Raw genomic sequence first — 185,509 nt, forward strand, 5'->3', positions numbered from 1 at the left:
TCCCGGCTGCGCGCCCTGCTGGACCTGGACATCCCGATGCAGCTGATCTTCCGGCACCCGGTGGCCGAGGACCTGGCCCGGGCGCTTGCCTCACCGGGCGCGGCGGACGCGACGGGAGCGACGATCCCCGCGCTGCCCGAGGGGCCCGGCCCGCTGTCCTTCGGACAGCAGCGACTGTGGCTGCTGGACCGGCTCCAGCCGGGCCGGCCCGACTACAACATGCCCGGGGCCGTACGGCTGACCGGGGAGCTCGACACCGCCGCCGCCCTGGGCGCGCTGACGGACGTCGTCGCCCGGCACGAGGTGCTGCGCTCCCGGATCGAGGAGACCGGGGAAGGCGGCGACGCGGAGGCCTTCGCGGCCCGCGTCGTGCCCGGTCCGGCCTCCCTGTTCGCCCCCGGCTTCACCGACCTCTCCGAGCTCGGGGCGCCGGCGGCCGAGGAGCGGGCGCGGGAGCTGGCCGCGCACGACGCCGCGCAGCCCTTCGACCTGACGGCCGCGGGCCCGCTGCGGGCCCGGCTGGTGCGCATCGCTGCGCGGGAGCACCTGCTGGTGATCGTGGCCCACCACATCGCCTTCGACGGCTGGTCGGTGGGGGTGTTCTGGCGGGAGTTCTTCGCCGCCTACCGGGCCCGCACCGTCGAAGGGTCCGGGCCGCTGCCGGAACTCGCCGTCTCCTACCGCGAGTTCGCCTCCTGGCAGCGCAACCGCCTCGGCGACGACGCCCTCGCGGACACCCTGGGGTACTGGCGCGGGCGCCTCGGCGGCCTGGCCCCGCTGGACCTGCCCACCGACCGGCCCCGGCCGGCCACCCCGTCCGGACGCGGCGGGCAGTTCTCCTTCGAGCTGCCCGAGCCGCTGCTGCGGCAGCTGCGCGACCTGGGGCGCCGGCACGACGCCACGCTGTTCATGGTGCTGCTGGCGGGCTTCCAGGCCCTGCTGGCACGCTGGTCGGGCGGCGAGGACGTGGCCGTGGGTTCCCCCATCGCCGGCCGGGACCGGACCGAACTGGAGCCGCTCATCGGCTTCTTCGTCAACAACCTGGTGCTGCGCACCGACCTGTCCGGCGACCCGGCCTTCGGCGAACTGCTGGCCCGGGCCCGGGAGACGGCGCTGGGGGCCTACGCCCACCAGGAGGTGCCGTTCGAGCGTCTCGTGGAGGAGGTGCGGCCGGAGCGCGACCTGAGCCGCAACCCGCTGTTCCAGGTGATGCTGGTGCTCGACGAGGAGGCCGCCGCCCCGCCCGCACCGCCCGGGCTGGACGTCGAACCGCTCTCGCTGGCCAGCGGTGCCTCGAAGTTCGACCTCTCGCTGTACTTCGTCGAGGAGGAGGGCGCTCTGCGCGGCGAGGCCGTGTTCGCCACCGACCTCTTCGACCGGGCGACGGTCGAGCGCATGACCTCGGCGCTGACCGAACTGCTCACGGCCGCGGTGGCCGATCCCACGACCCCGCTCGGCGCCCTGCCCCTGATGGGTCCGGCCGAGGAGCGCCGGATCGTGCGCGCGGGTGTCGGGTCCGTCGAGCGGGCCGCCGACCGGCCGCTGCCCGTGCTCGTCGGCGAACAGGCCTCCCGTACGCCGCGGGCTGTTGCCGTGGACGACGGCGACCGGAGCCTGACGTACGCAGGGCTGTGGGAGGTCTCGGGCCGGCTGGCCCGGGAGCTGACCCGCCTCGGTGTCGCTCCGGAGGCCGCGGTGGCGGTCTGCGCGGAGCGCTCCGTGCTGCTGCCGGCGGCGCTGCTGGGCGTCCTGCGCGCCGGCGGCCTGTACGTGCCCGTCGACCCCGGCTATCCGGCCGACCGGATCGGCTACATGCTCGCGGACAGCGGCGCCCGGGTGCTGGTGGTGTCGGGGCTGTCCGGAGCCGCGCAGGTCCCGGACGGGGTCGCCGTGGTGGACCTCGACGCCCTGGCCGCGGACGGCAGCGCGCGGGCCGACTTCGCGCCCCTGCGGCTCGAGCCGGAGCAGCTGGCGTACGCCCTCTACACCTCGGGCTCGACGGGACGCCCGAAGGGGGTCACCGTCCCGCACCGGGCGCTGGCCAACTTCACCCGGGACATGGTCCGCAGGCTGGAACTCACGGCCGGTGACACGGTCGCGGCCGTCACCACCGCCTCCTTCGACATCGCCGTGCTGGAGCTGCTGGTCCCGCTCGTGTGCGGAGCCACCGTACGGGTCGTCGACCGCGAGACCGCGCGGGACGGCACCCTCCTCGCGAAGGAGCTGGACGCGGCACTGGTCACGGTCGTCCAGGCCACTCCGGCCACCTGGCACCAGCTGATGGAGTCGGGGTGGCGGGCGCCGCACGTACGGGCGCTGTGCGGCGGCGAGGCGCTGCCGTCCGCCCTGGCCGAGCGGATGCGCACGGCGCTGGGCACCGTCTGGAACGTCTACGGACCGACGGAGACCACCGTCTGGTCCACGGCGCACCGGCTGTCCGGGCCCGTCGGCGACCGGCCGGTGTCGATCGGGTCGGCGCTCGCCAACACCCGGCTGCACGTGCTGGACGCGGGCCTGCGACCGGTGCCGGTCGGTGTGTTCGGCGAGCTGTACATCGGCGGCGACGGCGTGGCCCGCGGCTACCACGGGCGGCCGGCGCTGACCGCGGACCGGTTCGTGCCCGACCCGTACGCGGCGGGCGAACGGCTGTACCGCACCGGTGACCTCGTACGACGGCTCGCGGACGGCGGTCTGGAGTACCGGGGCCGGGCCGACGGCCAGGTGAAGGTGCGCGGCCACCGGATGGAGCTCGGCGAGATCGAGTCCGCGCTCGCCCGCCACCCGCGGGTGCTGGCGGCGGCCGTGGCCGTCCACGGCACGGGGGTGGACGCCGTCCTCGCCGGCTACGTGACCTGGCGGGACGAGGAGGGCGACGTGCGCGAGCTCGGCGACTTCCTGCGCCAGGACCTCCCCGAGTACATGGTCCCGGCGGTCCTCACCGCGCTGGAGCGACTCCCGCTCACCCCGAACGGCAAGCTCGACCGCAAGGCGCTGCCGGCGCCGTCGGCGGACGCGGCGCGCGGTGACGGCGCGGGCCGGATCGCCCCGCGCGACACGACCGAGCTGCGGATGGCGCGGCTGTGGGAGCAGACCCTGGGCACGGCCCCGATCGGGGTCCGTGACGACTTCTTCGCGCTCGGCGGCCACTCGCTCAAGGCGTTCGCCCTGATGGCGGCCGTGCGCCGGGAGTTCGGGGTGGAGCTGCCGCTGAACCTGGTGTTCCGTCGGCGCACCGTGGAACTGCTGTGCGAGGCGCTGCCGGACGCGGGGGCGGCCGCCGCCAGGCTGCTGGTCCCGCTGGCCGACGGCAACCCGTCCAGGCCGCCGCTGGTCCTCGTCCACCCGCGGGGCGGCGATGTCGTCTGCTACCGGGACCTGGTGCGGGACCTGTCCGCCCGTCCCGGGGGCGACCGGCGGATCCTCGGTCTGGAGTCGGTGGGCTACAACACCGGCGAGAGGCCGCTGGAGACGGTGCCCGAGATGGCCGAGCGCTACCTGGACGCCCTGCGCGAGGAGCAGCCGCACGGCCCGTACCTGTTGGCCGGCTGGTCGTTCGGCGGGACGGTGGCCTACGAGATGGCCGCCCGGCTGGAGGCCGCCGGCGAGGAGGTCGCCTTCCTCGGCCTGATCGACGCGGCCGCGCCGGGGGCGGCTCCCGGGAACCGGTCCGGAACGGCTGCCGGGCCGGGCGATCCGGACCTGCTGCGGTACGGCATCGCCGCCGGGATCGACGCCGACTCGGCGCGCGAACTGGACGAGGAGGAACTGCTCGACGTCCTGGTGCGCCGGGGCCGCGCGGAGGGCACCCTCCCCCGTACCGCCCCCACGGAGGCCCTGCGCAGAGTGCTGCGGGTCGCCGAGGCGAACGGAGCGGCCTCCGCCGCCTACCGCACCGACGCCGTCCTCGTGGTCGGCCTGCACCTCTTCACCGTCGACGAGCGGCACCCGGAGCTCGGGACCCCGCTGGTGGACCCGGCGGCCTGGCATGCGCGCACCGCGGGCGACGTCCTGCGTGCGGCGGTCCCGGGCAACCACCACGACCTGGTGGACCCCCCGCACTGCGCCGCGCTGGCCGAGCTGCTGGCCGCGGCCCTGCCCTCCTGACCTGCTCCACCCCGCTCCACCACCCACCCTTCCGCATTCCTGATCCATCGAGGAGAACACCATGAACGACGCGTCCCCGCAGCAGTACCTGGTCGTGGCCAACGACGAGGAGCAGTACTCCCTCTGGGAGGCCGGCCGGCCCGTCCCGCTCGGCTGGCACGACCAGGGCGTACGCGGCACCAAGGACGAGTGCCTCGCGCACATCGAGCGGGTGTGGACGGACATGCGCCCGCTCAGCCTCCGCGTGAGCATGGCCGGCTGACCCGACGATCCCCGGGCACCACGCCGCCCGGCAGACCCCACCGCGGGCTGCCGGGCGGCGCGGCGGTGCCGGAAGGAACCCCGTATGACCAGCTCGTACCCCGGCGGCTCCGCGTCATCGCGCCGCCGCACCCCGCTGGGCGCCCTGGTGGCGGCCGGCGGGATCTCCTCGCTCGGCATGGCGGCGACCCTGGTCGCCGTGCCCTGGTTCGTCCTGCACAGCACCGGCAGCGGCACCCGGACGGGGCTCGTCGCCACCGCCGAGGTGCTGGGGCTGCTGTGTTCCGCCGTGCTCGCGGGTCCGGTGGTCGACCGGCTGCCCGTCCGTGCGACCAGCGTCGGAGCGGATCTGCTGACGGCCGCCGCGATCGGCCTGATCCCGCTCCTGCACGCCTGGGGAGCCCTGCCGCTGCCCGTGCTGATCGTGCTGGTCTTCCTGGTCGGGGCGGCCCGCGGCCCGTCCGACACCTCCAAGCAACTGCTCCTGCCCGGCGCGATGCAACGCGCGGGCGTCACGGCGGAGCGGGCCACCGGAGCCGTCGAGGGGGCCCGCCGGATCGGCATGATGGCGGGCGCGCCTCTGGCCGGCCTGCTCATCTCGACCGTCGGCCCCGTACGCACCCTGTTCGCGGACCTGGCGGCGATGGCGTTGTCCGCCCTCGTCGTGGCGACCCTGGTGCCGGCGACGGCCCGTCCGCGCCCGGTCTGCGACGGGCAACCACGCGGTTCCTACACGCGGGAACTGCGCTTCGGAATCGGACAGTTGCGCAGGGACCGGCTCCTGGGCGCGATGGTGGGGGTCCTGATGCTGACCAATGCCCTGGACGGGGCGCTGAACGGGGTTCTCTACCCGGCGTACGGGACCCAGGTGCTGCGCAGCAGCGCCCTGTTCGGGGCGATGGTGACGGCCATGGGGGCCGGCGCGCTGCTCGGGGCGGCCCTGTACGGCTGGGCGGGCCACCGGATGCCGCGGCGCGCGGTCTTCGTCGGGGCCTTCGTCCTGGTCGGGGCTGTGCGGTGTGCCGCGCTGGCCGTCGAGCCCGGGGCGACGGTACTGCTGGCGGTACTGGCCCTGTCCGGCATCGGATCGGGGATCGTGGGCCCGCTGATGATGTCGGTCGCCTACGAGCGGGTGCCCGAGGCGGTACGGGGGCGGGTGTTCGGTCTGCTGGTCGCCGCCGCGCTGGCGGCGACGCCGCTGGGCATGCTCGGTGCGGGGCTGGCCCTGGACGCGGCGGGGCTGGTGCCGGCGCTGCTGGGGACGGGGGCTCTGTACCTCACGGTCACCCTGACCCCGTTGGTCTTCCCGGTGTGGCGGGAGCTCGACGGCCGGGGCCCGGCGGAGCAGGCGGAGCCGCCCGCCCGGCGGGAGCAGGACTCTCCGGCCCCTGTAGGCGCGGGAATCATGACCGAATAGAGTTGATCCATCCGGTTTTGCGGCCCCTCACCATCGCGCCAGGCAGCTTGATGAGCAGCCTGATCGATCACCGAGGGGCCTACCGCACGGCAAGGTTGGTCCTGCACCGAACGGCGCGGACGGCCCACGAAGTGGTCCGCGCCCGGACCAGACCGCTCGTACTCCTGGGGATCCCATGCTCAAGCGTTACGTCTTCGCCCTGTCCGTAGCCGCGTCCGCGCTGCTGCTGCCCGCCGCCGGCGCCGCGCAGGCCGCCGACGGCGACACGGCCACGACCACCGTGACGACCACCATCGCGGGCGAGGGCAGCACCACCAACCCGACGCCGCGTCAGATCGTCCTGCCCGACGGTCGGGTGGTGACGGTCACCGGCGCGATCGGCGGCCGGGGCCGCGACACGGCCGACAGCTCCTGGGGAGGCTGATCCCGCCGGCCCGCAAGGGCCGTCGAAAAGGGGGGAGGGCGGATCGCGATGCGATCCGCCCTCCCCCCCTTTTCTTCACCTCGCGCCTCAATCCCCCTTGCTGCCGAGGCAGATGACCGCGTACCGGGACTGCGGTGCGCCGACGCGGCGGCGCGACCAGCCGGCCGGTACGTACAGCAGCTCGCCGGGCAGCAGCCGGCACTGGAAGGACTCCGGCCGGCCGCTCTCGCCCGTCCCGCTCAGCCGCCAGGTCACGGCGCCGGCGATCTGGTGGATCAGGAGGTGCTCGCGGCCACCGGGCTGCCCGGCGCAGGCCGCGTCCGCACCGACCCCCGGGACGGCCCCGGCCGTCTCCACCCGGTCCAGCCGCACGGACAGGCCGGTCAGCGCGGCCAGTTCGGCGGTGAACCGGTCCACTTGCGCCGGGCACACACCGCCGCCCGCCGAGCCCGGCCCGGTGTCGTCGGCGTCCTCGACCCGGTCGACTTCTTCGGCGTCGACGGTGTCGTCACCGTCGACGATGTCGTCGGCGTCCTCGAACGCCGGGTTGTCGTACTCGGGCCACAGCACACCCGGCGTCCGGTCCAGGTGGACCGAGAGGAACAGGAGGATCTCCCGCAGGTGCGGGGCCTCCCGTTCCCAGGCTTCGTCCGGCATGTCCATCACGTGCCCCTCTTGTTCAGCGGCTCCACAGCTCCCATCCCAGCAGCTTGCGACACGCCCGCCGACGGCGACAGACACGAGAACGCGTGACACCAGGTCAGGAAGGCCGTACCGGGTCGCCGTCCACCTCGCCCTCCGCGTCCAGCAGTCCGCGCGCGGCGGCGGCCACACCGGCCTGGAAGCGGCTGCCCGCTCCCAGCTCCTGCATGATGTCGGCGATGTGGCGCCGGGCGGTGCGCAGCGACATGCCCAGGCGACGGGCGATGGCCTCGTCCTTCAGCCCCGCCGCGAGCAGCCGGATGATCGTCTCGTGGATTTCCCGGGCCACCTCCTCGAGCCCCTGGCCCGCGGCGGCCGAGAACGGGGAGGCCAGGTCCCAGGTCTGGTCGAAGATGTTGCACAGGTAGGCGACGGTCGACGGCTCGCGGATCACCACGGCGCCCCAACTGCCGTCGGAGACCGGTATGAAAGCCAGTTCCCGGTCGAAGGCGATGAGCCGGCCGAACAGTTCGTGCGCGGTGCGGTACTGCGCCCCCAGTACGGAGGTGGCCGCGACGTAGGCCTGACTCGGCCCGTTGAAGCGGGCCGTGTGGTGGTAGAGCGTCCGGATCGAGATCCCTCGCCGGAGCATCGCCTCGTCCCGCCGCAGCGCCTCCTGCATCGCCTCCGGCACCCGGCTGCCACCCCCGGGCTGCGAGCTGAGCATCTCGGTCGTGCAGTTGAGGGAAGCCCGGTTGAGTGCCCCGCGCACGTCCTCCAGGCTCTCCAGGACCTCCAGCGACTCCCCCGTGGAGCGGCGGCCCAGATAGTGCGGCAGGAAGCGGCCCAAGTCCTCACGGATCCCGCTGATCGCCCGCTGCTGGTCACGGATCTGCGCCTCCAGAGGCGCCACGAGCTGCTCGGCGGCCGTGTCCGGGGCCACCGCGAAGGCGACCGTCGGGTCGATCGGGCTCACATGCAGCAGGCGTGAGGCGCGCAGGCGGGACACACTGCGCCGGACCTCGTCCGCCTCGCGCCCCGTACCGGCGGCCACCGCGTCCACGTCCACCGTGCGGTGTTCGAGCACCCAGCCGTAGACGTCGATGTCGACATCGGCGTTGTTCGGATCCGGCACCACGTCTGATGTTTGCATTGTCCCACTTTGCCTTTTTCGCCCCTGGTCGCTTTACTGCCAGGCACTTTGGTGAGGTGCCCGCCCCCTGGCGCCAGGATAAGCAGGACGAAAGGCTGGACCCCACGAACAGCGGCGGGTGACCGGCCACTTCAGGCCCCGGAAGTCCGAAACGGTGCGATCGCGCCCAAAGCGATCGCACCGCCGCCGGGGGTGTCGAGCCCCGCCGCTCCCCTTCTCCTTTTCTCCTTCGATCCGGAATCCGGAGCCCCACATGCTGCACACCACGCTCACCGCCCGCGCACCGGAGCTGCCCGCCCTGACCCCCCGCGAGCAGGAGGTCCTCGCCTACCTCGCGCAGGGGGACACCTACCGGATGATCGCGTCCCGGATGGGGCTGAGCCCGCACACGGTCGACACCTACCTGCGACGGCTGCGCAGCAAGACCGGCGCGGTGAACCGGACCCAGCTCACCCACATCGCCTTCCGGATGGGCTACTGAGCCGACCGCGCGCCCGTGGCCTCGGCCTCCGCCCCGACCACCGGGGCACCGTCCTCGAACGTGCGCATCCGCCGCAGCGGGGAGCAGAGCAGGACCAGCGGGGCCGCCGACAGGGCCGCGGCGCACACCCACAAAGCGTCCCGCACTCCCAGGAGTTCGCCGAGGAGTCCTGCCAGCAGGCCGCTCAGTGGCAGTACGCCCCACACCAGGAAGCGCATGGTGGCGGTCATCCGACCGAGCAGGTGCGGCGGGCAGACCGTCTGCCGGTAGGTGACCTGGCAGATGTTGTACAGGGTGACGCCCGCCGACTGGACGAGCGATCCGAGCACGAACAGCCCGATCCGCCAGTCCTTGTCGGCCAGCGGGAGCAGCAGCCCGAAGGGCATGGTCACCAGCAGGGACAGCCATGTGAGCCGGGCCGCGCCGACGGCCCGGGTCACCCGGTCCGCGGCGGTGGCGGCCAGCACCGAGCCGATCGTGGCCGTCGTCAGCACCCAGCCGATGGCCGCGGGCGGCAGCCCCACGGTCCGGGTCAGGAAGAGCACCTCGATGGCCATCACCGCGCTGAGGAAGAGGTTCACGGCGGCCGTGTTCAGGGCGATGAGCCGCAGGATCCGGTGGCTCAGGACGTAGCTCAACCCCTCGCGGATGTCACGCAGCAGGTGCCGGCGCGGGGCCGGTTCCGGCTTCTCCTCACGGGCCTCGATCCGGCCCAGGAGGACCACTGAGACCAGTGAGGTGACGGCCTGGCCGGCCAGGGTCCCGGCCGCGCCCAGCAGTTGAACCAGGAAGCCGGCGACGCCGGGGCCGGCGAACTCGGCCCCCGAACGCACGGTCTCCAGCTTCGAGTTGCCCGCGATCAGGGTGTCCTTGCCGATGAGGGTCGGCAGATAGCTCTGATCGGCGACGTCGCCGAACAGCCGGGCGCAGCCCAGCATCAGGGCGACCGCGTACAGCAGCGGCATCGAGTGCAGGTCCAGCAGGTAGGCCACCGGCAGCGCCGTGAGCAGCAGGGCGCGCGCGAGGTCGGCGGCCATCATCACGCGGCGCTTGCGCATCCGGTCCACCCAGGCCCCGGCGGGCAGGCCCAGCAGCAGGAACGCCGCGTGTTCCGCGGCGGACAGCAGGCCCGTCTGCATCGCCGAGGCGTCGAGGGTGAGCACCGCCATCAGCGGCAGGGCCACGTACGTGATGCTGCCGCCCAGCTCGTTGCAGATGTGCGAGGACATGAAGAGACGGAAGTCCCTGCGCTGGCGGCGCTCCACGGCCTGACCGGTCTCGGTGGACTCGTCGGTGGTGACGGACACGGGTGCGTTCCTTGTCTGGTCGCGGACGGGGTCCGCGGGGTGCGGGTTCATCGGAAGGCGGGCGCCGGGAGCGCCTTGGGGTCGAGCTTGCCGCCCGGGGTACGGGGCAGCCGCTCCATCAATGTCACCACGGCCGGTACGAGGTACCCGGGCATCTTGGCCAGAAGGTGACGGCGCAGTTCGTCGGGGGTGAGGGGGCTGCCGACCGTGACGGCGGCCCAGGCGGCGAGCTGCGGCCCGTCGGCCGCCGCGACGGCGCGCACGACCACGTCGACGACGTCGGGGTGGGCGGCCACGGCCGCCTCCACCTCCTTGAGTTCGACGCGGTGGCCGCGGATCTTGACCTGGTCGTCGGTGCGCCCGAGGAAGACGAGCGGGCCGCCGCCGGGGGCGCGGGTGACCCGGTCGCCCGTGCGGTACATGCGCTCGCCGGGGGCGTCGGCGAAGGGGTCGGCGACGAACCGCTCGGAGGTCAGGCCCGGCCGGCCGTGGTAGCCGCGCGCCAGGCAGGAACCCGCCAGGTACAGTTCGCCCGCGACGCCGGGGGGCGCCTCGCGCAGTTCCTCGTCGAGGACGTACGCCCGTACGCCGGCCAGGGGTTCACCCAGCGGGATCAGCTCGTCGCCGGTGAAGCCGGCGAGTTCGGCCCGTGCCGGCTCGTAGGAGGTGGCGGTGATCGTGGACTCGGTGAGGCCGTAGCAGCTGATCACCGGGGGGTGGCCGGCCGCCGTCCAGCGCCTGAGGTCCGCGGTGCGGCCCGCGTCGCTGCCGATCACCACGCGGCGCAGTGCGGACGGCAGCGGCCGGGGGGCGCGCTCCAGGTCCTTGGCCCACTGCGACCAGTACGGGGTGGGCAGGTTGACGACGCTGATCCGCTCCGCGGCAAGGAAGGGCTCCAGTTCGGCGGGTGAGAGCACGTTGTCCTTGACGAATACGGCCGCGCCGCCCGTGCACCAGGTGGGCAGGGCCTCCTCCAGGCTGACGTCGAAGGCGGGGGCCGCGAACTGCAGGACCGCGTCCTGGTCGGTCAGACCGTAGCGTTCGGCGAGGGTGGCGACCTGTGCGGCGAGTCCGGCGTGGCCGACCGCCACGGGCTTGGGCTGCCCGGTGGATCCGGAGGTGAAGAGCACGTAGGCGAGGGACCCCGGTGCGACGTCGGCGGGCGGGGCCGCAGACGCGGGGGCCGCGGTCGTGGTGGACGCCCAGAACAGCTCCCTCCCTGTGCGGCGTTGCAGCATCGCGGCGGCGCGGGTGTCCGGGGCGACCGCGTGCCGGGTGCCGGTGGCCCCGAGCAGGGTGCGCAGCCGGTCGTCGGGGGCGTCGAGGTCCACCAGGAGGGGGGCCGCGCCGGCGTACCAGATGCCCAGCAGCCCCACCGCCCAGTGGACGCCGCGGCGCACTCCCAGGAGGACGGTGTCCTCCGGCCCGGCGCCGGCCGCGCGCAACTCCTCGGCCACCGCGCGCGCCCGCCGGTCGAACTGGCGGTACGTCAGCTTGCCCTCGGGTGCGCGGACCGCGGTGGCCTCGGGTGTGAGCCCCGCCCGGTGCGCGATGCGCAGGGGCACGGGGGTGGTCTCGGTCGGGCTCATGGTGGTGGTGTCTCCTGGGGGTGCGGTCGGGCTCTTCGCGGCGCGGTCGGACCTGGTCGGACCTGGCGGAGCCGGTTACGCCCGCTCACGGGAGCGGGGGCGCAGAGCGGGACGGGCGGGGGCGGTGGCGGCCTCGGCGAGGCGGGCGGCGATGCCCGCGGGGGTGGGCGTCTCGAAGAGGTCGCGGATGCCAAGCCGTACGCCGAGTGCGGTGCCGATGCGGCCGGTCAGGCGGGTGGCGAGGAGCGAGTGGCCGCCGTGGGCGAAGAAGTCGTCGTCCATCCCGGCCTCCTGGAGGCCGAGGACGGAGGCGAAGACCTCGCAGACCGTCTTCTCGGTGGGGGTGGCGGGCAGTCGTCCGGCGGGGCGGTGCACGGTGGCCGGGTCGGGGAGCGCTTTGCGGTCGAGCTTGCCGTTGACCGTGAGCGGGAACTGCGGCAGGTGCAGGAACAGCGACGGGACCATGTAGTTGGGGAGGTTCCGGCCCAGTTCGGTGCGGACCTCCTCGGCGGTGGGCGTACCGGTGAAGTAGCAGATGAGCCGCTGCTGGCCCGCGTGGTCCCGGTCGACGGCGACGACGGCCTCGCCGACGCCGGGCACGGCGCGCAGCGCGGTCTCCACTTCGCCCAGTTCGATGCGGTTGCCGCGGACCTTGACCTGGTGGTCCTGGCGGCCGAGGAAGTCGAGCTGGCCGTCGGCCCGCATCCGGGCGAGGTCGCCGGTGCGGTACATGCGGCTGCCGGGCACCGCGGAGAACGGGTCGGGGACGTAGCGCTCGCTGGAGCGGCGCGGGTCGCGCAGGTATCCGGGGCCCACGCCGGTGCCGCCGATGAAGAGTTCGCCGGGCACACCGGGCGGTACGGGGGCGAGCGCGGCGTCCAGCAGGTAGAGGGAGTTGTTGCGCAGCGGGCGGCCGACGGGCAGCCGGCCGTGTTCCAGCTGGTCCTCAACCGCGGGGCCGATGAAGGCGTGCGTGTTGTCGTCGGAGCACTCGGTGAGGCCGTAGGCGTTGACGATCGCGGCCTGCGGGTGGAGCGCGTACCAGCGGGTGCACAGTTCGGGCGGCAGCACCTCGCCGTTGACGATGAACCAGCGCAGCCCGGGCAGGGCCGGCGGCAGCACGCCCGTGTCCCACAGGTCGACGGCGGCGCGGACGAAGGAGGGCACGGTCTCCAGGACGGTGATCCCCCTGCGGGCGGCATCGTCGAACAGGGCGGCCGGGTCGCGGGCCGTGTCCCGGGTGACCAGGTGGACCCGTCCGCCGGTGACCAGCGGGGCGAGCATCTGCCACACGGAGATGTCGAAGGTGAGCGGGGCGTTCATCACCACGCGGTCGCCGTCGCCGAGACCGAGGTCCTCGACCTTGGCCAGGAGGTGGTTGTTCATGCCCCGGCGGTGGACCATGGCGCCCTTGGGCTTGCCGGTGGAGCCCGAGGTGAAGCAGACGTAGGCGAGGGCGTCGGGCCCGCCGGCCGGCGCGGGGCGCTCGCCGGGGACCGCGGCGGCCGCGTCGTCGATCACGAGGACGGGCAGCCCGCCGGGGACCGCCGCGGCGATCTCCTCGGCACGTTCCCGCTGTTCGGGGGCGGCCAGCAGGCGGGCGATCCCGCCGCTCGCCAGGAGGTCGGCGGTACGGGTGACGGGGCCCTCGGGGTCGAGGGGGACGTAGGCCGCACCCGAGCCGAGGATGCCGAGCATCGCGACGGGGACGCGGGCGGTGGGCTCGCTGAGTACGGCGACCAGGTCGCCGGGGCGCACCCCGTCGGCGAGCAGCGCCAGGGCGAGGGCGTCGGCGCGGGCCACGAGGTCCGCGTAGCTCAGTTCGCGGCCGGTCTCGTCGGTGGCGGCGACGGCGTCGGGGCGGCGCCCGGCCTGCTGCCGGACGCGCTCGACGACCTCCGCGTACTCCTCGTCGCGGGCCGTGTCGTTCCATTCGACCAGGACGCGGTGGCGTTCGGCGGGCGAGAGCAGGTCCACGGTGCCCACCGGGCGCGAGGGGTCCTCGACGACGGCTTCCAGGAGCCGGGCGAGGCGTTCGATCAGGGCCTGGGCGGTGTCGCGTTCGAAGACGTCCGGCCGGTAGTCGATCTGCAGCCGCAGCCGGTCGCCGGGGATGGCGGTCAACGAGAGGGGGTAATGGGCGGCGTCGTACGGGTCCACTCCGCTGACCCGGAGCCCGCCCGCGCCGAGTGCGGCGAGGCCGGCCGCGTCGACCGGGTAGTTCTGGAAGGCGACGCAGGAGTCGAAGAGCTCGCCCGCTCCCGCGAGCCGCTGGATCTCGACCAGCCCCAGGTGGTGGTGGTCGATCAGGCGCGCCTGCTCGTCCTGCAGCCGCTCGAACAGCGCGACGAGGGGCTCGGTCGGGTCGATGCGCACGCGGACCGGCACGGTGTTGATGCACAGGCCCACGATGTCGGCGACGCCGGGCAGTTCGGGGTCGCGGCCGCTCACGATGGCGCCGAAGACCACGTCCTCGGAGCGGATCTGCCGGCCGAGCAGGAGTGCCCACGCGCCTTGGAGCAGGGTTCCGGAGGTGATCCGGTGGCCGCGGGCGAGGGCGCCGAGCCGTTCGGTGAGGGACTCGGGGAGGTACGTCTCCACGCGGTCGGGCAGCACCGAGCCGGGCGGCGGGGACACGGGCGCGGTACGGGTTCCGCCGGGCAGGCCGTCCAGGGCGCGGGTCCAGGCGTCCTGGGCGGCGGCCTTGTCGCGGCTGTGGAGCCGGCCCAGGAAGGCGGAGTAGGGGGTGACCGGGCCCAGCGGGGCGTCGTCGGCGTGGTGCAGGGCGAGGAGCTCGCGGACCAGGACCGGCCAGGACCAGCCGTCCATCACGATGTGGTGGTAGGTCAGCAGCAGCCGGTGGGACAGCGGGCCGGTGCGAACGAGGGTGAAGCGCAGCAGCGGCGGCCGGGCGAGGTCGAAGCGGGTCGCCCGGTCCTCGGCGAGGAGGGTGTCGACGGCGGCGGTGCGCTCGGCCTCGCCGAGCCCGGACAGGTCCACCTCCTGCCAGGGGGCCCGAACGCCGCGCTGGACGACCTGGGCGGGCTCGCCCGTGGCACGGCGCAGGAAGCCGGCGCGGAGGTTGGCGTGCCTGTCGAGGACGGTGTCGGCGGCGGCGCGCAGACGGTCCGCGTCGAGGGGGCCGTCGAGGTCGAGGAGCAGCTGGGCCACGTAGACGTCGCGTTCCTCCTCGTCGAAGAGGGCGTGGAAGAGGATGCCGTCCTGGAGCGGGGACAGTGGCAGGACGTCCTCGACCAGGGAGCGGGCGGCCGGGGCGGCGGGGGTGGACGGCGGGTGGTTCACGGTGGTGTTCCTTCTGTGGTCAGGCGGTCTGGGTGCGGCGGGCCCGGCGGACGATCGGCGGGTCCTCGGCGCCGGCGCCGGCGGCCGCGGCGGCGGGCAGGGCGGCGGCCAGTTCGGCGACGGTGGGGCCGGTGAAGAACTGGCGGATGCCGACGGCGCCGCCGAACCGGTCCCGGACCTCGGCGAGCAGCTGCGTGGCGAGCAGGGAATGCCCGCCGAGATCGAAGAAGCTGTCGTGGACGCCGATGTCCGGCACGCCCAGGACCTGCTCCCAGATCGCGCACAGGGTGCGCTCGTCGTCGGTGCGGGGTTCCTGGCGGGCCGTTGTGCCGCCGATCGTCGCCGGGCCCGGCACGGGCAGGGCCGCCAGGTCGGTCTTGCCGTTGGCGGTGACGGGGAAGGCGTCGAGCAGGGTGAGGGTGGCGGGCACCATGTAGTCGGGCAGCCGGGCGCGCAGGTGCTCGCGCAGCTCCCGCGGGTCGGGTGCGGTGGTCCCCTCGGCGGGGACGGCGTAGCCGGCGAGCGCGGGACCGGCGGCCGTGTCCACGACGGTGACGGCGGCCTGGCCCACCGCCGGGTGGCCGGCCAGGACGTGCTCGATCTCGGCGGGTTCGATGCGCAGTCCGCGGATCTTGACCTGCCGGTCGGCGCGGCCGAGGTACTCGACCTGGCCGTCGGTGCTCCAGCGGGCCAGGTCGCCGGTGCGGTACATCCGGCTGCCCTGGGGGCCGTACGGGCAGGCGACGAAGCGTTCGGCGGTCAGCCCGGCCCGGCCGAGGTAGCCCTGTGCGAGTCCGGCGCCCGCGATGTAGAGCTCGCCGATGACGCCGGGCGCCACGAGGCCGAGCCTCTCGTCCAGGACGTGCAGCCGTGTGCCGTCGAGGGGGCGGCCGATCGGGACCTGCCCGGTGGGGGCCTCCTGGCCCGGGCCGACGGCGAAGGTCGCCGCGAAGGTGGTGGTCTCGGTGGGGCCGTAGGCGTTGGTGACGATGGTGCCGGGGCAGGCCTCGCGGACCCGGCGGACCATGGACGGCGAGGCGGCCTCGCCTCCGGTCATCACCTCGTGCAGCGTGCCGAGCGCGGGCAGGCAGCGGTCGGCGAGGACGTTGAAGAGGGTGGCGGTGAGGAAGGTCCCGGTGACCTTCTCCTCGGACATCAGCCGGGCGAGCTCGTCGACGTCGAGTTCGCCGGGCGGCGCGACGACGACCAGGCCGCCGTTCAGCAGCGGCACCCACAGTTCGTAGGTGGAGGCGTCGAAGGCGTGCGGGGAGCGCAGCAGCACCCGCTCGTGCGCGCCGCCGCGCCAGCGCCGGTCGGTGGCGAGGGCGACGACCTCGCGGTGGGAGACGGCCACGCCCTTGGGGGTGCCGGTGGAGCCGGAGGTGTACATCAGGTAGGCGAGCCCGTCGGCGTGCCCTCTCGGTCCGGCGCTCCCGGCCGTCCCCGCCTCCGTGGCGGGCCGTCCGTCCGGACGCAGTACACGGCGCGGACCCGCCGGTACGGGCTCCCCGTCCGGGACGTCGGTGACGAGGACGGCGGCCCCGGCCGCCGTGAGCACGGCCTCGGTACGGGCGCGCGGAGCCCGCGCGTCCAAGGGCAGGTAGGCGGCGCCCGCCTTGAGGATGCCCAGGCAGGCGGCGACGAGGTCGCAGGAGCGGTCCATCAGTACGGCGACGGACTCGCCCGGCCGGACGCCGAGGGCGCGCAGCCGTCCGGCGATCCGGTCGGCCCGGGCGTCGAGTTCGCCGTACGTGGTCTCCCGGCCGGCGCAGACCACCGCGGGGCGGCCCGGGTGGGCGGCGGCCCGCTCCTCGAAGGCACCGTGGACGGTTCGGGCGTCGGGGGCGACGGGCGCGCCCTGCCAGCGCTCCAGCAGGTCGGCGCGCTCCCCGGGCAGCAGGACGTCGAGTGCGGAGAGCGGTACGCCGGGCTCGCGGACCACGGCGCCGATGAGGTGGACGAGACGGTCCAGCAGGCGCCGGGCCGTGGCCTCGTCGAACAGGTCGCTCGCGTACTCCAGTCCGAGGAGCAGGCCCAGGGGCTGCCCGGTGGCCGGGTCGTGGAGCTCCTCCACCTCCAGGGTGAGGTCGAACTTGGCGGTGTCGGTGCGCACCGCCTCCACCTCGGCCCGCAGGCCCGCGAAGGCGGGGGTCCGCGGCTCGCCGCGCTGGGCGGCGACGGCGACCTGGAAGAGCGGGTGGCGGGCGGGCGAGCGAACCGGGTTGAGGCGTTCGACCAGCGACTCGAAGGGCAGTTCCCGGTGGGCGTACGTCTCCAGGGCTGCAGCGCGCACCCGGCCCAGTACCTCCGTGAAGGTGGGGTCGCCCGAGGTGTCGGCGCGCACGATCAGGGTGTTGACGAAGAGGCCCACGAGGTCGGTGAGGGCTTCGTCGTCCCGGCCGTCGACGGGGCAGCCGAGCGGCAGGTCGGTGCCGGCACCGAGGCGGGTGAGCAGGGCCGCGAAGGCGGCTTGGACGGCCATGAACGGGGTGGCGCGGGCGCCTTGGGCCAGGGCGGCCAGTCCGGCATGGATGGCGGCGTCGGTCCGTGCCTCCACCAGTGCGCCCCGGTGGCCGGCGACGGCCGGGCGCGGCCGGTCGGCGGGCAGGGCCAGTTCCTCGGGCAGGCCGTCGAGGACGGCCGCCCAGTGGGTGAGCAGCCGGCCGTGCAGGGAGGCGGGGTCCTTGGCCGGGCCGAGGAGTTCGCGCTGCCACAGCGCGTAGTCCGGGTACTGGACGGGCAGTTCGGGCCACTCGGGCGACCGGCCGGCGCACCGGGCGGTGTAGGCGGCGGCGAGGTCGCGGACGAGGATGTTCACGGAATGGCCGTCGCCCGCGATGTGGTGCAGGACCAGGAGCAGGTAGTGGTCTTCGGCGCCGTCGGTGAACAGGGCGGCGCGCAGCGGTGGTTCGACGCGGAGGTCGAAGGGGCGAGACGAGGCTTCCTCGGCCCGCCGGGTGCGCTCGGCGGGCGGGCAGTCGGTGACGGTGAGCACCGGGGCGACGTCCGCGGGGTCCAGGACCCGCTGGTGGGGGCGGCCCGCCTCGTCGGGGAAGACGGTGCGCAGCGCCTCGTGACGGCCGCTCACGTCCGCGAGCGCGGCGCGCAGGGCCGGGCGGTCGAGGGCACCGTGCAGCCGCAGTCCGACGGGGATGTGGTACAGCGCGCCGTCGGCGCCGTCCCGGGCGTGGAACCACAGCCGCTGCTGGGCGTGGGACAGAGGGATCACAGCAGGGCTCCGAGCTGGGATTCGAAGGTGTCGAGGTCGGCCTGGCTGACCTGGGCGAGGGTGACGTCGGAGGGGGTCAGCCCGCCGGCGTCGGGGCGGGCGGCGTGGGTGACGACGGCGCGCAGCATGGTGAACCACTCCCGCGCGAGGTCGTGGACCCACGAACCGGGGAAGGCGTTGCCCGCCCAGGTCCAGGTGGCGCTGAGGGTGAGGCCGTCCGGGCCCTCGTGGGCGGCCGCGTTGACCTCCACTGCGTGGGCCATCGGCAGGCCTTCGTCGGCGTCGTCGAGGGCGAAGTCGTGGCCGGGCGCGGCGTCCCAGGGCGCGTCGCCGCCCATCGGGAACCGGCCGAGGTAGTTGAAGCCGATCTGGGGGATGCCGCGCGCCGCGAGACCGGGTCCGGTACGGGAGTTGAGGTGGCGCAGCAGCCCGAAGCCGATTCCCTTGTCGGGTACGGCGCGCAGTTCCTCCTTGACCAGCCGCAGGGCGGCGCCGACCGCGGGTCCGCCCGCGCGGGCCTCGTCGAGGTCGGGGCGGCCGAGGGCGAGCCGGACGGGGAACACGGTGGTGAACCAGCCGACGGTTCGGGACAGGTCGGTGCCGTCGGCGACCTCCTCCCGGCCGTGGCCCTCGACGTCGACGAGGACGGCGCCCTCCTCGTCCATGCCGTCGGCTCCGTCGGCACCGCGCCGGCCGAGCACGGCGAGGGCCAGGGCGGTCAGCAGGACGTCGTTGACGGTGCCGTTGACGAGGCCGGGCGCGGTGGTGAGCAGGGGGCCCGTCACGTCCGGCCCGAGGGTCAGGGTGAGGGTGTTCTCCGGGCTCTGCGGGTCGAGCCCTCCGGGCGCGCGGACCCCGGCCAAGGGCTGGGGGGCTTCGCGCAGGGCGGCCGCCCAGCGGTCGGCCTCGGTGGTCCGGCGGCCTGAGGTGGCCTCCGCGCGCAGCAGGTCGGCCCAGTGCGCGAAGGGGGTCGCCGCCGGTTCCAGGACGGGCTCGCGGCCCTCGTCGAGCGCCGTCCAGCAGCTGCGCAGGTCGTCCTGGAGGATCCGCCAGGAGACGCCGTCGACCACGAGGTGGTGGATGACGAGCGCGAGCCGTCCCTGCTGTCCGGCTCCCCGGTCCAGGAGTACGGCGCGCAGCACGTGGCCGTCCCGGGGCGAGAGCAGGCGCCGCGCGGCCCGCATCCGCTCCCGGGTCAGGGCGGGGAGTTCCGCCTCGGCGCTCCCGCGGGCGTCCACGTGCTCCAGCAGCTCCGCCGCGGCGACGGAGCCCGCGGGCGGTACGACCGGTTCGGCGCCGCCGGCCCCGATCCCGTCGGGCAGTCGCAGGCGGAGCATCTCGTGGGTGTCCAGGAGGGCCTGGACGGTGCGTTCGGCGGCGGCCGCGCCGAAGCCCGGCGGGGTGCGCAGGACGAGCGACTGGTTGTACGTGTCGACGGGACCGCCGAGTTCGGCGAGCCAGCCCATGATGGGGGTGGGTGCCAGCGGGCCCAGACGGCGCGGGGGCGTGGCCGGTCCGGCCTCATCGCCCACCCTGCCCTGGGCGCGGGCGGTGGCGGCGAGCGCGCTCACGCTCTCCGCGCGGAGCACGTCGCGGGTACTGACGACCAGGCCGGCCGCGCGGGCGCGGCTGACGACCTGGATCGCCTGGATGCTGTCGCCGCCCAGCCCGGTGAAGCTGTGGCCCGCGTCGACCTCGGCGCGGCCGAGGACCTCGGCGAAGAGGGTGCGCAGGGTCCGTACGGGGTCGGGTCCGGCCGGGTGCTCGGTGCGGTGGACGGGCTCAGCCACGGGGCGCGTTCCCGGCGAGGGCGGCCACCAGGGAGGCGGGGCGCATGTCGGTCCAGACCTGCTCGACGTGGTCCAGGCAGGCCTGGCGGCCGTCGGGGCCGTGCACCACGGTCCAGCCGGCGGGGACGGCGTTGGTGGCGGGCCACAGGGAGTGCTGGAGCTCGTCGTTGCGGACCACGACGTAGGAGGCGTTGTCGTTCTCGAAGGGGTTGCTCATGGCGGTTCACCTTTCGGTTCGGTGGTGGCCGTACGGGTCGTACGGCTCTTCGGCGGAACGGATGCGACGGAAGGTCAGGAGTTCGGTTCGGCTTCGATGTCCAGGCGGAACAGGGCGTGCGCCGCGTCCAGGGCGGCGTGCACGCCTTCGGGCTCCGCGTGGCGGGCGATCACGTGCCCGAGCCGGTCGGAGGCGCTGCGGGGCCTGCGGACGGAGGTGCCGGGGGCGGCGGTGACCAGCACCGATTCCACTCCCTCTACGGCCGCAGCGGCCTCGGCGCCGCGGACGGCCGTGAGGATGCCGTCGGTGTCGGCGAGGAGGAACCGGATCCCGGCGTGGCCGGCCTCCTCGACCTTCAGGTGCGGCGGCAGGCCGAGGGCGGCGCGCAGCTGCGCGTCGAGGAGGTCGACGCCGGCGGCGAGCCGGATCAGTTCGGGGATCATGCCGCCGGCCGGGCGCGGGTTGATCTCGACGAGGGCGGGCCCGTCGGCGGTCAGTTTGACCTCGGTGTGGGTGGCGCCCAGCCGGATCCCGGCCGCGTCCAGGGCCGCCGTCACCGTGTCGGTGATCAGCCGGGCGGTGGCGGGGGGCAGTGGGGCGGGGAAGAGGTGGCGGTGCTCGACGAAGTGCGGTCCGGCGGTCACCGACTTGGCGGTGATGCCGACGCACACGGTCTGCCCGTCCTCGCCGAACATCTCGACGCTGTACTCCGGCCCGTCCAGGTACTCCTCGACGAGGACGGTGCGGGCGGTGGGCATGCCCCGCACGTTGGTGTCGATCGCGAGGATCCGCTCGATCTGGGCGCGGACCTCGGCCTCGTCGGCGCAGAGCAGGACGTTGGTGGAGCCCGAGTCGTCGGCCGGCTTGACCACGCAGGGCAGTCCGGTGCGGGCGACGGCGGCCGCGGCTCCGGCCGGTTCGCGGACGAGGGAGTAGAGGGGCTGGCGGACGCCCGCGGCCCGCAGCCTCTCGCGCAGGGCGGACTTGTCGCGGCAGACGGCCACCGCCTCGGGCGCGTTGCCGGGCAGGCCGAGCCACCGGGCGATCCGGGCGGCGGCCGGTACGTAGAAGTCGCTGGTCGTGGTGACCCCGGCGATCTCCTCGCGGCGGAACCGCTCCTGTACGGCGGCGCGCAGGGCTGCGTCGGAGTTGGTGTCGCAGCGCACCACCTCGGCGCCGGTCTCCGCGAGGCCTCGGTAGCGGTCGGGGTCGCCGGTCAGCAGGACGGGGAGGGTGCCCAGTTCGCGCGCCCGCTCCAGGGCGAGCATGCCGGTGCCGGTGGTGTTGGACTCCACGAACAGCAGGTGCCGGCCGATCCCGGCGGGCGGACTGTAGGCGACGGTGGACCAGGTGCGGGCGGTCCCGTCGGGTCCGAGGGCGGCCGCTGCGGTGGCGGTGGGCACCTCGCGCAGCCGGTTCGCGTCCCAGTGCTCGTCGTTGTAGACGGTGTCGGCGTAGCGGTCGCCGCGGTCGGGGAGGATGCCGACGATCCGGGTCCCGGGTTCGGCGCGTTCGGCGAGGCCGGTGAGGACCCGGTAGACGGAGCCCGAGGTGTTGCCTGCGAAGATCTGCTGCTCGCGGGCGAGGTCCCAGGTCGCGGCGAAGGCCTCGTGGTCGTTGAGCCAGTGCACCTCGTCGACGAGGGTGCGGTCCAGGTTCTTGGGCAGCAGGCTGTTGCCCAGCCCGCTCTGCAGCCGCTGCGGCACGTCGGGCTGGCCGAAGAGGGCGCTGCCCACGCAGTCGACGCCGACGACGTGCAGGGCGGGCAGCCGCTCGCGCAGCGCCCGGGCGGTGCCGCACAGGGAGCCGCCGCTGCCGACGGCTCCGACGAGGGTGTCGAACCGGCCGAGGTCCGTCAGGAGTTCGGCGGCGAGAGTGCGGTAGGCGCCGGGGTTGTCGGGGTTGGCGTACTGCTGCGGCCAGAAGGCGCCGGGCAGTTCGCCCCGCAGCTCGGCGAGCCGCTCCAGGCGGGCGCTCTGCCAGCCGTGGCTGGTCATCGCCCCGACGACGTGCACCTTGCAGCCCAGGGCGCGGAGTTTGGCGAGGGTGACGGGGTCGATCCGCGGGTCGGTGACGATGTGCACCTCGTGGCCCAGCGAGCGGCCGACGAGGGCGACGCCGAGGGCCATGGTCCCCGAGGAGCTCTCGATGACGGGGTCGCCCGGCTTCAGGATGCCCAGCCGCCGGGCCTCCAGCAGGATGTTGCGGGCGACGCGGTCCTTCATCGCGAACAGGTTCTGCAGTTCCAGCTTGGCGTAGACCTCCACGCCCCGGGCCTCGCCCAGACGCAGCCGGACCAGCGGGGTCCCGCCGATCGCGTCCGTCACGGTGTCGAACAGCATGCTCAGATCTCCAGCTCGGTGGGGTGGGCGGGTGGGGCCTGCGGGCTCCAGCTGTCGTCGGTGCCGAGGGAGCGGTGTACGGACACCTCGCCGCCGAGGGCGGCGCAGCCGGCCCGGATGTGCTCGGTCTTGCCGGCGAGGGCGGGGTCGTTCGCCTCCAGGAGGACGCCGAGCATGGTGCCGCTGTGGGCGAGGACCAGGCCCAGCCCGTCGACCTCGCGGCACAGGGCGTGCAGTTCCGCGAATCCGGCGCGCCGGCGGCGGTGGGCGTTCATCTCGGCGCTGCGCGTGGCGACGGCGCCGACCTCGGCGAGGTCGCCGCGGCCCACGGCGTCGGTGAGCCGGTCCAGCAGGCGTGCGTACTCCTCCCGGTCGGCGGCGCCGATGGACCGGGCGCCCCGGTTGTGCGCGACGGTGTCGACCTGGCCGCCCTCGTCGTGGGCGACGACGGTGAGGGGCGGCAGCACCCCGAGGCGGCGGCCGAGGCGCACCTCCCGGTGGTGGAAGGCGACGATCTCGTCGTACATGACCCCGTCGGCCGGTTCGATGCCGCGCAGGAAGTCCTCCGTCTCGGCCGGGGTGAAGGCGCGCCCGTGGGCGGCCCCGACGGCCCGTACGGTGGCGACCAGGTCGGCGGAGGAACTGGCGAGGCCCTTGCCCTCGGGCAGGTCTCCGGCGACCTCCAGCAGGCCGCCGTCCGCCGTGTCGAGGGCGGCCAGGACCGCCTCGGCGACACGGCGGGACTTGGCCTTGTGCGCCGGGCGCACCTGGACCTCGCGGCGGCCGGGCTCGGGGTGGAACACGGCGGTGGCCCAGCGGGCGAGGGGGAAGGTGACCAGGAAGTCCCCCTGGGGGTGGGGCAGGGCGCCCTGGAGCAGTTCGCCGAAGGTGCCGAAGGCGCTGCCGGAGCCGGGGCCGACGGGGACGGTGGTCGCCCCCGCGACGGAGTCAGTGGGCGTGCTGTACGCGGGCGCGGGTGCCATCGCCGTCCTCCTCGTGGATCTTGTCGTCGGGCGCTCCGTACAGGGCGCGGTCGCCCTCCTCGGCGCCCGCGCGGAGCGCGGCGGCGCGCGCCTGCCAGTCGGAGCGCAGCTGTTCGTACGTCTCCTGCTGGTCGCGCAGGACCGCGCGGACGGCGTCGGGGCGGGCCGACCCGGCGGACACCATGCGCTCCAGGCCCCGGTCGACGTCGAAGGCCTCGTCGAGGAGCCGGGCGGGGTCGGCAAGGGTGATGCCGTGTCCGGCGGCCGCCTCGGCCAGCAGGGCGGGTTCGCCCGGGGCGGGGGCGGCGCCCGCCGTCGCGGCGAGCACGACGTACTTGCCGGCGACTACCTGGGCGGTGCGCCAGGGCACCCCTTCGGTGAGGCAGAGGGCGTTGGCGAGGCTGAAGCCGCCGAGGAACTCGCGCTCGCACACCTGGCGCATGCGGTCGGCGCGGAAGGTCAGCCGGCGCAGTACCTCGGTGAGGAGGCGGACGGTGCCGTGGGCCGAGTCGAAGGCGTTCAGCAGGTGGGTGCCGGCCTCCTTGGACACCTCGACGAGGTTGCAGAAGGGGGTGTTGCGCTGGCCCAGGAGCACGTCGAAGTGGAAGGCCGTCAGGTGGGCGGTGCGCCCCCGGATGCGTTCCAGGACCGGGTAGTTCTTCTTCTGCGGCATGGCGGAGGAGATGCCGGACAGTTCGTCGGGCAGCTCGATGAACCCGTACTCGCTGCCACCCCAGGTGAGCAGGTCGGTGGTGAAGCGGCTCAGCGCGGTGCCCAGCAGGCTGAGTTCCGCGGTCAGTTCGGCGCTCCAGCGACGCGAGGCCACGGCCGTCAGGGCATGGGGCTGCGGCCGCGAGAAGCCGAGCAGCCGGGCCATCCGGTCACGGTCCCAGGCCAGTTCCTGTCCGGCCATGGCGCCGGCGCCGAGCGGGCAGGTGTCGATGCCGTCGTACGCGTTCAGCAGCCGGGCGTGGGTGTGCAGCAGGTGTTCGGAGAGCGCGGCGAGGTGGAAGCCGGGGGTGATGATCTGGGCGGCCTGGAAGTGGGTGTACCCCGGCATGGGCAGGTCGCACGTCTCCTGCGCCAACTCGGTTACGGCCGAGCCGAGTTCAAGGAGCGCGCCCGCGAAGCGGGCGAGCTGGTCGCGGCCGTACATCACCTGGGCGCAGGCCTGGAGGTCGTTGCGGCTGCGGTCGGCGTGCCAGTGCGTGACCGGGGCGGGCAGGCCCGCCTCGACGTGCCGTTCGAGGGCGAAGGCGATGTCCGACATGTTGGCGCCGGGCTGCGCGCTGAGGGTGTCGGACCCGACGGCGTCCAGCAGGGCGGCGATCCGGCGGGCCTCCTCGGCGGTGATCAGGTCCATGCGGACGTACTCGGCGGCCAGGGTCTTCTCGATGGCGACGTAGTGGCGCAGCAGGTGGCGGGACTCGAACCCGAACTGCGGGGCCAGCACTTCGTCGTGGAGGAGTTCAGCGGGACCGCCGCGGATCCGGCCGCTCAACTCGGGGGCGGGCCCCGGGGTGTCACTCGTCACGTGGTGTGTTCCGTTTCATGTTCTGGTGCGGGGTGCGGGGGCATGCCGGGGCACGCCTCGTCGGCGCGCGTCGCGCGAAGGGCTGGGGCGGGGTGGAGGGAGGTGCGGGCGCCCCGGGCGGGCCGGGGCGCCCGTTCAGCGGTGGTCGGCCTCGGCGAGGGCGGTGCGCAGCAGGGCGGCGGCGGCGGTGCTGTGCGGCGGCCGCATCAGCCCGTAGTGGTCGGTGTCGGCCTCGTGGCGGGTGAAACCGGCCTGGGCCCGGCCGGCCCATCGGTCGGCGGCGTGCTCCCGTGCCCCGGTCGTGCTCTGGAGGAACAGGACCGGGCAGGGGGCGGCCGGCGGCTCGTACGCGGCGGCGGCGCGGATCCCGGTGCGGAAGACCGCGTAGTGCCGGGCGAGGTCCCGCGGGTCCAGGCCGGGGGCGAAGCCCTCGCGTTCCACCTGCTCGGCGAGGACGGCGAGCCGGGCGGGGGTGTCGGCGACGCTCCGCAGGGCGCTCCGCAGCGCGGACAGGCCCTCGTCGCCGGGATCGAACCCCGCGGAGCGGGCCAGGTCCTCGTGGAACCACTCCAGCAGCTCGTTCTCGTCGTCGGGGACGTGGCCGGGTTCCGGATAGCCGGTGTCCAGCAGTGCGAGCGTCGTCACCTCCTGTCCGGCGGCGCGCAGTTGGACCGCCATCTCGTAGGCGAGGAGCCCTCCGAAGGACCAGCCGGCCAGGTGGTGGGGGCCGGTGGGGCGGATCCGGCGCAGGGCCTCCAGGTGGGCGGCGGCCAGCTCCTCGACGGTGGCGTCGGGCGCCGCCCCGGGGTCGGTCAAGCCGGGCGCCGTCAGCCCGAACACGGTCCGTTCGGTGCCGAGTTCGGCGGCCAGGGTGCGGTAGCAGAAGACGTTCCCGCCGATCGGGTGGACGAGGAAGAGCGGGTCGAGCGCGCCCTCGGGCTGGAGGCGGACGACCGGGTCCGGGGCCGCCGCGATGTGGCGGCCGCGCAGCAGCGCGGCCTGTCGGGCGACGGTCGGGTGCTCCAGGACGGCGGAGACGCCGAGGCGTTCGCCGAAGGCCTGGTTGATCCGGCCGATCAGGCGAAGGGCGTCGATGGAGTGCCCGCCGGACTCGAAGAAGTCGTCGTCGACGCCGACCGGGCCGCCGTCCAGCAGCCGTTCCCAGATCCCGGCGAGGCGGGCTTCGAGGGCGTCGCGGGGCGGGGTCGGCTCCACGCCGCCGCGCAGGTCGGCGGGGTCCGGATCGGGCAGGGCCGCCCGGTCCAGCTTGCCGCTGGCGGTCAGCGGGAGCTCCGTCAGGCACACCCAGGCGGACGGGACCATGTACTCGGGGAGCTGTTCGCGGGCGTGGGCCGCCAGCTCGCCCGGGTCGGGGGTGCGAGCGGCGTCCGGGCCGGCCGATCCCGGCACGAAGTAGCCGACCAGGCGTTCGCCGCGCGGCAGGACCGCGCAGTCGCGCACCCCGGGGTGCTCGGCGAGGACGGCCTCGATCTCCCCGGGCTCGACGCGGAACCCGCGGATCTTGAGCTGGTGGTCGGTGCGGCCCGCGTACTCCAGGGCTCCGTCGGGGCGGTGCCGGGCCAGGTCTCCGGTCCGGTACAGGCGCCGGACGGTGCCGTCCGGGCCCGTGTGCTCGATGAACCGCTCGGCCGTCAGCTCGGGCCGTCCGTGGTAGCCGTCGGCGAGGCCGACGCCTTCGAGGAAGAGCTCACCCGTGACGCCGAGGGGTACCTCGGCCAGGCGGCGGTCCAGGACGTGGGTGCGCATGTTGGCGATGGGCCGGCCGATGGGCACGGTGTCGCCGCCGTCCGACCGGCACTGCCAGTGGGTGACGTCGACGGCCGCCTCGGTGGGCCCGTAGAGGTTGTGCAGCTCGACGCCGGGCAGCCGCTCGAAGAACCTGCGCTGGACCTCGTACGGCAGGGCCTCGCCGCTGCAGACCACCCGGGTGAGGCCGGCCGCGCCGGCCACGGCCGCGGGGTCGTCGAGGAAGACGCTGAGCATCGACGGGACGAAGTGCACCGTGCTGATGCCGTCGGCCCGGATCAGTGCGGCGAGGTAGCCGGGGTCGCGCTGGCCGCCGGGGCGGGCGAGGACGAGGGTGGCGCCGGTCAGCAGCGGCCAGAACAGCTCCCACACGGAGACGTCGAAGGTGTACGGCGTCTTGTGCAGCACCCGCTCCCCCGGGGTCAGGCCGTATGCGTCCTGCATCCACAGCAGCCTGTTGGCGATGGCGCGGTGCGAGACCACGACCCCCTTGGGCTTGCCGGTGGATCCCGAGGTGAAGATCATGTACGCCGGGTCGGACGGCTCGGGCGCCCGGGCAGGACCCGCGGTGCCCGTCGCGGCCTCCTGCGGCCGCAGGACGGTGACCCCGGAGTCCTCCAGCCGCTCCGCCCACGTGCCCTCGGCGACCACCAGGCCGATGCCGGACTCGGCGAGCAACGACCGTACGCGCTGCGCCGGGTGCTCCGGGTCCAGCGGGACGTAGGCGGCGCCGGACTTGAGGACGGCGAGGAGTACGACGGGCAGGGCCAGGGAGCGTTCCAGCAGCAGGCCCACGAACGTGCCGGGGCCGGCGCCCCGTTCCCGCAGTGCCGCGCACAGCCGCTCGGCCTCGGTGTCGAGGGTGCGGTAGGTCAGCTCGGCGCCCTCGAAGCGGACGGCGGGGGCGTCGGGCGTCAGGTCCCGCTGCTCGTCGATCAGCCGGGTCAGGACGTGCGGCCGCGCATGGTCGACGGTGGTGCGGTTCCACTCGGCGTAGCGGTGGTGTTCGGACTGCGGCAGCAGGTCGGCGACCGTGCAGTCACGGTCGGGGAACTCGGCGAGGTCGCGCAGGGCGGCCGTGTAGGAGAAGTGCGCGCTCGCCATCTGCTCCTCGGAGAACCGGGCCGCGTCGAAGCGCAGGCCGAGTTCGAGCAGGGCGCCGTCGGGGCTGCGGGAGAACTCCGCGCCGAAGGCGAAGTCGGTGCCGGCCTCTCCGATCTCCTCCAGCACGGTGAACGCGCCGTCTGCCGGCCCGTGGCGTTCCACGTGGAAATGGGTGTAGTTGAAGAAGGTCTCGAAGAGCGGGCCGCCCCCGGACAGGCGCTGGATCTCGGCGAGCGGGAAGCGGCGGTGCGCGTGCAGTTCCGCCTCCGCGGCGGCGACGTGCCCGACGAGGCGGCGCCAGCTGAGCCCGGTGACCGCGACGCTCAGCGGCAGGGTGTTCAGGAAGACGCCGACGACCTTGTCGCCGTCGGTCTCCTCGGCGCGGCCGTTGTGGACCACTCCGGTGGTGACCGCGTCGCCGCCGCCCAGCAGGGCCATGGTCCTCAGGTGGGCGGCGAGCAGGACGGTGCGCAGCGGTACGCCGCATGCGGCGGCCAGGGTGGTGAGTCGGGCGTGCAGTTCCCCGGGCAGGGGCGCGAGGTACCAGGACATCCGGGCGGGTCCGCCGGTCGCCGCCGGGCGGGCCAGCTTGGTCGCGGGGGCGTCGGCACTCTTGCGGGTCCAGAAGGCGCGCTGCCCGGGGTCGGCCAGCGCGGCCTGTTCGAGTGCGACGAAGGAGGCGAACCGGGAGCGGGGGCCGGCCTGCGGGGAGGGGCCGTCCGCGGGGGTCCGGGCGGCGAGCGCCTCGGTGTAGCAGGAGGCGAGCTCGGTGAGGAGCGAACGTTCGCTCCAGCCGTCGAGGACGGCGTGGTGCTCGGCGACGAAGAGCTGGAGCCGGGTGTCGGAGAGCCGCTGGACGTGGAACCGGATCAGCGGGGGCCGGTCCCAGTCGAAGGGCCGGTCGCGCTCGGCGGCGTAGCGGGCGGCGACGGCGGTGCGCTGCGCCTCGGCGTCGAGGCCGTGCAGGTCCTCGAAGGTGAGCTCCGGGCGGGCGCCGCGGTGGACGAGTTGGAGGGGCTCGGTGAATCCGTGCGGGTCGAAGGAGGTGCGCAGCATCTCGTGCCGGGCCGCGAGGACCTCGACGGTGGTCCGCCAGGCGTCCTCGGAGAAGGGCGCTTCGATCAGGTACGAGGCCACGTTGTGGTAGACGCGTCCGCCGGCCGTCGGCAGCTCGCTGTGGTAGAGCATGCCGGCCTGGAGCCGGGTCATCGGGTAGGCGTCCTCCAGTCCCTCGGGCAGGGCGGCGCGGTCCGCGGGGGTCAGTAGGGTGAACGGCTCGTACGGGACTTCGGCTGCGGCCGCGGCTTGGTCCCGCGGGGTGACGTGCGGGGCGAGGGCGCGGACCGTCGAGGAGCTCATGAGGTCGGCGACGGCGAGGTCGAGGCCTCGTTCCCGGACCCGGGCGAGCACCTGGAGGGAGCGGATGGAGTCCCCGCCGAGGGCGAACCAGTTGTCCAGGGCGCCGACCCGTTCGTGCCCGAGGACCTGGGCGAAGACCTCGGTGAGCACGGTCTCGACCGGCCCTCGGGGTGCCTCGTAGGCGGCGGTGGGGGTGCGGCCGGCCGAGCCGGGGGCGGGCAGCCGGCGCCGGTCGGTCTTGCCGTTGGCGGTCAGCGGGAAGGCGGGCAGGGTGACGAACGCGCCGGGGATCATGTAGCCGGGCAGCCGTCGCGAGAGGTGCTCGCGCATCTCCTCGACGGTGGGGCCCGCCCCGTCGTCGGCCCCGGTCACGGCCAGGTAGCCGACCAGGAGGTCGTTGCCCGCGGGATCCGGTGCGACGAGTGCGACCGCGGCGTCGACGAGGGGGTGGGCGGCCAGGGCGGCCTCGACCTCGCCGAGTTCGATCCGGAAGCCGCGCAGTTTGACCTGGTGGTCGATGCGGCCGAGGTACTCCAGGTCCCCGTCGGGCAAGGCCCGCGCCAGGTCTCCGGTGCGGTAGAGCCGCTCACCGGCCGAGAGCCCGGCGGGTGCGTCGGCGACACCCTCGGCGAGTCCGGTGGGGAAACGCTCGGCGGTGAGTTCGGGCCGGCGCAGGTAACCGCGGGCCAGGCCCGCTCCGGCGACGTACAGCTCCCCGACGGCGCCGCGCGGGACGGTCCGGCCGCGCGCGTCGAGCAGGTGCAGGCGCAGATCGGGGATGGGCACGCCGATGACGCTGCCGCGGCCCTCCTCGGCGTCGCGGGCGGTCAGCGGCCGGTAGGTGACGTGCACGGTCGTCTCGGTGATGCCGTACATGTTGACCAGGCGGGGCGTGGTGTCGCCGTGCCGGGCGAACCACCCGGCGAGGGCGGCGACGTCGAGGGCCTCCCCGCCGAAGACGACGTGGCGCAGGCCGAGCCCGGAGTCGGCCGGTCCGGCCGTGCGGTGGTGTTCCTCGTCGGCCCGGGCCAGCTGGTAGAAGGCGGAGGGGGTCTGGTTGAGGACGGTGACCCGTTCGGCGCGCAGCAGCCGGTGGAACTCCTCGGGCGAGCGGCTGGTCCCGTACGGGACCACGACGAGGCGGCCGCCGTGGGCGAGGGCTCCCCACAGCTCCCAGACGGAGAAGTCGAAGGCGATGGAGTGGAAGAGGGTCCACACGTCGTCGGGGCCGAAGCCGAACCAGTGGTCGGTGGCGGAGAACAGCCGGGTGACGTTGGCATGGGGCACCAGGGTGCCCTTGGGCAGGCCGGTGGACCCGGAGGTGTAGATGACGTAGGCCAGGTGGTCCGGGGTCACGCCGGTGTCGGGGGCGGTGTCCTGCTCGGCGGCCAGGAGCGGGGCGTCGGCGAGCAGGTCGACGGTGTGCAGGCCGGGGGCGTCCCACAGGGCCCGGGTGTCGGTGGTGCCCACGACGTGCGCCAGGCGGGCGTCCCGGACGATGTGGCGCAGCCGCTCGGGCGGGTTGTCGGGGTCGAGAGGCAGGTAGGCGCCGCCGGCCTTGAGGATGCCGAGCAGAGCGACGACGAGGTCGGCGGAGCGGGGCAGGCACAGTCCGACGAGGGTGTCGGGACCCACGCCGAGGGCGCGCAGCCGGTGCGCGAGCCGGTTGGCGCGGGTGTCGAGCTCGCGGTAGGTGAGGGAGACGCCCTCGTGGACGACGGCGACCGCGTCGGGAGTGCGGGCGGCGTGCCCGGCGAAGATCTCGTGGACGCAGGTCGGCTCGCCCGGGGTGTGCGGGAGGGCGGCGCGGTCCGGGAGCGGCGAGCCGATGCCGGTCCGCTCGTCGGCCGACAGCATCGGCAGTCCGCCGATCGGCAGTTCGGGGTTCTCGGTGGCGGCGTCCAGGAGGCGGGCGAAGTGCCGGCCGAACTGCCGCATGGTGGCGGCCTCGAAGAGGTCCGCCCGGTACTCCAGCCGGCAGCTCAGCGAGCCGCCGCCGCGTACCACGTCGAAGGTCAGGTCGAACTTGGCGGTTCCGGCCGGTCCTTCGAGCAGCGTGGCCTTCGGGCCGGGCAGGCCGTCGGTCATGCCGTCCTCGTCGTGCAGGCCGAACATGACCCGGAAGGGGGCGGCCTCCTCGCCGGTGCGTCCGGCGGCGATCCGGTCGACGACGCGTTCGAAGGGCAGGTCCTGGTGGTCCTGGGCGTCGAGCACGGTGTCCCGTACGCGCTCCAGGTGGACCCGGAAGGCGGGGTCGTCGGACAGGTCGGCGCGGATCACCAGCGTGTTGACGAACAGGCCGACGGTGTCCTGGAACTCCTTGCGGCCCCGGCCCGCCACCGGCGTACCGACCAGGACGTCGTCGGTGCCCGTGTAGCGGCCCAGCACGATCTGGAAGGCCGCCAGCATCAGCGTGTACGGGGTGCTGCGGGTGTCACGGCACAGGCGCTCCATCCGGGCGACCACCGGGGCCGGCACCTCGAAGGAGTGCAGCGCCGCCGCGCCGCGGGCCGCTCCCGCGGCGGGCCGGCCGTCGCGGGGCAGGGGCGCGTCGGGCAGTTCGCCGTCCAGCTGCTTCTCCCAGTAGGCGAGCTGGCGCTGTGCGGCGGCGCCGCGCAGCCATTCCTCCTGCCAGTCGGAGAAGTCGGCGTACTGGTACTCGGGGGCCTGCGGGGCCACGATCCCGGCCGAGTGCCGGCGGTCGGTGCCGTCAGGGCCGCCGGGCCCGTCGCCGTAGTGGGCGTAGGCGGCAAGGAGCTCGCGGGCGAGGATCCCGACGGACCAGCCGTCGGCGACGATGTGGTGCATGGCGAGCGCGAGGACCGCGCCGTCGGGGGTGTGCAGCAGGGCCGCACGGAAGAGCGGTCCGGACTCCAGGTCGAAGGGCCGGTGGTGTTCGGCGGCCATCCACTCCTCGACGTCCCCCGCTCCGCGCACCGCGGCGGAGGACCAGACGAGCGCGGCCTCGGTGTCGATGTGCTGCCACAGCTCGCCGTCCCGCAGGACGAAGCGGGTGCGCAGCGCCTCGTGCCGGTCGACCAGACCCTGGGCGCAGGCGCGGAGCGCGGCTTCGTCGACCGGGCCTTCGAGGCCGTAGAAGACGGGCATGTGGTAGGTCGGCCTGCCCTCCTCCAGCTGCTGGAGGAAGTACATCCGCTGCTGCGCTCCGGACGCGCGGAACGCGCTGAACGACAGTTCCGCAGGGCGTTCGATCGGATCGTGACTGGCCAAGACAACTCCCTCGGCGCCGCACCGGTGACCGGCCCGCGACGCATGCTCCGCTTGCTTGCCCGCCCAGCCTAGGAACAGCATCGATTCGGGTGAAGTCGCCTGTTTCCGGTCCCCTGTTCACGTGACACGAGCTGTGGACGACCTGCGCGAGCACTGGCTGAAGGCCGTGTTCCGACGCCGTGCGGGGCGGACCGAACCGAGGCCCGGTCACGGGTACCGGGTCACGGGTACCCGGTCAGCGCGCAGCCTCGCGTGAGCACCTGCATGTCGGTGACGAGGGTGCTCGGACTCCCACCGAAAAGGTGCCACGCCCTCAGAGCGTGGGCCTGCGGTCGAGGTGACGGCGACCGTCCAGGTAGGTGTAGGTCAACGACGACGCCGCTCCCACGACCAGACCTTGGAGAGCGAGGATCACGCCGTAGGGGGTGAGCGTCCAGCCGATCGCCCGCGCCAGGCCCGACCAGGGATTGCTTCCCCCGTACTGCGGCATCGGCGCCACGGGAATGTACGGGTACAAGACCTCGTAGGTGACCAAGCCTGCGACCACCCAGATGACCGTGAGCGCCACGGCGGTCGCGTAGCCGCGTACCCCTTGGACCCACAGCAGGACCGTCGAGGCCAGCACTGCCAGCACAATGGGGAAGGTGGCGAAGAAGACCGTGCCGAGGGTGACCACGTCCTCTACCGTCGCGGTGGGCTTCTTCGTCAGCTCGATGGCCTCGGCGACACGATCTGCCGTCACCCCGCTCACACCTACGTTGCCGATGAGGGCGACGATGCCGGCCGTAACGGCCAGGCCCACGCTCAGTCGTCGAACCGGACTGTCCTGCGTCACTCCACCACGGTAGAACGCCTGCAAGGCGTCAACAGCACATCGCACACCCGACTCCACCTCATTCGTCCGTTCGGAGCCTCACCGACTTCCGGGAGCGGTCGCGACCGGCGCCAGTTCCGCAGACGACGCGTTCGGCCGCGGTATGGCCTTCGTAGTCGACCGTGGAGAAAGCGACGGAACCTCAGACGCCCAGGCAGGAGCCTCTCCGCGTGCGATGCTTCCGCTCGACCCCGCCCGGGCTCGGGGAGACCCATGGGCACCGAACGACGCGGGCTTCAGCGGCAAGATCTAGAAGAGTCGGCCTAAGGCACCGATTCTTTTGGTGTAAGCGTTCGCTGAACCGTGCATGACGGATCTGGTTGAGCGGCTGGTGCCGGACGAGTTGTGGGTGCTGTTCCGGCGGGTGGTGCCGCCGACGGAAGTCATACGGCCGCCGGGCGGCGGCCGGCGCCGGGCGGGTGATCGAGAGGCTTTGGCAGCGATCATCTTCGTGGCGACCTCGGGCTGCACCTGGCGGCAGCTCCCGCCGGTGTTCGGCCCGAGCTGGCACAGGGTCTACCGGCGCTTCGCCCGGTGGAGCCGGGCCCGGGTCTTGGCCCGGCTCCACCGGCTCATCCTCGACCAACTCGGGGCCCGCGGGGAACTGGACTGGTCGCGCTGCGCGATCGATTCGGTCAGCATGCGGGCTGCAAAGGGGGTCTCTGACGGGACCGAATCCGACCGACCGTGGCAAGCCTGGATCGTCCGGTCCCGTCGAGGTCCTCGTCGACGGCGCCCCGCCAAGCTTCACGGAGACAAGGGCTACGACTACGACCACCTGCGTCGATGGCTCCGCAAACGCGGCATCCGCCACCTCATCGCCCGCGGCATCGAGTCCTCACAACGTCTTGGCCACCACCGATGGGTTGTCGAGCGGACCGTGTCCTGGCTCGCCGTCTGCCGCCGTCTTCACCGCCGATACGAGCGCAAAGCGGAACACTTCACGGCCTTCGTCGGCATAGCCGCAGCCCTCATCTGCAACCGCCGATTGGCTACCCTGCTCAGGGCCTGAGCCGGCTCGCCTGCACGTCGAAACAGACCAGTCCCATCGAGTCCGCCAAATCTGCCGCGTACGTCGACGCTTCCTCGGCCCTGCTCCAGCCCATCCCGAAGTACATGAGTGGGCCGCTTGCACTCTCGATCAAAGGCCCGACCGACCAAGGCGAGGTCTCTTCCTCGTCCTCAGTGATGTCACACCACCGCTCCAGAAGCCCGGCAACGAAGGCAGCCATGCGTTCAGACGGAGGGTCCACGACCTCACCGTCTAGATAGCGGTCGTACAGGACGTTGAACACCCGACCGGCGGTCTTGTCATCCGCCGGCCGCTCACCTTCCCAGACAGCAAGGTCATAGCTCATGCCCGGAGACTTTCACACCACACTGACACCCATCTGGGCCGGTCATCAGCACTCGCCTCAGCCAAAAGAGACGACCTCTAAACGGACCCGGCCGCGTCGCGGATGAGGTCCAGGACGACTTCGGGGCGCGACAGCATCGGGACGTGCGAGGAGTCGACATCGACGGCCGTCGCGCCCATGCGGCCGACTTCGAACCGTTGGAGTTCGGGGACGACCGCGTGGTCCTGCCCCGTCACGCAGAACCAGCTGGGCTTGGTCCGCCAGGCCGGGTCGTCCGTCGTCGCACCGAGCAGGGCCTCGGCCGCCGACCCTTGCGTCGCCCACACGACCTGCTGTTCGGCCTCCGGCAGGTCCCCGCAGAAGTCGGAGATGCCGTCACGGCTGATCCACAACCGTCCGTCCTCTGCGTCCAGGTGCGAGAAAAGCGGCGGCGCATCGAATTTGCCGATCAGGTCCTGCGCCGTCTCCCCCGCGTCGGGGGCGAGGGCCGCGATGTAGACGAGCCCGGCGACCCGCTCGTCGGTGCCGGCGGCCGTGATCACGAAGCCGCCCCACGAGTGCCCGACGAGGATGGCCGGCGAGCTGACCCGAGCGAGCGCCCGGTGTACGGCGTCGACGTCGCCTTCCAGCGTGTTCAGCGCGTTCTGCGCGGACACCACCTCGTGCCCCTCTCTCTGGAGGACGGGGATCAGCTTGCTGTAACAGGACCCGTCGGCCCACAGGCCATGGGCGAAGACGATGCTCGGCTTCCTCGGGGACATCGGCACGTTCCTCTCTGTGGATCCCACCCATACGATTTCCGAGTCCACACCAGGAGGCGAACCACCGCAAACGGGGGCGGCACCGTCGTACGCGCCACGGCCTCACTGCTGTGCGGCCTTGCTCGCCCGTGCCCCGGGCCCGGTGACGGGCGGCCTGCCGGCCGAGGCGGAACCTGTTCGGGTCGGCAGCCGCCGACCCGGCAGGACGGCCATCGCACGGAGCTCGTACCGCCGATTCGGAAAGGCCGCCCATCCGACACCATCGCGCGCAGCGCCGCGCCGCCTGGCGGGTACGAGCGGCGAGGAGGGCGGGGTGGGTGGGTGCCGCCAGGCAGGCCCGCCGCGGACGGCGGGATCAGGTCCCTCCGGGTGTGTCAGCTGCTGCCCGAGCTCGTCGCGACCGTCTCCTGGAACGGTTCGAGGTCCGAGATCTCCGCCAGGGACAGACCCAGGGCCTCGTGGAGGAAGCGGACGATCGTCCAGTGCGGCAGGATGCCCTCGTCCACCGGGCCGAATTCCGCGCAGTACAGCGGAATCCAGCGCAGCGCCTCCTCGACGGCCCGATCCCGGCCGGGATCGGCCTGGTAGTCCTCGTACCCGATGCTGCGGTGGTGGACGAAGAAGCCCCCCGGGAGGCGCTCCTCGCACAGCGCCCGGTACTCGCGCGTCTGCAGGATGAGGAAGTGCCAGATCTCGTCGATGTCCTGTTCCACCGGGAGGAAGAGACCGCCCAGGCGGTCCGGGTGCGCGGAGACCAGGTAGAGGTGGCGCATGCATTCCAGCACCTGGCGTTCGGCGTACGGGCGAGGTACGCCGGCGCGCCGCTGCGCGTGGCGGACCGCTTCCTCGTGGAGCGGCTCGCCGAGGAGGGCGCGCAACGCGTCGGGCGTCGTACGGGGGCTCATGCGCCTCCTCCTCGGGGGTCCGCAGCCGTCGGTTCCCGGCTGTCGGCGGTTGCCAGCCAGGCGTACTTGCCTGACGCGCCGATCGGCAGGTGGGCGGTGTGCTCGGTGTCGGAGGGTCGCCCGGTGAGGTCGGTCACCGCGGCGGCGAGCGCGGCGTCCCGGCCTTCGGCGGGCGGGCGCCCGTCGAAGGTGGTGTAGCGCAGCAGCGCCGCCGAGCCGGGGCGGCCGTGCGTTTCCAGGCGGTAGAGGAAGACCTCCGGCGCGACGGCGGCCACGCGGTCGTCGAGGTCGGCTTGGGCGACGGGCCCGTGCGGGGTGTCCAGCAGCTCCTTCTCGCGCCCGCAGAACGCGACGACCTTCGCCGGGTCGGCGCTGCCGTCCGAGGTGCGCACGCAGTCGCCCGAGCGGTAGCGCACCAGCGGCATGTACGGGTTGCGGATGCTGGTGACGATCAGGCTGTGGATGCCGCTGCCGGGGGCCACGGGGACGAGCTCGATGCTCATGCGGTCCAGGTACGGGTGGTAGCGGCCGTCCCGGTCGCTGTAGTACAGGTACCCCAGCTCGGTGCTGCCGAAGAGATCGATCACGGGTAAGCCGAACCGCTCGGCGAGGTAGCGGCGGACGTTGGCCGGGGTGTACTCGTACGCGGTGACGATGCCGGCCGGACGCGGGAACGTCCCGGCGCCCCACAGACCGAACTCCTCGGCGCGGCGCACCAGGTGGGCGAGGTGGTAGCCGGAGCAGTCCAGGTGGTAGGCGCCGTCGGGGTGCGCCTCGGAGACCTCGCGGATCTCGGCCAGCATCCGCTCGACGTCGGCCCTGTCCCACTGCCCGGGGTCCAGGCGCAGGTTGAGGTACATGGTGCGCTCGTCGAGGCGGCGGTCTTCCAGCGTCGGCGTGGCGACCGGTTCGGTGCCGCCCCGGCGGGCGTTGACGCGGGCCACGTGCTCGGTGGCGAGGACGGTCGTCAGCGAGACCCGCCGGCAGCCGCGCGCCCAGGTCTTCGCCAGGTCCGGGTGTTCGCTCCACAGCCGGTAGTAGGAACGCAGCAGGAAGTACGGGGGCCGGATGAGCTGCATCCGGGCGTGGTGCGTGCCGGTCGACCAGACGTACTCGGCTTCGCCGGCGGCCAGCGCGGCGGCCAGGCGCGGGGTCATCCAGTTGTCCGGAAAGCCCTGCGCCATCGCGGGCTTCTCGAGGATGGGGAACGCGTCCAGGTCGAGCGCCGGGCGGTAGAGGGGGATGTCCCGGATGCAGTCGAGGACGTCGGCGACCTTCAGGCCGTCCGACTCGGGGATGCCGGTCGGGGTGGTTGTGCCGTCCATGGCCACTTTCCGTAGCGGGGCAGGGGGATGGTTCCGCCCGGGGCGGGGCCCCGGGGCGGACGGACGGGGATCGTGGTCCCGTCTGCGCGCTTCCGAGGGCCCCGCAGGCCGGGCGGTCAGGCCGGATCGGGTGCGTCAGGATATGCAGCCGCTCTTGCCGGCGAGGCTGATGCAGCCCTCCTTGGGCGAGGCACTGATACAGCCGTCCTTCGCGGACTGCGCCGAGTTGGCCTCGACCCAGCGGCGCCAGACGTCGTCCTGCGTCATGGTGCGGATGAGCTTCTCCACGGCGATACCTCCAGTGATGGGAAGACCACGGCATCGGTGTTTTCCACCGCCCCTTGAAGGTAAAGAACACACCAAGGGAGAGTCAACGAAAGACCAAGAGATGGCGGGTAATCGCAGGAGGAAGACCGAAACCGTGACGGCGGCGGCAGCGCGTCCGGAGGGCCGGACCGGACTCAGGGCCTCGCCGGAACCTCGACGGTGACCCCGCGCTGCTGCGCCCAGCCCTCCAGGGTGGTGCGGCAGGCGTGGTCCAGGTGGCGGAGCCCGGAGAGGTCGAGCTCCACGGGGTGCCCCGAGGGCAGGGCCTCGAGGGTCTCGAGCATCCGGGGCAGCCGGAGGAAGGTGGCGGAACCGCCGAGGGTGACGAGGAACCGGCCGTCCGTCGTCTCGTGCACGTCGAGGTGGACGTGCGAGGTCTCCCAGGCGCTCTTGGCCACGGCCAGGGCGATGCCGAACAGGACACCCTCGAACATGTTCGTGACGATGATGGCGATCGCGGTGGCGGCCAGGACGAGGGCCTCGCCGCGGTGGTGGCGCCACAGCGGGAGCAGATCCTTGACCGGGATGAGCTTGCAGCCCGCGTGGACGAGGACGCCGGCGAGGGCGGCCAGGGGAATGACGCCGATCGCGGCCGGCAAGAGGGCGGCGAAGAGCACGAGCCACAGCCCGTGCAGGACGCGGGAGAGCTTGGTCCTGGCTCCGGCCTGGACGTTGGCCGCGCTGCGCACGATGACTGCGGTCAGGGGCAGGGCGCCGAGCATGCCGCAGATGGCGTTGCCCGCGCCCTGGGCCATCAGCTCCTTGTCGAAGTCGGTCCGCGGGCCGTCGTGCATGCGGTCGACGGCGGCGGCGCTGAAGAGGCTTTCGGCCGAGGCGATCAGGGCGAAGGCGATGACCGTACCGACGGCCGCGAGGCTGCCCAGCGCGGCGAAGTCCGACAGCCCTGGCGGCTGGACGGCGGCGAGGAGCCCCTGCACGTCGACGCGGGGGACCGACCAGCCGGCCGCGGCGGTGACCGCGGTGGCGAGCGCGACCGCGGCCAGCGGGGCGGGGACCGCCTGAACCCTGGCCGGGAGCCTCTTCCAGAGGACGAGGACGGCGATGGTGGCCGCGCCGACGGCGAAAGAGGTCAGGACTGCGCCGGTGGCGGCGATCTCGGCGGCCAGCCGCGGAATCCCCGCGATCTTGCCGAGTCCCGAACGGGGCTGCTCTACGCCGGCCATGGTGTAGAGCTGCCCGAAGATCAGGACGAGCCCGATCCCCGCGAGCATGCCCTGGACCACGGCCACGGTGATCGCACGGAAGAACCGGCCGAACCGGAGTGCGCCCATCGCGAGTTGGGCGAGTCCGGACAGCAGGACGACGGCTCCCAGGGCGCCGAGGCCGAACTCCTGCACGGCTTCGAAGACCAGTACGGTCAGACCCGCGGCCGGGCCGCTGACCTGGAGGCTGCTGCCGGGCAGGCAGCCGACGACGAGACCGCCGACGATCCCGGTGACCAGGCCCAGTTCGGCGGGAACCCCGGAGGCGACGGCGACTCCGACGCACAGGGGCAGGGCGACCAGGAAGACGACGAGCGAGGCCAGGAGGTCTCGTCGCAGATGGGCGGGTTTCTTGAGGGTGGAGAGCATCAGTGGACTTCCTCGCACGGCGGAAGCGGAAGGGGAAGGCGGGAAGGCGGCCCGTGGGGAGGGCGGATGAGGGTCACAGCGGCCGGAAGGAGCCGGCGGCCGGCTGGTACGCCCGCACGGCCCCGGTGTGGACCTCGTAGTACCAGGCGTGCACCGCCAAGGTCCCCGCCTCCACCCGTTCCGCCACACAGGGGTGCTCGTACAGCCGCTCCAGCTGGGCGACCGCGTGGCGCTGGACAGCCTCGGCGAGGTCCGGCGAGAGGGGCACCGTCGTCTCGGGCCGGCCGGCCGCGTGCTCCAGCCAGCTCCGCACGGCGGGCAGGCCGGAGAGGTCGCCGCCGCTCACCAGGGCGTTGACCGCCCCGCAGTGCGAGTGCCCGCACACGATGACGTCGCGAACCCCCAGCACCCGTACCGCGTACTCGATGGTGGCCGTTTCGGCAGAAGGACGGTTGCCGCTGTACGCGGGGACGATGTTGCCCGCCGTCCGCAGCTCGAACAGCTCGCCCGGGCGGGCGCCGGTGATCAGGGACGGCACCACCCGGGAGTCGGAACAGGTGATGAAGAGGACTTCGGGGCTCTGTCCGGCCTCGAGGGCGTGGAACTCCTGGGCACGTTCCGCCACGTGGGCCGTGAAGGACCGTGCGTTGTCAACCAGGGACTTCATGGTGGCCTTTCTCCTGCGCTCGCGAGGGTGTGCGGGCGCGGTGTGTTCAGGTCATCAGTCGATGGGTGGATCGGCGCGCCCCAGGGGCATGACGCCGGTGTTCGCTCGCCACCGCCCGCCCGCCCGCCGCGAGCCGATGCGGGACGGGACGGGACAGCACTCGGTGATCCACTTGACCACCTCGCGAACACATCTTTGCCTTAAGATTACCTCGCCCATGCAGGGGCGTCACGGCCCAATATCCGCCAATACCCCTACTTCTACGGGCAGTTGGCGGATTTCCGACGACAATGCGTTCGGGTGCAGGAACCCCCGGAAAGACGAGGCCGCCCAGCCACTCCCACTTCCCGCAACGCCGGACATGCACCAGAATGTCGCTCCCGTGCCGCCGCGCCCCCCGCGCACCCGCCGGCTCCACGCGCGGCGACCGCACCCACCACCGCACCCGCCACTGCCGACGCCGCCCCCGACGGGGCGGGCCGCGTGCCGCGTTCGGGGAGATGGAGCAACCGATGGGAACCACCACCGCCCCCGGCACCGACCGGGTCGACGCCGTCGTCGTCGGCGCCGGGCTCTCGGGGCTCTACCAGCTGTACCGGCTGCGTGCGCTCGGCTTACGGGTAGCGGTCTTCGAGGCCGGCGAGGACATCGGCGGGACCTGGTACTGGAACCGCTATCCCGGCGCACGCTGCGACATCGAGAGCATGTCGTACTCGTACTCCTTCTCCCCCGAACTGGACCAGGAGTGGGAGTGGACCGAGCGGTACGCGTCCCAGCCGGAGATCCTGCGCTACATCCATCACGTCGCCGAGCGCTTCGGCCTGCGCCGGGACGTCACCCTGCGCACCCGCGTCACGAGCGCCGCGTACGACGGCACCACGCACACCTGGCACGTCTCCACGGACACCGGGCGCACCGTCACCACCCGGTTCCTCATCCTGGCCTCGGGCTGCATGTCGGCACCCAAGGACCCCGGAATACCCGGGCAGGACAGCTTCGCGGGCGAGGTCCTGCACACCGCACGCTGGCCGCGCGAGGAGGTCTCCTTCGCCGGCAAGCGGGTCGCCGTCGTCGGGACCGGGTGCTCCGGGGTCCAGGCCGTCCCCGTGATCGCCGAGCGGGCGGCCGCGCTCACCGTCTTCCAGCGCACCCCGGCCTACGCGCTGCCCGCCCACAACCGCCCGCTGCTCGGTGCCGAGACCGCCGAGCTCAAGGCCCGGTACCCACAGTTCCGCCAGGCCCAGCGGCTCTCCCGGGGCGGTACCGTCTTCGAACCGCCGACCGGTTCCGCCCTGGCGGCCGACGAGGCGGAGCGGACGGCCGCCTACGAGGCGGCCTGGGGGTCGGGACTGCTCAGCGGGCTCCTCCGCACCTACACCGACATCCTGACCGACGAGAAGGCCAACGCGACGGTGGCCGAGTTCGTCCGGTCCAAGATCCGGTCGGTCGTCGACGACGCGGAGACGGCCGAGGCGCTCTCGCCGCGCACGTTCCCGTTCGCGACGAAGCGCCCCTGCCTGGACACCGGCTACTACGCCGCCTACAACCTGCCGCACGTGATGCTGGTGGACCTCCGCTCGACCCCGATCGAGACGATCACGCCGCGGGGGATCCTGACCACGGAGGGGGAACACGCCCTCGACACGATCGTCTTCGCCACGGGCTTCGACGCGCTGACCGGATCCCAGCTCGCCATCGACATCGTGGGCAGGGCCGGCGTGGGCTTGAGGGAGAAGTGGGCGGACGGCCCCCGCAACCACCTCGGGCTCATGTCGGCGGGCTTCCCCAACCTCTTCACCGTGCTCGGCCCGCTCAGCCCGTCCGTCCTCAGCAACATCGCGGTGTCCCTGGAGCAGCAGGTGGAGTGGATCACCGACTGCATCGCCCATCTGATCGGCCGCGGCCTCACGGAAATCGATGTCACTCCGGAGGCCGAGGAGGCCTGGGGCGCCCACGTCGCGGAGCTCGCGGAGCAGACGCTGTACCCGGCGGCGGAATCCTGGTACATGGGATCCAACGTCCCCGGAAAGCCGAAGGTGTTCCTGGCCTACACCGGCGGGCTGGACCGGTACCGGGCCGTGTGCGACGAAGCGGCCCGAAACGGCTACAGCGGCTTCGTCCTCTCCGGCGACCCCGCGAACGATGACGGGTGAACATCCACCTCGCGCCTGGGTCTCCTCCCGTAGTGACCGACGCCGACCGGACACGGCTGGAGTGCGGTCACCAGAGGCCCCCGAAGCCTGCTGACTCTGGCGCGGCTGAGCTGCGTTGGCCCTCTCGCTCAACTGGGTCGGCAGCTGCTCCTCAGCCGCGCATGACATCAGGGTGATCGCCGCCGCCCAGGTGGAACAAGCGGTGGTTGGCGCGCTCAGCGCACGAAGCCCGTCACTGTGCCGTGGTTGTCGGGAGAGGTCAGGCCCCAGAGCATCAGTCCCACGATGATGGCCAGCAGGATCAGCCCCGGCACGTTCTCGGGCCCCCAACCGACGGAATCCCGAGCCGGTGGGCCGGGTGTGGCGTCGTCGCGTGCGGCGTCGGAGTCTGCGCGCTGCCAGGGCGCGACATCGGCCTCGCCCCGGGCGATCCGCGCGGCCACGTCGCGCACGTCGGCCGCGTGGTAGGTCGGCTCGCGGGTCAGGTCCGGGGAGGGCGCAGTCGAGGTACGTACGCTGTTGGCCCGCGCCACGGCCGTGATGCTGATCGGCCTGATCTGCGGCCAGATCTCCCGGACTTCGGCGTTCGTCAGCCAGCCTTCCCCGTCCCCAAGGTCCTGCTCGTCCGCTGTCCCCATTCGGAGTCAGCCCCCCTCGCTCGCCGATCGCCCTTGGCTTGATACCCAGACCGCCGCGTGATCACCCCGTCGTGTTGGTCTCGCTGCGCTTCTCACTGAACGCCGGGGTACTCCCGGGGCGGTGGACCTCTGGCCCCGTCTCGGATTCGACAACCCGGATCCGGACTTTCGGGCGCCCGAGCCGATGGACTTCCTGTGCGGTCTGGCGGGCAGCACGCAGGTGTGGCGGCCTCCTGCTTCCGACCGTTGGATTGCTCTGGCCATCGGCCAGGCCGATCCCGAGTTCCCGCTGCAACTGCTCACCGCGTTCGGCGAGGGCTCTTCGCTGCCGAAATGACCCCCGGCGCCCTGGCCGCGCCGGTGGAGCCCGGGGCGTTGTTCGGGCGGCAGCGCAGAGGTCATCGGCCAACGCCGTAGTACGGCCGCCCCGGCCAAGGCCCGGGCCTGCGCGAGATCGGCGTAGGTACGCGGCCACGCCGCCCGCAGCAACATGGTGTTCACCACAACGCGCACCCGGGGTAACAAGCGCTCCCTAGCGTGACCGAGCGTGGGATCACGGCCGTGAACAGGGTTGCCGCACAACACTCATGACCCCACCAACCCCGTCCTGCCAACGGCGTCATGCGGGGCTCCGCATCGCATCACCTGCACCCGAGCGCCAACGGGAGGCGTGGCATGAGCACCACCGAGTCACGACAGACCACCACGGAAACGGCGGGGACCGCTGCCGACCAGGCAGTCAAGGAGACCCTGGAGGACTACACCCTCCGTTTCGCACCCCGCAGTTACCGGCGCTGGACGCCCATGGTGGTGGCCACCACGGCCCTCGGCGGCATCGCCTACATGGCCGACTTCTCCATCGGCGCCGGCATCGGCCTGGCCCACGGCACCGGCAACGCGCTCGTGGCCATCGCCGTCGCCGCGGTCGTCATCTTCATCACCGGATTCCCACTGGCCTACTACGGCGCGCGCTACAACATCGACCTGGACCTGATCACCCGCGGCTCCGGCTTCGGCTACTACGGCTCGGTCGTCACCAGCGTCATCTTCGCCAGCTTCACCTTCATCTTCTTCGCCCTCGAAGGCTCGATCATGGCCCAGGGCCTCGAACTCGGCCTCGGGCTGCCGCTGTGGCTGGGGTACGCCATCTCCACACTCATGGTGATCCCGCTGGTCGTCTACGGCATGAAGGCGCTCAGCACGCTCCAGGTGTGGACCACCCCGATCTGGCTGCTGCTCATGGCCGGTCCGCTGGTCTACCTGATGGCCAAGGACCCCGGCACCGTCGACCGCTTCATGGCCTACCCCGGCACGAACGGCGACGGCGCCGTCAACACCGCCTCCGTCATGCTCGGAGCGGGCGTGTGCCTGTCCTTGATCGCGCAGATCGGCGAGCAGATCGACTACTTGCGCTTCATGCCGCCCAAGACCGAGGAGAACAAGCGCACCTGGTGGACCGCCGTGGTCATGGCCGGCCCCGGGTGGGTCGTGCTCGGTGCGCTCAAGCAGGCCATCGGTGTCTTCCTCGCCGTCTACGTCATCGCCGAGGTCGGACCGGCGGCTGCGCCCGAGCCCATCCGGCAGTTCCGCAGCGCCTTCGACGCGATGATGCCGTCCTGGATGGTCATCCCGCTGGCCGTGGTCCTCGTGGTCATCAGCCAGATCAAGATCAACGTGACGAACGCGTACTCCGGCTCACTGGCCTGGACGAACTCCTTCACGCGCGTCACCAAGCACTACCCCGGCCGCATGGTATTCGTCCTGGTCAACCTGGCCTTCGCGCTCGCCCTGATGGAAGCCGACATGTTCAGCTTCCTGGGCGGCATCCTGGGCTTCTACTCGAACTGCGCGATCGCCTGGGTGGTCACCGTGGCCACGGACATCGGCATCAACAAGTACGTGCTGAAGCTGTCCCCGCTCCAGCCTGAGTTCCGCCGGGGCATGCTCCACGCGGTCAATCCGGTCGGCGTCGTGGCCTTCGTCGGCGCCTCCGGCCTGTCGATCGCAATGTACTTCCACCTCCTCGGCGACACCCTCCAGCCGTACTCACCCGTGGCCGCAGCCGTCATCGCCTTCGTCGTCACGCCGCTGACGGCAGTGGCCACCAAGGGCCGCTACTACCTGCGCCGCACCGACGACGGCATCAGCGAGCCCCTGCTGGACGCCGACGGGAACCCGAGCGCAGCCACCCTCGACTGCCACGTCTGCCGCCAGCCCTACGAGCGCCCCGACCTCGCCGCCTGTGCCACCCACGACGCGGTCGTCTGCTCGCTGTGCCTGAGCACGGACACAGTCGGCGACCACGTCCTGCCGGCCACCGCGTAGGACGGCCCGTTCGGGCCGCGTCCATAAGGCGGCCTTGACGGGCACGGCCGTTCAACGACCGAAGCCACCGGTCCGTGGACTCCCTCCCCGTCCCCGGCTCCGTGCGAGCCGGGGCTCATCTCCTCACCCGTGTACCCATCCCTGCGATGCCCGGCAGAGTCAGGGTCGCGAGGCCCGACGGGCCCCCGAGGTGGAGGAGGCCGCCGGCTCCCGGCACCAGGTTGGTCACCGGAGCCGCAGTGAGCAGGGAGTGGACGGCCTCGCCGGACTCCGGGTCCCACAGCCGCAGTCCCGTGCCGCCCGCCGAGGCCAGCAGGGCTCTGCCCGAGTCGAGCTTCAGGGAGGCGAGCGTCGTGACGGAGTCGCCCACGACCGGGATGCGGTGCGGGGGCCGGAATCGGCCGTCCCGCCGGCTCTTCCAGAGCCAGATGCCGTCGTAGGAGGCCGCGGCCAGTGAGAAGCGATGATTCCGCCCGGGCAGGACGCACAGCGCACGGATCCAGGACGGGTCGTCGATCCCCTCTTCACCCACGAAGGTCCGGGCTCCGATGTCCCACAGCAGGACGCTTCCGCGCACGGTGGCGGCGAGCCTGCCGTCGGGCAGCGCGGTCAGGCAGGTCATGTCCGCCGTCGAGTGCTCCGGAGGCAGCGGCACGTCATGGGATCCAGAGGCGTCATGCAGCCGGACACGGCCCCGCTCCGCAGTGATCACTACGGGTTCCACCCCGTCGACGATCGCCGTCGTGCACCAGGCGCGGTACTTGCCCGTGGAGATCTCCCGTACCGACCGCCGCCGCCGCACGTCCCACAGCGTTACGGATTCGGGGCCGCCGACGGCGACGAGCGGCTCGTCGGCCGAGGGGAAGGCACGTACCTCCCGCGCACCGGGGAACTGGTGCGACTCGAGGGCCGCACCGCGCGCCGCGTCGAAGAGGGTGACTCGGCTGTCGGCCGCCACCGCCAGCAGGCCGGGGCCGCCGAACCGGTCGTGGTCTTCGACGTGGCACAGGCTCCCCGGACGAGCCGGCGGGTGGACGACGCGGCGTCCGGCGCGCCCCTGTCTGCGGCCGCCGGCCGTGGGCTGGCCCGGGACGGTGAGCCGGATCCCCTCCTTGCCCGCGGTGGCCACGGCCCAGGGACGGTCGCGTCCCACGACACCGGCGATCGCGTCCACCTCGGAGACCGGGAACTCGGCCAGCAGCGTCCGGGAGGTCCCCGCGAAGTCGAGCACGCTCAGGGTCCGTCCGCGTACGACGGCGAGCACGCGGTGGCCCTGCGGGCCCTCCACCGAGGTCAGGCGCCTGGCCGCCCAGGGGATCTGGTCCACCTGCGCGCCGGTCTCGGGATCCCACACCCGCAGACCGTGTTTGATGCCGTGGGAAGTCACCAGCAGGTCGTAGCCGCGCGGGCCGCTCACGGCTGCCATGACGTGGCCCTTGAAGGAGCCGCCCAGGTCCAGGAACTCGCTCTCTTCCGGAGAGTCGGCCGGGTCCCACAGGTGGACGCCGGCCCGCCGGCCGCCGTACGCGATCCGGACCCTGCCGTACCGGCCGTGCAGTACGGCGGAGTTGGAGTTGCCGGGCTCATGGGGCGGCTGCGGGAACGGGATCGCGTCGAGCTCGCGATACGCGCCCGGCCGCCACAGCCACAACCGCTCCCTGCCCAGGAAGGCCAGCAGCCATCGGTCGGTGCCCTGGCGCAGCACCCTGATCGCGGCCATTGCGTGTCGTCCATCCGTGCGGGCCACGGGCCTGCCCGACAGGGGGTCCCAGATGGTCGCGCCGCTGGATCCGACCGAGGCGAGGAAGGGGCGTCCGCTGTTGCCCGTGATCGGGGTGACACCGGATGTCCGTGCTCCGCCGAAGCCGGAGACGGACCGGCCGGTCGCGCCGTCCCAGACCTCGATCCCGTTGTAGGACGCGGACGCGACCAGCGCGCGGCCGTCGGGAAGGCCGAAGCCGTGGAGGTCCGTCACCCGGCCCCGTGCTTTGGCGAGTACGTTCGCCGCGGGAACCCAGTCGGTCCACACCGGCGCGAGCAGCGGGCGCTCGGGTACCCGCTCCACGTCGTGGCCCAACGGGAGCGTGCCGTCCTCGCGGAGCACCCCGCCGAGGCTTTCGCGCAGGAAGACGATGCTGTCGAGTCGCGTCGCGGCGTCGGTGGCCTCGTCCACGTACGGCTCGACGAGCGCGGCGGCGGTCACGTTGCGGCGTCCCGCGTCGCCGACGGGCAGAGGGAGGCGGAGTCGGCTGCGCAGTTCTCCGGAGGTTTCCCGGGCGAGCAGTTCCGGGGTCAAATGCCGGTCGTCCAGTACGTCGGCGGTGTATGCGTGCGAGGCGAGATGCCGCAGGACGTAAGGGTGCGGGGCGTGCGGCCGGTCGCGCTCGGCGAGTTCGCCCAGGGCCTCGGCGATGGACCGGTGCACCCTGCGCGGCGTCGGGAGCGGCCGTGGCCGTCCGTCGCCTGTGCCGCCGTCGAGCAGCAGGTCCGGTTCCGTCAGCAGTGTCTCCGCGATCCTCTGGTGGACCGGTCGGTAGACGGCGCGGCCGTCCTCCTGGCCTTCCGTGAGGTAGCCGACGAGGCGGCTCGCGCGGAAGGTCCGAACGGCGGCTTCAGGGTCCGCGCCCGGGTCTTCGTCGCAGCCGTCCTCGGCGAGCATGGCCCGTACGACGGCAGGCCAGACCTCCGCCCACGGCAGACCGGCGCCTGGGGCGAAGGCCGTGGCGCGCAGGACCGTCAGCAACAGGCGCACGCTGGTTCCCGTGTTCTGCGCGACGTGCTCCAAGTCCCTGCGCAGGAGGCCTGTTGTGCCGTCGTCGAGCCGCGCCAGCCAGGCGCTCTCGTCAAGGTCCTGAACGTCCGGAGCAGCGCGCAGCTGGGCTGCCGCAAGCCGGGCGTCGAGGAAGGACGGAGACACTCCCCCGGCCACGATGCGTGCGGCGGCGAGGGCTGTGTTGGGGCGCTCCAGGTAGGGGCTGCCTCCGCTCATGAGCAGCGATGCGATGTAGGCCGTGTTGTCCTCCCTGGCCTCGGGCGTGTCCGTGCGGAGGATCTCGTACGGGACCTCCTGCCAGGTGTCGTCTTCCAGTGCGGCGAGCAGGGAGGCCAGCAGCGGGTCGCCGTCCGGCTCGGTGGCGGGCTCGTTGCCGTGGGTGTAACCGTCGAAGCCGGCCGAGCTCCGCACACCGACCAACAGGCGCACTGCCCGGCTGCGGACGAGGGGAAGCACGACGTCGGCAATGCAGGCAGCCGGGTCGACGGCCTCGTCCAGGCCGTCGAGGACGATGGTCACGCTTCCGAGGGCTTCGGCATGTTCCAGCAGGAGGGGCAGTGCGGGCCTGTAGCCGTCGGGGAGGGGAAGGCCGCAGGCGCTCAGGAGGTCCTCCAGCAGGGCCTGTGAGGACTTGGCGCGGGCCAGAACGGCGATGTCCACGGCCCCTTCGTGGGGGCGAAGCTCCAGAGGGAGCTTCCGTGCCATGGCGCGGTGCGCCGGGTCCGCGAGGAAGTCGGGGTCGCTGAGGGTCACGAGCCGTGCGAGGAGGGCGGACTTGCCCGAACCGGCGGACCCCGTGACGATCAGCACTCCGGTTCCGGAGCGGGTGAACTCGACGAGCCTCGTCATCAGTGCGGCCCGGCCGCTGAAGTACCAGCCGGGATCTTCGTCGCTGGTCCGGCCCGAAGCCCGCGAGGTCCAGTACGCGAGGAAGCGGCGCGAGACCGAGACCTGCCGGCGTGGTGCGGAGACCAGCGGCTCGACGGGCCGGTGCCGGGGATTGGGAAGACAGGCGCTGGGTACGTCCCGCTGACGGTCGGGCCACAGCCACAGGGGGTACTTGCGCTGGGGATCCTGCTCGCTGGCCTGGTCGAGGAGCTTGCCCCACTGCTCGAAGGAGAGGTGGGAGCCGACGACGCCGAGGGACTCATCCTCCAGGCGCTCCAGCACCCGTGAGACCACGTCACTGAATTCGCCGAGTTCGGGCTGCTCGTGGAGGTCGGCGCTGGCGACGACGGCCACCGTGCGCGTGGCCCGGCGTTCGGCGGTCATGTCCGACACCAGGGAGGCCACGTCCTCCCGCAGAGCGCCCGCGAAACAGGAGTCCACGAGGACGAGGACGTGCTCGGCGCTGCTGTGAAGAGCGGCCGAGACGATGTCCCGCGTGCGGAACGCCGTCTTCTCCAATGCCTCTTCGTCGGTGAGCGCGAAGGTGAGGTAGTGCCTGCGGGCGCCGTTCTTCTTTCCGTGCCCGGTCACGTAGACGACGAGGGCGTCCTCCTTCGGGGTCTCTTCGAGTTCCTCCGCGATCAGGAACTTCTTCAGGTCCTGCACCGAGTACAGGCCGGTCGCGCGGGAGACGGTGAACCGGTTCTCGGCGGCGAGGGCGGGTGAGGCGAGCCATCCGGTGACGACGGACACCTGCGCCTCCACGGCCTGGGTGAACCCCGGGTCGTCCTTCATGTAGTCGTCGACGCTGACGACCACGAGCCGTCGGTCGGCCGTCACGGGCTGCCGGTCCCCCTGCACACGCACCTCACTGGTCCTCGGAGCCCTTCCCGAGCCCCACCCGATACGATCATGCACGCCGCCGGGGGTGGAACGGGCGGGAGCAGCGGAACCAGCGAGACCACAGGGGGTGGCGTGCACATCGTCGGTGTTCACGGAATCGGCCAGGGCAGGACCAACGAGGTCCGCCTCGCATACGACTGGGGCAGGGCGCTCACACGGGGGCTGGGGCGCAGGCCGGGCGCCGCCGGGACGGTCGTCCCCACCCTGACGGTTCCGCATTACACAGGTCTCTACAAACCGGCTCCTCCCGGGACCGACAGGCATCTGGGCCTTGCCGACGAGGAGGTACCGGGCGCGAGCGGACCGATGGACGCGCAGGAGGAGGAGTTCGTCCTCCAGGCCCTCGCCGCCTACGCACCCGGTCCGCTGCCCGAAGCCCGTCCGTACCAGGGGACGCTCGGGGCTCCTGTGCCGTACGTTCCGGACGCAGTCACCCGCCGCCTCGCCGCGGCCGACGCCCAGCACGGCCGGGGAGCCGGGGCGAGGGTCCTGGTCCTGGTCCGGCAGGCGTACCGCTACCTCCACGAGGAGGAACTCGGTGCACAGATCCGCAAGGTGGTCCGGACCGAGATCGAACGCTCCGGCGCACGTGTCCTGATCGCCCACTCGCTCGGCAGCGTGATCGCCTACGACATGGTGCAGCGCCGGGAGCTGCAGGAACCAGGCATCCACACCCTGATCACCTGCGGCTCCCCGCTCGGCTGGCTGACGGTGCGCCGCGCCCTGCCCCACGACTCGCACCTGGCCGTGCCGGAGTCGCTCGCCTGGCACAACTTCCACGCCGGCGGCGACCCTGTCACGGCCGGCGGGGGCCTGGCCCACGCCGTGACGTCGGGGTCCCTCCGGGACACCCGGGTCGACAACGGCCTCGCCGCTCCGCACGACGCCGTCGGCTACCTGGCACAGGCCTGCCTGGCCGACACGGTCGCCGCGCTGCCGTCCCCGTAGGCCCGCAGAGCCACGGGAGCCCCGACAACGGGCTGAGGAGACGCTGGAGCCGTGCGGTGACGTCCCTCGGATCCTGCCGAAAGGTCGACGCGCCATGGATGCGGCGTGTCGTCTCCGGCGTCGGCCGGTGCCCCGGGCCGTTTCCCGCGGAAGACGTCCTGGGGCACCGGGGCGGGGGTCATGCCGTGTTGTAGGCGATGATCGCGCGGGCCAGGTCTGCGGGCTGAAGGCCGTCCGGGGCTCCGGTGACGTCGTCAACGGCGACTATGTTCAGGTTCTTTCGCAGGTCAGGGACGTTCCAGGGGCCGATGAGCTGCTGATGCAGGAGCGCGTTGTAGGAAGCCGCACGGTCCAGGAGGAACGTACGGGTGATCCCGGAAGGTCCGCGAAAGGCCGCCGGGGCCTGGCGGATGGGGGTCATGCGCCAGCACGCGTCGGCACTGGTGACGGGGGTGACGTTGCGCAGATGGTCGGGCGGGCAGGACCAGCACTGCCCCTGCCAGGGGAAGGAGTCCATGCGGGGGTCCCAGAAGGTACCGGAGGGGCAGTTCCACGCCCAGGCTTCGTTGCGCACGTACGTGGCGGAGGTGCTGACCGCGCGGCTGGGCAGCCAGCAGGCGTCGCTTTGGGTGACGGGGGTGACGTTCCGGACGTATTCGGCCGGACAGCTCCAGCACTCCCCTCCGTTGCGGGGGTCGTAGAAGGAACCCGCGGCGCACGTCATCGAGTCGGGCAGCGCCGTGAAGCTCTGCTGTAGACCTGCCAGGCCGAGGAGGGTGTCCGGCTGGACGATTCCGGCCATGACGAAGAACTTCCCGGCGTCCTCCCCCGGGTTCCTGGCCAACGCTGCCCGGTCGCGTGCGATGGTCTCCGCGAACAGCGCCCGGGGGTCGGCGAAGTCCCTGAGGTAGTTGCCGACCGGCGGGCCGTCGGCGGGGTAGCTGCCGCGGCCGGAGGAGGTGGCGGTGGCGTTCCAGGCCAGCGCGCGGTCGGCCGGTCCCGAGTCGTCCAGCAGGATCACGTTCTTGCCCGCGGCGACGAAGCTGCCGTAGGTCGACGTCGGGGAGAACTGCTGCTGGGAGGCGATCCTCGCCGTACCGGCGGCGGCAACGAAGCGGTCGTACGCCTCCTTGGTGGCCGCGGGCAGTTCCGCCGCGGGGGCGGAAACGGACAGGCTGAAGACGACGATCTCCGCAGGGTGCGCGGTGATCCACCGGCCGATCTGCCCGGCTTCCCCGTCCGGTTCGAAGAACGGGGCACCGAGCGGGGCTCCGTGGTAGGTGAACCACTGGCCGTCCTGCTTGCACAGGCGCAGGTCGACGTAGCGGGATCCGTTCGCGAGCTGCTCGGCGATGGACACGCGCTGGGTCCTGGCGACGCTGGCGGCCAACTGCGGGAAGGATCTGGCCAGGTCGTAGATGTAGCCGGTGCGGCACTGCCCCGACCGCGCGGTGATGCTCCAGGACCCGGCGTCGTGACTACCGGGCATGGCGATCCGGTTGAGCGGGGTATCGGCGATGCGCGGGGACAGGTCACCCATCCACGAGTCGAGGCGGACCTGTTCCGCCGCGGCGTGGCCGTCGGCACGTGCCTGCACGGCGGCGGGCAGCCACATCATGGCGAGTGTCGCTGCCAGGACGAGGAGGCCGTTCAACGCGGTTCTTCCCGGTGGTGAAGCACTTCTTCGCGATGCGGACATGGACACATGCCTCCGGGGGCATACACGGCGACGCCTGTCGGACGCAGCCTGAGGGGCCGCTCAGAATGACATGAATGAATTGACGTGGCCATGCCATTGCACGGCCGTTCCCAACATGTCCGGTTCCCCACCACCCCCGGCCCGGAGCTCCCCTCGATGCGCGGAATCGATTCTTCAACTCAGGCACGTATCGGCCGACGAGCCGCTGGGGAACCTCTTGTGGTACCGATCGTTCCGCATACCTCACCGCCGCCGACCAGTCCTGGCCCCTCGCCCGAGGCGGCGGCGTCACCTCCCCGACCAGCAATACCCGGCCTGCGCTGAAACACCGACTGCCGGGCCGGGGCCGGCGAGCCATCCACGGCAAGAAGGGCAACGGCTGATGGGCATCTACGGACAGGACTGGGCGTCCTACCAGAGCGACGAACCGAGCCTCGCCGGACTCGACTTCGTCTTCACGAAGATCACGGAGGGCCTCGGCTACACGAATCCGAGGTGGGTCCGTCAGCGCGACCACGCCAAACGCCACGGCCTGGTCTGGGGCGCCTACCACTACCCCCACATGGCGAACGACCCGGAGCGTGAAGCCGACTTCTTCCTCGACCAGGCCGCCTGGCAGCCCGGCGACATCCTGGTCCTCGACTGGGAGGGCTACGACAACGCCAACTCCGGTGTCTCCAAGGCCCGCCAGCGAGCCTACAAGGAGGACTGGCTCCGCTACGTGAAGGGTCGAATGCCGGGTCACCGGGTCGGCATGTACTGCAACGCCGACTACTGGAAGAACGTCGACACGACCAGCTATTGCGGCGACTTCCTGTGGATCGCCACCGCGGGCCGGCGCGCGGGCGACCCCGGGATCAAGGCCGGATGGATGTTCCACCAGTACGACGACAACCCCGTCGACAAGGACTACTGCCCCCTGCCCGGCCGCGAGGATCTTCGCGCCTGGGCTCTCGGATCCCCGGAGGACGACATGCCCCTGTCCCAGGCCGACCTCGACGCCGTCGCGACCGCCGTCTGGCGTCACACCGAAACCAACGCCGCCACCGGCCGCCCCGTCGACATGGGCGCGGTCATGGCCTGGATGGACAAGGTCCACAACAACCAGACCGACGCCGTCGCCCGACAGATCGCCGCGACACAGGCGGCAGTGACCGCACTCGCCGCCCAACTCGGCCAGCAGCACGGTGTCGACACCGACACCGTGGTCGCCGCGGTACGGCAGGCCATCGCCGAGGCCGTCGTCAACGTGGACATCCACGTGAGCAGCACCCCCACCCCTACCGGCTGAGCGGCATACCCCGGTCGGCACGCCGGTCGAGGAGCCACGTTCCCGGTCCCGGGGCCGCCGTCATCGGCTCCGACCGGCAGGCCACGGAACTCCACCGCGGTGACGAGGAGATGACGGCCCGGACAACGCTCGGCCCCGGCATGGGCGGTGCCGGTGTACGGCGCGGCCGCGGAACCCGGCACTGCCACCGCGGTGACCGCCTGAACCCTCCGTGCCGCAGCGTCCGTCGTACTCCGGTCGGCGAGCAAGCCGCACCCCCGGGTATAGCGGGCGCCTTGCCATCCTGCCCATGGAGCCTCCGGCCTTCGTACGCGAAGGCCCACTCCCCCGGAACCACTCCGGCAGGTCGTCACCCACATGACCGGGACTCGGCCCTTGGCCCGCGCGGCGGGACGGGCACGGCCGAGTCAGTCGTGTCGGGCGACCTTCACCGCCGAGACCAGCAAAATCACCGCGAGAGCGGGGATGAGGACCAGGTCGGGAATCACACCCAGGAAGAGCCCTCCGAGGAGGGCGCCGGTGATGGAACCGCCGGCCATGAGGGCCGCGAAGCGCAGGTTTTCTGCGAGTACGGCGAAGCTGTTGTCGCGGCTGTAGCGGGCGAAGGCGACGAGCATCGTGGGCAGGGATACCAGCAGGGACAGACTCCCGGCGAGCTTGATGTCCGCGCCGAACAGCAGCACGATCGTGGGGATGAGGAGTTCGCCTCCGGCGACGCCCATGATGGCGGCGACCACGCCGATCCCGAACCCGGCCACCACACCGGCCAGCACCTGCACCGGGCCCGGCAGGGCGAGGGAACCGACGGCGGTGATGTGGGTGAGAACCAGGGCGGCGGCCATGCCCACCATCAGGACGGCGAGGACCTTGTAGAGGGTCGCGGACCGCATCCGTACCGCCCACGAGGCTCCGGCCCACGCGCCCAGGAGACTGCCGGCCAGCAGGTTGACCGCGATCGCCCAGTGCGCGCCGAGGTCGGCGAAGGAGACGGCTGCGAGGCGGGCGGGCAGGGCGGTGACCACGACGACCAGGCTCAGCGCCTTGTTCAAGATCACCGCGGACAGGGCCGCGAAGCCGAACATGCCGATCAGCAGCGGCAGCCGGAACTCCGCGCCCCCGAGCCCGATCAGACCGCCGAGCACTCCGACCATCGCACCGGCCCCGAACGCCAACGGAGCCGACCGCAGCCGTGCAGCAGCGGCCAAGCCCTCGTACATCGGGGACGGTGGGAGATCAGACATGCCCGTCAGTCTGCACAGTGCGCGCACCGCACGGACAGTGGAGGATCGCACCAGGTCTGCGCTACGTCACATGCAATCCATCCGACCCTCACCGTCCGGCGCATCAGCCCCGCGGCCGCACGAACCCGGGGCCACACCGCATCGAAGCCGTTCGAGTGGTCGTACGGACGGAACGTCGGCGTAGCAGGGTGTCGTCACCCCGATCCACTTGCCCGGCCCGATCATGTCGTGCCATGGATCCTCGTGAACTCCGCGCGACACCGACCTTCTGGCGCCCATGGGCCATCGGGATGGCGGTGGCGGCCCTGCTGGCCGCAGCCCCGTCATATGCGGCGGCGGCAGAGCCGTCCTCCGGCAGGGCTTCGGTCGGCAGCAACAGCACGGACACGGTGTGCCCACCGGATCACGGCGGGGCTGCCCTCCCCGGGGGCCCTTGCAACCCCCCACACCACTGCCGCCCCTGCCGCCCCCCGCGCCACTGCCCGGACGGGTCGCCCGACTGCGACGGACCCGGTTCGCCCGCGACCGGTGCGGTCACGGTGGTCAAGGAGGACGCGACCACGGGCGACGTCCTGGCCGGCGCGATCTTCCAGCTGTGGGAGGAGACCAACGGCATCCCCGGTCTCCAGACCACCGGCGCCAACCCGGACACCAGCATCTCGGTCCCTTGCACCACCGGGGCGGACGGCGTGTGCTCTCGTACCGAGCCCTTCGGCACGTACTACTGGCTGGAGACCCAGGCACCGCCCGGGTACGAACTGCCGTTGAACCCGACCTTCGGCCCCCTGCCACTGTGGCAGGGGAACGTCGATGAGGGAGTGACCGTCATCGCCGAGAACACGGCGGAGGTCGATCCGCCCACGAAAGCGCGACCGCGTCCCTGAGGCAGCGGTCCCCCGGCTGGTGGGCACACAGCCAGTCACCGGTCGTCCTGGCCGTCAGTCACCGGTCGCACCGGGAGGCCGGGTGGGCTCGAGGAGCAGCAAGGGCGTACCGACGAGCAGCACCGCGACGCCGAGAACGGCTCCCCATCCGGCGTGGAAGAGGCTGGACCAGAGCACCCACAGGCAGCTGAGTCCGAAGAGCGCGGGGGTCACCGGATAGAGAGGCACCCGATAGTGCGGGGCCGCGGCCGACTCCCTCCTGCGAAAGACGTACAGCGACAGGGCCACCAGGAACATGAAGGACCAGAACACCGGCGCGGTGTAGGCGACCATCGCCCGGAACCCCACGCGCGTGACGGCTCCGAAGACGACCAGCGCCGCGGAGACCGCGCCCTGCAGTACGAGCGCGTTCGCGGGAGTCGAACCGCGTTCCTTCCAGGTGCCGATCGATCGCAGCGCGGCCACGTCCCGGCCGAGCGCGTAGTACGAACGGGCCCCGGTGATCATCAGGCCGTTGAGCGTGGTCAGGGTGGACAGCATGACGACGACGCTGAGGGCCGTCGCCCCCGCGTCGCCGGCGACGGCGCGCATCATGTCGGCGCCGACGGCATCGCTGTCACGGACCCCCTCGAGCCCCAACACGTGCAGAAAGGCCAGATTGATCGCGAGGGTCACGGCGATGACGACGAGCACGCCGAGGACCAGGGCACGGGCCATGTTGTGCTGGGCGTCCTGGAGTTCGCCCGAGAGGTAGGCGGCCTCGTTCCAGCCGCCGTAGGTCAGGAGGATGTACATCATCGCGAGGCCGATACCGGCCACCGACGTCTCCTGCGGGGTGCTCGGGCGAGGTGCGGGAGCCGTCGTTGCGAACGCCGAGACGACGATGGCGATGAGCGCGAGGACGACGACGACCTCGACGAACCGCTGGGTCAGCTTTCCGGGTGTGATGCCCACCCGGTTGACGAGGGTGAAGACGGTGATCGCGACGAGGGCGTACAGGCTCGGACCGTACGGTCCGAGCGACAGGGCAGCGTTCGCGTAGTCGCCCATCACGAAGGCGGCGGCCGCGATGGCACCCGGTTGGATCACCGCGCAGCGCGCCCAGGCGAACAGCAGGGCGACCTTCCGCCCGTAGGCCTCGTTCAGGAAGGCGTACTCGCCGCCCGCGTCGGGGCGCGCGCTGCCCAGCTCGGCGTAGCAGAGCGCACCGATCAGCGTCACCAGCCCGCCCAGCAGCCACAGCGACACGAACTCGGCCTCGTCGCTCGAATACCTCGCCACCAGCGCAGGGGTCGCGAAGATGCCGAAACCCAGGACGATGCCGATCACCATGATCGCGACGTCCGAGGGTGTCAGCGTGGCCCGGGGAACCGCGCCGGAGGTTTCGGACATGGCACACCTCGGGACATCGCAGGCCGCGGGAGGGCACAACAGGACATCGGGGACGCCCCTGACAGAATGCCAGGCGAAGCAGGGCCGGGCGGCGACGACGCGGCCTGGCGACCTGAGTCGGAGAATCGTCGGCAGCAGGCGGCGACTTCGTCGAGGACCTCGTCGGCGTGAGCCGATCCCGACGGCGCCAATACCTTCCCGTCCCGTCGGACTTCGGCCCGGATCGCGCTCTGTGACGTCAAAGCGCCCCGATGGTCCTGGCCTCTTCGGCTGCTTCCCGGAAGGTGACGACCGCCTCGCCGTTCTCCCGCGCCCATGCGGTGAGCATTCTGATGGGCTCCTCCAGGGTTCGCCCGAGATCGGTCAGGCCGTACTCCACGCGCGGCGGCGCCTCGGCGTACGCGTGCCGCTCGACCAGCCCGTTGGCTTGGAGCCGGCGCAGCGTCTGGGTGAGTACCTTGCGCGAGATGCCACCGCTCAGTTCGACCAGCTCGCCGTGGCGCAACGGGCCGTCGGTCAGCGCGAAGAGCGTGACCATGGACCACTTGCTGGCGATGATCTCCATGGCCAGGAGAGCCGGACAGTCCGAGAGGAAGGCGATTCCGGGTCGCTGGTTCATGCCCCGAAGGTTACCTGGAGGTACCTGACGGCCGCCTATCGTCGTCGAGGTGCGCACGCCCCGTACTCGCATCTCGCATGATTGAGGTTTCAGCCATGTTCGTCTCCCTTGCCGCCGTCACCGTGTTGATGTCGGCGGTTCTCCTGATATCGGCCGGGGCCAAGTCTCTGCGGACGCGGCACATCACCGAGCAGATGTCCGCCCTCGGCGTGCCGCAGAGCATGATGGCTTTCCTGATCGGCGCTCAGATCGCGGGCGCGGCCGGTGGGATCGCCGGACTCCGGTGGGGACCCCTCGGAGTCGCCGCCGCGATCGGCCTGACGCTCTATTTCACCGGGGCGGTTGCCTTCCACCTGCGCGTCGGCGACCACAAGGGCGCGCTCCCGGCGGCGGTACTCACCGTGGCCTCCGTAGCCCTGATCGTGCTGCGCACTGCCACCCTCTGATCACGTCCCTCTGCGTGGACGAGGGTGCCGCTCCGGCATCGGCATCGCCCGTCGTCCCCCCGTGGGCCGAGCACCGCGACCGTACGGTCCCGACCGGCCGGGGCGCGGGACCGTACGGGATGGGTCAGGGCTTCGGGATGGCGGTGGGGAGGCCCGTGGGAAGCTTGCCCGGCTCGCTCTTCTGGTAGGTCTCGGTGCCGACTTCCTGCCAGGTGACCTTCAGTTCGGCCGCGCCCACGGAGGCGACCTGGCCCTTCGCGTGCAGTGCGCCCGCCGGGCACTTGAGGTCGAAGGACTTGCCGTCGGTGGTGCCCTGGCAGGTCAGGCCGGAGGCGCCCTCGACGACCACGGCGGTCTTGCCCTTGACGGTCAGGACAACGGGCTTCGACGGATTCGCCATCGAGATCCAGCCGCCCTCCACGCTGCCGCCCTTGGCGTCGGTACCGGCACCGGAGCTGGACGCAGCCGACGGACTGCTCGGCGTCGCGGCCGGCTTCGGGTCCTTCGAGGTGGCGGCCTTGTCGCTGCCGGAGTCGCTGCCGCATGCCGTGAGGGCCAGGGCGGCCGCGATGCCGGCCGCGGCGATGAGGCTGTGACGCAGGTTCTTGTGCACGAGAAGTCCCTTAGTGGAGCACGAGTTGATCGAAAGCGTGTGCCAAATTACCAGGAGGGGAGACACGGGACGGCGGCGTCGGCGTCACCGGTTCGTCACAGGTACCGGGCGCACTCGTCCGAGACGCCGCCGATGGGGAGCCGGCCTGTCGGCGCGGTCGGCCGCGCGACGGAGCGCACGTTGAGGGGCAGAACAGCCGGTCGTACGGGCCTCCGTCAGGTTCGAATCCGGGCTGTCCGGCACCGTCCTACCCCCAAGGGCTGCCACCCGACTGACAGTCGTGAACCGGACACCAGCCGACGGCGCCGAAGCCCCGCCCTCCAGGTGGCGGTACGCGGCGGGCGCGAAGTCTCGCGGTCTACTTGCCGTTCAAGTGTGCGGTCAGGCGGGACAGCAGAGGCAGCGCCGCCTCAAGCGTCTTTCGTTCACTGTCACTGAGGACATCGCTGATCGCGGCGCCGAGCCAGTCCGCACGCCTTCGGCGCTCCTCGGCCAGGCGGTCGCTTCCCGTCGGCGTGAGGTGGAGCAACAGCTTGCGCCCGTCGCTGGGGTGCGCCTCGGCGTACACAAGGCCCTGAGCCAGGAGTTCCTTGACCGCCTTGGCAGCCGACTGGTGACTGACTCCCCGCTGTTGTGCGATATCGGCGGTGGTCTGCGGGCCGCTGCGGTCCAGGTACCCCAGGACGGCGGCCTCGCCGAGCGGCATCTTGTCGGCAGCGCGCACAGTGCGCACGAGCCGTCCGATGGTCAGGCGAAGTTCTTCGGCCAGCTGATTCTCGTCCATGGCGCCAGCTTAACCACACCTACAACCATGTTGTACAGTTTAGCTGTAGATATTTGGGCGGCTCGGAAAGGACCCGCTGTGAAGCTCACCAAGCACTCCCATGCCTGCATCACACTCGAGAAGGACGGCACCCGCCTGGTCATCGACCCCGGCACTCTCACCCCGGACGCGGCAGAAGCCGTCACCCGAGCTCATGCCGTCCTGGTCACCCACGAACACTTCGACCACTTCGACGAAGAGCTCGTCGCCGCCGCTCTCGAAGCCCAGCCCGGGCTGCAGGTCTACGGCACAGCCGCGGTCGCAGCCGCCCTCGGCAGCCGCGGTGGCCGCGTCCACGCCGTCACCGCGGGCGACACCTTCAGCGTCGGTTCCATCACCGCCACCGTCCACGGCCGGCGCCACGCGCTGATCCACGCCGACATCCCGTGCCCCGACAACGTCGGCTACCTCCTCGACGACGGGGCCGTCTACCACCCCGGCGACGCCTACTTCGCGCCCGACGCTCCCGTACACACCCTCCTGCTGCCGACCAGCGGCCCATGGACGAAGCTCGGCGAAGCCGCCGACTACGTCCGCACCGTCAAGCCCGAGCGCATCATCCAGATCCACGAACTCATGCTCAGCGACCTCGGCCAGCACTCCACCGCCAGTCTCCTCGGCGAGAAGGGCCTGACCGGCATCCCGATCGAGCGCCTCGAGCCCGGCACCACCGTCCAGCTGTAAGACGGCGCCTGAGCCCGGTTCGCACCGAGGGCGAAGTGACCAGGCCGCTCGCCGCCCCGGATGCCTGACCGCACACCACCCTCTCGAGCACGAGCACCAGGCGGTCACCCCGGATCCGCGTGGGTCCTGTTCCTGCGCCCCTTGCTGCTGTACGGCGCCGGCGCTGAGCGGCTGGGAGAGTGCGGTGGCGGTACATCATCACGGCGCGTGCTTCAGGGTCGGGCCGCGTCCGATCGTCAGCCTGACCACCCGCCCCCGATCAGCGGCGGCCAGTGGTCAGGCTGACGAGGAACTGGCCGCCGCCCGGCTCGATGCCCGCGGTCACCGGCAGTCCCGGTACCAGCCGGGAGAACCGGTCCACCAGCCAATCCGCCACCTCCTGGGCGTCCTTCCTGGTCGGACAACGGCCCACCACCTCGCGGCCACCCTTGCGCTCCAGCCTGTCGGCAACGGCGATCAGCGGCGCGGGTTCGACTACATACAGGTGCTCCGGCCAGGCGATGACCACCTTGACCGCACCCTTGCGCGTGTTGCACCCGCGGTGCGCGAGCCGCTCGGGGACCTTGGCCTTGCGGTCGGCGGTCCGGCTGTCGACACTGGGCCCCCGCGGGTCGTTCACCGACTCGTCGGGGTCGACCGGCTCGTCACACACCCAACACCGCCAGCCGTCACGCTCGGCCACATCATCAAGAAGACTCATCCGAACAAACTAGCCTGCCCGAGCAGCGCGCGCGGACCAGGCTCGTGGACAAGGCTGATGGCGGGGCGGCTTGGCGCCGCAGGGTTCGGCCATCTCCCCGGGCAGCGGCACCGATCCGGCCCCCCGGCCTCCGCCACCACTCGTTCGGCCACACCATCGGGTGGAATCCGGGACCTTTTCGGCGATCGATGCCCCGTTCGGCCTACCGGTCTGGCTAGTGTCCGTTGGCCGACCGATCCCATCGAGACGCCCGCGAGGTCCCATGTCCAGTGCAACGACCCGGATCGATCCGACGAAGCCCAGTATCGCCAGGGTCTACGACGCATTCCTGGGCGGCAGCGACAACTACGAGGTGGACCGCGAGGTGGTGCGGAGCGTGCAGAAAGCCGCGCCGGAGGCCGCGGACCTGGCGGTCGAGAACCGCGCCTTCTTGATCCGCGTCTGCCGCTTCCTCGCCGGGCAGGCCGGCATCACCCAGTACCTCGACTGCGGGTCGGGCCTGCCGACCGCGGAGAACACCCACCAGGTGGTGCAGCGCCTCATCCCCGGCGCCCGGGTCGTCTACGTGGACAACGACCCCTTGGTGCTGGGCCACAGCCGCACACTGCTGGACGGCAACGAGAGCGCCGTCATCACCGCCGGGGACATCTTCGAACCGGAGAGGCTGCTCGGCAACGAACTCGTACGGTCCCACCTCGACTGGGACGAGCCGATCGCGCTGCTGCACATGGGCACGCTGCACCACTACAACGGCGAGGGCACGCGTACGCGCAAGGACGTCATGCGCGCCTACCTCGAGGCCCTTCCGTCCGGCTCCTACGTCGCGATCAGTCATTTCCTGGATCCGGAAGACGAGTACAGCGCCACCGCCCGGAAGATGGAGGACCTGTTCCTGCACAGCATGATGGGCAGCGGCACCTTCTCCACCAGGGCCGAGCTGGAGGAGCTGTTCAACGGCCTGGAGATGGTCGACCCGGGCCTGGTGCGGTGTGCCGACTGGTGGCCTGACGGCCCGCGACTCAAGCCTTTGAGCTCAGCCCAGCGCTGCATCGCCGGCGGCGTCGCCCACAAGCCGTAGGCCGTACGCCGTGCCGCGCGGAATCGGCGGAACTCGCGGGCGCGGTCGGGACGATTGCGCGGTCTGCCCCGGAGAGCGGCACCTTGGCGCGCCTGAGACTCCTCCAGCACACCGCGGGAAACGCAGCCGTGGAGAAGTGGCTGCGTGCCGAAGAGGACGGTGTCGGGCCCCGATGAGGCCGTGAGGGTGGTCCGGTTGCCCGAACGTACCGTTCCCGAGGGCAACATGTCTGCACCGGTGAGGACTTCATTCGGACGCGGCGGCAACGTGGCGCGCGGCGCCGTCCAGGTGCTGCGCACCTCCGTCCCGTACGTGGCCGAGGTCGTCAACCGCGAGGCGGCGCACGGTGGTGTCGACGGCGAGACGGTGGAGGAGGCCAAGCTGCGGGCGCCGATCACGCTGCGCGCCCAGGACCGCGCCGTCACCCTGCGCGACTACGAGGAGCTCGCCCGGCGCGCCGCGCCGGAAACCGCGCGCATCGCCTGCCTGGAGGGCGAGGAGGGCGAGCACGGCGCCTACGCGGTCCGCGTCCTCGTCGTCCCCCGGGCCGTCCCCGATCCGGGCGGCCGGCTGCGCTTCGAGCAGCTCGTGCCCGGCGACGACCTGCTCCGCCGGATCACCCGGTATCTCGACGAGCGCCGTCTCATCGGCACCCGGCTGGCCGTCGGCCCGCCGTACTACCAGGGCGTCACGGTCGTTGCCACGGTGCACGCGTTCCGCGGCGTCGACACCGACCGGGTGCGCCGCCAGGCGCACGACGCGCTCTACCGCCACCTCGACCCGCTGACCGGCGGCACGGACGGCCGGGGCTGGCCCTTCGGCCGCCCCGTCCAGACCGGCGAGCTGTTCGCGGTGCTGCAACGGGTCCCCGGGGTGGAACTCGTCGACCAGGTCGTCCTGCACCCCGCCGATCCCCTCACCGGCAGGCGCGGCGACCCGACCGACCGCATCGACCTGGAGCGGCCCTCGCTGGTCTTCTCCTTCGACCATCGCGTCCGGGTGATCGGGGACGACGGATGACGGCCCCTCCCTACCGGGGCTCCGTCGACGGCCTGGGCTCCTCGCTCCCGCTGGGCGCGATGCTCCCCGCCGTCTTCGCCGACGACGACCTGGCACAGCGGTTCGTCGGCGGCCTGGACGAGGTCCTCGCGCCCATCCTCAACGTCCTGGACTGCCTGGACAGCTATTTCGACCCGGCGCTGGCCCCGGGCGACTTCGCACGGTGGCTCGGCACCTGGGTGGGCGCCGAGACCGACGGCGGCGAGCCCGAGCCCAGGTTGCGGGCGGCCGTCGCGGCCGCCGTCGCACTGCACCGGGTCCGCGGCACCCGACGTGGCCTCGCGGAGGCGGTACGGCTCGCCTTCGGCGTCGCGCCCGATATCACCGAGAGCGGCGGCGCCGACTGGAACGCCCGCCCGCTGGGCCCCTTCCCCGGCGCCCCGCGCCCCCGGCTGCACGTCACCCTCCGCCTGCCCGAGCCGACTCCGGCCGACACGACGCGTGCGGCGCCGTGCTCGGCTGGGACCAGGGCGCCGCCCGCGCCGCGCGGCCGGCCGACTCGTCGTCGCACTCCCACAGGCCCGCCGTGGACGCGCCCCGGCCCCCGCAGGAAACGGCACGGGCGACGAGTGGCTCGGACGCCGGCGCGCCCGCGCGCGCCGGCACGGCCGCGGGCACCACGGACGGAGCGCGTGCGGCACGGGCGGTGCGCGCCGACGGCCGCGGCACCGGGCCCGCCACGAGGCCCGCCGCCGGCGGTTCGCAGGGACCGGCGTCCGGACACGCCGGGGCGGCCGGGGAGTCGGACCGTCCGGGGCCGTCGGGCGGGCAGGGGCCGTCGGTCGGGCAGGGGGGCGCCGGGTCGGCCGGTCCGCCTCGGACCGACGACGCCGCGCAGCCCGCTGCTCCCGATCCGGTGCGCCCGGATGCGCCGTCGCCCGAGGACACCGCGCCCACCGCGCCCGTGCCCGCCGCACCGGCCCCGCACGCGCTGAGCGACACCATGTCCGACCGGGCGCGCTCCCTCCTCGTACCCGTGGCGGACCCGGAGGTTCCGCAGCCCGGGCCGGCGGCGGTCGCGCCCGTCCTGCCCGGCCGGCCGGACGCCGACCGGCCCACCGTGCGTGCCCCGGGCGAGCAGCCCGGCATCGAGGGCGGCCCGCCGTGCCGGTGGTGCGCGACGCCGAACCGGCCCGACCGCCATTACTGCGTGCGCTGCGCGATGCCGCTGGCCGAGACCGGCGAGGCCGCCGCACCCGGACGGGCGCCCTGGTGGCGCCGTCTCTTCGACGGGCGGCACCGCGAGACGCCGTGGGCGGGAGACCGCCCCCGGCTGCGCCGTGTCTTCGACCGCATCGGCACCTGGACGGCCCTCGCCGTCGTCGTCACCCTGGCGATCCTCGGCTTCGTGTACCTGCCCGCCGGTATCCAGGCCACCCGGGACCACTTCGCCAAGCGGGCCCCGGTCGCTCCGGACCGGGTCGCGGCCTCCCGCTCGTATCCCGGCCACCAGCCGGAGCTCGTCTTCGACAAGCGCGGCAACACCTGGTGGGGGCCCGGCGTCTCGCAGTCCGGTCAAGGGGAATGGATCGAGGCCACCTTCGGCGAACCGACCCGGTTGCTGGACCTGATCATCACCCCGGGCGTCTCCGCGCGGGCCGACAAGACGGGCGAGTCGGCCCTTCCGCACCGCGTCACGGCGACGATCACCGGGAAGGACGGCAAGGTCACCACGCGCCGGCTGACCCTGGACCAGGGGGCGGGCGGCCAGCGGCGTCCGTTCCCCGTCGGCGAAGTCACGAAGGTCCGCTTCACCGTCGATTCCTCGCATACGACCTCCGCCGACAAGCAGGTCGTCATCGCGGAGATCGAGTTCTTCGGCCCGTCGAACGCCAACCGCTCCTGACCGCCCACACGGGAGCCCGTGCCGTGGGCCCGTGGGCGCCCCCCCCCCCGGCGGCCCCACCGCCCCCCCCCCCGCGCCCCCGCCCCCCCCCGCGGTGCCCCGTGGGGGGGCCCGGCCCCCCCCCCCCCCGGGGCGCCCCCCCCGCCCCCCGCCACGGGCGCGTCCGCCGGCCCGCTCCGGAGGCGATGGCGCGAACCAGGAGCGGGGACCGATCAGGACCGGCGGCGTGCCGGTGGAGGCACGGACGATCGCGGAGCCGACTGCTGCTACTCGCCCTTCCAGAAGACGGTGACGACGTTCCAGCCGCCTTCGCCGAGACCGACGAGGACCACCAGCTCGCCGCCACTGGAAAGCCCGAGCGTGTAGCGCCAGTTCCCGTTCTGCTGGCACGCGGCGTTCCTGGCACCGACCCTGACGACCTTCTGGATGTCGTCCTCGGTCACCCCGCGCTCGTTCATGCGGTCGCGGGCGTGCTGGGTGATGCGGTCGTAGGCGCTCGGCGCGACATCCGAGTAGCAGCGGTTGGTCACTTCGTGTCCGCCGCGGGTGGGCGGGCCCGCGGTCGTCGTGGCTGCCGTCGCGGGGCCGGAGATCCCCATCACGGCAGAGGTGACAAAGCCGAGGGCCAGGAGCCGAAGGCGCTTCGAGGTGTTCACGGTGATTCCCTTTTCCGGGTGCTGTGCACGCGGCCGGCCGGCCGCTGCGGAAAAGGTGCCCGGCAGCCGTCCACGTGCGATCAGCAGAAGATCAACGGCAACCATCGGAGCCCGACCATCGGGGTCAACAGTCCCAGCGGGGCGGCCGACCGCCCGGGCCACTCGCATCTGCCTGACCAGCACCAACCGAACACCGATCCATCAGGACGGCCTCCGCGGTCACATGGACCACGACTAATCTGCCGAAGGGGTGGGGGCAGGCGCCGGGGCCGGGGCGGGAGCCGGAGCGGGTACCAGGGCGGGGGCCGGGGTCACGAGACGCGGTGGGCGGGTCAGGAACAGCCAGACGGAGAGGCTGACCGCCGCCAGGAAACCGGCCACCATGACCGCCACCACGCCGCCCATGGGCACCGGGCAGCCGTTCCCGCCGAGCGCGACCGTGCAGCTCACCAGCAGGACGCACACGGTGACGACCGCCAGCCCGCTCCCGGCGATCCCCCGCGTCGCCCCGTCCCCCGCCAGACGGACTCCGTCCAGGCCGGGGCGGCCGTATGCGATGTAGCCGACGACGGAGACCCCGAGCAGCACGAGGAGCAGGCCCGCGATGAGGAGGTCCAGCCAACCGGGCACCGTTTTGTAGTACCCCTTGCCGTACTCGTACACCCCGTTGCACAAGAGCGCGAACATCGGCAGGGGCGCGCACTGGCCGAGCAGGCGGCGCCCGTGGTCGACCGCGGTGTGCGGCAGCACGCTCTCCAGGAGGAGGATGGCCGCGTAGATCAGCATGGCTCCGGAGACCGAGAACGCAAGCCCCGCCACGTCGTGCTCGAACAGCGCCCGGCCGGTGTTCTTGCCGTCGGCCGCGATGATGCAGTAGGCGAGCGAGGTCAGGATGAGACCCAGGAGCGCCGAGAGCAGGACGGGCACCGCCTTGTTCAGTGCCTCTTCCCGGCGTTCTGCGGGCGGGGCGCCGCCCAGCAGGTGCGAGACGACGATGAACACGGCCGCCAGGGCGAACCCCGCGAGCGTTCCGGACAGTTGCGCGTACAGGTTCGCGACCTGGGTGAAATCGAGGGTCGACGTGGTGCAGTCCATCGGCACTCCGGGCTGGAGGGAGCAGTTCGTTGAAGCCGTGCGTCCGTGTGGCCGTGGGGCGCCGCACGAGTGGCGACGTCTCACGCGGGCCATGCTTCCTGCCCGGCCGGCGCCCCAAACCCGGAACCGGAAAGTCCGGCGGTCACCGTTCTTGCCCCGCCCGACAGACCGGACCCCGACCGCTGCCGTCAGGTCAGGTCAGGACCGCGGCCAGGGCGCCGGTGACGGCAGCGGCCAGGGTCAGGAACGCCGCGAACGCGGCGGCGGCGCGCAGGCACGCGGCCGGGTAGGTGGCGCCGTCGAGGCGGGCGAGTTTCCCGGCCACCGCGGCGACGGCGAGGGCGCCGATCAAGACCAGGCACATCGTGAACAGCACCACTGTCAGAGCAGACATTCGAACTCCTCGCAAGGACGCTTCGGTTGATGGACCAACCATCTCGAATCGGGTGTGCGACAGGGTTCGGCCGGGCGAAGATGAACACTGCTGAACAATGGCGTGCACACCGGCCGGGGGAAATCATGAGCACCACGGATGGGGAACGGCACCCTGACGACGAGCCCGGTGCGGCCTTGTCCCGGCTACAGGCGCAGTTCGCGGACGCGCTGGCCTCGAAGGGGCAGACGGTCACCTGGCTGGCGGGGAAGGCCGGGCTGGGACGTACGGGGGTGAGCAACGCCCTGAACAAGCCGTACGTTCCGAGCGCGCGGACCGTGGCCGCCATGGCTCGGGCGTTGCGGCTCGACGAGGAAGGCCTGCTGGAGCTGCGGCGGCAGGCGGAAGCAGCTCAGGACCGCGGACCGGGCGGGCCGGGGCCGGTCGTCGCGGCCTCGCTGGGCGGGCCTTCGGGCGGTGTTGGGGGCCGGGTGGTGGGGCAGCCGGGTCTGCTGGTGGGGGCGCCGCCGCTGGCGGCATCGGCGTTCCAGCCCCGCGCGGGGATCCGGGAACGCATCGATGCCGCCCGTGCGGGGGGCGCGGTGGTGCTGACGCAGGCCAGGCGGGCGTCAGCGGGGGTGCTGTCGGGGATGGGCGGGGTCGGCAAGTCCCAGCTCGCCGCCCAGTACGCCCACCAAGCCGTGGCCGAGGAGACCGGGTTGGTGGTGTGGGTCCCGGCCGGCGAGCACGCACAGGTCATCGCCCTTTACGCGCAGGCCGCCCTGCGGGTCGGGGCACTCGGCGCGAGCGGGCAGGATCCCGAGCAGGACGCGCGGGCGTTCCTGGAGTGGCTGGCCACCACCAACCGGTCCTGGCTCGTGGTCCTCGACGACGTCACCGACCCGGGCGTCGTCGGCCCGTGGTGGCCACCGGCCCGGCCCGGCATCGGCTGGACGCTGGCCACGACCCGCCTGCACGACCCGCGCCTGACCGGCGGCGGCCGCGCCCGCATCGAAATCGACGTCTACACCCCTCAGGAAGCCGTCGACTACCTCCAGGAACGGGTCGCCGGTGACGGTGGAGGGCACCTTCTGGACGGGCGGGAAGGCGAGGTCGCCCGTGTGCTCGGCCATCTCCCCCTCGCACTGGGCCACGCGGCCGCGTACCTCCTCGCCGAGGAACTCAGCTGCGCCCGGTACCTGACCCGCCTGGCCGACCAAGCACTGCAGCTGGACGACATCCTCCCGGACTGGGCGGACACCGAGGGCTATCAACGGCAGGTCACCGCCGCCCTGCTCCTCTCCCTGGGCGCAGCCGAACAAGCCGGCCCCGAAGGCGTCATCACGCCCCTCGTCCGGCTGCTGGCGCTCCTCGACCCGGATGGCCACCCGGAATCCCTCTGGACCACCCCACCCGTCACCACGCTCCTCACCGCGGCCCGAGGCCACGGCGCCAAGCAGGCGACCACGGCGGAGGAGGTGGTGCGCGCGCTACGGGTTCTACGCCGGTACGCACTGATCACCACCGACCCGCACACCCCGCACCGTCAAATCCGGATGCACGCCCTCACCGGCCGCGCTGTCCGCGAAACCACCCCCGCCAGCCGGCAGCCCGACCTCGCCACCACCACCGCCGACGCCCTGATCGCGATCTGGCCGCCCACCGATCTACCGCGGGAGTTCGCACAAACGCTGCGGGCCAACACCACCGCACTGCTCCAAAACGCCGAGAAGCACCTCTGGCGGGACCGCATTCACTCGGTGATCCTCATCAACGGACAGAGCCTCAGAGCCGGCGGCCTGCACCAGGACGCCCACGGCTACTGGACATCGATCACGGAAACGGCCGTGCGAGTACTCGGGCCGGACCACCCCGACACCATCAGCGCCCGCGCCAACCTCGCCGCCGCCTACAGCGACCTCGGGCGCCACCACGACGCACTCGGCCTCCTGGAAGCCGTACGCGCCGGCTGCGAACGCCTCCTCGGTCCCGACCACCCCGACACCATCAGCACCCGCACCAACCTCGCCGTCACCTACCACCGGCTCGGACGCCACCACGACGCACTCTCGCTCCAGGAAGCCGTACACGCCGACTGCGAACGCCTCGTCGGGCCCGACCACCCCAACGCCCTCCAGGCCCGCGCCAACCTTGCCGACACATACCGCAACCTCGGGCGCCACCACGACGCGCTCACCCTCGAAGAAGCCGTTTGCACCGACTCCGAACGCCTTCTGGGGCCCGACCACCCCAACACCCTCCACGCGCGTGCCAACCTCGCCGCCACCTACCACCGGCTCGGGCGCCACCACGAGGCACTCGGCCTCCAAGAAGCCGTCCAGGCAGACCGCGAACGCCTCCTCGGAACCGACCACCCCGACACCATCAGCGCCCGCGCCAACCTCGCCGTCACCTACCACCAGCTGGGGCGCGACGACGACGCACTCACCCTCCAAGAAGCCGTCCAGGCAGACTGCGAACGCCTCCTCGGTACCGACCACCCCGACACCATCGGCGCCCGCGCCAACCTCGCGGTCACCTACAGCAACCTGGGGCGCCACCACGACGCACTCGGCCTCCTGGAAGCCGTACACGCCGACTGCGAACGTCTTCTCGGCACCGACCACCCAGACACCCTCCTCGCCCGCGCCAACCTCGCCGCCACCTACCACCGGCTCGGGCGCCACCACGAGGCGGTCACTCTCCTGGAAGCCGTACACGCCGACTGCGGACGCCTTCTCGGCACCGACCACCCAGACACCCTCCTCGCCCGCGCCAACCTCGCGGTCACCTACAGCAACCTCGGGCGCCACCACGACGCACTCGGCCTCCACGAAGCCGTCCACGCAGACCGTGAACGTCTTCTCGGCACCGACCACCCAGACACCCTCCTCGCCCGCGTCAACCTCGCCGCCACCTACCACCAGCTCGGACGCCACCACGAAGCGGCCCGCCTGCGCAACGAGCCGGCGCCGTAGACCAACACGCCGGCCGACGACGGATGCCGGACAGCGGTACCCGTCGAGCAGCGCGGGCTTCGAGGGACGCCCTCGCCGCCGTACCGGTGAAGACGAAGGCGGTGGATCTTCGGTGAAGATCCGGCCGGACCTCGGTCAGTCGATGCCTTCGACGATGCGGAAGTCGCGCTCGACGCCGTCGGAGAGGGCGGCCAGCGCCTCCTGATAGGCCGCACTCTCACGCGCCGCGACGGCCTGCTCGAAGCTGTCGAACTCGATCAGGATGGTGCGCTCGGCAAGTCCGGCGTCATAGGCGACGACCCGGCCGTCGCGGGCGAGGAGCCGCCCGCCCCCGGCCTGGACGGCCGGACCGGCCAGCTTGTTGTAAGCAGCCAGCTTCTCAGGGTCTGAAATGGTGCGGTAGACGCTGACCCAGTAGCCCTTGGGCATGGAACCTCCAGTGTCGGGATGAGTGCATCTGACTTACGGGTTGGTCTCGGACGAGCGTCGGCGGGCGAGAGCGAGGCTCGTCAGCGTCGTGATCGCCATGGCGCCGATGCCGACCAGCGCCGCGGTGGTGTAGGCGCTGTCGTCGGGGAAGAGCTGGCCGGGGCCGGTGCCCGCGGCGAGGATCAGGCCGCCGATGGCGCTGCCCAGGGAGTACCCGACGCTGCGGACGACGTAGTTGAAGCTCATGGCGCTCGACGTCTCGCTCTTGGGGGTGACGGCCAGGATGACGCCGGGCATCGCGGCCGAGAAGCCGCCGACGCCGAAGCCGAGCACGCCCATCGCCGCGAACAGTTGGGCCACGTCCGACCGGGCCGCCGCGAACAGGGCGAACCCGCCGCCGACCACGACGGCGCTGCCGGCCAGGAGCAGCGGGTCGGCGATCCGCGTCCGGACCCGCGGCGTGAGCTTGCCGGCGACGAACCCCAGCACCGAGAACGGGATGAGGACCAGCCCGGCGACGAAGGTCGTCAGCCCGAAGCCGTAGCCGGCGCCGTGCGGCGTCTGCGCGTACCGGGTGATGAGCGTGAGCAGGAGGTACATGCCGATCCCGCCGACGAACATGGCGAGGTTCGCCCCGGCGACCGCGGGGTGCCGCACCGCCCGCACGTCGACCAGGGGCGTCCTGCTGCGCAGCTCGATGACGACCCAGACGAAGAGCAGCACCACCGCGACGACGGCGAGGCCCACCGCCACGGCGAGGTGCCGGCTCCACAGGTTCCGTTCGCCGGCGAGGAACAGCACCAGGAGCAGCGCAGTGGCCAGGACGACCGCGCCTGCCACGTCCACGCGGGCGGAGCGGCCTTCGGGGGCTTCGGGCATGGAGCGCCACGCGGCCAGGAGGGCGGCGGCGGTGACGACCAGGCCGAGGCCGTAGGCGGCCCGTACCCCGCCGAGCTCGGCGAGCAGCGCGGCCAGCGGGTAGCCGACTCCGGCCCCGATGATCGAGACCACCGAGATCAGGGCGATCACGCCCGCGCTGCGCTCCTCGGGGAGGTGGTCCCGGGCGACGCCCATCATCAGCGCCGTCAGCCCGAGCCCTACTCCCTGGGCCGCCCTGCCGGCCAGCAGCCAGGCGAACGGCAGGGGCAGCACGGTGAGCGCGCTGCCGGCGACGACGACCGCCAGCGTGGCGAGGATCGTGGCCCGCCGGTGCGGGCCGGCTCCGAGCCGGCCCAGGACCGGCGTGGCGACGGCGCCACTGAGCAGCGCGATGGTCAGCGTCCATTGCGCGCTGCCGAGCGAGACGTGGAACGAGGTCGCCACGCTGGTGATGAGCGGCGTCCCGAGGCTGGCGACCGCCGCCACGACCAGAGCGATGAACATCAGGGCGGGGACCAGCAGGCGCACCTCGGAACGCGCCGCCGGGAACGTCTCCGCCGCGACCCCGCCGGCCGGCTGCCCGGTCACTGCTTCGGCCCTTCGCGGTCCTGGCTTTCGAGCTCTGCCAGATGCTTCAGCGCCGGAAGGGCCGCCACCAGCGCCTCGACCTCATCGCCGGTGAGCTCGCCGATCAACTGCTCGAACGCGTGGACGCCCGCCTGGCGCCGCGTCCGGACATAGGAGGCGCCGGCCTCGGTCAGGCACACCAGCGTGACCCGCTTGTCGGACGCGTCGCCCCGCCGCTCGACCAGGCCGGACTCCTCCATCACCCGGACCAGGGCGGTCATCGCGGGCTGGGTGACGCCCTCGACCGCGGCCAGATCGGTGATGCGCCGCGGGCCGGTCCGGTCCAGGGTGGCCAGGGTGGCGGCGGACGTCAGGCTCATGTCCCGGGGCAGGCGTCTCACGGCCCTGGTGGCCAGGCCGTAGAGGACTGCTCCGATGGCGGCGGACGCGCCTGGCGCGGTGTCGTGGCGACTCACGCCAGAAGCATAGCATTTTTATATTCATAGTTTATGGATCCGGGTCGCGGCCGTATTCCAGAGGGACGCCCCGCGCTGTTCTGCCAGTGGCAGAACACCGGCCGGACCGGGCACGACGATCACTACAGTCCAGTCCCATGACGACGATGACGACGCGTACCGTCGAGTATCCGGCCGACGGTCTGACGATGATCGGGCACCTCGCACTCCCGGCCGGCGTCGACCGCCGGCCCGCGGTACTGCTCGGACCAGAGGGCATGGGGCTCAGCGACGTCGAGCGCCGCCGGGCCGATGCTCTCGCCGAGCTGGGATACATCGCTCTGGCCTTCGACCTTCACGGCGGGCGCTACCTGGGCGACCCCGAGGAGATGCTGGCCCGCTGCCTGCCGCTGCTCGCCGATCCCGACCGGATGCGAGGCATCGGCCACGCCGCGCTCGACGTGCTGCGCACCGAACCACGGACCGACCCCGACCGGATCGCCGCCGTCGGATACGGCACCGGAGGCGCCATCGCGCTGGAGCTCGGGCGCGGCGGCGTCCACCTGCGCGCGATCGGGACGGTCAACGCAACCACCACGGGCCGGCAGGGCGAGGCGGCGCGCATTCAATGCCCGGTGTGGGCCGGGGTCGGGTCGGAAGACCCGATCATGGCGCCCGCGCAACGGAACGCGTTCACCGCCGAGATGCAGGCCGCGGGCGTCGACTGGCGCCTCACGGTCTACGGCGGCGCCTTGCACGCCTTCCACCACCCGCCGGTCGGCCACCCCACGGTCCCCGGTGTCGGCTACCACCCACGGCACGCACGGCGGGCCTGGCGCGACGTCGTCGACCTGCTCGCCGAGTGCCTGCCCGTGGCGGAGGACCGCCAAGGCCCTTCGCCGCGTCGGCGGTGATGGCAGCAGTGCCGATCTCGCCGACGTCACGAACTGACCGGCGCGCGGACTACTCGACACGCTCGTGCTCGATGAACGCCCTCAACACGTCCACAGTTGCGTCGGGCTGCTCGTCGGGGATGAAGTATCCGGCTTGCGGGATGACCACGCCGGTCACGTTCCCTGCCCACGGGCTGATGGAGGCGGCCATGTCGGGGATCGAGCCGTGCGAGCTGGAGACTCCCAGGACCGGGAGGGCCAAGTGACCCCGTTCGAGGGCGTCATGATTCTTGCGCGCCGACTCCGCGGCATCGCGGTAGTAGGCGAGTGACGCCGAAAGTCCGCCGTCGGCCGCGATGGCGGCTGCGTAATGGTCGATCTCGGCACCGTCGAAGGTGTCCGGGGACAGCGCTTTGACCTTCAAGAACCAGCCGACGTAGTCACGTTCGCGGCCGGTGAGCAGAGTCTCGGGCAGTTCGGGCACCAGGTGGAAGGCGAAGTGCCAGGTCTTCCAGGCCCGGTCGGGGTCCGTCGGGAAGGAGTCCGGGAGGGTGATTCCGGGAATGCCGGCGTCGAGCAGAGCGAGACCATGCAGGCGCTCTTCGTACTTCAGGGCCAGCGAGAAGGCGACCCAGGCCCCGACGTCGTGGGCGACGAGCCAGCACTTCGGCACGTTGAGGGCCGCCAGCGCGGCCTGGACACGCGAAGCGACGGTGTGCGTGTCGTAGCCCCCTTGAGGGCGGTCGGAGTGGCCCTGCCCCGGCAGGTCGATCGCGATCACGCGGAATCGCTCGGCAAGTCCTGGCATCACCTTTCGCCAAGCCCACCAGGTCTGCGGGAATCCGGCGAGCAGGACGACGGTGGGACCGTCCGGCCGGCCGCCCTCCACGGCATGGAGTCGGATTCCTTCCGCGTCGGCCCAGCGGTGAGTGAAACCCGCGAGGTCGTACAGAGGCAGCCCGGGGACCGGGTTCTGTTCGCAGGAGCGGTCCGGAGCCATGGCGTCGTCGGTCATGTCGTGAGCCTACTGCATCTTGAACTGATCAGTTCAAGATAGGATGGGTGGGGCCACAACGGCTGGTACGAGAACGAGGTGCATGCGTGATGGCCGGGAAGAAGCAGTTCGACGTGGGCATCGCGCTCGACGCGGCGATGGTCCAGTTCTGGCGGGCCGGATTCGCCGACACGTCTCTCGACGACCTCTCCAGAGCGACCGGGCTGAACCGCAGTTCCATCTACTCTTCGTTCGGCGACAAAGACTCGCTCTACCTGAGTTGCCTGGACCGCTACGCCGCGCGGTACGGAAGCAGGTACGACCAGGCGCTTTCACGTGCGTCCGAGGACCCGCTCCAGGCGGTGAGGGCGTTCTTCGAAGTCACCCTGGAGCGCATCGCCGACCCTGACGTACCTGATGGATGCCTGATCGCCCAGACCGCGATGGCGGCACCGGCGCTCAGCCCCACCATCGCGGCGCGCGCGATCGAAGCTCTGGACCTTCAGCGTGCGCGGCTGCGGACCGCCTTGAACGCCGCGCAGTTGGCCGAAGGCGATGCCGACGGCTTCGCGCTCCACATGACGGCGGTCAACCAGTCGCTGGCCGTGATGAGCAAGGCCGGGGCGAGCCAGGAGCAGCTCCGTACGGTCATCGACATCAGCACGAGTGCGCTCTCGCACGCCCTGCATGCCCGGAACCCCTGACCACCGACGGCCCGAACAACCTCGAGCCGGCCATCGCGGACAAGGGCCGCTCGTCCCGGACCTTCCGCGCCCACCTCCGCGGGGTCGATCGGCCGGGCAGGCGCAGTGCGGGCCCGGAGGGGCTGGGCCGGGTGGAGCAGTTGGCTCGCGGAGCCGGGCGCGGGTTTCGAGACTGTGCCCCATGAAGAGACAACGATCTCTCGGAAAGCACGTCCGTGGGCTGGCCGCCCTCGTCGCGGGGCTGCTCCTCCTGGGCGCGCCGAGCGCGTTCCCGCTCTCCCGCGACGGCGCGAGCGACCCCGGCGGGCCGTGCGTCTCCACACCGGCCGAGTACCGGGCCGCATGGGAGGCACGCGAGGTCCGGTGCGTGGCACCCTCCCTCTTCGGCACCACGCACGCCCGGGGCGAGACGTCCCTCTACCCGAGTGGCTTCCGCTACGCCTGGGCCGGCTCCAGCACCAACCTCGAGCAGTATCTGAAACTGCGGGCACGGTACGGCGACCAGCCGGCCAAGGTCGGGATCGGGGTCCTGTCCTACGTCGGCTACCCGGGACTGGACGGCTGGACGACGCCGACCGATCTGGAGGTCTACACGCTGCCGGCCGGCGTCCGCGCGCAGGTGCCGGCCTTCGAGACCTGGTTCCGGCTGCTCGACGAGGAGTTCGGCACGACGGGGGCGTACCCGCTCGGGGCTCAGCGCGACCTGGTCTTCGCGTACTCCCGGCTGGACCGGGACAAGGACGTCGTCGGGGCGTTCGAGGACGTCACCGGCTGCCGTCGTGACGCGCTGCTCGCGGGCGAGGCCCCTTCGGCGGAGATCGGCTGCAACCGCTCCTTCCTCGCAGCGCTGGCCGCCGCCGGCCCGTCCCCGTACGACGGCGCCGACTCCTCGACGTGCTTCGCGAACTTCCGGACGCGCTATCGGGGCGACCGGGACGCCTCGGCGCTGCGGGGCGCGCTGTTCCAGTGCCAGGACACCGGGTTCCTCAACACCGGTGTGGGGCTGGGCTACAACACGTACGCCAACCCGTTCGTGTGCCGGCCCGCCGACCGGCAGAGCGTGCGGGAGAGGTACACCGGACGCGAGTTCATCGTGCCGAACGCCCTCTTCACCGCTCTGCCGAGCCATGTCGGCATCCCCCTGGACCTCGGGACACCGGGCCAACGCGAGTTCCTGCACGCGGGATACTGCCGGTGACCGAACCGTCAGACCAGTACACGCTCGCCCGGCCGCCGTCTCCGCGCCGAGGACGACACGTCGACCGTCTCGGAGCACCGGATCGGCCGCCAGATCCACGGCGTACGGAATCGACTCGCCTCCGGTCAAGGATCCTGGCACTCTGCCCCTCATGCATGTAGACCCCATCGACCAGGCGCGACGTCTCGTCCGCAGCCGCTTTCCCGATGCGCTCTCCGTGGTCCTCGCCGGCTCCACGACCACCGGACGCGCCACTGCCAGCAGTGACCTCGACATCGCGGTGCTCGTCGAGGACGGCGGCGTGACCTGCCGGGAAACGATCCGGTTCGAGGAACGCGTCGTTGAACTCTTCGTCCACACCCGTACCGGACTGCTGGAGCTCTTCGCTGCGGACGTCGCCGCACGGCGGGCGGTCCTCCAGAACATGTACGCCTCCGGTCTCGTTCTGGTCGATTCCCATGGCGAGGCCGGCCGCGCTCGCGCCCTCGCCGAGGCAGATCTTCGTGAAGGCCCGCCTGCACTGGAACCGGAGACCGTCGATACGAAACGCTACGGTCTGACGGACGCCCTGGACGACCTCGCTGACGCCGGTGACCCCGTCGAGCGTCTGGCCGTGGCCGGGTACGTGGTCAATGCCGCCGCCGATCTGCTGTGCGACCACCATCACGCGTGGATCGGCGGCGGAAAGTGGTTGCCCCGCCGCCTGTTGGAAGCCGACCCCCAGCGCGGTGCCGCCCTCCTCGAAGGTCACCGCCATCTGTGCTCGTCAGGCGACCCCGCAGCACTGATCAGCGCGGCGTTGAAGGTGCTCGACCTCGTCGGCGGCCCTCTCCGCGAGGGATACCGCAGGACCTGGCAGGGCACCATCGACTCGGTCGCCGCAGCGCGCTGACACACAGCGCCAGCACCGCCGCCGACAACGCACAGCTGGCACCCCGCCCAAGCGACCACCCACCACTCCCCCACTCGCTCCGGTTCTCAAGCGAGTGGGGAGGTCTGGTGAGCGATGCGAAGAAGGCCCCCATGAACTCGCTCACCTGGTCGTTCGCCGACACGCCTTCGGGTGGCTTCGGTCGCCCGCCCTGCCTTGGCATTCAGTGGCCGCATCTTGGAACACCGATGCGGCTATCCGAGTGCCTTCCGGATCTCCCGCGAGCCGGCGACGCACGGTGGGGGTAGATCGTTTCGCACGAGGTGCCCTTGGGATCCATGAGGAGATCAGCCGTGTACGCAGTGGTTCGGCGGTACGAAGGGGTGACTGATCCTGCCGAGGCAGGGCGCCGGGTGGAAGAGGGGTTCGTACCCCTCCTCCGCCAAGTGCCCGGATTCGTGGCCTACTACTGGGTTGATGCGGGCGGTGGAGTGATGCTCTCCACCAGCGTCTTCGAAGACCAAGGAGGGGCCGAAGAGTCGGTCAGGAGGGCCGCTGACTTCGTACGGGACAACCTCGCGTCGCTGCTGCCCGAACCTCCCCAGGTCACGTCCGGCCAGGTTGTGGCTGCCGGGTAGCGGCTCCGGAGCGGTTCCGTATCCACTCGCCCCCCACGCCAGCAACGAGGCGTCCTTCAAAATCCGCATCACCGCCACTGGTGCCCGCCGGCAGCCAGGGGGGGCCGCGGCCCGCTTCGCCCCTGAACGGCCGTACGTCATCGTCGGTTGTCGGCGACACCGGCCCTGACCGGTTGGGCGGGACCCGACCCTCGGCCCGGCGCGCTCAGGGCGGCGATCGCAAAGACCGGCACGCGGTCGCCCACGCTCACCAGCCCATGCACATCAGCAGCCCGCAGGCGAACGCGCTCACGGTTGAATCGGCTCTGCCGGGGGCCGCGCGGGGTCATGGTGAGCGCGGGCGAAGGCATCGTCGGCACGGTGGACGACGTCGGGCTGCGGGGGCGCCGGCCACACGCTCAAGGAGTGTTCCTCGACCGGGTCGTCGCCCTCATGCCCCTCGCCCTCGTCTCGTCCGCGTGCCTGAACCCGGACGCGATACCAGCCCTCGCCGGCGGTCGCGAAGTTCCCCGCCTCATCCTCCACATCACCACCCCACCGGAACAGTCGCAGGGTTCCGCTCGTGCTGTAGATGCTCACGTCCACTGCGGTCTCCCACTCCAGCCCCGGCGGAGGAGGTTCCTCCGCGCACTGCTCGGTGGTGAGGCGGATCCAGCCGGTGTGCGTGCCGGCGAACACCGTGAGGTGTTCCGGGCCTCCGGCCGCCAGGCTGTTGCCCTCAAAGATCCGCCCGACCGTGTCGGCGTCCTCGTAGACAGTGAGGAAGTCGTCGCCCTGCAGGTAGTACTGGCAGTACGAGACGAACATGCGATCCGAAGTCCACCGTGTGTAGCCCATTCACCGGATCATGCCCTGCCCCGCTGACACTCCTTGCCGGAGCCAGCGGGGGTTGTACGCCGACAGACGGGTTCCTCACGACGCGCGGTGGGCGAGGCGGAGCAGGCCGCTGCGCATCCGCTGTTCACCGAGTTCCGGCAGGAGTGCGGCGACGTGATCGGCAGCCAGGCCGGCAAGCAGGGCGTGGGCGGCCTGATCGGGGTCGGGGGCGGTGGCCAGGAGGATCGCCACATGGCGGTGCCAGAACCGGTACGCCCCGATCCTGTATCGGGCTCCGGGGCTGGCGGTCTCGGACATCCGGACCAGCGCCAGGTGCTCGAGCAGGTAGTCGAGGTAGGCGTTGAGGAATGCGGCCAGGCGCTCGTCGGCCGGGGCCCCCGGGCCGAGTGGGGGCGGCCCGTGCAGGACCGCCTCCTGCAGCACGCGCTCGCGGGCGTCCAGCAGGGCGACCGCCAGCCCCGACTTGTCACCGAACCGGCGGAACAGGGTTCCCTTGCCGACCCCGGCGGCCGCGGCGACCTGATCCATCGACACCGCCTCGACGCCGTGTTCGGCGAACAGCCTGGCGGCCGCCTCCAGCACCGCGGCCCGGTTTCGGGCCGCGTCCGCACGCTCCTTGGGCGGCGGCGTATGCAGCAGTTCCAACGGCATTGCAGAACCGGACCGCAGTCCGTTATCGTCGTGAGTCATAACAGGACTGTAGTCCGATTCCCATGGAGGCAGTGGCATGACCGCACTCATCACCCGCGACGAGCTGGCAGCAGCGATCGAGGCCGGCACCGTGACCGTCGTCGACACGCTCGGCGGCGAGTACTACGCCCAGCAGCACCTGCCCGGCGCCCTCGCTCTGATCCCGGCCGACGTCGACACCCGGGCGCCCGGCCTGCTCCCCGACCACGACGCCGCGATCGTCACCTACTGCTCCAACCCCGCCTGCCCCAACAGCGGACAGGTCGCCGATCGGCTCAGCGCCCTCGGCTACACCGACGTCCGCAAGTACCGCGAGGGCATTCAGGACTGGGTCGAGGCCGGCCTCCCCACCGAAGCCGTCTGACCTCCGCTCCCGGGGCGGAGACTCCGTACGGATTCTCCACCCCGGGAGCGGTGACGGCCTGGACGCCGTTCGCGCCGACCGCGGACTCGCCGCGTGAGTGCTCGGCGGGGATTCCACCCGCTTGGCGTGTCACCGGAGCAGGCGCGGCATCGGTGCGGCATGTTCTTCTAGCTGGCGAAACAGGAAGAAAGAGCGTAAAGCGGCGGTCGTTGGAGGTGCCCGATGGGCGCGAGTGGCATCGGGCAAGGCCGGCCGGACGACGTTCCACCGTCCGCGGGCAAGGAGTCGGAGAAGACTGACGCCCCTCCTGCAGCCGGGCCTCGGCCCGGTCGGGCTGCCGACGCCCGGAAGCCGGCCCCGCCGAGGGCCCGGTTCGGTCCGCCGGCGCGGCTGCGGGAGGCAGGGAGCCCGGCCCTGGGAGCGGGCCCGCCTCCGGGGCCGGCCCGTCCGGAGTTCTGGCGCAGTCCCCTGCGGGGTCCGTGGCTGACCGCGGTGTTCGGGCTGGTCCTGCTCTTCGGGATCACGGTGCTCTTCGTGACGGGTCTGCTGTCGTACGCGGCGTACAACCCCGATCTCGCGGCCGTCAACGACCAGACGCCCGACAAGGGGTGGCTCGGCTTCTACCTGTTCTCGTGGCCGACGTCTCCGTACTGGCTCTACCGCCTCACCCAGGGCGTCCACGTGACGCTGGGGATCGTCCTCGTGCCCGTCCTGCTGGCGAAGCTGTGGTCGGTCATCCCGAAGCTGTTCGAGTGGCCACCGGTCCGCTCGGTCGGCCACGCCCTGGAGCGGCTGTCGCTGCTCCTGCTGGTCGGCGGCGCCGGCTTCGAGTTCGCCACCGGAATCCTCAACGTCCAGCTCCACTACGTCTTCCCCGGTTCCTTCTACACCCTGCACTTCTACGGAGCCTGGGTGTTCATCGGCGCCTTCGTCGTCCACGTGGCCTTTCGACTCCCGAGGGCCTTGAGAGCCGTACGGGCACGGCCCGGGGAGCCCGCGGCGGGTACCGAGGAAGCGGTCGGGCTCGTCTCGCCGCGCCCCGCGGCGCCGACCATCTCCCGCCGGGGTGCCCTGGCCATGGTGGGGCTCGGGTCGGTCGCACTGCTGGTCGTCACGGCGGGGCAGAGCCTCGGCGGATGGTGGCGACGCACCGCCCTGCTGGCCCCGCACGGCCGGGACCCTGGTTCCGGCCCGAACGGCTTCCAGATCAACAAGACCGCCGCCTCGGTCGGCATCCGGCCCAGCGACGTCGGTCCCGCGTGGCGGCTGACCGTACGCGGCCCCGGGCGCCAGGTCGACCTGACGTACGAGCAGCTCCTGGCCATGCCGCAGCACGAGTCGGCTCTGCCCATCGCCTGCGTGGAGGGCTGGTCGACGCCCGACCAGCGGTGGGGCGGGGTCCGCCTCACCGATCTGGCCGCACTCGTCGGACTCGGTGTGAACACGCCCGAGGCGCTCGTCGAGTCGGTGCAGCGCGGCGGATCGTTCAGCTCCGCCGCACTCAGCGACCATCAGGTCCGTGACGGCCGCTCCTTGCTGGCCGTCCGCGTCAACGGGGCGACCCTCTCCGCCGACCACGGCTACCCGGCGCGGGCCATCGTCGCGGGGGCTCCCGGGGTCCACAACACCAAATGGGTCACCCGCCTCACCTTCGGCGAGCCCGCATGAGCGCCCCGACCGCCTTCCGGCGCCGCTACGGCGCCTCCCCCGTGCACCTGCTCCTCGTACTGGCCTCCTTCGCCCTTGCCGTGTACGCCGGTCTGCGCCTGCTCCAAGGGGACACCCTGGGGGTCGCCGTGTGGTTCGTCGGGGCCGCCCTCCTCCACGACCTGGTCCTGCTCCCGCTGTACTCGCTGACCGACCGCGCGGTACAGGCGCTGTTCACGCGGGGACCCGGCCCCACACCGCCCGTGCCACGGGTGAGCGTGAACTACGTCCGCGTACCCGCGTTCGTCTCCGGAGTCCTGCTACTCGTCTGGTGGCCGCTGGTCCTCCGCCGCGTCGAGCACTACACGGCCGCGACCGCCCTCCCAGCGGACGGGTTCCTCGGACGCTGGCTGCTCATCACCGCGGCACTGTTCGCAGCCTCGGCCGCGGTCCTGATCGTACGGACCTGGCGCTGGAGCCGGGCTCAGCGGCAGGCGCGCAGCGCGACGACGTGACACCCTCGCGCGCTGGTCCGCCCTCCGTCCTCGGTCCATCCCGACGCCACGGCGTACTCATTCCTCCGGACGGCCTCCTGCGTACAGGCCCGGACCCCCGGCAGTCCCGAGCCGACGCCTCCGGACCGTCCGGCGGCCCGGCACGGCTTGCGGCCGGCGGACGCGGAGCGGCCGTGATCAGCAACACAGGACCCGAACGTGCTGGACGAGGTTGTTGGCGAAACCCCCGCGGTTCCAAGGTTGTTCGAGGGGTTGGGTGCGTCCCTGCGCATCCGTGGCGCGCGCGACGAGGACGTGCGTCCCGGGGGTGGCCGTCCAGTCGCAGTGCCATGCCTGCCATGCCCACGTGCGCCGCGCCCTCGGCGCCACCTCGGCTGCCGCCCAGGTGCGACCCCCATCGGCGCTGACCTGGACCCGCGCGACCGGCCCGTAACCCGACCAGGCTCGCCCCTCCAGCACCACGGGTCCCGGGTGCACGACGCGGGTGCGCGACATGAAGTCGGGGAAGCCGGGCGGGACCATCAGGGCCCGCGGCGCGATCCTGGTGACCGGTTCGCCGGGCTCGTCGGGCGTCTGCCGCAGACGGTAGGCAACGGCCTGCTGGAAGCCGGTGAACGGGGCGTCGGTCAGGGTGATGTCCCGGAGCCATTTCACGTGTGCCATGCCGTACCAGCCGGGCACGACGAGGCGCAGCGGGTACCCGTGCTGCGGGGGCAGGGGCCGGCCGTTCATCGCGTAGGCGAGCAGCACTTCCGGGTCCGCGCCCGTGGCGATCGGCAGGGGGAGGCTGCGCTGGTAGTCCTGCTCGACACCGCGCTCCACGCCGTGGTCGGCGCCCGTGAAGACGGCTTCGACGGCATCCGGCTCCACTCCCGCCTCCGCGAGCACCGCACGCAACGGCACTCCCGTCCAGTCGGCGGTACCCACGGCCTCCACCAGCCAGGGCTGGCTCACGGGCCGCGGGGACAGCCGCGCCCGACCGTTGCCCGCGCACTCCATGGTGACCCGGTGCGTCACCGCGGGGAGCGCGCGCAGGGCGGCCATGTCCAGGACCATGGGCGTGCGGACCCGGCCACGGACGGTGAGCTGCCAGGTGGCCTCGTCGGCGGCGGGGATGTCGTAGTGGACGAGTACGTAGTGCAGCCCGGCCGGGGTGACCTCGTAGCGCAGGGCCTCCAGGGGCAGCCCGTGGTTGCGGGCCGCGAGGGCCAGCTCGTCCAGGCCGATGCCCTCTCCGGCGGATGCGACCCTTCCGGGGATGCTGATGTCTCCCAGTGACGCCGGCTCCATTTCCCCATGGTCGCGTGCGCCGCCCGCACCGGCACATCGGCGGCGGAGTCGAGGCGGGCGGGCACCCGCACCGCGCAGGACGGCAGCCGCCATCACGGAGGCGGAGGCGGAGGCGGATCCGCTGGGCTCACCCCGGTTGCGCAGCGTCATGCGGGTGCGGCCCGAGTCCTCCCCGTACGGCTCGCGGGTGTGGGTGGTCTCCGTACGGGTCGCAGGTGTGGGTGGTCTCCGTACGGGTCCGCGACGACGGCCTCGGTCAGCACGTCGACCTTCATCGGAGAGCCTGCGCTCAGGACTCGGGGTCGGTCTTGGTGACCCGGTGGCGCCGGTAGTGGCGGGCGACACGGGCGCGGTTGCCGCAGCCGGCCGAGCACCATTCGCGACGGGGGTGCTGTTTCACGAAGTAGAGCACGCAGCCCGGTGCCAGGCAGGCACGCATCTGCGGCCGCAGGTCGCCCGTGAACAGGTCGACGGCTTGTCCGGCCAGCATGGCGACCACCGCCTGCCCCGCGGCGCCGCCGGTACGCACGATGCGGGTCGGGTCCCCACCCGAAGGCCAGTGGAGCGTCGCCCACACCGGCGTCGCCCTGCATGCCTCGTTCAGTGCCGCGAGCGCGGCGTCCCGGGTGGCGAACGCCGACTGCGCGTCCGGCCGGGAGTCCTCGGTCGCTTCGGCGGCGAGCCTTCGCAGTGCGTCCCTCAAGCCGCGCAGGCGAGCGGCGGTCTCTTCCACTCCCGCGGGCTGTTCGGCGTCGAGCCAGGCACCCACCTCGGGAGCGGAGGGTGTCACCCGGGGGCCGACGGCCCGCAGCCATGCGACGGCTCCGTCGGGGTCGGCGATCGCGTCGTGTGCGCCGTCCCGATCGGCCCAGACCGTGTTCATCAGCTCGATCGGGAGCGGTTCGCCGAGCAGCGGTGCGCTCGTAGCGGGGTCTGTGCTGTCCACGCCATCCACCCTACCAGGGACCTAATGGTTGAAGGAGCTGCGAACCATTTGACTTCCCTGAAGGCAGACACCTATCGTTATAACGGCAAGGGCGCATGCCAACCATTAGAATGATCGTGTCGGTGTCGCCCTCTCCACGCAGAAGGGCCACGAGCATGCCGAGGCTCACCCTGATCGACCCCGCCACCGGGACGACCGCCCCGGCGACCCCGCTGCTCGCCATCCGTCCCGCCACCTTCAGGAGATGGCCATGAGCAGATCGAACGAAACGCCACCCGCGGGCTTCCACCCCGGCGAGCTCGCCGTACAGCAGCAGGCCGGCGTACGCGCACAGGCCGACCGTCTCTCCGGCATGCTCGGCCCACCCGACCTGCGCGGCGGGGCGGCCAAGTTCCTCGCCGAACGCACACTCGCCGCGCTCACGGCACGCGACGGCTCCGGCAGGCTGTGGATCTCACCGTTGACCGGACCGCCCGGCGTCTTGGACGTCATCGCGGCATCCGCCCTACGCGTGCGCACCGCACCTGCCGCGGACGACCCACTCCACGGGCTCTCTCCCGGTCAACCGATCGGTCTGCTGGCCATCGACTTCGCCACCCGCCGTCGCTTCCGGGTCAACGGGACGCTCACCACCGCGGATGAGGACGGCCTGACGCTCCAAGTCGATCAGGCGTACGGCAACTGCCCCCAGTACATCCAGCGGCGTCACCTCCGACCCGGGCCCTCTGCAGCCGAGGGCGGACACCGCTCCCCGCTGCGGTACGCCGCCTCCCTGGCGTCCGATCAGGCCCGCCTCATCCGCGCGGCCGACACCTTCTTCCTGGGCACCACCCATCCGGAGCGCGGCAACGACGCCTCGCACCGCGGTGGGTCGCCCGGCTTCGTCCGCGTCGAGGGCGACAGCCTCTGGTGGCCCGACTACCCCGGCAACAACATGTTCAACAGCCTCGGAAATCTGGCCGTCGACAGCGCCGCGGCCCTGCTGTTCGCCGATTTCGCCACGGGGCGCACCGTGCACCTGTCCGGCACGGCGGTCCTGGAGTGGTCTCCCGGCGGCTCCGACGACGATGAGGGCGGTACCGGCCGCCGCGTCCGCTTCCACATCGGGAGCGTGGTCGACGGCTCCGGTGCACCACGCCACGCGGTGCATCCCGTGAGCCGTCCACCGCACAGGGAGGACGGATGGCGATGAACGAGCCGGCACCGGAAAGGCCACCTCGGTCACCATTCGGGTACACGCGCTCAGGTACCCGCGCTGAAGGCCCCGCACCGAGTCCCAGCGCGCGTCAACGACCGTAACGCCCCGGTTGCCGTTCCCAGCGCTCCCCTATGACGGAAGTCTTACGTGCACGCGTGGGAGAGCCTCCGGGAGCCGCGCACTGCGTAGCGTCCTCGGCATGCGCGTACTCGTCACCGGAGGGGCCGGGTTCATCGGCTCCCACATCGTCTCCGCCCTCACGGCCCGCGGGCACGAGCCCGTCGTCCTCGACGCCCTGCTCCCCGCCGCCCACCCCGGCACACCCCCCCTGCCCGATGCCGAGTTCGTGCGAGCCGACGTACGGGACGCCGACGCCGTCAGAGCCGCACTCCGCGGAATCGACGCGGTCTGCCACCAGGCGGCCATGGTCGGCCTCGGCAAGGACTTCGCGGACGCCCCGGACTACGTCGGCTGCAACGACCTCGGGACGGCGGTGCTGCTCGCGGAGATGGCAGCCGCCGGGACGCGCGAGCTCGTGCTCGCCGGATCGATGGTCGTCTACGGGGAAGGCCGGTACACGTGCGAACGGCACGGAACGGTACGCCCCGGGCCGCGTCGGACCGAGGACCTGACGGCGGGCCGGTTCGAGCCCCGCTGCCCCGACTGCGGAGCCGAACTCGCTCCGGGCCTGGTCGCCGAGGACGCCCCGACGGATCCGCGGAACGTGTACGCGACGACGAAGCTGACCCAGGAGCACCTCGCGGCGAGCTGGGCCCGGTGCGTGGAGGGTCGGGCGGTGTCGCTGCGCTACCACAACGTGTACGGGCCGGGCATGCCGCGCGACACCCCGTACGCCGGGGTGGCCTCCTTCTTCCGCTCCTCGCTCGCCCGGGGCGAGGCGCCCCGGGTCTACGAGGACGGAGCGCAGCGAAGGGACTTCGTCCACGTCACGGACGTGGCCGCGGCCAATGCGGTGGCGCTGGAGGCGGTCGGTACCCGGCAGGCGGGCGCGCTCACCGCCTTCAACACCGGCAGCGGGGAACCGCACACGGTCGGCGAGATGGCGGTCGCGCTGGCCTGCGCTCACGGCGGTCCCGCCCCGGTGGTGACGGGCGAGTTCCGCCTCGGCGACGTACGGCACATCACCGCCGACTCGGCCCGGCTGCGCAAGGAGCTGGGCTGGGGTCCTTCGGTCGGCTTCGCCGACGGCATGGCCGAGTTCGCGCGGGCCGGCCAGCGCGAGTCGGCGGGTGTGACCGGCTGATCCCGGGAGCCGGCCGGGTGGCGGGCCATCGTCGTCGACAACGGCTCCACCGACGGCTCGGCCGACATCGCCCGCTCCCTCGGTGCCACGGTGGTGAGCGAACCCGTACGCGGCTTCGGCGCGGCCTGCCACGCCGAGCTGCTCGCCCCCCGCGCCGGGAACCTCGCCCTGGCCCGCATGCTGCGCCGCCGCACCGGCCTGCGGCTGCACCACCTCGGACCGCTGCGGGTCGCCCGCCGCGAGGCACTGCTCGGCCTGGCCCTCGCCTCGCTCCAGGACAGCCTCGCGACGGTCCTGGCGACCCCGGCCGAGCGGCGTGTCCTGGTCCTCGACGGGCAGCCGGGTCCTTGGATCCCGAAGGGGATCGAGGTCGTCCCGCAGTGCCCGGGCGGCCTGGACGTCCGGCTGGCCGTACGACACCTGGCAGACGACGGCCCGGCACTTCGTGCACCTGGCGCGCTGACGGTTGCCGGGCGGCGAACCGCCGGGTGGGATCCGCGCGGCAGTGCGGATCCCGCCCGGAGTCGCCGCCCCCGCTGGTGGGCTGACGGAAGGTCCGGCGTCTCAGTCGACGGTGACGACCATCTTCCCGAGGGCTGCTCCGGCCTCCATGGCCCGGTGGGCCTCGACGATCTCCTCGTACCGGAAGACCCTCGCGGGACGGGCCCGCAGGACGCCGGCCTCGACCTTGCCGTACATCTCGTCCAACGGCACGTCGCCGAGCGGGAATGCGGGGGTGCCCAGGGCGAAGGCGCTGCCGAAGAAGCTGAGCCGGACTCCGCTGGGGAGGTCGGCGATCGGGTCGAAGTCGCGTACGGGCTCGAATCCGCCCAGGAAGCCGAGCTGGCAGACCCGGCCGCGCGGCCGGACCAGGGCCAGCGAGTCACGCAGGACGCTGTTGCCGACGACGTCGAACACCGCGTCCACGCCGATCCCCCGCTCCGCGACCTGGGTGGCGAGCGCGCCGTCGTCGATGAGGACGTCCGCGGCCCCGAGCTCCTTCAGCAGGGGCGCCCGCAGCGGGTCCCGGGTCGTGGCGAGGACGGTCGCCCCGTGGTCGACCGCCAGGTTGACCGCGGCCTGGCCGAGCGAGGAAGTCGCTCCGCGCACCAGGACGGTCTCGCCGGGCTGCAGGTCCAGATTGCCGAACAGGCCGCTCCACGCCGTCGCGTACACCTCGGGAACCGCCGCGAGATCGGCCCAGTCCAGCGTCGAGCGGACGGCCACCACGTTGGTCGCCGGTACGGTCACCAGCTCCGCGTAGCTTCCGTTGCGGGTCCGCCCCATGCCGCCGAGGATCGCCACGACCCGTGTCCCGATGGGGAGTTGACCGGAAGGGTCGACCTCCACCACCCCGGCGCACTCGATGCCGGGGACGGCTGCGACCTTCCCCCAGGCGCCGCTGCGCATGTAGACCTCGGCGTGGTTGAGGCCGAACGCCCTGACCCGGATCAGCACTTCGCCGTCTGCGGGCACGGGGTCGGGCAGTTCGGTGAGGGTGAGAACCTCTGGTCCGCCGTGGGCGGAGATGACGATGGCCTTCATGTACCGACTCCATTCTTGAGCAGTCATTCAACTATCGGCGCGGAGAAAAGGGCCACCGCGTACGGTGGCCCGTGCGCCTCGCTCTCAGGCGAGAGCAGCGAAGGCGTTGTCGACGATCGCACGCAAGAGCGTCTCGTCCGGGTTGGCCTTTCCGACGACCATGAGCCCCTGGCAGGTGGCGACCAGGAGCTTGGCGCTCCCGGAACAGTCCAGCGAGGGGCGCACCTGCCCCCTGCGGAGCGCGTTCTCCAGTGCGTGGGTCATGCACCGCTCCAGCCGGGCCAGATGTCCGCGGACGACGGCAGCCGCCTCGTCGTCCTCGGCGGCGTTCTCGATCGCCGTGTTGACGAGCAGGCAGCCCTGCCGGCCCTCGGGGCTGAGCAGATCGCGCACCAGTCCGTCGAAGTAGCCGTGAATCTCGCCCACGGAGGCGTTCGGAGCCTCCAACTCGCCCAGCTTCTGGGGGACGACCAGGTTCGAGTACCGCTCCAGCGACTTCAGGAACAGCGCACGCTTGCCGCCGGGGAACGCGCTGTAGAGACTGCCGGGTTTCACTCCGGTCGCCTTGACCAGATCCTCGACGGAGACGGCCCGGTATCCGCGCTCCCAGAACCGCAGCATGGCCACGTTCAGGACGGCGTCAGGCTCGAACTCTCGGGGTCTGGGCACAAGAAGAAAATACATGAACGACCATTCAAGAACAACGCACTTACCCGGCGACTTCTCTCCGGCACCGCTTCGATCAGGCCCGACGGCTCTCCCGGCCCATCCCCTGGTGCCGTCGGAGCCCCCGAAGGCAGTGCCGCCCGGGGGCCGGCCCGCGCGAAGGCCGTTCCCCAGGGCGGTCGTTCAGAACACCAGGACGTGTGTGATCACGATCTGCGGTGGATCTTCGTCGCGGTTGATGACGTACTCGGCGATTCCCAGTTCGCCCTCGATCCCGAGCGGGAGGCGCCGTTGGTGCGGGCGCCGCGGCGACGCCGTGCTCCCCAAAACCATGCCGCCGGTCTCGCCGATGGTGATCACGGCGGCCACGATGGCGCCGAACACGTCCGGGGGCAGCGACGGGTCCATCATCAGCCGGGAGACGTTCTCGGACAGGACGCACGGCAGGCCTTCGTCGTACGGCTCACTCAACGGGCAGCCCCGCCGCCCGACGACGCGCCAGCAGGTCGCCCAGCGAGACGGTGGCCACCGTGCCGGCCAGCACGGCGTCGGCTCGCGGGTCGGCGTCCGGATCGGTGTCGAGCATCGCCTGGCCCCACCAGCGCAGGAGCACGCCCTTGGCCTGCTCCGGGGCAGCGGCCAGGAGTTCACGGTAGAACTCCATCCGCTGGCCGCCCGACAGCGCGGCCGCGATCCCGTCCGCGTTGCGTGCCACCCGCTCGCCTTCGTGCCGGTCCATCGGCAGTGCGGTCATCGCCCGCCCCTTTCCCTCTCACCCGAGTCTGCCCTGCCGACACCGCCTCGGTCGACCGTCTGCTCGGGTACGTCCGCGCCCCGCACCGCCTCCGGTGCTTCCGGGGCACGGGGCCAGCCGCTGGAAGCACGCACGGTCGCGGTGGCCGCAGGGTGCAGTGACGTCACCGACGGATCAGGCGTGGGCCGGCCTCACGGGCCGTAGCCAACAGGCGCAGGTCAGACAGTTGACCGTGATGTCGCTGGTTCGGGTGACGTTCCCGGAACATCATGAACATCAGTACCAAGATCGGGAAATCGGATGGGTGATCGCCAAGTTCCGGACCACCCTAAGGACGCCCCATGACACCTCGGTCCCAGATTCCGCGTGCCCTCTTCACGCTCTCTGCCGCTGCCCTTGCCGTCGCCACCAGCGCCACCGTGGCTCTCGCAGCTCCTTTCCACCAGGTCAACGGTCTGGAGTCGTACGTCACTGCGGGGCAGGAGAAGACCGTCACGGCAACGTGTCCACCCGGTGAGGTACCCACCGGCGGAGGCGGCTACAGCACCTCCGTCCTCTTCACCGTCTCCCGGTCATTCGCCATCGACTCGACCTGGTACTGGAGCGGCAGGTACAGCCCCACCGCCACCGATTCGGCGAAGGTCAGCGCATTCGTCATCTGCACCACCCCCTGACCGTCCCCGGTCGCGTGCCGAAGCGCGAACGCGGGTGCGGGCCGTCCCTGCGACGGCCCGCACCCAAGCACATGAAGGGTAGGACTCGCCCGCACCCCACCGCCCGAGCCTTCACCGGCCCCGGCCACCTGATGCGCCATTCCCGCCGACCACACCACGCCCTAGACTGCGACCGCTCCAGAACCTGGCGATCATCAGGAGGGCGCACAAGATGAACCGAGCATTGATCAGCACATTCGCGGCCGTGACGTTAGTCGTGTCCGGTGCGAGTGCCGCCACCGCTTCCGACGGCGCTCCGCCGCGCACCACGCACGGCCCTTGCCAGTACACACAGACCCCGGACGAGCCGCCCGCGCGTCCTGTTCCGCTGCCGCCCGACCCGCGGCGCACCCCCAGCCGCGGCACGGTTGACATGGCCGTTTCGACCAGCCAGGGCCCGCTCCCGCTGCGTTTGGACCAGGCCAAGGCGCCGTGCACGGTCCAGAGTTTCCTGCACTTGGCACGGCACGGGTTCTACGACCGGACGGTGTGCCACCGTCTGACGGCGTATCCGACTCTGAAGGTCCTGCAGTGCGGCGACCCGACCGGTACCGGTGAGGGAGGGCCCGGGTACAAGTACAAGGACGAACTGCCCGTGGATCTGCCGCCCGCACCGACGGATCCGACCGGCGCGCGCCGCCTGTACGGGCGCGGCCTGCTGGCGATGGCCAACGCCGGTCCGAACACGAACGGCTCACAGTTCTTCGTCGTCTACGGCGACTCCGCACTGCGCCCGAACTACACGGTGTTCGGCACGGTCGGCCCCGACGGCCTGGCGACACTCGACAAAACCGCCGCCGGAGGAATCACGCCGACCGCGGAGGACCCGGCACCCGTCGACGGCACACCCGCACTGCGGACCGAGCTGCTCCGTGTCAGGCCTTCCTGCCGGCACTGACGCAATTGCGACGCCACGCGGCGGAGCCGGGGCCGGGCAGCCTCGCCCCGGCCGCCGCGGTCCGGAGTCCTGGGTGTCGCGCTGGGACTCGCACAGGACCCCGAAGTCCGCTTCGATCCGCCGGACCGGCCCGCCGGACTCGAGTGTCCGAGAGCGCTGCCCCGCAAAGAGGCCCTGGAGGGAAGCGAACTGTCCGCAGGACGCGCAGCCTGCCTGTGTATCCGCCCCGAAGGTGGTGTGCCGCTGGCCGGCCGCGAGCGGGGCCGCGAAGACCGCGACGGTCAAGGCCGCCCCCGCCGTGCCAGTTCCACGGCCGGTCGGCATCCGAGCCCGACCCGCTCTACCGCTGGCCGTACTGCAACAACCGACACCGGATCGGCTACGTCCGCTACCGATCCCGGCGCGACCTGTTTCAGGCTCTGACACCCTTCCGGCCGAGAACGGGCACCGCGGTCCCCGCGGTGGGAAGCACGTCACACACATGGGCCCGGAATGCCGCGGTGGCCGGGTGTCCGGGGACGGCCGGCGCCAGGAAGTGGACCGTGACGGGCCCGGCGTCGGTGAGCGGGAGGTAGCGCACCGCCGGAAGGGGATGGCTGTGGCGGGTGGCCTCGGCGGTGATGCCGACGGCCTCGCCGGTGGCGATGGAGGTGAGCCACTCGTCCACGTTGGAGACGACCCGGGTGGCTGCCGGACTGCTGCCGGCCGGCCACAGGGCGCTGCTGGTGGTCGCGGCCGTCGCGCACAGCACGACGGTCCGGCCGGCCAGGTCGCGGAGGGCGACTTCGGGGCGGGTCGCCAGGGGGTCGTCCCGGCTCACGGCGGCGACGCGCGGTTCGCTGTAAAGCGGCAGGACGGCCAGGTCAGGCGCTGTCCTCTCGGGCAGCGCGCGCAGGAACACGACGTCGACAGACCCACGGAGAAGGGCGGTGTAGGGGTCCGCCAGGTGGTGGACCTCGACCGGAGTGCCGGGGTGGTCCTGGCGCCACCCGCGCAGGAGATCCACGGTGTGTTCGCCGAGGGCTGCCCATGCGAAGCCGATGCGCAGGGGCCGCGTGGACCGGGCCGCTTCGGCGAGCGCGTCGTCGAGCTCGCCGAGGATGCGCTGGGCGCGTTCCTTCAGACGCTCGCCTGCGGCGGTGAAGGCGAGGCGGCGCGTCGTCCGTTCCACGAGACGGGTGCCGACGCGGTGCTCCAGCTGGTCCAGCGTCCTCGACAGGGCGGGCTGGCTGATCCCCAGGACCGCCGCGGCGCCGGTGATGGACCCCTCGTCGCCGATGGCGGCCAGCGCGCGCAGGTGCCTGAGCTCGACATTCATGACCACAAAGCATAACTCCTGTATGGAAGGTATTTCCCTGCCCGCGGGAAGGATGCCTAGCATCGAGCGCATGCGAATCCTTCTGATCGGCGCAGGCGGCCTCCTCGGCACGGCCGTGCACCAGGCGCTCACCAGCCGCGGCCACGAGGTCGTCACCGCCGGGCGTTCCAGCGGCGACCTGCGGTACGACATCACGGACCCGGCGCAGATCGCCGCCCTGTACGAAGCCGCCGGGCGGGACGGCCACCTGGACGCGGTGGCGAGCGCCGCCGGTTCGGTCCCGTACCGGCCGGTGGCCGAGATGACCCCGCAGGACTGGACCGACGCCTTCAAGGGCAAGGTACTCAGCCAGGTCGAGCTGGTCCGCCAGGGCCTGGACCGGCTGTCGCCGCGTGGCTCCTTCACGCTGATCACCGGGGTGCTCGCGCGCAGCCCGATCGTGACGGGCACGGCGGCCTCGCTGGCGAACGGCGCGGTGGAGGCGTTCGTACGGGCCGCCGCGATCGAAATCGCACCGCAGCGGATCAACGCGGTCAGCCCGACGGTGTTCACCGAAGCCCTGGACGTGTACGGGGACTTCTTCCCCGGCTTCGCCCCGGTGGGCCTCGCAGAGGTGGCACAGGCCTACGTGCGCTCCATCGAGGGCGCGGAGACCGGCCGGGTCTTCGAGCTCGGGTCCTGACCCGCAGGCGAGTCCGCGGGTAGTCGTGGCCCGTCCGCGGATACGGCCGGCCCGGCGCCCGGGCGAGGCCGTACGGCACGATCCGCTCGAAGACCGGCCACTCCCCCGCCCCGCCCGACGCATCACGGCGTCCACGCGCGCCGCAGCACTCACCGCTTCCCGGTCGTACCGATGGCACGCCGCAGCGCCTCGGCCGCTTCCCGGCTCGTGCCTTCGCGCTGTTCCAGCAGCGCCGCCGCGATCGCGTCCAGCTTGCGCTGCACGGCGTGCGTATCACGCCGTTCGGCGTTCTTCAGCAGCGCAAGCAGCAGAAGGCTGACCGACGTCATGACGTCCCCAGCGAAGATCAACCAGGACAGCGGCAGATGCATGAAGTGCAGCACGACCGTGCCCAAGACCAGAAGCACGCACAGGAGATAGAACAACGGCGAGCCGGTCACATTCGCCGCCCGGTCCGAGAACGCGGCGAACCGGTCGTGCCCGGTACCGTCCCGCTCGGCAGGATGATCAGTGGTCATCCCACCATGCTCCCCCGACACAGCCCACCGCCCCGGAAACGTGGGACGCCAGGCGCGCCTTGAAGTGACGGTGGAGCCGACGGAGCCGACCCGTCCTGCCGTGGGCATCCCGGTCATGCCGTCGCGCGCCTGATCCGGGCCAGCTTGTCGATGTAGTCCTCCGCCACGGAGGACGGCCCGGGATCTTCGCTCTGCCGCTTGGCGACCTCGATGACGTACGCCGTCGCGATGACGCCGAGGTGGCTGAAGCCCTGCGGGAAGTTGCCGAGCTGGCTGCGCGTGAGCGGGTCGTACTCCTCCGCGAGCAGGCCGAGGTCGTTCGCGCAGCCCAGAACCAGGCCGAGCCGCTGCTCGGCCTCCTCCATGCGGCCCAGGTAGGCCAGCGCACTGGCCAGCCAGAGCGTGCACAGGACGAAGCTCCCCTCCCCGCCCTTCAGTCCGTCGCCCCCGTGGTACCGGTAGACGTGGCCGTCCCTCGTGAGCTCCGCGTCGATCAGGTCGACGGTGGCCGCAGCCCGGGGATCGCCCGGAGCCACGAATCCGCGCAGGATCGCCTGCAGGGCCGTGGCGTCCGGCGCCACACTGCCGAACGCCTGCACGAACGCACCGGTCGCGGGGTCCACGCCCCGGCGTTCGATCTCGGCCCGGATCTCCTCCCGCTCGCGCACCCAGCGCCTGCGCAGTTCCGGGCCGCGCACCTGGTCCGGGCGGCGGTCGAGCATGCGGATCGCGGAGTCGAGTCCGATCCACGCCATGAGTTTGGAGAACACGTAGTGCCGGCGCCCGGAGCGGACCTCCCAGATGCCTTCGTCCGCCTCCCGCCATCGGGCCACCGCCAGTTCGACGACGTCGTGCACGAACACCGCCCGTTCCGGGCGGTAGTCGTCGCCGCGCAAGTGCATCGCGAGGTCCAGCGCCGCGAGCAGCTCGCCGTAGACGTCGAGCTGGAACTGTTCCCACGCCCCGTTGCCTACGCGCACGGGGCGCGAGCCCCGGTAGCCCTCCAGATGGTCCAGGCACACCTCGTCGAGCTCGCGCTCTCCGGCGATCCCGTACAGAACCCGGAGCTCCTTCGCGGCGCCGGAGGTCGCGTCGATCAGCCAGTCGCAGAAGTGCCGGGCCTCGTCCGGGTAGCCGCTCCCGGCGAGGGCGGCGAGCATGGCCGCGGCGTCACGCAGCCAGGTGTAGCGGTAGTCCCAGTTGCGCTCCCCGCCGATCTCCTCGGGCAGCGACGTGGTGGGCGCGGCGACGATCGCTCCGGTCTCGGCGTAAATCAGCCCCTTGAGGACGAGCAGGCTCCGGACGACGGCATCGCGGTAGGGGCCCCGGTAGGTGCAGCGGGCCGCCCACGCGCGCCAGTACGTGACGGTCTCGGCGAGCCGGTCGTCGAGTTCCCGTAGGGACAGCGGCCCGGGGACCGGGTCACCCGCCCCTGTGCGGACGAGGGTGACGACGGACTCGGAGCCGGCGGTGACCACCGCCCGGGACACGTGGCCCGGGCAACCGTCCGCGCCGTTCGCATCGTCCGAGTCGGCCGCGTCGTCTGCGTCCTCCGCTCCGTCCGCGTCGTCGGCGTCGCCGGCGTCGGCCGCGTCGCCGGGAACCTCCGGGGCCGGCTCCAGGCTGCCGAGGCCGCTGCGCAGGACGAGCGCCTCCGCCCCGCCGTACGCCCGCAGGACGCTGGTATCGCCCGCGTCCTCCACGAGGGAGAAGGCGGCCGGTGACCGTGCGAAGTCGAACGTCGGGAAGAACTCGACGGCCATCTCGACCGCACCGGACACACCGCGCACATGCCGCTGGAGCACGTGCCCCGGCCACGGCCTCGCCGGGCGGCCGGGATGCGCGGGGTCTTCGCGGACCGGGAGGCAGTCGGTGACGGTCACGACCCCGTCCGCCGTCCGGAACGTGGTCTCCAGGACGTTGGTGTCCGGCAGATAGCGCCGGCTCGTCTCGAACGGCGAGGTCGGCGCGATGCGGAAATACCCGCCCTTCCTCCGGTCGAGGAGACGGGCGAAGACGGGCGCCGCGTCGTACCGGTGGAAACACGCCCATTCCACCGATGCGTCGCGCCCGATCAGCGCGAGTGAGTGCCCGTCGCTGAGGAAGGCGTAGTCCGAGATGGCCGGGTACTGGTCAGCTTTCATGGGGTGGATCCGCTCGCCTGCGGAAGGACCCGCAAAGGCCGTCGGCACGGGTCTCAGTCTCCAGAACCTCAGAGTACGCCCGCGGTCCGCAGCCGCAATCCGTCGGGCCCCGACGGAGCGGTCGGCCGGCGCCGGGAGCCCTTGTGCCCTCCGGTCGTGGGCGCGCCGGCGCGATCGGTCCCGCCGGGTTCGGAGGCGGACGGAGAAAAGGAGTGTGAGGGCACGGGTCTCACCTGTTGTACTTGCCGCATGGGGGTTGGGGATGGCCGGATGCGGTTGCGGGTGACGAGCCATCCTGTGGCCCGTCCGGGATCCGGGCTCAGCCGGATACTGAGCACCGGTCCCATGCTCCGCAACACGTTCCTCCACCCTCCCCACCACCGAGTGGGATATCTGAAGGCCGGCCGCGCCGATCTCCTTCGACTCGGCGCTCTGTTCCGCGTCGCCGCGACGAGCTCACGCAGCGCTGTCCACATCCCGCTCCCGCCGGGCTCCCGGCCCACGGCCCTCGCGGGCGGCGACACCCCCGCGCTGCCCACCCTCCTGGCCCGCGAGGACACGGGACTGCGCCCCTCCGACTGGCCTGATCTGCGGCGCGGCATGCGCCGCTCTTCGGCGCCCTTGCAGGTGACCGCCCCCGCCGCACGTCCACCCGACCGTCCCGACGACGTTCGCCGTCGTACGGATCGGCACCCCGCACGGTTCGCCGAGCACGCCGGGACGATCACCATCACCGCACGCGCCGAACTCCTCTTCTGGATCGGGGACTGGCTCACCGACCTCGGCGACCGCGTCGCCCGAGACCCGCACATCCACCGGCACGGCGAAAGCTTCCTCGGTGACATGGCCGGATTCTTCGACCCCCGACGCACGGACCAGCCCATGCACGCGCTCTGCGTCGTCGCCGTCGAACCGATCTTCCACCACGCCCGCTGGCGCAGTCAGTCGGCGAAGTAGTCCCCACGGCGGCCGCTCCCGCCGCCCACGGGTAAAGCGGCCAGGGATGCTCCTCGCATCACTCGCTCTCGTGTTCAACGAAGTGGGGAGTTCACCAGCGATCAGCTGTCTTTGGAGGCGTCCGCGGCCAGGAGCCGTGCCGTGAGTTCCATGCACCGCGTCCGGGCTGCGGAGAAGCCGTAGGGCATCTTGGTTATTGCTTCGTGGGCACTCATCTGGACGTCCTCCTCGTCGCCCGCCTCGGCGTCGTGGATCTCGAAGAGCTCTTCCTCGGCCACGTCCAGTCCGGCCGCTTCGATGGCCTGGAGCAGAGCCTTGTGGTGGGCGCAGTGTTGCGCGGCGAGTTCCTCGACCTGCGGGTCGTGGGGGTCGACGGTGTCATCGAGGGCGGCGTCGGCCGCGTCGAGTCGGTCTGCCTCGGCCCGTAGGCCGGGATGGGTCGCCAGGGTGATGAACACGCTGGCCTGGATTGCGGCTCCCAGCGGCCCGAAGATCCGTTCCGTGACCAGCAGGGCGTCCAGGTCGGAGGGGCGCAGTGCGCCAGAAGGCAGGTGGCTGAGCCGGTCCGTGACCAGCGGGGAGAGCAGGCCCAGCGGGCTGCCCACGAGCCGCAGGCGCTGAACTGCCGTGCGCTGGCGCTTGATGTCGGCCTCCTGGGCGGCCAGGGTCTCCTCCAGCCGGCCCAGGACGTCCTCGACGTCCCGGGCTTCGTCGAAGGCGGCCCGCATGTCGTCCAGGCTGATGCCGGCCTCGGACATCTTGCGGATCCACAGCAGGCGGATCATGTCGTCGTAGCCATAGCGGCGGCGTCCGTCTCCGCCCCGTTCAGGCTCTGGCAGCAGACCGATCTGGTGGTAGTGACGAATGGCGCGCGGGGTGGTTCCGGCGAAGGCGGCGGCATCGCCGATCTTGACCTCGCGGGGAGGCGTGGCGGAGGGGTACATCGCAGACAGGGCCTTTCGTGCTGTGGTGCCCTCGACGACACCACATGCCGTTACGGCATGTGCAACCACCGGCCACCCTGGCCCTGCCGGTCTATCGGGCGGCTCCTCGCCACGGGTGTCCCGTACCGGGACCGGAGCGGAATGGCCGGGGAGACCCGCGAGCAGGTCTGAGGGAACCCCGGGCAGAGGTTGAGGACTCTCAAGGAGCCGCATCATCGCGACGGCTCACCCGAAGCTCCTCCAGCCACCCCCGTAGCTGCTCGTCATCGTGCAGGTACGGCTCCCCGGGCCCCAGCCGCAGATCGATCCCGTGGAGGAGCCGCAACGCCCACCAGGAGAGTTCGTCCCAGTCAAGGGAGTCGTCGAGGACCCAGCGTGCGGCCCACCGGTCTGCCGCATCCCGGCTCACTCGCCCTTCGACCACAGCAGCGAAGCACGACTCAATCTCGTCCAGGTCCGGCTGATCACCACCGCTCATGGACTGACCTTATCCAGAGCGGAGTGAACGCTGTTTGACGGGGCACCAGGCCGTTTCGTTTGCCCGCGGACCACTGCGTACTGATCGTCGAGGCCGCGGACGAGGCGCTCTCGGGCGATGCCGCCGGACGGCGGCTGCTCTTCAGGGCTCTTCTGCGGGCGGGACAGAGATGGTCCTCCACACAGCGGCCCGAAGGCGGTTGATGCACCGCTCGACGGTATTGGGCTCCTTGCAGGACTACCGGTGGTGGTGCAGGCCGGATGCCTGCCACCCCGAGGTCCTTGCTGCCCGATGCCGCGAACGCGCCCAGGTCCGCAGCCGATGCCAGGCGTCCGGGGACGGCCGCGGGTTCAAGGCTCGCGGTCAACCCCGGCGAACGTGCGTGGACAACGCACTAGTCTGCGAACCGGCCGCACAGCCAGTTGCCCGGCTCCGCCGGATCGTCGCTGATCCAGAACTGGCGCCACAGCAGCGCGAACTCCTCGCGGCTGAGGTGCCCGTCCCCGTTGAGGTCGAGCAGCTCGAAGACCCCGTCCAGCGGGACCGGCCGCCCGTTCCACGTCTCGACGAGCCTGCGGTGCTCGGCCGGGGAGATCACCCCGTCACCGTTCTCGTCCACCGCCTCGAAGACGGTTTCGGCAGTCGCCGTGACGGTCGCGACCATGGCGGGCAGTTCATCCACCAGTGCGAGCAGCTCGCCCATGTCGACCGCCCCGTCCCCGTTGGCGTCCCCCCGTTCCAGCAGGGCCGCCCACCACCCCATCAGCAGTGACTCCAGGCGCGCCCGCAGCTCCGTCTCGGCCGCCACCCTCGGCAGCTGCTCCCAGCGCGCGACGAGCGCCCGGAAATCCGCCTCGCGCAGGAAACCGTCCCCGTCCGCGTCGAATGCGGCGAACATCTCCTCGAGCTTCCGCTCCTGGAACTCACTGGCCACAAGCGCCTCCCCCACACCACCCCGGAACGATCCCTGACGGCGTGTCATCCTAGGCCGCACCGCCGCCCGGCCCCCACCAGCACATCTGCCCGAATCCTCACCTGTTCGGGCCGCCCCGAGTGCCGGAACCGTACGCCCTCTCGTGCTCCGGTTCACGCCCCACCGGCCACCTCCCTGCGGTGAGCGGGGCGTACTGGCGCCCGGTGACGTGTCCGGCAACGGCTGCCGGCGATTGGCGACCGGTCAGCAGTACGAGGCCACCCTTGGAGGTGGCGTGGTCGCGAGGGCCCCGCGACGTCGGTCCGCCGACGTCACGGGAAGGCGGCGGAGCGGGCCGGTCAGGGCTTGTCGCAGGCGGGCGCGGCCTGGGCCCTGGAGTTCCACGATTCGGAGTTGACCATGAGGGGCCTTCCCGACGGCTTCCACCCCGCCGTCCGCGCGACCGCCCCACCGCTGTTGCGGATCCAGGCCCTGTCCATGGGGTCCATGAACTCCAGGCGGAGCTGGGCGAGGTCGCCTTCGACGAGCTTCACGGAGGGTTCCTCCACGGCCATGGAATCCAGCAAGGACCGGTACGTGATGTTGATCTGCTTGCACGGCTGCAGCAGGTCGAGGTCCCACCGGACGTTGCTCCCCGGAAGGGTGAGCCGCATCGCCATGACCCGGGAACTGCCGTTCACCACGATCACCTCCGAGCCCATCCGGTAGAAGTCGACCAGGTCGGCGTAGGCCTTCTCCCGTGCCTCCTTGGCGCGCTGCTCTTCGTCGACCGCCCGCTGCTCCGCCTTCTGGGCGCGCTGGTCCTCCCTGCCCGCGTACAGCTCGGACCGGATCCCGAGGACCAGGCCGACCAGTGCCGCGACCACCGTGACGGCGGCGACCGCGAACCGTCCGAGATCCCGCACGCTCACCCGGTACGGCTCGGGGTTCGGCTCGTCCGGTGCGCTTCCGCCCGCCGCGGCACCGGCGCCGGCTTCGGCGGCCCCGGCTTCAGCCCCGGCTTCAGCCGGGGCGGCCGCCTCGCGGACGGAGCCTTCCCCCTCCGGCGCGGGCTCAGTCGGCGGTTCCGCGGCCCCCTCCGCGCCGGCCTGGGGCGGGGCTGGGGCACGCCCCTGGGCCGGGGTGGCTTCCCCGTCACCCGGGACGGGCGGCGCGTTCTCTTCGCTTCCACTGTTGCTCATGGGGCATCCATGCCCAGTCGGCGGGCGTGCCGACACCCGGTCCGGATCGCAACAGCCGCCCAGGACAACCCCGTTGACGGGGACCGGCAGACCGGGGTGCCGGAAGACCGGGGTGCCGGGGACGGATCGCCCCGGGCACGTCCACCGGCCCGCCGCGCTGCGCGGGACCGGGGCTCCCGAGTCACCGGCGCGGCCCTGTTCCCGGGCGGCCGGTCAAAGCACTCGCCTGTTCCGGCGCACGGCCGTCGGCACCCGCAAGGACACTCCGCTTCGGCCGGTCCGCTCACTGGCGCTCCCACCGGCTAGAAGCGCTGCCCGCCGCTCTCCGTGTCGAACGTGTAGAAGCGGTGATGGTCGAGCAGGTCGGCCGGGGTCACGTTGTTCCACGGGCTCAGGACGGACCGCAGGTCGACCACGTTCGCCGTCCGGCCGGCGGGCAGGTAGCCCGACTTCGGGTTCTTCGCCTGCCACTCGGCCCACAGCTTGTCGATGAAGGCGTGGTGCAGCCAGAACACCGGGTCGTTGGGAGAGGCAGCGGAGGTCATCTGGCCGCCGACCCACACGTGCACCCGGTTGTGCAGGTTGACGCCCCGCCAGCCCTCCAGGGCGTTGCGGAACCCGCTCGACGTACTGTTCCAGGGAGCGGAGTCGTACACCGGCAGGGCGATCACTGAGTCCACGTCGGCCCGCGTCGGCAGCTGCGGGGTCCCGGAGCCGAGGCCGCGTCGCAGGTACGTGCGCCGGTCAACGCCCGCCGTCAGGGCCCACTTGCCGCCTTGGAAGGCGAACGGCCCGTCGAGCACTTGGCCGTCGCGTTCCCGGCGGGTGCCGCCCATGAAGTCGGAAGCCCACAGGGAGGAGTTGGCCGTACGGTCGGCCGTCCAGTCCCAGTAGGGAAGGGAGACGTTCTTGTCGATCCGCTGGAGCGCCGCCTCGAAGTCCAACAGGAACCGGCGGTGCCAGGGCAGGAAGGAGGGTGAGCGGTGGCCCGTCCGGTCCCCGAAGTCCGAGTCGTTCAGCATGTACCAGTTGTGGGCGTTGACGTACCGGTCGTAGACGCCCGTCCGCTTGAGTTCGAGGACGGCGTTGACGAAGGCGCGCTTCTCGTCCGGCGTGAGGGAGGCCTGGTTCTTGCGGACGGTCACAGCTTGGCCTCTTTGGCGGTGAAGGGGACGAGGCCGGCGCCCTGGAGTTCGCGGACGGCGGCCCGGGCGGCCGAAACCGGGTCCGGGAAGGTCTCGTAGTGGTTGACGACGGTGACCCAACTGCCGTCGGCGTTGGGCATGATGTGCAGGTCGTTGCCGTCGATCTTGACCGTGGGCATCGCCATGCCGTGGTGGCCGCCCGGGCCCACGGTGATCTGGATGCGGTGGCCCTCGTAGGTCTCGTCGATGGCGCCGGTGGGCAGCGAGACGGGCGCTCCGGACGGGGCGGCTGCGCCGGAGGCACCGGCCGCCGGCGCCTGGGAGGCCGGCTTGGACGAGCAGGCGGCCAGTCCGGCGGCCGCGGCAACGGCGGAGCCGAGCCCCAGCGCCCGTCGGCGAGTGATCATGTTCATGGCTTGAATATGTATCAGACGCGCTCGAACACCTGATCGATGTCTCATGCAACTACCGCCCGGTCGGGCTGGAATGGCGACGGGCGCATGCGGGTGCCGGGATCATCTTACGTGGCCATGACAGCAGATACGGGCCAGGCCACATCGTGCCGGCCGACGACAGCACAGCCGCCGCACACCCGGCGTCGCCCGGCCTCGATCCCGGGTGGACCTGCCTCACGGTCCCGGCTTCGACCGTACGGGTTCCACCGCCGCCGGACCAGCCTGTCGGGCGGGCGGCCGCCGTGCCACCCAGTAGCGTGCGGTCCGTGGTCTCCAGCTCCCGGAACACGGCCGTCGCAGGTGTCCTGCACGGGGCGACGGCAGCCGATGCCGCCCGACTCGCGGCTGATCCCGCGCTGAGCGCGGTCATCGTCCCCGACGGCCGCCGCGAGCCGTGGCTGCAGGAGCTGGCCGAGCTCGTGGAGGGGGAACGGCTGGTCATCCCCCGCACCACCCTGCCCTCGGTCACGCCCGCCGAGTTCACCGGCTGGGCGCACACCGCACTGGCCGATGCTCCCGCCTCCGTCGCGGCTCCCCTCGCCGATGCCATGGCCGCGGTCCTGGCCCGGGTCGTGGACACGGCGGGGACGCACAAGGCGATGGTGCGCGTGTTCACGGAGGCCCCCACGCGGCGGTGCGGCTTCCACGTGGACACGGTGCCGCCGCAGGGTCCCACGGTCGGGGCCGTACGGGTGTACAACGGCCCGACCACCGAGTACGTCGCCTGCGAAGACGTCCTCGGAATGGGCGAGTTCTACGCCTACCTGGCACGCCGCGAGCGGCTGTCGCGGCAGGCGGAGCGCGAGCGACAGGCCGGCCGACCCGATGGGACCGCCCTCCCCGAGCTGTGCGCGATGGACGGGAGCCCGTCGTTCCTGCGGCCGGGTGCCGTCGTCCGGCGGGTGCCGGCCGACGCGACCGTCTTCTTCCGGCACCTCGACGTACGACGGCACTGGTCCGTACATCCGGTGACCGACGTGTGGATCCACCGCTCTCCCATGCGCGGTACGGCACGGCTCGTGCTCAACGTGTCCCCGGTCCCCGGTCGGGGGTGAGCAGCACGTGCGTGAGGGAGCCCGGCAAGGAGTCGTCCAGGGCGCTCAACAGACGCAGGACGCGGGCCCCGGCCCGGGCCGGCCCGTGGTGCGCCGCGAACCAGGCCCGGGGCCGCTGTCGGGCGTCGAGCACGGCCCGTACCGCCGCCACCGCGTCGTCCTCCCCGTCGAAGAACACCCCGGTGAACGGGTTGACGTACTGCCAGCCGCCGAGGATCGCCCGGTTGACGACGACCGGCACGTCGAGGCACAGGGCTTCCGCGAGCACCCGTGGCGAGGCGTCGAGCACGGCCGGTACGAACAGGGCCCGCGCCCCCGCGATGACCGCGAGCAGCCGCCGCCACGGCAGTGGCCCGACCATGCGTACGCCTCGGATCGGCTCCGCCCCGGCCGGCGCGTCGACCACCAGGATCCGCAACCCCGTCTCCCGGGCCAGCCTGCGCAGGCAGCGGGCGGCGAGCGGCCAGTTCTTCGCCTCCTGCCGCCACGGCTCCCGGCCGGACACGTGCACGATGTCGGGGCCCGGCGCCACCTCCGTCCCGGCCCCGGCAGCCCCGCCAGCCACCCGGGCCGGATCCACGCGGAGCGGGTCCGTGAAGTCGGACTCGCTCGTCAGCAGCCGGGGCCCGGCCGGCGGCAGGAAGTGCTCCGGATCGCGGAAGCAGTGCAACCACGCCTCGCACAGGAGCCCGTAGTCGCGCTCGTCCCGCCAAGGCGGGCCGGGGAACCCCAGATAGCTGGTGATTCCGGCGAACCGGACGCCGGCGCGGGCCAGGGCGGCCAGCCGCAGGTGGTGTGCGTGCGTCACGACGGGCGCGCGGACCAGGACCCACGGCAGGGGTTCGCCGCCCGGCCCGGTCACCCGCAGGAAGGGCGTGTGCCCGTCCGGGTCCGCGCCCACGCCGGTGCCCGCGCCCGTGCGGAGGCCGGTGCCCGTACCCGCAGCGAGGTCCAACCGTCGTCCCCCCACTCGAATCGGCAGGAGAGTCCATGATCCCGACCATCAGACGCGACTTCTACACGGATGGCAACGGCGGCACGCGGATCGAGATCTTCGACGAGCTGAGCGAGACCGCCAAGGCGGCCCTCTACACGTTCTTCCGGAGGGCCGGCGCACCCCACCTGATGGACGAGGTCGTCCTGCCCCTGTTCTCCGACGGCGATTCGCAGGTCTTCGCCGCCGTACGGGACCGGCCTTGGCCGCCGTGGGGGCTGGGCGCCCGCAACATCGTCGCCTTCGTACAGACCCACCTGGTCGGCGACGGATGCTGGGGCCTGAGCCCCGTGCACGTCGCCGACGAGGACCTGACGAACGTGGGACTGTGCGCCGCCGTGTACAAGGAAGCCCTGGAGACGCTGGCCGTCGACCCGAACGCCGAGGTGCACTACCTCGTCGCCGAGGAATCACGGCTGGCGGACCTGACGCTGCGCCGCGTCGGCTTCGAGCGGTCGGAGGACGCCTTCCTGACCGAGGCCGCGCGCTACCTCACGTACCGTGCCCCGGCCGGTGAGCTGCTGAACCGGCTGGGCCTGGCCGAGGCCGACACGGTCGACGTGCTCGCGGGCGCCCTGGACGACGAGGTGTTCGCGCTCAACGCCGCCTTCCACAACACCATCTACCTGGGCTCGCGTGCGGAATGGGTGGTGGACCGGCCCTCCGTCCCCTCCGAGATCGCCCGGCTGGTCCGCGGCGGCCACTACAGCAAGCCCGCGGGCGTCCCGACGGGCACCGGCCGCTACGAACGGGACGCGGTCGCGGAGGTGGCACAGGGCGTACGGGAGTTCCTCAGCGCATCGGAACACGACGAGTTCCGCGCGTACGTGCTGGACCGGGAATCCGAGTTCAAGCCCGCCACGGTGCGGATGTCCGGATCCGGCGGTTCGGCGGTGGTGGACGAACGGGTGCGCCGCAGTCTGGTCCTCGACGGACTGGGCCCCTACGAAGCCCTGTTCACGGAGCGCATCAAGGAACACCTCCAGCAGATCAGCGGCCGCCTGAACTTCCCGGCGTTCCCGCTGGGCCGCATCGAACTCCAGGTGACCGCCAACGGTGACCGGGACTACTTCGGGATGCACCGCGACAGCGACGACGGGGACACCCGCGAGCTGACCTTCGTGTACTTCTTCTCCGGAGAGCCCCGCAAGTTCTCGGGCGGGGAGCTGCGGGTGTTCGAGACGGTCCCGGAGGACGGGAGGGTGGTCGCCACGGACCGCAGCCAGACGATCGTGCCGCGCGCCAACCTCGCCATGTTCTTCCCGAGCAGACACGACCACGAGGTACTCCCGATCCGGGTTCCGAGCAAGGCGTTCGCGGACGGCCGCTTCAGCGTCACGGGCTGGATCCACCGGCAGTGAGCGACGACCGGGAGACCGGAGCGACCGGAGCCACCCGGGCGGGGGCGGTGCGGGCCGCGACACGGGACCGGGCCCAAGACCGGGCCGGGCGGGCCGAGTGCGGTGCCGAGGCCCTCGCCTGGGCCGTGGTCGCCCGCGTGGCGCTCCCCTCCGGCCGGGCACGCCCCGAAGCCCGCGCCCTGCACCACGCCCTCTTCCCCCGGGCCGAGGGGCTCCTCGCGCGCGCAGTACGGCCCGACGCGGGCGGCGTGCGCGCCCGGTACCTCTTCGCATCCGAGCCCGCGGCAGCGGAGTTCCGGGCCGCCCACGACCCGGCACTCGGCCGTCTGGGCCCGCCCGTCACCGGCGCCGTACGGCCGATCACCGCGGCGGCGGCCACGGGCACCGCACCCGTGATCATCGTCTCGCCGCCGCGCTCGGGCAGCACGGCCCTGTACGAAGCCCTCGCCCGGCACCCCGGCCTGTGGACGGTCGGCGGGGAGAGCGAGGGCGTTATCGAAGGCGTGCCCGGGCTCCACCCGGCGGCCGGCGGGTACGCCTCGCACGCCCTGGACGCCGCACACGCCGACCGGTACGGCGGGGCCGTACGCGCGGGCTTCCTCGCCGGGCTGCGCGATGTGCCCGGCCGGAACCGGCCGGACCACGGCGGCCCCCAGGGTCCGCCGCCGAGGCTGCTCGAGAAGACCCCGGAGAACTGTCTGCGGCTGCCCTTCCTGCTGCGGCTGTTCCCGGACGCCACCGTCGTACACCTGCACCGCGACCCGCGCGACACCGTGGCCAGCATGGTGCGGGCCTGGACCCATCCGGGGTTCGTCAACATCCCGGACCTGCCCGGCTGGCCCCGCCGGGCCTGGCACCTGCTGCTGCCGCCGGGCTGGCGGCGATGGCGGGACGACGACCTGTCCCGGATCGCGGCCCGCCAGTGGGCGGCCGCCACGGAAGCGGTACTGGACAGCCGTGCCGCCGGGCCGCCCGGCATCCGCTGGGTGGACCTCGACTACGCCGAGCTGAGCGCGGCTCCGGCCCGGACGATCCGGTGGCTGGAGCGGGAACTCGGGCTGCCCGCCGGGCCGCCCGGCCGGGACCTCCCGCTCTCCGCGACGACGATCACGCCTCCGCGCCCCGGCAAGTGGCGCAGTACACCCGGCTTCGACCCGTCAGTCCTCGACACCGTGGCGTCCACGTGCCGGCGCCTGACGAACGGACGTACCCCACCCATGCCCCCAACCGTCCGCGGCCTGACCCGGCGTCCTTCCTACGTGTGCTGGCTCGACGAAGGCCCCGCGGATGAAGGCGCTGCGGGCGAAGGCTCCCCGGTCGCAGGCTCCGTGCACGACGCCTCGGCCCCGACGCCCGGCACCGAGCCGGAACACCCGCTCCTCGACCCGGCCGTGGTCCTCCAGGACGGGGTCACCATCCCCTTGGGCCTCGCGGGCCGGGCCCGGTTCCGGGACCGGTTCCTGCCCGACCGGCCGATCCTGTGGACCGACGACCCGTCAACCGGTGCACTCACCCCGTTCTGGGTCTCCCTCGAAGACTTCTGGGCGCTGCGCACCCTGGTCCCGGGACGGCCCCTTCCACCGGCGCTCCCCGCGCGGCTGCGCGCCGCCCTCGCGCGGGCCGGGGCGCTCGGGTCGGCGGGGCTGCGCGCCCTGGCCGCGGCCAGGGCCGAGACCGCCCAGGCCGCGGCCGCCGCGGACTTCGAGCGCGAAGACGTGTGCCGGATCGACCACATGGTCCACCCCCGGCACCGCCTGGCCCTGCTCGAGTACTACGAGCGGCTCATCGCCACCGGCTCGTGGCCGCTGGGGGACGCCCAGGTCGCCGGCCGCTACGGCTGGTACAACGAATCGCTGTCCCGCTTCTTCCACCACCAGTTCCGCTCCCTGGTGGGGCGGATCGCGGGCCGGCCGGTACGCCCCTCGTACTCCTACGTCTCGGCGTACCGCGGTGGCGCGGTCCTGGGCCGCCACGTGGACCGGGAGCAGTGCGAGTACACCGTGTCCCTGCTGCTCGGGGAGTCGGGCCCGGGCATCGAGGGCGGTTGGCCGCTGCACCTGGGAACCCCGCAGGGCGAGGTCAGCCTCGTCCAGCGGCCCGGTCAGGCCGTCCTCTTCAGGGGGACCACGGTGCCGCACGGGCGCCCGCCGTTGCCCGACGGGAGCACGCACACCTCGCTGCTGTTCCACTACGTACCCGCCGAGTTCCGCAGGACCCTGTACTGAAACGGCTCCTGCTGCCACTCCTGCTACCGCTGCCGCTACTGCACCGCGAGCAGGCCGATGCTCCGTGCCTCGGCTTCCCTGACCTGCGGCGCGATGCGCTCCCAGCCGGTGACCGTGCGGCGTCCGACGGGCGGCTGGGTGCGCCGGCGGGTCCGGGTCAGGCCCGCCGGCGCCGGGCCCGGTCCGAACACGGCAGCCGCCGCCTCCGCGGTCAGCAGCATGTCCCAGACAAGGTGGACGCGTTCGGCGGGGCCGCCGTTCTCGGCGGCGTGCACGCAGCCGTGGTTGACGAGGTACACCGATCCGGCCTGCAAGTGGTGCACGTCCCCGTCCAGCGTCAGCGTCGCCGCGGGATGGGTGGTCAGGGGCAGGTGGAAGCGGGCCCGGATGCCCACCGCGCCCGACCGCGCCCGTACGACGCTGTGCTCTTCGTGCGGGGACAGCGAAGCACCCGGCCCGAGCACGTTGACCCGGAAGTTGACCAGGTGCGGCAGGGAGCCGATCAGTGCGGCCAGGACGGGGTGGTGCGCGCCGTGGTGGAAGCGCTTGCCGAAGCAGGACAGGTCGTGGTCGCGGGAGAAGTCGTCGCAGCGGCCGGAGGCGTTGAGCAGGCTGAACTGCTCGACCCGGCCGCGGGGGCCGGTCCACGCCGTCACGTGGCCTGGGTCGCCGGCCAGCGAAGGGTGCTGCCGCGATCGCAGCAGCGCCACCTCGGCGGCGAGGTTCGCGGCGGGGCCGGGTCCGGCCTCCAGCAGCCGCAGGCAACGGATGCCGGGGCGGTGGTAGTTGGCGTCCCGGATGCCGTGGAGGATCCGGCGCAGGCCCTGGTCCGCGTCGTCTTCGTGTGCTGTCAACGGAACGGGCACCTCTCCAGGAGCAGGTCGAGGTCCGGAAGCCGCGCCGGAAGCGTCGCGAAATCGGCGAGCGCTGCCGCATCCAGCCCCGCGCCCGTCCGGCCGACGGACACGGGCGGCGGGACCGGCACGCCGACCGAAAGGAAGTAGTCGTGGAACTTGCTCCCGTCACCGCTCGGCAGGTCCCGGTAGCGGATCCAGACGGCAGGGATCCCGTAGGCGTGGCCGAGGATGATCCCGTGCAGGCTCGACGAGGCGATCAGAGGCGCCCGTACGAGCTGCTCGACGACCTCCTCGACCGGCCGCTGCACGTCGACGAGACGCCAGCCGGCCGGAGTGCCGAGCCGCGCACCGGCCTTGTCGGCGAAGTGCGGCACGACGACGGGACGCCGCCCGGCAACCCGGCCGGCACGGGGCAGGAAACGGGGTACCAGCAGGGCTGGGTCCCCGTAGACCGGCGGACAGGCCGCCCCGGAGCGCAGGGCCGCCTCCCGGGTGAGGGGCCCGCGTACGGCGACCAGGTCGGCCCGCGGGTCGATGTCCTCACCGGCGCACATCACCCCGGCTCCCCAGACGACGGCGCCCGGCCCCGCGAGGGAGACCACGCTGCCCGTGACGAAGTGCTTGCGCCCCGGCGCGTGCGGCGCGACCCACCGGGCCGGGGCGCCGCAGATCCGCCGGACCAGCCAGGGAGTGAGCCTGTCTCCGACATTGCCCTGACTGGGCGCCCGGCACCAGAAGGCGGGCACGGCCTCGACCACGGCACCCACCCTAGTGAGCGGACCGCGCTGTTCATCCGCACCTACCACGGTGACGTCGCCTGGTTGCGCTACGCGCTGGCCGCCATTCGGACGTGGTGCCGGGGCTTCTCGGAGGTGGTCGTCGTCACCCCGCGGACCGGGGCGGCGGCCGTGCGCCGGTCCGTCGGCGACGGGGTCCGCCTGGAGGTGGGCCCGGACCACCGCGACGACTACCTGGGACAGCAGGTCAGCAAGCTGTACGCGGACCAGCTCACCGATGCCGGCCTCATCTGCCACGTCGACTCCGACATGGTCTTCTTCCGCCCCGTCACCCCCGCCGACCTGCTCGTGGACGGGCGTCCGTGGATCGTCCGCCGTCCCGTCACCGAACTCGGCCGGCACCGGCCCTGGCTCGCGCCGACGCAGGACTTCCTCGGGCACCAGGTGTCCTTCGACTTCATGCAGCACCCGCCCTTCACCTATCCGCGCGCGCTGTACGGGGAACTGCGCGCCCTGTGCGCCGACCGCCACGGGATGCCGCTCGACCGGTACGTGGCGAGCCGCCCGCCGCGCGGGTTCTCCGAGTTCAACGCGCTCGGCGCGCACGCCCACGCGGCCCACCGGTCGTCGTTCACCTGGTACGACGCGAGCTCCGGCGCGGCGCCGGAGCTGTGCCGCTGGTACTGGAGCAGGGCGGGCATCGGCACCCGCCTGCGCGAGGAGCTGGACCGGGTGGTCACCGGGCCGGTCGGCGTAACGGAGTGGTGGACCCCGACCACGGCTGGAAGCGTGGCAGCCGCGCCATCTCACGACAGCGGAGAGAGGTACCCCCAGTGGAACAGGCACAGCTGACGCTCGACGAGGTACTCGAATACGTCAAGAACAGGCCGGAAACGACGCGCACCTACCAGGTCCCGCAGGGGGTGATCGCCGCTCTCCCTCTGGCCGAGCCGCCCCACATGCGGCTCCTGAGCGCGTCGGAGATCCAGGAACTGGCCGACTACCTCGACACCTCGCCGAGCTCGCTCAAGGGCCCCTTCAAGGTGTTCGACGCCACGTGCTCCTCCTGCGGGCGTCACATCACCTTCCTCGACTTCGCGAAGACCGCGGTGGACCTGGGCAGGCACGCGAAGGAGGCCCTGCGCACCGTACTGACCGGCAAGAACGGCGAATGGATCACCATCCGCGGCCGCGACGGCGGCCGCCCGGTGGCCTGCGCCCAGTGCGGCCAGGACGTCCCGCGCCTGAAGATGAACGGCTCGTACTCCGAGTACTCGTCGAGCTCCTACGCGTACGCCTGACCCCACGCCCCCGGTCCCCCGCCTCCCGCCGGCGTCAGTCTCCCCGGCCGCCGCCGGGGAGGCGGTGGCGCGGCGACCGGCGCCTGCGCCGCCGGAGATGCACGGGATCCGCTCGGTCCCGTCCGGGACTCCGCCCCCCCCCAGAGGAGCCCCTGGACGGCGCCCTGCAGGAAAACCGGTCGGAGCGGGTCCCGATGGTGCCGTACAGTGGGGTTTACCGACGCGGGGTGGAGCAGCTCGGTAGCTCGCTGGGCTCATAACCCAGAGGTCGCAGGTTCAAATCCTGTCCCCGCTACCACACCGGAAGGGCCCGGATCCGCACATGGATCCGGGCCCTTCCGTCGTGTCCCTGCTGCTCACATGAACGGCAGGTCGACCGGCGGCCCCCGGTCCAACGGGTACCGGGGTCCTACCCCCTGGTAGCGGGGCCTCCCACGCCGCCGGGGAACTCATCGGCCGGAAGATCCCGGCAACCGCCGTCAGATCTGACTGGTCCATACCTCAGGGCCGCCGCCCTCCCACTGGATCGGCCCGTCTTCGGACAAGTCCACATCCTCCAGGCCGGCCCGGCGCAGGAACTCCGACACGTCCCCGGGCGTGAACGCCCGGCCCAGGTCCGCGTCCACACCGAGTGCGTGCACGGTGACCTTGCGTCCGCCCTGCGGGGACACGGGGTGGATCACGATCGCCGTTTTGTCCGCCATACGTCCACAGTGCAGCCCGCCGGCCGATACGGCATCCCGGGGCCCGGCCGGCGATGAAGCCGTGGCTTAGAGCGAGCGTGGCGAGACCCGACCGAGCCTGACGCCTCTTCAAGTTCCTCGGGAACAGGAGCGTTTAGGGGAGAGTTGTTGGGATACACGCGTGGATACCGGAAGGTGCCACCGGCGGGTGCGGCCTTCTGGTGCGGGCTCGGCCGCACGGCGCCCTTCCCCCCGGCGTCGTGCGGCAGGCCCGCCCCGCACGACGGGCTGCCGCCCGGATCCGTACGGAAGCCGCACGCCCAGGGCTACCCCCGGCCGCCTCGCCAGCCGAGAGCCCCGGGCCGTTCGGCCAACCCCCGACAGCGGCGCTCAGACCGCCGCCCCCGGGCCACGGACCCGACGGCAGCAGCCCGGCGCAACGCCCCGCACAAACCCGCCGACCAAGACGGACTCCGCCAGGAACGGTCACCGAGGCGGCGTGTCCGGGTCGTCAGTCGGCCAGGGCGACCAGCCTTCGACACCCGGGCCGGGCAGCGAGATCCGAACGGGTGGCGGCAGGCACGGCGCGCCGGGGCGGCGCGCTGGCGGATCGATTCGCCTCCCGCCGCCCCTTTTAAGGTCGGGCTCGCACCATCCGTGATCATCATCCGGAAGGAACCTTCCCGTCATGAAGCTCCGCACCGCCCTCGGCGCCGGCCTCGGCGCGCTCACCCTCATGCTGTCGATGGCAGGCACCGCCCAGGCCGCCGAAGGCAACTTCACCTATAAGTACGTCGACGGTTACGGAGTGGAGCGGCAGATCACCCTCCACGATCCGCACAGCGGCAAGTGCGTCAACCTCCACGCCGTCGGCGACGACAAGGAGCAGCCGGGCTACGGCCCGCACAACGACACCGACACCGCCGTGACCGTCTACCTCGGCGCGAACTGCCAAGGCCCGCAGTGGCGGCTGAAGGCACACGGCCAGCCCGCCAAGGACAGCTTGGAAGTCCGCTCGGTACGGTTCGACGACCCCGCCGCCTCGTAGCGGCAACAGCCCACGCCGGAAGTCCCGCGCCCACGGCGCCCGCGGACTCGGTCAGCCACACCGCGTCCTGGCCCGGCGCCACCCGGGTCAGGCCGGTGGCGCCGGGAGCGCCGGCGGGCGCGGCGGCTCGCCCAATCCCAGGCAGGGTGATGCAGGTCGTCGAGCCTCCGGTCACCCGCTTTCGGCCGACCCGTGGCGCGGCGGGTGCCGGTTCGGCGGGAGCGAGGCTGCTCGGGCGGAGCGGGCGTACTCGGTGGGAGTCTGACCGTAGTGCTTCTTGAAGGCTCGGGTGAAGTGACTGCCGTCCGCGAACTGCCAGTGTGCGGCGAGTTCCGAAATGCTCAGGCGCCCTGAGGGCGAGACGAGGGCGAGCCGGGCCTCGTGCAGTCGCCGATGGCGGACGTAGGTGGTCACCTGCTCCCCCACCGCGGCGAATGCCCGGTGCAGCGTACGCACGGAGACGTTGAGTTCACGCGCGAGCATCGCCGGAGAAAGGTCTGGATCGGCGAGCCGACGGTCCGCGAGGTCCTTGGCCGCCTGGGTGAGCGCGGGAGCCAACCGGGGTTCCACGTCGTCGAATCGGCCCTTCGCCACCGCCTTGGTCAGCTCGATCAGGGTGTTTTCGGCAGCTTCCACACCGGCTGGGCCGAGGTCGGCCACGGTTGTGTGAATCATGTCCGTAAGGGCCGTCAGCAAGCGCATCTCGGCCGAGTCCGCCGGCCCGGTGACGGCTCGGGTCCCGAGCAGGGGCTTGAGCTCGCCGGGGGGCAGGACGAGGAACTTCGCCGTGAGGTGCGCCGACGTCTCGAAGGCCGTCAGGCCGCCGAGGTGCCGGACGAGGAACTGCCCGGCCGACACGGTCTGTTCGCCGTGGCCGGGTGGGCCGCCCAGAGTCCATGCGCCGCGCCGCACGACGTACATGGCGACCAGATCCTGATCGCCGCCCGGGACGTCCGCGGTCCGGGTCGCCGACGCGGCGTGAAGATCCGCGATCGCCGCGCCGTGCACCTTGGCCACGTTGCCCTTGACCCGGAAGTCACCGATCGTGTCCGGGCTGAAGGCCGGCAGTTGGAAGACATCGTCGCCGACCTGCGTCTCCCACCCGCGCCGGAAAGCGTCGAGTCCCCGCGGTGCGGCGCCCGGGGCGGTCGAGTCCACTGCGAACACCCCGCGCACGCCGTCGACTTCCACTCCAGTACCGCGCATTCCTCTCCGACCCTCTCGTGTGCACTGCTTCAACGCCGTCCTACGGTGACCGTGTTCCGTGGGACGAAGCCATGACCCGTGTGGGCACCGCGCCAATCTTCCTATAGTCGGCTGGCATGGCAGCGGTCGAGAGGTAGAGCTGATGCTTCTGTTGCGGCGAGATGAGCTGATCGTCCGAGTGCGCGCCGCCGTGGTCGGTTCACCCGGTCCGCAAACGAAAGACGCGACCCCTGACGATCGGGCTTCTCGCAGCCTGATCGTCAGGAGTCGCGCGGGCGCTCCATCCTCGTCTCCGCGACCGAAATCGGACCACGGCTGCCGCGATCGTGTCCCACCGGGAGCCCATCCGCGCCGGTGCGAGCTCTGATCGCCGGCAGCTTGCGCGGCTCGCCGGTCAGCGGACGATCGAGATCGCGAAGGGGGTGAATCCGGTGGACCGGATGACGTGGGGGACGAACAGTATCGCGGCCTCCGTGGCGCGGGCGGTCCGGATCCCGCCGAGATCGGTGATCCATTCCTTGTTCCAGCCCAGGTCGGTGAGGAGTTCGCGGACGGTCTCCTTGGCCAGCGGGTCCTCGCCGGAGAGGAAGGCGGTCGGCGTCTGGGTGAGGGTGGCCGGGGCGGTCATCACGGGGAAGAGCATGGTGTTGAGCGTCTTGACGACATGTGTTTCGGGGAGTGCCTCCTGGAGCTGTTCGGCGAGGCTCGAGCCGGGGTGGATCAGGTCGGCGGGCAGTCCGTCCGGCCCGTCGACGGTGGCGTTGGAGACGTCGATGAGGATCTTGCCATGCAGCTCTTCACGCAGGGCGGTGAGCCGGTCCAGTGAGCCGGCGCCCGGGGTGGCGTTGATGACGATCCGGGCCGTGCGGGCGGCGTGCGCGGCGGCGCCCGGCGCGCGGTCGGCGACGGTCACCTCGTGCCCGGCCCGAGTGAGGGCTGCGGCCAGGTTGCCGCCGACGCGGCCGTTTCCGAGAACTGCGATCGTGGTCATGATGATGTGCTCCTTGCGCGGGTGCGGGTTGTGATGTGCGGGGTCAGCGGGAGAGCGTGGCGACGGCTTCGGCGTGGACGCCGGGGGCGGAGGCCAGGAAGCCCTCGCTCTGCGGGGTCCACGGGCGGCCCTGGGCATCGGAGATCCGTCCGCCGGCTTCGGTGACGAGGAGCGCGCCGGGCAGCAGGTCGGCTCGGGCTCCGGCGAACTGCCAGAAGGCGTCGATGCGGCCGGCGGCCACGTTCACCAGGTGCAGGGTCGCGGGTACGGAGGTGCGGACGACGAGCGCGTCGAAGAGCATCGCGGTGATCGAGGACCCGACGCGCCGTACGACCTTCTCGTCCTCCTCCGGCCGGGCCTGGCTGGTGGCCACGATGCCCAGGCCGAGGTCCGCGGTCGCCGAGACGCGCAGCGGCCGGCCGTCGAGGTGGGCGCCGGCGCCGGTGAGCGCGGTGTAGGTCTCGCCGGTCAGCGGCAGGTGGACCACGGTGAGCACCGGCTGGTTGTCGCGCACCAGGGTGGCGGTCACCGCCCATTCGGGCAGGGCGTGCAGGTGGTTGACGTTGCCTTCGGCAGGGTCAACCACCCACCACTCACCGGGCGGCAGCGCCCCGCCGTCCAGCTCGTCCTCCACCCAACCGGCCTGCGGGCGCAGGCTCGTGAGGCGGGGGCGCAGGATGTCGAGGGCCGTGTCGTCATTGGCGGCGAGCGCACGCATCAGCTGCTCTCGGGTCTCGTAGCGGACCACGTCGCCGAAGCGCTCGCGCAGTGCCGCACCGGCGGCGCGCACGGCGACCGCGGTCTGTTCGAGCAGGACGGCGTCGGAGGTGGCGGCGTCGGTGGTCTGAAGCGTTTCGGACATGGCGGTGCTCCTGTCTGGGGAGGGGTGATGAGGCCGGTCGGGGCCGAACTGCGCGGTGTTTCTCGCGCTTTCATCTCGAAGGTATAGAGCCCCATCATTAACTTCAAATGCATGTGAAGAACGGCAAGAGTTACTCACATGCAATTTGGATGGGACCTGCCCGCCGCGCTCGACGCGCCGCCGGAGGAGGGCGGCGGGCAGCGTGGCCGGGGGGACGTAACGCGTTGGGGAAGCGTCGTGGGCGCGGAAGAAGGCTCAGCCGATCAGTTCGGCAGCGCGTTCGGCGATGGCGTAGACGGTCGCGTTGGTATTGGCCGAGGGGATGGACGGCATCACCGAGGCATCGGCGACCCGCAGTCCGGCGATCCCGTGTACGCGAAGGTTCGCGGGGTCGACGACGGCATCGGCGTCGGTTCCCATGCGGCAGGTGCCGGTGAAGTGGAAGTAGGGGCCGGTGGCTTTACGGATGAACTCTTCCTCGGACTCGCCGCTCGTCCCGGAGCCCGGCACCGCTTCCTGCTTGCGCCAGTCGGCGAACGCGTCGGCCTCTCCGATGCGGCGTGCCACTGCAAGCCCCTTGCGCATGACCTCCAGGTCACGGTCGTCGCTCAGGTAGCCGGGGTCGACGACGGGAGCACTGGCGGGATCGGCGTCCGCGAGGCGCACGGTTCCGCTGCTGTGCGGAGCCATCGCGGAGAAGGCGATGGAGTAGCCGTTGGCCGGCGGCCGGCCCCAGGCCGACGGGAGCGGCGCGGCGACGACGTAGACCTGAAGGTCCGGCCGGACCGCGGCGGGGTCGCTGTACAGCAGGCCCGTCATTTCGGCCGGCGGGTTGGCAGGAACGAACGGTACGGGCCGGCTGGCCTCGTACACCACTCCCGCCAACGGATGGTCCTGTAGGTGGGAGCCCACTCCCGGCAGGTCGGCGACGACGCCGATGCCGTGTTCGCCGAGGTGTCGTGCCGGGCCGATCCCTGACAGCATCAGGAGATGCGCGGAGCCGACGGCCCCCGCGGTCAAGATGACCTCGGCGCTCTCGACGGACAGGTGCACGCCACCCACGACGTACTCGACGCCGGTGCAGCGGCCCCCGGTGATGCGCAGCCGCTGCACGGTCGCGTCCGTGACGACGTCCAGGTTCGGCCGGTCGAGGAACGGACGGATGTAGGCGTCGGCCGCGCTCTGGCGGGCGCCGCCGGGCAGGTTCATGTCACTCCACCCGAACCCGGTCTCCAGCCCGCCGCCGATGTCGTCGGCGCGTGTGTAACCAGCCTGCACCGCGGCGTCGACGCCCGCCACGGCAAGGGGATGGGGTTCCGGGACCGGGGCGACCACAACCGGCCCGTCCGTTCCCCGGACCAGGGCATCACGACCGCGAGTGCTCTCGCTGCGGCGGAAGAAGGGCAGCAGATCGTCGAAGCCCCAGCCCGGAGCACCGAGCACGGGCCATGCGTCGTATCCGGAGCGGTGCCCCCGCAGGTGGTACAGGCCGTTGATGCTCGACGACCCGCCGAGCGCCTTCCCGCGCAGCACGTCAGCGGCCCTGCCCGTACCGGCCTGCACGGTCGAGGTGCCCGGCCAGAGGGATGCCGCGTCGAACCCCAGGAACCCCCAGGGAGATGCCATCGCCTCGGTCGCGTCGCGGGCTCCCGCCTCCAGCAACAGCACCCTCGCGCCGGGGCGTTCCGAGAGCCGGGAGGCAATCACGCACCCTGCTGTCCCCGCTCCCACAACGACATGGTCATAAGGACTCTGGCCCATCATGTCTCCGCTTCCCACGGCAGCCCTGTCCGGCCGCCGGGTTTTGAAAATGAGCTCCTCGACGGTCAAAGAGCTGATTGCTTGCATGTACTAGAAGGGGTCGACGAGTTGGGGATGGCCCTCTTCAGGTCGCCCTGTGCATCGCACGGCCACCGCCGAGGCCGGCGCGCGGAAGGTGTGGAACCGGCTGATCAGCAGGGCGCGGTCTCCAGTGGAGCAGGACTGCCCGGAGGCAGGCTGCGAGCTGCCGGCGCTGACGGGGGTCCGGCTGTTGCCGATCACCCCGTCGGGGATGTCCATGTCGGCGCCGGTATGTGCGATGACGCCATGCGGTTGAACTTCTCTTGTTTCACGAGTTTCTTGTCCTTGGTGCCTACCCGTCCAGGAGCAGCCCGGGTTTCCCTTCTGCCGTCGAATCTTAGGAATACGGACACGGCACGCACTTGAACCTGCGCGACGTTCGTTCGGAACCTCAGCGCCATACGCGTGGCGAGACGGCCGGCGTCACACGGCACTGGGTCAGGCCGCCCGCACGCGCCGCCGCCTTCGTGCTGTCCGGCCACAGGTGGCGCCCCCTTGGCCACAGGTGGCGCCCCCTTCCCGTGGCCGCCGGGGGCGGCCCTCCACGGCGTCGAACGCCGAATCAGACCGGGGATGATGTCGGCCCCGAAGGCGGCGATTGGGTCGGGGATGCGGCCGCAGTCACGCGTGGTGGGCGCAGAGTTGATCGCGTTAGCGCCGGCTGCGGGTAGGGGGTCACCGCGCGGCCATCGGCGGCACCGACAACGGTGAACGCAACTTCTGGATCACCGACCCCGCCCGGGAACCCGACCGCTGGCGGATCGCGGGCAACGAAGCCCGCGGTCCGGGATGGTTCACATTCGACGGAGCCCTCGCCGGCTTCCTCACCTCCGTACTCAGCGGGCAGACCGAGCTCCGGGACAGCGGCTACCACGTTCCTCATCGGGGACGCGTCCCCTCCGAAGTCCGCGAAGCATGGGAACGCCACAACAGCTGCGCGCTGCCGCCCGTGGATCTCACGGACGAACAGCGCGCGGCGGTGGTTCCGTTGCGCCCGAAGGGGGCGTAGGAGGGGCCCTACGGCCCCACGATCCGCACCGCTCGGCATGGTCTCACCAGGGAATCGGCCCGTCCTCGGCCCGAAAGGTGCCCGTCGGGCCGTCCTCGCCCGCCGTCGCCAGATCAACGGCCACGGCCGCGCCCTCCTCCGCCGTGCGCATCCCGCTGTGGCGGTTGAGGTCGGTCGCGCAGTAGCCGGGACTCACCGCGTTGACCAGGATCCCTTCGGCACGCAGTTCATTGGCGTAGAGCACGGTGATCGCGTTCAGCGCGCTCTTCGAGGTGCAGTAAGGGAGGAGGATCGAGTAGTACGCGGACCACGGGCTGCCCGGGTCGGCCATGTGGGTGAGGGAGCCGAGTTCGCTGGACATGTTGACAATGCGTGCGGCGGCGGAGCGGCGGAGCAGGGGAAGCATGGCGTGGGTCACCGCGATGACGCCGAACACGTTGGTCTCGTAGACCTGCCGTACGGTGGCCGCCGGGGCTTCGCTCGGCTTCTGCGGTCCGGCGGCGATCGCGGCGTTGTTGACGAGGATGTCGAGGCGGCCGAACGTGGCGTCGATGTACTTGGCGGCGGCCTGGACGGAGGTCTCGTCGGTGACGTCCAGGGGAACGAACCGTACGTCGGCGCCGCCCGCGCGAAGCTCCTCGGCCGCCGCCTCGCCGCGCTCGGCGTTGCGGGCGCCTATCAGCACGGTGATGCCGAGGGCTGCGAGCCTGCGTGCCGTTTCCTTGCCGATTCCCTTGTTCGCGCCGGTGATCAAAGCAGTCTTCTGCGAAGTCGTCATGGCACCCAGCCTCCCCTGACCCACGGGCGGCAGGGAAAGACCGGAAGGCTCTGGATCTATAGTCCACGGATATGAGTGAGCTAGAGGTGCGGGAGCTGAGGTACTTCATCGCGGTCGCCGAGGAGCTGAACTTCAGCCGGGCCGCGCAACGCCTGGGGATGGCGCAGCCCCCGCTGTCGAAGGCGATCGCTCAGATGGAGTCCCGCCTCGGGGTGCGCCTGCTGGAGCGCACGACCCGGCAGGTGAGGCTGACCGACGCCGGTCGGGTGCTGCTCGACCAGGCCCGGATCGCGGTCGACGCGGTGCACGCGGCGGCCCGCCGTGCGCGCAGGGCCGGTCAGGCGACACCCCAGCTCGTCGTGGCGGTCAAACCGGGAGGTGATGCCGGGCTGCTGCGGGAGATCCTTGCCGCCTACCGGGGAACGGGTCCGCATCTGCCGCCGCCCGAAGTCGTCGTCGGCGGCAGCGGAGAGCCGATCGCCATGCTGCGGGACGGCCGTGCGGATGTAGCGCTGCTGCGCAGCCCGTTCGACGGTCGAGGGCTGGATGCCCAGACGCTCGTGGTCGAGCCGCGACTGGCCGTCCTCCCCGCCGCGCACCGCCTGGCCGGACGCCGGCGACTGCGGCTGACCGACCTCCAGGGCGAACCCATCCCGCGTTGGAAGGGGGCGGCCCCCTCCAACACCGCCTACTACACCGGATACGACGGAACGGAAGCAGGCGACGGCCACACCGGCTTGGCGCCGGCCGACACTCCTGAGGGGCCGCTCGTGGACAGCGTCGAGCAACTCCTGGAGGTGGTCGCGCTGGGGCAGGCGGTGGCGTTCCTGTCACTCTCCACCACCGAGCGGCACCAACGCCCGGACATCGCGTACCGGCCGGTCACCGGCCTCAGCCCCAGCGCGGTCATGGTCGCCTGGCCGGAAACCTCACGATCCGCAGCCGTCGCCGCCTTCGTCCAAGCCGCCCAGGACGTCGCCGGTTGGAACGACCGGACACAGGCGGAGTCAGGCCCGGAGGTCATCGCACTGGATGCCCGATAGCGCGTTTTGTTCAGCATCCGATCGAGGGTGCGGTCGAGTCGGTTGTCGTCGGTTGTCCTCCCTGAGGGGGACGGGACTACGAGTGGACGGGCGGGCGCGTCCCGGAAGTCCCGGCGGATGTAAGGATCTTGGGGGCGGTTCTCGGCCACGTGTCCGGGATTTCGGGTGGTACGTGCGAGGGACGAAAGGTCGTTCCTGGGAGGGTTCCGGTCCGACCCGCTCGTCCAACACAGTCGAGGCACAAGCGATTTCATCCGACGAAGGAACGGAACCACGCGCATGAAACGTCTCGCACGGCTGCTCGCCACCTCCGGGCTCCTCGCCGCCGCCGTTCCCGGCCTGGCGACGCCATCGGCCTCCGCCGCCCCGACCCCCGCGTACCTGCGACAGACGCCGGCCTGGCATCGCTGCAGCCCCGATCGGCCGGCGGAGTACGAGTGCGCGACCCTCAAGGTGCCGCTCGACTACCAGCGTCCCGAAGGGCGCACCCTGGACCTCGCCATATCCCGGATGAAGAGCGAGAACCCGGCCAAGCGGCGTGGCGTCCTCCTGCTCAACCCCGGCGGCCCCGGGACCTCGGGGCTCTTCCGGCCCATACGGACGAATGCCGAGATGCCCAAGGACGTCCGCGACCGCTACGACCTCGTCGGCTTCGACCCGCGCGGCGTCGGCGAGAGCAGCCCGATCGGCTGTGGTGATCTGAGTGAAGCGGAGGTGGGCGCCGGCGGGGCGTACCGGCCCGAGACCTTCGCCTCGGACGTGTCCTGGGCACGCGGAATCGCCGACAAGTGCCGTGAGAAGTCGGGCGATGTGATTCCGTACATCACCACCCGCAACACGGCGCGCGACATGGACGTCATCCGCGCCGTACTCGGGGAGCGGACGCTCTCGTACCTGGGCTACTCGTACGGGACGTACCTCGGCGCGGTGTACTCCCAGATGTTCCCGGAGCGCACCGACCGGTTCGTCCTGGACAGCGGCGTGGACCCGGGGCGCGTCTGGCGCGGCATGATCCAGGCGTGGGGGACCGAAGTCGAGCCCGCCTTCGAGCGGTGGACGCGGTGGGCGGCGGAGCGCTCGGACACTTACGGGCTCGGCGCCACGCCCGAGGCGGTGTCGGCCACCTTCTGGGCGCTGGTGGCTCGGGCCGACCGGGACCCGATCATCCACTACGGGGAGAGGATGACGGGTGACGACATCAGGGACGATCCGTCGCTCTACTTCGATCCCCACGCTGCCTCGGTCGTCGTCAAGTCCATCAAGGCATCGGCTGACAAGACGCCCCAGCCGCCGAATGGCTCCGATCCGGGCGCGAGCGGGAAGGGCGCCGACCGGAAGGGGCCCGGCGCGCAGTCACCGCTCGGCCGCGTCCGGGCGGCCGGCCCAGGCGTCGATGCGGGTGAGGCGTCGGAAGGTCCGAACGCCGCTCCCGCCGGCAACGCCACCGCGGTGTACTGGGCCGTGGTGTGCGGGGACTCGGACAACTGGCCCCGCGATCCGGAGCAGTACGCGCGGGACGCGGCGCGGGACAAGGTGAAGCACCCGCTGTACGGGGACTTCGCGTCGAACATCAAACCGTGCGCCTTCTGGCAGCGGCCGCTGGAGCCCGCCACGCCCATGAAGACCCGGGCGGATGTCCTGACCGTGCAGAACGAGTGGGATCCGATGACCCCGCTCAGCACCGGCCGGGGACTGCACCAGGCGCTCAAGGGGTCGCGGATGGTGCTGGCACTGGGGGGTGAGGGCCATGGTGTGTACCTCTCCAACCCCACGGCCTGCGCCAACATACCGGTCAACGCGTACCTGTCGACGGGACGGCTGCCCGCGAAGGACGTGACCTGCCACAACCCGCCGCCCACCCCGGATCCGGAGGGTGCCGGAGCCCGCTGAGGACAGGGCCCGGCCGCCCGGGTCCGTGGTCACCGGGCACATGGTCCGCGGGCGGTCAACGCGCGGGCCGCGAAGAGGACGTTCAGGTTTCGGCGGCGCTCGGTGTGGCGGCGCGGCCGCGGCGGACCGGAGGACGAGCTCGCCATCGAGGACCAAGCCGTCCGGCAGCTGCCCGGCGGCCGCGACCGAGTCGGGGAACCGCCCCTGGACCAGGGAGGGGAGCCAGGTCACCTTCACCAGCGAACGGCGGTGAAGTCAACCGGGCGAGGCCGCAGCCGCCCCGTACGCTCTGCCAGCGCTGTCAACCGCCGTGACATCTCGTCGGCGGACAGCCGGCGGCGGTCGCCGTGGCCAGGCAGAACCCATTCGAACCGGAGCCGTCCGGCCGTCCGGGCCAGTGAGGTCGCCAGTTCCTCAATGGAGTACCAGGTCACACTGTCCGCGACTTCCAGGTCGTTGGTGGTGCGTGACCAGTAGAAGCTGTCCCCGCTGAAGCAGTACCGGTCGTCCGCGAGGTAGAGCACGCTGCCCCGAGTGTGGCCGGGCAGCGGATGGGCGGTGACCCCCTCACCAATCTCCAGGGGGTCGAGACCCCGGATCACGTGGTCCGCGTCCGGCGCCGCGTCGAGGTCGCCCTCGTGGATCCAGAGCCTGGCTCCGAAATGGTCCGCGTAGCGGCGGCCGTGTGCAGCGTGGTCGCGGTGGGTGAGGAGTACGTCGGTGATCGGGTCCACTGCTTCGTAGCGTTCGGCCAGGTCACGACTCCAGCGTGGTGTGTCGATCATCATGAGCGTGCGGGAAGGCCGCAGAAGCAGGTAGGAATTGGCCCCGGCAGTGTGTTGCGAGTTGTGCCCGCACAGCAGGACGCCGCTGTCCAAGGCCATGGGAAAGGGGTCGAGTCGCCGGTCCGGTTGCCCGGAGGAGGGGCGGATCGAGCGGGTGGGGCAGGCGAAGACGGCCGCGTGCAAGTCCCGCGTCTCCGCTTCATCGCGCGGCGGGCGCAGGATGCGGGACTTTCCGTCGGCTTCGCCGATCAGATCGGGCGCGAGCTGTCGTGCGACATCGCAGTTGAAGCAACGCTCGTCCACGTGCCAGCCGTCCACGGCAAGTGTCCTTCCTTCCGGGGGGCAACGCCCCGATCGGGGGTGCCTTTCAGGGATACCCCGCCCGCGTCCGGTACTGGTAGGCCCTGCCCATCTTGTACTTCCGGTCCCGACGCGTTCTCTTCGCCCAGTCGATGCCCGGGTCGACGGGCCGATCTCGCACCGGTCCTCGGCCGCCGCGAGGACGACGTGTCCGCCGCCGGCGACTGACCACAGATCAGGAGCTTCACCGCTTCCCGTGCTCGGCGGGAGGGTCCGCCGTGCGCGTCTCGTTTGCTCAGGCGCCGTGCTGGGCGAGGAAGGTGGTGATGAGCTTCTGCCATTCCTCGGGGCGTTCCACCATGGGCAGGTGGCCGGTGTGGATCTCCACGAGCCGGGCGCCGGGGATGGTCTCGGCGAGTTGGCGGTGCAGGCGGGTGGAGGTGAAGCGGTCCTGGGTGGTGGAGATGACCAGGGTGGGTGCCTTGATGTGGGGCAGGTCGTCGCGGACGTCGGCCCGGTGGGCCAGCTCGGCGTGCTCGGGAGTGCCCTCGGCGACGCTGGCGGCGGTGAACCCGATCGCCTGCCGGAGCTGCTCGGCCGGCATAGCCTCCAGTACGTCGGCGCCGAGGGCCATCATCGTCAGGTACTCGGCCAGCACTTCGCGGTCGCCCGACTCGGCCAGCTTGCGCCACAGCGGCAGGGCGAGCGCGAGGTGGTTGTCCCGGTACGGGAAGGTCGCGGTCAGCACGAGGGCGGTGACGCGCTCGGGGTGGCGGGCTGCCGCGCGGATCGCGACGGGGCCGCCGAGGGAGTAGCCGGACAGCGCGAAGGTGTCCAGGCCTTCGGTGACGGCGGCGGCGACGAGCTGGTCGGCCAGGTCGTCCAGCGACAGCGGTGTGGTGGAGCGGGGGGTGTCCCCGCTGCCGGGGTAATCGATGCCGACGGCGGTGCGGCGGGCGGCCAGGCCCTCCAGTATCGGTCCGTAGGTGCCGCCCACGCTGCTGCCGGCGCCGTGGGCGAGCGCGAGTCCGGGGCCGGAGCCGAGAACGGTGCGGGCGAAGGTGGCTTCGGGCAGGGTGCGTGCGGACATGGGTATTCCAATCTGCGGGTGTGGGGGTCAGGTCGTGCGGGGATCGGTCGTGGGTCGGGTCCGGCATCGGCCGTCTGTGCCGCCGGTTGGCGCGCGCAGTGGTGCTGCTGCGGCCTGCGCAGTGCGTCATTCGGCGCGCCGACGCCCGGGGTGACCGACCGCGCCCCGGGGCCGCCTCGGCCGCGCCGGCAGCACGAGGCGGCGGCACGGGAGGTCAGGGCAGCAGGACGGCCTTGCCCCGGTTGCGGCGGGCTTCCAGATCGGTGTGCGCGGCGGCGGCTTCCTCAAGCGGATAGGTACGCCAGACGGGCAGGGTGAGCGTGCCGTCGGCGGCCAGTTCGACCAGCTGCGGAAGAGGGTCCTCGGCCTCGTCGGCGCTGCCGGAGCTGAAGCGGACGCCGTGCTGCGCGGCCGACATGTCGGCGATGGTGATGACGCGTGCGCTGTCGCCGGTCAGGGCGACGGAGTCGGCGAGGACACCGGCGCCGGAGGCGTCGAGGACGAAGTCGACTCCCTGCGGCGCCGCGGTCCTCACCCGCTGTACCCAGCCGTCGCCGTAGCGGACGGCAGTGGCTCCGAGCCCGGTGACCCGCTCGATGTCGTGTTCGCCGACCGTTGTGATGACGGTGATGCCGCGGGCGACGGCCAGCTGCGCCGCGATGACGCCGACGCTGCCGCCGGCGCCGTGGACGAGCAGGGTCTGCCCCGTGCGCACGCCCAGCTCGGCGAGGACACGGAACGCGGTCCGCCCGACGGTCACCAGCGATGCCGCGACCTCCCAGGACAGTGCTGCGGGCTTGGCGACCGGCTGCTCCAGCAGCGCGTACTCGCTGTAGCTGCCGCCCGCGGTGGCGCCGAGGACCTCGTCGCCCACGGCCGCGCCGGCTCCCTCGCCGACCGCGTCGACGACACCGGCCGCGTCCAGTCCGAGGACCACGGGGAAGCGCGCCGGGATGGCCTCGGCCATCCGGCCGGAGCGGATCTTCATGTCGAGCGGGTTCACGGAGGCGGCCCGCACGCGGATCCGGACCTGGCCCGGGCCGGGCTCCGGCGCGGTGACCTCGGAAAGCCGCAGCACCTCGGGGGTGCCGTACTCGGAGAAGGTGATGGCTTTGGACATTGGAAACTCCCTGGTAGGGGCCCCGTCGGCGGGGCCGCCGCTCAAGCGGTGAGGGTGGGGTAGTCGGTGTAGCCGCGGTGGTCGCCTCCGTAGAAGGTGGCCTGGTCCGGGGTGTTGAACGGACCTCGGGCGGCGAGGCGCCGGGGCAGGTCGGGGTTGGCGAGGAACAGCGCCCCGTAAGCCACCATGTCCGCGCTCCCGTCCTCGATCAGGTTGAGCGCGTCGGGGCCGGTGATGTCGGGGTGGGTGAACGGGTTGAGGACGAACGTGCCGGGCCATTCCTTGCGCAGCTGCGAGGTCAGTGCGGAGTCGGGGCCCTCCATCAGGTGCAGATAGGCAAGATCCAGACCCGCGAGCCCGTCCAGCAGGGCCTCGTAGACCTCGCCCGGGTTGTCCTCGACGATGTCGTTGTACCGGTTTCCGGGCGAGATCCGCAGACCGACCCGCCGCCCGCCGATCGCCTCCGCGACGGCCGTCACGACCTGGACGGCGAAGCGGATCCGGCCTTCGGTGGAGCCGCCCCAGGCGTCGGTGCGCTGGTTGGTGTTGTCCGCGAGGAACTGGTGGATCAGGTAGCCGTTGGCGCCGTGGATCTCCACGCCGTCGAATCCGGCCTCGACGGCGTGGTGCGCCGCGGTCGCGAAATCGGTGATGGTCTGCCGGATCTCCGCCTCGCTCAGCTCCTTCGGCGTGATGAAGTCCTGCGGTCCCTGGTGGGTGTAGACCCGTCCCCGGGCGGCGACCGCCGAGGGCGCCACCGGCGTCAGGCCGTCGGGCAGCAGGCTGGGGTGACCGATCCGCCCGGTGTGCATCAGCTGCGCGAAGATCACCCCTCCCTCGCGGTGCACGGCGTCGGTCACCGTCCGCCAGGCCCGCACCTGGCCCGGCGTGTGCAGGCCGGGGGTGTCGGGGTAGCCCTGGCCGACGGGCGAGGGCTGGACGCCCTCGGTGACGATCAGCCCGGCGCCGGCCCGCTGCGCGTAGTAGGTCGCCATCAGCTCGGTCGGCTCCGCGCCCGGGCCGTGGGCTCGGCTGCGGGTCATCGGCGCCATCACGACTCGGTTCGCGAGGCGTGTGCCGCCCAGGACGATCGGATCGAAAGCAGTGGTCATGGTCGCTCCCTCGGGACGGGTGGCGCTCTGCGGGTCGGGCGCACCGCGGCCCACGCCAGCCTTTTACTGTTCGGACAAGTAAATTACCTGTCCGAACAGTAAACCCGCTTTCGGCAACCTGGCAAGCGCGCTGCACAGCGCCCTCTACCTGACGTTCTATGCAGGTAGGCGTGGAGAACCGGTGCCGATGGACCTGGGGGTGGGTAGAGTTCTCCTGTCCAAACAGGAGAGCGGGGAAGAGATGGCCGAGTCCACATCCGAGGCCGGGCGGGATCCCGGAGCGGCGGAGCCGAAGGCCACCGTGCCGGTCCCCGGCGCGGCCACCGGCGGACCGATCAGTCATGCGATCTTCCGGCTGGCCCGGCTGCACCGCATGTTCGCGGGACAGCTACTGCGCCGCATCGGCCTGCACCCGGGCCAGGAGCTGGTCATGATGCACCTCTGGGAGCTCGGTCCCCAGCGTCAGATCGACCTGGTGCGCCTGATGGACTCCGACGCCGCCACGATGACCCGCACGGTCCGCCGCCTCGAACAGGCCGGCTTCGTCCGCCGCCGCCCCTCGCCCACCGACAAGCGCGCCTCGCTCATCGAACCGACAGCGGCCAGTCACGCCCTGCGCCGGGAGGTGGAGCGGGTCTGGACCCAACTCGAGGACATCTCCGCAACCGGCCTCTCGGACGACGAGCGTGCCGAAGCCCTCGCCGTCCTGGAACGCCTGGAACAGAACCTCGTACGCGCCGACGCCGAGCCCACGGAGCCGGACACGGAACACTGAGCAGGCCGCCCCGCCTGCCCCACCCAACCGGGCCGCGGTCGACACCACCGCGATACCTCTTGCGTCACCGTTCGCGGTGGACTTCTCCGCGCAGGCGCGCAGGCGCGCAGATCGGTCAACGGCGCACCCGATGGCGCAGGTGAAGCACCCGGTTGCCCTGAATGACCACGTCAGGATCCTCCAACAGGTGCTGCGCGCGGACCGACCCGAAGTAGCGCTTGCCGGACCCGAACACGACGGGTACGACGTCCATGCGCACCTCGTCGATCAGGCCCGCGGCGAGCACCTGGCCACCGACGTCGCCGGCGGCGACCTCGACCACGCGGTCACCCGCAAGCTCCTGCGCCTTGGCCATGGCTGCCTCGATGCCGTCGACGAAGTGGAACGGCGCCTCGGGGTCCCAGTCCTCGGGCTCCGGCCGGTGCGTCACGACGACCACGTGGTCGATCCCGCCCGGAGGCTCCCCGTCCCAGCCGGCCGTCAGGTCGAAGACGTGGCGGCCGACGATCGTCACTCCGATCTGGTCCCAGTACGGCCGGGTGTGGTCGTAGGACGTCTGCGACACCTTCAGCGCGCCGCTCTCGTCCAACGGGACGTCACCGCTGGACAACCAGTCGAACAGCGGTCCGGGCTGGTCGTTCTCATCCGCGATGAAGCCGTCCACCGACACCGAGCCGTACATGACCACCTTGCCCACGGCACTCTCCTCTGCTGGGGGCACCTCAAAGTAGCTCGCCGTGAGCTGCCGAGCGCGGGCTGTGCCGGGAAGTCCGGCCGGTGTCTCGGGGGCCTTGCGCCCTGCGGCATGGCCGTGGCCGCGGCCCCGCAGGCCATGACGGCCGGATCGGCCGGAGGTGACCCTGACATCTACCATCGGACCCTCACCGCCAGCCAGAAAGTGACTGCAGGTCACCGACGTCAGGAGCGGAAGTGGGAACGACACTCGTCGTCGCCGCGATCGTGATCGCGGCCGTGGTCGTCAGAACCGCCGTCGCCGAGCTCAGGGAGCCCGGAAGCGGCCGCCGGCAGTGGTCGTTCCTCTCCGACTTCCGCGCGCTCTCGGCGGGAGCGATCAGCGCCCTCGCCCTCGGCCTGCTGGGCTGGCGGCAAGCCGGCGGCGAAGGCGTCGTATGGGCAGGACTCGCAGGGATCCTCGTCGCGTTCGCCATGGGCCAAGGCCGCCGCTCCCGGTGACCCTGGTAACCGTGTCCGTCGGACCGGCCGGACCGGTCGGCCCGGGGACTCGGCCGAGGGCTGCCTGATCCCCCAACGGCCCACCCACCAGGCGGACCGGACGCCGAACGCACCCCGGTCGGGATTCCGCGAGGGCCCGGCTTGACTGGTGGACGGCGCGACGGGTAGGGAGAGGCTGTTCATCGCGCAAGGTTGAAACGGGGGACGTATGAAGCCGCTCGAAACGGGTGATCCCACCTCGCTCGGCGAGGGCCGCTACCGGCTGGTGGGACGGCTCGGTCAGGGGGGCATGGGCGTGGTCTACCTGGGCCGCTCCCGGTCCGGCCGTGCGGTCGCCATCAAGGTCGTACGTCCCGAGCTGAGCACCGAGCCCGGGTTCAGGCGCAGGTTCGCCGACGAGGTCGCGGCGGCGCGGCGGGTCGGCGGCTTCCACACCGCTCCGGTGGTGGACGCGGACCCGGACGGGGAGCCGGCCTGGCTGGTCACGGCGTTCGTGCCCGGGCCCACCCTGCAAGCGGTGCTCGCGCGCGTCGGATCGCTGCCCCTGGACACGCTCACCGTCCTTGCCGCCGGCCTGGCCGAGGCACTCGACGCGATCCACCGCGCGGGGGTCATCCACCGCGATCTGAAGCCCGCGAACATCATCGTCGCCGAGGACGGGCCGCGCGTCATCGATTTCGGCATCGCGCGCGCCCTGGACGGCACGTCACTGACACAGACCGGCATGCAGGTCGGCACGCCGGGGTTCCTGGCACCCGAGCAGCTCACCGGCAGCAGGGCGCTCACCCCCGCGGTCGACATGTTCGCCCTGGGGGTGGTGCTCACCCAGGCGGCGGGCGGCGCGCCCTTCGGCGACGGTCCGTCCGCGGCCAGGCACTACAAGGTGGTCTACGAAGAACCGGACCTGACCGCGGTGCCCGTCGAACTCCGCGAAGCCATCGGCGCCTGTCTGTCCAAGGACCCGGCGGCCAGGCCCACCCCGGCCGCCTTCCTCGGTACCCTCACCGTCCGCCACTCGGACGGTGGCTCCTGGCTGCCGGAAGCGGCGACGCAGCTGCTTCCGGAACCGGAGCCGATGGTGCGGTCCACCGCACCGGACAGCCCGCCGGAGGCCCGCCAGGACGCCCCGGAGGAGGTCCCGGAGGAGGTCCCGCCACCGGACGCCGCCCCGCCCGTCGTCGCGGAGCCCCGTACGGAACAGTCGCGGACCGTGACGGGACCCGCGGCTCGGCTCTCCCCCACCCCCGCACAGGTGCCGCCGGCCGTTGCCCGGAAGCCCCGGCGTCGCCTCGCCGTGGTGGCGGCGGTGCTCGTGACGTCTCTCGCGGCCGCCGGCCTGTTCGTGTGGCAGCCCTGGAGACACTCGACCACGGACGGTTCCAAGCCCCGCGCCTCCTCGCCCTCCGGGTCCGCCCCGGCCCCCGCACCGTTCCCGGCCGATCCGCTGCTGATCCGGAAGGACACCGCGCCGGGCTGGCCCAGTACGTGCCACGGCGTCATCGCCCGCCGGGACGCCTCGGCGGAGAAGCCCGTGGAGGTCATCGCGGGCAGCGCCGGCACATGCGACACCCTGCCCCAGTGGTCCCCCGACCGCAGGTCGTTCGCATTCACCCGCAGCACGCCCGACGGCACGGCGGTCTGGACCGCCAACGCCGACGGCTCGAACGCACGCCGGATCGCCCCCATCGCCGGTGGCAGGGTGTCCTGGTCACCGGACGGCAGCCGGCTCGCCGTGCTTCGCATGAAGGACGGCGTACAGCAGCTGTTCGTGGTCGGCGTCGCCGACGGCGCGGCTCGCCAGCTCACCTCGGGCGGGAGCCCGGTCGAAGATCCCGCGTGGTCGCCGGACGGCAAGAGCATCGCGGTCTGCCTGCAGACGGATCCCGAGAACTGGCAGATCCACGTGGTCGATCCCGCCGCCCCGGACCGCGCCCCGCAGCAGGTGACCCGGCTGCCCCACGCGGCACACGACCCGGTGTGGTCTCCCGACGGCGCCACCTTCGCGTACACGGCGGGGACCTACGGGACGGGCACCCAGGGCGACATCCACCTCGTGGACGCCGACGGAAGCAACGATCGTGAACTGATCGCCACCAGCGCGCACGAGATGGACCCCACCTGGTCCGTCGACGGCAAGTGGGTGGCCTTCGTCCGCGGCCCGTACGAGCGGCCCGCGATCTGGGCCGTACGTGCGGACAAGACCGGCGAGCGCGCGCTCACCACCGGCGCCTCCGCCGAGGGGCATCCCGCCTGGCGCTGAGAGGTTCGACGTCGCCCTCGGCCCGCGACCGTGACCCGTCGTTCTCAGGGTGATGCCGCAGGCGTGCCCCGCAAGCCACTGTCGGCAGGCCTTGCCGTCAGACGGTCACGCGTACGGGCCGTGTGCGTTCGGCACGGCGCTGGATCAGGTATCCGGCGAGGCCGCAGCCGATCCCGGTGAGGGCGACGAGGACCGCACCGATCAGGGCGGAGAGCACCGTGACGACCACGACGCCCGCGTCCTCGAACGCGATCTCGCGGACCGTGTCCACGGGGATGGTGCCACTCTGTCCGTCTGTGAGGAAGGAACGGGAGTCGTTGGAGGTGACGCGGTTGTCGCCCATCACGAAGAGACGGCCCTCCGGCACCACCACGTCATAAGTGGTGCCGTTCCCGGCGGGGTTGCCCCCGGCGACGTAGGGTTCCCTCAGTGGCTTGCCGTTCAGGAGCACCCGCTTGCCGTCACAGCTGACCCGGTCACCGCCCATGGCGATGACGCGCTGGAAGACCGTGTCGGTGTCCGAGTACCGGCCGGGCAGGTGGTAGAAGACCGCGTCTCCGCGGTGGAGCCCACTGCCATGGATCTTCTTCGTGAAGGCGATGTCGCCTTGCTCGTACGTCGGCCGCATCCCGTCGGAGTCCACACTGTGCCCGCCCAACGCGAAGTCGGCGAACAGCCATGTACCGATCGCCAGCAGAATCCCCAGCGGCGCGAGCACCAGCCCTGTGATCCGCAGTCTTCGCCCCGGTCTCATCCTTCAACCCCTCCCGGCAGTCCGGCATGCACCCTACCGACCCGGACCAGCACCCCGGCCGGCGGGCCGGGTCCGCGGATGAAGGCCTCCGAAGCCGTCGTGCCCCAATGGCGTCCTGCCTTCGCCACTGCGCCCGAACGGGCGTGCATCACCTCATGCGCGACATTCATTCCGAGTTACCCGATACCGGTCTCTTCTCCCGCGTACATTCCGGCTGTGACACAGAATCAGACTGGGAACGCTTCATCGATCGTTGGGCCGAGGGACGAGGCGGTGCGGTCTGCCCGGCTCAAGCGGCGGCTGGCGGCAGTGACCACGGCCGTGGCGGCCGGCGCCGTGCTCGTCGGCGCCACGGCGATCGCCTCGGCCCACGAAGGACCACGTACCACCCGCGTGGCCACGAGGAGCATCGACTCCGGCGGAGTCGACATCCCCGGCGAACAGGTCTACGACATCCCGCAGCGCCCCCACGTGCTGGATCCGGTGGACTATTCCAGCGGCCCGACTCCGCCCGTGGGCGGCCCGCATCACCCGACCTGGCAGAACGCCGACGGCGACGTCTACGAGCAACCGCTGCGCAACGAACACGCCGTGCATTCCCTGGAGCACGGCGTCGTATGGGTGACGTACTCCCCGTACGTGCCACAGCGGGTGGTGGAGGCGTTCACGAAGAAGGTCGAGGGCAGGTCCCATCGCATGATGAGTCCGGTCCCCGGCCAGGACGCACCGGTCAAGTTGACCGCCTGGGGCCGCCAACTGTCCGTCACCTCCGCCGACGACCCGCGGGTGGACCAATTCTTCGAGGCTTACGTCAACGGACCGCAGTCACCGGAACCGGAAGGACCCGTCACCGGCGGCAGGACGACTCCTTGAACCAGTACCGCTCTCGGAGCGGCCAATGGGCTCCAGCGGCACCTCCAGTCGCGCGGGACGTGTCCGACTGATCGTGATCGGCAGTCTCGGAGTCCGTCCGGTCAGGGCGGCAGCAGCGCGAACGACGCAGACGATCGGCGGCCCGGCTCATCGGGTGTCAATGAGCCGGGCCGCCGTTTCACCGCACCGGGAGTGGTGGAGTACGGGACTCAGTCGGTGCAGGTGGTGCCGGGCGCGGGCAGCGCGGTGGTGGTGAGGTAGCGGTTGGTGGCGTCCTGGACGCACTTGGAGACCAGGAACATGCTGTAGTCGTCGCCTTCGCGGCTCAGGACGACGCTGCCCGGCAGCTGGGCCGCCATGGCCGGGCCGGCGCCGTGCGGGGCGAGGGCCTGGTGGGTGGACTGGACGATCAGCGCGGGCGGCGCGCCGTGGACCGGGGCGCCGGCCTTGACCGGCTGCGCCGGGACGGGCCAGCCGAGGCAGCCGGCGATGGCCTTTTACGAGCGTACGGCGCCGCCCAGGTGCGGGGCGGTACGGGCGAGTTCCTCTTGCAGGCCGGTGAGCTCGGCGAGGGTGCGCACCGGTCGCGCGTTGTCGAGGCAGGCGGCCACCTGGACCTGGACCTGGTCGAGCGTGTCATCCGGGTCGTGGGTGAAATCCGTGGCGTCCGGGCCCTTGCTGAAGTCGGCCGCGTCCTTCTTCTCCGTGGCCTTGACGATGGCGTTCGCCAGTTCCGGCCAGGTGAGGAAGGAGACGTTCAGGTAGTCCTGAGTGGCCTCCCGGATGTCCTCACCGGTCAGCGGCTCATGGGCCCGGCCCTTGGTCGGGATGGGATCGCGGTCGGCGCCGGCGACGAGGGCGTCGTACGTGGCCGCCACGTCCTTGCCGTGCAGGGCGCATTCCTTCGAGGCTTCGCACCAGGCGACGAAGCGGTTGAAGGCCGTCTCGGCAGTGGCCGCCTCCGCCTTGACCCGCTCGAGCGGCGACGTGGTGTCGTCGAGCGCGGTGTCGAGGACCATGGTGCGCAGCCTGCCCGGGTAGAGCTTGGCGTAGGTGCGGCCGAGGAGGGTGCTGTAGTGGATGCCGTACCAGTTGACCTGGCGCTCGCCGAGTCCGATCCGCACCGCTTCGAAGTCCTTGGCGGTGCTGGTCAGGTCGACGTGCTTGACGAGGGGGCCGTTGCGGCGCAGGCAGTCCGCGGCGAATGACTGGTTGTGGCGGACGAGCGTGTCGTAGGCGGCCCGGTCCTTGGGGAAGTGGCTGACTCCGGCGGGCTTGGGGGCCTCCGCGCACAGGATCGGGCTGCTGTGTCCGATGCCCCGCGGGTCCACCGCGACGAGGTCGAACTTCCGGGTCATGTCCCCGCCGATGGCGGGCAGTCCGGCGTGCATGGCCAAGCGCAGTTGTTCGATCGAGGAGCCGCCGGCGCCGTCGTTGAGCAGCAGGGTGCCCTGGCGGTGGGCCTTGTCGTCGGCGGGTCTGCGGACCATGGCGAGGGTGATCGTGCCGGCGTCGGGGTGGGACCAGTCGACCGGCACGGTCATCGCCCCGCACTGCATGTTCTTGAAGTCGGTGTCGGCGCAGGCGTGCCAGGCGATGCCGCTTGCGGAGGGCTGGGGAGCGGCGCCCTCTGGTGCCTGGGCGAATGCGGTGGTGGCGGCGGTGGCCAGCAGGGCGGTCGCGGCGGCGGTCCATGCGGCGTACGTGCGGGTTCTCGTCATGTCACTGTTCCTTGTGGGGGTGGTACTCGGTGGTCCGGTGAACGTTCAGTTCTGGGGCTGGGCGGTGCGTGGTGCGGTGTCCGGGGCGGTGGGCCGGGGCGCGTCGGTGGTGGTACGTGGGCCGGTGCGGCGTGTGAGGAGCAGGGCGAGGAGGGCCGTCGAGGCCAGTACCGCGGCCGAGACGGTGAACGCGGTCCGGTAGCCGGCGGTGAGCGCCTCCACGTGCGGTTCGTGCAGCGCGGCGTGCGTCGTGACCGAGCCGGCCAGGGTTGCGAGGGCGGCGAGTCCGATGGCGCCGCCGACCTGGCGGGTGGTGTTCACCAGTGCCCCGGCCAGGCCCGCGTCCCGTGGCGGGACGCCTTCGACGGCGAGGGCGGTGAGCTGGACGAAGGCGATGCTGAGCCCGAGGCCCACCAGGATGCTCGGGCCGAGGATGTCGGCGAGGTAGCTGCCGTCGGCGCTGATCCGGGACAGCCACAGCAGCCCGGCGGCCTCGGTGAGCAGGGCGCCGGTCACGGTCGCCGTGGCACCGAAACGGCGGGACAGGCGCGGCGCGAGGGTGGAGCCGTACATGTTCGCGGCGGCGAGTGGGAGCTGACCCGCACCGGTGGCCAAGGGGCCTGATCCGAGGACCTGTTGCTGGTAGAGCGGGAGGAAGAAGAACAGCGCGATCCATACGGAACCCAGCAGTGCCATCAGCAGGTTGCCGGCGGCGACCCGGCCGGTGGTGAACAGCCCCGGCGGTATCAGGGCATGGGGGCGGCGCAGCTCGATCACGGCGAAGGCCGCGAGCAGCACGACGGCGGCGCCGAGGGCGGCGAGCACCCGGGCGTCCGTCCAGCCGGCGCCGCGTGCGGTGGTCAGTGCCCAGACCAGACAGGTGAGGGCGAGGGTGACGGTGGTGGTGCCGAGCAGGTCGAACCGTCCGGACTGACGTGCGTCCGCGGCCGGCACGAGAGCGGCAACGGCGGCCAGGACCAGTGCCGATCCGAGTGCGACGGTGTGGAAGATCCAGGGCCAGCCCCACGCCTGGGTCAGCACGCCGCCCAGCAGGACGCCGCCGGCGCCTCCCGCGCCGGATACCGCTCCCCATACGCCGAGCGCCTTGCCGCGTCCGGCCCCGGAGGGGAACTGCTGCATGGCCAGAGCGAGCGCTGCCGGGGCGGTGGCTGCGGCGCCCACACCCTGAGCGGCGCGGGCGGCGATCAGCATGCCCGGGCCGGCGGCCAGCCCTGCCGCCAGTGAGGCCCCGGCGAACAGGGCCAGGCCCGCGATCAGGACCCGGCGCCGGCCGAGGAGGTCGGCCGCGCGGCCGCCCGCCAGGAGCAATGCCCCGAATGCCAGGCCGTAGGCGTTGACCACCCACGTGGTTCCGCTGTCCGAGAGGCCCACCCCGCTGCGGATCTGAGGGAGCGCCACATTGACGATGGAGGTGGCGAGCATGACCGCGAACTGGCTCGCGGCCAGTGCGGCCAGCACGGCGCCACTGCGGCGGGTGGCGCCGCGGGCGGGCGGACTGCCCTGGAGGAATCTGTGGTTCATGGTGGTCCGGTCCATGGGGGGGGAAGGGGAGGAGGGTCCGGAGGGTCCGGCAGAGCGCTCAGGAAGGCAGCTCGGTGTCGGGGATCCAGTGGCCGTGGATGCCGGCGGGCACCCTGCGGGGGAGCTCGACGGCGGCGACGGTGCTCAGGTCGCCCGCGTCCAGGACGAGGAGTTCCGAGGTGTCGGCTTTGACGTCGCTGACGATGGTGAGCAGGTAGCCGTCGTCTTCGGCGGTTGCGCCTGCGGCGGGTGCGAAGACGGCTTCGCCGGGCATCCGGCCCTCGCCGTGCGCGTACAGCCGCTGCTCGCCGGTGCGTGAGTCGAGCTTGGCCGTGTGGTAGCCCGACAGGCCCGCGCCGGGGAAGGCGATGGCGTAGCTGTAGCGGTAGTCCGCACCGGTGTGGGCGTCGTTGATCGCGGGGAACTCGGTGACCAGGTCGTTGAGGGATTCGGTGGTGACCTTGCCGGTGCCGGGGTCGATGATCCAGCGGTGGAAGGTCGAGCCGGCGTTGGGGGTGGTGCCGTAGCCGGGAGCGCCGACCCACCACTTCCACGAGCTCTCCCAGGCGGAACGGTCGAAGCGGGGTGCTTCGAGGACGATCCGGCCCCGTGCGTCGGTGTAGGCGTTGGCGACGTGCAGCAGTACAGCCTGGTCAGGCACCTCGAACCAGGTGGCCCTGCCTCCGGCGCGCGGGATCACGCCGATGCGCAGCGGGACGTCGTCGTGCCAGCGGTACGGGATGCCGGACTGTTCCGCATGGTCGAAGACCACCGGTGAGTCGATGAAGACGACGTGCTCGCGGGTGATGGCGAAGTCGTGCATGAGCGACGGGCCGGCGCCTTCGACGATCTGTGACCTGACGATGGCGCCGGAGGCATCGGCCACGTAGTGGGTCAGGTGCGGCGGGAAGGGGCTGTAGCTGAAGAAGTGCAGCTCACCGGTCTCCGGGTCCTCCTTGGGGTGGGCGGTCATCGCGCTGGTGAGCTTGCCGCCGAAGTCGTACACGCCGATCGTGTCGAGGTCGGCGCTGACCTCCCAGGGCAGGTTGGCCTCCTGGAGTGCCAGGTAGCGACCGCCGTGGAAGATGATGTTGGTGGCGGCGGCGCTGACTTCGAGTTCCGTCCCGGTGAAGGGGACGCCGTCCAGGAAGGGGGTCTTCACCCAGCGGTTGCGGTACCACTCGGCCCGGCCGTCCTTGAGGCGGATGCCGTGCAGCATGCCCTCGCCTCGGAACCAGTGGCTGGGGGTGACGCCCGGCTTGGGGTTGTGGCCGTTGCGGAAGTAGCGGCCGTTCAGCTCGGGCGGGAGAGTCCCCCGCACCTGCAGCTCACGGCCCGTGATCTCGTCGGTGACCGGGGAGAAATGCTCGCTGATGTAGGGCTTGTCGAGAGTCATGGTCATTCTTTCCGGGTCGAGGGTGCCGAGATGAGCGGGTCGGGAAGGACGGACCATTCACGCCTGGCCGGTGTCGGACAGTTCGACGTGGTGGGCGTGGTGTCGGTCGCTTCCGTTCGAACACCCGTATCGTCGTCCGGCGCCCCTGCCGGTCACGTCCGTCTTTCCGCTCGTGGCGGGTTAGCCGAAAGTCGTATCCGGCCGGCCCGCTCGTGCGATGTTTCGGCGAAAGGGCACGGCGAAGTGCCCGCCGAGGAACGGCAGGAATGGATAGGGCGGGCCGGCGTCGAGGCCGGGACCGATCTCCGGCGCTTTGTGGTGCGGCGTGGGCAGCGCGGCGCCGCGGGCGACGGTGGCAGCGCGGGCGCACGGCATCGCGGGCGCGAACTGCGCGCCGAACGCCCGGACTCCCGGACGCCGAGAGATCCGGTCGCGGCCTCGTTCAGACGCGGCAGCACGCCGGTGCCGACACCGGACACAACGTGCAGGTCCAGGGCGCGTCAGCCTGCCGCGCCGCCGCGGTCAACTCCTGCCCGGTTGCGTAGGGGTCAGGCGAGTTGGGCGTCGTGGGCGATGATGGCGACCTGCGTGCGGTTGGCCGCTTCGAGCTTGGTCATGATCCGTCCGATGTGGACCTTCACCGTCGACTCGCTCAGGTACAGGTCCCCGGCGATCTCTGCGTTGCTCAGGCCCCGCGCGACCGCAGCGGCGACCTCGCGTTCCCGTTCGGTGAGCGCGGTCAGCCGACGACGAGCCGCCTCCGCCGTGTCGTTGCCGGAGAAGGCGCTCAGCAGGCGCTTGGTGATGCGCGGCGACAGCATCGCCTCGCCGCGGGCCAGGACGTGCACGGCACGGGCCAGCTCCCGGGGCGGGGTGTCCTTGAGCAGGAAACCTGCCGCGCCCGCGCGCAGCGCCGCGTGGACGTACTCGTCGAGGTCGAAGGTGGTCAGCACGCCGACCGCGGGCGGGTCGGGCATGGCGAGCAGTCGTCTGGTGACTTCCAGGCCGTCGACGCGGGGCATTTGGATGTCGGTGAGCACCACCTGCGGGCGGTGCCGGGCGACCAGGTCCACGGCGGCGTCCCCGTCGCGTCCCTCGGCGACCACTTCGATCTGCGGGTCGGCGTCGAGGATCATCCGAACGCCGCTGCGGACGAGTTCCTCGTCGTCCAGCAGGACGACCTTGACCGAGGAGCCGGGCTGGTCATCTGTCACGCGGACTCCTTGGCGGCGGTGGACACGAGCGGAAAGGCTGCGTGCACACGGTAGCCGCCCTCCAGGGTCGGGCCGGTATGGAGGGTGCCCTGGACGAGCGTGACCCGTTCCCTCATGCCGAGCAGGCCGTAGCCGGATCCGGGCACGGCGTGGCCGGCCGGGCGCTTGCCGCCGCGCCGGTTGGTCACGGTCAGCTGCAACTCGCCCTGCTCGTCCACGAGACGGATGTCGACACGAGCGTGCGGGGCGTGTTTGGCCGCGTTGGTGAGAGCTTCCTGGGCCACCCGGTACACGGCCCGGCGCACGGCCCCGGTGACCACGGGGACTTCCGCGGCCGCGTGCAGGCGGATGTTGCCGCCGGCGGCGACGCAGTCGCGTACCAGCGCGGCCACGTCCGCCTGCACGGAGCCGTCCGACTGCACTCCGCGCACGCCGTCCGACGACTCCTGCTGGTCGTGGCGCAGGACGTTCAGGATCTCGCGCAGTTCCGTCAGCGCTTGGGCGCTGACGTGCCGGATGACCTCGGCGGTCTCGATCGTGCGTTCGTCCGAGGCGGTCACGCTCAGCGCGCCCGCCTGCAGGGCTATGGTGCTGACGCGGTGGGCGACCACGTCGTGCATCTCCCGTGCAATCCGCCGGCGTTCGGCGGCGACCGCCCGCTCGGCGAGCAGGTCCCGCTCCCGCTCTGCCTGCCGGGTGCGTTCACGCAGCGCGTCCAGCAAGGTGTGCCGCTGGCGCATCCACAGCCCGCCCAGGACGGGGAGGGCCAACCAGGCGGTGGGGAAGAAGAGTTGGTAGAAGACACCGTCTTCCGGCGTCGGATCCCAGGCGACGATCACCGTGCCGGCCGCGGTGAGGACGAAGGACAGCAGGGTTCGCCAGCGCCATCCCCACTGCCGGGCCGCCGTGTAGCACACCACCACGGCCGGAAGGGCTCCCCAGTTCCAGCAGAACAGCGGCATCGCCACCACGGGCAGCCACGGGAAGCGACGGCGTACGAGCAGGGTCGGCAGAGCGACGAAGAAGACCAGGAGCCTCCAGGGACTGCCTCCGGTGGTGAGAGCAGGCACCGCGCATCCGGCCACGACGGCGACGTCGAGGGCGAGATGCCCGGGTCTGCCCTCCCACCAGGACAGCCAACGGCGGTCCGGTCGGGGGACGAAGATCTTCACCGGACCGGATCCTAGCGGGACGCGCCGCAGGGTCACACGTCGCGCCGGCGGAACAGTACGCCCGCGGCGGTCAGCAGCACCGCGGTGAGGACGGTCAGCGGCAGCATCAGCAGCCACTGCGGTCCGCTTCCGTCGCCCACCTGGGCCTGCGCCGCGGCCGCGCCGAACGGGGCCAGGTTCCGGCCGAAACGGGTGGTCAGGGTGAGCAGGTTCTCCAGCAGGACCGGCCAGAGGGCCACGACGGCGATCGACAGCGTCGAATTCCGGGTCACTCCGGCCAGCGCCAGGCCCACCAGTGCGCACAGCACCGTGTAGAGGACCGCGGCGCCCCCCAGCGCGACGGCCGGGCCCAGGGGGAGCGAGGTCTCCCCGAGCATCGGCACGCTCGCTGCGTTGACCAGCACCATGACCGCGCCGACGGACGCGGTGACCGCGCCGGTCAGCGTCGCCTTTGCCAGCAGGATCCAGCGGCGGTCCCCCAGCGTCAGCACGCTCCGGGTGATGGTGCGGTGTCGATACTCCCCTCCCAGGGCGTTGACGCCGAACGCGGCCAGGAGCACGAACCCGACGAGGGTCACACCCACCATGCCGCTGGCGAACTGCCGCATGCCCGACGTCCCGTCCCGGCCGACCGCCAGGTCGACCAGCACCTGCCCCGCCACCGCCGCGCCGCACAACGCCCACGGGGTGCGCAGCGACCGCAGGGCGACCCACTCGTAGGACAGGGCCCGGCCGAACGCGCCGCCCCGGCGGCCGGCCGCAGCAACGGGCGGCGAGGCCGCATCACGGCCGGGCGTGCTCCGGACGGTCATGCGGCCGCCCCCCGGAACTGGGTCAGGTCGGCTGTGGCCGCGAGGAAGGCGTCCTCGAGACTGCTGCGCCGCGTACGCAGTTCCCGTACCGCCAGCCGATGCCCGGCGGCGATCGCGCCGACGCGTTCGGCGTCGAAACCGGTCACGATCAGGGTGTCGGACTCGTCCGCCCAGGCCTGGGCTCCCTCCTGCCGCAGCAGGGCGGCCAGTTCGGCCGAGCGGTCGGCGCGCACGACGACTTCCGAGCGGGTGTGGGCGGCAACGAAGTCCTCGACCGGCTGGGCGGCGATGAGGCGGCCCCGTCCGATCACCACCAGGTCCTGGGCGAGCACGGCCATCTCCGACAGCAGGTGCGAGGAGGCGAACACGACCCGCCCCTCCTCGGCGAGCCCGACGAGCAGGCGACGCATCCAGTGCACGCCCTCGGGATCGAGGCCGTTGGCCGGTTCGTCCAGGATCAGGTACTCCGGATCCCCCAGGAGCGCCGTGGCCAGCCCCAGCCGTTGCCGCATGCCCAGGCTGAGGCCACCGGCGCGGCAGTGGCGCGCGTCGTCGAGCCCCACCAGGGACAGCACTTCCCGTACCCGCCGATCCGGCAGGCCCGCCCCGGCGGCGACCATCCGCAGGTGGTGGTACGCACTCCGGGCCGGGTGCACGGCGCCCGCGTCCAGCAGCGAGCCGACCGTGCCGACCGGGCATCCGAGCTCCGCGTACCGGACCCCGTCGAAGGTGGTGCTCCCCTCCCCCGCGTCCAGCCCGAGCATCAGGCGCATCGTCGTCGACTTGCCGGCGCCGTTCGGCCCGAGGAAACCCGTGACCACCCCCGGCCGCACCGTGAACGACAGACCGTCCACGGCGAGCGTGTCGCCGTACCTCTTCCGCAACCCCTGCACCCGGATCATGCCGTTCCCTTCCACCGGTGCTCGCCCCCATTGGACGAACGGTCCTCACACTCCCCCACGCCCTCGGAACGGGGCATCACACCACCGGGCAGGTCCGGTACGACTTTCGGCTGACCTGCAACGAGCGGAAAGAGGAACGTGAACGCAAGCAGCGCCCGGCGACGATACGGCGGTCGAACGGAATTGACCGTCACAACGCCCACCAAGGAACCCCCCGATGAACACAATCGCCGCCCTGCAAACCGCCCACGTTCAGGCCATGGGAGACACAGGCCGCCTCGCTCTGGCCGGAGGCGTGATGGCCACCGCTCTGGCGGCCGCGCTCGCCGCCCTCCTCCTCGCGATCGCAGCCCTGTTGAGCGTCCTGCGCTCCGGGCACTGCAACGCCGTGAAGATCCTGTGGGTGGTGATCGTCCTCGTCGCCCCCTTCCTCGGTAGCCTCGCATGGTTCGCCCTCGGGCGTCGCGGCATCGAACACCGCACGGCATCCCGCTGACCGGCCACCACGCACGGCATCCGGATCGGCACCTGACGCCGTCGGGGATCGTGGAGGCAGGCCAACGGTTCTGAGCGGCGCCCCGACGCACGCCGGCCACGCGCAGCGCCTCCACGGCGCCACGACGGTCAAACCTGCGTGGTCTCCGAGCACCCGGATGCCGTCCGGTCCGGCGACTGTCGGAACTGGCGCCGGTAGCTCGAGGGACTGAGGCCCATCGTCCTGCGGAAGTGGTGTCGAAAGCCGGCGACCGTCAGGCCCACAAGGCCCGCGACCACGTCCACCGGCTGGTCCGCGGATGCCAGCAGCACGGTGCCGGCCCGGATCCGCTGCTCCGTGAGCCAGCGTCCGGGCGGCAGACCGGTCGTGTCGACGAAGCGGCGTTCGAACTGCCGTACCGACAGATGGGCGACGCCGGCCAGTTCGCCGACGGCGAGACGGCGGTGCAGGTTGTCCAGCGCATGGCTCATGGCGCTGCCGATGGGGTCGTCCGCCGGCACCTCGGCGACCACGGGATGCTCCGCGAACTGGGCCTGACCGCCCTCGCGGTGCGCAGCCACGACCATGCGGCGCGCCACGCGGGCGGCGACGGCGGAGCCGTGGTCCTTGCGGACGAGGTGCAGGCAGGCGTCAATGCCCGCAGCGGTGCCGGCCGCCGTGACGACCGAGCCGTCGTCGACGTAGAGCACGGATGCGTTGACGTTGACCTGCGGATGGCGTGCCTGGAGCAGCCCGGCGTGCCGCCAGTGCGTGGTCGCCTGCCTGCCGTCCAGCAGGCCCGCGGCTGCCAAGGCGAACGCCCCGCTGCAGATCGACACCACCCGCGCTCGTCGCGCGTACGAGGCGCGCAGCGCGTCCAGAACCGCGGGCGAGACGTCACGGCGTACGTCCGGCACTCCCGGGACGATGACGGTGTCGGCGAACCGGAGCCGGTCCAGGCCGTGGTGCACCACGATGTCGAAGCCGCCCACGACCCGGTGCGGTCCGGGCGTCTCGGCGCACAACTCGAACCGGTACCAGCCGTCCACGTCCAGCTCCGGCCTCGGAACGGCGAAGACCTCGGCGACGGTGGCGAGCTCGAACGGCGCCATCCCGTCGAAGGCGAGACAGGCGACCAGGTGATGACCCATGTCGGGATCCTAGCGGTGGTCGCCGTTCACGACACTGTCACCCGAGCCCCGTCCACCCGGAGCCTGGTGCCATGAACCGTGACACCCTTGCCCCGCTCACCTTCGGCATGCTCGTCTTCGACGAGGTCGAAGTTCTCGACATGGGAGGCCCCTTCGAGGTCTTCAGCACGGCGGGCCGACTGGCCCGTACCGCGACCGACGAGCCCCTGCTGCGCGTCGTGACGGTCGCGGCGGCCGCCCGGCCGGTCCGCGCCCGTGGCGGACTGAAGGTCGTGCCGGACCACACCCTCGACGAAGACCCGCCCTTCGACATCCTGGTGATACCCGGCGGGGTCACCACGGCCGTCGAGGAGGACGCGCAGGTCATCGAGTGGCTGGCCCGGCGCCGCGAGACCTCCGCGCTGACCTTCAGCATCTGCACCGGCGCCTTCCTGCTGGCCGCCACCGGCGCTCTGAGCGGCCGTCCGGCCACGACCCACTGGGAGGATCAGGACGAACTGGCCCGCCGCTGGCCGGACGTCCGGGTACGCCGCGACGTGCGGTGGGTCGACGACGGCGACATCGTCACGTCCGCGGGAATCAGTGCGGGCATCGACGCCAGCCTCCACATCGTCGGGCGCCTCCACGGTGTCGAACTCGCCCGCCGCACCGCCCGCCAGATGGAATACGGATGGAGCCCTGCAGACGCGCCCGGCTGCCTGCACTGCCGCCCCGACGTCACCTCGTGAGTGCGCGAGCGGCCGAGCGGCAGGCTTCGTACGCCGGGCCGTCAGCGGGTGCGGCGGGGTCCGCCGCGGTACGGGCGGCGGCGGGAGACGGCCTCGGGCGCGGCGTCGGGGGACGAGAAGCCGCCGGCCACCGCCACACGTGCCGGAGCCGGTGAGGAGGGGAGGGACGAAGCCGGGGCCGATGCCGCGGAGGAACGCGGCGCTGACTGCTCGGCGCGGCCGAGGACTGCGGTGTGGGAGATCAGGGGTGCGCAGGCCTGACAGATCTCGGCGAGCGTCCAGACCTGGCCGACGGCCGGGTTGTGGATGAGGACGAGCAGGGGGGCACCGGTGCACGAGGCCCTGGTGCCCTCGTGGAATCCGCATTCGGCGGCCTGGCAGGCACATGCCGCGTTGGGGCGGACAGTGGCGAGGCGGGCGTGCGCGCGGCAGTGCTCGGCGGCGAAACGTCGCATGGCCGCCGTGTCCTTGGACCGGGGCGGCATGCGACATGCCTCGGTGTTGCACGTGACGGAGACGGTGTGGTCACTGTGGCCGGTCAGACGGACCGTCCACGTCCGCCCCGGGACACGGGATCCGGGAATCGTGGTCAAAGCAGAGTTGTCCGTTCACATCTGTGCGGTGGTGTGTGTCACGCGGCCCCGGCGTGGGAAGACGGGCCCGCAATCGTGGCACGGTCACGCGGAGAACCGCAGCTCGGACGAGCATACCGGCCGAGCGCACGAGGCCTTTGTCGCACGTCGTTCGGCATGTGTCAACGGCAGGCCGTCCCGTCCGAGCCCTCCGGTGCACCGTCCACGACGGCGGCGAGCCAGAGCTGGATCTCCACGTCCCCGTCACCGACCAGAAAGTAGGACTGCAGGACGAGCTGCCCGTCTCCTGCCTGCCACACGGTGGACGACTCGCCGTCGCCGGAGCGCAGGCACAGCTCGACTCCCGGGAGCGGCTCACCGAAGCGGTCGGTGAGCCGGCTGACCGCGTCCGCCTCGATCTCGCCGAACCGTTCGACCGTCCAGTCCTGGAGGAAGGAGAACTCGCGCTGGTGCTCGGCGTGGAGGAAGACCTCGGCGACCACGCTCATGGCGCCCCACCGACTGCCGTCGGCCGCCTCCGAGTCGTCCTCCGGCTCGGCGGGCTCGTACGGGTCCTCCCTGGAGTCGAAGATCAGCGAGCACGGTTCGAAGGGACGGGGCTCGGCGGCCAGCAGCTCGAGCGCGAGCTCGGCGATGTCCCGCTGCGGGGCGCCGGGATGGACCAGGTAGGAGTGCGCCTCCCCGCAGTGGGTGGGGTCGACGCGCGCGTAGCTGCCCGCGGCCGCGGCGGTTTCCCACAAGGTCGTTCCCGCCGGGTCCACCAGCCGCACGGCGGCGCCGTCCGCGGCGGCCACGACCCGGCAGACGTCGAGGCCGTCGCGGTCCACGTGGGCGACGCCGCCCTCACGGGTGACGAAGGCGGCGAGTCCGGTACCGGAGCCGAACCCGAGGACCCACCCGTCGGCGTCGGTGAGGGGCTCCAGGTGGTGGACGGGGAGGAACCGTCCGTCGGAGCGCAGGACGCCCCATGCCCGCCCGGAAGGACGGTCGGCGGCGGCGGCACGGGCCTCCTCGGAGTCCTCCTCATCGGGTACGAGGCAGTGGGCCACCGCGGCCCCGGAGAGGTCGAAATCCTCCGCCCACTCGTACCACGGCCCGATGGCTTCCTCCCCGGTGGCGTCGAGGTAGCCGTGCGCGTAGCCGTCGTCGAAGCGGACCAGGCCGCACCGGAACTCCCGCGACAGCCGGTCACTCGCCTCGATCACCACTTCGCCGCGGGCGTTCAGGAAGCCCCTGAAGCGGTTGCCGACGGAACCGCCGAGGACGAAGGCCAGGCCGTTCGCATCGAAGGGGCCCAGCATCGAGAAGGACGGTTCGACGACCCACTCGCCGTTCTCGTCGATCAGGCCCCACAGGTCACCCACTCGCACGGGCGCCACCCCTTCGGGGCCGAAGGGCTTCGCTCCGTTGAACCGCGGCCCGATGACCGTACGGCCCGTGCGATCGACGTAGCCGCAGCGGCCGCCGTCCTCCATCCGAACGCCGGCGAGGCCGTTCGGCGCGAACGGACCCGCCGCGGCGTACTGCGGGCGGATCACGAAGCCGCCCGAGGTGTCCATGAACCCGGATCCGGCCTCGGTACGGACGGCGGCCAGGCCCTCGCGGAACACACCGGCCTCCGTCAAGGCCGCCGGGATGACGGGTATGCCGTCCGTCCCGGCGTACCCCCAGTGGCCGTCTCGTGCCCGGAAGCGGGACAGTCCCCCGTCATCGAACGCCCCGGTGTACGCCAGCGTCGGTGCGGCCAGCCACGCGCCGCGGTGATCGACGTAGCCGCACCGGCCCTCGTCGTCGGCGGCCGGCGCGATGAACCCGCCCCCACCGTCCGGGTGGAACGATCCGACCGCGCTCAACTCCGGGGCCCGCACCAGCCGTCCGTCGGCGGAGACGAGGGCATACCGCTCCGCGGAGCCGGCCGCCCCCGCGCAAGGGACGGCGTACGGCGGCGAAGCGGTGGTGCTCGACGGCATGGTGCGGCTCCTCGCACGGGGCCGCGGCAGCGTCGTGGGCCGCCCCGGCCCGGGGACGATCAGGAACGACTCATGCTAAAGGGTGTCGCGGAAGGCTCGATCTTGGGTTTCTGCCCGTACGGGCCACCCGCGGCGTGCCCGTGCCCGGGAGGCCGGTCCCCCGTCGTCCCGGAGCGCCGGACGCCTTGACAGCCCAAGTGATTAGCCGCCATATTACTTGCATGACGAGGGACGGCATCGACGGCGAGACTCCCACCCTGGACCAGGCCAGGCGACAACTCGAGCACTACGGCCTCGAGGTCGACCCACAGGCGGTACTGGTCGCCGTACGGCTGATCTCGGCGGGCGCGCGGGTCGGCCGGGCGGCCGAGGCGCACTTCGCCAGGTTCGGCCTGTCGACGGGGCGTTACCACCTTCTCGCCGATCTCGAAGACCACGGCGGGGAGAAATCCCCCTCGCACCTCGCGGCCGACCTCGACGTCTCCAGGGCCACGGTCACCGGTCTGCTGGACGGCCTCGAACGCGAGGGGCTGGTCGCCCGCCGCCCGTCCGCCGAGGACGGCCGGGGCACGGTGGCCGTCCTGACCGCACGCGGTGCGCAGCGCCTGCGCGACATGGCGCCCGATCATTTCGGGCGGCTCGAGTCGATGGTGGGCGGGCTTTCCATCGAGGAGCGTGCGGTGTTCCTGGATCTGCTCGCCCGCGTCGTGCGCGGCAGTGCGGCCCTGGCCGCCGACTGACCCGGCCCTCAGCCGGTTGGCCCCACCCCCGGGTAGGGCCCTTTTTACGAGGCAATAGTTAGCCACCTAATCACTTTGACGGAGGAGCCTGCCCCCTCCGCCGCAACCCTTCCCTCGGCTCACACGAACGAGAAAGAAGCCAGCATGCCCGCAACAGAGGAAAGAACCATCCGAAACCGGGCGGCCTCCCGAACATCCCGGCCGTTCACCTTGTGGCGCGAGGTGCTGACCGCCTACGCCGCCCCCGCCCTGATGGCCGGTACCGCCGGAGTGGTCACCGGGCAGCAGGACCTGGCCGTGGCCGCCTGCACCTCCATCGCCGGCCCCTCCGCCGTGGTGGCGTTCTTGGTCGGCACCTGGCTGCGGCACGGCGGGCATCCCCGACGGTGGACCATCACCATGCCGCGCGCGGCCCTGACCGCCGCACTCGTCATCACCGCCGCCGGCGCGGCGGCCCTGCTGGGATGGTTCACCGCCCAATGGCTACCCGCCCACAGCCCCGTTCCCGCCACCCCGTGGCTGGAGCGCCTGCGCATCGACCTGCCCGTCTCCGCGGCCCTCGCCACCGCCATCGTCACCCTGCGCTGGCGCAGCACCACCACGACGTACCCGACATAGGCCGTACGACACCGACCCACCCGTCCCAAGACCCCCAGCCCGACCACACCCATCCGGGCAGCACCCGCCGCCGGGAAGTCACCAAGGAATGAGCACAAGATGATCGTTGTCATGGGAGCGACCGGAGCAACCGGAAACGCCCTGCTCCACAGCCTGCTCGCGCTCGGCCATCCCGTCCGCGCCCTGACCCGCACCCCGCACCAGCCGATCCCCGGCGCGACCGGCGCACACCGACCGCCCGTCGAGGTTCAGTACGCCGACGCCACCGATCCCCGCTCCCTGCGCACCGCCTTCGAGGGCGCCGGCCAGCTCTTCCTCGCCATGGCCAACAGCCCTGCCCAGGTCGAACTCGAAACCCGCGTCATCGACGTCGCCGCCCAGGCCGGCATCGGACACATCGTCAAGGTCTCCGCACCCGCCGCCGAACCCGACTCCCCTGTCGCCATCTCCCGCGGACACCACGCCGTCGAGGAACACCTGCGCGCCAGCGGCCTCGCCCATACCATCCTGCGCCCTTACGCGTTCATGCAGAACCTCCTGCGCCTGGCCCCCACCCTCGCCCGGGGAGTCATCCTCGGCACGATGGGCGACGCGCCGTGCAACTACGTCGACTGCCGCGACATCGGCGACGTCGCCGCCGCCGCCCTCACCAGCCCCGGCGTCGCCGGCGGCACCTACACCCTGACCGGACCAGAAGCCGTTTCCCACCCCGAACTCGCCTCACGAATAAGCACCCTGAGTGGGCGTCAAATTCGCTACGTCGACCTCGCCCCGGACGAACTGCGCGACCACCTCGTCCGCAACGCCCACATGCCCACGTGGCTCGCCGACCACGTGACGGAGATCCAGCAACTCGCCATCACCCGGCCCGAAATCCCCACCACCACCGTCTCCGACATCCTCGGCCGCCCGCCCCGCACCCTCGACGCCTTCCTGTACGAACACCCCACCCCCTTCCGCCGACAGGGCGCCGCCTGAAGCCCGGCCGCGGCAGCGGCGGGAAAGAAGATGCCTCCGCTGCGCGACATCCCGAGGTCTCACGTAGTCATGAGAGGTATGCACGGGGGATCACAGAACAAGAGAGCAGGCGGGGCCGAGTGAAATCAGCACAGGAGGATGCGTACCTGGAGTTCGTGAGCGCGAGGGCGAAGGCGCTGTACCGCTCGGCGTACGCACTCGCGGCCGGCGACACGCATCTTGCCGAGGACCTGGTCCAGGAGACCCTCAGCCGGGTGTACGTGCACTGGAGCCGGGTGGCCCGTGCAGACAGCCCGGCGGCCTACGCCCAGACCGTTCTGGTCCGTACGTTCCTCAGCCTGCGGCGCCGGCGCAGCACCGGCGAGCGCCCGATCGGGAACATGCCCGACAGCCCGGAGCCGGGCCCCGATGCCGCACTGCGGCTCACCCTGCTGGACGCGCTCGGCCAACTTCCGCCCCGCGACCGGGCGGTGCTGCTGCTGCGCTACTGGGAGGGCCACAGCATCGAGGAGACCGCCCAGATGCTGAGGCTGAGCAGCAGCGCGGTTCGCTCGCAGGGCACCCGGGCACTCGGCAGGCTGCGCGCGCTGCTCGGCGACAGCCTGTCCGATCTGGTTCCGCGGTGAGCACCGGACCACGCAGGTCCATGCCGCCGCAACGCCCCCATCAGCGAAAGAGAAGTGATGCCGCCATGCCGTTCGAAGCAGACGTCGCACAAGCCCTGGACCGGACGACCGACTCCCTCGCACCCGACCTCACCGCGCTCCTGGGCGGCGCCGTCGAGCGGGGGCGGCGCCGTCGGCGCCGGCGCAACGCCGGCGTCCTGGCCGGGGTCGGCGCCTGCGCCGTGATCGCGGCAGGCGGCTTGGTGATCCCCGGCGTGCTCTCCGGGTCCCGCTCCGCAGGGTCCGACATGGAGACGGCCGCGTTGGCGATGCCCCGCTCCGCGATCACCGGCGACCAGATGGTCGAGGCCTTGGAGGGGACTTTCCCGGGGGGCCGGTTCAGTCAGGTCACCGGACGGAGCAACAACCCCTCCGATCCGTCGAGCGGGTACGTCGCCAGCGGCGGACTGGTCGTCGACGACGGCCACGGAGCCGCCTACGTCGGAGTCTCGGCCGTACGGCTCAAGCTGCCGCTCGGGGACGGCGACGGACTGAGCTGCGAGCGGACCCCCGCCCGCGCCAAAGGCGACACCTGCACACTGAGCGAGCTGCCGAGCAGTGGTGCGATTCCCGGCGGGGCCGTGGTGATGTCGGAGCGGAACGCGGCCGAGCACCCGTCTCGTGCCGACACCGCCCACCGCTGGACGGTAACGGTGACCCTGAAGGCGACGGGCGCGCAGCTTCAGATCGTGCAGTGGAACAGCACCGGCGGCGGAAGCGGCTCGGACACGCCGAAGCCGACCCGTGTCGCTCCCCCGCTCTCCGAACAGCAGGCGGTGGCCGCACTCACCGGTGCCACCTGGGCGCCGATCCTCGGCGCCGTCGGCTGACACCCGCTTGGCGGCCCCACGTGCACACCGTCGTCAGCTGTGCACGCGGTCGTCAGCGGCCCTCCAGATCACCCCTGATCAGGGACATGGCAGCGGCCAGCCGGCCAATGCCCTTCTGTACCTCGCGGATGCCCTCCGAAGCCCTGGGCGAGTCCTTCGCCGCGGTACCGGCGACGCACTAGCCGGCTCCGTGTTCGAAGGCTCCCAGGGCATCGTTCCAGAACTCCGGGCGTCATCGCTCGGAATGGTGCCCAGCTTCTTGGCCTTCGTCACCTCGGTCAGCAACTCCTGACAGGCCTCGCCCCAGAAGTCGCGCTCGCGGTCGGTCAGCGGATCCGCGGCGGGTTCTTCCGCCTGCGGGCGGGCGTCGGGCGGCGGCAACGACGACGTCCGACGACACGTCATCGGCGGACCGCTCTGTGGCGGGACATCTGTCAGGAGTGCTCGCCCTTCTTCTCCGTGCAGAAGTGTTTCAGTCCGTCCTCCACGCCCTTGGCGTGGCCTGCAAGGTAGTTCTCGTCAGGCTTGACCGTCTTCGGCGGCTCGGTGCCGGCGCAGGACTCCTTGATCGCCCGCAGACCGTCGCGGTACCCCTGGTCCCAGCTCTTGCGCGCGTCCTCCTGTGTGGTCCCGTCCTCGGTGGTCTTGCCCTCGGGCGGAGTCGTGCACGTGCCGGCGGCGGGCACCGTGCCCAGGCCCGCATGCGGCTCCAACTGGTACGTACCCGCCTTGAGACCGGGAAGCCTGACGCTGTCGCCGGTCACGGGGAGCTGTGCGAAAAGCGTGCCGTCCCTTTTGACGTCGACGACGGTGACCCCGACGAGGTCGGTACTCACGAGCTCGAACGAGCCCGGCGACACCTCCGTCAGCGAGCAGCTCACGGCAGGGGCGGCAGGAGCGCGCACGGGCGCCGCGACGGCGCCTGCGGCGGGCCCCAGAACCAGGGCCGCGCAGACCGGTGCGGCAACGAAAAGGGAGTGGCGACCCTTCATGACGGCCTCCAGAGGGGAGAGCGGAGGGAAATGTCGCCTCATTTCGAGGCTAAGCTCTCGTTCCAGGCCCCGCACGCGCACCCGGCGGGGCCTTGGCTCGCTCGTCTTACCGCAGATGGGCGCCCGCCGAGGTGGTTCGGCGCAGTCCCGGGGTGCCCGCTGCCGCAGGGACCACGAAGGGGCCGCTCGGATGCCGGTGGCCGGACCGAAGGCCGGCGTGGTGGTCACGGCGGGGCGACGGCTGTTCCATAGGTGATGTGCGCCTCGCTGGTGCGGTTGTGCCGGTCGGCCCACTGGATCAGGGCCGCGCCGCAGGCGTGGTCCAGGTGGCGCAGGGCGGTCAGGTCCAGCTCCACGGCGCGGTGTGCGGGCAGTTGCTCCAGGGTGGCCAGGATCGTCGGGAGCCTCAGGAAGGTCGCATTGCCTCTCATCTCCACGCGAGCCGTGCCGGTGCCGGCGGTATGGACGTGGAGTTGGATGCGTGAGGTGTCCCAGGCGGCCTTCAGGACGGAGAGACCGAGACCGAGGAGGACGCCCTCGAACATGTCGACCGTGACGATGGCCAGGGCTGTGGTCACGAGGATCACCGCCTCGCCGCGGTGCGCGCACCACAGCGCCCGAAGCCCCCGCAGGGGCAGCAGTTTGCATCCCGCGTGGACGAGTACGGCTGCCAGCGCGGCCACCGGGATCACCTCCAGCGTCCAGGGCAGGAGCGCGGCGAAGAGAAGGAGCCAGACGCCGTGCAGGACCCGTGCGGCCTTGGTTCGCGCGCCGGCCTGGACGTTGGCGGCGCTTCGGACGATGACGGCTGTGAGCGGCAGGGCGCCGAGCAGTCCGCAGACGGTGTTCCCCGCCCCTTGGGCGATGAGCTCCTTGTCGTAGTCGGTGCGCGGGCCGTCGTGGAGGCGATCCACGGCGGCTGCGCTGAAGAGGCTCTCCGCCGACGCGATCAACGTGAGGGCGAGCAGGGCGCCGATCGCCCCGGCGCTGCCGAACAGCGCGAAGTCGGCGGCGCCCGGAGGAGAGACGGCCTCGGCCAGCCCCGAGAATTCAAGGCGTGCCGCACCGGCTCCGGTTGCGGCGGTGAGGGCGGTCGCGCCGGCGACGGCGACCAGCGGGCCGGGAACCGTACGGAGCCGGGCCGGGGCGTGGGGCCATGCGGCCAGCACGGCCAGGGTGAGGCAGCCGATTCCCAGGGCGGCCCACGAGGGCGGGGCGATCAGCAGCTGCGGGATGCCGGCGAGTTTGGCGAGGCCGCCGGCCGGCTGCGCGGCGTCCGCCATCGTGTAGAGCTGGCCCGCGATCACGACGAGGCCGATGCCGGCCAGCATGCCTTCGACGACGGACAGCGAGATGGCCCGGAAGAAGCGCCCGCAGCGGGCCAGGCCGAGGAGCACCTGCAGGACGCCGGCCGCGACGATGAGGGCGGCCAGGCCGCCGAGCCCGTACGTCTGCACGGTCTCGAAGACGAGCACCGTCAGGCCGGCGGCCGGTCCGCTGACCTGGAGGCTGCTGCCGGGCAGCAGGCCGGTGAGCAGTCCGCCCACGATGCCCGTGATGAGCCCCTGCTCGGCGGGGACGCCCGAGGCGACGGCCACGCCGACGCACAGGGGCAGGGCGACGAGAAAGACGACCAGGGAGGCGGTGACATCCCGTCCGTACGGCAGGCTGCGTCGACGGTGGCGCTGCGCCCCGGACGGGTGGTCCGCACGCGAGTGCCCGGCCTCGGGCCCGGGGTCTTGGCTGGCACCGCGGCCCCGGTTCACAGCGGTCCGAACGCGCCGGCGCGGGCGGCGCGGGCAGCCACGCTGCCGGTGGGGCCGTCGTGGAACCGGGGGTGCGGGCGCGGCCGACGGTCGACCGGCGGCGTCCGCTCGAGTGCCCGGCTGCCGGGGAGGAGTGGGACGGCCGCGCAGTGGGTGTGACGGCAGACGAAGATGTCCGGGACGTTCAGGGCGGTGGTTGATTCCATGCGGATCTGCCTCGTACGGGATGCGTGCTGACAGGGGTGTCGGGCACACGGCGCCCATCGCGCGGGCGGCTGCCGGGTGGCTCGCCGGGCGTGCGAGGGGGCCGTGTGGCCCTGTCAGCAGCGGAAGGTCTGCAAACCGGCCGGGGTGGGCTCGCCATCGGGTGCGGCGGGCCGCTGGGAGCGTCCCGGGGAGCCGGTGCCCGGGAAGGTACCGGGTTCGGGCAGGCGCGGCAGCAGCGCGGCGTGACGCACGACGGAGCCGGCCCAGATGCCCGCGCGTGCGGGCACGGGCACGGTGTGGGCGCGGCCCCTCATGACGCCGTTGTCGCCCTGCCCGCCCTCATGGTGGCCGATCCCGGCGAGGACGGTTCCCGGTGGCTGAACCTCGGGTGCCGCGGGCGCGAGGGCCGCGACCGGCCGCGGCGGCTGGGCGGCAGCCGGCTGGTCATGAGGGAGGGCGAGGTGCAGGAAGACGAGGGTCAGCAGCAGCATGAACAGCCCGCGGGCGCTACGCCTCACCCCGCCCCCTCCCCGCGTTCTCGTGATGGTCGGTAACGCTACCCAAGGCCGCGGGGCCCGGCCGTGCGAGTGGACCCGAGATGGCTCAATCGAGTGATCGGCGCGGGGCGTTCGGCAGCTGTCCCGGCGAGGAGACCGCCACGCCGCCCGGCCGTCTTGACGCCGCGCGACGCGGAGGGGGTGGGGCTCAGACCACGGCCACGACGGCCAGGAAGAACGCGGAGCCGGCATCTGAGCGGCGGCGAGCGTGTTCAGGGCTTCACGCGCGACACACCTCGACGAACTCGCAGCCCGCCTGGAGGAGAAGCCCCACTGATCCCGAAGAACACCCCGCGCAAGGCCCTCTACGACCGGGAGCAGGACCCCGCCGAGATGCGCAACTCACGGCCCAGGCGAAGCGCCGATCAGACCACCGCAGACGCCCTCGGGACCGTTCGGTCAGTGCTGCCAGTGCTGCCCGTGCTGCGGCCAGGTCCTCGGTATGCGCCCGGCCCCGCCGGCGGGCACGCCCGGACGGGCGCACGGACGGCTCCGGGTACTGGTTCGGTGCCGCCGGTACGGGTAGGAGCCACCCAGGCGGACACCGCAGGCCAGGCGCCACGCACCTCCACCCAGGCACTGCCTTCGCAGGCCAGGACTGGCAGGGGCCGTCGGGAAGGCGTCGTCCACGGCCTTGCGGGCCTCCGCCTGGCAGCCGAGGAGAGCGATCATGGCAGCGAGACAGACCGTCTACCACGTGTCACCGTCCGGTGAACGGGCGGCCGCGGCGGGCATCAAGTGGCAGGTCGAGGGCCGCGAAGGTCGACGGCTCCTCCACGAACCGCACCGCACCCAGAAGGACGCGATCAACGCGGCCCGACAACACGCCAGAGACCACCAGCCGGCGCAGGTCATCGTCCACGCCGTGGACGGACACATCCGCAGCGCTTACACCTACGGAGACAGCCCCGCGATGCCTTCGGGCGAGCGCGGCCGCAAGGCCGGACAGCACGGAGGCGTCTTCTGAGGCACGGCGCCTGCTCGGGAACGCCCGAGGCCAGAACGCGAAGGGCCGGACCGTGATCGGTCCGGCCCTTCGCCGTCCACCGGCCGACGGCGTCCCTCGGGGGGCCATGACGGGTGCGGGGCACCCGTGCCCGCACGGCCTGGTCAGGCCGCGGCAGCGAGGGTGTCGTCGAGCCAGTCGTAGATGCGGGCGATGGACAGGCGCATCGCACCGGGGTGGCAGTGCGCGCCGGCGCCTTCCGCCGTGGTGAAGAGCATCAGGGTCTTCGGGCAGGTCAGGTGCTCGTAGAGCTGCTCCGGCTGACCCTTGAAGAACATGTCCTCTTCGGCGTCGCACACGAGGGTGGGGCACTGGATCCGCTCGGCGATGCCCCCGGCCAGGGTGTAGTCCAGATAGGAGGCGTTGAAGGCACGGGGGGTTTCCACACCCATGACGTACATGCCGTGGTTGATCGCCCAGCGCGCGATCGGGTCCCTGGTCATGGCCTGCTCGAAGGCGGCGTCGAGTTCCGGAGCGGACTCGGCGCGCAGGAGCCGTTCGGCCTCCTCGCGGGTGCCGGAGATGTTGCGTACGGCGGTCTGGCCGAGGTCGTAGAGACCGTCCACGGCGATCAGGGCGGCCAGACGGTGCTCGAACGCGGCAGCCCGGGGGGCGAGGACGCCGCCCATGCTGACGCCGAGGAGTGCGATGCGGCTGTTGTCGACCTCGGGAAGGGTCTCGGCGAAGTCCACGACGGGCGTGATCACGTTCTCCCAGTCCGGGCGGAAGACCAGGTTCTGGTGGTGACGCGGGCCCGGCATGCCGGGGCCGTCGAAGGCCAGCACGTTGTAACCGCGCTCGACGGCGGCCATCGCCCCGAAGAAGTGCAGCTCCTCCGCGGTGCCGTCGAAACCGTTGTGCATGATCAGCGTCGGCCGGGGCGTCCCCGAGTCGTCGACCCGGTAGAAGTAGCCGGGCAGGGTCGTGTCCTCGTACGGGATCTCGACCGGCTCGATGACCGGGGTGAACAGCGCCGCCGCCGCCTTGAAGCAGGCCACCGAGCGGTCGTAGGCGTCGTCGTGACGCGGGTCGCAGGGGTGGCCGTGCAGGAAGAACTCCGCCGAACGGTAGTAGTTCGAGGCGCGCAGGAAGCCGTCCCGGGCACTGATGCGGTGGCCGGCCGCCAGCGCCTTCTCCGCCGCCTGCGACACACGGTCCGCGGTGGCCGTCCACTCGACGTACCAGCTGCCGTAGTCGCCCTCGATGATCCGCTCACCGGTGGAGACCACCTCGCCGAAGTCCGCACCGCCATAGGCGATGTGGCTCATCGACCGCAGGGTCTCGTACCAGAACTGGATGTTGTTCGGGAACAGCAGCTGCTTCATCGGATTCTCCTGTTGATGTGAAGCGACGGTGTGCGCTTCTTCTCGGTCCTTGGCGAGCACGTTTGTTCGGGCCTTCGGCGCCACCCTCGCGGTGCGCTCTCCGGCGTGATCCAAGATTCCGGCGGACCGCTGTCCACCTGCCAGGCCACACGCAGACGAAGCCTGTCCACCGCTGTCCGCACGTGTCCGCCCCGCTGCGGGAGGCGGTCGACGATCCCCCCGGCCACCAACCGGGAGCGGCACGGGCCGACAGCTTCGCCCTGTCGGGTGGACAGCCCGCGCCCGGGGGCCGTTTGAGAGCCGGAATCGCGGCGATACGGGCATCGAACAGTGTTCGCCGTGGTCGGGGACCCGGCGTGTGAAGGGGAGGGGACCTCGGCATGACGACACCTGACGAGGACGTGCCCGTGGCCGTGCGGGGCACCGGCTGGGGGCGCGATGTGGTGCTCGCGGTCGGCCTGTTGGGCATCGGCATCGGCGGGCTGACCGCGTTCCTGAAGGCCGCTCCGACGAGTTGGGCCGGTGTGCCGGTGCCGCCGGTCGCGGCCCTGGGCGTACTGCTGCTCGGAGCGGTACTGGCGAAGTGGACCATCGCCCCCGGCCGGCGCGGCGCCCGGCCGCCGCGTCCGGTGGCGGCGCCGGCCGGGTACGGGCCGCTGCCGGAGCTTCCCGACGTGGGGAGCGAGGCCCTCGACCATGCCGCGGTCGACGCGGACGGTTTCGAGCACACGGTGGCCGCCTTGTGCGCGCGGGACGGATGCACCTCGGTGGAGGTGGTCGGGGGTGCGGGCGACCTGGGTGCCGATGTCCTCGCGACGACGGCGGACGGCCGGCGGGTGGTGCTCCAGTGCAAGCACTACTCCGAGGACAACCGGGTCGGCTCGCAGGACCTCCAGCGGTTCGGCGGCACCTGCTTCGCGGTCCATGGGGCCGATGTCGCCGTCCTCGTCACGACCGGTTCGCTCACCGCACCCGCGGCCGAGTACGCCGACACGTGCGGGATCGTCTGCGTCGACGGAGAGGCCCTGGCCGCGTGGACGGAGCAGCAGGCGCCTCCGCCGTGGGAGGCGAATCCGTCCGTACCGACTCGGGAAGCGTCGTCATAACGGGCGAAGCCGCCGCCGGCCGCAACCTCCACGACGACGTCGCCGTGCTCGCCGTCTCCCCCCACGGCACCGTCTGACGCGCAACAGCCTCATCCGTGGGCCCGGTCGCGTGCATGCAGCCTGACGCGAACCAACTGGCCCGATCGCGCACTTGCCCGGGTCCGATGCCCGTGGAAACATTCCACCGCGCATCCTTGGGAGGCCGGGGCGGATCGGCCCCGGCACTCCTCACGTCATGGTTCCGTCCCGTGAACGAACAGACAGCCAGGAGTGCATTTCTCATGGTCCGATCGAAACTGCGGACGTTCCTGCTCGGCGCCGGCACCGCGACCGTCATGCTGGCCGCCGCCCTCCTCCCCCTCGGCACGTCCGCAGCGGCCCAGCCGTCGGGGCCGGTCGCCGCGGACGCCCGCGGTGCGGCGGCCGGCACGGCCCTCGGTCCCGCCGCCGGGTTCTGGTCCTGCACCGTCCCGCCCGGCTACACCTACACCACGACTTCCAGCACCTCCACGTGCGGAAGCAGCAACACGCAGTACTTCGTGCAGCCGGCCGCGGACAACCTGTGGGCATGCACGCTCCCCGCCGGCTTCACCTACATCTCCGTACAGAACGCCTCGGACTGCGGCCCCGGCGGCAGCAGCATCAAGTACTACCTCCGCACCCCGCAGACCAACCTGTGGGCGTGCACCGCACCCGCCAACTTCACGTACATATCCGTGCAGAACACCGTTGACTGTGGACCCGGGGCCGGTACCAAGTACTACCTCCGCACCCCGGAGACCAACCTCTGGGCCTGCACTCTGCCCGCTGGCTTCACGTACATCTCCGTGCAGAGCACGCAGACTTGCTCGACCAGTGGGACCCGCACCAAGTACTACCTGCGCACCCCGGAGTCGAACATGTGGGCGTGCACCGTTCCCCCGGGATACACGTACATCTCCACGCAGAGCACCAACGACTGCTCGATCGGCGCAACGACCACCAAGTACTTCATCCGGGCCTACTGACACGGCCCGCCGCGCCCTTCCCTCTCGCGGCTCCGGTGGCGATGTAGGACTCGGAGCAGGTGCCGTGGTCGGCGCCGCGGCGGGAAGCGTACGCCAATGACCGGCCGTCCCCGGACACCCTGGTCCCGGGGCCTGCCGCGTCCAACAGGAACAAAGCCGACAAGGACCGGGAGCGGAGGCCGCACTGGGACGGCTGTGAATCTTGCTGTCGGAGGGCCTGCCGAGTGAGGTAGAAGGACGGCATGGACACCGCAGAGCTTCGGCAGACGCTGAACGAGACCATCCAGCACCTTGTCGTGCACCACGGATACACCGCCTACATGCGCGACTACGAGGTCATCGTCCACGTGTGGAACGGCCCCCAGAGCCCGCCGACCTACCTGCGGTACCTCTTCCGGCACTGCGTGGAGGCCCGATGCGAGACCTTCCTGCCCGCGGATACCTGGCGGGTCTCCTTGGACGACGGACTCCTCGACCGCGAAACCGCACACCCCGACCGCGGCAGTTACGTCTGGGGCGCAAGGCACCACGAGATGTACGGGGCCGAGCTGCGTCCGGACTCCGAGGCGGCCCACCGCTGGTCGAAGGCCGTCGGGGTCGCCTTCCATGAGGTTCACATCGAGACCAACGCACACGATCTGACTCTGCTCTTCTCGGACCTCGAGGTGAGCGAAGTCCCGGTCGGGTACGCACCCTTCATCGCGGACTGAGGACCAGCGGTCGTGTGCCCGGATGCTTCGGGCCGTGTCCGCATCGAGGAGCACCGAGCCGTCGCACCGGATACGGCAAGCGCGCGGCCACGTGTACCTCGGCACCGCGACAGCGGCAGCGGCAGCGGCAGCGGCAGCGGCAGCGGCAGCGGCAGCGGCAGCGGCAGCGGCAGCGGAGCCTTGGTCCCCATCGCCGTTCCACGTCTCGGTGGCAAATCCCCGGGACCGGCGCGGCTCGGTCCCCGGAGGCCTACAGTGACCGCTATGACGGGGGCAGGGGCACACCTGGTGGGCGGCCGCTACAGGCTGATCGAGCTGGTCGGACAGGGTGGCATGGGGCGGGTGTGGCGCGGTCACGACACCACGCTGGACCGGCAGGTCGCGGTCAAAGAGGTCCTGCTGCCCGAGGGCGTCGCGCCCGACGAGCGGGAGCAGTTGCTCAGGCGTACCCTGCGCGAGGCCCAGGTGGCCGCCCAGCTCAACCACCCGGGCATCATCACCGTCCACGACGTGGTCGAGCACACGGGCGCCCCGTGGATCGTCATGGAGTTCGTCGCCGGCCGGTCCCTCGGCGCACTGGTCGAGCAGGACGGCAGGCTGCCGTGGGAACAGGTCGCGGCCATCGGCGCGGAGATGGCCGACGCACTCGCGCAGGCCCATGCCGCCGGGGTCGTGCACCGGGACCTGAAGCCCGACAACGTCCTCCTCCAGGGCCGCCGTACGATCATCACCGACTTCGGCATCGCCCGGGTCCTGGACGGCTCCGGCGCGACGAGGCTGACGCGCACGGGGGTCATCGTCGGCACCCCCCAGTACATGCCGCCCGAGCAGCTCGAAGGCGGGGACGCGGGCTCGCCGGGCGACATGTGGTCGCTGGGAGCCACGCTGTACGCCGCCGTCGAGGGCACCGCACCCTTCGCCGCGCCCAGCCTGATGTCGCTGTTCCACGCCATCATGACGAAGCCGCTGCCACCGGCCCGGCACGCGGGGCAGCTCGCCCCGGTCCTGGAGGAGCTGCTGGCCAAGGACCCGGGGAAGCGTCCCACCGCCGCCGAGCTCGCCGAGCGGCTGGGTGCGGCCCCGGACCGGCGCACCCGGCCCGACCAGCGCCCCGCCGAGCCGCGTCGGGCGCACCTCCTCTCGACCGTCACGGCGCCGCCGGCCCCGCGGCAGCCGGCGGTCCACCCGCCCACCGCTCCCGCGACCGGGCCGGTACGGGTGCCGGCGCCGGTGTCACCCACACCGGCGCCACCCGCGCCACCCCGGCCGTCCGCCGCCCGCCGGCCCCGTGGGCCCGGCCGCCGGGCCGTCCTGCTCGGTGCGGGGGCCGTCGCCGTCGCAGGTGCCACCGGCGGCGCGTGGGTGTGGAAGTCCCGCTCGCCGAGCTCCGACCGGGCCTGCGTCGCCACCCTCACCGGCCACACCTACATGATCAACTCCCTGGCGTTCACCCCGGACGGGAAGACGCTCGCCAGCGCGAGCGACGACAGCAGCGTGCGCCTCTGGGACGTGAAGGACCATGCACACCTGGCCACGCTGACCGGCCACACCGACATGGTCTTCTCCGCGGCGTTCAGCCCGGACGGGAAGACCCTCGCCACCGCGAGCGCCGACAAGACGGTGCGCCTGTGGGACACCGCGGCCCGCAAGCCGGCGGCCACGCTCACCGGCCACACCGCCCGAGCCCGGGCGGTGGCGTTCGATCCCACCGGGAAGACCCTCGCCAGCGGCGGTCAGGACGGCATGGTTCTGCTGTGGAACGTGACGGCGCGGACCAGGACCGGCAGCCTCGACGTCCCCGGCGGCATCGTGTACGCCGTGGCCTTCAGCGCCGACGGGAAGACCCTCGCCGCCTCCGCGGGACCCGGCCCCGCCGCCCGCCGGTGGGACATGAGGACCATGAAGGGCACCGACATCGCCGCGAACAGCGGCACCACGCAATCGATCTCCCTCAGCCCCGACGGAAAGACCCTGGCCTTCTCCGAGCCCTACGGCACCGCGTCCCTCTGGGACCTGGCCTCCGGGACCCTGGCCGGCACGTTCGCGAAAGTCCACACCGACTTCGTCACCATGGTCTCCTTCAGCCCCGACGGCAAGACCTTGGCCACGGCAAGCGACGACCGGACCGTCCGGCTGTGGGACACGGCTTCCCGGAACCACATCGCCACGCTCACCGGCCACGGAGACCAGGTGATCTCCGTGGCGTTCAGCCCCGACGGAACCCTGCTCGCCAGCGGCAGCCGGGACAAGACCGTCCGCCTGTGGGCTCTGACCTGAACATGCCTGTCCGGCCGGTCCGTTGGCGCTTCCATGGTCCACGCCCGTGTCCCGCTGCCGGCCCGCGGCCCCGGAACCAGGAACGAGGAACCAGGAACCAAGAACCACTCTCGCGACAGGCGCTCGTTGATCAGGCGTGCTCGTCCGATGGCTGCTGGACGGGCTGGACCGACCAGGCCGGCGGCTCGTCGTTGCCCGAGTCCTCGTCGCGCTCCGCATCGGCGGCCGTCGCATGGATCTTGCCCGGCGCATGGTGAACCGGCGCGTACACGGCGTAGAGCTGCAAGGCCTCGTCACCGATGTTGGTGACGTTGTGCCAGGTGCCGGCGGGCACGAAGATCGCCCAGCCGTCCTCGACCTCCCGGTCGAAGTCGAGCCGATCCTTCGTACGGCCCATTTGGACACGGCCCCGGCCTGCGTCGAGTCGTAGGAACTGGTCGGTCTCCGGGTGCGCCTCCAAGCCGATGTCCTCACCCACCGGAATCGACATGAGGGTCAGCTGAAGGTACTTCCCGGACCAGGCGACCGCGCGATAGTTCATGTTCTCGAGCGTCGCCTGCTCAAGGTCGAAGCTTTGAGGTTCCGGCCCGATGTCCTTGATGGTCACACTTCTCTCCCGGTCGGCAAAGGCGTTACACGGATGCGGTATTGCGCCAGCTCACGTCAACATTCGCAGAGCCGTGGGCTCTTCCGGCCACAAACACGCGAGCCGCCACCGCACAAAAGGCCACGACCTGTCGGCACGGGCCGTCGGGTCACGCGGAACGACAGGCACCCTCCTGTCGATCGCAAACCGCACAGCCGGTAAAGCGCTGACCCCTATGGAGTGAATGGCGCCAGAACCCCGTGACCCTTGGCCGGAACCCTTCATACGGTGGCCCCTCTTCGCTCATCACCACACCTGGGGGGCCGGTGCGCAACCACCGACTCGTAATGACCGCTGCCTTCGTGGCGGCCGGTCTCGGCATCATTCCGGGCATCGCGCAGGCGGCGGATCCCGTGCCTGTCGCGGCCGGCGTGGCCAAGGCGATCGCCGCGGCATCCACGTCCGAGGGCTTCCACAGCCCCGCGGATCGCACGATCCGTACCACCCTGCCCACCGCCACCGAGGGGAAGCCCACGGCGAACTCCAAAACCGCCGCACCACAGAAGGCGCAGGCCGCGCGTACCGAGGCGGCCGCACCCGCGCAGAACGCGGAGACTGCGGCGACCGAGCAGGCCGCACTCGACGCGGGGGCCAATCCGGCCCTCGCGGTCGACGTGAGCGGCACCAGCTACACCGCGCACGGGATCGAGCTCACCGCCCTGATCACGAGCGCCGACTTCGCGCTCGACATCGTCATCGACTGGGGCGACGGGAAGACCGACACGGTCACCGCCCAGGGCAACTACGAGCTGCACCACTCGCACACGTACGACAAGTCCGGCGAGTACCAGGTGCAGGTCAAGGTGACCGACACGGCCAATGCCGTCCAAGCCACCAACGGCGGGGCATTCCTCACCCCCGGCGCCGACTTCACCCCGCACGCCCCGACCCGCCTCCTCGACACCCGCAACGGCACCGGAGCCGCGGTCGGCAAGGTTCCCGGGCAGGGATCCGCCCGCGTCAAGGTGGCCGGCAACGCCTCCGTCCCGGCGGGCGTCACCGCCGTCGCCCTGAACGTCACCGTCACGGAGACCGTCGACAGCGGCCACGTGACCGTGTGGCCCGGAGCCGGCTACGACCGCCCGAACACCTCGAACCTGAACTACACGGCCGGCCGGTCCGTCCCGAACCTGGTGATCGTGCCCGTCGGGGAGGACGGGTACGTGGAGCTGTTCAACGGCGGCTGGCAGCCGGTCGACCTGATCGCCGACGTCACCGGCTACTTCACCCGGGCCTCGGCGAGCGGCTACACCTCGATGACTCCCGCCCGGTTCGTCGACACCCGGGAGGGTCTCGGCACGGCCCGCGGGAAGCTCGCCTCCCGCAGCGCGTTCACCACCCGGATCAGCGGACTGCAGGGGGTGCCCCAGAACATCAAGGCCGTGGCTCTGAACGTCACGGTGACCGAGCCCGAGGGGCCCGGCCACATGACCGCCTTCTCCGGCACCGGGGCGGTGCCGACGGCGTCGAACCTGAACTTCGTACCCGGACAGACCGTGGCCAACGCCGTGATCGTGCCGGTGGCCGAGGACGGCACGATCAAGATCTTCAACGGGGCCTGGTCCCCGACCCACGTGGTCGTCGACGTCGTCGGCTACTACAGCCAGGACAGCAAGGCCGCCTTCCTGCCCTTCGCCCCCTTCCGTACGCTCGACACCCGTGAGGAGGCGTACGGCTGGCCCGGCGGCAGGTTCCGGGCCCGGGAGTACATCACGCAGGGGTTCACGCCCGAGGCGGCGACGGGTGTCGAGGCGTACGTGCTGAACGCCACCGTCACCGAGACCCGCGGCACCGGATTCCTCTCCGTCGCCCCGAGCCCGTACGCGCTGCCCGCGCAGGGCGAGCCCCCCGCACCGGCCGGACCGCGTCCCGTCTCCTCCACCCTCAACTGGACGACCGGAGACACGGTCCCCAACCTGGTCCAGGCGAGCGACGGCGACCACGGCGTCATCACCTTCTGGAACCAGGGCCATGAGGACGCCGACCTGGTGCTCGACGTCTTCGGTGTCTACCAGACGAAGTGACCCCCGGGGTGGCGCGCCCGGGCGCGCCACCCTCGCCCCTCCCGGCCTGCGCCGTGTCAGCGGGCTCCTCCGCCCCGGCCCGGAGTACAACGGCTCGATCCGTGAACCACGGGGGTCGGGCGACCTGTGCCGGAAATGACGCGCGGGCCGGGAGTACGCCACTGCATCCTTGGTTGCGCCGGAGCGTGCGAGCTGTCGGGGGGCAGTGGGATGTGGTCCTTGGTGTCATCGGGTGACGTGCCCGCGAGCGAGCGTTTCGACTGGTTCTCCGATCTGGTCTCGCGGGAGGTGATGCCCACCGCCCTCAGGAGCGAGCGGCCCGCCGAGTTCCGGGCCGAGGCCGGTGTGCTGGACCTGGAGGGCCTGCGCATGGCGCGGTTCACCATGTCGCCCCTGACCTCGCGGCGCACAGCGGCGCTGGTCCGGCGGGGCGATCCCGAGCAGTACCAGCTGGGGCTGATCCGGCAGGGTGCCACGGCCCTGTCCCAGCACCGGAACGCGAGCACCGCCGGAGCCGGGGACTTCCTGCTCTGGGACACCTCCCGGCCCTCCGACACGGAGGTGTCCGGCAGCGGCACCGTGCGGCTGACGATGCTGCAGTTCCCCCGTCACGTCCTGCCGCTGCGTTCGCAGCGCCTCGACGAGCTGCTCGCCCGCCGGATGCCGGCCGGCAGCGGGCTGGCGGCGGTCCTGTCGTCGTTCCTCGCTTCCCTCGAGGATCACGAACTCCACGGCGGGCCCGGGGAGCTGCGTGCCCTGGGCACGGCGGCCATCAGTCTGACGGCCGCCTTCCTCGCCCAGCAGCTCGACGTGGAGGAGCGGCTCCCCGCCGAGGTCCGGGCCCAGGCCCTGCTGCGGCGGATCCTCGAGTTCATCGAGCACAATCTCGGCGATCCGGAGCTGACCCCCTCGGCGGTCGCGGCCCGCCACAACATCTCCGTCCGCGGACTCCACCAGCTCTTCCGGAGCCAGGAGGAGGGGGTCCACGCCTGGATCCGGCGGCGCCGGCTGGAGCGGTGCCGCGCCGAGCTCGACCGCCGGGGTCCCGGCGCCGAGCAGGTACAGATCATCGCGGCTCGCTGGGGTTTCAGCGGACCGTCGGTCTTCAGCCGGTGCTTCCGCGAGGCGTACGGGATCAGTCCCAGCGAGTACCGCACGCTGCGTGCCGGGGAGCCGGGCGCCTGGGGCTGACCCCCGCCGCTGCCCGGTGGCGCGACGCGGACGCCGCCCCCGACGGCGCGGGGCCGGCGGGGGCGGTGATGACGGCTCCGGCCGCGTCACGTCGGGGCCGGTTCCGGCGGGCGGGGCAGGGTCAGTTCCAGACCTCACCGTAGAAGTACCCGCCCGTGCCCTTCAGGTAGTAGTGCTGGCCGTACAGTCCACCGGTGCAGGCCTGCTGCCAGCGGAAGCCGTTGGTGGCGATCGAGCCGACCATCACGCCGGTGTCCCCGTCCCAGAGCTCGGCGCGCCCCCAGGAGGCGAGGGCGTTGTGCTTGCCGCCGAAGCAGACCTGGTGGCCGCCGTTGGCGGGGATGCTGGAGCTGGTGCAGAGCGTCCCGCCGGAGGAAGAACACGAGGCCGTCGCGGCGCTCGCCGTGCCGGCGGTGACCAGCCCCAGCGCAGCCACCGCGGTCGCGGTCATGACGATCTGGGCGAGCTTCTTCTTCATGGTGATTCCCCCATGTCGTGAACGAAGTTGTTCGAACACGAGGGAGCCTATGAAAGCGATCGGGCGGTTGCTGTGCAGCCGGCGCAAGCCTGCTTGACGATCGACGCAGGAGCCTCAGCGGCGCTGCACCGGGGTGGGGCCGACCGAAATGCAGAGGGAGCAGAAGGCGCGGCCCTTGTCCGATGAACCCGCCGCGGGTTCCAGCTGCCATGGCGACGCCGCGCTCCCCTAGGGCGTGTCCGCAAAGTCCCGCCTGCCCCGCGACGCCCGGCACGCGCTCTCGGCGCACCGGGCGAAATCCCGAGTACGTCCAGTACAAGGGCTTCCGCCCGGCACACCGAGAGCACGCACCGGACGCCGCGGGACCGCCCTCCGGGCGGACGGCTCTACTTTGCGGACACCCCCTAGGGCGTGACCTGCGGTTCCATAACCCCGGCAGGCGGTTCCGGGGGCTTGCGTGCATGCTGGGAGAAGCCTGGCCCGGAGTCGGCCGACGAGCAGGTGCGAACGGCGGAAGCCGACGCGAGTCCGATGCGACTCACGCCCGAGGTCCGCGCCGTGCGCGGCGCCGGCCCGCGCCCTCTCCCCCGTCCCGATCCCGCGAGCCGCACGAGGACATGCCATGCGCGAAGCCATGCTCCGGCAGATCATCGACTACTCCAGCCGGGCCGACCCGTACCCGCTGTACGAGGAGCTGCGCAGGACCCCGGTGTACCACGACGCGGACGGGCCCTACCTCGTGAGCACCTACCACGAGATTCTCAGCCTCCTGCACGACCCGCGCATCAGCTCCGATCCCCGCAACCTGACGCTGCCGTCGAGCGATCCGTTGGCGCAGGAGGAAGAGGACGGGTCGGCTCTGCCCCCGGTCTTCCTGAAGCTCGATCCGCCGGACCACGACCGGCTGCGCCGCATCACGAACCGGCCCTTCGGGCCTCCGCACTCCCCGCACAGGGTGCACGGCATGCGCGGTGAGCTCGAAGACATCGTCACCGGCCTCATCGACGGCATCGCAGGCTCGGATTCGCTGGAACGCATCGATCTGGTCGACCAGTTCTCCTACCCCTTCCCGGTCACGGTGATCTGCCGGCTGCTCGGCGTGCCCCGCAAGGACGAGTCCCGCTTCCACGGCTGGGCCGACACCATCGCCGCCGGCCTCGACCCGGATCCGGACGCCGACCCCGGCGAGCAGCACAAGGGCGTGTCCGACGCGCAGATGGAGCTCGGGATGTATCTGGCCGGGCTGATCGAGGAACGCCGCAAGAACCCGGGCGAGGACATGCTGTCCCAGCTGGCGGCCGTCAACGAGGAGCCGGACGGATCCATGAGCACGCTGGAGGTCATCAGCACCGCGGCGCTGCTGCTGATCGCGGGCCACGAGACCACGGTCAACCTGATCACGAACGGCATGCTGACCCTCCTGCGTCACCCTGACGTCCTCCGGCGGCTGCGCGAGTCCCCGGAGATGTCCGTGCGGATCGTGGAGGAACTGCTGCGGTACGAACCGCCCGTGCAGATGCTGCCCCGGCGCAGCACGCTCGCCGACATCGACATGGGCGGGGTGAACATCCCCAAAGGCGCCACGGTTTCGCTGATCCTGGCGTCAGGCAACCGGGACCCGAAGCGGTTCGAGAACCCGGACCGCTTCGACCCCGACCGCGGGGACATCCAGCACCTCGGCCTCGGCAGTGGCATCCACAGCTGCTTCGGCGCCCCGTTGGCACGCCTGGAGGCCCAGCAGGCGCTGAGCGCACTGGCCCGTCGGCTGGAGAACCCGCGGCTGCTGGAGGACCCTCCCCCGTACCGTCAGAACGCAGTGCTCCGCGGCCCCCGGCACCTGCCGATCGCCTGCGACGGCATCCGTACCCCCTGAGAGAGTGCTGCGGGCGGCCCGGCAACCGACGTACCACGGTACGCATGCCTCTTTGCCGACCAGGGAAGATGGTGTGGGATACGCCAACCATCGCTGACCCGCGCCGAGTAGCATCCGGCAGCAGCGATGCACATCTCCCCTGAGGAACGGTGACTGCCATGGCCAACGAACCGGTCGACACCCCGATCCAGACCAAGTACACGCAGCAACTGACCGCCGACCTGTCGGCCAATCAGGCCGAACAGGCGAACCTCACCACGCGTCTGAACCAGCTCCAGGCAGAAGAGAAGTGGCTCACCACGGCGCTGGATTCCCTGCTGACGGACGACGGATCCGCACCGGCCCCTTCTCAGGTGCTCGCTTCGCCCGTGAGCAGTACCGTCCCGGCCGGCGCAGGCACGGATGAGGTGACCGTGCCGAAGCCGAGGGCGCGGAAGAAGGCCGACGGTGCGGCGGCCCCGGTGAAGGCCGTCGCCAAGAAGCCCGTCACCAAGAAGCCCGTCGCCAAGAAGGCCTCTGCCAAGTCCGCCCCGGCAAGGAAGTCCACGGCCGTCAGGAAGACGGCGGTGAACCCGGCCGCCGAGGACGCGAAGCCCGCGGAGCCCACGCTCGGCGGGCTTCTCACGGAGATCCTCTCCAAGCAGCCCGGGGAGCCCAAGAAGGTCAGCGAGATCCGCATCGAGCTCGAGGCGGCTCACCCCCAGCGCACGTCGTCGGACCCGGTCATCCGCGCCACGCTGGAGAAGCTCGTGACGAAGGGCGTACTCGAGAAGGACAACCGACAGCGCATGGTCCTCTACACCTGGCCGGCTCAGGCCTCCGCTGCTGCGCCGCAGTCGAAGCCCGAACAGAGCGTCGCCGAGGCCGGCGAGGCGGCATCGGTCGGCGTCTGAGCGCCGCGGCGCGCCACACCTCGACGCGGAGGTGTTCATGCCCCGCGGATGCCAGGGGCTCCGCATGCGGCCTGGTACCGGGGCCGGGTGGTTCGGGAAGGGTCCCGAACGTACCCGGCGGCGCGTCCGAAGCCGTCTGACCGGGGTCCGCGCGTAGCCTGGAACCGCCGCTGCGACGCCGGTCGGGCAAGGTATGTGAGGGCATTCATGGCCAAGACGCAGGACGACGGGCATGACGTGGCGATCATCGGCGCGGGAGCCGCCGGGCTGGCATGCGCATCCGACCTCGCCGGGGCCGGCCTGCGCGTGCGCCTGGTGGAGGCCGAGGACACGGTGGGCGGCCGCATCCGCACCGACCGCGTCGCGGGCTTCACCACCGACCGCGGCTTCCAGGTGTTCAACACCTCCTATCCGCAGGTACGGCGTCGCCTCGACCTGCCCGCTCTGCTCCTGCGACCGTTCACCGCGGGTGTGCTGGTCCACACCGACGACGGGAGGCTCCGCCTGGCCGATCCCACGCGGCGCCCGCGCGACGGCATCGCCGTGCTCACGGGCGGCCGGGTCAAGCCGCGCGATCTGCTGGCCTTCGGTGTCCTGTCGGCACGCGCCATGCTCGCCCCCGCCTCCCGTGTCCGGGCCCGACCCGACGTCACCACCCGCACCGCCCTGGCCGACGCGGGGTTCTCCGAGGACTTCGTCGAGACGTTCTTCCGGCCGTTCCTGTCAGGGGTCTTTCTGGAAGACTCGCTGGAGACCTCGGCCCGCTTCTTCCACCTGGTCTGGCGCAGCATGCTGCGCGGCACGCTCTGCCTGCCGCGCGACGGCATCGGCGCCGTACCGGCACAACTCGCCGATCGGCTGCCCCCGGGAGTGCTGTGCACCTCCTCGCCCGTGACCGAGCTGACGCCGGGGGGAATGGTGCTCGGCAACCGGGAACTCCGTGCGCGGGCCGTCGTCGTCGCCACCGGAGCCGGTGCCGCGGCACGCCTCCTGCCCGGCCTCGCCCCGTCTGCGGGCCGGACCGTTACGACGCTCTACCACGCCGTCGGGCGCTCACCTCTGCCCGAGCCCATCCTGCTGGTGGACGCCCGCCGCAGGTTCTTGAACACATGCGTCCTCACCGAGGTCCAGCCCGGATACTCCAGCGACGGCAGGGCCCTGGTGTCGACCTCCGTGCTGGGCTCGCCAGGACCGGTGGAGGAGGCCGCCGTACTCACCGCCCTCGCCGAGACGTACGGCACGGACACCGGCACCTGGGAACCCGTGCACCGCGTGACGGTGCGAGGCGCCCTGCCCGCCATGCCCCCGCCCGTGCTCTTGACCCGCACCACCCGCTTCACGCCGGGCCGCTACGTCTGCGGGGACCACCGGGCAACGGGCTCGCTGCAGGGAGCACTCGCCTCGGGGACGCGGGCGGCCCGCGAGGTGATCGCCGACCTCGAAGCCGCCGGTGGGCCCTGAGGGACGGCGTGGCCCGCCGTCCCTCGCCCAGCCTACGGTTCCAAGATCGCCCGCACCGGCGATCCGCTGATCGAGAGGGGACCCCCTAGGCCGAGGGGCAGGGGCGTGTTTTGCCTGGGCGGCCCCAGGTGGCGGGGTTGTTCAGGCCCGGCGGCTGGTCGGGCAGCAGGCCGCACGCCATCAGTGTCGTCACGCTCTTGTCCATGTGCGACTCCAGGACGTAGACGGCCTTGCTCGGCGGGTACTTGTGGCGGCTGTCGAGCGACAGCAGGCCCGAGGCGCCCGAGAAGTTCTGCACGCCCGGGTTGGACAGCCGTGCGTACACGTCCGTCGGCTGGAACGGCGCACTGCTGTTCTGCGGCGTCTTGTACTGCGCGTAGACGGAGTTGATGACTTCGGAGGCGACCCGCAGCGCGTCGTAGGCCCCGGCCGCGTTCCCCTCCGGCACCGAGCCGTCCTTGAACACGCTGCGGAACCGCACGGTGAATTCGGAGTACGGGCTGTCGGGGCTCTCCGTGCCGGTGGAGTTGTTGAGCATCACGTAGAAGGGCTTCAGCACGGAGTGTTCCTTGAGCATGTCCTGCGGATCCTGCATGTATTTCGCGGCCGTGCTCTCCGAGAACACGGCGACCGGCTTCCCGTCCGCCTTCCGGCAGTCCGCACTTGCCTGAAGGGCGTCGAAGAGCTCCGGCATCTCGCCCGAGCGGCCCGCGTACAGGATGAATCCGCCGGAGGTTCGGACCTCGGTGCAGACGTCCCGCGCCACTTCCGAGACGATCTGTCCGTTGCGGTTCTCGTAGTACGGGACGGTGACCACCTTGCCGCCCTTGTAGTGCTCGGTGAACTTGCGCTGGAGGTCGGAGCTGAAGAACTCGTCGTCGGGGTCGTAGACCATCACGGCCGTCCTGCCCCCGTCCTTGGCCGTCGTCAGCTCACCGATCTGCTCGGAGTACGCGGCGAACTCGGCCATCACCTCGGCGATGCGGTCGTTCGAGGGGGACACCTGGAAGTAGTAGGAGGGGGCCCGCTCGTCCACCATCCTGCTGCCCGTGACGGAATTGCCGATCACGGGAATGCTCGCGGCCGAGATCTCCGCGACCGCGGCGAACGACGCCGGGCGGCTCTGGGTGATGCCCACCACGGCCGCGATCTTGTCCCGGTCCTTCCGGTCGATGATCTCCTTGGCCACGTCGGGCTGCCGGCCGTTCTGGGATCCGTAGGCGAAGTACTTTCCCGCGTTGGCGATCAGCAGGCGGATCTGGACGATGTCGCCCTCGCGGCCGTTGACCTGGTTCTGGGCCGCGAGTGCGCCGCGCAGGCTCTGGATGCTGACCGGGGTGGAGTCCCCCGGCTCTGCGGTGAGCGGGGCGAAGAAGACCACCGTCCGGTACGGACGCCCGCTGGTCATGGCGTCGTGGTTCTGCTGTGCCGCGACCGATTCCAGCGCGAACAGTTCGTCGTCCCGGCCGGGGACGCCCAGATGGCATTCGCTTCCGTCGGTGACCCCGACGATCTCTCCGGTGCTCACCTTGTGGCACGACGGCGGCAGTTCGGTGTCGTGCCCGGCGAAGTACAGACCTCCGGCGACAAGGGCCAGCACCACCACCGGGGTCGCCACGGCCCGGACGTAGTCGCCCCAGCCGTTCGCCCGTACGGTGATGTTCGGGTTGGTCTCCACCCACCGGTCGGCGGGCCCGTCGTCGTCGCTCGCCGACAGCGGGACGACGTACACGGCCGATGAGGAGCCCCGGGTGTACAGGCTGTGGACGCGGTCGGCGAGACCGGTCACGCTGCGGGGGTCGGCCGGCACGGTCTGCGCGTACGAGGGCGGCTCGCCCTTCAGCGCCCCGAGGACCATCAGGGGCGCGGGCGGCTCGGTGCGGACGATGTCCGCGTACGTGTCGAGCAGCTGGCGGACGGGCGTGCCCTCCTCGCCGACCTCGGGGAGGAGCAGGACGAAGGGCCAGCGCCGGCGGACCCGGTAGATCCACAGCCGGGAGGGCGCGGCTGCCCTGGCCAGGTCGTTCAGCAGGGCCATGAGCAGCATGCGCTGGATCAGAGCGTGGTTGCCGCGTGCCGTGCCGGACGGGGTGATGGTGAGCGCCATGCGGAGGAAGTTCGCGCCCTGGGGGCGCCGTGAGCCGACCCAGCGCAGGCTGCGCCGCCTGCTGAGCCACAGGCCGTAGACACGGCGGGGCAGTCCGACGACCAGGAGTTGGAAGAGGGAGAGCCAGATGTTGACCAGGAAGTTGTCCCCGGTGGCACCGGCCAGTCGGGCCAGGGTGCCCAGGAGGGGGCGCCGGAGCATGAGTTGGAGGTAGAGCTCGTCGCGCAGTCGGCGTCGTTTGGCTGCCGTGGACCCGGCGCCGACCGGCACGTCGAGGGCGGCTCGGCAGGTGTGGAACCGCGGCAGCCGCAGTTCGCCCACGCCGGGGGGCATCGTGCTCTCCAGCTGCTCGACGATGGCGTCCAGCAGGGCGACGTGCCGATCATCCACGGTGCCCGGAACCTCGCCGGGCAGGGCGTCCCGCGGGGCGGCGTCCCCGTCCTCGATCAGGGCGTGCGGGACGAGGTCGACCGCACGGCCGAGATCCTCGTCGCGCAGGCGTTCCCGGTAGCCCAGGACGATCGTGCGACCGGTGGACGCCTGGATGGTCCCCGGCGGGGCGGGATCCCGTTTCAGCAGCATCACGGGTAACCGACGGCTCGCACCCCGGTTCGCCGCGAACGTGTCGAACTGCTCGATCAGGTACTCGATCCCCTGCGGAAGCGGCCGTTGCACGCTGCTCCTCTGCGCATCAGGACGCCGGGCCGCGAAGCCAGCCGTCTCCGGATACACCGCCGCACGGCAGAGCTCGGCCAGATGGCATCACACCCCGGGCGGTCGCGATCGACCACCCGCCCCCCAGCGGCAGTGAGTTCGGCCACATTAGCGGGACGCGCCGCCGCGCCGCCGGGGAATGCGCGGGTTGCCCTCGGCGGGCGCAGCGCAGCCGGCCCCGGTCAGGTACGGGCGGGGTGGTCACGGCCTGGTGGCCAGGGCGCGCAAGGGCGCACACCGGGCGCATTTACATCGAAGATCAATTCGAGTGCGCCCCCACGGGTGAGGTGCGCGGTCTCAAGATCGCGGGTTTGGCTAGCGTCCTGGCGTGACCTTCTTCCCATCCCCCGGCGCGGGCCCGGGGCAGTTCGTGCTGCCCTCGCCCCGGCAAGCAAGTGAATCGTTTCGTCCCCTTCTGCTCGACCCGGCCCTGCCCGATCACGCCGGCGCCCTGGCCGCCGTACGGGACTCGGCGCTGGTGAGAGAGGTGCACGACCGGATCCAGGAGCAGGTCGAAGAGCTCGTACGCTGCCTGGCCCCGGGCGAGTACCGCACGGCGGCCGCGCTCGCGCGGGCCGTCGCGGACACCACGGGCGGCCGGCCCGAGACGTACGGGACGTGGGTCTGGTACCCGTGGTCCGGACGCCTCGTCCACGTACTGCCCGAAGCGGACTTCCGCCTGGTGCGCAGCGACCGGAACCGCGACAAGATCACTCGTGCTCAGCAGCAGTCCCTGTTCGGGCGCCGGATCGGTGTCGTCGGGTTGTCGGTGGGCAGCAGTGCCGCGCTGACCTGTGCGATGGAGGGCGTGGGCGGCTCCTTCCGGCTCGCCGACTTCGACCGGCTGAGCCTGTCGAACCTGAACCGGCTGCGCGCGGGCGTCCACGAGCTGGGTCTGGAGAAGACCGTGCTGTGCGCCCGGCGCATGTACGAGCTCGACCCGTACCTCGACATCGAGCTCCACCGCGGCGGCCTCACCGAGGAATCCATCGGAGACTTCTTCGCCCCAGAGCGCGGCGGTCTGGACCTCCTGATCGAGGAGTGCGACACACCGTGGGTGAAGGTGGCCGCCCGTGAGCACGCCCGCCGCCTGGGGGTTCCGGTCCTCATGGACACGAACGACCGCGGGCTGCTGGATGTGGAGCGCTTCGACACCGAACCGGGGCGCCCGCTCTTCCACGGACTGCTCGGTGACACGACGTCGGATGAGCTGCGCGGGCTCGACCGCGCCGGAACGATCCGCCTCCTGCTGCGCATGGTCGACGAGCGGCGCCTCAGCCCCGCGATGACCGATGCCCTGCCCCGGATCGGCCGGACGCTGTCCAGCTGGCCCCAACTCGCGAGCGGCGTGATGCTCGGTGCGGCCCTCGCCACGGACACCGCCCGCCGCATCCTCCTGGACGAACCGGTGCCCTCCGGGCGCTACTCGGTCGACCTCGACGTGCTCGTCCCGGCCGGGTCCGCTTCCGCGTCGGGCGGCACGGCGGCGCACCCCGTGGGCGCACGACCCGGAGCCGCCCCGTGACGCGCGTACCCGAACTCCGCGGCAGGCGCCTCAAGCTGCGCGAACTACGGCCTTCGGACCACGAGCCGTTCACGCGCATCCTTACGCACCGCCTGCTCACCCGCTACCTCGGCATCGACCGCATGGACGAGAGCGAGGCGCACGACGCGTTCGCCCGGAGCCTCGGCCAGCCGCACGCGCACCCGCGGCACCGCTACACCCTCGCCGTGTCCTGCCTGGACGACGACACCCTCACCGGCACGATGGGCCTGCTCGTCGAGGGCTACGGGAACAACGCCATGCTCACCAGCCTGGTGCTGCTCCCCGGTGCCCCCATGGCCGGCCACGGACACGAGGCGGGCCGACTGCTCATGGCCTACGGGTTCGGCCACCTCGGGCTGCACCGCATCTGGGCCGGCCACCGCAGCGACCACCACCGCATGGCCGACGTGATGCACGCCGCCGGACTGCGCCGCGAGGCCACCCTGCGGCAGCTCTTCCGCACCCAAGGCTGCTGGCACGACGTCACCACCTACGCCGCGCTCGCCCCTGAGTGGAAACGCCAGGCCACGGAGGCCGAGCTCGCCATCCTGGACGCCGGGCCGCGCGTCGGTGATCCAGGCAATGCCTCACGTTCAGTAGCGGGCCGCTACCATGGGTGACCCGACGGGTTGTGGCAAGACGAGAGAGGCGGGTGGACGGGGATGCGCGAGACACGACGCGTGGCGCGGGTACTGGGTGCGTGCGCGGCGGCGCTGACGCTGGGGCTGGCAGTGCCGGGTACGGCGCAGGCCGCGGACGGGGTGCTGTTCATCGATCGGGCACCGATTCACGACCCGTCCGGCTGCTACCCGTTGGGCGACTTCGTGCCCTCGGAGGTCGCCAACTTCACCGACGGGACCGCCTCCGTGTGGTCGGGGCCCCACTGCGACGGGCGCGTGACGGGCTCCGTCCTGCCGGGGCAGGTACTGCGCCCCGCCCCCGGCATGAGCCTGTCCATCCGGTAGCGCCGCGTCCGGCCTCAGGCGACCAGCTCGTACACGCTCCGGGCCGTCAGCCACAGGCCGGCGAGCAGGGAGAGCGTGACGATCAGCCGCTCCTGGTGCTGCTCCAGCCAGCTCCGCAGGGCGTTCAGCCGGGCGTCCGCGGCCGCGGGCGCCCGGAGCGCGTACATCTCCATGACGATGAGGCTGAGCGTGGCCAGCAGGCAGTAGCCCGTCAGTGCGAGCCAGTCGGTGGAGGTGGAGAGGTCCGCGTCGACGGCGGTCGCGGCGCCGGCGCCGACCAGTGCCCAGGGTTGCAGCAGCCACGCCAGGCCCGCCGCGGTGGCCGAGGAGGCGTTGTCGATCCGCGCGGTCCAGCGCGGCGGGCCGTGCGGGCGGGGCGGTCGGCGGTGCCGGTGGACGCCGTACAGCACCAGAGCCACGCCGATGGCGAGTTTCCCGGCGATCACGGCGGTCGAGGGCGCGCTGTGACGGGCCGGGGGCTGTCCCCCGGTCAGCAGCATCACGCAGGCGATGACCGCGATCAGGTTGGCCAGCCACGACAACAGGAACGCCAGGCCCAGGCGGACGCCGCGCCGCGAGGAGAGGAGCAGGATGAAGGCGCTGTTGTGCAAGGGCCCCAAGGTGACGGCCATACCGATCACCACCAGGTCGAGGACCATAGGTTCAGCCGCTCCTGGGTGTCGGGGCCGTCTGCCACGTGTGGATGGGCGGGACCGGTCGGCAGAGTCGGGCGGCGCTGCGGTGCTGCATCCCGACTCTGCAGGTGGCGGCCCGGCTCGTCAAGCAAGCCACGCCCGCATCCCCGCCGGCGTCGATCCGGTCCTCGGACCGGCTTTCGGCAACCTGCCGGATCCTCAGGCTCCCGGCCCGCTCGGCCTCTCGGCGGCGGAGGCGGAGGCGGAGTCCTCTGTGTAGAAGCGCCGTAGGAGCTCCTGCTCGGCGTCCCGGTGCGGGAACATGAAGAAGATCAGCAGTCCGCCCAGGGCGATGGCGGCCAGGCCGACGGTGTACGCCCAGTCGTCGCCGTGGAGGAACGACTGGCGTGCTGCCGCGATGATCTGGTCGGCGTACTGGGGGTGCTGCTCCGCCACCTGCCCCGCGGAGGCGAACGACTTCGTCAGCTCGCTCTGGACCTGGTCCGACACGTCCTTGCCCTTGGGGGACGCGGCGATCGCCGCGCTGAAGGCCGAGGCGTAGCCGGCGGTGAGGAGCAGGCCCATGATGGACTGCATGATGGCCCCGCCGAGGTCCCGTTGCAGGTCGGCGGTGCCTGAGGCCATGCCGGCCCGTCGCACGGGCACCGATCCGGTCAGCGAGTGGGATGCGGGCGTCCCGGCGAAGCCGGCGCCGATGCCGATGAGCACGTAGGCGAAGCCGATCTGCCAGTAGCTGCTGTCCTCGCCCCAGAACAGCAGCATCCAGGCGAAGGCGAGGAAGAGGAACGCGTAGCCGATCAGCAGGGTCGCGCGGGCGCCGCGCGTCTCGACCAGTTTCGCGGACCGCGGTGCCACGAGCACCATCAGCACCACGAGCGGGAGGATGGCGGCGCCCGCTTCGACGGGGTTGTACTCGAGCACGTTCTGCAGGTACTGCTGGCTGATGAACGCCGACCCCATCATGGCGCCGTACACGATGATTCCCGCGCAGGCGGCGACCCAGAACGTGCGCCGGCCGGCGACGTGGAGGTCGTACAACGGGTTGGGAGCCCGGCGCTGGCGCCAGAAGAACGCCACTCCGGCGACCAGGGCGATCACGGCGAGGCCGACGACCAGTGCCGCCTCGCCGGGGACGGCGGCGAAATTGATCGCCAGCACCAGTCCCGCGATCAGGAGGACGGACAGGATGCCGCCGAGGTTGTCCACGGGTTCGGACGACTCGTTGGCGTGCGCGGGGACGAACATCAGGGCCATGACCACCGCGACCACGGCGAGGGGCAGGGTGACCAGGAACACCGACCCCCAGTAGAAGCGTTCGAGCAGCGCGCCCGCGATCACCGGCCCGAGCATGGAGATGCCGCCGCCCAGGGCCGACCACAGCGCGATCGACTTCGTCCGCCCCGGCCCCGCCCACAGGGCGGTGATCAGCGCCAGCGTGGTCGGGTAGGCCATTCCGGCCGAAAGCCCGCCCAGGATCCGGGCCAGCACGAGGACGGTGTCATTGGGCGCGTACGCGGCGAGCAGGCAGGCGGGGACGGACAGCGCGGTGCCGAGGAGCAGCAGCAGCTTGCGCCCGTGCCGGTCCCCGACCGCACCCAGATAGAGCACCGATGCGGCCAGGCCCAGGGAGTAGCCCACGGCGACCAGGTTCAGCGTGGTCTGGGAGGAGTCGAAGGCCTTCCCGATCGCGGGCAGCGCCACGTTGGCCACCGACAGGTTCAAGTTGGCCACCGCGGCAACGATGATCAGGGACGCCAGGACGAGCGACGCCCGCGCGGGGGCCTCACGCGGAACATCGATGCGCGGCGCGCCGCTTTTCGACATGGAACCTCCGGGGCGAAGTGGGGCTTGGCGAGAGTCTTGCCTGATCCGCCGTGCCGCACATCGCCCCATTGGGATGACACGCCCACCTTCGCCGACGCGGCGGCCCGCCCCGCCGGGGCCCCGTCCCCGAGGCGGGTGCCCGGTGCCCGGTGCGCGGCTGTGAGTTGGCTGTGAAGCGACGGGGTGAGGAGCCTCGGGTGCGGGAGGAGTGCCGACAAGTTCTATATTCATACGAACCATCCATACGCGGCCCGGCTGCGGGGATTTCAGGGGGACGACTGTGGCCGATACCGACACCGCTCCGGCTGCCCGGACGGAGTCCCGGAGTGCCCGCAAGGTACGCCGGAAGGCGCAGAACCGCAGACGCCTGGGCGTGGGCGTCGCAGTGCTCGCCGTAGCCGGGGCCACCGCCGGCGCGTTCGCCTTCATGGGGAGCGGTCCCGAGGGGGCCGCCCAGCACGATGCGAAGCTCGCGGCTCCGGGGGGTGCGGCCGACGGGGCCGCCGCCGCGAAGAAGGCCGAGGAGGCCTGGGACGGCAAGGTCAAGGTGTTGGGAGACGGCTCCACCTCCTACACCGGGCCGCAGCCTGGACAGCTCAAGCCCGAGCGGCTGAAACCCGGGGAGAAGCCGCCGCAGTTCGTGGTGTTCTCCTGGGACGGCGCGCTGGAGGGCGACGACCACCTCTTCTCCCACTTCCGCCAGGTCGCCCGCGAGAACAAGGCGCACATGACCTTCTTCCTCACGGGCATCTACCTGCTGCCGGAGAGCAAGAAGACGCTCTACCGGCCGCCGCAGCACAACCAGGGTTCGGCCGCCATCTCGTACCCGACCGTCCCGCACGTGAAGGGCACGCTGGAGCAGTTGCGGGGCGCCTGGGGCGACGGCGACGAGATCGGTTCGCACTTCAACGGGCACTTCTGCGGGCCCAAGGGCGGCGGGGACTGGAGCCCCACCGAATGGAAGAGCGAAATCGACCAGACGTATGCGTTCGTCAAGAACTGGAAGACCAACACCGGTTTCACCAAGGAGGCGCCGCTGCCCTTCGACCCGGACCGGGAAGTGGTCGGGGGCAGGGCGCCCTGCCTGGAGGGCCAGAAGAACCTCCTGACCGCGATCAAGCCGTACGGCTGGCGCTACGACGCGAGTTCCGCGGGGGACTTCCAGCTGTGGCCGTCCAAGCTGGACGGCATCTGGAACTTCCCCCTGCAGCTCGTACCGCTGCAGGGGAAGGAAGTGCAGGTCCTCTCCATGGACTTCAACTTCCTCTTCAACCAGTCGGGCGACAGCACGCAGGGCGACCCGGCGAAGTTCGCGGCGTGGCAGGCGCAGACCCGGGCCTCGTATCTGAACGGCTTCAACCGTGTCTACAACGGCAGTCGGGCGCCCATGTTCGTCGGCAACCACTTCGAGGACTGGAACGGCGGCATCTACATGAAGGCCGTCGAGGACGTGATGAAGGACGTCTGCCCGCGCCAGGACGTCCGTTGCGTGTCGTTCCGGGAGCTGGCGGACTGGCTCGACGCGCAGGACCCGAAGGTCCTGGCACAACTGCGCGGGCTCGACCCCGCGCAGGCGCCGGACTGGGCCTCGCTCATCAAGTAGAGCGGGCCCCGTGGCCGGGCAGCGTGCGCTGCCCGGCCTACTTCACCGACTTGATGTAGTCGCTCCACAGACGCACCGCCCGCTCGCTGCCGGGCGTGCCCGGGGCGTCGCCGCCCAGTCCCGTCAGCGGCAGCGGAACCAGGTCGGTGAGCGACATCCGGTAGACCACCACGGCCGTGGACTCCTGCTCGGTGCTCGCGACGAACCAGCCCGCCGTGTTCGCGGCCGTCGTTCCGGTCTTGCCCGCCGCCCCGGCGTGCGCCTTGCCCGCCGTCTTCGCCGAACCCTCGGTGACCGCGTCCCGCAAGGCGTCCGTCACCGCCTGGGCGGTCTTGGCCGTCACGGCCCGGGTCGGCTGCGGCGTGTCGAGCGGAACCGCAGCACCGTTGCGGCTGGCCGAACGCACCGAGTAGGGGTCGGTGTGCATGCCGTCGGCGGCGAAGGTCTCGTAGGCGCCGGCCATGCGGATCGCACTGGGCATCGAGTTCTCCCCGAGCGCGAACGCGGGAATCCGCGGCCCGAGGCTCGATCCGAGCAGGCCCGCGCGCTGGGCGAACGACTGCACCCCGTCGAGGCCCACGTCGAGACCGAGTTGCAGCATGGGAGTGTTGACGGAGTTGGCGACGGCCTGGCGCAACGTCACCTGGCCCCAGCTGCGGCCGTCGTCGTTGCGGCCCTTCACCACCTTGCCGCTGCGGTCCCAGTACGGCCCCTCGGGCGTCTGGACGGTGACCTGGTCGTCTCCGTTGTACGTGGTGGAGGGGGAGATGGGCGTACGGGTCTTGCCGCGTGAGCGCAGCACCCCTTCGTCGAGCGCGGCGGCGTAGACGATCGGTGTGAACGCCGTGCCGACCGGGATCGTCGTCGCGTTCGACTCGTTGAAGCCCTGCTTCAGATAGTCGGGGCCGCCGTACACGGCGAGCAGCCGCCCGTCGGTGGAGACGCTCGCCGCGCCGATCTTCGCGTTCTTGTCCGTGTCGGGTCGCCGCTCGGCGTCGAAGTCCTTCTGCGCCTTCTGGACGGCGGAGGTCAGGGCCGTCATGCGGGTCCGGTCGAAGGTCGTGTAGATCTGGTAGCCGCCGAGGTCGAAGTCGGAGTCGCTGATGTGGCCCGCCTTGACGGCATAGGCCTTGGCCAGCTCGACCAGATATCCGGTCTGCGCCCCGGGATTGCCGGGGAGGGCGGCCCCCAAGGGTTCGGGGAACGTGGTGTAGGTGGCGCGCTCGGCGCGCGAGAGCCGGCCGGTCTCGACCATGCGGTCCAGGATCCAGGACCAGCGTTCGACGGCCCGCTCGTGGTTCTCCTTGCCGACGGCCGGGTCGTACAGCCCGGCGCCCTTGAGGAGGGAGGCAAGGAAGGCGCCCTCGCCGGCATTGAGCTGCGAGACGTCCTTGCCGAAGTACGCCTGGGACGCGCGCTGGATCCCGTACGTCCCGCGTCCGAACCAGCTGGTGTTGAGGTAGTCCTGGAGGATCTGCTTCTTGTCCCTCTGGTTGTCCAGCTTCACGGCGAGCAAGAGCTCGGTGAACTTCCGGGAAAGCGTGCGGTCCTGGTTCAGGTAGGCGTTCTTCACGTACTGCTGCGTGATGGTGGACCCGCCCTGGGTCTCACCTCCCGTCGCCGCGGCGCCCAGGGCGCGCAGGACGCCGGCCGGTGACACTCCGGGATCCGAGTAGAAGCTCGAGTTCTCGGCGGCCAGAACGGCTCCCTGGACCGCGGGAGGCACCTTGTCCAGCGGCATCTCCTGCCGGCTGACCCAGCCCGTCCGGGCCATCGTGGAGCCGTCGGCCCAGTAGTAGACGTTGTCCTGCTGTGTGGCGAAGGAGTTGAGGTCTTCGGGTATGTCCGTGGTCGCGTAGGCGTACGTGACGAAACCCGCCAGGACCACGAACCCGTACAGGCAGGCGCCCAGCCACTGGCGCCAGGAGGGTATCCACCGGCGCCAGCCGCTGCGCCCCGGCCTCGGGAAGGCAGGTCGCAGGCGCCGCAGTTGTGTGCGCGCCGCGGCGACGGCCGGCGCGAGGGCGGCCGTCCGGCCGGCCGCCGCCCGGGGTCTACGGCGCGTCCCGGTCTTCCTCCGGCGGCCCGATTCGGCTCCGCCACTGCCTTCCGGAGCCGCCCGCCTGCCCCACGAGCGCCCTCTTTCGGACGTATCCTGCCTGCCCACTGGGAATGCCCCCTTGCTGTGCTTTCCCGCATACCCTAGAGGCACTTGCCGTGAGGTCGGTGTGGTGGCATCGGCTTCCGGCCGCGAGGGTCGGCGCCGGCGGGGGCAGGTGACAACCGGAGGCGGGCCGCCCTGCGCTCGGGGCGGATCCTGTCAGGTGACCGCCGATGAAGCGGAAGACGCCGAAGGGGCCGGGGAAGCCGCCCGGTTGTGCGAAGATTCCGTCCCCCGGTCCGTGTGGACCGGGTGACAAGGGGAAATGCAGTGATACCAAAGAGGTTCAGGCTTGCCGTCGGCGCAGCCTTGACCGTGACCCTGTCGTCCGCGACGCTGTTCGCCTACTCCGCGAGTGCGGGCTCCGGGCCCGAAGCAGCCGACCGCGCGACCGTCGACGCCTTCGCCCGCATAGCCGACGACGTGCTCTCGCAGCGCACCCGGGCTCTGGTCGAGGAGCAGCCGGGACACCGCAACTCCGGCCCGTCCTCGGCGAAGACGCGCATGTCGGCTCAGCTGAAGAAGGACGAGGACGCGGCGATCTCCTCGCTGCAGTCCCGCAAGACGCGCCTCGCGGCGCTCGGCGAGGCCTACACGGGTGCCACCACCCATGTCGCCGTGGACCGGGCCACGGTCACCGGCGGGAAGGCGACCGTCGAGGTCTCCGAGGACACCACGCTCACCTACAAGAAACTGCGCGGGGACGAGCCGGCCACGACCGACTTCCGGACGCGCTACGAACTGACCCTCACCAGCAAGCGGGGCGGTGCCTGGGAGCTGACCTCGATCAAGTCCCAGGACAACGGCCCCGTGGCGATCAACGAGCCCGTGGCTGCCAAGGCGAACGTCGCCAAGGACGACGGCAACCAGTATCCGGACGGCACGCCCGCCTCCACCAAGTACCCCGCCCCGGCGAAGCCCAAGGCGAAGACCGGCGGCGCGTACGACTACGCGGCCATGGCGAAGTACGCGGAGAAGTACTGGAGCAGCTACAACCCCGCGTACCGCAAGTTCAGCGGCGCGGGAGGCGACTGCACCAACTTCATCAGCCAGGCGCTCAAGGCGGGTGGCTGGAAGACCGTTCCGGGCTCGACGACGGACTACCGCAACTGGTCGTACGACGGCACCCGCCAGACGGACTCCTGGGTCGGCGCGAACGAGTGGGCGTGGTTCACGCTGTCCAACAAGAGGGCCGCCAACCTTGCCAACGTCTACCAGACGGATGTCGGTGACATCGTGCAGGTGGACTTCAACAGGGACGGGTCCAAGGACCATTCCATGATGGTCACGTACCGCAGCAACGCCGGAATGCCGTACCTGACGTACCACTCCACCAACACCTACCGTAAGTCGCTGGCGAGCATCATCGCGTCCTACCCGGACGCGATCTACTACGCGTACCGCACCTGACTGGTGCCCTTCGGCTTCTCCTGCCGCGGAACCCCCGCGGCAGGAGAAGCCGGCCAGGGTGATCGATCTCCGCACAACTCCCCCCTGCACAGCAGGGGCTTGTGGACCGGAGTCCCCTGGCCGACCGGTGAGGCAGAGGCGAGCGGCGCAGTCGAGCACTGCGGCACGGCCGGGCACGGAGGGTTTGCCGCGAGGGATGTGGCCACTGTTTCGCTTCAGCTCTCGTGAATCGAAACCACAGGTCCCGGGTATTCGAAATTGATAAACTTGGACTGTTTGTTCTTCCCGAAGATGGACGGCCATTTTCGAACAGGATGAGTATTTTCCATCCGGTGGCGCAAATGCGCCCCTCTTTTTGCGCCGGACTGCGCCATATCCAGGCCCAGCAATCCCGTGCGCTCGCTGATTCCAGTGACTTATGACGGGTGCTGGTTGTACGTTTCTTCTTACCGAAGGCATATTCCACCAGCGGTTCTTTCCGTTGAGGGGGGACTCTCATGACGAGTCACGCGACCGAAGTCGACCTGGAAGATCTGCTGCACGAGGCGCTCCGGGCCACCGGTGAGGGCGAACTTTGGACGGCCGATGCGGACGAGATGTGGTGCCGCCTCACCCGCCCGTCCGGGACGGTGCGCCGGCAGGGTTGGAAACTGCACGTGTCCGCGACGGCGGCCTCGGCGCCGGAAGTTCTCGAGAAGGCCCTGCACGTACTGTTGCGCGAGGAATCGGCATTCAAGTTCGTGCGGTCGACCGAGCAGGTGGGCGCGCTCAACTCGCGTGCCACGCCTCGGGGAAGCTCGGGGAAGTTCATCACCGTGTACCCGTCCTCCGACGGCGATGCCGCCCGGCTGGCCCTTGCACTGCACCGGGCCACCGCGGGTTTGACCGGCCCCCGGATTCTGTCCGACCAGCCGTACGCACCCAACAGTCTGGTGCACTATCGCTACGGTGCTTTCGTCGGCCGGCGGCGGCTCTCCGACCAGGGCCTGCTGGTGTGGTTCATCGAGGACCCGGACGGAAATCCCGTCGAGGACAAGCGCACCGGGCAGTATTCTCCGCCCTCTTGGGCGGTCAGTCCGTTTCCCGCCTCAGTACCCCTTCCACCGCGGCAGGAGAAAGCCGCGAACCGCCCCGTCCTGCTCGGCGGCCGGTTCTCGATAAGGGAAGCGATCCGGCACACCAACAAGGGCGGCGTCTACCGCGGCACGGACGTCACCACGGGCGCGCCCGTGGTGATCAAGGAAGCCCGGCCGCACGTGGAGGGCGACGCGGACGGCTCCGACGTCCGCGACTGGCTGCGGGCCGAGGCCAGGACGCTGAAGAAGCTGACGGGTACGGGACTGGCGCCGGAGCCGCTCGCGATGTTCGAGACGGGCGGGCACCTGTTCCTCGCCCAGGAGGAAGTGCCGGGCGTGCCCCTGCGCACCTGGGTCGCCGAGCGCTTCCGCGACGTCGGAAGCGAACGCTACCGGCCGGACGCGCTGGCCCAGGTCGCACGCCTGGTGGACCTGGTCGCGGCGGCCCACGCCAACGGCTGCGTACTGAGGGACTTCACGCCGGGCAACGTCATGGTCCGCCCCGACGGCGAACTGCGCCTCATCGACCTGGAACTCGCCGCCCTGCAGGACGACGACGTGCTCCCGACACGCGTGGGGACACCCGGCTTCAGCGCCCCCGAGCGCCTGCAGGACGCTCCCGTCTCCCCCACGGCCGACTACTACAGCCTCGGCGCCACCGTGTGCTTCGTCGTCGCCGGGAAGGTACCGAACCTGCTGCCCGAGGAACCGGCCACGCGGCCCGCGGAACAGCGGTTCGCCCAGTGGCTGGCCGCGTGTACCGCGACACTGCACCTGCCGGACGACCTGACCGAGATGATCCTGGGGCTGATGAAGGACGATCCCGGCGAGCGGTGGGACCCCGCCAGGGCGCGTGCGGCTCTGCGCGGGACGGGGCCGTCACGGCCGGCCCGCGCCGCTGCCGGAACGGCGCGGACGGACGGGCCCGATGCCGCGACGCGGGCCGCGGTCGCCGGGATGGTGGACCACCTCCTGGATTCGATGACCCCGGACGACGACCAGTGGCTGTGGCCCGTGTCCACCCGGGCCGGGGAGACCGACCCCTGCACCGTGCAGCAGGGTGCGGCGGGCGTACTGGCGGTGCTGACACGGTACTTCGAGCTCACGGGTGACCCGCGCCTGCCCGGTCCGATCTCCACCGCGGCCCATTGGATCGCCGCCCGCGCCGACACCCGTTCCATACGTCCCGGCCTTCACTTCGGCGGCCGCGGAACCGCCTGGGCGCTGTACGACGCCGGGCACGCACTCGGCGACCGCGCGCTCAGGAGCCGGGCGGTGGCCCTGGCTCTGGCCCCGCTGGAGTCGACACCCAGCCACGACATCACCCACGGCTGCGCCGGCAGCGGACTGGCCGCCGCCCACCTGTGGCACCGCACGGGCGACACGCGCCTGGCCGAACTGGTCGTCGACGCCGCCGACCGGCTGGCCGCCGCCGCACAGCCCGAGCCGTCCGGCGTGAGCTGGCCCGTCCCCGCCGAAGCCGTTTCCGCGGAAGCCGGAAAACGCTACCTGGGCTTCGCCCACGGAACCTCCGGCATAGGCTGCTTCCTCCTGGCCGCCGCAGACGTCTCCCACCGGCCGGAGGACCTGCGACTGGCCGTGGCGGCCGGAGAGCACCTGGTGGCCAACGCCGTCATGGTCGGGCGGGCGGCCCAGTGGCCGGCCCAGGCCACGGACCCGCCCACGGCCCCGTACTGGTGCCACGGTTCGGCGGGCATCGGCACCTTCCTGGTCCGGCTCTGGCAACGGACCGGCGACAAGCGGTTCGGTGACCTCGCCCGGGGAGCCGCACACGCCGTCGTCGAGCGCGCCTCCCGCGCCGCCCTCGCCCAGTGCCACGGGCTGGCGGGCAACGGGGACTTCCTCCTCGACATGGCCGAGGCCACCGGGGACCCCGCCTACCGCACGATGGCCGAGGAGCTGGCCCGCCTCATCGTCTCCGAACGGGCCCACCGCGACGGCCACGTCGTCTTCCCCACCGAGTACGGAGACGTCTCCACCAGTTGGAGCGACGGGTCCGCAGGAATTCTGGCCTTCCTCCTGCGGACCCGCCACACAGACCCCCGGCACTGGATGATCCGGCAGCCGGGCTGAGCGGCAGGGAACCTGCCGCCACCGCACAGAGAAGGAGAAAGTCATGGAGAACCACGACCTCGAACTGCTGGCTCACCTGCACGCCCTTCCGGAGACCGACCCGGTCGGCGTCGACGGAGACCAGTTCTCCGGCACGTGTGCCTGCGTCGGCCTGCTGACGCTCCTCAACACCATCTGCATCGGCATCAGCTGCGCCTAGCCGAGATCCTCCGGCCGGGGGGGGGGCCCCGCCCCCCCCCCCCGCCCGCCGGAAAGGCCCCGCGGCCCGCCCGGCAGCCGGACAACACCCCCCAGAACACGGCTCGTCCCAGCACCCCCCG

156 protein-coding genes, 1 tRNA gene and 4 pseudogenes (1 of these 161 cut by a window edge) are annotated in these 185,509 nt (G+C 71.8%); 70 read left to right on the forward strand and 91 right to left on the reverse strand.

What is annotated here, in order from left to right; all coding sequences use genetic code 11:
- The 4 genes from ACFY1T_RS16535 to ACFY1T_RS16550 all read left to right on the forward strand — a co-directional run.
- On the forward strand, positions 1-4,104 hold the 3' end of the coding sequence (locus ACFY1T_RS16535; RefSeq protein WP_390788731.1) for an amino acid adenylation domain-containing protein. It extends 6,405 nt beyond the left edge of the window; only the last 4,104 of its 10,509 coding nucleotides appear in the window; its start codon lies off the left edge, out of view; the stop codon is at positions 4,102-4,104.
- Between the two features lie 61 nt (positions 4,105-4,165).
- On the forward strand, positions 4,166-4,366 hold the full coding sequence (locus ACFY1T_RS16540) for an MbtH family protein (RefSeq protein ID WP_390788732.1): 201 nt from the start codon (positions 4,166-4,168) through the stop codon (positions 4,364-4,366).
- An 84-nt stretch (positions 4,367-4,450) separates the two neighbouring features.
- Positions 4,451-5,782 (forward strand): MFS transporter, encoded by a 1,332-nt coding sequence (locus tag ACFY1T_RS16545; RefSeq protein ID WP_390788733.1) that lies wholly within the window; start codon positions 4,451-4,453, stop codon positions 5,780-5,782.
- A gap of 175 nt (positions 5,783-5,957) precedes the next feature.
- Positions 5,958-6,206, forward strand: a complete 249-nt coding sequence (locus ACFY1T_RS16550) for a hypothetical protein (RefSeq protein ID WP_390788734.1) — start codon at positions 5,958-5,960, stop codon at positions 6,204-6,206.
- Positions 6,207-6,293: 87 nt separating this feature from the next.
- Here ACFY1T_RS16550 and ACFY1T_RS16555 read toward each other — a convergent pair whose 3' ends face one another.
- Both ACFY1T_RS16555 and ACFY1T_RS16560 read right to left on the reverse strand, forming a co-directional pair.
- Entirely contained in the window at positions 6,294-6,869 is a 576-nt protein-coding gene (locus ACFY1T_RS16555) for a hypothetical protein (protein ID WP_390788735.1), read from the reverse strand.
- A gap of 97 nt (positions 6,870-6,966) precedes the next feature.
- Positions 6,967-8,001: a response regulator transcription factor gene (locus tag ACFY1T_RS16560; RefSeq protein WP_390788736.1), complete on the reverse strand. Its 1,035-nt coding sequence runs from the start codon at positions 7,999-8,001 to the stop codon at positions 6,967-6,969.
- A 253-nt stretch (positions 8,002-8,254) separates the two neighbouring features.
- Here ACFY1T_RS16560 and ACFY1T_RS16565 point away from each other — a divergent pair, with 253 nt between their 5' ends.
- A complete protein-coding gene (locus ACFY1T_RS16565) occupies positions 8,255-8,482 on the forward strand; it encodes a response regulator transcription factor (RefSeq protein WP_390788737.1) in 228 nt (75 codons plus the stop codon).
- Here ACFY1T_RS16565 and ACFY1T_RS16570 read toward each other — a convergent pair.
- The 11 genes from ACFY1T_RS16570 to ACFY1T_RS16620 form a co-directional block, all read right to left on the reverse strand.
- Positions 8,476-9,789 carry an MFS transporter gene (locus tag ACFY1T_RS16570; protein ID WP_390788738.1) on the reverse strand — a complete coding sequence of 438 codons (1,314 nt, stop codon included), beginning with the start codon at positions 9,787-9,789 and terminating at the stop codon, positions 8,476-8,478. The two genes, ACFY1T_RS16565 and ACFY1T_RS16570, sit on opposite strands and share 7 nt — an antisense overlap.
- 47 nt (positions 9,790-9,836) lie before the next feature.
- Entirely contained in the window at positions 9,837-11,378 is a 1,542-nt protein-coding gene (locus tag ACFY1T_RS16575; protein ID WP_390788739.1) for an amino acid adenylation domain-containing protein, read from the reverse strand.
- 75 nt (positions 11,379-11,453) lie between these two features.
- Complete coding sequence (locus ACFY1T_RS16580; protein WP_390788740.1) at positions 11,454-14,681, reverse strand: amino acid adenylation domain-containing protein; 3,228 nt, start codon at positions 14,679-14,681, stop codon at positions 11,454-11,456.
- A 19-nt stretch (positions 14,682-14,700) separates the two neighbouring features.
- Positions 14,701-17,910, reverse strand: a complete 3,210-nt coding sequence (locus tag ACFY1T_RS16585; RefSeq protein WP_390788741.1) for an amino acid adenylation domain-containing protein — start codon at positions 17,908-17,910, stop codon at positions 14,701-14,703.
- On the reverse strand, positions 17,907-19,700 hold the full coding sequence (locus ACFY1T_RS16590) for a condensation domain-containing protein (protein ID WP_390788742.1): 1,794 nt from the start codon (positions 19,698-19,700) through the stop codon (positions 17,907-17,909). Before ACFY1T_RS16590 ends, ACFY1T_RS16585 begins: the two co-directional genes overlap by 4 nt.
- Entirely contained in the window at positions 19,693-19,917 is a 225-nt protein-coding gene (locus tag ACFY1T_RS16595) for an MbtH family protein (RefSeq protein ID WP_390788743.1), read from the reverse strand. Before ACFY1T_RS16595 ends, ACFY1T_RS16590 begins: the two co-directional genes overlap by 8 nt.
- Positions 19,918-19,991: 74 nt before the next feature.
- The gene (locus ACFY1T_RS16600) at positions 19,992-22,259 is read right to left on the reverse strand and encodes a pyridoxal-phosphate dependent enzyme (RefSeq protein WP_390788744.1); all 2,268 of its coding nucleotides are present in this window, start codon (positions 22,257-22,259) and stop codon (positions 19,992-19,994) included.
- Positions 22,260-22,261: 2 nt separating this feature from the next.
- Positions 22,262-23,242 carry a kinase gene (locus ACFY1T_RS16605; protein WP_390788745.1) on the reverse strand — a complete coding sequence of 327 codons (981 nt, stop codon included), beginning with the start codon at positions 23,240-23,242 and terminating at the stop codon, positions 22,262-22,264.
- Positions 23,208-24,776, reverse strand: coding sequence for an argininosuccinate lyase (locus ACFY1T_RS16610; protein ID WP_390788746.1), 1,569 nt, complete (start codon positions 24,774-24,776; stop codon positions 23,208-23,210). The genes ACFY1T_RS16605 and ACFY1T_RS16610 overlap by 35 nt, the downstream gene beginning before the upstream one ends.
- 135 nt (positions 24,777-24,911) lie before the next feature.
- Positions 24,912-32,237, reverse strand: a complete 7,326-nt coding sequence (locus ACFY1T_RS16615; protein WP_390788747.1) for an amino acid adenylation domain-containing protein — start codon at positions 32,235-32,237, stop codon at positions 24,912-24,914.
- Positions 32,238-32,550: 313 nt separating this feature from the next.
- On the reverse strand, positions 32,551-33,072 hold the full coding sequence (locus ACFY1T_RS16620; RefSeq protein WP_390788748.1) for a hypothetical protein: 522 nt from the start codon (positions 33,070-33,072) through the stop codon (positions 32,551-32,553).
- A 346-nt stretch (positions 33,073-33,418) separates the two neighbouring features.
- Here ACFY1T_RS16620 and ACFY1T_RS16625 point away from each other — a divergent pair.
- Positions 33,419-34,123: pseudogene (locus tag ACFY1T_RS16625) on the forward strand (transposase).
- Here the strand turns inward: ACFY1T_RS16625 and ACFY1T_RS16630 are convergent.
- The 7 genes from ACFY1T_RS16630 to ACFY1T_RS16660 all read right to left on the reverse strand — a co-directional run bounded on the left by ACFY1T_RS16630 (position 34,113) and on the right by ACFY1T_RS16660 (position 40,046).
- Entirely contained in the window at positions 34,113-34,469 is a 357-nt protein-coding gene (locus ACFY1T_RS16630; RefSeq protein ID WP_390788749.1) for a hypothetical protein, read from the reverse strand. The pseudogene ACFY1T_RS16625 and the gene ACFY1T_RS16630 overlap by 11 nt on opposite strands.
- Before the next feature lie 77 nt (positions 34,470-34,546).
- The gene (locus ACFY1T_RS16635; protein WP_390788750.1) at positions 34,547-35,230 is read right to left on the reverse strand and encodes an alpha/beta fold hydrolase; all 684 of its coding nucleotides are present in this window, start codon (positions 35,228-35,230) and stop codon (positions 34,547-34,549) included.
- Between the two features lie 374 nt (positions 35,231-35,604).
- On the reverse strand, positions 35,605-36,135 hold the full coding sequence (locus tag ACFY1T_RS16640; RefSeq protein WP_390788751.1) for a hypothetical protein: 531 nt from the start codon (positions 36,133-36,135) through the stop codon (positions 35,605-35,607).
- A complete protein-coding gene (locus tag ACFY1T_RS16645) occupies positions 36,132-37,460 on the reverse strand; it encodes a hypothetical protein (protein ID WP_390788752.1) in 1,329 nt (442 codons plus the stop codon). The genes ACFY1T_RS16640 and ACFY1T_RS16645 overlap by 4 nt, the downstream gene beginning before the upstream one ends.
- A gap of 135 nt (positions 37,461-37,595) precedes the next feature.
- Positions 37,596-37,748 (reverse strand): hypothetical protein, encoded by a 153-nt coding sequence (locus ACFY1T_RS16650; RefSeq protein ID WP_229333940.1) that lies wholly within the window; start codon positions 37,746-37,748, stop codon positions 37,596-37,598.
- Positions 37,749-37,921: 173 nt separating this feature from the next.
- A complete protein-coding gene (locus ACFY1T_RS16655) occupies positions 37,922-39,379 on the reverse strand; it encodes a SulP family inorganic anion transporter (RefSeq protein WP_390788753.1) in 1,458 nt (485 codons plus the stop codon).
- Between the two features lie 73 nt (positions 39,380-39,452).
- Complete coding sequence (locus ACFY1T_RS16660) at positions 39,453-40,046, reverse strand: carbonic anhydrase (RefSeq protein WP_390788754.1); 594 nt, start codon at positions 40,044-40,046, stop codon at positions 39,453-39,455.
- Positions 40,047-40,558: 512 nt separating this feature from the next.
- Between ACFY1T_RS16660 and ACFY1T_RS16665 the strand changes: the two genes are divergently transcribed.
- On the forward strand, positions 40,559-42,199 hold the full coding sequence (locus ACFY1T_RS16665) for a flavin-containing monooxygenase (protein ID WP_390788755.1): 1,641 nt from the start codon (positions 40,559-40,561) through the stop codon (positions 42,197-42,199).
- A gap of 215 nt (positions 42,200-42,414) precedes the next feature.
- Here ACFY1T_RS16665 and ACFY1T_RS16670 read toward each other — a convergent pair whose 3' ends face one another.
- A complete protein-coding gene (locus tag ACFY1T_RS16670) occupies positions 42,415-42,837 on the reverse strand; it encodes a hypothetical protein (protein ID WP_390788756.1) in 423 nt (140 codons plus the stop codon).
- A gap of 121 nt (positions 42,838-42,958) precedes the next feature.
- Here ACFY1T_RS16670 and ACFY1T_RS16675 point away from each other — a divergent pair, with 121 nt between their 5' ends.
- Both ACFY1T_RS16675 and ACFY1T_RS16680 read left to right on the forward strand, forming a co-directional pair.
- Positions 42,959-43,174: a hypothetical protein gene (locus ACFY1T_RS16675; protein ID WP_390788757.1), complete on the forward strand. Its 216-nt coding sequence runs from the start codon at positions 42,959-42,961 to the stop codon at positions 43,172-43,174.
- Positions 43,175-43,512: 338 nt separating this feature from the next.
- A complete protein-coding gene (locus ACFY1T_RS16680; protein ID WP_390788758.1) occupies positions 43,513-45,162 on the forward strand; it encodes a purine-cytosine permease family protein in 1,650 nt (549 codons plus the stop codon).
- 115 nt (positions 45,163-45,277) lie between these two features.
- On the opposite strand, the gene ACFY1T_RS16685 is transcribed toward ACFY1T_RS16680, so the two are convergent.
- Entirely contained in the window at positions 45,278-49,663 is a 4,386-nt protein-coding gene (locus ACFY1T_RS16685; RefSeq protein WP_390788759.1) for an AAA family ATPase, read from the reverse strand.
- A gap of 369 nt (positions 49,664-50,032) precedes the next feature.
- On the opposite strand from ACFY1T_RS16685, the gene ACFY1T_RS16690 reads away from it, so the two are divergent.
- Positions 50,033-50,674: a hypothetical protein gene (locus ACFY1T_RS16690; protein ID WP_390788760.1), complete on the forward strand. Its 642-nt coding sequence runs from the start codon at positions 50,033-50,035 to the stop codon at positions 50,672-50,674.
- Positions 50,675-50,852: 178 nt separating this feature from the next.
- On the opposite strand, the gene ACFY1T_RS16695 is transcribed toward ACFY1T_RS16690, so the two are convergent.
- Positions 50,853-52,328, reverse strand: coding sequence for a hypothetical protein (locus ACFY1T_RS16695; RefSeq protein ID WP_390788761.1), 1,476 nt, complete (start codon positions 52,326-52,328; stop codon positions 50,853-50,855).
- Positions 52,329-52,755: 427 nt separating this feature from the next.
- Between ACFY1T_RS16695 and ACFY1T_RS16700 the strand changes: the two genes are divergently transcribed.
- On the forward strand, positions 52,756-53,664 hold the full coding sequence (locus ACFY1T_RS16700; RefSeq protein ID WP_390788762.1) for a glycoside hydrolase family 25 protein: 909 nt from the start codon (positions 52,756-52,758) through the stop codon (positions 53,662-53,664).
- Between the two features lie 407 nt (positions 53,665-54,071).
- On the opposite strand, the gene ACFY1T_RS16705 is transcribed toward ACFY1T_RS16700, so the two are convergent.
- A complete protein-coding gene (locus tag ACFY1T_RS16705; protein WP_390788763.1) occupies positions 54,072-54,905 on the reverse strand; it encodes a sulfite exporter TauE/SafE family protein in 834 nt (277 codons plus the stop codon).
- 539 nt (positions 54,906-55,444) lie between these two features.
- Here ACFY1T_RS16705 and ACFY1T_RS16710 point away from each other — a divergent pair.
- Entirely contained in the window at positions 55,445-55,789 is a 345-nt protein-coding gene (locus ACFY1T_RS16710) for a prealbumin-like fold domain-containing protein (RefSeq protein WP_390788764.1), read from the forward strand.
- 54 nt (positions 55,790-55,843) lie between these two features.
- On the opposite strand, the gene ACFY1T_RS16715 is transcribed toward ACFY1T_RS16710, so the two are convergent.
- Together ACFY1T_RS16715 and ACFY1T_RS16720 are read right to left on the reverse strand one after the other, a co-directional pair.
- Positions 55,844-57,181, reverse strand: coding sequence for an APC family permease (locus ACFY1T_RS16715; protein ID WP_390788765.1), 1,338 nt, complete (start codon positions 57,179-57,181; stop codon positions 55,844-55,846).
- A gap of 238 nt (positions 57,182-57,419) precedes the next feature.
- On the reverse strand, positions 57,420-57,800 hold the full coding sequence (locus tag ACFY1T_RS16720; protein ID WP_390788766.1) for a winged helix-turn-helix transcriptional regulator: 381 nt from the start codon (positions 57,798-57,800) through the stop codon (positions 57,420-57,422).
- A gap of 95 nt (positions 57,801-57,895) precedes the next feature.
- Between ACFY1T_RS16720 and ACFY1T_RS16725 the strand changes: the two genes are divergently transcribed.
- Complete coding sequence (locus ACFY1T_RS16725) at positions 57,896-58,246, forward strand: DoxX family protein (protein WP_390788767.1); 351 nt, start codon at positions 57,896-57,898, stop codon at positions 58,244-58,246.
- Between the two features lie 124 nt (positions 58,247-58,370).
- Here ACFY1T_RS16725 and ACFY1T_RS16730 read toward each other — a convergent pair whose 3' ends face one another.
- Together ACFY1T_RS16730 and ACFY1T_RS16735 are read right to left on the reverse strand one after the other, a co-directional pair.
- Positions 58,371-58,859, reverse strand: a complete 489-nt coding sequence (locus tag ACFY1T_RS16730) for a hypothetical protein (protein WP_390788768.1) — start codon at positions 58,857-58,859, stop codon at positions 58,371-58,373.
- Positions 58,860-59,217: 358 nt separating this feature from the next.
- Positions 59,218-59,643 (reverse strand): MarR family winged helix-turn-helix transcriptional regulator, encoded by a 426-nt coding sequence (locus tag ACFY1T_RS16735; protein ID WP_390788769.1) that lies wholly within the window; start codon positions 59,641-59,643, stop codon positions 59,218-59,220.
- 78 nt (positions 59,644-59,721) lie between these two features.
- On the opposite strand from ACFY1T_RS16735, the gene ACFY1T_RS16740 reads away from it, so the two are divergent.
- A complete protein-coding gene (locus ACFY1T_RS16740; RefSeq protein ID WP_390788770.1) occupies positions 59,722-60,366 on the forward strand; it encodes an MBL fold metallo-hydrolase in 645 nt (214 codons plus the stop codon).
- Between the two features lie 259 nt (positions 60,367-60,625).
- Here ACFY1T_RS16740 and ACFY1T_RS16745 read toward each other — a convergent pair whose 3' ends face one another.
- Positions 60,626-61,066, reverse strand: a complete 441-nt coding sequence (locus ACFY1T_RS16745; RefSeq protein ID WP_390788771.1) for a hypothetical protein — start codon at positions 61,064-61,066, stop codon at positions 60,626-60,628.
- Positions 61,067-61,328: 262 nt separating this feature from the next.
- On the opposite strand from ACFY1T_RS16745, the gene ACFY1T_RS16750 reads away from it, so the two are divergent.
- The 4 genes and pseudogenes from ACFY1T_RS16750 to ACFY1T_RS16765 all read left to right on the forward strand — a co-directional run bounded on the left by ACFY1T_RS16750 (position 61,329) and on the right by ACFY1T_RS16765 (position 65,049).
- On the forward strand, positions 61,329-62,144 hold the full coding sequence (locus tag ACFY1T_RS16750) for an SAM-dependent methyltransferase (RefSeq protein ID WP_390788772.1): 816 nt from the start codon (positions 61,329-61,331) through the stop codon (positions 62,142-62,144).
- 240 nt (positions 62,145-62,384) lie between these two features.
- A pseudogene (locus ACFY1T_RS16755) lies at positions 62,385-63,164 on the forward strand (putative baseplate assembly protein); the annotation flags it as partial.
- A pseudogene (locus ACFY1T_RS16760) lies at positions 63,161-63,688 on the forward strand (phage tail protein); the annotation flags it as partial. The pseudogenes ACFY1T_RS16755 and ACFY1T_RS16760, both read left to right, overlap by 4 nt.
- Complete coding sequence (locus ACFY1T_RS16765) at positions 63,655-65,049, forward strand: NADase-type glycan-binding domain-containing protein (protein ID WP_390788773.1); 1,395 nt, start codon at positions 63,655-63,657, stop codon at positions 65,047-65,049. The pseudogene ACFY1T_RS16760 and the gene ACFY1T_RS16765, both read left to right, overlap by 34 nt.
- 266 nt (positions 65,050-65,315) lie before the next feature.
- On the opposite strand, the gene ACFY1T_RS16770 is transcribed toward ACFY1T_RS16765, so the two are convergent.
- The 3 genes from ACFY1T_RS16770 to ACFY1T_RS16780 form a co-directional block, all read right to left on the reverse strand.
- Positions 65,316-65,810: a DUF4258 domain-containing protein gene (locus ACFY1T_RS16770; RefSeq protein WP_390788774.1), complete on the reverse strand. Its 495-nt coding sequence runs from the start codon at positions 65,808-65,810 to the stop codon at positions 65,316-65,318.
- Between the two features lie 129 nt (positions 65,811-65,939).
- Positions 65,940-66,800, reverse strand: a complete 861-nt coding sequence (locus ACFY1T_RS16775; protein WP_390788775.1) for a hypothetical protein — start codon at positions 66,798-66,800, stop codon at positions 65,940-65,942.
- A gap of 193 nt (positions 66,801-66,993) precedes the next feature.
- Positions 66,994-67,194 (reverse strand): hypothetical protein, encoded by a 201-nt coding sequence (locus ACFY1T_RS16780; protein ID WP_390788776.1) that lies wholly within the window; start codon positions 67,192-67,194, stop codon positions 66,994-66,996.
- 125 nt (positions 67,195-67,319) lie between these two features.
- Between ACFY1T_RS16780 and ACFY1T_RS16785 the strand changes: the two genes are divergently transcribed.
- Positions 67,320-70,151, forward strand: a complete 2,832-nt coding sequence (locus ACFY1T_RS16785) for a tetratricopeptide repeat protein (RefSeq protein WP_390788777.1) — start codon at positions 67,320-67,322, stop codon at positions 70,149-70,151.
- Positions 70,152-70,286: 135 nt separating this feature from the next.
- On the opposite strand, the gene ACFY1T_RS16790 is transcribed toward ACFY1T_RS16785, so the two are convergent.
- From ACFY1T_RS16790 to ACFY1T_RS16800, 3 genes are read right to left on the reverse strand one after another with little or no spacing between them, the layout of a single operon-like run.
- Complete coding sequence (locus ACFY1T_RS16790) at positions 70,287-70,580, reverse strand: DUF1330 domain-containing protein (RefSeq protein ID WP_390788778.1); 294 nt, start codon at positions 70,578-70,580, stop codon at positions 70,287-70,289.
- Positions 70,581-70,613: 33 nt separating this feature from the next.
- Positions 70,614-72,047, reverse strand: a complete 1,434-nt coding sequence (locus ACFY1T_RS16795) for an MFS transporter (RefSeq protein ID WP_390788779.1) — start codon at positions 72,045-72,047, stop codon at positions 70,614-70,616.
- Positions 72,044-72,406, reverse strand: a complete 363-nt coding sequence (locus ACFY1T_RS16800; protein WP_329330938.1) for a MarR family transcriptional regulator — start codon at positions 72,404-72,406, stop codon at positions 72,044-72,046. The genes ACFY1T_RS16795 and ACFY1T_RS16800 overlap by 4 nt, the downstream gene beginning before the upstream one ends.
- 233 nt (positions 72,407-72,639) lie before the next feature.
- Here ACFY1T_RS16800 and ACFY1T_RS16805 point away from each other — a divergent pair, with 233 nt between their 5' ends.
- Positions 72,640-73,395: a dienelactone hydrolase family protein gene (locus tag ACFY1T_RS16805; RefSeq protein ID WP_390788780.1), complete on the forward strand. Its 756-nt coding sequence runs from the start codon at positions 72,640-72,642 to the stop codon at positions 73,393-73,395.
- Between the two features lie 49 nt (positions 73,396-73,444).
- On the opposite strand, the gene ACFY1T_RS16810 is transcribed toward ACFY1T_RS16805, so the two are convergent.
- Positions 73,445-74,389, reverse strand: a complete 945-nt coding sequence (locus tag ACFY1T_RS16810) for an alpha/beta fold hydrolase (protein WP_390788781.1) — start codon at positions 74,387-74,389, stop codon at positions 73,445-73,447.
- 89 nt (positions 74,390-74,478) lie between these two features.
- On the opposite strand from ACFY1T_RS16810, the gene ACFY1T_RS16815 reads away from it, so the two are divergent.
- From ACFY1T_RS16815 to ACFY1T_RS16830, 4 genes are all read left to right on the forward strand, one after another.
- The gene (locus ACFY1T_RS16815) at positions 74,479-75,072 is read left to right on the forward strand and encodes a TetR/AcrR family transcriptional regulator (RefSeq protein WP_390788782.1); all 594 of its coding nucleotides are present in this window, start codon (positions 74,479-74,481) and stop codon (positions 75,070-75,072) included.
- A gap of 181 nt (positions 75,073-75,253) precedes the next feature.
- Positions 75,254-76,270 carry a hypothetical protein gene (locus ACFY1T_RS16820; protein WP_390788783.1) on the forward strand — a complete coding sequence of 339 codons (1,017 nt, stop codon included), beginning with the start codon at positions 75,254-75,256 and terminating at the stop codon, positions 76,268-76,270.
- 151 nt (positions 76,271-76,421) lie between these two features.
- Entirely contained in the window at positions 76,422-77,162 is a 741-nt protein-coding gene (locus ACFY1T_RS16825) for a nucleotidyltransferase domain-containing protein (RefSeq protein WP_390788784.1), read from the forward strand.
- A 332-nt stretch (positions 77,163-77,494) separates the two neighbouring features.
- Positions 77,495-77,779, forward strand: a complete 285-nt coding sequence (locus ACFY1T_RS16830) for a hypothetical protein (protein WP_390788785.1) — start codon at positions 77,495-77,497, stop codon at positions 77,777-77,779.
- 288 nt (positions 77,780-78,067) lie between these two features.
- Here ACFY1T_RS16830 and ACFY1T_RS16835 read toward each other — a convergent pair whose 3' ends face one another.
- Positions 78,068-78,586 (reverse strand): hypothetical protein, encoded by a 519-nt coding sequence (locus ACFY1T_RS16835; RefSeq protein WP_390788786.1) that lies wholly within the window; start codon positions 78,584-78,586, stop codon positions 78,068-78,070.
- A 105-nt stretch (positions 78,587-78,691) separates the two neighbouring features.
- Positions 78,692-79,306 carry a TetR/AcrR family transcriptional regulator gene (locus tag ACFY1T_RS16840; protein WP_390788787.1) on the reverse strand — a complete coding sequence of 205 codons (615 nt, stop codon included), beginning with the start codon at positions 79,304-79,306 and terminating at the stop codon, positions 78,692-78,694.
- 37 nt (positions 79,307-79,343) lie between these two features.
- Here ACFY1T_RS16840 and ACFY1T_RS16845 point away from each other — a divergent pair, with 37 nt between their 5' ends.
- From ACFY1T_RS16845 to ACFY1T_RS16855, 3 genes are all read left to right on the forward strand, one after another.
- Positions 79,344-79,670: a rhodanese-like domain-containing protein gene (locus ACFY1T_RS16845; protein WP_390788788.1), complete on the forward strand. Its 327-nt coding sequence runs from the start codon at positions 79,344-79,346 to the stop codon at positions 79,668-79,670.
- A gap of 390 nt (positions 79,671-80,060) precedes the next feature.
- Entirely contained in the window at positions 80,061-81,338 is a 1,278-nt protein-coding gene (locus ACFY1T_RS16850; RefSeq protein WP_390788886.1) for a molybdopterin-dependent oxidoreductase, read from the forward strand.
- Positions 81,335-81,832 carry a hypothetical protein gene (locus tag ACFY1T_RS16855; RefSeq protein WP_390788789.1) on the forward strand — a complete coding sequence of 166 codons (498 nt, stop codon included), beginning with the start codon at positions 81,335-81,337 and terminating at the stop codon, positions 81,830-81,832. The genes ACFY1T_RS16850 and ACFY1T_RS16855 overlap by 4 nt, the downstream gene beginning before the upstream one ends.
- 177 nt (positions 81,833-82,009) lie before the next feature.
- Here ACFY1T_RS16855 and ACFY1T_RS16860 read toward each other — a convergent pair whose 3' ends face one another.
- The gene (locus tag ACFY1T_RS16860) at positions 82,010-83,122 is read right to left on the reverse strand and encodes a sulfite oxidase (protein ID WP_390788790.1); all 1,113 of its coding nucleotides are present in this window, start codon (positions 83,120-83,122) and stop codon (positions 82,010-82,012) included.
- Between the two features lie 289 nt (positions 83,123-83,411).
- Positions 83,412-84,068 (reverse strand): CGNR zinc finger domain-containing protein, encoded by a 657-nt coding sequence (locus ACFY1T_RS16865; RefSeq protein ID WP_390788791.1) that lies wholly within the window; start codon positions 84,066-84,068, stop codon positions 83,412-83,414.
- Between the two features lie 250 nt (positions 84,069-84,318).
- On the opposite strand from ACFY1T_RS16865, the gene ACFY1T_RS16870 reads away from it, so the two are divergent.
- The 3 genes and pseudogenes from ACFY1T_RS16870 to ACFY1T_RS16880 all read left to right on the forward strand — a co-directional run.
- The gene (locus ACFY1T_RS16870; RefSeq protein WP_390788792.1) at positions 84,319-85,260 is read left to right on the forward strand and encodes a pyridoxamine 5'-phosphate oxidase family protein; all 942 of its coding nucleotides are present in this window, start codon (positions 84,319-84,321) and stop codon (positions 85,258-85,260) included.
- 205 nt (positions 85,261-85,465) lie between these two features.
- Complete coding sequence (locus tag ACFY1T_RS16875; RefSeq protein ID WP_390788793.1) at positions 85,466-86,530, forward strand: NAD-dependent epimerase/dehydratase family protein; 1,065 nt, start codon at positions 85,466-85,468, stop codon at positions 86,528-86,530.
- Positions 86,531-86,794, forward strand: a pseudogene (locus ACFY1T_RS16880) (glycosyltransferase); the annotation flags it as partial.
- Positions 86,795-87,094: 300 nt separating this feature from the next.
- On the opposite strand, the gene ACFY1T_RS16885 reads toward ACFY1T_RS16880, so the two are convergent.
- The 4 genes from ACFY1T_RS16885 to ACFY1T_RS16900 all read right to left on the reverse strand — a co-directional run bounded on the left by ACFY1T_RS16885 (position 87,095) and on the right by ACFY1T_RS16900 (position 89,495).
- On the reverse strand, positions 87,095-88,075 hold the full coding sequence (locus tag ACFY1T_RS16885; RefSeq protein ID WP_390788794.1) for a zinc-binding dehydrogenase: 981 nt from the start codon (positions 88,073-88,075) through the stop codon (positions 87,095-87,097).
- A gap of 84 nt (positions 88,076-88,159) precedes the next feature.
- Positions 88,160-88,744: a TetR/AcrR family transcriptional regulator gene (locus ACFY1T_RS16890; RefSeq protein WP_390788795.1), complete on the reverse strand. Its 585-nt coding sequence runs from the start codon at positions 88,742-88,744 to the stop codon at positions 88,160-88,162.
- Between the two features lie 180 nt (positions 88,745-88,924).
- Positions 88,925-89,212 (reverse strand): hypothetical protein, encoded by a 288-nt coding sequence (locus ACFY1T_RS16895; protein WP_390788796.1) that lies wholly within the window; start codon positions 89,210-89,212, stop codon positions 88,925-88,927.
- On the reverse strand, positions 89,205-89,495 hold the full coding sequence (locus ACFY1T_RS16900; protein WP_390788797.1) for a hypothetical protein: 291 nt from the start codon (positions 89,493-89,495) through the stop codon (positions 89,205-89,207). The genes ACFY1T_RS16895 and ACFY1T_RS16900 overlap by 8 nt, the downstream gene beginning before the upstream one ends.
- A 1,086-nt stretch (positions 89,496-90,581) precedes the next feature.
- Between ACFY1T_RS16900 and ACFY1T_RS16905 the strand changes: the two genes are divergently transcribed.
- Positions 90,582-91,106, forward strand: coding sequence for a peptidylprolyl isomerase (locus ACFY1T_RS16905; protein ID WP_390788798.1), 525 nt, complete (start codon positions 90,582-90,584; stop codon positions 91,104-91,106).
- A gap of 412 nt (positions 91,107-91,518) precedes the next feature.
- On the opposite strand, the gene ACFY1T_RS16910 is transcribed toward ACFY1T_RS16905, so the two are convergent.
- Positions 91,519-92,424: a LysR substrate-binding domain-containing protein gene (locus ACFY1T_RS16910; protein WP_390788799.1), complete on the reverse strand. Its 906-nt coding sequence runs from the start codon at positions 92,422-92,424 to the stop codon at positions 91,519-91,521.
- A gap of 70 nt (positions 92,425-92,494) precedes the next feature.
- On the opposite strand from ACFY1T_RS16910, the gene ACFY1T_RS16915 reads away from it, so the two are divergent.
- Positions 92,495-93,106, forward strand: coding sequence for a short chain dehydrogenase (locus ACFY1T_RS16915; protein ID WP_390788800.1), 612 nt, complete (start codon positions 92,495-92,497; stop codon positions 93,104-93,106).
- Positions 93,107-93,255: 149 nt separating this feature from the next.
- On the opposite strand, the gene ACFY1T_RS16920 is transcribed toward ACFY1T_RS16915, so the two are convergent.
- Both ACFY1T_RS16920 and ACFY1T_RS16925 read right to left on the reverse strand, forming a co-directional pair.
- Positions 93,256-93,624 carry a low affinity iron permease family protein gene (locus ACFY1T_RS16920; RefSeq protein ID WP_390788801.1) on the reverse strand — a complete coding sequence of 123 codons (369 nt, stop codon included), beginning with the start codon at positions 93,622-93,624 and terminating at the stop codon, positions 93,256-93,258.
- 113 nt (positions 93,625-93,737) lie between these two features.
- Positions 93,738-95,768: a glycoside hydrolase family 15 protein gene (locus ACFY1T_RS16925; protein WP_390788802.1), complete on the reverse strand. Its 2,031-nt coding sequence runs from the start codon at positions 95,766-95,768 to the stop codon at positions 93,738-93,740.
- A 384-nt stretch (positions 95,769-96,152) separates the two neighbouring features.
- On the opposite strand from ACFY1T_RS16925, the gene ACFY1T_RS16930 reads away from it, so the two are divergent.
- Positions 96,153-96,725, forward strand: coding sequence for a hypothetical protein (locus ACFY1T_RS16930; RefSeq protein WP_390788803.1), 573 nt, complete (start codon positions 96,153-96,155; stop codon positions 96,723-96,725).
- A gap of 101 nt (positions 96,726-96,826) precedes the next feature.
- Here the strand turns inward: ACFY1T_RS16930 and ACFY1T_RS16935 are convergent, their stop codons facing one another.
- The 6 genes from ACFY1T_RS16935 to ACFY1T_RS16960 all read right to left on the reverse strand — a co-directional run bounded on the left by ACFY1T_RS16935 (position 96,827) and on the right by ACFY1T_RS16960 (position 101,820).
- Positions 96,827-97,669 (reverse strand): MerR family transcriptional regulator, encoded by an 843-nt coding sequence (locus ACFY1T_RS16935; protein WP_390788804.1) that lies wholly within the window; start codon positions 97,667-97,669, stop codon positions 96,827-96,829.
- A gap of 199 nt (positions 97,670-97,868) precedes the next feature.
- Positions 97,869-98,147: a hypothetical protein gene (locus ACFY1T_RS16940; protein ID WP_390788805.1), complete on the reverse strand. Its 279-nt coding sequence runs from the start codon at positions 98,145-98,147 to the stop codon at positions 97,869-97,871.
- Positions 98,148-98,541: 394 nt separating this feature from the next.
- Complete coding sequence (locus tag ACFY1T_RS16945) at positions 98,542-99,081, reverse strand: EF-hand domain-containing protein (RefSeq protein ID WP_390788806.1); 540 nt, start codon at positions 99,079-99,081, stop codon at positions 98,542-98,544.
- Positions 99,082-99,419: 338 nt separating this feature from the next.
- Positions 99,420-100,262, reverse strand: coding sequence for a hypothetical protein (locus ACFY1T_RS16950; protein WP_390788807.1), 843 nt, complete (start codon positions 100,260-100,262; stop codon positions 99,420-99,422).
- Between the two features lie 302 nt (positions 100,263-100,564).
- Positions 100,565-101,407: a tyrosinase family protein gene (locus tag ACFY1T_RS16955; RefSeq protein WP_390788808.1), complete on the reverse strand. Its 843-nt coding sequence runs from the start codon at positions 101,405-101,407 to the stop codon at positions 100,565-100,567.
- Entirely contained in the window at positions 101,404-101,820 is a 417-nt protein-coding gene (locus ACFY1T_RS16960) for a tyrosinase family oxidase copper chaperone (protein ID WP_390788809.1), read from the reverse strand. Before ACFY1T_RS16960 ends, ACFY1T_RS16955 begins: the two co-directional genes overlap by 4 nt.
- 308 nt (positions 101,821-102,128) lie before the next feature.
- Between ACFY1T_RS16960 and ACFY1T_RS16965 the strand changes: the two genes are divergently transcribed.
- Complete coding sequence (locus ACFY1T_RS16965) at positions 102,129-102,917, forward strand: hypothetical protein (protein ID WP_390788810.1); 789 nt, start codon at positions 102,129-102,131, stop codon at positions 102,915-102,917.
- On the opposite strand, the gene ACFY1T_RS16970 is transcribed toward ACFY1T_RS16965, so the two are convergent.
- The gene (locus ACFY1T_RS16970; protein ID WP_390788811.1) at positions 102,886-103,872 is read right to left on the reverse strand and encodes a hypothetical protein; all 987 of its coding nucleotides are present in this window, start codon (positions 103,870-103,872) and stop codon (positions 102,886-102,888) included. The two genes, ACFY1T_RS16965 and ACFY1T_RS16970, sit on opposite strands and share 32 nt — an antisense overlap.
- A 35-nt stretch (positions 103,873-103,907) precedes the next feature.
- Between ACFY1T_RS16970 and ACFY1T_RS16975 the strand changes: the two genes are divergently transcribed.
- Both ACFY1T_RS16975 and ACFY1T_RS16980 read left to right on the forward strand, forming a co-directional pair.
- Positions 103,908-105,272 (forward strand): 2OG-Fe(II) oxygenase, encoded by a 1,365-nt coding sequence (locus ACFY1T_RS16975; RefSeq protein WP_390788812.1) that lies wholly within the window; start codon positions 103,908-103,910, stop codon positions 105,270-105,272.
- The gene (locus ACFY1T_RS16980; RefSeq protein ID WP_390788813.1) at positions 105,269-107,497 is read left to right on the forward strand and encodes a sulfotransferase; all 2,229 of its coding nucleotides are present in this window, start codon (positions 105,269-105,271) and stop codon (positions 107,495-107,497) included. Before ACFY1T_RS16975 ends, ACFY1T_RS16980 begins: the two co-directional genes overlap by 4 nt.
- A 35-nt stretch (positions 107,498-107,532) precedes the next feature.
- On the opposite strand, the gene ACFY1T_RS16985 is transcribed toward ACFY1T_RS16980, so the two are convergent.
- Positions 107,533-108,351 (reverse strand): aspartyl/asparaginyl beta-hydroxylase domain-containing protein, encoded by an 819-nt coding sequence (locus ACFY1T_RS16985; RefSeq protein ID WP_390788814.1) that lies wholly within the window; start codon positions 108,349-108,351, stop codon positions 107,533-107,535.
- Positions 108,348-109,112 carry a polysaccharide pyruvyl transferase family protein gene (locus ACFY1T_RS16990; RefSeq protein ID WP_390788815.1) on the reverse strand — a complete coding sequence of 255 codons (765 nt, stop codon included), beginning with the start codon at positions 109,110-109,112 and terminating at the stop codon, positions 108,348-108,350. The genes ACFY1T_RS16985 and ACFY1T_RS16990 overlap by 4 nt, the downstream gene beginning before the upstream one ends.
- Before the next feature lie 63 nt (positions 109,113-109,175).
- On the opposite strand from ACFY1T_RS16990, the gene ACFY1T_RS16995 reads away from it, so the two are divergent.
- The 3 genes from ACFY1T_RS16995 (at position 109,176) to ACFY1T_RS17005 (ending at position 110,690) form a co-directional block, all read left to right on the forward strand.
- Positions 109,176-109,943 carry a hypothetical protein gene (locus ACFY1T_RS16995; protein ID WP_390788816.1) on the forward strand — a complete coding sequence of 256 codons (768 nt, stop codon included), beginning with the start codon at positions 109,176-109,178 and terminating at the stop codon, positions 109,941-109,943.
- Positions 109,925-110,392 carry a hypothetical protein gene (locus ACFY1T_RS17000; protein ID WP_390788817.1) on the forward strand — a complete coding sequence of 156 codons (468 nt, stop codon included), beginning with the start codon at positions 109,925-109,927 and terminating at the stop codon, positions 110,390-110,392. The genes ACFY1T_RS16995 and ACFY1T_RS17000 overlap by 19 nt, the downstream gene beginning before the upstream one ends.
- Positions 110,393-110,613: 221 nt before the next feature.
- Positions 110,614-110,690: transfer RNA gene (locus ACFY1T_RS17005), tRNA-Met, on the forward strand.
- A 181-nt stretch (positions 110,691-110,871) separates the two neighbouring features.
- Here the strand turns inward: ACFY1T_RS17005 and ACFY1T_RS17010 are convergent.
- Positions 110,872-111,096: a hypothetical protein gene (locus ACFY1T_RS17010; protein ID WP_390788818.1), complete on the reverse strand. Its 225-nt coding sequence runs from the start codon at positions 111,094-111,096 to the stop codon at positions 110,872-110,874.
- Positions 111,097-111,763: 667 nt separating this feature from the next.
- Between ACFY1T_RS17010 and ACFY1T_RS17015 the strand changes: the two genes are divergently transcribed.
- Positions 111,764-112,123 carry a hypothetical protein gene (locus ACFY1T_RS17015; protein ID WP_390788819.1) on the forward strand — a complete coding sequence of 120 codons (360 nt, stop codon included), beginning with the start codon at positions 111,764-111,766 and terminating at the stop codon, positions 112,121-112,123.
- A gap of 171 nt (positions 112,124-112,294) precedes the next feature.
- Here ACFY1T_RS17015 and ACFY1T_RS17020 read toward each other — a convergent pair whose 3' ends face one another.
- From ACFY1T_RS17020 to ACFY1T_RS17045, 6 genes are all read right to left on the reverse strand, one after another.
- A complete protein-coding gene (locus tag ACFY1T_RS17020) occupies positions 112,295-113,314 on the reverse strand; it encodes a helix-turn-helix domain-containing protein (RefSeq protein WP_390788820.1) in 1,020 nt (339 codons plus the stop codon).
- A gap of 409 nt (positions 113,315-113,723) precedes the next feature.
- Positions 113,724-114,320 (reverse strand): NADPH-dependent F420 reductase, encoded by a 597-nt coding sequence (locus tag ACFY1T_RS17025; RefSeq protein WP_390788821.1) that lies wholly within the window; start codon positions 114,318-114,320, stop codon positions 113,724-113,726.
- A gap of 43 nt (positions 114,321-114,363) precedes the next feature.
- Complete coding sequence (locus tag ACFY1T_RS17030; protein ID WP_390788822.1) at positions 114,364-115,182, reverse strand: inositol monophosphatase family protein; 819 nt, start codon at positions 115,180-115,182, stop codon at positions 114,364-114,366.
- 255 nt (positions 115,183-115,437) lie between these two features.
- On the reverse strand, positions 115,438-117,012 hold the full coding sequence (locus tag ACFY1T_RS17035; protein WP_390788823.1) for a GMC family oxidoreductase: 1,575 nt from the start codon (positions 117,010-117,012) through the stop codon (positions 115,438-115,440).
- A 21-nt stretch (positions 117,013-117,033) separates the two neighbouring features.
- A complete protein-coding gene (locus ACFY1T_RS17040) occupies positions 117,034-117,243 on the reverse strand; it encodes a hypothetical protein (protein WP_390788824.1) in 210 nt (69 codons plus the stop codon).
- A gap of 833 nt (positions 117,244-118,076) precedes the next feature.
- Complete coding sequence (locus tag ACFY1T_RS17045) at positions 118,077-118,811, reverse strand: SDR family oxidoreductase (RefSeq protein WP_390788825.1); 735 nt, start codon at positions 118,809-118,811, stop codon at positions 118,077-118,079.
- 71 nt (positions 118,812-118,882) lie between these two features.
- Between ACFY1T_RS17045 and ACFY1T_RS17050 the strand changes: the two genes are divergently transcribed.
- On the forward strand, positions 118,883-119,854 hold the full coding sequence (locus ACFY1T_RS17050) for a LysR family transcriptional regulator (protein ID WP_390788826.1): 972 nt from the start codon (positions 118,883-118,885) through the stop codon (positions 119,852-119,854).
- 279 nt (positions 119,855-120,133) lie between these two features.
- Positions 120,134-121,744, forward strand: a complete 1,611-nt coding sequence (locus ACFY1T_RS17055; RefSeq protein ID WP_390788827.1) for an alpha/beta hydrolase — start codon at positions 120,134-120,136, stop codon at positions 121,742-121,744.
- A 233-nt stretch (positions 121,745-121,977) separates the two neighbouring features.
- Here ACFY1T_RS17055 and ACFY1T_RS17060 read toward each other — a convergent pair whose 3' ends face one another.
- From ACFY1T_RS17060 to ACFY1T_RS17075, 4 genes are all read right to left on the reverse strand, one after another.
- Positions 121,978-122,847: a 4Fe-4S domain-containing protein gene (locus ACFY1T_RS17060; RefSeq protein WP_390788828.1), complete on the reverse strand. Its 870-nt coding sequence runs from the start codon at positions 122,845-122,847 to the stop codon at positions 121,978-121,980.
- Positions 122,848-123,124: 277 nt separating this feature from the next.
- Positions 123,125-123,919, reverse strand: a complete 795-nt coding sequence (locus ACFY1T_RS17065; RefSeq protein WP_390788829.1) for an alpha/beta fold hydrolase — start codon at positions 123,917-123,919, stop codon at positions 123,125-123,127.
- Positions 123,920-124,133: 214 nt separating this feature from the next.
- Positions 124,134-125,039, reverse strand: coding sequence for an NADP-dependent oxidoreductase (locus ACFY1T_RS17070; RefSeq protein WP_390788830.1), 906 nt, complete (start codon positions 125,037-125,039; stop codon positions 124,134-124,136).
- Between the two features lie 41 nt (positions 125,040-125,080).
- Positions 125,081-126,151, reverse strand: coding sequence for an alkene reductase (locus ACFY1T_RS17075; protein ID WP_390788831.1), 1,071 nt, complete (start codon positions 126,149-126,151; stop codon positions 125,081-125,083).
- A gap of 241 nt (positions 126,152-126,392) precedes the next feature.
- Between ACFY1T_RS17075 and ACFY1T_RS17080 the strand changes: the two genes are divergently transcribed.
- Complete coding sequence (locus ACFY1T_RS17080; RefSeq protein WP_390788832.1) at positions 126,393-126,926, forward strand: MarR family winged helix-turn-helix transcriptional regulator; 534 nt, start codon at positions 126,393-126,395, stop codon at positions 126,924-126,926.
- 115 nt (positions 126,927-127,041) lie between these two features.
- Here the strand turns inward: ACFY1T_RS17080 and ACFY1T_RS17085 are convergent, their stop codons facing one another.
- Positions 127,042-127,623: a dihydrofolate reductase family protein gene (locus ACFY1T_RS17085; RefSeq protein WP_390788833.1), complete on the reverse strand. Its 582-nt coding sequence runs from the start codon at positions 127,621-127,623 to the stop codon at positions 127,042-127,044.
- 233 nt (positions 127,624-127,856) lie between these two features.
- Between ACFY1T_RS17085 and ACFY1T_RS17090 the strand changes: the two genes are divergently transcribed.
- Together ACFY1T_RS17090 and ACFY1T_RS17095 are read left to right on the forward strand one after the other, a co-directional pair.
- Complete coding sequence (locus ACFY1T_RS17090; RefSeq protein WP_390788834.1) at positions 127,857-128,120, forward strand: hypothetical protein; 264 nt, start codon at positions 127,857-127,859, stop codon at positions 128,118-128,120.
- 208 nt (positions 128,121-128,328) lie between these two features.
- On the forward strand, positions 128,329-130,380 hold the full coding sequence (locus ACFY1T_RS17095; RefSeq protein ID WP_390788835.1) for a protein kinase: 2,052 nt from the start codon (positions 128,329-128,331) through the stop codon (positions 130,378-130,380).
- A 97-nt stretch (positions 130,381-130,477) separates the two neighbouring features.
- Here the strand turns inward: ACFY1T_RS17095 and lepB are convergent, their stop codons facing one another.
- A complete protein-coding gene (lepB, locus tag ACFY1T_RS17100) occupies positions 130,478-131,134 on the reverse strand; it encodes a signal peptidase I (RefSeq protein ID WP_390788836.1) in 657 nt (218 codons plus the stop codon).
- 273 nt (positions 131,135-131,407) lie between these two features.
- On the opposite strand from lepB, the gene ACFY1T_RS17105 reads away from it, so the two are divergent.
- A complete protein-coding gene (locus tag ACFY1T_RS17105) occupies positions 131,408-132,007 on the forward strand; it encodes a DUF3105 domain-containing protein (protein ID WP_390788837.1) in 600 nt (199 codons plus the stop codon).
- Between the two features lie 209 nt (positions 132,008-132,216).
- On the opposite strand, the gene ACFY1T_RS17110 is transcribed toward ACFY1T_RS17105, so the two are convergent.
- From ACFY1T_RS17110 to ACFY1T_RS17145, 8 genes are all read right to left on the reverse strand, one after another.
- Positions 132,217-132,498, reverse strand: coding sequence for an alpha/beta hydrolase (locus ACFY1T_RS17110; protein WP_390788887.1), 282 nt, complete (start codon positions 132,496-132,498; stop codon positions 132,217-132,219).
- Between the two features lie 6 nt (positions 132,499-132,504).
- Positions 132,505-133,728: an alpha/beta fold hydrolase gene (locus ACFY1T_RS17115; protein WP_390788838.1), complete on the reverse strand. Its 1,224-nt coding sequence runs from the start codon at positions 133,726-133,728 to the stop codon at positions 132,505-132,507.
- A gap of 45 nt (positions 133,729-133,773) precedes the next feature.
- The gene (locus ACFY1T_RS17120; RefSeq protein WP_390788839.1) at positions 133,774-135,270 is read right to left on the reverse strand and encodes an MFS transporter; all 1,497 of its coding nucleotides are present in this window, start codon (positions 135,268-135,270) and stop codon (positions 133,774-133,776) included.
- A 58-nt stretch (positions 135,271-135,328) separates the two neighbouring features.
- The gene (locus ACFY1T_RS17125; RefSeq protein ID WP_390788840.1) at positions 135,329-136,666 is read right to left on the reverse strand and encodes a carotenoid oxygenase family protein; all 1,338 of its coding nucleotides are present in this window, start codon (positions 136,664-136,666) and stop codon (positions 135,329-135,331) included.
- Positions 136,667-137,214: 548 nt separating this feature from the next.
- Positions 137,215-137,880 carry a response regulator gene (locus tag ACFY1T_RS17130; RefSeq protein ID WP_390788841.1) on the reverse strand — a complete coding sequence of 222 codons (666 nt, stop codon included), beginning with the start codon at positions 137,878-137,880 and terminating at the stop codon, positions 137,215-137,217.
- Entirely contained in the window at positions 137,877-139,052 is a 1,176-nt protein-coding gene (locus ACFY1T_RS17135) for a sensor histidine kinase (RefSeq protein ID WP_390788842.1), read from the reverse strand. Before ACFY1T_RS17135 ends, ACFY1T_RS17130 begins: the two co-directional genes overlap by 4 nt.
- Before the next feature lie 32 nt (positions 139,053-139,084).
- Complete coding sequence (locus ACFY1T_RS17140; RefSeq protein WP_390788843.1) at positions 139,085-139,864, reverse strand: hypothetical protein; 780 nt, start codon at positions 139,862-139,864, stop codon at positions 139,085-139,087.
- Positions 139,861-140,766 (reverse strand): ATP-binding cassette domain-containing protein, encoded by a 906-nt coding sequence (locus ACFY1T_RS17145; RefSeq protein WP_390788844.1) that lies wholly within the window; start codon positions 140,764-140,766, stop codon positions 139,861-139,863. Before ACFY1T_RS17145 ends, ACFY1T_RS17140 begins: the two co-directional genes overlap by 4 nt.
- 259 nt (positions 140,767-141,025) lie before the next feature.
- On the opposite strand from ACFY1T_RS17145, the gene ACFY1T_RS17150 reads away from it, so the two are divergent.
- A complete protein-coding gene (locus ACFY1T_RS17150; protein ID WP_390788845.1) occupies positions 141,026-141,262 on the forward strand; it encodes a PLD nuclease N-terminal domain-containing protein in 237 nt (78 codons plus the stop codon).
- A gap of 128 nt (positions 141,263-141,390) precedes the next feature.
- Here the strand turns inward: ACFY1T_RS17150 and ACFY1T_RS17155 are convergent, their stop codons facing one another.
- A complete protein-coding gene (locus ACFY1T_RS17155) occupies positions 141,391-142,392 on the reverse strand; it encodes a helix-turn-helix domain-containing protein (protein WP_390788846.1) in 1,002 nt (333 codons plus the stop codon).
- A 71-nt stretch (positions 142,393-142,463) separates the two neighbouring features.
- On the opposite strand from ACFY1T_RS17155, the gene ACFY1T_RS17160 reads away from it, so the two are divergent.
- The gene (locus tag ACFY1T_RS17160) at positions 142,464-143,120 is read left to right on the forward strand and encodes a DJ-1/PfpI family protein (protein ID WP_390788847.1); all 657 of its coding nucleotides are present in this window, start codon (positions 142,464-142,466) and stop codon (positions 143,118-143,120) included.
- 41 nt (positions 143,121-143,161) lie between these two features.
- Here the strand turns inward: ACFY1T_RS17160 and ACFY1T_RS17165 are convergent, their stop codons facing one another.
- Together ACFY1T_RS17165 and ACFY1T_RS17170 are read right to left on the reverse strand one after the other, a co-directional pair.
- Positions 143,162-143,575 (reverse strand): hypothetical protein, encoded by a 414-nt coding sequence (locus ACFY1T_RS17165; RefSeq protein ID WP_390788848.1) that lies wholly within the window; start codon positions 143,573-143,575, stop codon positions 143,162-143,164.
- Positions 143,576-143,874: 299 nt separating this feature from the next.
- Positions 143,875-145,683: a WG repeat-containing protein gene (locus tag ACFY1T_RS17170; protein WP_390788849.1), complete on the reverse strand. Its 1,809-nt coding sequence runs from the start codon at positions 145,681-145,683 to the stop codon at positions 143,875-143,877.
- 221 nt (positions 145,684-145,904) lie between these two features.
- On the opposite strand from ACFY1T_RS17170, the gene ACFY1T_RS17175 reads away from it, so the two are divergent.
- From ACFY1T_RS17175 to ACFY1T_RS17195, 5 genes are all read left to right on the forward strand, one after another.
- Positions 145,905-146,423, forward strand: coding sequence for a MarR family winged helix-turn-helix transcriptional regulator (locus ACFY1T_RS17175; protein ID WP_390788850.1), 519 nt, complete (start codon positions 145,905-145,907; stop codon positions 146,421-146,423).
- 222 nt (positions 146,424-146,645) lie between these two features.
- A complete protein-coding gene (locus tag ACFY1T_RS17180) occupies positions 146,646-147,041 on the forward strand; it encodes a hypothetical protein (protein WP_390788851.1) in 396 nt (131 codons plus the stop codon).
- Between the two features lie 111 nt (positions 147,042-147,152).
- Positions 147,153-148,019 carry an SDR family oxidoreductase gene (locus tag ACFY1T_RS17185; protein WP_390788852.1) on the forward strand — a complete coding sequence of 289 codons (867 nt, stop codon included), beginning with the start codon at positions 147,153-147,155 and terminating at the stop codon, positions 148,017-148,019.
- A 119-nt stretch (positions 148,020-148,138) separates the two neighbouring features.
- Positions 148,139-148,645, forward strand: a complete 507-nt coding sequence (locus ACFY1T_RS17190) for a SigE family RNA polymerase sigma factor (RefSeq protein ID WP_390788853.1) — start codon at positions 148,139-148,141, stop codon at positions 148,643-148,645.
- A 65-nt stretch (positions 148,646-148,710) separates the two neighbouring features.
- Entirely contained in the window at positions 148,711-149,514 is an 804-nt protein-coding gene (locus tag ACFY1T_RS17195; protein ID WP_390788854.1) for a hypothetical protein, read from the forward strand.
- Between the two features lie 434 nt (positions 149,515-149,948).
- Here the strand turns inward: ACFY1T_RS17195 and ACFY1T_RS17200 are convergent, their stop codons facing one another.
- The 4 genes from ACFY1T_RS17200 to ACFY1T_RS17215 form a co-directional block, all read right to left on the reverse strand.
- Positions 149,949-150,350, reverse strand: coding sequence for a hypothetical protein (locus ACFY1T_RS17200; RefSeq protein WP_390788855.1), 402 nt, complete (start codon positions 150,348-150,350; stop codon positions 149,949-149,951).
- A gap of 380 nt (positions 150,351-150,730) precedes the next feature.
- On the reverse strand, positions 150,731-152,173 hold the full coding sequence (locus tag ACFY1T_RS17205) for a SulP family inorganic anion transporter (RefSeq protein ID WP_390788888.1): 1,443 nt from the start codon (positions 152,171-152,173) through the stop codon (positions 150,731-150,733).
- Positions 152,174-152,268: 95 nt separating this feature from the next.
- Positions 152,269-152,478 carry a hypothetical protein gene (locus tag ACFY1T_RS17210; RefSeq protein WP_390788856.1) on the reverse strand — a complete coding sequence of 70 codons (210 nt, stop codon included), beginning with the start codon at positions 152,476-152,478 and terminating at the stop codon, positions 152,269-152,271.
- Between the two features lie 114 nt (positions 152,479-152,592).
- Positions 152,593-152,997: a hypothetical protein gene (locus ACFY1T_RS17215; RefSeq protein WP_390788857.1), complete on the reverse strand. Its 405-nt coding sequence runs from the start codon at positions 152,995-152,997 to the stop codon at positions 152,593-152,595.
- 709 nt (positions 152,998-153,706) lie between these two features.
- Here ACFY1T_RS17215 and ACFY1T_RS17220 point away from each other — a divergent pair.
- Entirely contained in the window at positions 153,707-154,003 is a 297-nt protein-coding gene (locus tag ACFY1T_RS17220; protein ID WP_390788858.1) for a DUF2188 domain-containing protein, read from the forward strand.
- Between the two features lie 143 nt (positions 154,004-154,146).
- Here the strand turns inward: ACFY1T_RS17220 and ACFY1T_RS17225 are convergent, their stop codons facing one another.
- Positions 154,147-155,367: an alpha/beta hydrolase family protein gene (locus ACFY1T_RS17225; protein ID WP_390788859.1), complete on the reverse strand. Its 1,221-nt coding sequence runs from the start codon at positions 155,365-155,367 to the stop codon at positions 154,147-154,149.
- Between the two features lie 380 nt (positions 155,368-155,747).
- Here ACFY1T_RS17225 and ACFY1T_RS17230 point away from each other — a divergent pair, with 380 nt between their 5' ends.
- The 4 genes from ACFY1T_RS17230 (at position 155,748) to ACFY1T_RS17245 (ending at position 160,467) form a co-directional block, all read left to right on the forward strand.
- Complete coding sequence (locus ACFY1T_RS17230) at positions 155,748-156,473, forward strand: restriction endonuclease (RefSeq protein WP_390788860.1); 726 nt, start codon at positions 155,748-155,750, stop codon at positions 156,471-156,473.
- A gap of 281 nt (positions 156,474-156,754) precedes the next feature.
- Positions 156,755-157,480, forward strand: a complete 726-nt coding sequence (locus tag ACFY1T_RS17235) for a hypothetical protein (protein WP_390788861.1) — start codon at positions 156,755-156,757, stop codon at positions 157,478-157,480.
- 242 nt (positions 157,481-157,722) lie between these two features.
- Positions 157,723-158,190, forward strand: a complete 468-nt coding sequence (locus ACFY1T_RS17240; protein ID WP_390788862.1) for a hypothetical protein — start codon at positions 157,723-157,725, stop codon at positions 158,188-158,190.
- Between the two features lie 264 nt (positions 158,191-158,454).
- Positions 158,455-160,467: a WD40 repeat domain-containing serine/threonine protein kinase gene (locus ACFY1T_RS17245; protein ID WP_390788863.1), complete on the forward strand. Its 2,013-nt coding sequence runs from the start codon at positions 158,455-158,457 to the stop codon at positions 160,465-160,467.
- 130 nt (positions 160,468-160,597) lie between these two features.
- Here the strand turns inward: ACFY1T_RS17245 and ACFY1T_RS17250 are convergent, their stop codons facing one another.
- Entirely contained in the window at positions 160,598-161,074 is a 477-nt protein-coding gene (locus ACFY1T_RS17250; RefSeq protein WP_390788864.1) for a cupin domain-containing protein, read from the reverse strand.
- Between the two features lie 326 nt (positions 161,075-161,400).
- Here ACFY1T_RS17250 and ACFY1T_RS17255 point away from each other — a divergent pair, with 326 nt between their 5' ends.
- Complete coding sequence (locus tag ACFY1T_RS17255) at positions 161,401-163,137, forward strand: PKD domain-containing protein (protein ID WP_390788865.1); 1,737 nt, start codon at positions 161,401-161,403, stop codon at positions 163,135-163,137.
- 237 nt (positions 163,138-163,374) lie between these two features.
- Entirely contained in the window at positions 163,375-164,328 is a 954-nt protein-coding gene (locus ACFY1T_RS17260; RefSeq protein ID WP_390788866.1) for a helix-turn-helix domain-containing protein, read from the forward strand.
- Positions 164,329-164,449: 121 nt separating this feature from the next.
- On the opposite strand, the gene ACFY1T_RS17265 is transcribed toward ACFY1T_RS17260, so the two are convergent.
- Complete coding sequence (locus ACFY1T_RS17265) at positions 164,450-164,806, reverse strand: hypothetical protein (protein ID WP_390788867.1); 357 nt, start codon at positions 164,804-164,806, stop codon at positions 164,450-164,452.
- 622 nt (positions 164,807-165,428) lie between these two features.
- Here ACFY1T_RS17265 and ACFY1T_RS17270 point away from each other — a divergent pair.
- The 3 genes from ACFY1T_RS17270 to ACFY1T_RS17280 all read left to right on the forward strand — a co-directional run bounded on the left by ACFY1T_RS17270 (position 165,429) and on the right by ACFY1T_RS17280 (position 169,033).
- Positions 165,429-166,679: a cytochrome P450 gene (locus ACFY1T_RS17270; protein ID WP_390788868.1), complete on the forward strand. Its 1,251-nt coding sequence runs from the start codon at positions 165,429-165,431 to the stop codon at positions 166,677-166,679.
- Positions 166,680-166,837: 158 nt separating this feature from the next.
- Positions 166,838-167,572: a hypothetical protein gene (locus ACFY1T_RS17275; protein ID WP_390788869.1), complete on the forward strand. Its 735-nt coding sequence runs from the start codon at positions 166,838-166,840 to the stop codon at positions 167,570-167,572.
- A 207-nt stretch (positions 167,573-167,779) separates the two neighbouring features.
- Positions 167,780-169,033 carry an NAD(P)/FAD-dependent oxidoreductase gene (locus ACFY1T_RS17280; RefSeq protein ID WP_390788870.1) on the forward strand — a complete coding sequence of 418 codons (1,254 nt, stop codon included), beginning with the start codon at positions 167,780-167,782 and terminating at the stop codon, positions 169,031-169,033.
- An 85-nt stretch (positions 169,034-169,118) separates the two neighbouring features.
- On the opposite strand, the gene ACFY1T_RS17285 is transcribed toward ACFY1T_RS17280, so the two are convergent.
- Positions 169,119-171,815: an ABC transporter substrate-binding protein gene (locus tag ACFY1T_RS17285; protein WP_390788871.1), complete on the reverse strand. Its 2,697-nt coding sequence runs from the start codon at positions 171,813-171,815 to the stop codon at positions 169,119-169,121.
- A gap of 367 nt (positions 171,816-172,182) precedes the next feature.
- On the opposite strand from ACFY1T_RS17285, the gene ACFY1T_RS17290 reads away from it, so the two are divergent.
- Genes ACFY1T_RS17290 through ACFY1T_RS17300 form a run of 3 tightly spaced genes read left to right on the forward strand, consistent with a single transcriptional unit; the run spans position 172,183 to position 174,365 of the window.
- Positions 172,183-173,379 (forward strand): ThiF family adenylyltransferase, encoded by a 1,197-nt coding sequence (locus ACFY1T_RS17290; RefSeq protein ID WP_390788872.1) that lies wholly within the window; start codon positions 172,183-172,185, stop codon positions 173,377-173,379.
- Entirely contained in the window at positions 173,376-174,020 is a 645-nt protein-coding gene (locus ACFY1T_RS17295; protein ID WP_390788873.1) for a GNAT family N-acetyltransferase, read from the forward strand. The genes ACFY1T_RS17290 and ACFY1T_RS17295 overlap by 4 nt, the downstream gene beginning before the upstream one ends.
- 42 nt (positions 174,021-174,062) lie before the next feature.
- Entirely contained in the window at positions 174,063-174,365 is a 303-nt protein-coding gene (locus tag ACFY1T_RS17300; RefSeq protein WP_390788874.1) for a hypothetical protein, read from the forward strand.
- Between the two features lie 14 nt (positions 174,366-174,379).
- On the opposite strand, the gene ACFY1T_RS17305 is transcribed toward ACFY1T_RS17300, so the two are convergent.
- Complete coding sequence (locus ACFY1T_RS17305; protein ID WP_390788875.1) at positions 174,380-175,024, reverse strand: GAP family protein; 645 nt, start codon at positions 175,022-175,024, stop codon at positions 174,380-174,382.
- Between the two features lie 195 nt (positions 175,025-175,219).
- Positions 175,220-176,845 (reverse strand): MFS transporter, encoded by a 1,626-nt coding sequence (locus ACFY1T_RS17310; protein ID WP_390788876.1) that lies wholly within the window; start codon positions 176,843-176,845, stop codon positions 175,220-175,222.
- Positions 176,846-177,212: 367 nt separating this feature from the next.
- Here ACFY1T_RS17310 and ACFY1T_RS17315 point away from each other — a divergent pair, with 367 nt between their 5' ends.
- Entirely contained in the window at positions 177,213-178,448 is a 1,236-nt protein-coding gene (locus tag ACFY1T_RS17315) for a hypothetical protein (protein ID WP_390788889.1), read from the forward strand.
- A gap of 37 nt (positions 178,449-178,485) precedes the next feature.
- On the opposite strand, the gene ACFY1T_RS17320 is transcribed toward ACFY1T_RS17315, so the two are convergent.
- The gene (locus ACFY1T_RS17320) at positions 178,486-180,336 is read right to left on the reverse strand and encodes a transglycosylase domain-containing protein (protein ID WP_390788877.1); all 1,851 of its coding nucleotides are present in this window, start codon (positions 180,334-180,336) and stop codon (positions 178,486-178,488) included.
- A gap of 543 nt (positions 180,337-180,879) precedes the next feature.
- Between ACFY1T_RS17320 and ACFY1T_RS17325 the strand changes: the two genes are divergently transcribed.
- The 3 genes from ACFY1T_RS17325 (at position 180,880) to ACFY1T_RS17335 (ending at position 185,388) form a co-directional block, all read left to right on the forward strand.
- Positions 180,880-182,019 (forward strand): amidase domain-containing protein, encoded by a 1,140-nt coding sequence (locus tag ACFY1T_RS17325; protein ID WP_390788878.1) that lies wholly within the window; start codon positions 180,880-180,882, stop codon positions 182,017-182,019.
- Between the two features lie 497 nt (positions 182,020-182,516).
- Entirely contained in the window at positions 182,517-185,189 is a 2,673-nt protein-coding gene (gene lanL, locus ACFY1T_RS17330) for a class IV lanthionine synthetase LanL (protein WP_390788879.1), read from the forward strand.
- A 43-nt stretch (positions 185,190-185,232) separates the two neighbouring features.
- Positions 185,233-185,388, forward strand: coding sequence for a VenA family class IV lanthipeptide (locus ACFY1T_RS17335; protein ID WP_199813732.1), 156 nt, complete (start codon positions 185,233-185,235; stop codon positions 185,386-185,388).
- Positions 185,389-185,509: the final 121 nt, after the last annotated feature.

The sequence above is a fragment of the Streptomyces sp. NPDC001194 genome, from assembly GCF_042896985.1.
Classification (GTDB): Bacteria; Actinomycetota; Actinomycetes; order Streptomycetales; family Streptomycetaceae; genus Streptomyces.

What these genes read in the sequence shown, in the direction of transcription:
- ACFY1T_RS16540 (WP_390788732.1), top strand. Translation starts at nt 4,166, where the DNA reads ATGAACGACGCGTCCCCGCAGCAGTACCTGGTCGTGGCCAACGACGAG.
- ACFY1T_RS16545 (WP_390788733.1), top strand. Translation starts at nt 4,451, where the DNA reads ATGACCAGCTCGTACCCCGGCGGCTCCGCGTCATCGCGCCGCCGCACC.
- ACFY1T_RS16550 (WP_390788734.1), top strand. Translation starts at nt 5,958, where the DNA reads ATGCTCAAGCGTTACGTCTTCGCCCTGTCCGTAGCCGCGTCCGCGCTG.
- ACFY1T_RS16555 (WP_390788735.1), bottom strand. Translation starts at nt 6,869, where the DNA reads ATGGACATGCCGGACGAAGCCTGGGAACGGGAGGCCCCGCACCTGCGG.
- ACFY1T_RS16560 (WP_390788736.1), bottom strand. Translation starts at nt 8,001, where the DNA reads ATGCAAACATCAGACGTGGTGCCGGATCCGAACAACGCCGATGTCGAC.
- ACFY1T_RS16565 (WP_390788737.1), top strand. Translation starts at nt 8,255, where the DNA reads ATGCTGCACACCACGCTCACCGCCCGCGCACCGGAGCTGCCCGCCCTG.
- ACFY1T_RS16575 (WP_390788739.1), bottom strand. Translation starts at nt 11,378, where the DNA reads ATGAGCCCGACCGAGACCACCCCCGTGCCCCTGCGCATCGCGCACCGG.
- ACFY1T_RS16595 (WP_390788743.1), bottom strand. Translation starts at nt 19,917, where the DNA reads ATGAGCAACCCCTTCGAGAACGACAACGCCTCCTACGTCGTGGTCCGC.
- ACFY1T_RS16600 (WP_390788744.1), bottom strand. Translation starts at nt 22,259, where the DNA reads ATGCTGTTCGACACCGTGACGGACGCGATCGGCGGGACCCCGCTGGTC.
- ACFY1T_RS16605 (WP_390788745.1), bottom strand. Translation starts at nt 23,242, where the DNA reads ATGGCACCCGCGCCCGCGTACAGCACGCCCACTGACTCCGTCGCGGGG.
- ACFY1T_RS16630 (WP_390788749.1), bottom strand. Translation starts at nt 34,469, where the DNA reads ATGAGCTATGACCTTGCTGTCTGGGAAGGTGAGCGGCCGGCGGATGAC.
- ACFY1T_RS16635 (WP_390788750.1), bottom strand. Translation starts at nt 35,230, where the DNA reads ATGTCCCCGAGGAAGCCGAGCATCGTCTTCGCCCATGGCCTGTGGGCC.
- ACFY1T_RS16640 (WP_390788751.1), bottom strand. Translation starts at nt 36,135, where the DNA reads ATGAGCCCCCGTACGACGCCCGACGCGTTGCGCGCCCTCCTCGGCGAG.
- ACFY1T_RS16645 (WP_390788752.1), bottom strand. Translation starts at nt 37,460, where the DNA reads ATGGACGGCACAACCACCCCGACCGGCATCCCCGAGTCGGACGGCCTG.
- ACFY1T_RS16655 (WP_390788753.1), bottom strand. Translation starts at nt 39,379, where the DNA reads ATGCTCTCCACCCTCAAGAAACCCGCCCATCTGCGACGAGACCTCCTG.
- ACFY1T_RS16660 (WP_390788754.1), bottom strand. Translation starts at nt 40,046, where the DNA reads ATGAAGTCCCTGGTTGACAACGCACGGTCCTTCACGGCCCACGTGGCG.
- ACFY1T_RS16665 (WP_390788755.1), top strand. Translation starts at nt 40,559, where the DNA reads ATGGGAACCACCACCGCCCCCGGCACCGACCGGGTCGACGCCGTCGTC.
- ACFY1T_RS16670 (WP_390788756.1), bottom strand. Translation starts at nt 42,837, where the DNA reads ATGGGGACAGCGGACGAGCAGGACCTTGGGGACGGGGAAGGCTGGCTG.
- ACFY1T_RS16680 (WP_390788758.1), top strand. Translation starts at nt 43,513, where the DNA reads ATGAGCACCACCGAGTCACGACAGACCACCACGGAAACGGCGGGGACC.
- ACFY1T_RS16690 (WP_390788760.1), top strand. Translation starts at nt 50,033, where the DNA reads ATGGACGCGCAGGAGGAGGAGTTCGTCCTCCAGGCCCTCGCCGCCTAC.
- ACFY1T_RS16700 (WP_390788762.1), top strand. Translation starts at nt 52,756, where the DNA reads ATGGGCATCTACGGACAGGACTGGGCGTCCTACCAGAGCGACGAACCG.
- ACFY1T_RS16705 (WP_390788763.1), bottom strand. Translation starts at nt 54,905, where the DNA reads ATGTCTGATCTCCCACCGTCCCCGATGTACGAGGGCTTGGCCGCTGCT.
- ACFY1T_RS16715 (WP_390788765.1), bottom strand. Translation starts at nt 57,181, where the DNA reads ATGTCCGAAACCTCCGGCGCGGTTCCCCGGGCCACGCTGACACCCTCG.
- ACFY1T_RS16720 (WP_390788766.1), bottom strand. Translation starts at nt 57,800, where the DNA reads ATGAACCAGCGACCCGGAATCGCCTTCCTCTCGGACTGTCCGGCTCTC.
- ACFY1T_RS16725 (WP_390788767.1), top strand. Translation starts at nt 57,896, where the DNA reads ATGTTCGTCTCCCTTGCCGCCGTCACCGTGTTGATGTCGGCGGTTCTC.
- ACFY1T_RS16735 (WP_390788769.1), bottom strand. Translation starts at nt 59,643, where the DNA reads ATGGACGAGAATCAGCTGGCCGAAGAACTTCGCCTGACCATCGGACGG.
- ACFY1T_RS16745 (WP_390788771.1), bottom strand. Translation starts at nt 61,066, where the DNA reads ATGAGTCTTCTTGATGATGTGGCCGAGCGTGACGGCTGGCGGTGTTGG.
- ACFY1T_RS16750 (WP_390788772.1), top strand. Translation starts at nt 61,329, where the DNA reads ATGTCCAGTGCAACGACCCGGATCGATCCGACGAAGCCCAGTATCGCC.
- ACFY1T_RS16770 (WP_390788774.1), bottom strand. Translation starts at nt 65,810, where the DNA reads ATGGTTGCCGTTGATCTTCTGCTGATCGCACGTGGACGGCTGCCGGGC.
- ACFY1T_RS16775 (WP_390788775.1), bottom strand. Translation starts at nt 66,800, where the DNA reads ATGGACTGCACCACGTCGACCCTCGATTTCACCCAGGTCGCGAACCTG.
- ACFY1T_RS16780 (WP_390788776.1), bottom strand. Translation starts at nt 67,194, where the DNA reads ATGTCTGCTCTGACAGTGGTGCTGTTCACGATGTGCCTGGTCTTGATC.
- ACFY1T_RS16785 (WP_390788777.1), top strand. Translation starts at nt 67,320, where the DNA reads ATGAGCACCACGGATGGGGAACGGCACCCTGACGACGAGCCCGGTGCG.
- ACFY1T_RS16790 (WP_390788778.1), bottom strand. Translation starts at nt 70,580, where the DNA reads ATGCCCAAGGGCTACTGGGTCAGCGTCTACCGCACCATTTCAGACCCT.
- ACFY1T_RS16800 (WP_329330938.1), bottom strand. Translation starts at nt 72,406, where the DNA reads ATGAGCCTGACGTCCGCCGCCACCCTGGCCACCCTGGACCGGACCGGC.
- ACFY1T_RS16805 (WP_390788780.1), top strand. Translation starts at nt 72,640, where the DNA reads ATGACGACGATGACGACGCGTACCGTCGAGTATCCGGCCGACGGTCTG.
- ACFY1T_RS16810 (WP_390788781.1), bottom strand. Translation starts at nt 74,389, where the DNA reads ATGACCGACGACGCCATGGCTCCGGACCGCTCCTGCGAACAGAACCCG.
- ACFY1T_RS16815 (WP_390788782.1), top strand. Translation starts at nt 74,479, where the DNA reads ATGGCCGGGAAGAAGCAGTTCGACGTGGGCATCGCGCTCGACGCGGCG.
- ACFY1T_RS16820 (WP_390788783.1), top strand. Translation starts at nt 75,254, where the DNA reads ATGAAGAGACAACGATCTCTCGGAAAGCACGTCCGTGGGCTGGCCGCC.
- ACFY1T_RS16825 (WP_390788784.1), top strand. Translation starts at nt 76,422, where the DNA reads ATGCATGTAGACCCCATCGACCAGGCGCGACGTCTCGTCCGCAGCCGC.
- ACFY1T_RS16835 (WP_390788786.1), bottom strand. Translation starts at nt 78,586, where the DNA reads ATGTTCGTCTCGTACTGCCAGTACTACCTGCAGGGCGACGACTTCCTC.
- ACFY1T_RS16840 (WP_390788787.1), bottom strand. Translation starts at nt 79,306, where the DNA reads ATGACTCACGACGATAACGGACTGCGGTCCGGTTCTGCAATGCCGTTG.
- ACFY1T_RS16845 (WP_390788788.1), top strand. Translation starts at nt 79,344, where the DNA reads ATGACCGCACTCATCACCCGCGACGAGCTGGCAGCAGCGATCGAGGCC.
- ACFY1T_RS16855 (WP_390788789.1), top strand. Translation starts at nt 81,335, where the DNA reads ATGAGCGCCCCGACCGCCTTCCGGCGCCGCTACGGCGCCTCCCCCGTG.
- ACFY1T_RS16860 (WP_390788790.1), bottom strand. Translation starts at nt 83,122, where the DNA reads ATGGAGCCGGCGTCACTGGGAGACATCAGCATCCCCGGAAGGGTCGCA.
- ACFY1T_RS16870 (WP_390788792.1), top strand. Translation starts at nt 84,319, where the DNA reads ATGAGCAGATCGAACGAAACGCCACCCGCGGGCTTCCACCCCGGCGAG.
- ACFY1T_RS16875 (WP_390788793.1), top strand. Translation starts at nt 85,466, where the DNA reads ATGCGCGTACTCGTCACCGGAGGGGCCGGGTTCATCGGCTCCCACATC.
- ACFY1T_RS16885 (WP_390788794.1), bottom strand. Translation starts at nt 88,075, where the DNA reads ATGAAGGCCATCGTCATCTCCGCCCACGGCGGACCAGAGGTTCTCACC.
- ACFY1T_RS16900 (WP_390788797.1), bottom strand. Translation starts at nt 89,495, where the DNA reads ATGACCGCACTGCCGATGGACCGGCACGAAGGCGAGCGGGTGGCACGC.
- ACFY1T_RS16905 (WP_390788798.1), top strand. Translation starts at nt 90,582, where the DNA reads ATGGCCGTTTCGACCAGCCAGGGCCCGCTCCCGCTGCGTTTGGACCAG.
- ACFY1T_RS16910 (WP_390788799.1), bottom strand. Translation starts at nt 92,424, where the DNA reads ATGAATGTCGAGCTCAGGCACCTGCGCGCGCTGGCCGCCATCGGCGAC.
- ACFY1T_RS16915 (WP_390788800.1), top strand. Translation starts at nt 92,495, where the DNA reads ATGCGAATCCTTCTGATCGGCGCAGGCGGCCTCCTCGGCACGGCCGTG.
- ACFY1T_RS16920 (WP_390788801.1), bottom strand. Translation starts at nt 93,624, where the DNA reads ATGACCACTGATCATCCTGCCGAGCGGGACGGTACCGGGCACGACCGG.
- ACFY1T_RS16925 (WP_390788802.1), bottom strand. Translation starts at nt 95,768, where the DNA reads ATGAAAGCTGACCAGTACCCGGCCATCTCGGACTACGCCTTCCTCAGC.
- ACFY1T_RS16935 (WP_390788804.1), bottom strand. Translation starts at nt 97,669, where the DNA reads ATGTACCCCTCCGCCACGCCTCCCCGCGAGGTCAAGATCGGCGATGCC.
- ACFY1T_RS16940 (WP_390788805.1), bottom strand. Translation starts at nt 98,147, where the DNA reads ATGAGCGGTGGTGATCAGCCGGACCTGGACGAGATTGAGTCGTGCTTC.
- ACFY1T_RS16950 (WP_390788807.1), bottom strand. Translation starts at nt 100,262, where the DNA reads ATGAGCAACAGTGGAAGCGAAGAGAACGCGCCGCCCGTCCCGGGTGAC.
- ACFY1T_RS16960 (WP_390788809.1), bottom strand. Translation starts at nt 101,820, where the DNA reads ATGAACATGATCACTCGCCGACGGGCGCTGGGGCTCGGCTCCGCCGTT.
- ACFY1T_RS16975 (WP_390788812.1), top strand. Translation starts at nt 103,908, where the DNA reads ATGATCCCGACCATCAGACGCGACTTCTACACGGATGGCAACGGCGGC.
- ACFY1T_RS17010 (WP_390788818.1), bottom strand. Translation starts at nt 111,096, where the DNA reads ATGGCGGACAAAACGGCGATCGTGATCCACCCCGTGTCCCCGCAGGGC.
- ACFY1T_RS17015 (WP_390788819.1), top strand. Translation starts at nt 111,764, where the DNA reads ATGAAGCTCCGCACCGCCCTCGGCGCCGGCCTCGGCGCGCTCACCCTC.
- ACFY1T_RS17025 (WP_390788821.1), bottom strand. Translation starts at nt 114,320, where the DNA reads ATGACCACGATCGCAGTTCTCGGAAACGGCCGCGTCGGCGGCAACCTG.
- ACFY1T_RS17030 (WP_390788822.1), bottom strand. Translation starts at nt 115,182, where the DNA reads ATGTCCGAAACGCTTCAGACCACCGACGCCGCCACCTCCGACGCCGTC.
- ACFY1T_RS17040 (WP_390788824.1), bottom strand. Translation starts at nt 117,243, where the DNA reads ATGGACATCCCCGACGGGGTGATCGGCAACAGCCGGACCCCCGTCAGC.
- ACFY1T_RS17045 (WP_390788825.1), bottom strand. Translation starts at nt 118,811, where the DNA reads ATGACGACTTCGCAGAAGACTGCTTTGATCACCGGCGCGAACAAGGGA.
- ACFY1T_RS17050 (WP_390788826.1), top strand. Translation starts at nt 118,883, where the DNA reads ATGAGTGAGCTAGAGGTGCGGGAGCTGAGGTACTTCATCGCGGTCGCC.
- ACFY1T_RS17055 (WP_390788827.1), top strand. Translation starts at nt 120,134, where the DNA reads ATGAAACGTCTCGCACGGCTGCTCGCCACCTCCGGGCTCCTCGCCGCC.
- ACFY1T_RS17065 (WP_390788829.1), bottom strand. Translation starts at nt 123,919, where the DNA reads ATGTCCGCACGCACCCTGCCCGAAGCCACCTTCGCCCGCACCGTTCTC.
- ACFY1T_RS17070 (WP_390788830.1), bottom strand. Translation starts at nt 125,039, where the DNA reads ATGTCCAAAGCCATCACCTTCTCCGAGTACGGCACCCCCGAGGTGCTG.
- ACFY1T_RS17075 (WP_390788831.1), bottom strand. Translation starts at nt 126,151, where the DNA reads ATGACCACTGCTTTCGATCCGATCGTCCTGGGCGGCACACGCCTCGCG.
- ACFY1T_RS17080 (WP_390788832.1), top strand. Translation starts at nt 126,393, where the DNA reads ATGGCCGAGTCCACATCCGAGGCCGGGCGGGATCCCGGAGCGGCGGAG.
- ACFY1T_RS17095 (WP_390788835.1), top strand. Translation starts at nt 128,329, where the DNA reads ATGAAGCCGCTCGAAACGGGTGATCCCACCTCGCTCGGCGAGGGCCGC.
- lepB (WP_390788836.1), bottom strand. Translation starts at nt 131,134, where the DNA reads ATGAGACCGGGGCGAAGACTGCGGATCACAGGGCTGGTGCTCGCGCCG.
- ACFY1T_RS17115 (WP_390788838.1), bottom strand. Translation starts at nt 133,728, where the DNA reads ATGACGAGAACCCGCACGTACGCCGCATGGACCGCCGCCGCGACCGCC.
- ACFY1T_RS17120 (WP_390788839.1), bottom strand. Translation starts at nt 135,270, where the DNA reads ATGAACCACAGATTCCTCCAGGGCAGTCCGCCCGCCCGCGGCGCCACC.
- ACFY1T_RS17125 (WP_390788840.1), bottom strand. Translation starts at nt 136,666, where the DNA reads ATGACTCTCGACAAGCCCTACATCAGCGAGCATTTCTCCCCGGTCACC.
- ACFY1T_RS17140 (WP_390788843.1), bottom strand. Translation starts at nt 139,864, where the DNA reads ATGACCGTCCGGAGCACGCCCGGCCGTGATGCGGCCTCGCCGCCCGTT.
- ACFY1T_RS17145 (WP_390788844.1), bottom strand. Translation starts at nt 140,766, where the DNA reads ATGATCCGGGTGCAGGGGTTGCGGAAGAGGTACGGCGACACGCTCGCC.
- ACFY1T_RS17150 (WP_390788845.1), top strand. Translation starts at nt 141,026, where the DNA reads ATGGGAGACACAGGCCGCCTCGCTCTGGCCGGAGGCGTGATGGCCACC.
- ACFY1T_RS17155 (WP_390788846.1), bottom strand. Translation starts at nt 142,392, where the DNA reads ATGGGTCATCACCTGGTCGCCTGTCTCGCCTTCGACGGGATGGCGCCG.
- ACFY1T_RS17160 (WP_390788847.1), top strand. Translation starts at nt 142,464, where the DNA reads ATGAACCGTGACACCCTTGCCCCGCTCACCTTCGGCATGCTCGTCTTC.
- ACFY1T_RS17165 (WP_390788848.1), bottom strand. Translation starts at nt 143,575, where the DNA reads ATGCGACGTTTCGCCGCCGAGCACTGCCGCGCGCACGCCCGCCTCGCC.
- ACFY1T_RS17170 (WP_390788849.1), bottom strand. Translation starts at nt 145,683, where the DNA reads ATGCCGTCGAGCACCACCGCTTCGCCGCCGTACGCCGTCCCTTGCGCG.
- ACFY1T_RS17175 (WP_390788850.1), top strand. Translation starts at nt 145,905, where the DNA reads ATGACGAGGGACGGCATCGACGGCGAGACTCCCACCCTGGACCAGGCC.
- ACFY1T_RS17185 (WP_390788852.1), top strand. Translation starts at nt 147,153, where the DNA reads ATGGGAGCGACCGGAGCAACCGGAAACGCCCTGCTCCACAGCCTGCTC.
- ACFY1T_RS17195 (WP_390788854.1), top strand. Translation starts at nt 148,711, where the DNA reads ATGCCGTTCGAAGCAGACGTCGCACAAGCCCTGGACCGGACGACCGAC.
- ACFY1T_RS17210 (WP_390788856.1), bottom strand. Translation starts at nt 152,478, where the DNA reads ATGGAATCAACCACCGCCCTGAACGTCCCGGACATCTTCGTCTGCCGT.
- ACFY1T_RS17220 (WP_390788858.1), top strand. Translation starts at nt 153,707, where the DNA reads ATGGCAGCGAGACAGACCGTCTACCACGTGTCACCGTCCGGTGAACGG.
- ACFY1T_RS17225 (WP_390788859.1), bottom strand. Translation starts at nt 155,367, where the DNA reads ATGAAGCAGCTGCTGTTCCCGAACAACATCCAGTTCTGGTACGAGACC.
- ACFY1T_RS17230 (WP_390788860.1), top strand. Translation starts at nt 155,748, where the DNA reads ATGACGACACCTGACGAGGACGTGCCCGTGGCCGTGCGGGGCACCGGC.
- ACFY1T_RS17235 (WP_390788861.1), top strand. Translation starts at nt 156,755, where the DNA reads ATGGTCCGATCGAAACTGCGGACGTTCCTGCTCGGCGCCGGCACCGCG.
- ACFY1T_RS17240 (WP_390788862.1), top strand. Translation starts at nt 157,723, where the DNA reads ATGGACACCGCAGAGCTTCGGCAGACGCTGAACGAGACCATCCAGCAC.
- ACFY1T_RS17245 (WP_390788863.1), top strand. Translation starts at nt 158,455, where the DNA reads ATGACGGGGGCAGGGGCACACCTGGTGGGCGGCCGCTACAGGCTGATC.
- ACFY1T_RS17255 (WP_390788865.1), top strand. Translation starts at nt 161,401, where the DNA reads ATGACCGCTGCCTTCGTGGCGGCCGGTCTCGGCATCATTCCGGGCATC.
- ACFY1T_RS17265 (WP_390788867.1), bottom strand. Translation starts at nt 164,806, where the DNA reads ATGAAGAAGAAGCTCGCCCAGATCGTCATGACCGCGACCGCGGTGGCT.
- ACFY1T_RS17270 (WP_390788868.1), top strand. Translation starts at nt 165,429, where the DNA reads ATGCGCGAAGCCATGCTCCGGCAGATCATCGACTACTCCAGCCGGGCC.
- ACFY1T_RS17275 (WP_390788869.1), top strand. Translation starts at nt 166,838, where the DNA reads ATGGCCAACGAACCGGTCGACACCCCGATCCAGACCAAGTACACGCAG.
- ACFY1T_RS17280 (WP_390788870.1), top strand. Translation starts at nt 167,780, where the DNA reads ATGGCCAAGACGCAGGACGACGGGCATGACGTGGCGATCATCGGCGCG.
- ACFY1T_RS17300 (WP_390788874.1), top strand. Translation starts at nt 174,063, where the DNA reads ATGCGCGAGACACGACGCGTGGCGCGGGTACTGGGTGCGTGCGCGGCG.
- ACFY1T_RS17305 (WP_390788875.1), bottom strand. Translation starts at nt 175,024, where the DNA reads ATGGTCCTCGACCTGGTGGTGATCGGTATGGCCGTCACCTTGGGGCCC.
- ACFY1T_RS17310 (WP_390788876.1), bottom strand. Translation starts at nt 176,845, where the DNA reads ATGTCGAAAAGCGGCGCGCCGCGCATCGATGTTCCGCGTGAGGCCCCC.
- lanL (WP_390788879.1), top strand. Translation starts at nt 182,517, where the DNA reads ATGACGAGTCACGCGACCGAAGTCGACCTGGAAGATCTGCTGCACGAG.
- ACFY1T_RS17335 (WP_199813732.1), top strand. Translation starts at nt 185,233, where the DNA reads ATGGAGAACCACGACCTCGAACTGCTGGCTCACCTGCACGCCCTTCCG.